General features: G+C 54.7%; 204 protein-coding genes, 12 tRNA genes, 7 rRNA genes, 11 pseudogenes and 1 other annotated feature (2 of these 235 only partly in view). Of the genes and pseudogenes, 150 read left to right on the plus strand and 84 right to left on the minus strand.

Annotated features, from left to right (window positions below; genetic code table 11):
- The 10 genes from cysN to rpoS all read left to right on the plus strand — a co-directional run.
- Positions 1-716: the final stretch of a sulfate adenylyltransferase subunit CysN gene (cysN, locus tag EH206_RS04410; RefSeq protein WP_009111618.1), read on the plus strand. Its footprint begins 745 nt before the window's first position; only the last 716 of its 1,461 coding nucleotides appear in the window; its start codon lies beyond the left edge, outside the window; the stop codon is at positions 714-716.
- Positions 716-1,345 carry an adenylyl-sulfate kinase gene (cysC, locus tag EH206_RS04415; RefSeq protein ID WP_009111619.1) on the plus strand — a complete coding sequence of 210 codons (630 nt, stop codon included), beginning with the start codon at positions 716-718 and terminating at the stop codon, positions 1,343-1,345. Before cysN ends, cysC begins: the two co-directional genes overlap by 1 nt.
- 48 nt (positions 1,346-1,393) lie before the next feature.
- Positions 1,394-1,720: a DUF3561 family protein gene (locus EH206_RS04420; protein WP_009111620.1), complete on the plus strand. Its 327-nt coding sequence runs from the start codon at positions 1,394-1,396 to the stop codon at positions 1,718-1,720.
- A 124-nt stretch (positions 1,721-1,844) separates the two neighbouring features.
- On the plus strand, positions 1,845-2,171 hold the full coding sequence (ftsB, locus tag EH206_RS04425) for a cell division protein FtsB (RefSeq protein ID WP_009111621.1): 327 nt from the start codon (positions 1,845-1,847) through the stop codon (positions 2,169-2,171).
- Positions 2,172-2,174: 3 nt separating this feature from the next.
- On the plus strand, positions 2,175-2,891 hold the full coding sequence (gene ispD / locus EH206_RS04430) for a 2-C-methyl-D-erythritol 4-phosphate cytidylyltransferase (protein WP_009111622.1): 717 nt from the start codon (positions 2,175-2,177) through the stop codon (positions 2,889-2,891).
- Between the two features lie 20 nt (positions 2,892-2,911).
- Positions 2,912-3,409, plus strand: coding sequence for a 2-C-methyl-D-erythritol 2,4-cyclodiphosphate synthase (gene ispF / locus EH206_RS04435; RefSeq protein ID WP_009111623.1), 498 nt, complete (start codon positions 2,912-2,914; stop codon positions 3,407-3,409).
- A 2-nt stretch (positions 3,410-3,411) separates the two neighbouring features.
- The gene (gene truD / locus EH206_RS04440) at positions 3,412-4,458 is read left to right on the plus strand and encodes a tRNA pseudouridine(13) synthase TruD (RefSeq protein WP_009111624.1); all 1,047 of its coding nucleotides are present in this window, start codon (positions 3,412-3,414) and stop codon (positions 4,456-4,458) included.
- Positions 4,459-4,585: 127 nt separating this feature from the next.
- Complete coding sequence (locus tag EH206_RS04445; protein ID WP_009111625.1) at positions 4,586-5,212, plus strand: protein-L-isoaspartate(D-aspartate) O-methyltransferase; 627 nt, start codon at positions 4,586-4,588, stop codon at positions 5,210-5,212.
- A 276-nt stretch (positions 5,213-5,488) separates the two neighbouring features.
- Entirely contained in the window at positions 5,489-6,496 is a 1,008-nt protein-coding gene (gene nlpD / locus EH206_RS04450) for a murein hydrolase activator NlpD (protein WP_040342888.1), read from the plus strand.
- A 53-nt stretch (positions 6,497-6,549) separates the two neighbouring features.
- Complete coding sequence (gene rpoS / locus EH206_RS04455; RefSeq protein WP_009111627.1) at positions 6,550-7,536, plus strand: RNA polymerase sigma factor RpoS; 987 nt, start codon at positions 6,550-6,552, stop codon at positions 7,534-7,536.
- Between the two features lie 65 nt (positions 7,537-7,601).
- On the opposite strand, the gene proS is transcribed toward rpoS, so the two are convergent.
- From proS to metN, 6 genes are all read right to left on the minus strand, one after another.
- Positions 7,602-9,320 carry a proline--tRNA ligase gene (gene proS, locus EH206_RS04460; RefSeq protein ID WP_009111628.1) on the minus strand — a complete coding sequence of 573 codons (1,719 nt, stop codon included), beginning with the start codon at positions 9,318-9,320 and terminating at the stop codon, positions 7,602-7,604.
- A gap of 146 nt (positions 9,321-9,466) precedes the next feature.
- Positions 9,467-10,177 carry a tRNA (N6-threonylcarbamoyladenosine(37)-N6)-methyltransferase TrmO gene (gene tsaA, locus EH206_RS04465; protein WP_009111629.1) on the minus strand — a complete coding sequence of 237 codons (711 nt, stop codon included), beginning with the start codon at positions 10,175-10,177 and terminating at the stop codon, positions 9,467-9,469.
- Positions 10,174-10,581, minus strand: coding sequence for an Rcs stress response system protein RcsF (rcsF, locus tag EH206_RS04470; RefSeq protein WP_009111630.1), 408 nt, complete (start codon positions 10,579-10,581; stop codon positions 10,174-10,176). Before rcsF ends, tsaA begins: the two co-directional genes overlap by 4 nt.
- A 115-nt stretch (positions 10,582-10,696) precedes the next feature.
- The gene (locus EH206_RS04475) at positions 10,697-11,506 is read right to left on the minus strand and encodes a MetQ/NlpA family lipoprotein (RefSeq protein WP_009111631.1); all 810 of its coding nucleotides are present in this window, start codon (positions 11,504-11,506) and stop codon (positions 10,697-10,699) included.
- A gap of 67 nt (positions 11,507-11,573) precedes the next feature.
- Positions 11,574-12,227, minus strand: a complete 654-nt coding sequence (locus EH206_RS04480) for a methionine ABC transporter permease MetI (RefSeq protein ID WP_009111632.1) — start codon at positions 12,225-12,227, stop codon at positions 11,574-11,576.
- Positions 12,220-13,251 carry a methionine ABC transporter ATP-binding protein MetN gene (gene metN / locus EH206_RS04485; protein WP_009111633.1) on the minus strand — a complete coding sequence of 344 codons (1,032 nt, stop codon included), beginning with the start codon at positions 13,249-13,251 and terminating at the stop codon, positions 12,220-12,222. The genes EH206_RS04480 and metN overlap by 8 nt, the downstream gene beginning before the upstream one ends.
- Positions 13,252-13,429: 178 nt before the next feature.
- Between metN and gmhB the strand changes: the two genes are divergently transcribed.
- The 8 genes from gmhB to rrf (EH206_RS04525) all read left to right on the plus strand — a co-directional run bounded on the left by gmhB (position 13,430) and on the right by rrf (EH206_RS04525) (position 20,288).
- Positions 13,430-13,993 (plus strand): D-glycero-beta-D-manno-heptose 1,7-bisphosphate 7-phosphatase, encoded by a 564-nt coding sequence (gene gmhB / locus EH206_RS04490; RefSeq protein WP_009111634.1) that lies wholly within the window; start codon positions 13,430-13,432, stop codon positions 13,991-13,993.
- 380 nt (positions 13,994-14,373) lie between these two features.
- Positions 14,374-15,915, plus strand: a 16S ribosomal RNA gene (locus EH206_RS04495).
- 77 nt (positions 15,916-15,992) lie between these two features.
- Positions 15,993-16,069 (plus strand) — tRNA-Ile (locus tag EH206_RS04500).
- A 115-nt stretch (positions 16,070-16,184) separates the two neighbouring features.
- Positions 16,185-16,260 (plus strand) — tRNA-Ala (locus EH206_RS04505).
- Positions 16,261-16,435: 175 nt separating this feature from the next.
- Positions 16,436-19,545, plus strand: a 23S ribosomal RNA gene (locus EH206_RS04510).
- A 203-nt stretch (positions 19,546-19,748) separates the two neighbouring features.
- Positions 19,749-19,864: ribosomal RNA gene (gene rrf / locus EH206_RS04515) — 5S ribosomal RNA — on the plus strand.
- Between the two features lie 195 nt (positions 19,865-20,059).
- Positions 20,060-20,135 (plus strand) — tRNA-Thr (locus EH206_RS04520).
- 37 nt (positions 20,136-20,172) lie between these two features.
- Positions 20,173-20,288, plus strand: a 5S ribosomal RNA gene (gene rrf, locus EH206_RS04525).
- Together the 16S, 23S and 5S rRNA genes with 3 tRNA genes alongside form the textbook arrangement of a ribosomal RNA operon.
- Positions 20,289-20,485: 197 nt before the next feature.
- Here rrf (EH206_RS04525) and pssA read toward each other — a convergent pair.
- The 4 genes from pssA to trxC all read right to left on the minus strand — a co-directional run bounded on the left by pssA (position 20,486) and on the right by trxC (position 25,975).
- A complete protein-coding gene (gene pssA / locus EH206_RS04530) occupies positions 20,486-21,841 on the minus strand; it encodes a CDP-diacylglycerol--serine O-phosphatidyltransferase (RefSeq protein WP_009111635.1) in 1,356 nt (451 codons plus the stop codon).
- Positions 21,842-22,008: 167 nt separating this feature from the next.
- Positions 22,009-24,657, minus strand: coding sequence for a bifunctional acetate--CoA ligase family protein/GNAT family N-acetyltransferase (locus EH206_RS04535; RefSeq protein ID WP_009111636.1), 2,649 nt, complete (start codon positions 24,655-24,657; stop codon positions 22,009-22,011).
- A gap of 32 nt (positions 24,658-24,689) precedes the next feature.
- Positions 24,690-25,406 (minus strand): tRNA-uridine aminocarboxypropyltransferase, encoded by a 717-nt coding sequence (locus EH206_RS04540; protein WP_009111637.1) that lies wholly within the window; start codon positions 25,404-25,406, stop codon positions 24,690-24,692.
- 149 nt (positions 25,407-25,555) lie between these two features.
- Positions 25,556-25,975 carry a thioredoxin TrxC gene (gene trxC / locus EH206_RS04545; RefSeq protein ID WP_009111638.1) on the minus strand — a complete coding sequence of 140 codons (420 nt, stop codon included), beginning with the start codon at positions 25,973-25,975 and terminating at the stop codon, positions 25,556-25,558.
- Positions 25,976-26,242: 267 nt separating this feature from the next.
- Here trxC and EH206_RS04550 point away from each other — a divergent pair, with 267 nt between their 5' ends.
- Positions 26,243-27,400: a tRNA/rRNA methyltransferase gene (locus EH206_RS04550; RefSeq protein WP_009111639.1), complete on the plus strand. Its 1,158-nt coding sequence runs from the start codon at positions 26,243-26,245 to the stop codon at positions 27,398-27,400.
- Positions 27,401-27,670: 270 nt separating this feature from the next.
- Here EH206_RS04550 and emrB read toward each other — a convergent pair whose 3' ends face one another.
- The 10 genes from emrB to EH206_RS04605 all read right to left on the minus strand — a co-directional run bounded on the left by emrB (position 27,671) and on the right by EH206_RS04605 (position 38,725).
- Positions 27,671-29,203, minus strand: a complete 1,533-nt coding sequence (emrB, locus tag EH206_RS04560) for a multidrug efflux MFS transporter permease subunit EmrB (RefSeq protein WP_009111640.1) — start codon at positions 29,201-29,203, stop codon at positions 27,671-27,673.
- Between the two features lie 17 nt (positions 29,204-29,220).
- On the minus strand, positions 29,221-30,396 hold the full coding sequence (emrA, locus tag EH206_RS04565; protein WP_009111641.1) for a multidrug efflux MFS transporter periplasmic adaptor subunit EmrA: 1,176 nt from the start codon (positions 30,394-30,396) through the stop codon (positions 29,221-29,223).
- A 151-nt stretch (positions 30,397-30,547) separates the two neighbouring features.
- Positions 30,548-31,063, minus strand: coding sequence for a transcriptional repressor MprA (mprA, locus tag EH206_RS04570; protein WP_040343665.1), 516 nt, complete (start codon positions 31,061-31,063; stop codon positions 30,548-30,550).
- A gap of 207 nt (positions 31,064-31,270) precedes the next feature.
- Positions 31,271-31,600: an L-valine transporter subunit YgaH gene (gene ygaH / locus EH206_RS04575; protein WP_009111643.1), complete on the minus strand. Its 330-nt coding sequence runs from the start codon at positions 31,598-31,600 to the stop codon at positions 31,271-31,273.
- The gene (locus EH206_RS04580) at positions 31,597-32,346 is read right to left on the minus strand and encodes an AzlC family ABC transporter permease (RefSeq protein WP_136163957.1); all 750 of its coding nucleotides are present in this window, start codon (positions 32,344-32,346) and stop codon (positions 31,597-31,599) included. The genes ygaH and EH206_RS04580 overlap by 4 nt, the downstream gene beginning before the upstream one ends.
- Before the next feature lie 262 nt (positions 32,347-32,608).
- A complete protein-coding gene (gene proX, locus EH206_RS04585) occupies positions 32,609-33,613 on the minus strand; it encodes a glycine betaine/L-proline ABC transporter substrate-binding protein ProX (RefSeq protein WP_009111645.1) in 1,005 nt (334 codons plus the stop codon).
- 97 nt (positions 33,614-33,710) lie between these two features.
- On the minus strand, positions 33,711-34,928 hold the full coding sequence (gene proW, locus EH206_RS04590) for a glycine betaine/L-proline ABC transporter permease ProW (protein WP_009111646.1): 1,218 nt from the start codon (positions 34,926-34,928) through the stop codon (positions 33,711-33,713).
- Positions 34,921-36,123 (minus strand): glycine betaine/L-proline ABC transporter ATP-binding protein ProV, encoded by a 1,203-nt coding sequence (gene proV, locus EH206_RS04595; protein ID WP_009111647.1) that lies wholly within the window; start codon positions 36,121-36,123, stop codon positions 34,921-34,923. The genes proW and proV overlap by 8 nt, the downstream gene beginning before the upstream one ends.
- A gap of 592 nt (positions 36,124-36,715) precedes the next feature.
- On the minus strand, positions 36,716-37,102 hold the full coding sequence (hpxZ, locus tag EH206_RS04600; protein ID WP_009111648.1) for an oxalurate catabolism protein HpxZ: 387 nt from the start codon (positions 37,100-37,102) through the stop codon (positions 36,716-36,718).
- Between the two features lie 36 nt (positions 37,103-37,138).
- Positions 37,139-38,725: a gamma-glutamyltransferase family protein gene (locus EH206_RS04605; RefSeq protein WP_009111649.1), complete on the minus strand. Its 1,587-nt coding sequence runs from the start codon at positions 38,723-38,725 to the stop codon at positions 37,139-37,141.
- 163 nt (positions 38,726-38,888) lie between these two features.
- On the opposite strand from EH206_RS04605, the gene EH206_RS04610 reads away from it, so the two are divergent.
- The 7 genes from EH206_RS04610 (at position 38,889) to hpxK (ending at position 45,384) form a co-directional block, all read left to right on the plus strand.
- Positions 38,889-39,728 carry a MurR/RpiR family transcriptional regulator gene (locus tag EH206_RS04610; protein WP_009111650.1) on the plus strand — a complete coding sequence of 280 codons (840 nt, stop codon included), beginning with the start codon at positions 38,889-38,891 and terminating at the stop codon, positions 39,726-39,728.
- Between the two features lie 229 nt (positions 39,729-39,957).
- Positions 39,958-40,743, plus strand: coding sequence for a transporter substrate-binding domain-containing protein (locus tag EH206_RS04615; RefSeq protein ID WP_040343670.1), 786 nt, complete (start codon positions 39,958-39,960; stop codon positions 40,741-40,743).
- Between the two features lie 12 nt (positions 40,744-40,755).
- Positions 40,756-41,424 carry an amino acid ABC transporter permease gene (locus tag EH206_RS04620; protein WP_009111652.1) on the plus strand — a complete coding sequence of 223 codons (669 nt, stop codon included), beginning with the start codon at positions 40,756-40,758 and terminating at the stop codon, positions 41,422-41,424.
- Complete coding sequence (locus EH206_RS04625) at positions 41,424-42,077, plus strand: amino acid ABC transporter permease (protein ID WP_136163959.1); 654 nt, start codon at positions 41,424-41,426, stop codon at positions 42,075-42,077. The genes EH206_RS04620 and EH206_RS04625 overlap by 1 nt, the downstream gene beginning before the upstream one ends.
- Complete coding sequence (locus EH206_RS04630) at positions 42,058-42,801, plus strand: amino acid ABC transporter ATP-binding protein (protein ID WP_009111654.1); 744 nt, start codon at positions 42,058-42,060, stop codon at positions 42,799-42,801. Before EH206_RS04625 ends, EH206_RS04630 begins: the two co-directional genes overlap by 20 nt.
- A 58-nt stretch (positions 42,802-42,859) precedes the next feature.
- Positions 42,860-44,104 carry a pyridoxal-phosphate-dependent aminotransferase family protein gene (locus EH206_RS04635; RefSeq protein WP_009111655.1) on the plus strand — a complete coding sequence of 415 codons (1,245 nt, stop codon included), beginning with the start codon at positions 42,860-42,862 and terminating at the stop codon, positions 44,102-44,104.
- Positions 44,101-45,384 (plus strand): allantoate amidohydrolase, encoded by a 1,284-nt coding sequence (gene hpxK / locus EH206_RS04640; protein ID WP_009111656.1) that lies wholly within the window; start codon positions 44,101-44,103, stop codon positions 45,382-45,384. The genes EH206_RS04635 and hpxK overlap by 4 nt, the downstream gene beginning before the upstream one ends.
- Positions 45,385-45,547: 163 nt before the next feature.
- Here the strand turns inward: hpxK and EH206_RS04645 are convergent, their stop codons facing one another.
- Positions 45,548-46,315 (minus strand): amidohydrolase, encoded by a 768-nt coding sequence (locus tag EH206_RS04645; protein WP_009111657.1) that lies wholly within the window; start codon positions 46,313-46,315, stop codon positions 45,548-45,550.
- The gene (locus EH206_RS04650; protein ID WP_009111658.1) at positions 46,303-47,460 is read right to left on the minus strand and encodes a pyridoxal phosphate-dependent aminotransferase; all 1,158 of its coding nucleotides are present in this window, start codon (positions 47,458-47,460) and stop codon (positions 46,303-46,305) included. Before EH206_RS04650 ends, EH206_RS04645 begins: the two co-directional genes overlap by 13 nt.
- A 155-nt stretch (positions 47,461-47,615) precedes the next feature.
- On the opposite strand from EH206_RS04650, the gene EH206_RS04655 reads away from it, so the two are divergent.
- From EH206_RS04655 to EH206_RS04665, 3 genes are read left to right on the plus strand one after another with little or no spacing between them, the layout of a single operon-like run.
- Positions 47,616-48,230 carry a methylthioribulose 1-phosphate dehydratase gene (locus EH206_RS04655; protein ID WP_009111659.1) on the plus strand — a complete coding sequence of 205 codons (615 nt, stop codon included), beginning with the start codon at positions 47,616-47,618 and terminating at the stop codon, positions 48,228-48,230.
- A gap of 11 nt (positions 48,231-48,241) precedes the next feature.
- Entirely contained in the window at positions 48,242-48,931 is a 690-nt protein-coding gene (gene mtnC, locus EH206_RS04660) for an acireductone synthase (RefSeq protein ID WP_040343671.1), read from the plus strand.
- Positions 48,928-49,473: a 1,2-dihydroxy-3-keto-5-methylthiopentene dioxygenase gene (locus EH206_RS04665; protein WP_009111661.1), complete on the plus strand. Its 546-nt coding sequence runs from the start codon at positions 48,928-48,930 to the stop codon at positions 49,471-49,473. Before mtnC ends, EH206_RS04665 begins: the two co-directional genes overlap by 4 nt.
- A 268-nt stretch (positions 49,474-49,741) precedes the next feature.
- Here EH206_RS04665 and EH206_RS04670 read toward each other — a convergent pair whose 3' ends face one another.
- The 6 genes from EH206_RS04670 to mtnA all read right to left on the minus strand — a co-directional run bounded on the left by EH206_RS04670 (position 49,742) and on the right by mtnA (position 55,799).
- A complete protein-coding gene (locus EH206_RS04670; protein ID WP_009111662.1) occupies positions 49,742-50,458 on the minus strand; it encodes a DsbC family protein in 717 nt (238 codons plus the stop codon).
- A 39-nt stretch (positions 50,459-50,497) separates the two neighbouring features.
- The gene (locus EH206_RS04675) at positions 50,498-52,426 is read right to left on the minus strand and encodes a MacB family efflux pump subunit (RefSeq protein WP_009111663.1); all 1,929 of its coding nucleotides are present in this window, start codon (positions 52,424-52,426) and stop codon (positions 50,498-50,500) included.
- A gap of 20 nt (positions 52,427-52,446) precedes the next feature.
- The gene (locus EH206_RS04680; RefSeq protein WP_009111664.1) at positions 52,447-53,592 is read right to left on the minus strand and encodes an efflux RND transporter periplasmic adaptor subunit; all 1,146 of its coding nucleotides are present in this window, start codon (positions 53,590-53,592) and stop codon (positions 52,447-52,449) included.
- Between the two features lie 6 nt (positions 53,593-53,598).
- Positions 53,599-53,961, minus strand: a complete 363-nt coding sequence (locus tag EH206_RS04685; protein ID WP_040342893.1) for a hypothetical protein — start codon at positions 53,959-53,961, stop codon at positions 53,599-53,601.
- 158 nt (positions 53,962-54,119) lie between these two features.
- Positions 54,120-54,278: a hypothetical protein gene (locus EH206_RS23000; RefSeq protein ID WP_168709112.1), complete on the minus strand. Its 159-nt coding sequence runs from the start codon at positions 54,276-54,278 to the stop codon at positions 54,120-54,122.
- 498 nt (positions 54,279-54,776) lie between these two features.
- Positions 54,777-55,799 (minus strand): S-methyl-5-thioribose-1-phosphate isomerase, encoded by a 1,023-nt coding sequence (gene mtnA, locus EH206_RS04695; RefSeq protein WP_009111667.1) that lies wholly within the window; start codon positions 55,797-55,799, stop codon positions 54,777-54,779.
- A 144-nt stretch (positions 55,800-55,943) separates the two neighbouring features.
- On the opposite strand from mtnA, the gene mtnK reads away from it, so the two are divergent.
- Positions 55,944-57,146 carry an S-methyl-5-thioribose kinase gene (mtnK, locus tag EH206_RS04700; RefSeq protein WP_009111668.1) on the plus strand — a complete coding sequence of 401 codons (1,203 nt, stop codon included), beginning with the start codon at positions 55,944-55,946 and terminating at the stop codon, positions 57,144-57,146.
- 59 nt (positions 57,147-57,205) lie between these two features.
- Here mtnK and yajD read toward each other — a convergent pair whose 3' ends face one another.
- Together yajD and fadE are read right to left on the minus strand one after the other, a co-directional pair.
- Positions 57,206-57,556 carry an HNH nuclease YajD gene (gene yajD / locus EH206_RS04705; protein ID WP_009111669.1) on the minus strand — a complete coding sequence of 117 codons (351 nt, stop codon included), beginning with the start codon at positions 57,554-57,556 and terminating at the stop codon, positions 57,206-57,208.
- 110 nt (positions 57,557-57,666) lie between these two features.
- The gene (gene fadE, locus EH206_RS04710; RefSeq protein WP_009111670.1) at positions 57,667-60,117 is read right to left on the minus strand and encodes an acyl-CoA dehydrogenase FadE; all 2,451 of its coding nucleotides are present in this window, start codon (positions 60,115-60,117) and stop codon (positions 57,667-57,669) included.
- Between the two features lie 321 nt (positions 60,118-60,438).
- Between fadE and lpcA the strand changes: the two genes are divergently transcribed.
- Together lpcA and EH206_RS04720 are read left to right on the plus strand one after the other, a co-directional pair.
- A complete protein-coding gene (lpcA, locus tag EH206_RS04715; RefSeq protein ID WP_009111671.1) occupies positions 60,439-61,020 on the plus strand; it encodes a D-sedoheptulose 7-phosphate isomerase in 582 nt (193 codons plus the stop codon).
- Between the two features lie 53 nt (positions 61,021-61,073).
- Entirely contained in the window at positions 61,074-61,841 is a 768-nt protein-coding gene (locus EH206_RS04720; protein WP_009111672.1) for a class II glutamine amidotransferase, read from the plus strand.
- Here the strand turns inward: EH206_RS04720 and dpaA are convergent.
- Both dpaA and EH206_RS04730 read right to left on the minus strand, forming a co-directional pair.
- Positions 61,812-62,543, minus strand: coding sequence for a peptidoglycan meso-diaminopimelic acid protein amidase (dpaA, locus tag EH206_RS04725; protein ID WP_009111673.1), 732 nt, complete (start codon positions 62,541-62,543; stop codon positions 61,812-61,814). The genes EH206_RS04720 and dpaA overlap by 30 nt on opposite strands.
- Positions 62,544-62,794: 251 nt before the next feature.
- A complete protein-coding gene (locus EH206_RS04730) occupies positions 62,795-63,565 on the minus strand; it encodes a class I SAM-dependent methyltransferase (RefSeq protein WP_009111674.1) in 771 nt (256 codons plus the stop codon).
- A 151-nt stretch (positions 63,566-63,716) separates the two neighbouring features.
- Between EH206_RS04730 and dinB the strand changes: the two genes are divergently transcribed.
- Positions 63,717-64,775 carry a DNA polymerase IV gene (gene dinB / locus EH206_RS04735; RefSeq protein WP_009111675.1) on the plus strand — a complete coding sequence of 353 codons (1,059 nt, stop codon included), beginning with the start codon at positions 63,717-63,719 and terminating at the stop codon, positions 64,773-64,775.
- Positions 64,776-64,940: 165 nt separating this feature from the next.
- Here dinB and pepD read toward each other — a convergent pair whose 3' ends face one another.
- The 5 genes from pepD to EH206_RS04760 all read right to left on the minus strand — a co-directional run bounded on the left by pepD (position 64,941) and on the right by EH206_RS04760 (position 71,602).
- Positions 64,941-66,401 (minus strand): beta-Ala-His dipeptidase, encoded by a 1,461-nt coding sequence (gene pepD, locus EH206_RS04740; protein ID WP_009111676.1) that lies wholly within the window; start codon positions 66,399-66,401, stop codon positions 64,941-64,943.
- A gap of 152 nt (positions 66,402-66,553) precedes the next feature.
- Entirely contained in the window at positions 66,554-68,170 is a 1,617-nt protein-coding gene (locus EH206_RS04745; RefSeq protein ID WP_009111677.1) for an ABC transporter ATP-binding protein, read from the minus strand.
- Positions 68,167-69,000 (minus strand): ABC transporter permease, encoded by an 834-nt coding sequence (locus EH206_RS04750; RefSeq protein WP_009111678.1) that lies wholly within the window; start codon positions 68,998-69,000, stop codon positions 68,167-68,169. Before EH206_RS04750 ends, EH206_RS04745 begins: the two co-directional genes overlap by 4 nt.
- Positions 68,997-69,977 carry an ABC transporter permease gene (locus tag EH206_RS04755; RefSeq protein ID WP_009111679.1) on the minus strand — a complete coding sequence of 327 codons (981 nt, stop codon included), beginning with the start codon at positions 69,975-69,977 and terminating at the stop codon, positions 68,997-68,999. The genes EH206_RS04750 and EH206_RS04755 overlap by 4 nt, the downstream gene beginning before the upstream one ends.
- 2 nt (positions 69,978-69,979) lie before the next feature.
- Entirely contained in the window at positions 69,980-71,602 is a 1,623-nt protein-coding gene (locus tag EH206_RS04760; protein WP_009111680.1) for an ABC transporter substrate-binding protein, read from the minus strand.
- Positions 71,603-71,844: 242 nt separating this feature from the next.
- Between EH206_RS04760 and EH206_RS04765 the strand changes: the two genes are divergently transcribed.
- Both EH206_RS04765 and EH206_RS04770 read left to right on the plus strand, forming a co-directional pair.
- Positions 71,845-72,606 carry a VOC family protein gene (locus tag EH206_RS04765; RefSeq protein ID WP_009111681.1) on the plus strand — a complete coding sequence of 254 codons (762 nt, stop codon included), beginning with the start codon at positions 71,845-71,847 and terminating at the stop codon, positions 72,604-72,606.
- 62 nt (positions 72,607-72,668) lie between these two features.
- Positions 72,669-73,475: a pyrroline-5-carboxylate reductase family protein gene (locus tag EH206_RS04770; protein WP_009111682.1), complete on the plus strand. Its 807-nt coding sequence runs from the start codon at positions 72,669-72,671 to the stop codon at positions 73,473-73,475.
- Positions 73,476-73,528: 53 nt separating this feature from the next.
- Here EH206_RS04770 and EH206_RS04775 read toward each other — a convergent pair whose 3' ends face one another.
- Positions 73,529-73,918, minus strand: coding sequence for a hypothetical protein (locus EH206_RS04775; RefSeq protein ID WP_009111683.1), 390 nt, complete (start codon positions 73,916-73,918; stop codon positions 73,529-73,531).
- A gap of 229 nt (positions 73,919-74,147) precedes the next feature.
- Between EH206_RS04775 and gpt the strand changes: the two genes are divergently transcribed.
- The 7 genes and pseudogenes from gpt to EH206_RS04810 all read left to right on the plus strand — a co-directional run.
- Positions 74,148-74,606 (plus strand): xanthine phosphoribosyltransferase, encoded by a 459-nt coding sequence (gene gpt, locus EH206_RS04780; RefSeq protein ID WP_009111684.1) that lies wholly within the window; start codon positions 74,148-74,150, stop codon positions 74,604-74,606.
- A 217-nt stretch (positions 74,607-74,823) separates the two neighbouring features.
- Positions 74,824-76,074: an esterase FrsA gene (frsA, locus tag EH206_RS04785; protein WP_009111685.1), complete on the plus strand. Its 1,251-nt coding sequence runs from the start codon at positions 74,824-74,826 to the stop codon at positions 76,072-76,074.
- A gap of 59 nt (positions 76,075-76,133) precedes the next feature.
- Positions 76,134-76,508 (plus strand): sigma factor-binding protein Crl, encoded by a 375-nt coding sequence (gene crl, locus EH206_RS04790; RefSeq protein WP_009111686.1) that lies wholly within the window; start codon positions 76,134-76,136, stop codon positions 76,506-76,508.
- Between the two features lie 126 nt (positions 76,509-76,634).
- Positions 76,635-77,738 carry a glutamate 5-kinase gene (gene proB, locus EH206_RS04795; protein WP_009111687.1) on the plus strand — a complete coding sequence of 368 codons (1,104 nt, stop codon included), beginning with the start codon at positions 76,635-76,637 and terminating at the stop codon, positions 77,736-77,738.
- A 10-nt stretch (positions 77,739-77,748) separates the two neighbouring features.
- Entirely contained in the window at positions 77,749-79,002 is a 1,254-nt protein-coding gene (gene proA / locus EH206_RS04800) for a glutamate-5-semialdehyde dehydrogenase (protein ID WP_009111688.1), read from the plus strand.
- Positions 79,003-79,190: 188 nt separating this feature from the next.
- A tRNA-Thr gene (locus EH206_RS04805) sits at positions 79,191-79,266 on the plus strand.
- Between the two features lie 175 nt (positions 79,267-79,441).
- A pseudogene (locus EH206_RS04810) lies at positions 79,442-79,642 on the plus strand (Arm DNA-binding domain-containing protein); the annotation flags it as partial.
- Positions 79,643-80,213: 571 nt separating this feature from the next.
- Here the strand turns inward: EH206_RS04810 and EH206_RS04815 are convergent.
- A pseudogene (locus tag EH206_RS04815) lies at positions 80,214-81,244 on the minus strand (IS630 family transposase).
- 534 nt (positions 81,245-81,778) lie between these two features.
- Here EH206_RS04815 and EH206_RS04820 point away from each other — a divergent pair.
- Both EH206_RS04820 and EH206_RS04825 read left to right on the plus strand, forming a co-directional pair.
- Positions 81,779-83,584 (plus strand): S-type pyocin domain-containing protein, encoded by a 1,806-nt coding sequence (locus tag EH206_RS04820; RefSeq protein WP_009111690.1) that lies wholly within the window; start codon positions 81,779-81,781, stop codon positions 83,582-83,584.
- Positions 83,584-84,048: a DUF6392 family protein gene (locus EH206_RS04825; RefSeq protein ID WP_009111691.1), complete on the plus strand. Its 465-nt coding sequence runs from the start codon at positions 83,584-83,586 to the stop codon at positions 84,046-84,048. Before EH206_RS04820 ends, EH206_RS04825 begins: the two co-directional genes overlap by 1 nt.
- Before the next feature lie 49 nt (positions 84,049-84,097).
- Here the strand turns inward: EH206_RS04825 and EH206_RS23005 are convergent, their stop codons facing one another.
- Both EH206_RS23005 and EH206_RS04830 read right to left on the minus strand, forming a co-directional pair.
- On the minus strand, positions 84,098-84,262 hold the full coding sequence (locus EH206_RS23005; protein WP_009111692.1) for a hypothetical protein: 165 nt from the start codon (positions 84,260-84,262) through the stop codon (positions 84,098-84,100).
- 371 nt (positions 84,263-84,633) lie between these two features.
- On the minus strand, positions 84,634-85,464 hold the full coding sequence (locus EH206_RS04830) for a hypothetical protein (RefSeq protein ID WP_009111693.1): 831 nt from the start codon (positions 85,462-85,464) through the stop codon (positions 84,634-84,636).
- A gap of 297 nt (positions 85,465-85,761) precedes the next feature.
- On the opposite strand from EH206_RS04830, the gene yafN reads away from it, so the two are divergent.
- Entirely contained in the window at positions 85,762-86,055 is a 294-nt protein-coding gene (gene yafN, locus EH206_RS04835) for a type I toxin-antitoxin system antitoxin YafN (RefSeq protein ID WP_009111694.1), read from the plus strand.
- Positions 86,052-86,457: pseudogene (locus EH206_RS04840) on the plus strand (type II toxin-antitoxin system YafO family toxin). The gene yafN and the pseudogene EH206_RS04840 overlap by 4 nt, the downstream one beginning before the upstream one ends.
- A gap of 292 nt (positions 86,458-86,749) precedes the next feature.
- On the opposite strand, the gene EH206_RS04845 reads toward EH206_RS04840, so the two are convergent.
- Positions 86,750-87,112 carry a hypothetical protein gene (locus EH206_RS04845; RefSeq protein WP_136163958.1) on the minus strand — a complete coding sequence of 121 codons (363 nt, stop codon included), beginning with the start codon at positions 87,110-87,112 and terminating at the stop codon, positions 86,750-86,752.
- A gap of 208 nt (positions 87,113-87,320) precedes the next feature.
- On the opposite strand from EH206_RS04845, the gene EH206_RS04850 reads away from it, so the two are divergent.
- A complete protein-coding gene (locus EH206_RS04850) occupies positions 87,321-88,319 on the plus strand; it encodes a type IV toxin-antitoxin system AbiEi family antitoxin (RefSeq protein WP_009111696.1) in 999 nt (332 codons plus the stop codon).
- Entirely contained in the window at positions 88,273-89,085 is an 813-nt protein-coding gene (locus tag EH206_RS23305) for a nucleotidyl transferase AbiEii/AbiGii toxin family protein (protein ID WP_009111697.1), read from the plus strand. The genes EH206_RS04850 and EH206_RS23305 overlap by 47 nt, the downstream gene beginning before the upstream one ends.
- Positions 89,086-89,256: 171 nt before the next feature.
- Here EH206_RS23305 and EH206_RS23605 read toward each other — a convergent pair.
- Positions 89,257-89,385: pseudogene (locus EH206_RS23605) on the minus strand (integrase); the annotation flags it as partial.
- A gap of 269 nt (positions 89,386-89,654) precedes the next feature.
- Between EH206_RS23605 and EH206_RS04860 the strand changes: the two are divergent.
- Together EH206_RS04860 and EH206_RS04865 are read left to right on the plus strand one after the other, a co-directional pair.
- Positions 89,655-89,906 carry a type II toxin-antitoxin system Phd/YefM family antitoxin gene (locus tag EH206_RS04860; protein ID WP_005973616.1) on the plus strand — a complete coding sequence of 84 codons (252 nt, stop codon included), beginning with the start codon at positions 89,655-89,657 and terminating at the stop codon, positions 89,904-89,906.
- On the plus strand, positions 89,896-90,180 hold the full coding sequence (locus EH206_RS04865; protein WP_009111698.1) for a type II toxin-antitoxin system RelE family toxin: 285 nt from the start codon (positions 89,896-89,898) through the stop codon (positions 90,178-90,180). The genes EH206_RS04860 and EH206_RS04865 overlap by 11 nt, the downstream gene beginning before the upstream one ends.
- 338 nt (positions 90,181-90,518) lie before the next feature.
- Here EH206_RS04865 and EH206_RS04870 read toward each other — a convergent pair.
- Positions 90,519-90,680, minus strand: a pseudogene (locus EH206_RS04870) (tyrosine-type recombinase/integrase); the annotation flags it as partial.
- Positions 90,681-91,082: 402 nt separating this feature from the next.
- On the opposite strand from EH206_RS04870, the gene EH206_RS04880 reads away from it, so the two are divergent.
- From EH206_RS04880 to EH206_RS05040, 33 genes are all read left to right on the plus strand, one after another.
- A complete protein-coding gene (locus tag EH206_RS04880; protein ID WP_009111700.1) occupies positions 91,083-91,676 on the plus strand; it encodes a GNAT family N-acetyltransferase in 594 nt (197 codons plus the stop codon).
- A gap of 572 nt (positions 91,677-92,248) precedes the next feature.
- Positions 92,249-93,628 (plus strand): LLM class flavin-dependent oxidoreductase, encoded by a 1,380-nt coding sequence (locus tag EH206_RS04885; RefSeq protein WP_009111701.1) that lies wholly within the window; start codon positions 92,249-92,251, stop codon positions 93,626-93,628.
- A gap of 23 nt (positions 93,629-93,651) precedes the next feature.
- Positions 93,652-94,170, plus strand: coding sequence for a carboxymuconolactone decarboxylase family protein (locus EH206_RS04890; RefSeq protein ID WP_009111702.1), 519 nt, complete (start codon positions 93,652-93,654; stop codon positions 94,168-94,170).
- A gap of 44 nt (positions 94,171-94,214) precedes the next feature.
- On the plus strand, positions 94,215-95,459 hold the full coding sequence (locus EH206_RS04895) for an ABC transporter substrate-binding protein (RefSeq protein WP_009111703.1): 1,245 nt from the start codon (positions 94,215-94,217) through the stop codon (positions 95,457-95,459).
- A complete protein-coding gene (locus EH206_RS04900) occupies positions 95,456-96,241 on the plus strand; it encodes an ABC transporter ATP-binding protein (RefSeq protein ID WP_009111704.1) in 786 nt (261 codons plus the stop codon). The genes EH206_RS04895 and EH206_RS04900 overlap by 4 nt, the downstream gene beginning before the upstream one ends.
- A 2-nt stretch (positions 96,242-96,243) precedes the next feature.
- Positions 96,244-96,972, plus strand: coding sequence for an ABC transporter ATP-binding protein (locus tag EH206_RS04905; RefSeq protein WP_009111705.1), 729 nt, complete (start codon positions 96,244-96,246; stop codon positions 96,970-96,972).
- The gene (locus tag EH206_RS04910; RefSeq protein ID WP_009111706.1) at positions 96,969-97,829 is read left to right on the plus strand and encodes a branched-chain amino acid ABC transporter permease; all 861 of its coding nucleotides are present in this window, start codon (positions 96,969-96,971) and stop codon (positions 97,827-97,829) included. The genes EH206_RS04905 and EH206_RS04910 overlap by 4 nt, the downstream gene beginning before the upstream one ends.
- Positions 97,826-98,710 (plus strand): branched-chain amino acid ABC transporter permease, encoded by an 885-nt coding sequence (locus EH206_RS04915; protein WP_009111707.1) that lies wholly within the window; start codon positions 97,826-97,828, stop codon positions 98,708-98,710. Before EH206_RS04910 ends, EH206_RS04915 begins: the two co-directional genes overlap by 4 nt.
- Positions 98,711-99,914: 1,204 nt before the next feature.
- On the plus strand, positions 99,915-100,418 hold the full coding sequence (gene tssB / locus EH206_RS04920) for a type VI secretion system contractile sheath small subunit (protein ID WP_009111708.1): 504 nt from the start codon (positions 99,915-99,917) through the stop codon (positions 100,416-100,418).
- Between the two features lie 32 nt (positions 100,419-100,450).
- The gene (gene tssC, locus EH206_RS04925; protein WP_009111709.1) at positions 100,451-101,929 is read left to right on the plus strand and encodes a type VI secretion system contractile sheath large subunit; all 1,479 of its coding nucleotides are present in this window, start codon (positions 100,451-100,453) and stop codon (positions 101,927-101,929) included.
- Between the two features lie 5 nt (positions 101,930-101,934).
- Positions 101,935-102,369 (plus strand): type VI secretion system baseplate subunit TssE, encoded by a 435-nt coding sequence (tssE, locus tag EH206_RS04930; protein WP_009111710.1) that lies wholly within the window; start codon positions 101,935-101,937, stop codon positions 102,367-102,369.
- A gap of 2 nt (positions 102,370-102,371) precedes the next feature.
- A complete protein-coding gene (gene tssF / locus EH206_RS04935) occupies positions 102,372-104,138 on the plus strand; it encodes a type VI secretion system baseplate subunit TssF (protein ID WP_009111711.1) in 1,767 nt (588 codons plus the stop codon).
- Positions 104,102-105,100, plus strand: a complete 999-nt coding sequence (tssG, locus tag EH206_RS04940) for a type VI secretion system baseplate subunit TssG (protein WP_009111712.1) — start codon at positions 104,102-104,104, stop codon at positions 105,098-105,100. The genes tssF and tssG overlap by 37 nt, the downstream gene beginning before the upstream one ends.
- A gap of 2 nt (positions 105,101-105,102) precedes the next feature.
- Entirely contained in the window at positions 105,103-106,323 is a 1,221-nt protein-coding gene (gene tagH, locus EH206_RS04945; protein WP_009111713.1) for a type VI secretion system-associated FHA domain protein TagH, read from the plus strand.
- Positions 106,323-106,844 carry a type VI secretion system lipoprotein TssJ gene (gene tssJ / locus EH206_RS04950; RefSeq protein ID WP_009111714.1) on the plus strand — a complete coding sequence of 174 codons (522 nt, stop codon included), beginning with the start codon at positions 106,323-106,325 and terminating at the stop codon, positions 106,842-106,844. The genes tagH and tssJ overlap by 1 nt, the downstream gene beginning before the upstream one ends.
- 2 nt (positions 106,845-106,846) lie before the next feature.
- The gene (gene tssK / locus EH206_RS04955; protein ID WP_009111715.1) at positions 106,847-108,187 is read left to right on the plus strand and encodes a type VI secretion system baseplate subunit TssK; all 1,341 of its coding nucleotides are present in this window, start codon (positions 106,847-106,849) and stop codon (positions 108,185-108,187) included.
- 12 nt (positions 108,188-108,199) lie between these two features.
- Positions 108,200-108,976 (plus strand): type IVB secretion system protein IcmH/DotU, encoded by a 777-nt coding sequence (icmH, locus tag EH206_RS04960; RefSeq protein ID WP_009111716.1) that lies wholly within the window; start codon positions 108,200-108,202, stop codon positions 108,974-108,976.
- 14 nt (positions 108,977-108,990) lie between these two features.
- Positions 108,991-111,591 carry a type VI secretion system ATPase TssH gene (gene tssH / locus EH206_RS04965; protein WP_009111717.1) on the plus strand — a complete coding sequence of 867 codons (2,601 nt, stop codon included), beginning with the start codon at positions 108,991-108,993 and terminating at the stop codon, positions 111,589-111,591.
- 2 nt (positions 111,592-111,593) lie between these two features.
- The gene (locus EH206_RS04970) at positions 111,594-113,132 is read left to right on the plus strand and encodes a sigma-54 interaction domain-containing protein (RefSeq protein ID WP_009111718.1); all 1,539 of its coding nucleotides are present in this window, start codon (positions 111,594-111,596) and stop codon (positions 113,130-113,132) included.
- Positions 113,132-113,695 carry a type VI secretion system-associated protein VasI gene (gene vasI / locus EH206_RS04975; protein ID WP_009111719.1) on the plus strand — a complete coding sequence of 188 codons (564 nt, stop codon included), beginning with the start codon at positions 113,132-113,134 and terminating at the stop codon, positions 113,693-113,695. Before EH206_RS04970 ends, vasI begins: the two co-directional genes overlap by 1 nt.
- Positions 113,696-113,706: 11 nt before the next feature.
- Positions 113,707-115,125, plus strand: a complete 1,419-nt coding sequence (tssA, locus tag EH206_RS04980; RefSeq protein ID WP_009111720.1) for a type VI secretion system protein TssA — start codon at positions 113,707-113,709, stop codon at positions 115,123-115,125.
- A 24-nt stretch (positions 115,126-115,149) separates the two neighbouring features.
- On the plus strand, positions 115,150-118,647 hold the full coding sequence (gene tssM, locus EH206_RS04985) for a type VI secretion system membrane subunit TssM (RefSeq protein WP_009111721.1): 3,498 nt from the start codon (positions 115,150-115,152) through the stop codon (positions 118,645-118,647).
- A gap of 41 nt (positions 118,648-118,688) precedes the next feature.
- Positions 118,689-120,122, plus strand: coding sequence for a VasL domain-containing protein (locus EH206_RS04990; protein ID WP_009111722.1), 1,434 nt, complete (start codon positions 118,689-118,691; stop codon positions 120,120-120,122).
- A gap of 64 nt (positions 120,123-120,186) precedes the next feature.
- Positions 120,187-121,542: a tetratricopeptide repeat protein gene (locus tag EH206_RS04995; protein WP_040343678.1), complete on the plus strand. Its 1,356-nt coding sequence runs from the start codon at positions 120,187-120,189 to the stop codon at positions 121,540-121,542.
- A 664-nt stretch (positions 121,543-122,206) separates the two neighbouring features.
- Positions 122,207-122,725 carry an Hcp family type VI secretion system effector gene (locus EH206_RS05000; RefSeq protein WP_009111724.1) on the plus strand — a complete coding sequence of 173 codons (519 nt, stop codon included), beginning with the start codon at positions 122,207-122,209 and terminating at the stop codon, positions 122,723-122,725.
- A gap of 160 nt (positions 122,726-122,885) precedes the next feature.
- Positions 122,886-124,922 (plus strand): type VI secretion system Vgr family protein, encoded by a 2,037-nt coding sequence (locus EH206_RS05005; protein WP_009111725.1) that lies wholly within the window; start codon positions 122,886-122,888, stop codon positions 124,920-124,922.
- Between the two features lie 9 nt (positions 124,923-124,931).
- Positions 124,932-126,302: a Tle-like phospholipase domain-containing protein gene (locus EH206_RS05010; RefSeq protein ID WP_009111726.1), complete on the plus strand. Its 1,371-nt coding sequence runs from the start codon at positions 124,932-124,934 to the stop codon at positions 126,300-126,302.
- Positions 126,302-127,081 (plus strand): ankyrin repeat domain-containing protein, encoded by a 780-nt coding sequence (locus EH206_RS05015; RefSeq protein WP_009111727.1) that lies wholly within the window; start codon positions 126,302-126,304, stop codon positions 127,079-127,081. The genes EH206_RS05010 and EH206_RS05015 overlap by 1 nt, the downstream gene beginning before the upstream one ends.
- A 68-nt stretch (positions 127,082-127,149) precedes the next feature.
- A complete protein-coding gene (locus EH206_RS05020; RefSeq protein WP_009111728.1) occupies positions 127,150-127,848 on the plus strand; it encodes an ankyrin repeat domain-containing protein in 699 nt (232 codons plus the stop codon).
- A gap of 229 nt (positions 127,849-128,077) precedes the next feature.
- Entirely contained in the window at positions 128,078-129,025 is a 948-nt protein-coding gene (locus EH206_RS05025; protein ID WP_009111729.1) for a DUF4123 domain-containing protein, read from the plus strand.
- Positions 129,022-129,936, plus strand: a complete 915-nt coding sequence (locus EH206_RS05030; protein WP_009111730.1) for a DUF4123 domain-containing protein — start codon at positions 129,022-129,024, stop codon at positions 129,934-129,936. The genes EH206_RS05025 and EH206_RS05030 overlap by 4 nt, the downstream gene beginning before the upstream one ends.
- Positions 129,937-129,951: 15 nt before the next feature.
- On the plus strand, positions 129,952-134,931 hold the full coding sequence (locus tag EH206_RS05035) for an RHS repeat-associated core domain-containing protein (protein WP_009111731.1): 4,980 nt from the start codon (positions 129,952-129,954) through the stop codon (positions 134,929-134,931).
- On the plus strand, positions 134,928-135,317 hold the full coding sequence (locus tag EH206_RS05040) for a DUF2750 domain-containing protein (protein ID WP_009111732.1): 390 nt from the start codon (positions 134,928-134,930) through the stop codon (positions 135,315-135,317). The genes EH206_RS05035 and EH206_RS05040 overlap by 4 nt, the downstream gene beginning before the upstream one ends.
- 75 nt (positions 135,318-135,392) lie before the next feature.
- On the opposite strand, the gene EH206_RS05045 is transcribed toward EH206_RS05040, so the two are convergent.
- Entirely contained in the window at positions 135,393-135,755 is a 363-nt protein-coding gene (locus EH206_RS05045; RefSeq protein ID WP_009111733.1) for a SymE family type I addiction module toxin, read from the minus strand.
- Between the two features lie 8 nt (positions 135,756-135,763).
- Here EH206_RS05045 and EH206_RS05050 point away from each other — a divergent pair.
- Both EH206_RS05050 and EH206_RS05055 read left to right on the plus strand, forming a co-directional pair.
- Positions 135,764-136,765, plus strand: a pseudogene (locus EH206_RS05050) (RHS repeat domain-containing protein); the annotation flags it as partial.
- 347 nt (positions 136,766-137,112) lie between these two features.
- The gene (locus tag EH206_RS05055; protein ID WP_071778466.1) at positions 137,113-137,412 is read left to right on the plus strand and encodes a hypothetical protein; all 300 of its coding nucleotides are present in this window, start codon (positions 137,113-137,115) and stop codon (positions 137,410-137,412) included.
- Positions 137,413-137,518: 106 nt separating this feature from the next.
- On the opposite strand, the gene EH206_RS05060 is transcribed toward EH206_RS05055, so the two are convergent.
- Positions 137,519-137,629, minus strand: coding sequence for a SymE family type I addiction module toxin (locus EH206_RS05060; RefSeq protein WP_071778510.1), 111 nt, complete (start codon positions 137,627-137,629; stop codon positions 137,519-137,521).
- A gap of 109 nt (positions 137,630-137,738) precedes the next feature.
- Here EH206_RS05060 and EH206_RS05065 point away from each other — a divergent pair.
- Together EH206_RS05065 and EH206_RS05070 are read left to right on the plus strand one after the other, a co-directional pair.
- Positions 137,739-139,013: pseudogene (locus tag EH206_RS05065) on the plus strand (RHS repeat domain-containing protein); the annotation flags it as partial.
- 302 nt (positions 139,014-139,315) lie between these two features.
- Complete coding sequence (locus tag EH206_RS05070) at positions 139,316-139,765, plus strand: hypothetical protein (RefSeq protein WP_009111735.1); 450 nt, start codon at positions 139,316-139,318, stop codon at positions 139,763-139,765.
- An 84-nt stretch (positions 139,766-139,849) separates the two neighbouring features.
- On the opposite strand, the gene EH206_RS05075 is transcribed toward EH206_RS05070, so the two are convergent.
- Complete coding sequence (locus tag EH206_RS05075; RefSeq protein WP_071778511.1) at positions 139,850-139,960, minus strand: SymE family type I addiction module toxin; 111 nt, start codon at positions 139,958-139,960, stop codon at positions 139,850-139,852.
- A gap of 109 nt (positions 139,961-140,069) precedes the next feature.
- On the opposite strand from EH206_RS05075, the pseudogene EH206_RS05080 reads away from it, so the two are divergent.
- A pseudogene (locus tag EH206_RS05080) lies at positions 140,070-141,689 on the plus strand (RHS repeat domain-containing protein); the annotation flags it as partial.
- A gap of 10 nt (positions 141,690-141,699) precedes the next feature.
- On the plus strand, positions 141,700-142,050 hold the full coding sequence (locus EH206_RS05085; RefSeq protein ID WP_009111736.1) for a hypothetical protein: 351 nt from the start codon (positions 141,700-141,702) through the stop codon (positions 142,048-142,050).
- A 61-nt stretch (positions 142,051-142,111) separates the two neighbouring features.
- On the opposite strand, the gene EH206_RS05090 is transcribed toward EH206_RS05085, so the two are convergent.
- Positions 142,112-142,363, minus strand: coding sequence for a SymE family type I addiction module toxin (locus EH206_RS05090; protein WP_369750653.1), 252 nt, complete (start codon positions 142,361-142,363; stop codon positions 142,112-142,114).
- Between EH206_RS05090 and EH206_RS23315 the strand changes: the two are divergent.
- The 6 genes and pseudogenes from EH206_RS23315 to EH206_RS05120 all read left to right on the plus strand — a co-directional run.
- A pseudogene (locus EH206_RS23315) lies at positions 142,311-142,501 on the plus strand (tyrosine-type recombinase/integrase); the annotation flags it as partial. The gene EH206_RS05090 and the pseudogene EH206_RS23315 overlap by 53 nt on opposite strands.
- 39 nt (positions 142,502-142,540) lie before the next feature.
- Positions 142,541-142,825 (plus strand): DNA-damage-inducible protein J, encoded by a 285-nt coding sequence (locus EH206_RS05095; protein ID WP_009111738.1) that lies wholly within the window; start codon positions 142,541-142,543, stop codon positions 142,823-142,825.
- Complete coding sequence (locus tag EH206_RS05100; RefSeq protein ID WP_009111739.1) at positions 142,822-143,100, plus strand: type II toxin-antitoxin system RelE/ParE family toxin; 279 nt, start codon at positions 142,822-142,824, stop codon at positions 143,098-143,100. The genes EH206_RS05095 and EH206_RS05100 overlap by 4 nt, the downstream gene beginning before the upstream one ends.
- 321 nt (positions 143,101-143,421) lie before the next feature.
- Positions 143,422-143,826: a polymorphic toxin type 50 domain-containing protein gene (locus tag EH206_RS23320; RefSeq protein ID WP_232216571.1), complete on the plus strand. Its 405-nt coding sequence runs from the start codon at positions 143,422-143,424 to the stop codon at positions 143,824-143,826.
- A 12-nt stretch (positions 143,827-143,838) separates the two neighbouring features.
- Positions 143,839-144,129, plus strand: coding sequence for a MafI2 family immunity protein (locus EH206_RS05110; protein WP_009111740.1), 291 nt, complete (start codon positions 143,839-143,841; stop codon positions 144,127-144,129).
- Between the two features lie 378 nt (positions 144,130-144,507).
- The gene (locus EH206_RS05120; protein ID WP_168709119.1) at positions 144,508-145,107 is read left to right on the plus strand and encodes a DKNYY domain-containing protein; all 600 of its coding nucleotides are present in this window, start codon (positions 144,508-144,510) and stop codon (positions 145,105-145,107) included.
- Positions 145,108-145,529: 422 nt separating this feature from the next.
- On the opposite strand, the gene EH206_RS05125 is transcribed toward EH206_RS05120, so the two are convergent.
- From EH206_RS05125 to EH206_RS05135, 3 genes are all read right to left on the minus strand, one after another.
- Positions 145,530-146,327: a hypothetical protein gene (locus EH206_RS05125; RefSeq protein WP_009111742.1), complete on the minus strand. Its 798-nt coding sequence runs from the start codon at positions 146,325-146,327 to the stop codon at positions 145,530-145,532.
- Between the two features lie 137 nt (positions 146,328-146,464).
- Positions 146,465-147,139, minus strand: coding sequence for a MarC family NAAT transporter (locus EH206_RS05130; protein ID WP_009111743.1), 675 nt, complete (start codon positions 147,137-147,139; stop codon positions 146,465-146,467).
- Between the two features lie 53 nt (positions 147,140-147,192).
- Positions 147,193-147,702, minus strand: coding sequence for an SRPBCC family protein (locus EH206_RS05135; protein ID WP_009111744.1), 510 nt, complete (start codon positions 147,700-147,702; stop codon positions 147,193-147,195).
- 222 nt (positions 147,703-147,924) lie between these two features.
- Between EH206_RS05135 and pncC the strand changes: the two genes are divergently transcribed.
- From pncC to luxS, 13 genes are all read left to right on the plus strand, one after another.
- Positions 147,925-148,413, plus strand: coding sequence for a nicotinamide-nucleotide amidase (gene pncC, locus EH206_RS05140; protein ID WP_009111745.1), 489 nt, complete (start codon positions 147,925-147,927; stop codon positions 148,411-148,413).
- Positions 148,414-148,523: 110 nt separating this feature from the next.
- Positions 148,524-149,594: a recombinase RecA gene (gene recA, locus EH206_RS05145; RefSeq protein WP_009111746.1), complete on the plus strand. Its 1,071-nt coding sequence runs from the start codon at positions 148,524-148,526 to the stop codon at positions 149,592-149,594.
- A 33-nt stretch (positions 149,595-149,627) separates the two neighbouring features.
- Complete coding sequence (gene recX / locus EH206_RS05150) at positions 149,628-150,113, plus strand: recombination regulator RecX (RefSeq protein WP_009111747.1); 486 nt, start codon at positions 149,628-149,630, stop codon at positions 150,111-150,113.
- 139 nt (positions 150,114-150,252) lie between these two features.
- Positions 150,253-152,880 (plus strand): alanine--tRNA ligase, encoded by a 2,628-nt coding sequence (alaS, locus tag EH206_RS05155; protein ID WP_009111748.1) that lies wholly within the window; start codon positions 150,253-150,255, stop codon positions 152,878-152,880.
- A gap of 321 nt (positions 152,881-153,201) precedes the next feature.
- The gene (gene csrA / locus EH206_RS05160) at positions 153,202-153,387 is read left to right on the plus strand and encodes a carbon storage regulator CsrA (protein WP_005972168.1); all 186 of its coding nucleotides are present in this window, start codon (positions 153,202-153,204) and stop codon (positions 153,385-153,387) included.
- A gap of 302 nt (positions 153,388-153,689) precedes the next feature.
- Positions 153,690-153,782, plus strand: a tRNA-Ser gene (locus tag EH206_RS05165).
- A gap of 7 nt (positions 153,783-153,789) precedes the next feature.
- A tRNA-Arg gene (locus EH206_RS05170) sits at positions 153,790-153,866 on the plus strand.
- Positions 153,867-154,083: 217 nt separating this feature from the next.
- Positions 154,084-154,160: transfer RNA gene (locus tag EH206_RS05175), tRNA-Arg, on the plus strand.
- A gap of 209 nt (positions 154,161-154,369) precedes the next feature.
- Positions 154,370-154,446 (plus strand) — tRNA-Arg (locus tag EH206_RS05180).
- A 350-nt stretch (positions 154,447-154,796) separates the two neighbouring features.
- Entirely contained in the window at positions 154,797-155,363 is a 567-nt protein-coding gene (gene yqaB, locus EH206_RS05185; protein ID WP_009111749.1) for a fructose-1-phosphate/6-phosphogluconate phosphatase, read from the plus strand.
- Positions 155,360-155,788, plus strand: a complete 429-nt coding sequence (locus tag EH206_RS05190; RefSeq protein WP_009111750.1) for a YqaA family protein — start codon at positions 155,360-155,362, stop codon at positions 155,786-155,788. The genes yqaB and EH206_RS05190 overlap by 4 nt, the downstream gene beginning before the upstream one ends.
- Before the next feature lie 82 nt (positions 155,789-155,870).
- Positions 155,871-157,424: a glutamate--cysteine ligase gene (gene gshA, locus EH206_RS05195; protein ID WP_009111751.1), complete on the plus strand. Its 1,554-nt coding sequence runs from the start codon at positions 155,871-155,873 to the stop codon at positions 157,422-157,424.
- Between the two features lie 154 nt (positions 157,425-157,578).
- A complete protein-coding gene (gene luxS, locus EH206_RS05200; RefSeq protein ID WP_009111752.1) occupies positions 157,579-158,094 on the plus strand; it encodes an S-ribosylhomocysteine lyase in 516 nt (171 codons plus the stop codon).
- Positions 158,095-158,152: 58 nt separating this feature from the next.
- On the opposite strand, the gene EH206_RS05205 is transcribed toward luxS, so the two are convergent.
- Complete coding sequence (locus EH206_RS05205) at positions 158,153-158,947, minus strand: cytochrome C assembly family protein (RefSeq protein ID WP_009111753.1); 795 nt, start codon at positions 158,945-158,947, stop codon at positions 158,153-158,155.
- A 170-nt stretch (positions 158,948-159,117) separates the two neighbouring features.
- On the opposite strand from EH206_RS05205, the gene ffh reads away from it, so the two are divergent.
- The 5 genes from ffh (at position 159,118) to rplS (ending at position 162,653) form a co-directional block, all read left to right on the plus strand.
- A complete protein-coding gene (ffh, locus tag EH206_RS05210; protein WP_009111754.1) occupies positions 159,118-160,479 on the plus strand; it encodes a signal recognition particle protein in 1,362 nt (453 codons plus the stop codon).
- Between the two features lie 154 nt (positions 160,480-160,633).
- Positions 160,634-160,882 carry a 30S ribosomal protein S16 gene (gene rpsP, locus EH206_RS05215; RefSeq protein WP_009111755.1) on the plus strand — a complete coding sequence of 83 codons (249 nt, stop codon included), beginning with the start codon at positions 160,634-160,636 and terminating at the stop codon, positions 160,880-160,882.
- Positions 160,883-160,900: 18 nt separating this feature from the next.
- Positions 160,901-161,449: a ribosome maturation factor RimM gene (rimM, locus tag EH206_RS05220; RefSeq protein ID WP_009111756.1), complete on the plus strand. Its 549-nt coding sequence runs from the start codon at positions 160,901-160,903 to the stop codon at positions 161,447-161,449.
- Positions 161,450-161,487: 38 nt separating this feature from the next.
- Positions 161,488-162,243 (plus strand): tRNA (guanosine(37)-N1)-methyltransferase TrmD, encoded by a 756-nt coding sequence (gene trmD / locus EH206_RS05225; protein WP_009111757.1) that lies wholly within the window; start codon positions 161,488-161,490, stop codon positions 162,241-162,243.
- Between the two features lie 62 nt (positions 162,244-162,305).
- Positions 162,306-162,653 carry a 50S ribosomal protein L19 gene (gene rplS / locus EH206_RS05230; RefSeq protein ID WP_009111758.1) on the plus strand — a complete coding sequence of 116 codons (348 nt, stop codon included), beginning with the start codon at positions 162,306-162,308 and terminating at the stop codon, positions 162,651-162,653.
- Between the two features lie 81 nt (positions 162,654-162,734).
- Here the strand turns inward: rplS and EH206_RS05235 are convergent, their stop codons facing one another.
- Positions 162,735-163,088 (minus strand): DUF2799 domain-containing protein, encoded by a 354-nt coding sequence (locus EH206_RS05235; protein WP_009111759.1) that lies wholly within the window; start codon positions 163,086-163,088, stop codon positions 162,735-162,737.
- Between the two features lie 318 nt (positions 163,089-163,406).
- Positions 163,407-164,123, minus strand: coding sequence for a two-component system response regulator BtsR (gene btsR, locus EH206_RS05240; protein ID WP_009111760.1), 717 nt, complete (start codon positions 164,121-164,123; stop codon positions 163,407-163,409).
- A 222-nt stretch (positions 164,124-164,345) separates the two neighbouring features.
- Here btsR and EH206_RS05245 point away from each other — a divergent pair, with 222 nt between their 5' ends.
- Together EH206_RS05245 and tyrA are read left to right on the plus strand one after the other, a co-directional pair.
- On the plus strand, positions 164,346-165,419 hold the full coding sequence (locus EH206_RS05245) for a 3-deoxy-7-phosphoheptulonate synthase (protein WP_009111761.1): 1,074 nt from the start codon (positions 164,346-164,348) through the stop codon (positions 165,417-165,419).
- Between the two features lie 6 nt (positions 165,420-165,425).
- Entirely contained in the window at positions 165,426-166,547 is a 1,122-nt protein-coding gene (gene tyrA, locus EH206_RS05250; protein WP_009111762.1) for a bifunctional chorismate mutase/prephenate dehydrogenase, read from the plus strand.
- A 56-nt stretch (positions 166,548-166,603) separates the two neighbouring features.
- On the opposite strand, the gene pheA is transcribed toward tyrA, so the two are convergent.
- The 4 genes from pheA to bamD all read right to left on the minus strand — a co-directional run bounded on the left by pheA (position 166,604) and on the right by bamD (position 169,484).
- Positions 166,604-167,764, minus strand: coding sequence for a bifunctional chorismate mutase/prephenate dehydratase (gene pheA, locus EH206_RS05255; RefSeq protein WP_009111763.1), 1,161 nt, complete (start codon positions 167,762-167,764; stop codon positions 166,604-166,606).
- Between the two features lie 83 nt (positions 167,765-167,847).
- Positions 167,848-167,973 (minus strand) — a sequence feature (Phe leader region).
- Complete coding sequence (locus tag EH206_RS23160) at positions 167,925-167,972, minus strand: hypothetical protein (RefSeq protein ID WP_198008340.1); 48 nt, start codon at positions 167,970-167,972, stop codon at positions 167,925-167,927. It overlaps the preceding feature by 48 nt.
- A 184-nt stretch (positions 167,974-168,157) precedes the next feature.
- Positions 168,158-168,496 carry a ribosome-associated translation inhibitor RaiA gene (gene raiA, locus EH206_RS05260; protein ID WP_009111764.1) on the minus strand — a complete coding sequence of 113 codons (339 nt, stop codon included), beginning with the start codon at positions 168,494-168,496 and terminating at the stop codon, positions 168,158-168,160.
- 253 nt (positions 168,497-168,749) lie between these two features.
- Positions 168,750-169,484 carry an outer membrane protein assembly factor BamD gene (bamD, locus tag EH206_RS05265; RefSeq protein WP_009111765.1) on the minus strand — a complete coding sequence of 245 codons (735 nt, stop codon included), beginning with the start codon at positions 169,482-169,484 and terminating at the stop codon, positions 168,750-168,752.
- Positions 169,485-169,617: 133 nt separating this feature from the next.
- On the opposite strand from bamD, the gene rluD reads away from it, so the two are divergent.
- The 10 genes from rluD to EH206_RS05320 all read left to right on the plus strand — a co-directional run bounded on the left by rluD (position 169,618) and on the right by EH206_RS05320 (position 181,352).
- Complete coding sequence (rluD, locus tag EH206_RS05275) at positions 169,618-170,595, plus strand: 23S rRNA pseudouridine(1911/1915/1917) synthase RluD (protein ID WP_009111766.1); 978 nt, start codon at positions 169,618-169,620, stop codon at positions 170,593-170,595.
- A gap of 7 nt (positions 170,596-170,602) precedes the next feature.
- A complete protein-coding gene (gene yfiH / locus EH206_RS05280; protein WP_009111767.1) occupies positions 170,603-171,328 on the plus strand; it encodes a purine nucleoside phosphorylase YfiH in 726 nt (241 codons plus the stop codon).
- Between the two features lie 133 nt (positions 171,329-171,461).
- A complete protein-coding gene (clpB, locus tag EH206_RS05285) occupies positions 171,462-174,035 on the plus strand; it encodes an ATP-dependent chaperone ClpB (protein WP_009111768.1) in 2,574 nt (857 codons plus the stop codon).
- A gap of 475 nt (positions 174,036-174,510) precedes the next feature.
- Positions 174,511-176,052 (plus strand): 16S ribosomal RNA (locus tag EH206_RS05290).
- A gap of 77 nt (positions 176,053-176,129) precedes the next feature.
- Positions 176,130-176,206, plus strand: a tRNA-Ile gene (locus tag EH206_RS05295).
- A gap of 115 nt (positions 176,207-176,321) precedes the next feature.
- Positions 176,322-176,397, plus strand: a tRNA-Ala gene (locus EH206_RS05300).
- 213 nt (positions 176,398-176,610) lie between these two features.
- Positions 176,611-179,720 (plus strand): 23S ribosomal RNA (locus tag EH206_RS05305).
- 203 nt (positions 179,721-179,923) lie between these two features.
- Positions 179,924-180,039: ribosomal RNA gene (gene rrf / locus EH206_RS05310) — 5S ribosomal RNA — on the plus strand.
- A 190-nt stretch (positions 180,040-180,229) separates the two neighbouring features.
- Positions 180,230-180,306: transfer RNA gene (locus EH206_RS05315), tRNA-Asp, on the plus strand.
- Between the two features lie 248 nt (positions 180,307-180,554).
- Positions 180,555-181,352, plus strand: a complete 798-nt coding sequence (locus EH206_RS05320; RefSeq protein WP_009111769.1) for an endonuclease/exonuclease/phosphatase family protein — start codon at positions 180,555-180,557, stop codon at positions 181,350-181,352.
- Positions 181,353-181,416: 64 nt separating this feature from the next.
- Here EH206_RS05320 and mltD read toward each other — a convergent pair whose 3' ends face one another.
- The gene (gene mltD, locus EH206_RS05325; RefSeq protein WP_009111770.1) at positions 181,417-182,802 is read right to left on the minus strand and encodes a murein transglycosylase D; all 1,386 of its coding nucleotides are present in this window, start codon (positions 182,800-182,802) and stop codon (positions 181,417-181,419) included.
- Between the two features lie 72 nt (positions 182,803-182,874).
- The gene (gene gloB, locus EH206_RS05330) at positions 182,875-183,630 is read right to left on the minus strand and encodes a hydroxyacylglutathione hydrolase (RefSeq protein WP_009111771.1); all 756 of its coding nucleotides are present in this window, start codon (positions 183,628-183,630) and stop codon (positions 182,875-182,877) included.
- A gap of 42 nt (positions 183,631-183,672) precedes the next feature.
- Between gloB and EH206_RS05335 the strand changes: the two genes are divergently transcribed.
- Positions 183,673-184,383 (plus strand): class I SAM-dependent methyltransferase, encoded by a 711-nt coding sequence (locus EH206_RS05335; RefSeq protein ID WP_009111772.1) that lies wholly within the window; start codon positions 183,673-183,675, stop codon positions 184,381-184,383.
- Positions 184,384-184,390: 7 nt separating this feature from the next.
- On the opposite strand, the gene rnhA is transcribed toward EH206_RS05335, so the two are convergent.
- Positions 184,391-184,855 (minus strand): ribonuclease HI, encoded by a 465-nt coding sequence (rnhA, locus tag EH206_RS05340; RefSeq protein ID WP_009111773.1) that lies wholly within the window; start codon positions 184,853-184,855, stop codon positions 184,391-184,393.
- Between the two features lie 56 nt (positions 184,856-184,911).
- Here rnhA and dnaQ point away from each other — a divergent pair, with 56 nt between their 5' ends.
- The 4 genes and pseudogenes from dnaQ (at position 184,912) to EH206_RS05360 (ending at position 186,778) form a co-directional block, all read left to right on the plus strand.
- Entirely contained in the window at positions 184,912-185,649 is a 738-nt protein-coding gene (dnaQ, locus tag EH206_RS05345) for a DNA polymerase III subunit epsilon (RefSeq protein WP_009111774.1), read from the plus strand.
- 126 nt (positions 185,650-185,775) lie between these two features.
- A tRNA-Asp gene (locus tag EH206_RS05350) sits at positions 185,776-185,852 on the plus strand.
- Positions 185,853-186,051: 199 nt separating this feature from the next.
- Positions 186,052-186,351: pseudogene (locus EH206_RS05355) on the plus strand (IS4 family transposase); the annotation flags it as partial.
- 40 nt (positions 186,352-186,391) lie between these two features.
- Positions 186,392-186,778 (plus strand): type II toxin-antitoxin system VapC family toxin, encoded by a 387-nt coding sequence (locus EH206_RS05360; protein ID WP_009111776.1) that lies wholly within the window; start codon positions 186,392-186,394, stop codon positions 186,776-186,778.
- A gap of 219 nt (positions 186,779-186,997) precedes the next feature.
- On the opposite strand, the gene EH206_RS23010 is transcribed toward EH206_RS05360, so the two are convergent.
- The gene (locus tag EH206_RS23010) at positions 186,998-187,237 is read right to left on the minus strand and encodes a hypothetical protein (RefSeq protein ID WP_040342940.1); all 240 of its coding nucleotides are present in this window, start codon (positions 187,235-187,237) and stop codon (positions 186,998-187,000) included.
- Positions 187,238-187,335: 98 nt separating this feature from the next.
- On the opposite strand from EH206_RS23010, the gene EH206_RS23495 reads away from it, so the two are divergent.
- Positions 187,336-187,461, plus strand: a complete 126-nt coding sequence (locus tag EH206_RS23495) for a hypothetical protein (RefSeq protein ID WP_281280154.1) — start codon at positions 187,336-187,338, stop codon at positions 187,459-187,461.
- Here EH206_RS23495 and EH206_RS05370 read toward each other — a convergent pair.
- Positions 187,406-187,638 (minus strand): annotated as a pseudogene (locus EH206_RS05370) (helix-turn-helix domain-containing protein). The gene EH206_RS23495 and the pseudogene EH206_RS05370 overlap by 56 nt on opposite strands.
- Before the next feature lie 132 nt (positions 187,639-187,770).
- Here EH206_RS05370 and EH206_RS05375 point away from each other — a divergent pair.
- Complete coding sequence (locus EH206_RS05375; protein ID WP_009111777.1) at positions 187,771-188,673, plus strand: DsbA family oxidoreductase; 903 nt, start codon at positions 187,771-187,773, stop codon at positions 188,671-188,673.
- 119 nt (positions 188,674-188,792) lie between these two features.
- On the opposite strand, the gene EH206_RS05380 is transcribed toward EH206_RS05375, so the two are convergent.
- A complete protein-coding gene (locus EH206_RS05380) occupies positions 188,793-189,110 on the minus strand; it encodes a DUF190 domain-containing protein (protein ID WP_009111778.1) in 318 nt (105 codons plus the stop codon).
- 496 nt (positions 189,111-189,606) lie between these two features.
- Here EH206_RS05380 and EH206_RS05385 point away from each other — a divergent pair, with 496 nt between their 5' ends.
- From EH206_RS05385 to EH206_RS05400, 4 genes are all read left to right on the plus strand, one after another.
- Positions 189,607-190,230 (plus strand): TetR/AcrR family transcriptional regulator, encoded by a 624-nt coding sequence (locus EH206_RS05385; RefSeq protein WP_009111779.1) that lies wholly within the window; start codon positions 189,607-189,609, stop codon positions 190,228-190,230.
- Positions 190,231-190,524: 294 nt separating this feature from the next.
- Positions 190,525-191,901: an efflux transporter outer membrane subunit gene (locus EH206_RS05390; protein WP_232216572.1), complete on the plus strand. Its 1,377-nt coding sequence runs from the start codon at positions 190,525-190,527 to the stop codon at positions 191,899-191,901.
- A complete protein-coding gene (locus EH206_RS05395) occupies positions 191,898-193,505 on the plus strand; it encodes an MFS transporter (protein ID WP_009111781.1) in 1,608 nt (535 codons plus the stop codon). The genes EH206_RS05390 and EH206_RS05395 overlap by 4 nt, the downstream gene beginning before the upstream one ends.
- Positions 193,506-193,536: 31 nt before the next feature.
- Positions 193,537-194,586: an HlyD family secretion protein gene (locus EH206_RS05400; RefSeq protein WP_009111782.1), complete on the plus strand. Its 1,050-nt coding sequence runs from the start codon at positions 193,537-193,539 to the stop codon at positions 194,584-194,586.
- 257 nt (positions 194,587-194,843) lie between these two features.
- Here the strand turns inward: EH206_RS05400 and nrdF are convergent, their stop codons facing one another.
- The 7 genes from nrdF to EH206_RS05435 form a co-directional block, all read right to left on the minus strand.
- Positions 194,844-195,806, minus strand: a complete 963-nt coding sequence (nrdF, locus tag EH206_RS05405; RefSeq protein WP_009111783.1) for a class 1b ribonucleoside-diphosphate reductase subunit beta — start codon at positions 195,804-195,806, stop codon at positions 194,844-194,846.
- A 24-nt stretch (positions 195,807-195,830) separates the two neighbouring features.
- Complete coding sequence (nrdE, locus tag EH206_RS05410; RefSeq protein ID WP_009111784.1) at positions 195,831-197,981, minus strand: class 1b ribonucleoside-diphosphate reductase subunit alpha; 2,151 nt, start codon at positions 197,979-197,981, stop codon at positions 195,831-195,833.
- Positions 197,960-198,367, minus strand: coding sequence for a class Ib ribonucleoside-diphosphate reductase assembly flavoprotein NrdI (gene nrdI, locus EH206_RS05415; protein WP_009111785.1), 408 nt, complete (start codon positions 198,365-198,367; stop codon positions 197,960-197,962). Before nrdI ends, nrdE begins: the two co-directional genes overlap by 22 nt.
- A gap of 9 nt (positions 198,368-198,376) precedes the next feature.
- Entirely contained in the window at positions 198,377-198,616 is a 240-nt protein-coding gene (gene nrdH, locus EH206_RS05420; protein ID WP_009111786.1) for a glutaredoxin-like protein NrdH, read from the minus strand.
- A 332-nt stretch (positions 198,617-198,948) separates the two neighbouring features.
- Positions 198,949-199,743, minus strand: coding sequence for an adenosylmethionine decarboxylase (gene speD, locus EH206_RS05425; protein WP_009111787.1), 795 nt, complete (start codon positions 199,741-199,743; stop codon positions 198,949-198,951).
- A gap of 6 nt (positions 199,744-199,749) precedes the next feature.
- Positions 199,750-200,631 carry a polyamine aminopropyltransferase gene (speE, locus tag EH206_RS05430; RefSeq protein WP_009111788.1) on the minus strand — a complete coding sequence of 294 codons (882 nt, stop codon included), beginning with the start codon at positions 200,629-200,631 and terminating at the stop codon, positions 199,750-199,752.
- Between the two features lie 108 nt (positions 200,632-200,739).
- On the minus strand, positions 200,740-201,087 hold the full coding sequence (locus tag EH206_RS05435; protein ID WP_009111789.1) for a YacC family pilotin-like protein: 348 nt from the start codon (positions 201,085-201,087) through the stop codon (positions 200,740-200,742).
- Between the two features lie 271 nt (positions 201,088-201,358).
- On the opposite strand from EH206_RS05435, the gene EH206_RS05440 reads away from it, so the two are divergent.
- Positions 201,359-202,420, plus strand: coding sequence for an ABC transporter ATP-binding protein (locus EH206_RS05440; protein ID WP_009111790.1), 1,062 nt, complete (start codon positions 201,359-201,361; stop codon positions 202,418-202,420).
- Between the two features lie 365 nt (positions 202,421-202,785).
- Positions 202,786-203,328: a hypoxanthine phosphoribosyltransferase gene (gene hpt / locus EH206_RS05445; protein ID WP_198008319.1), complete on the plus strand. Its 543-nt coding sequence runs from the start codon at positions 202,786-202,788 to the stop codon at positions 203,326-203,328.
- A gap of 57 nt (positions 203,329-203,385) precedes the next feature.
- Here hpt and can read toward each other — a convergent pair whose 3' ends face one another.
- Complete coding sequence (gene can, locus EH206_RS05450; protein WP_009111792.1) at positions 203,386-204,027, minus strand: carbonate dehydratase; 642 nt, start codon at positions 204,025-204,027, stop codon at positions 203,386-203,388.
- A gap of 127 nt (positions 204,028-204,154) precedes the next feature.
- Here can and EH206_RS05455 point away from each other — a divergent pair, with 127 nt between their 5' ends.
- Entirely contained in the window at positions 204,155-205,078 is a 924-nt protein-coding gene (locus EH206_RS05455; RefSeq protein ID WP_009111793.1) for an ABC transporter ATP-binding protein, read from the plus strand.
- The gene (locus tag EH206_RS05460) at positions 205,075-205,845 is read left to right on the plus strand and encodes an ABC transporter permease (protein WP_009111794.1); all 771 of its coding nucleotides are present in this window, start codon (positions 205,075-205,077) and stop codon (positions 205,843-205,845) included. Before EH206_RS05455 ends, EH206_RS05460 begins: the two co-directional genes overlap by 4 nt.
- A 45-nt stretch (positions 205,846-205,890) precedes the next feature.
- Here EH206_RS05460 and panD read toward each other — a convergent pair whose 3' ends face one another.
- The 9 genes from panD to thpR form a co-directional block, all read right to left on the minus strand.
- Complete coding sequence (panD, locus tag EH206_RS05465) at positions 205,891-206,271, minus strand: aspartate 1-decarboxylase (protein ID WP_009111795.1); 381 nt, start codon at positions 206,269-206,271, stop codon at positions 205,891-205,893.
- A gap of 141 nt (positions 206,272-206,412) precedes the next feature.
- Entirely contained in the window at positions 206,413-207,267 is an 855-nt protein-coding gene (panC, locus tag EH206_RS05470) for a pantoate--beta-alanine ligase (RefSeq protein WP_009111796.1), read from the minus strand.
- A gap of 38 nt (positions 207,268-207,305) precedes the next feature.
- Complete coding sequence (gene panB / locus EH206_RS05475; RefSeq protein WP_009111797.1) at positions 207,306-208,100, minus strand: 3-methyl-2-oxobutanoate hydroxymethyltransferase; 795 nt, start codon at positions 208,098-208,100, stop codon at positions 207,306-207,308.
- Between the two features lie 100 nt (positions 208,101-208,200).
- Positions 208,201-208,701 carry a 2-amino-4-hydroxy-6-hydroxymethyldihydropteridine diphosphokinase gene (folK, locus tag EH206_RS05480; RefSeq protein ID WP_009111798.1) on the minus strand — a complete coding sequence of 167 codons (501 nt, stop codon included), beginning with the start codon at positions 208,699-208,701 and terminating at the stop codon, positions 208,201-208,203.
- On the minus strand, positions 208,701-210,110 hold the full coding sequence (gene pcnB, locus EH206_RS05485) for a polynucleotide adenylyltransferase PcnB (RefSeq protein ID WP_210729180.1): 1,410 nt from the start codon (positions 210,108-210,110) through the stop codon (positions 208,701-208,703). The genes folK and pcnB overlap by 1 nt, the downstream gene beginning before the upstream one ends.
- 54 nt (positions 210,111-210,164) lie before the next feature.
- Complete coding sequence (gene gluQRS / locus EH206_RS05490; protein ID WP_009111800.1) at positions 210,165-211,085, minus strand: tRNA glutamyl-Q(34) synthetase GluQRS; 921 nt, start codon at positions 211,083-211,085, stop codon at positions 210,165-210,167.
- Between the two features lie 154 nt (positions 211,086-211,239).
- Entirely contained in the window at positions 211,240-211,695 is a 456-nt protein-coding gene (gene dksA, locus EH206_RS05495; protein ID WP_009111801.1) for an RNA polymerase-binding protein DksA, read from the minus strand.
- 244 nt (positions 211,696-211,939) lie between these two features.
- On the minus strand, positions 211,940-212,659 hold the full coding sequence (gene sfsA / locus EH206_RS05500) for a DNA/RNA nuclease SfsA (protein WP_009111802.1): 720 nt from the start codon (positions 212,657-212,659) through the stop codon (positions 211,940-211,942).
- Positions 212,660-212,666: 7 nt separating this feature from the next.
- Entirely contained in the window at positions 212,667-213,203 is a 537-nt protein-coding gene (gene thpR, locus EH206_RS05505) for an RNA 2',3'-cyclic phosphodiesterase (protein ID WP_009111803.1), read from the minus strand.
- Between the two features lie 75 nt (positions 213,204-213,278).
- Between thpR and hrpB the strand changes: the two genes are divergently transcribed.
- The 5 genes from hrpB to fhuB all read left to right on the plus strand — a co-directional run bounded on the left by hrpB (position 213,279) and on the right by fhuB (position 222,215).
- Entirely contained in the window at positions 213,279-215,723 is a 2,445-nt protein-coding gene (gene hrpB / locus EH206_RS05510; RefSeq protein WP_009111804.1) for an ATP-dependent helicase HrpB, read from the plus strand.
- Positions 215,724-215,825: 102 nt separating this feature from the next.
- On the plus strand, positions 215,826-218,303 hold the full coding sequence (gene mrcB, locus EH206_RS05515) for a bifunctional glycosyl transferase/transpeptidase (protein WP_009111805.1): 2,478 nt from the start codon (positions 215,826-215,828) through the stop codon (positions 218,301-218,303).
- 213 nt (positions 218,304-218,516) lie between these two features.
- Positions 218,517-219,314, plus strand: coding sequence for a Fe3+-hydroxamate ABC transporter ATP-binding protein FhuC (gene fhuC / locus EH206_RS05520; RefSeq protein ID WP_009111806.1), 798 nt, complete (start codon positions 218,517-218,519; stop codon positions 219,312-219,314).
- Between the two features lie 2 nt (positions 219,315-219,316).
- Positions 219,317-220,237: a Fe(3+)-hydroxamate ABC transporter substrate-binding protein FhuD gene (gene fhuD, locus EH206_RS05525; RefSeq protein ID WP_009111807.1), complete on the plus strand. Its 921-nt coding sequence runs from the start codon at positions 219,317-219,319 to the stop codon at positions 220,235-220,237.
- A gap of 7 nt (positions 220,238-220,244) precedes the next feature.
- Positions 220,245-222,215: a Fe(3+)-hydroxamate ABC transporter permease FhuB gene (gene fhuB, locus EH206_RS05530; protein WP_040342945.1), complete on the plus strand. Its 1,971-nt coding sequence runs from the start codon at positions 220,245-220,247 to the stop codon at positions 222,213-222,215.
- A 33-nt stretch (positions 222,216-222,248) separates the two neighbouring features.
- On the opposite strand, the gene hemL is transcribed toward fhuB, so the two are convergent.
- Entirely contained in the window at positions 222,249-223,529 is a 1,281-nt protein-coding gene (gene hemL / locus EH206_RS05535; RefSeq protein WP_009111809.1) for a glutamate-1-semialdehyde 2,1-aminomutase, read from the minus strand.
- Positions 223,530-223,789: 260 nt separating this feature from the next.
- Between hemL and erpA the strand changes: the two genes are divergently transcribed.
- A complete protein-coding gene (gene erpA / locus EH206_RS05540) occupies positions 223,790-224,134 on the plus strand; it encodes an iron-sulfur cluster insertion protein ErpA (RefSeq protein WP_009111810.1) in 345 nt (114 codons plus the stop codon).
- A gap of 120 nt (positions 224,135-224,254) precedes the next feature.
- On the opposite strand, the gene btuF is transcribed toward erpA, so the two are convergent.
- On the minus strand, positions 224,255-225,070 hold the full coding sequence (btuF, locus tag EH206_RS05545) for a vitamin B12 ABC transporter substrate-binding protein BtuF (protein ID WP_009111811.1): 816 nt from the start codon (positions 225,068-225,070) through the stop codon (positions 224,255-224,257).
- A gap of 2 nt (positions 225,071-225,072) precedes the next feature.
- Positions 225,073-225,774 (minus strand): 5'-methylthioadenosine/S-adenosylhomocysteine nucleosidase, encoded by a 702-nt coding sequence (gene mtnN / locus EH206_RS05550; RefSeq protein WP_009111812.1) that lies wholly within the window; start codon positions 225,772-225,774, stop codon positions 225,073-225,075.
- Positions 225,775-225,887: 113 nt separating this feature from the next.
- Here mtnN and dgt point away from each other — a divergent pair, with 113 nt between their 5' ends.
- From dgt to EH206_RS05570, 4 genes are all read left to right on the plus strand, one after another.
- Complete coding sequence (gene dgt / locus EH206_RS05555) at positions 225,888-227,396, plus strand: dGTPase (protein ID WP_040342951.1); 1,509 nt, start codon at positions 225,888-225,890, stop codon at positions 227,394-227,396.
- 145 nt (positions 227,397-227,541) lie between these two features.
- Complete coding sequence (gene degP / locus EH206_RS05560) at positions 227,542-228,981, plus strand: serine endoprotease DegP (protein ID WP_009111814.1); 1,440 nt, start codon at positions 227,542-227,544, stop codon at positions 228,979-228,981.
- A 181-nt stretch (positions 228,982-229,162) separates the two neighbouring features.
- Positions 229,163-230,320, plus strand: a complete 1,158-nt coding sequence (locus tag EH206_RS05565; RefSeq protein WP_009111815.1) for a CdaR family transcriptional regulator — start codon at positions 229,163-229,165, stop codon at positions 230,318-230,320.
- 317 nt (positions 230,321-230,637) lie between these two features.
- Positions 230,638-230,686 carry the beginning of a sulfate ABC transporter substrate-binding protein gene (locus EH206_RS05570; protein ID WP_009111816.1) on the plus strand. The gene runs 962 nt beyond the window's last position, so only the first 49 of its 1,011 coding nucleotides appear in the window; the start codon lies at positions 230,638-230,640; the stop codon falls past the right edge of the window.

Genomic DNA, 230,686 nt, shown 5'->3' on the forward strand with positions numbered 1-230,686 from the left:
CGCAGCGCAGCCTCAAACTGCCGATGCGTTTCCCGGTGCAGTACGTGAACCGCCCGAATCTCGACTTCCGCGGCTACGCCGGCACCCTGGCGTCCGGCACGATACAGGTGGGGCAACGGGTTAAAGTGCTGCCTTCCGGGGTGGAATCGACCGTCAGCCGCATCGTCACCTTTGACGGCGACCTGCAGCAGGCGCAGGCCGGCGAAGCCATCACCCTGGTGCTGGCGGATGAAATCGACGTCAGCCGCGGCGATCTACTGGTTGATGGCGGCGAAACCCTGAAGGCGGTGCAGAATGCGCTGGTGGATATCGTCTGGATGGCGGAACAGCCGCTGGTGCCGGGGCAGAGTTACGACATCAAGGTCGGCGGCAAGAAAGCCCGCGCCCGGGTCGAGAATATCCAGTATCAGGTTGAAATCAATACCCTGACGCAGCGGGTGGCGGAAAATCTGCCGCTGAACGGCATCGGGCTGGTTGAACTGACGTTTGACGAACCTCTGGTGCTGGACAACTATCAGCAGAATCACGTTACCGGCGGCATGATCCTGATCGATCGCCTGAGCAACGTCACCGTTGGCGCCGGGCTGGTGCGCGAGGTCATTGAACAGACCTACCAGGAACCTGGGGCTTACAGCGCCTTTGAGCTGGAGCTGAATGCGCTGGTGCGCCGCCACTTCCCGCATTGGGGCGCCCGTGACCTGCTGGGAGGGAAATAATGTCCCGACGCCCGCCGTCTTCACCGTCGCCCGCCGATGAGAACGTCGTCTGGCATCCGCACGTTGTGTCGCGTCAGGAGCGCGAGCGCCTGCACGGCCACCGGGGCGTGGTGATCTGGTTTACCGGGCTTTCCGGCTCGGGTAAATCGACGCTGGCCGGCGCGCTGGAGCAGGCGCTGCATCAACATGGCGTCAGCACCTATTTGCTGGACGGCGATAACGTCCGTCACGGCCTGTGCCGCGATTTGGGCTTTAGCGATGACGATCGGCGGGAGAATATCCGCCGCGTCGGCGAAGTCGCCAAACTGATGGTGGACGCCGGCCTGGTGGTGCTGACGGCCTTTATCTCGCCCCATCGCGCGGAGCGTAAAATGGTGCAGGACCTGCTGGCCGAGGGGCAGTTTATCGAAGTTTTCGTCGATACGCCCCTGGCGACCTGCGAGGCTCGCGATCCGAAAGGGCTATACAAGAAGGCGCGGGCGGGAGAACTGCGTAATTTCACCGGAATCGACGCGGTTTATGAAGCGCCGGACGCGCCGGATATTCATCTGGACGGCGAACAATTGGTAACAAATTTGACCGGCCAACTATTAGATCTGCTCAGTCGGCGGGCTATTATCAACCTCTGATGTTTTCTTCCTCGTCTTTGGGCGGGAGGATAAATAAGGGGTGAAATTATGCAAAATGCCACTCAACTGACGATCGGCAAGACCAGAGCGGTGCGGGACGACGACATCCCGCATCCCTTTATCGGAACCGTTGCCGGTTTTTCTTTTTATTGGCTGGCGTTCGCTATTCCCTTTATTGTTTACGGCCCCAACGCCACGTTTTTCTTTATGCTCTATACTTGGCCGTTTTTTCTGGCGCTGATGCCGCTGTCGGTCCTGATGGGGATGGGATGCGGTTTTATGCTGGGCGATAATCTCTGGTCTACCCTGGCGACGACAGGGCTGTCGGTCATTTCCCTGTACTGGCTGATTTTCTCTTTTCTTACCGGCTGGTGATCAAACCGGCCTCGAATTCCCCCCTGTTGCCAGCATCGCGGAAGGATTCTCGCCATCCACAGACAGACAGTGTGGAGTCAAAGCGAAAGTTATGGGATGATTAGGCGGCTTTTCAGGGGGCGGGATGGGAAAACTTACGCTGTTATTATTAATATTACTTGGCTGGCTGCAGTATTCGCTGTGGCTGGGGAAGAATGGTGTCCATGACCACGTGCGGGTTAACGCGGACGTTGTTGTCCAGCAGGGGAACAATGCCAAGCTGAAAGCCCGTAACGAACAACTTTTTGCCGAAATCGATGACCTGAACGGCGGTCAGGAAGCGATTGAAGAGCGCGCGCGCAATGAACTGGGCATGATTAAGCCCGGTGAAAGCTTCTATCGCCTGGTGCCGGAATCCGGGCGCCGCACTGCCACGACCCCGTCATCTTTACCTGACAATACGCCACGCTAACCAATGCTAAAACAGATTGCTTCTCAGCCAGAGGTTGTTGCTGTCTTACCCGCTGCCGGTAACGGCAGCAGGATGCAAAGCGATTGCCCCAAACAGTATTTGACCATCGGTAATAAAACCATTCTTGAGCATGCCATCGAGGCATTATTGTCTCATCCGCGCGTTGTCCGGGCGATCGTCGCCATCAGCCCTGAGGATACCCTTTTTTATTCCTTGCCCATAGCCGCCGATCCGCGCGTCAGCGTGGTGAACGGCGGCAAGCAGCGCGCCGATTCGGTACTGGCGGGGCTGCGGACGATCGCCGATGCCGACTGGGTGCTGGTGCATGACGCCGCCCGGCCCTGTCTGCATCTGGACGATCTTGAGCGGTTGCTGAGTATTACGGCGCACAGCGACGTCGGTGGAATTCTGGCGGCGCCGGTTCGTGATACCATGAAGCGCCGTGCGGGAACGGTGATAGAACACACCGTAGACCGCAGCGAACTGTGGCATGCCCTGACGCCGCAGCTGTTTCCATTAGCGTTACTGAAACGCTGTTTGCAACAGGCTCTGCACGAGGGTGCAACGGTAACCGACGAAGCCTCTGCCCTGGAATATTGCGGTTATCATCCGCAAATCGTCAGCGGGCGAGCGGATAACATCAAAGTAACCCGCCCGGAAGATTTGGCATTGGCCGCGTTTTATTTAACCAACTTGCACCATAATAATTCTATTGAATAAATATATAAGGAGAGTGCGCGATGCGTATCGGCCACGGTTTTGATGTTCATAAATTTGGTGGAGAAGGTCCGCTGGTGATCGGTGGCGTACGTATTCCTTATGCTCAGGGGCTGCTGGCGCACTCCGACGGCGATGTCGTGCTGCATGCGGTGACGGACGCCCTGCTGGGAGCTGCCGCGCTGGGCGATATCGGCAAGCTGTTTCCCGATACCGACGCGGCGTTTAAAGACGCCGACAGCCGCGGCCTGCTGCGTGAAGCCTGGGGGCGGATCGGCGAAAAAGGTTACCGGCTGGGTAATCTGGACGTCACCATTATTGCTCAGGCGCCTAAAATGGCCCCGCATATTGCGCAAATGCGGGTCAATCTGGCGGAAGATTTGCAAAGCCATATGGATAATGTGAACGTCAAAGCCACCACCACCGAACGGCTTGGATTTACCGGCCGTGGTGAAGGCATCGCCTGCGAAGCGGTGGCGTTATTGGTGAAAAGCGAAGCGGGTGAAATCGTCGCATGGTAGACATGACAAACGGCGAACAGCTTACCTGGCTGCATGGCAAACCGCAGGCGTCGGGCGCGCTGAAGTCCACGGCGGAAGATTTCACGGTTATTGAGGATTTGGGTTTTCAGCCGGACGGCGAAGGCGAACATATCCTGACGCGTGTGCGCAAGCGCGGCTGCAATACGCAATTCGTCGCCGAAGCGCTGGCGAAATTTGCCCGCATCCCCGCGCGCGCGGTGAGCTACGCCGGTCTGAAAGACCGCCATGCCGTGACGGAGCAATGGTTTTGCCTGCATATTCCCGGTAAAGAAACCCCTGATTTTAGCCGTTTTACGCTGGAAGGCTGTGAGGTGCTTGAATTTGCGCGTCATCGCCGTAAATTACGGATTGGCGCGCTGCAGGGCAATGATTTTACGCTGATATTACGCCAGATAAGCGATCGGGCGGCGGTGGATGCCCGATTACTGCGGATTGCCCAGGACGGGGTGCCTAACTATTTCGGCAGCCAGCGCTTTGGCAAGAACGGGAATAACCTTGAACAGGCCCGTCTCTGGGCAAACAATGATATTCGGGTTAAAGAGCGCGCTAAACGCGGCTTTTATCTTTCCGCCAGCCGCAGCGCCCTGTTTAATCAGGTCGCCAGTATCCGGCTGGCGCAGCAGCGGGCGAAAACCCTGTTGTGCGGCGACGCTTTACAATTGACCGGCCGCGGCAGCTGGTTCGTCGCCAGGCCGGATGAGCTGGCGGCGTTGCAGGCGCGCCTTGATGCGGGAGAGCTGCAGGTGACCGCGCCGCTGCCGGGCGATGGCGCATTAGGCACGCAGGATGACGCGCTGCTGTTCGAGCAGCAAAGCCTTGTCGGGCAGGAGACGCTGCTGTCTTTATTGCAGCGTGAGCGGGTCGATCCGGCCCGTCGGGCGGTATTGCTGTATCCGCGGCAGATGCGTTGGGCCTGGCAGGATGAGGTAACGGTCGAGCTGAAATTCTGGTTACCGGCGGGAAGTTTCGCCACCAGCGTGGTTCGTGAAATAATGAACCTGCAGCAAGAGATGAATAGCATCGACTGACATGGCGCGGTTTATTTTCCTTGAACGAATGGTTGTGACAACGATGACGGCGGCGACAGTTTTGATCCCATGCGGGGAAAAAGGGCGCATTGACGACAAGGTTAACCAAGGCTGAGGTTAGCGGGGAATGGTGAACAAACGCATGCAAACGTTGCTGGCGCAGCTGCGCCAGCAGGGAATACAGGATGAGCGCCTGCTACGGGCGATGGAAGCCGTGCCCAGGGAACGCTTTGTCGACGAAGCTTTTGAGCATAAAGCTTATGAAAATACGGCGCTGCCTATAGGCTCCGGTCAGACGATTTCGCAACCCTATATGGTGGCGAAAATGACGGAGTTATTGGGTTTGACGCCGGTTTCCCGCGTATTGGAAATTGGCACCGGGTCGGGTTATCAAACGGCGATCCTGGCGCATCTGGTCAAGCACGTCTGTTCCGTCGAGCGCATTAAAGGACTCCAGTGGCAGGCCAAACGTCGTCTTAAACAGCTCGATTTGCATAATGTTTCCACCCGTCATGGCGACGGCTGGCAGGGATGGGCGTCGCGCGGGCCTTTTGACGCCATTATCGTCACCGCCGCGCCGCCGGAAATTCCCCGGGCGTTGCTGGATCAGTTGGATGAAGGCGGCGTGATGGTTTTACCTGTTGGCGAGCGGTCGCAAACGTTGCAGGTGGTTCAACGCCATGCGGGTGAGTTTATTATCCAAACGGTTGAAGCAGTTCGGTTTGTTCCGCTAGTCAAAGGCGAATTAGCCTGATACGGTTGCCGTACGCTGGTTTTGTTGTCGGGAAGCCAAGATTTCAATACAACTGTTTTCTGGTACGAACTTGCTGATATTGCTAGCATTAGGTGACGGTTTTTGTCTCTCCGGTTTTACTTATGCGCCAATTGATAAAGAAAAGGCGCCTTTCTCGTTCCGACTGACGAACAACATGCCCGATCTCAGCTATGCTGCAAGGGATGTGAGGCACAAATGTCTGAACTGATTACTGAATTTTATAGTTATGGGGGAGTAAGGCGCATGGGATGCCGAATGATTAATTTGCGTCAGATCGCTGCTTGTACGGCTGTTATCTTAGGGTTGGCCGGATGTTCCAACAATGATTCCAAATCTGCGCCGATCAGCAGCGTCGGCGGAAATGCGGGCGGTAGCAGAGGCGGCGTACTGTCTGCTTCCCCACAGATAACGAGTTCGGGTCAGTCGGCGGTGGCCACTCGCGACGGCCGTATCGTTTATAATCGCAGCTATGACAACATTCCCAAGGGCAGCTATAGCGGCGGTAATACCTATACCGTTAAACGGGGAGATACCCTGTTTTATATCGCCTGGATTACCGGCAACGACTACCGGGATCTTGCCCAGCGCAATAATATTCCGCAACCTTATAGCCTGAATGTCGGCCAGACGTTGAATCTGGGCAACACCGTGCCGGGCAGCATAAACAACAGCGGCGGCGCGCTGGCGGCAAGGGATGCGACGACGAGCGGCGTGCCTATTCCGCCTTCCAGTAGCCAAATACAAACTACGCCGGTTGATTCTCAGTCAACGAACGCGTATTCTGATAACTCGGGTAAACAGAATGTAGGTAAGATGTTACCTACAACAGGGGCGCCAGCGACGGCTCCTGTTACCGCACCAGCGGCTGTTGCCAGCGGCAATACGGCCGCTGTCGGCAGTTGGCGTTGGCCCACCGAAGGGAAAGTCATTGATAGTTTCTCCGCATCCGAAGGGGGAAATAAAGGGATTGATATCGCCGGCTCACGTGGGCAATCCATCATAGCTACCGCCAGCGGGCGCGTAGTATATGCCGGCAACGCTCTGCGAGGTTACGGTAATCTGATAATCATCAAACATAATGATGACTACCTGAGTGCCTACGCCCATAACGAAAATATGCTGGTCCGGGAGCAACAAGAGGTCACGGCGGGGCAGAAAATCGCTACCATGGGTAGCACCGGTACCAGTTCGGTTCGTTTGCATTTTGAAATTCGTTACAAGGGGAAATCCGTAAACCCGCTGCGTTTTCTTCCGCAGCGATAAATCGGGCGGAATATTGCGGTATTCTGCCATGGGATCACGGGTAGGAGCCACTTATGAGCCAAAGCACGCTGAAAGTTAACGAGTTACATGAAGATGCTGATTTCGAAGAGAATGGACTTGATGTTTTTGACGACAAAGCGCTGACGGAGGAAGAAACCAGTGAGATAGCTGAAGAAGAGCTGTTATCACAGGGCGTTCCACAGCGTGTTTTAGATGCAACTCAACTCTATTTGGGAGAGATTGGCTATTCACCTCTTTTAACCGCGGAAGAAGAGGTTTATTTTGCCCGGCGCGCGTTACGCGGCGATATTCCATCACGCCGCCGGATGATTGAGAGCAACCTGCGGCTGGTGGTGAAGATTGCCCGCCGTTACAACAATCGGGGTCTGGCATTGCTGGACCTGATTGAAGAAGGCAATCTTGGTCTGATCCGCGCGGTTGAAAAATTTGATCCGGAAAAGGGATTCCGCTTTTCAACTTACGCCACCTGGTGGATCCGGCAAACGATAGAACGGGCAATCATGAACCAGACCCGAACTATCCGCCTGCCCATCCATATCGTTAAAGAACTGAATGTTTACCTGCGTACGGCACGCGAACTCTCTCATAAACTGGATCATGAGCCGAGTGCGGAAGAAATCGCCGAACAGCTCGATAGGCCGGTAGATGACGTCAATCGCATGCTGCGTCTGAATGAGCGCATTACCTCCGTTGATACCCCGCTGGGCGGCGATTCGGAAAAAGCGCTGTTGGACATTCTGGCGGATGAAAAAGACAACGGCCCGGAAAACACCACCCAGGATAACGATATGAAGCAGAATATCGTTAAGTGGCTGTTTGAACTGAACGCCAAGCAGCGTGAAGTACTGGCCCGGCGTTTTGGCCTGCTGGGATACGAAGCCGCCACATTGGAAGACGTCGGCCGGGAAATCGGCTTAACGCGTGAGCGCGTACGGCAGATTCAGGTGGAAGGCTTGCGTCGTTTGCGGGAAATCCTGCAGGTGCAAGGGTTGAATATTGAAGAGTTGTTCCGTGAGTAATGCCGGCGGTTGGCAGGTCTTGACGGAAGAGAAATGGTGGGGAAACCCACCATTTTTTTATAAGATTAGCGAACGACGTTTGCCAGCAGGAAATCAATGATTTCGCTGGTTTTAATCATCTGCTTTTCACCGCCGCGGCGATTTTTATATTCAATCTCTTCATTGTCCAGATTGCGATCGCCGATGACGATAGTGTGCGGTACGCCAATCAGCTCCATATCGGCGAACATCACGCCCGGGCGCTCTTTGCGGTCGTCCAGCAGCACTTCGATCCCTTTGGCCCGTAATTGCTGATAGATATCTTCAGCGACTTCCTTCACGCGGAAAGATTTGTGCATATTCATCGGCAAAATGGCCACGTGGAAAGGCGCGATGGCATCCGGCCAGATAATCCCGCGATCGTCATGATTTTGCTCGATGGCGGCGGCCACCACCCGGGTGACGCCGATGCCATAGCAGCCCATCAGCAGGATCTGGTTGCGCCCGTCTTCTCCCTGCACCGTCGCTTTCAGCGCTTCGGAGTATTTGCTGCCCAACTGGAAAATGTGGCCGACTTCAATACCGCGTTTAATTTGCAGCGTGCCTTTGCCGTCCGGGCTGATATCGCCTTCCACCACGTTACGAATATCCGCCACCAGCGGCAACGTGACATCGCGCTGCCAGTTGATGCCGAAATAGTGTTGGCCGTCGACGTTGGCGCCGGCGCCGAAATCGCTCATCGCCGCAACGGTGCGATCGACCACGACGGGAACCGGTAAATTGACCGGCCCCAATGAGCCGGGGCCGGCGCCCACAATGGCTTTTATCTCTTCTTCAGTGGCGAACGTCAGCGGACTGGCGACCAGGGCAAGTTTTTCCGCTTTAACTTCATTCAGCTCATGATCGCCGCGTACCAGCAAGGCAACCAGCTTATGGCCGCTTTCCTCCGCCGCCTTCACCAGCAGCGTTTTCACGGTTTTCTCGATGGGGAGCTTGAATTGCTCAACCAGTGCGGCGATGGTTTTGGCGTTCGGCGTATCCACCAGACGCAGTTCTTCCGTTGCTTCGGCGCGTCCCAGCTTGGGCGCGGTGGCTTCCGCCAGTTCAATATTCGCGGCATAGTCGGAGCCGGTGGAGAAAACAATATCGTCTTCGCCGCTGGCCGCCAGCACCTGGAATTCGTGAGAAGCGTTGCCGCCGATAGAGCCGGTATCCGCCTGAACCGCTCTGAAATCGAGATCCATACGGCTGAAGATTTTACTGTAGGCGGCGTACATCGCATCGTAGGTGACCTGCAATGATTCCTGCGAGGTATGAAAAGAATAGGCGTCTTTCATCAGAAATTCGCGGGAACGCATCACGCCAAACCGAGGACGGACTTCATCACGGAATTTGGTTTGAATCTGGAAGAAATTTAACGGCAGCTGTTTATACGAGCTGATTTCATTACGAATCAGATCGGTAATGACTTCTTCATGCGTGGGACCAAGCACGAACGGACGTTCGCCGCGATCGACAAAACGCAGCAGTTCCGGGCCGTATTGTTCCCAGCGACCGCTCTCCACCCACAGATCGGCGGGTTGTACCACCGGCATGGAGACTTCGATGGCGCCGGCGTGGTTCATTTCCTCACGCACGATGGCTTCAACTTTTTTCAGAACCCGTAGGCCCGTCGGCAACCAGGTATAAAGGCCGGAGGCCAGTTTGCGGATCATTCCGGCGCGGAGCATCAACTGATGGCTGATCACTTCCGCATCGGCGGGCGTCTCCTTCAGCGTGGAGAGCAGATATTGACTAGTTCGCATGGTGTTTTAACTTCCGTTGGAAACGAAAATGACATCGGGCTGCGGCGCAGCCGAAAGCATAAAAAAGTGGCTTAGTTTACCAGTGTGGGGCGTTCGTCAAAAGAGAGTCGGCGGAATTAAAAAACGCCTCAGGGTTTTGACCGCCCCTAATCCGTTGTTTCAAGGCATAACACTTCGGTTTGCCGGGCGGATACCCGCCAGCGAACGTTAAATTCCAGCAGCAAAACGGCATATTCCCGCGGGCTATCTTCACCCTGGCGATAAGCCGGACGCGGGTCCTGCGCCAGCACCTGGGTAATAAAGCGCTGCAAATTGGGGTATTTCTTCTGATATCCGGCTATCTGCTTTTGCGCCAGCGGGGAGAAGGTTACCCCCATTTCGGCCTCCGGCGCCAACTGGGCGAAACCCGCCCGGGCCTGGGGCCGGCTTTCGGCAAAGGGCAGATAAGGTTTGATATCGATCACCGGCGTTCCATCGACCAGATCCAGGCTTCCCAGCTCCAGCGTGACGGAATCTCCCTCGGTGCGGATGGTTTTCAGTTCAACCAGCGACATCCCTACCGGGTTCGGCCGAAAAGTTGAACGGGTCGCAAAAACGCCCATACGGGCATTCCCGCCTAATCGGGGAGGCCGCACGGTAGGGCGCCAGCCTCCTTCCATGGTTTGATGGAAAACAAACAGGATCCAGATATGGCTGAAGTCAGCGAGTCCGCGTACGCATTCCGCCTGGTTGCAGGGTGATAATAGCCGGAGTTCGCCTCCGCCATCTTCAATCAGACCCGGCTGCCGCGGAATAGCGAATTTTTCTTTATAGGGCGAGCGGATAATGCCGATCTGATTGAAAACAAATGGGGTCATTGAGAAGACACTCTCAATGCGGTGCCCTGACAGACGGTCTGACGATAGCAGCCGGCCACGCCGCTGATAACCTGGCATTCATGCAGCAGAACGGCATTGGCTTTTATCTCCGCGGCCCGACTTTGCATTCTTCGGCGGGCATTGGCGATATTGGGCGGCGCATCCTGGGCGCTTACCTGGCAAGATGAGCCGGACACTTCCCCCAAATCGCGAAACGGTTTACCAACCAACTCTTCAGCACTTTTATACAACACAGCGAGAGCGGGACGCGGCACTGGCTTGGGTTTGGCAACCGGCTCTACTTTTGGTTCGCTGACGGGTTGAGGCGCGGGTGCCGGTGACTTCTGCAACAGGGAACATCCTGTTAGCGACATGGCTAACAGCATAAGAGGTAGAGCACGCATAAAATTTCCTCTGCTTTTATTTAAAGAGCGGATATTGAAGCAAGCTATTGCACAAATAACAAGACGGGCCGCAGCCCGTCTTAGCGATATACGTTATAAAGAAATAATAACTGGCTTACCAGCCTTTTACCGCGCCGCCGTTAAAGATGTTGTTGGCCGCCTCGTTCACTTCATCCGACTGATAAGCCTGAACGAATTTTTTCACATTTTCAGCGTCTTTATTGTCTTCACGCGCCACCAGCAGATTCACATAGGGAGAATCTTTCTCTTCGACAAATAAACCATCTTTGGTTGGCGTCAGATTAATCTGGCTGGCATATGTGGTGTTGATAATAGCCAATGCAATCTGCGCGTCATCCAGCGAGCGCGGCAGCTGCGGCGCTTCCAACTCGACCAGCTTGAGGTTTTTCGGATTTTCGATCACGTCCAGAACGGTCGGCAGCAGGCCGACATTTTCTTTCAGTTTAATCAGCCCCACTTTCTGCAACAGCAGCAAAGAACGGCCCAGGTTGGTCGGGTCGTTCGGCAGCGCGACCTGATCGCCGTTCTGCAATTCATCCAGTGATTTTATTTTTTTGGAGTAACCGGCGATGGGGTAAACGAAACTGTTGCCCACGGAGACCAGCTTATAACCGCGATCTTTAATTTGCTGATCCAGATAAGGCTTATGCTGGAAAGCATTCAGATCGATATCTCCTTTGCTCAGGGCTTCATTAGGCAGCACATAATCGTTAAAGGTGACCAATTCGACGTCCAGACCGTATTTATCTTTGGCGACCTTTTGCGCAACTTCAGCCACCTGTTGTTCCGCGCCGACGATAACGCCCACTTTAATATGATTCGGGTCTTTCTCTTCCTGACCACATCCAGCCAGAGCTCCAATTAATGCGCCGATGGTCGCGATGGACCGCAATTTAATAGCCATATCCTTACCTCTAATTAAAAGTCGCTATGGCATGGGACTTTTAAAAAGCCCATGCGTGTTGTAACGCTTACTTATGTGTGACGGCCTTTACTACTCGGTCGCCACAGAATTGGATTAGGTAAACCAGAATAACCAGTAAGATTAATACCGTATTCATCACCGTGGCGTTATAGCCGATATAACCATACTGATAACCAATTTGACCCAGTCCCCCGGCGCCAACGGCTCCACCCATTGCAGAATAGCCTACCAGGGTGATGAGTGTGATGGTCGCGGCATTAATCAGGCCCGGCAGCGCTTCCGGCAACAATATTTTTCTGATGATTTGCATCGGGGTCGCGCCCATCGCGCGTGAAGCTTCGATCAGGCCGGTTGGAATTTCCAGCAGGGCGTTTTCCACCATGCGGGCGATAAAGGGCGCCGCGCCAACGGTGAGCGGGACGATTGCCGCCTGCAGGCCGATGGATGTTCCCACGATAACCCGGGTAAAGGGGATCATCCACACCAGTAAAATAATAAAGGGAATGGAGCGGAAAATATTCACCAGGGCTGACAGCCCGCGATAAAGTTTCGGGTTGGCGATAATTTGCCCCGGACGGGTGGTGTATAACAGCACGCCGACCGGCAGCCCCAGAACAAAACCAAAAAAGCCGGAAACCAATGTCATCGCCACGGTTTCCCACACGCCGCGGGCCATTAACCACATCATGGCTTCAGACATAACCTAGCACCTCGATATTTGCATGGTGATCCTTCAGAAATTGTATCGCCGCCGTGGTCTCCGCCTCCCGGCCGTACATTTCCGCCAGCATGATGCCGAATTTAACCCCGCCGGCGTAATCCATCTGCGCGCTGATAATATTGTTATTAACGTTAAAACGCCGGGCGACTTCAGACAGCAGCGGAGCATCGACGGACTGGCCGCTGAACTCCATGCGCAGCAATGGCACGCTGCCTTCCCGCTGGGTTGGCGTCAGGCGGGCAAGATAGTCGTCGGGGATATCCAGATGCAGCGTGGACTGGATAAATGTCTGGGCCAGCGGCGTTTTGGGATGGGAGAACAATTGCCCCACTGTGTCCTCTTCAATCAGGCGTCCGCCGCTGATCACCGCAACCCGATCGCAAATTCGTTTTACCACGTCCATTTCGTGGGTGATCAGCAGGATGGTCAGATTCAGACGGCGGTTGATATCTTTAAGCAGCGCCAGAATGGAGCGGGTGGTCGCCGGATCCAAAGCGCTGGTCGCTTCATCGCATAATAAAACTTTAGGATTACTGGCCAGCGCGCGGGCGATCGCCACCCGCTGTTTTTGCCCGCCGGAAAGGTTGGCGGGGTAGGCGTCATGCTTGTCCGACAAATCGACCAAATCCAGTAATTCATTTACCCGGCGCGTAATTTCCGCTTTGGGCGTGTTATCGAGCTCCAGCGGCAGAGCGATATTGCCAAACACGGTGCGCGAGGCGAGCAGATTAAAATGCTGGAAAATCATGCCAATCTGGCGGCGCGCCTGCGTTAGCTGACTCTCCGCCAGCTGCGTCAGATCCTGTCCGTCAACCAGTACCCTGCCTTGGGTTGGTCGTTCTAATAAATTGACGCAGCGGATCAGGGTACTTTTGCCGGCGCCCGATGCGCCGATTACGCCGTAGATTTGCCCTGCCGGGACATGAAGGCTGACATCCGCAAGTGCGGTAATCGCTTGGCCGTTTTGCTGGAAAATCTTGGTAATATTAGAAAGTTCAATCATATATTTTATTATAAGCGCCTATGGCTGGATAAATCAGATTCTGTTTAATCAGAATGTTAGTCGGATGTTAGGGCGGCTAGACGTCCAAGTCAATCGGGATTGTCGCTACCTGGCATTCTCTCGGCCGATGAAAACATGCGATACTAAGTGGTAATTTACGCCATCAGGAGCAAAGTAAGTGGCACAGCGTGTTGCAGCAGTTTTTCTCGATCGTGACGGTACAATCAATATCGATCACGGTTACGTACATGAGATTGATCAATTCCAATTTATTGAGGGCGTCATCGATGCCATGCGCGAACTGAAAAGTATGGGGTTCGCATTAGTGGTGGTGACCAATCAATCGGGTATTGCCCGCGGCAAGTTTACCGAAGAGCAGTTTATGCAACTGACGGAATGGATGGATTGGTCTTTGGCCGATCGCGGCGTGGATTTGGACGGTATCTACTTTTGTCCGCATCATCCTGAACAAGGGAATGAGGAGTATCGCCAGGTTTGCGACTGCCGCAAACCGCAACCGGGAATGCTGGTTTCCGCCCAGCGCCATCTGAATATCGATATGGCTGCCTCCTATATGGTGGGTGATAAGGCTGAAGATATGCAGGCGGCGATTGCCGCAGGGGTGGGAACAAAGGTTCTGGTTCGTAGCGGAAAACCGATCACCGAGCTGGGCGAATCTCAGGCCGATGGCGTCATCGACAGCCTTACGGATCTGCCTCAGTGGATAAAAACGCGCATTTAATCGGCCAGGTGGCTGAAAGTTGCGCAACCGGAAGAAAGTTCAAGATATTTGCTTGCGCTTCTGAATCTGCCCCCTATAATGCGCCTCCATCGACACGGTGCTGCGAATGCAAACCGGGTCGATAAGCAAGAGGAAAAGGCTTAAAATAAGCGTTGACTCTGCAAGAGGAAAGCGTAATATACGCCACCTCGCGCTAGCGGCTAAGGCCACGGCGCACTGCTCTTTAACAATTTAATCAGACAATCTGTGTGGGCACTCACAAGACGATATCCGCAAACGATATACAAAGTCTTGAAGAGTGACTGACAGTAAATTCATTACGAATAAACAGTTATAAATTCTTTGAGCATGCTATTAACGTAGCGAATCAAACAAATCTTAAATTGAAGAGTTTGATCATGGCTCAGATTGAACGCTGGCGGCAGGCCTAACACATGCAAGTCGAGCGGTAGCACAGAGGAGCTTGCTCCTTGGGTGACGAGCGGCGGACGGGTGAGTAATGTCTGGGAAACTGCCTGATGGAGGGGGATAACTACTGGAAACGGTAGCTAATACCGCATAACCTCGCAAGAGCAAAGTGGGGGACCTTATGGCCTCACGCCATCGGATGTGCCCAGATGGGATTAGCTGGTAGGTGGGGTAAAGGCTCACCTAGGCGACGATCCCTAGCTGGTCTGAGAGGATGACCAGCCACACTGGAACTGAGACACGGTCCAGACTCCTACGGGAGGCAGCAGTGGGGAATATTGCACAATGGGGGAAACCCTGATGCAGCCATGCCGCGTGTGTGAAGAAGGCCTTCGGGTTGTAAAGCACTTTCAGCGGGGAGGAAGGCAACAAGCTTAATAATCTTGTTGATTGACGTTACCCGCAGAAGAAGCACCGGCTAACTCCGTGCCAGCAGCCGCGGTAATACGGAGGGTGCAAGCGTTAATCGGAATGACTGGGCGTAAAGCGCACGCAGGCGGTCTGTTAAGTTGGATGTGAAATCCCCGGGCTTAACCTGGGAACTGCATTCAAAACTGACAGGCTAGAGTCTCGTAGAGGGGGGTAGAATTCCAGGTGTAGCGGTGAAATGCGTAGAGATCTGGAGGAATACCGGTGGCGAAGGCGGCCCCCTGGACGAAGACTGACGCTCAGGTGCGAAAGCGTGGGGAGCAAACAGGATTAGATACCCTGGTAGTCCACGCCGTAAACGATGTCGACTTGGAGGCTGTGGTCTTGAACCGTGGCTTCCGGAGCTAACGCGTTAAGTCGACCGCCTGGGGAGTACGGCCGCAAGGTTAAAACTCAAATGAATTGACGGGGGCCCGCACAAGCGGTGGAGCATGTGGTTTAATTCGATGCAACGCGAAGAACCTTACCTACTCTTGACATCCTCAGAAGAGACTGGAGACAGTCTTGTGCCTTCGGGAACTGAGAGACAGGTGCTGCATGGCTGTCGTCAGCTCGTGTTGTGAAATGTTGGGTTAAGTCCCGCAACGAGCGCAACCCTTATCCTTTGTTGCCAGCGATTCGGTCGGGAACTCAAAGGAGACTGCCGGTGATAAACCGGAGGAAGGTGGGGATGACGTCAAGTCATCATGGCCCTTACGAGTAGGGCTACACACGTGCTACAATGGCGCATACAAAGAGAAGCGAACTTGCGAGAGTAAGCGGACCTCATAAAGTGCGTCGTAGTCCGGATTGGAGTCTGCAACTCGACTCCATGAAGTCGGAATCGCTAGTAATCGTAGATCAGAATGCTACGGTGAATACGTTCCCGGGCCTTGTACACACCGCCCGTCACACCATGGGAGTGGGTTGCAAAAGAAGTAGGTAGCTTAACCTTAGGGGGGGCGCTTACCACTTTGTGATTCATGACTGGGGTGAAGTCGTAACAAGGTAACCGTAGGGGAACCTGCGGTTGGATCACCTCCTTAAACTGAAGTGAGATATTGGAAGGTGCAGTGTCCACAACAGATTGTCTGATGAAAATAACGAGCAGAAATACCTTAATAGGCTTGTAGCTCAGGTGGTTAGAGCGCACCCCTGATAAGGGTGAGGTCGGTGGTTCAAGTCCACTCAGGCCTACCAACTCTACTTATCCTTGAAATCTTCGCTGCTGCGTTGCTCATGTGCGTTTGCACAATGCGCTACTCGCAACGAACCTTTCGTCGGCTAAGCGAGTTGGCAGAGGTATGACTGATTTGGGGCTATAGCTCAGCTGGGAGAGCGCCTGCTTTGCACGCAGGAGGTCTGCGGTTCGATCCCGCATAGCTCCACCATTAAAAAGACTTCAGAGCGTATTGGCGACAGTATGCTGCGAAGTATTTTGCTCTTTAACAATCCGGAACAAGCTGAAAATTGAAACGACGCAGCTGAACATTATCCGCGAGGGTAATGATTTTGTTGTGTCAGAGTCTCTCAAAAATTGCAATCCGAGACACCTTCGGGTTGTGAGGTTAAGCGACTAAGCGTACACGGTGGATGCCTAGGCAGTCAGAGGCGATGAAGGGCGTGCTAATCTGCGAAAAGCGTCGGCAAGGTGATATGAACCGTTACACCCGACGATACCCGAATGGGGAAACCCAGTGCAATACGTTGCACTATTTCATGGTGAATACATAGCCATGAAAGGCGAACCGGGGGAACTGAAACATCTCAGTACCCCGAGGAAAAGAAATCAACCGAGATTCCCCCAGTAGCGGCGAGCGAACGGGGAGGAGCCCAGAACCATCATCAGTTTGTGTGTCAGTGGAAGCGTCTGGAAAGTCGCGCAACAAAGGGTGATAGTCCCGTACACGAAGATGCACATGCTGTGAGTTCGATGAGTAGGGCGGGACACGAGATATCCTGTCTGAAGATGGGGGGACCATCCTCCAAGGCTAAATACTCCTGACTGACCGATAGTGAACCAGTACCGTGAGGGAAAGGCGAAAAGAACCCCGGCGAGGGGAGTGAAACAGAACCTGAAACCGTGTACGTACAAGCAGTGGGAGCCCCACCACCAAAACACTTCCGGGCCGAGAGGCGATGCGGATGTCGAGGTGACGGTTGTCATCGCGTTTTTTGCGATGAGCAACACACAAAACAAGCCGTGAGTGTTTTGGGGTGGGGTGACTGCGTACCTTTTGTATAATGGGTCAGCGACTTATATTCTGTAGCAAGGTTAACCGAATAGGGGAGCCGCAGGGAAACCGAGTCTTAACTGGGCGTCAAGTTGCAGGGTATAGACCCGAAACCCGGTGATCTAGCCATGGGCAGGTTGAAGGTTGGGTAACACTAACTGGAGGACCGAACCGACTAATGTTGAAAAATTAGCGGATGACTTGTGGCTGGGGGTGAAAGGCCAATCAAACCGGGAGATAGCTGGTTCTCCCCGAAAGCTATTTAGGTAGCGCCTCGTGAACTCATCTGCGGGGGTAGAGCACTGTTTCGACTAGGGGGTCATCCCGACTTACCAACTCGATGCAAACTGCGAATACCGTAGAATGTAATCACGGGAGACACACGGCGGGTGCTAACGTCCGTCGTGAAGAGGGAAACAACCCAGACCGCCAGCTAAGGTCCCAAAGTCATGGTTAAGTGGGAAACGATGTGGGAAGGCCCAGACAGCCAGGATGTTGGCTTAGAAGCAGCCATCATTTAAAGAAAGCGTAATAGCTCACTGGTCGAGTCGGCCTGCGCGGAAGATGTAACGGGGCTAAACCATGCACCGAAGCTGCGGCAGCGAACGTATCACTTAAAACGCTTAACGTGACGGCGAAGCTGGCACGTTCAAGCCACAAAAACGTTGAGTTGGCCTGAGCGCTGACAGACGGCAAGGCGTTTTAAGGATACGTTCGTTGGGTAGGGGAGCGTTCTGTAAGCCGTAGAAGGTGGCCTGTGAGGGCTGCTGGAGGTATCAGAAGTGCGAATGCTGACATAAGTAACGATAATGCGGGTGAAAAACCCGCACGCCGGAAGACCAAGGGTTCCTGTCCAACGTTAATCGGGGCAGGGTGAGTCGACCCCTAAGGCGAGGCCGAAAGGCGTAGTCGATGGGAAACGGGTTAATATTCCCGTACTGGTTGTTACTGCGAAGGGGGGACGGAGAAAGCTAGGTTGGCCGGGCGACGGTAGTCCCGGTTTAAGCGTGAAGGTGGGTGTTTTTGGAAAATCCGGAACACCGTTAACACTGAGGCGTGACGACGAGTCACTACGGTGACGAAGTAACCGATGCTACGCTTCCAGGAAAAGCCTCTAAGCACCAGGTAACAGTCAATCGTACCCCAAACCGACACAGGTGGTCAGGTAGAGAATACTCAGGCGCTTGAGAGAACTCGGGTGAAGGAACTAGGCAAAATGGTGCCGTAACTTCGGGAGAAGGCACGCTGGATTTGGTGAAGTCCCTTGCGGATGGAGCTGAGACCAGTCGCAGATACCAGCTGGCTGCAACTGTTTAATAAAAACACAGCACTGTGCAAACACGAAAGTGGACGTATACGGTGTGACGCCTGCCCGGTGCCGGAAGGTTAATTGATGGGGTCAGCCTTAGGGCGAAGCTCTTGATCGAAGCCCCGGTAAACGGCGGCCGTAACTATAACGGTCCTAAGGTAGCGAAATTCCTTGTCGGGTAAGTTCCGACCTGCACGAATGGCGTAATGATGGCCAGGCTGTCTCCACCCGAGACTCAGTGAAATTGAACTCGCTGTGAAGATGCAGTGTACCCGCGGCAAGACGGAAAGACCCCGTGAACCTTTACTATAGCTTGACACTGAACCTTGAGCCTTGATGTGTAGGATAGGTGGGAGGCTGTGAAGCGTGGACGCCAGTCTGCGTGGAGCCGACCTTGAAATACCACCCTTTGATGTTTGATGTTCTAACGTGGGCCCGTAATCCGGGTTGCGGACAGTGTCTGGTGGGTAGTTTGACTGGGGCGGTCTCCTCCCAAAGCGTAACGGAGGAGCACGAAGGTTAGCTAATCCTGGTCGGACATCAGGAGGTTAGTGCAAAGGCATAAGCTAGCTTGACTGCGAGAGTGACGGCTCGAGCAGGTGCGAAAGCAGGTCTTAGTGATCCGGTGGTTCTGAATGGAAGGGCCATCGCTCAACGGATAAAAGGTACTCCGGGGATAACAGGCTGATACCGCCCAAGAGTTCATATCGACGGCGGTGTTTGGCACCTCGATGTCGGCTCATCACATCCTGGGGCTGAAGTAGGTCCCAAGGGTATGGCTGTTCGCCATTTAAAGTGGTACGCGAGCTGGGTTTAGAACGTCGTGAGACAGTTCGGTCCCTATCTGCCGTGGGCGTTGGAAGATTGAGAGGGGTTGCTCCTAGTACGAGAGGACCGGAGTGAACGCACCACTGGTGTACGGGTTGTGATGCCAATTGCATTGCCCGGTAGCTAAGTGCGGAAGAGATAACCGCTGAAAGCATCTAAGCGGGAAACTTGCCTCGAGATGAGTCTTCCCTGGGACTTCGAGTCCCCTGAAGGGCCGTTGAAGACGACGACGTAGATAGGCCGGGTGTGTAAGCGCAGCGATGCGTTGAGCTGACCGGTACTAATGACCCGAGAGGCTTAACCTTACAACACCGAAGGTGTTTTGAGAGTGACTCACAATAATCAGCTTGTTGACGGATTGAAGATTAAAATGTTTGCGTATAACGCGGACATCAAACAGCGCGGAGCGCTGGCCTGAAAAGGGAACAGACAAAATCGTCGGGAACGATTTTGTACGTCGCGTAGCGACGGCCCGAAGGGCGAGTCTCAGGAAGAGACGAGAAATTTGCCTGGCGGCGATAGCGCGGTGGTCCCACCTGACCCCATGCCGAACTCAGCAGTGAAACGCCGTAGCGCCGATGGTAGTGTGGGGTCTCCCCATGTGAGAGTAGGGAACTGCCAGGCATCAAATTAGAAGTAGCAGTGAAATCCTGCGGGCAGTTCGCTACTCGATAGAGAGTAGGAAAAAGGCCGAAGGCTTTTAAACGTTGCGCAGCAACGGCCCGCAGGGTGGATCATGAAATGATTCATAAACTGCCAGGCATCAAATAAAGCAGTAAGCCGGCGAAATGCTGGTGAAAGCATCAAATAACTCGGTGCGCTGATATGGCTCAGTTGGTAGAGCGCACCCTTGGTAAGGGTGAGGTCCCCAGTTCGACTCTGGGTATCAGCACCAGATTTATGGGTTAATGTTTCGGTTTAAAAAGAATTTACCTGGCGGCGATAGCGCGGTGGTCCCACCTGACCCCATGCCGAACTCAGCAGTGAAACGCCGTAGCGCCGATGGTAGTGTGGGGTCTCCCCATGTGAGAGTAGGGAACTGCCAGGTATCAAATAAAGTAGAAAGCCTCATGCGAAAGCATGGGGCTTTTTGCTTTATCTGTTGTTTGTCGGTGCATAGCACCGGCCCGAAGGGCGGCCCACAGGGACGTGGGCCGTAAACTGCCAGACTCAAATAGAACGAAAAACCCAGTCGCAAGACTGGGCCTTGTGCTTTAGATAGGCTGTATGCAGTGGCCGGCAGGATTAGAGAATACGGCTGATAAGGCGATCTATGCGGATACGGCGTAAGCGGCGGATAAGCTTTCTTACTTTTACCGGATATTGAGCGATGCTCTCCAGTTCCATATAGTTGGCTATCACGTGAGTATGAACCCTGATGCACTCCAGTTCCCGCAGGCGCTGCGCCAGCAAGACCTGTTCAGGGTCATGAATGAGGATGGCGTTTTCCAGATCCAGGCGCCAGGCGCGGGGATTAAGATTGTTTCCGGTCAGTAGCTGCCATTTATCATCAATCCACATACCTTTCAGATGGAAACTGTTGTCGCCGTCTTTCCATAAGCGGACGACCAACTGCTGGTTATCAATATAACGCTGCAACCGGCTCAGAAACCGCCGCAGGTTGATTTCATAAAGATAAGGTAAGGCGCCGATGATTTTAAACGGCTGGTCTTCCGGTATATAAAAATCATTCGCGGTTTTATCGCCGATAATGATTTCAATTTTCTTCCCTTCCCGTAATAACCGAATGATGTTCCTGACCAGCAGGGCGGGCAGGTTAAAATAGGGCGTGCACATCACCAGATGATTATCCGTGCAATACATCAAGTGGTGGATGGTTTTATTCAGCGGGCTCTGTTTGCCCAATCCCACCAGCGGCGTAACGCTCAGTTGGTGGTTAACATCGCCGCAGTCGGGTATACGATAGGTCGCCGTACGTAATGCCTGGCGCAATTGCCGGGTTTCATTTTTGATTTCCAGGCTTTTCGGCCGATCGCAATGGTCCAACCGATGTATCGCCGGAGCGGACAATAGATTTTGAATATATTGGACCATGGTATCGGCCAATATCGGGTTATGAATGATCTGATAGCGGTCGTAGCGGTATTTATCGTGTTGATGCAGATAAACATCGTTCAGGCTTGCCCCGCTGTATATCACGGTATCGTCAATGATGAAGCCTTTCAGATGCAGAACACCCAGGGCCTCGCGCGTGTTGACCGGGACGCCGTAGATGGGAAATTGTGTGTCGGCGTGTTGTTGCGCCATATCGCAATACCAATCGGCGTTGGTATTTTCCGCCGTCGCGCCGATTCGTCCACGCTGTGCGCGATGCCAATCTACCAATATGCGGATATCAAGTTCGGGACGCTGTCGTTTAGTTTCATATAACGCAGACAAAATCCCCTTGCCGGCGTCGTCATGCTCCAGATATAACGCCACCAGATAAATACGTTTTGTGGCATTCAGAATGGCATTTACCAGCGTGGTACGGAAGAGTTCAGGGGTATGAAGTGTCTGAACGTCATCACCTGTCTGAGGGATTTTGGGCAGTTGTGCAAGGTGTTGTTGGTATTTATTGCGTTTAAATTTTGACAACATCACAGTGCGTTTCTTCTCTCATCAGTGTATGACCCGTAGGTCACCATCAAAAGTTAAGGAATAGCCGAATCGGGCGATAATACCATTACTTTCCTGCCGTTGTGAGCAAGTTTTGCCATTGATAGCCAGATCGTCTCTTGATGCGGGAGCTATATCACGTATGGCGATTAATCTTTCAACGGGAATTCCAGCGTGACAATACCTTCTTCCAACTGGATGTCGACCTTAAAGCCCAGATTCCTGGCCAGGGTAATCATTCCCTGATTATGCGGCATGGTGAAGCCGTTCAGCCGTCCCAGCCCATGTAATCTTGCATAGCCGATCAGCTTTTCCAACAGTAGTCTGCCCAGGCCTAATCCTTTTAAATCGGAACGCACCAAAACGGCGAATTCGGCGCTGATATTATCCGGATCGGAAATAGCGCGAGTGACGCCAATAATCTCCTCGCCGTCTTCCGACCGGCGTATGGCGACGAAAGCCATCTCCCGATCGTAGTCAATCTGGGTCATATTGGCTAAGTCTTCGTGATTAAATTCATTAATTTCGCTGAAATAACGATAATAGAGATCTTCCTTGGTGACCTTGGCGATGAACTTGCTGAGTAAGGGCTCATCTTCGGGCAGAATCGGACGGAACAGACAGGTCGAGTGATTTTTGAGCACAACGGTTTCTTCCAACTCCTGCGGATAAGGCCGGATGGCCAGCCTTGATTGCGGATCGCCGCTAAACGGCGCCAGTTGCAGCGTGACATCCAGCAAGGTGAACTCATCGGCGGAAGCCAGTAGGGGATGGATATCCAGCCGGGATATTTCCGGGCAATCGAGGATCAGGTTGGAAACCTGTACCAGCAACCGGCTGAGCGCCGGAATATCCAAAGGATGCAGCGCGCTGCGGCCGCGGATTTTCCCTCCTTTAACCGCCTGTAACACCAGATAGCGGGCCAGCGTCATATTCAACGGCGGCAGCGCCACGGCGGCCTGTTTCTCCCGCCATTCAACGCCGCCTTCCCCCAGCATGATCAACGGCCCAAACACCGGATCTTGCTCGACGGCGATGCGCAGCTCCTGGGCGCCGGCGCGGTTTGCCATGCCCTGAACCAGCACGCCGTGAATACGCGCCTGGGGATAGGTCTGTTTTACCCGATCGAGAACCGCATCCGTGGCCTGCTGCACTTCTCTGGCTGTTCGCAGGTAAAGCATGACGCCCTGAACTTCGGATTTATGCGGAATATCCGGCGATCGCAGCTTAATGGCGACCGGATAGCCAATTTGCTCGGCGATGTAGACCGCCTCGGTGCTGTCGTTGGCAATCCAGGTCGGCAGGGTGTTCAAGCCATAAGCCTGCAGAATTGGCTGGACTTCATGGGTATCCAGTTGGGTAACGCCGTCCGCCAGCGCCTGGTGAATAAGCTTGTGCGCCTGGCTGGCGTTGGCGGTCAAATCCTGCGGCAGCGCCGGGGTTTCCATCAGCTGTTTCTGGTTGCGCCGGTATTCGACGATGTGCATAAATGCCGTTACCGCCCCTTCCGGCGTGCGGTAGGTGGGAATGCCCGCTTCATTGAATAAACGCCGCGCTTCCTGTGACGAGAATTCGCCGCACCAGTTGGTCAAAAGCGTAATGCGTTTGCCGCGCGGGTGTTGCTGAAAAAGCGTGATCAGCTGCGCGGCGCTTGCGGTTCCAGGCGCGGCGGCGCTGGGCGCGTAAATGATAAGCAGCGCGTCGACGTCGTGGCTATCCAGCAGAACGGAAACCGCGGCCAGATAGCATGCGGCGGTGGCGTCCTCACGCAGATTGAGCGGGTTGCCGATGGCGACGTGCGGCGGTAATTTATCCCGCAGCGCTTGGCGGGTGGTTTCGCTGAGCTCCGCCAGTTTGCCCTGTCTGCCCAGCAGTTGATCGAGGGCCAGCGCCGCCGGAGACGCGCCGTTGCTGACCAGCAGCAAACGCTCGCCGCGCAGCGGACGCAGATGGCTGAGGGTTTCCACCGCCGAAAACAGTTCGTGGGTGTCATGCACCCGCAAGAGCCCCGCGCGCTGGATGGCGGCGTCGTAGGCGGCGTCCAATCCTTGATGCTGGCCGCTGAGCAAGCGCTGCGCCTGCTGGCTGCGGCCGCTTTTTATCACCAGAATGGGTTTGTTTCTTGAGGCGCTGCGGGCGGCGGAAAGAAAACGGCGGGCGTCGCCGATGTGTTCGAGATGCAACAGAATGGCGCTGGTCTTGCCGTCACGGGCCAGAAAATCCAGCAGATCGTCAACGTCGATGTCCAGGCTGTCGCCCAGGGCGATAAAGTAGGAGAAGCCGATACCCCGCTGCTGAGCCCAGTCCAGGATGGTGTTGGATACCGCGGCGGATTGCGAAATAAACGCCAGCTTGCCTTTCATAATGGGCACGGGAGAAAAACTGGCGTTAAGTCCCTGCCAGGGCGCGAGTAAACCCAGACTGTTCGGACCTAATAAACGCATGTTATAGCGCATGGCGCAGGCTTTTAACTCGCTGAATTGAGCGGGGGGCGCGGACAGGACGATAACGGTTTTACAGCCGCGCTGTCCGAGCGCTTCCAGCAGCGGCAGATTGCGCTCGGCGTTGGTGCAGATAACGGCAAGATCGGGCGTCATCGGCAGGCTGGCGACGTTCGGATAGGCCAGAACGCCGCAGACGGCCCGGTACTGCGGGGTGACGGGAAGCACCGGTCCGCTGAAATTGCCATCCAGCAGGTTACGCATCATCAGAAAGCCCGCCCGACCCGCTTTTTCCGAGGCGCCCAGAACGGCTATCGACTTGGGACGTAATAGTGCTTCCAATCCGCGCTGGCTCATAAGTCACCCTTTTAACAGAAGACTATTTGATACTAAACGCTTTTCGCCGATCGTGCTGTGATGGCGGGTGGAATTTCCCGTACGCTATGGTGTGACTTGCCGGCCAGATAGCGCCTGCGGAAGCAATCGAAGTGGGCCGATAGCGCCTCCGCCGCGAGGTGATCTCCGGCCTGCCCGAGCAGGGCGATGGCGATTTCAGCGGTGCAATGTTGCCCGGCGTTACTGGCTTCCCGCAGCTGATAGCGGGAAAGCGCCTCGACGGTCAGCGACAGAATGGGCAATCCGTCGAGATAAGGGCTCTTGCGGAACATTTTCCGCGCTTCCGGCCAAGTGCCGTCAAGCAGGACAAACAGCGGTGGTTTTCCCTGCGCAAGGAGTTGTGGAAATATTTCGCGCCCTGCCTCCGCGCCATCGGTCAGAAAGACCAGATAGGGCTGATACGCCGGGTTTTTCACCGCGGCCAGCAACTGCGGGTCGGGGGTGGTGCGGGACCAGAGAAAAGCCTGCGTGTCCGGCAGGATGTCGGCGATCAACCGCCCGGTATTGCTCGGCTTCAGCGGCTCGGTATCAAACATGACCAGACAGAAACGGCTGCGGGCATCCTGTGGCTGAATGGTATCGCACAGGCATCTTTTACGCGGCAACAGACAGCGCTGACAGCGCACCACACGGCAGCCGCGGGCGCGGAACGGTTTGGTGGATTGCTCAAGACGCTGCTGACGCAGGCGAAGAACGGCGTTGTTAATCATGGGGTCTTGGGATCATAAAATTCAGCCAGGGACCCGTGCCAACTGCGGTTGTCGGGAATATGGATAAGCACGGGCTCGGAAAGACGCCATTCTAATCGATATCCGGCCTGACCAAAAGACCCGGGGGCAGAACACCCCGGGCTTCGGGGTTACAGCGACTCATCCAGCCAGCTTTCGAAAGGCGCTTTGGGCAGCGCGCCATTGAGCATATCGAGCAGCTTTCCTTGTTTAAACAGCATCAGCGTGGGAATGGTTCGAATACGGAAACGGTCGCTCAGCGCGGGTTCTGATTCGGTATTAACCTTAACAAAGCGTATTTTTTCACCGCGTTCCTGTGCGACACTGGCGAATATCGGCGCAAAGTTGACGCAGGGGCCGCACCACGGCGCCCAGAAGTCGACGACAACGGGTAGATCGTCCTGCAGCAGTTTATCCAGTGTTTCTTCGGTGGCATTGATAACCTCGCCGGTAAACAAAGGGTCGCCGCAGCGGTCGCATTTGGCGTGGTCGTTGGTGCGTTCTTCGGGTAAACGATTGGTGGTGTGGCAAGATGCGCATACCGTATTCATAAGAGGCCTCAGATAAAAAAGTGCTAAAAGTGTGCCGTTGATGAAAACGGTTGCGGGCAGGCAATCTGATGTCAACAACGTGTTAAAAAATGAGTGTTGGTTAAATAATGTGTTACTTGATGGTTGATTTATTATCGCGGCCAGGTGGGTAGTCAACAACGTGGTTTGCTCAATAGCTATGATAGTTTTTGGCTTTTTCCACAAGCCGGTAGCTAAGCGAGTGTACATAAGGTAATCTTCGCGCCCAGCGCGTTGGTGGAGAGAACGATGAGCGATTCATTTAATAGTAAAAGCGGCAAAGTCCGCGTGATGTACGTCCGCAGCGATGATGAGGGCGAAAAAGAGAATAAAAACAAGCGTCCGGCTGATAAAGATCGTCGCAGTGAGAGCGGGCGCGGCCAGCGTGAAGGCGTCGGCGCGCGGAATAATCGCGATAAGCCGCAGAACCCGCGCGACAAGAATCCGCGTCATGCCCGTGAGAATCCCCCCCGTGAAAGCGACGGGCGTGAAAAAAGCCCTTGGGGAAACCGTAACGATCGCGGCGGCGAGCGGCCGCGCCGCCCGCGCGGCGATGAAAGCGGCGCTTATGATTCGCCATGGAAAACGGTTTCCCGCGCACCGGGCGAAGGCGATGAGCCGGATCACGGCGGTATCAGCGGTAAAAGCCAGATAGACCCGGCGCAGATTCGCCGTCAGCGTCAGGAAGAAACGCGGGTTTACGGGGAAAATGCCTGTCACGCGCTGTTTAAAAGCCGTCCGGAGGCGATTGTCCGCGCCTGGTTTTTGCAGGAGGTTACGCCGCGTTTTCGCGAAGCGCTGCGCTGGATGGCGGCTAACCGCAAGGCCTACCACGTGGTGGAAGATGACGAGCTGATCAAAGCCTCGGGCACGGAGCATCACGGCGGCGTCTGTTTCCTGATTAAAAAGCGTCAGGGATTGGATGTGCGCGAATACCTGCAAACGGCCGGGGAGCGCGATTGCGTACTGGCATTGGAAGAGATTGGCAATCCGCACAATCTCGGCGGCATTATGCGCAGCTGCGCGCACTTCGGCGTAAACGGCGTAGTGGTGCAGGATGCGGCGGCGCTGGAGTCCGGGGCGGCGGTGCGTACGGCGGAAGGCGGGGCCGAGCATGTTAAAGCCATCAACGCCGATGATTTCCTTTCCGTGCTGGCCGAGTTCCGTAACGCCGGCTATACCATCGTGACCACCTCCAGTCACAAAGGGACGCCACTATCGAAAACCGCCTTCCCGGCCAAGACCGTGATTGTTCTGGGGCAGGAGGGCGACGGCCTGTCGGACAGCGCCTGGCAACAGGGCGACGTCAAGATCTCCATCGACGGCACCGGCCGGGTTGAAAGCCTGAATATTTCAGTGGCGACGGGGATTCTGCTGTCTGAATGGTGGCGGCAGAATAAGGCCTGATCCGCATAAACAAAAAGGTGGCCGCGCCACCTCAAGCCGTTGATAAAGTCCGTTATTAGGGAGAGCGTGGCGAGGGGCCGTAGCGGCGTAAGCCGCCGACAAATTTGCCGGGAGCAAATTTGAACAGCATTTATGCTGGCCCGCAGGGTGGGACACAAGGATGTGTCCCATCATGGCCCCTCGGTACGGTAGGCCAGGGTATCTCAGGCTCACAAGCGACTTTGTCAGCGACCTCAAAAAGGTGGCCGCGCCACCTTTTCTTTTTTCCGCTTAGTGCGCGCCGCCGCCGCCTCCCGAGGTAAACGGCGGGCGGGCAAACCACACCAGCACCAGCAGCAGCAGGAATACCCCCGCCGCCGCCCAGAAAATCTCATTGGCGGAAATAATCAGCCCCTGCGCGGTAATCTCCTGCGCAATATACGCCGACGCCTGTGACTGGCTCATTCCCATCGCCTGTAGCTGCTGATAGGTTTCCTGCGCCAGCGGATTATAGGGCGTCACCGACTCCGTCAGGTGGGCGTGGTGTAATGATTCCCGCTGCGTCCACAGCGTTGTGGTGATGGACGTGCCGATAGAGCCGGCCAATGTGCGGGTAAAATTGGACAGGCTGGACGCCGCCGCCATACGCTCCGGCGGCAGGCCCGAGAGCGTGATGGTGGTCAGCGGCATAAAGAAACAGGCCACGGCAAAACCCTGCACGAACTGCGGCCACGCGGAGGCGCCGAAGTCCATTCCCGGCTCAAAGGTGTAAGCGCGCCAGTAAAAACAGACGGCATACATAATAAAGCTGAAGGTGACCAGTTGGCGCATATCCAGACGCGGCGCGAAGCGACCGATAATCGGCGACAATATCACCGGCATCAGGCCGACGGGCGCGGAAGCCAGTCCCGCCCAGGTTGCGGTGTAGCCGTATACCTCCTGCAATAATTGCGGCAGCAGAACGATGGCGCCGAAATAGAACATGTAGGCCAGGCTGATACATAAACAGCCAATGGTGAAATTGCGGGATTTAAACAGCGACAAATCCACCACCGGGTGGTCGTCGGTCAATTCCCAGACGATTAAAAACGCCAGCGCGATGACGGCCACCACGGTAAGGACGACGATCTCGCTGGAGTTGAACCAGTCCAGCTCCTTGCCCCGGTCAAGCATCATCTGGAGGCTGCCGATGCCGACGATCAGCAATGCCAGGCCAATGGTGTCGATGGGTTTGATTTCCGTCTTGGTTTCCCGCCCGCGCAGCGTCTGCAGGGTGATGACCACCACCGCCATTCCCAGCGGGACGTTGATAAAAAATATCCAGCCCCAGTGGTAGTTATCGCTAATCCATCCCCCCAGAATCGGCCCGCAAATCGGGGCGACCACCACGGTCATCGACCAAAGCGCCAGCGCGATGCTGCGCTTGGCTGGAGGGTAGTTGTTCAGCAGCAGGCTCTGTGACAGCGGGATCAGCGGTCCGGCGACGATCCCCTGCAGCACGCGGGCAAAAATCAGCATCTCCAGACTGGTGGACATGCCGCACAGCCAGGAGGTGAAAGCAAACAGCGCGGTAGACAGCAGGAATAGGCGAACTTCCCCAAAGCGTTTGGCCAGCCAGCCGGTGATGGGAATGGAGATGGCGTTGGCGACCCCGAACGAGGTGATGACCCAGGTGCCCTGCGAGTTGGAGGCGCCCAGATTACCGGCGATGGTCGGAATGGCGACGTTGGCGATGGTGGAGTCCAGCACCTGCATAAACGTTGCCAATGACAGGGCAACGGTCATCCAGGCCAGGCTGGCGCCTTTAAGCGGTTTTCTCTGCACGCTTCTCTCCTGACAGATTAACCGGCATTAGCCTGAATGATGTCGCTAATCATTTTATCGACCGGCGCGAGATCCAGCGCCAGCGCATCGCTTTGATAAGCCGGGGCGCCGCGCGGGGTTTCCGCCAGCGCTTTACCCTCGGTATCGGCGGTATCGACGTTAACCAGCGCCGACAGGCCGATGCGCAACGGATGCTCGGCGATTTGCCGCGGGTCCAGCTCGATGCGAACCGGCAGCCGCTGTACGACTTTTATCCAGTTGCCGGTGGCGTTCTGCGCCGGAAGCAGGGAAAAGGCGCTGCCGGTTCCCATATCCAGCCCCACCACTTTGCCCTGATAAACCACATCGTCGCCGTAGATATCCGCGATAACGGTGGCGGGTTGACCAATGCGCATATTGGCTAACTGCGTCTCTTTAAAGTTGGCGTCAACCCACAGATGATCGGCGGGCACCACGGCCATCAGCGCGGAGGTGGTGGCGATCCTGGCGCCGACCTGAACGCTGCGGCGCGAAACGTAGCCGTTGACCGGACTGACGATTTTTGTCCGCTGCAAGGCCAGCCAGGCGTCGCGCATTTCCGCCGCCGCTTGTTGCACCGACGGCTGCTGCGACAATGGGGTATCCAGGATCATGGCCTGATTAGCCTGATATTGCTGTTTCGCCACTTCCAGCGAGGCTCTGGCGCCGGCTACGGCATCCTGGGCGTGCTGGACTTCTTCACGGCCGATGGCGTTCACATCGCCCAGGGTTTCACGGCGCTTTAAATCACTCAGCGCTTTATTCAGCTCGGTCTGGCGCAGCTCAATATTCGCCTGATACTGTTTGCTGTTAATGATTAACTGATGCGTTTGACGCACGCTGTTGGCCAGCGCCGTCCTGGCTCGGGCAAAAGCCTGCTGGGCATCCGTCGGATCCAATTCCACCAGAACATCGCCCTGTTTAACAAAGTCGGTATTATCGACATTCACACGGGTAACGCTGCCGGTCACCTGCGCCATAACCTGAATCTGATTGCCTGCGACGTAGGCATCATCGGTGCTCTGGTGATGTCTGAGAATCAGGAACCAGTAAATAAACCAGATGCAGCCCAGAACGATAAAAATAAAGGTCAGCAGCGTCAGGATCCGTTTGCGCTGCCTTTTCTTGTTTTTCCGGGCTGGCTGCGGCGCCTGATTTTCCACATTTTCACTCATGGTGTTCTCTCTTCTTATTTCTCTTTTTTGCCTGGCCTGCAAAATAAACGGGCATTTCTGGTGACAAACATTATCGGCCCGATGCAATAAGCATTGGGATATTTCAGGCATAGTGAAGGTAATGTGATTTTTTTATTTTAAAATCAATTGATTAAACATCTTCTCTGGCGTCCATTTCATCCAGACGGGTCAGCAGTTTGCGCATTAACGTTTCAAGCTGTTTTTGCTCATCGACGCTGAGCGTGGACCAGAGGAAATGCAGGCTTTTATGCTGCGGAGGAAGCAGTTGATCCAGGAAGTTCTTGCCCTCTTCGGTCATATGCAAATGCAGGCAACGCCGGTCGCTATTGCTTTCACGTCTTTCTATCCAGCCTCTTTTTTCCAGATCGTCGGCAATGCGGGTGGCGTTGGTGCGTGACGACCCCAGCGCGGCGCTGAGTTCCGAAGGTTGGATACTGTAAGACTCCTGTGATTCCAGAGTGATTAATGCCATGAACAAGGTTTCATTAATATTTTGTTCTTTAAGCATTCTATTTCTGTGTTCCAGTATTTTGCTCTGCATATGCATGCATAAACGCAACAGCAAAACCTCCTGATACGGGAAGTCGGGTTTACGTGAAGCACGCAGGCTGAGCATTTTTTCTATTGGCGTAAACGAACTGTCCATTTTGGTATTAACCTCATTAATCACGGCCAGTATAGTAACGAAAGTTACTACTTGGGTAAACATATTAGGGTAGACAAGCTCACTTATTCTGTGACAGAAGGTAAGCGCCGAGCCGGCGATGGTCCGACAGGGATGGCGGGTCACAAAAAGACTCGCTGCCATAAAGGCTAATATCATGATGTTAGAGAATAACCATACGTGGGGGAATCAGAATAATTTGATTGCGACTCCGTAACAAAATGCGCCAAGCAGGGTAGAAAATACGATACTTCGGCTTTTATAAAAGCCAACCGTCAGCGTGGCGAATCCGACCAGCGTAGGCAGCAGCTTTTCGCCGTGTCTGAGGATATCCGGTACGCTGGAGACGATCAGCAGGGCGCAAATCGAGGCGATGCCGATGCTGTCGAGCAGCAGGGCGGTCCTACCGCGCTGCAAAGAGCCGCAGGCGCGGGAAGAGTCCAGACACAGCGGCAGATAACGGAATAGGTAATTAATCAGGCCGACAAGCAGCCCGATAAGAATAATTTGCGTACTCATAAATGCTCCCGCGTGGCTGAGGCGGGTTGCAAAAGCGCAGCCACACCCCCCCCGCCGATGCCTATCAGAATAGCCGCCGGAATGGATGAAAGCAGCAGACCGAGCAGCGCGCCCCCTAAGGCGCCGATAACCACCAGGCTTTGTCTGCGTTTGAATGACGCCAGCAGGAAACTGAGAAAAAGGGCCGGCAGCATAAAAGAGAGCGCGGCTTCCACCGCCGGGTAATCGTTCAGCGGACCGTTGCCGAACAGGGCGCCGATAACGGTGCCTATGGCCCATGACAGCCATGCGCAAAGCGCGACGCCCAGCATCCAGTTTTCCGACCAGCGGCGGTTATTGCGCGCCAGCCGGGCGATGGCGGCGGCAAAGACTTCGTCCGTCAGACCGAAAGCCCATAGCGCCGTTTTACCGGTGGGAAGCCGCTGCAAAATACGGTGGCGCAATGCCGGTCCGTAGAGTACGTGACGGACATCCATCGCCATCACCGTCAAGGCGGCGACCCATATAGACATGCCGGCGCTGAGCAGTGCGGTGATCACGAACTGGCTGGCGCCGGCATAAATAATGCAGGAAAGAAAAATCCCCTCCAGCGGTGTGAAACCCAGCTTGACGGCATTCATGCCAAAAGCGAAGGCCACCGGCAGATAGCCCACGACAATGGGCAGGCTGTCGAACACCCCTTCGCCGAATGAGGCGGCGGCGCGTGGGGATAAATCGGAAAGCTTCTGCTGGTCTGGTGTATTCACTGTGCGCTCAGGCGTTGATGGTCGGTATGACAACGGGCTGATAACACTACCAAAGCGGCGTTAAAATATCACGCTTTGTCTACGTTGGCCGATGGGGCGCCGGCGCGGTTCAACTGGCGGAGGGAAAAAGAAAGGCGGTCTAAGCCGCCTTCGGACTGATGATAAGTTCGGTACTTTTGCCATTAATGATCCCCTCCCGGCCTCCCGGGTTTAAACACACAGCGAATGGGAGGGGCAGCGCACGAAGGTCGGCGCGTAACGCTTATTTAGCCGCCTCGGCCGCGGTTTTCACCCAACCGTCAAACAACTGCTGGTGAGCCCTGATCCAGCCGTCGGCGTGGCGTTCGATATCCTGCTGAGAGCCTTCACCGTTATGCATACGCAGGTTTTGCGCATTAATATCGGCCAGCGGCAGCTTCATGATGGAAAACAGCTTGGCCGCGGCGGGATTTTTCTCCGCCCAGGCTTTGTTAGCGGCAATTCGCTGGTTATTGACCGGGAAGCCGTAGTCGGCACCGTTGGGTAACTTGGTGCTGATGCCTTGCTGTGTGCCCGGCTGGGATGAGAAGGGCACCTGCAGCCATACCACGTCACGGCCGGGAACCAGCACATCGCTGACCCAATACGGCGTCCAGGTATAATAAAGAATGGGGTTGCCTTCTTTATAGCGCGTGATGGTATCGGCGATCATGGCGGCGTAATTCCCCTGATTGTGATCGACCGTCTTGCTCAGGTCATAGGCCTGCAGATGGTGGTTAATCATCGCCTCACATCCCCAGCCCGGGTTGCAGCCGGTCAGATCGGCTTTACCGTCGCCGTTGGTATCAAACAGTTTTGCTATTTGGGGATCTTTCAACTGGGCGACGTTGGTGATCTTGTATTGATCGGCGGTCTTTTTATCGATCAGATAACCCTGAGCCGCGCCGGAAATGTAAACGCCCTGGCGATAGAATTTGGCGTCACCGCCCGCGGCCTGATATTGGTCCGCCTGCAGCGGATCCCAGTTGACGGCGATAAAGGTCGCGTCGCCCGCCGCGACGGAGGCGTAAGCCACGTTATAATCCACTTCACGGGTCGGCTGTACGTCGTAACCCAGTTTCTCCAGCGCTTTGTTGACCAGCAGCGTCTGGAAGGTTTCTTCGGAAATGGTGCTCTGCACCGGTATCACCTGAATACCTTTGCCGGGCAGTTCGGTATCGGCGGCGAAAAGCGGCGCACTCAGCAGCGTGGTGGTCAGGGCGGCGGCCCAGATTTTTGTCTTGGTCATAGTTATTTCCTCTGTTAGTCGCGCAGGTTTTATCATATCGATCTAATCGTCGATGGTTCCGTTGCCCGGTCAGGGCCGGGCAACGGACGCATGGCGGTTATTTTTTGATGAAAGGGCGGGCCACCAGGCCGATGGGGCCGGTGGTATACCAGCTCTTATTGCCTTTGCTGCGTCTGTCGCGACCCAACGATTGGGTCAGACGGTCAAGGATAATGGCCAGAATAACGATACCCACGCCGCCGACGGCCGCCAGGCCCATATCCAGGCGCCCGATGCCGCGCAGCACCATTTGGCCTAAACCGCCCACGGCGATCATTGAAGCGATAACCACCATCGACAGCGCCAGCATCAACGTCTGGTTCACGCCGGCCATAATGGTCGGCATCGCCAGCGGCAACTGAACTTTAAACAGCATCTGCCGGGGGCTGGCGCCGAAGGATTCGGCGGCCTCGATCAGATCTTCCGGCACCTGACGGATGCCCAGAATGGTCAGGCGAATAATCGGCGGCAGGGCAAAGATGATGGTGACCACCACCCCCGGCACATTACCGATCCCGAACAGCATGACGATCGGCACCAGATAGACAAAGGCCGGGGTGGTCTGCATCGCATCCAGCAATGGCCGGATGACTTTGGCCGCTCGCTCGCTGCGCGCCAGCCAGATCCCCATCGGCAGCCCGATCAGCACGCAGAAGAACAGGGCGGTCAGCACCAGCGCCAGGGTGACCATCGCCTGCGACCATGCGCCGATGGCGCCGATGGCAATCAGTGAAATCAGCGTGGCGACGCCCATGCCGAGACTGGACATCTGCCAGGCGATAAGCGAGAACACCAGAATGGCGATCGGCGCGGGCATCCCGAGCAGAAACTGTTGAAAGCCGCTGAGAATGAAATCGACTGGGACGCGAATGCCCTGAAACAGCGGTCGGAAATTCACCACCACCCAGTCGATGCCGTTGGTTACCCAGTGGTCCAGCGGAATCAGCGTATCTTTGAACGGATCGAGCAGGCTGAAATGTTCAGGCTCGGTCGGCGGGGCGCTGCTCAGCCAGTCGCTGCCGGACGGGGCCGCATCGGAGGGCGCGTTGTTCCAGGCATCCGCGCCGTTGGCGGGGGCATCCTGAGACGTGGACCAGGGATCGCTTTGCCCGCCGGCGTCGGGGGCCGGGGCGTTCTCCGCCGCTGGCGTATCCTGCTGGGTGGTTGCCGCCCAGGGATCGTTCTGCGCCGCGTTTTCCTGCTGGTTAGCGGCCTGATCGGCGCCTGGCTGCGGCGCGTTACTGTTTTCCCATGAATCGGGCGTTGATTTACTCATTGGTCGCTCCCTCCTTATCCAGCGCCTGTAGCAGCATTCCCTTGGAAATGATACCGATGTACTCATTGTTTTCACCGACCACAGGGACGGCGCATGGTGCTTGCGCCACCTGGGAGATCAGTTCGTTGAGCGACATATCTGCGGGCACGGGAGCCGGATCGGATAACAGCGCGTGTTCCAGAGGCTGTTGCTCCTTCAGGGCCTGTTTCAGTGAATCGATAGAGACGACGCCGATGTATTTCTGGCCGCGTTCCAGCACGTAGCCGTAATCGCGATCTTCGTCCTGTAGGATTTTCAGCGCCGAGCGCGGTCCGACGCCGGGCGTTTTGCGGATAAGCGTCACCGGACGGCGGCGGGCGATATCCTTGGCGCTGAATACGTGGCTGATGTCCACGCCGCGGAAGAAGGTGCGCACATAGTCATTGGCCGGGTTGTTGAGAATTTCGTCCGGGGTGCCGACCTGAATGACTTCGCCGCCGTGCATAATGGCGATGCGATCGCCGATACGCATGGCTTCATCCAAATCGTGCGAGATAAAGACGATGGTACGCTGGTTGCGCGATTGCAGCTTGATCAGCTCGTCCTGCATTTCGGCGCGGATCAGCGGGTCGAGCGCGGAGAAGGCTTCGTCCATCAGCAGGATGTCGGGGTCGTTGGCCAACGCCCGCGCCAGCCCGACGCGCTGCCGCATCCCGCCGGACAGTTCATCCGGGTAGGAGGTGGCGTAAGCTTCCAGGCCGACCTGTTGCAGGGCGTTCAGCGCTTTCTGCTCGCGTTCTTCTTTCGCGATCCCCGCCAACTCCATACCGAATGCGGTGTTGTTGAGGATATTCAGATGCGGCATCAGCGCAAACGACTGAAACACCATACTGATTTTCTTACGCCGCACGTCGCGCAGCGCCGAGTCGGATATTTGGGCGATATCTTCGCCATCAATCAGAACCTGACCGCGGGTCGGTTCTATCAGACGATTGAGAAGGCGTACCATGGTTGATTTGCCGGAACCGGATAATCCCATGATGACAAATATCTCGCCTTCTTCAATGGCCAGATTGGCATCTTTCACACCGAGCGTCAGACCCGTTTTTTCAAAAATCTGGTCCTTGCTTAAACCCTTATCAATCAGTTTAAATGCCCGGTTAGGATGCTCGCCAAATATCTTATAAAGATGCTTTACTTCAAGTTTAATTGCCATGAAATTATTGTTTTCCTATGGTCATTTATAATTCTATAGCGCTGTCCTGGTAATGATTAAACGCCCTATACCCTACCATAATGAAATTCTGAGACAACCCCCCATGCTCTGAATCTGTCGTAACCCTTACATAATAAATAGTGCGATTTTAATACTATCATTTTCATATAATTGGATAAGGGGATGGATTTTAATATTGACGAATTTCCCACCTATATCATTTAAAACAATTGGTTATGTGACCTGTTTTTGCGGTGCTTATCCGTATGAAATAAGCATTTTTCTTCGGCCGTCAATTGCCGATTATTGTTTGTTTTATCAATAAACTACGGGGCGATATAATGTGCCGGTCGGGCAGCGGGGACGGGACGATTTGCGCCCAATATAATTTAGGGGGATCGTCGCTATTGCGATAATTATTGCAAAAATAGATGTGGTGATTTTCTTGCGTAATTTGATATATGACGCAGGGACAATGCTGGAGAATATTGCCCGCCGCGCTAGTGTGATTCAGTTAACATTATTCCCCCGCCGCGCAGGGGGATTTTTTACCCATTACGGCGTGGAGGGGGGAATATCTCCCGTCATTGGCCTACTCGCTCATCAGGCTGACGTGCGCGGCGACGATGCGCCACCCCTCAGGCAGTTTCACCCAGGTTTGCATCTGGCGGCCGATTTTAGCGCTGCCCTCGCGGCGGAATTCCGTACTGGCCACCGCCATGTCGTCGCCGTAAGTGGTGATCACCGTATTTTGCAGTTTTCGCTCCAGTCCGGCGGACGGACGCGCAAGACGGAACGCACGGATTTCATCGATGCCGTAAAGGTTTTCACTTGCCCCATAGCGAATGGTGTGGCCGTGGGACCAGAACAGTTCATCCAGTATCTCGATATCGTTAGTCGTCAAGGCTTTTTCATAGCGGTAAAAGGCGGCGCTCACCTCGGCCAGTACGCTGGGATGGTTAATGTCATCAAGTTTCATCGGAACGGCTCCTGAGAAGAACTGCGTTTAACAAAATTAAAAGCCCGCGGCGCTGCCGTTGCTGCGGGGATCGAACGCCCCTTCCAGCATGCCGTTGGTATGGCGGACGATGGCGCCCGCATGGCCGACGGTTTCGCTAAAACCGCTTAACAACTCGACGTCATGACCCAATGCCCGCAGCGCGTCGACGGTGGCGGGCTTAAAGCGATCTTCAAGCTTCAGGGTATCGGATGATTGACCCCAGGTGCGGCCCAGCAGCCAGCGCGGTGCGGTGATCGCCTGCTGCAGCGGTAATCCCTGAAGCACATGGCGGATAAAAAGCGCGGCCTGCGTCTGGGGTTGGCCGTCGCCGCCCATCGATCCATAGACCATGGTGCGGCCGTCAGACAGCCTTGCCGCCGCCGGATTTAAGGTATGGAACGGCTGTTTGCCGGGTTCCAGCGCCAGCAGATGGTCGGGGTCAAGGCTGAAAGCGGCGCCGCGATTCTGCCATAGCACCCCGGTTCCCGGCAGTACCACGCCGCTGCCGAATTCGTGGTAGATGCTCTGAATAAAAGAGACGCAAAGCCCGCTGCTGTCGCATACCCCCATCCAGACCGTATCGCCGGGGTCTTTGCCTGCGTTCCACGGCGCGGCGCGGCGGGTATCGATCCGGTGCGCCATAATGCCGAGCTTGTCGGGCGCCAGCAGCGCCTGAACGTCCTGGGTCATCATTCTGGGGTCGGTGATAAACCGGTCGCGCAGGCCGAAAGCCAGCTTGGTGGCTTCGACAATGCGGTGCACGGTCTGGCTGTCGCTTAAATCCGCCATGGCGAGGTGGTCGGTCAGGCCGAGGATGGCTAGTGAAACCAGCCCCTGCGTCGGCGGCGCGAGGTTATAAATATCGCCTTTGCTGTGCTGCAGGCGCAGCGGCGTAGTGCGTCTGGCGCGGTAGTTCGCCAAATCATCAATAGTCAGCGGCATGCCGGCCAGCGTCATTTGCTGCGCGAAACGCTCCGCCAGCGAACCGCGGTAAAAGCCGTCCAGTCCCTCCAGCGTCAGCAGCGTCAACGTATCGGCCAGATCGGGCTGGGTGAAGCGGCTGCCGGCGCGGGGAATGGCGCCCTGCGGCATAAAAACCCGGCTGAACTCCCGCAGGGCGGCCAGTTCGTGATAGTGCTGGGTCAGCGCATCCTCCTGCGACTGCGTGACGGGAATGCCGTCGGCCGCATAGCGGATGGCGTCGGAGAGTAAACGGGCGACGGGCAGCGCCGTGTCCCCCAGCTCCTGAGAGAATTTCAGCGCTTCCTGCCAGCCGCCCACCGTGCCGGCGACGGTGAGCGCGGCCTTGGGGCCGCGATGCGGGATGCGGGTTTCTCCCTGATAAAAGTCGCGGCTGGCAAGACTGCCCGCCGCGCCGCTGGCGTCGATGGCGATCGGCTCGCCCTGAGGCGGCAGGATTAACCAGAATCCGTCGCCGCCGAGTCCGTTCATATGGGGATAAACCACCGCGATGGTGGCCGCCGCCGCCACCATCGCTTCAATGGCATTGCCCCCTTCGCGCAAAATGGTCTGTGCGCTGGCGCTGGCCAAATGATGTGGCGTCACCGCCATGCCCAGTGGCGCGCTATTGCTTTGCATCATGCCGTGGTTCCTTTTTTTTGTCCGGCGGTTGGGGAAGTCAACTTACCCTGGTGTTAAGCAAACGCCGTTCCAGTTTTGTCGGCTGTTTAATCATCGTCGGCTTGTGTTATGTTGCGATGAAATAAACTGAAACGAAAGTTACAGCCGATAGGTGAATAGCGTCATGAAGCAGATTGATGAACGGTTAAGGCATCGCTACAGCGAACTTTCCCCACAGGAACAGCGAGTTGCGGATTTTATCTTCGATCATATCGATGATCTGATCGGCTATAACAGCGCCGAGCTGGCGCGGCTTAGCGGCGTATCCAAGGCCACGGTCAGCCGCTTGTTCAAGCGCCTCGGCTACGCCAGCTATCGCGCCATGCGCGAGGAGTTGCGCACGCTGCGCCAGAGCGGGATGCCGCTGACGGATCACCGTGACGCGGTGCAGGGCAATACCCTGCTGGCGCGCCATTACAAGCAGGAAATGGCGAATCTGACCCAGTGGATCAATCAGATCGATCCGGCGTGTTTCGGGGCGGTTATCGCCGCCATGATGCAGGCGCGGCGCCTGTGCATCGTCGGCCTGCGCAACAGCTATCCGGTGGCGCTGCATCTGCGCCAGCAACTGGTACAGATCCGCCAGCAGGTGATGCTGCTGGTTCAGCCGGGGCAAACGCTGTCGGAGGAACTGGTGGATGTGAATGAGCAGGATGTGGTGGTAGTGGTGGCCTTCCGCCGCCGCTCCCGGATTATCCAACCGTTACTGGCGGAGCTGCACGCCAGGCGGATCCCGGTACTGTTGTTGTGCGAACCGCAGGCGCACGCCTTGCCGTCATTGGCGACCTGGTCGCTGTGCGCGCCCCTGGACAGCGTTTCCGCCTTTGACAGCTACGCCTCCGCCATGAGCCTGGTCAATCTGCTCAGCAACGCTTTGCTGCATGAAATGCTGCGCGACGGCCGCCAGCGCATTCATCATATTGCCGCTCTTTATAGCGAACTGGACGAATTGGAACAGCGATAGTGGGGCGCGAAAATGGTGCTGGTGCACCAATTTGGTTCAACCTCGTTGCGTTTTTGCCCGTCGGGCGGGCCTGAATGGCAGCGGTTTACTTCATCTCCCGCCGTTCACCAATGCTGGCATGCTCCTTGCTTGGGCTTGCAACGATAGTTTCAATATTTGCTTTTAAGGAATCTTTCGTTTCAAAATAATTTAATCGGGGGCAGATACGATGTTGATCAAAAAGCTGGGCATTAAAAAATGTTTGCTGGCGATAGCCGGCGCCGCGCTGTTACTGACACAGGCCGGCGGCGTGATGGCCGACCAGCTACAGGATATCGAGAAGCGCGGCGTGCTGCGCGTGGCGGTGCCGCAGGATTTCCCGCCGTTTGGATCGGTGGGGACGGATTTACAGCCGCAGGGTTATGACATCGATATTGCGCGCTATCTGGCGCAGGAGATGAAACTGAAGTTGCAGCTGGTGCCGGTCACCAGCGCCAACCGCGTACCCTATCTGCAAACCAATAAAGTGGATCTGGTGATTTCCAGCCTGGGTAAAAACGCCGAGCGCGAAAAAGTGATCGACTTCAGCCGCGCCTACGCGCCGTTCTTCCTCGGCGTGTTTGGCCCGCAGGCCGGCGAGGTCAGCGCGCCGGAGGGGCTGCAGGACAAGAGCGTCGGGGTAACGCGCGGGGCGGTGGAAGATATGGTGCTGACGGAGATTGCGCCGAAAGAGGCGCGGATTAAACGTTACGAAGATAACAACACCACGCTGTCCGCTTATCTCTCCGGCCAGGTGGAATACATCGCCACCGGCAACCTGGTGGTGGCGGCCATCGCCGCGCAGAATCCGACCAAAGCGCCAGTGGCGAAATTTATGCTGAAAGATTCGCCGTGCTACATCGGTCTGAAAAAAAATGAGCCGGCGTTAAAAGCCAAAGTGGACGCGTTAATCGACAAGGCGTTGCAAGACAACACCCTTAACGCCCTGTCGGAAAAATGGCTGAAAGCGCCGCTGCCTGACAGCATCAAGGCATAACGGGGACCGGCGATGACCTATCAGCTTGATTTTACCGCCCTGTTACCGTTCTGGCCTGAGCTGTTGGCGGGCTTATGGGTCACCATTGAGCTGACGGCGCTGGCAACCATCGGCGGCATCGCCATCGGTATCTGCGGCGCCGCCTTGCGCAGCGGAAAACCCTCGCTGCCGGGACGGCTGTGGGGCCTCTATGTGGAAGCGATCCGTAATACGCCCTTTGTGGTGCAGCTGTTTTTTATCGTCTTCGGCCTGCCCAGTCTGGGGTGGAAACTCACCGCCGGGCAGGCGGCGCTGCTGGCGATGCTGATCAATCTGGGCGCCTATAGCACGGAAATTATCCGCGCGGGCATTCAGGTGACGCCGAAAGGTCAGTGGGAAGCGGCGAGAGTACTGGGCTTGTCGCGCTGGCAGACGTTTTTCCGGGTGATTCTGCCGCCGTCGCTACAGCGGATTTACCCGGCGCTGGTCAGCCAGTGCATTATCGTGATGCTGGGATCGTCGGTGGTATCGCAGGTTTCCTATGAGGAGCTGACCTTTGCCGCCAACCTGATCCAGTCGCGTACTTTTCTGAGTTTCGAGGTGTATCTGGCGACCACGCTGTGCTATCTGGCGCTGTCGGTCCTGATGCGTCAACTGTTGCTGCTGGCGGGCCGGCGCTTTCTGGGGAGTCAGCCGTCATGATGACCTTTACCGACTGGGACATCGTCCGCAACCTGCTGCTGGCGGCGCGCTGGACTTTGCTGCTGTCGCTGACGGCGTTTATCGGCGGCGCGGTGGTGACGCTGCCGTTGATGCTGTTGCGGCTGACCAAACGCAAATGGCCGACGCGCGCTATCCGTCTCTATTCCGAGCTGTTTCAGGGCACGCCGCTGCTGATGCAGCTATTCCTCGCCTTTTTCGGTCTGGCGCTGTTCGGCATCGACGTCAGCCCCTGGACGGCGGCGGCGCTGGCGCTGACGCTATTTACCAGCGCGTTTCTGGTGGATATCTGGTGCGGCAGCGTCGAGGCGTTGCCCAAAGGGCAGTGGGAGGCGTCGCGCTGCCTGGGGCTGAACTTCGGGCAAACGCTCTACCGGGTGATTGCGCCGCAGGCGATGCGTATCGCCATCGCGCCGACGGTAGGCTTTTCCGTGCAGGTGATCAAGGGCACGGCGCTGGCGTCGATTATCGGTTTTGTCGAACTGACCAAGGCGGGAACCATGCTGAACAACGTCACCTATCAGCCGTTCAAGGTCTTCGGCCTGGTGGCGCTGGGCTATTTCCTGATGTGCTATCCGCTTTCCTATTACAGCCGTTATCTGGAGAAGAAATTCAATGCCGCTCATCACCATTAATCAGGTGCAGAAATATTACGGCCGCAACCATGTGCTGAAAGGCGTGGATCTGGATATTGAAATGGGCGAAGTCATTTCGATTATCGGGCGCAGCGGTTCCGGCAAAAGCACCCTGCTACGCTGTATCAACGGCCTGGAAGGGTATCAGGAAGGGAGCATTAAGCTGGGCGGCATGACGGTGACCGACCGCGACTCGCAGGCGCGCGAAATCAGCCGTTCCGTGGGGATGGTGTTCCAGAATTTTAACCTGTTTCCCCATATGACCGCGCTGGAGAACGTGATGCTGGCGCCGCGCCGGGTGCTGGGAAAAAGCGCCGCCGAATGCCGCGCGCTGGGGGAACAGGTGCTGAACAAGGTGGGGCTGGGGGAGCGCATCGACTATTACCCCGCCAGCCTGTCGGGCGGTCAGCAGCAGCGCGTGGCCATTGCGCGGGCGCTGGCGATGAACCCGAAAGTGTTGCTGTGCGATGAAATTACCTCGGCGCTGGATCCGGAACTGGTGGGCGAAGTGCTGAAAGTGCTGGAACAGCTTGCCGCCGAAGGCATGACGCTGATTCTGGTGACGCATGAGATGAACTTTGCCCGGGAAGTGGGCGATCGGGTGGTGTTTATGCATCAGGGCAAGGTGTGGGAGCAGGGCGACAGCAAAACGCTGTTCGCCAACCCGCAGACCGCGGAGCTGAAGCAGTTTATCGCCTCGGTGCGCGGGCTGGCGGAAGCGTAATACCTTATGCCCGATGAAAAAAGTAGTTCGATGAAACAAAAGTTTGGAGCAAACCATAATGAATAACGAGCTGTTTGCGCAGATCAATCCTCCCCATCGCCTGCTGATGGGGCCGGGACCAATCAATGCCGATCCGCGGGTGCTGCGGGCGATGGCCAGTCAACTTGTCGGTCAGTACGACCCGGCGATGACCGACTATATGAATCAGGTGATGGAACTGTACCGCCGGCTGTTTCGTAGCGAAAATCGCTGGACGATGCTGGTGGACGGCACGTCGCGGGCCGGGATAGAGGCGATTCTGCTGTCGGCCATTCGCCCCGGCGACAAAGTGCTGGTGCCGGTGTTCGGCCGCTTTGGCCATCTGCTGTGCGAAATCGCCCGCCGTTGCCGCGCCGAAGTGCATACCATCGAGGCGCCGTGGGGTGAGGTGTTCACCCCGGATCGCATCGAAGACGCCATCAAAACCGTGCGTCCCCGGTTGCTGCTGACGGTGCAGGGCGATACCTCGACCACCATGCTGCAACCGCTGGAAGAACTGGGCGATATTTGCCGCCGTCACGGCGTGCTGTTTTATACCGATGCCACCGCTTCTTTCGGCGGCAACGCGCTGGAAACCGATCGCTGGGGATTGGATGCGGTTTCCGCCGGGCTGCAAAAATGCCTGGGCGGACCGTCCGGCAGTTCTCCCGTCACCCTGAGCCTGCAGATGGAGGAGACGATCCGCCGGCGCAAATGCGTCGAGCAGGGGATCCGTACCGACGCCCATCGGGACGGCGAGGACGAAATGATCTACTCCAACTATTTTGATCTCGGCATGGTGATGGACTACTGGGGGCCGGAGCGTCTCAACCATCACACGGAAGCCACAAGCATGCTGTTCGCGGCCCGCGAATGCGCGCGGATCATTCTGGAAGAGGGGCTGGATCGCTGTATCGCCCGCCATGCGTTACAAGGGGCGGCGCTGGTGGCCGGTATTCAGGCGATGGGGCTCGGCACTTTCGGCGATCTCGACCACCGGATGAACAACGTGCTGGGGGTGGTGATCCCGCAGGGGATCCACGGCGAGCAGGTGCGTAAAATGCTGCTGGAGGATTTCGCCATTGAGATCGGCACTTCATTCGGGCCGCTGCAGGGAAAGATCTGGCGCATCGGCACCATGGGCTATAACGCCCGCAAAGACTGCGTGATGCAGACGCTGAGCGCGCTGGAAGCGGTGCTGAATCGGCTGGGGTTCCGCTCGACGCAGGGGGCGGCGTTGCAGGCCGCGTGGGATTGCTACGCCGCCGATGAGGAATCTTCATGAGTTATGCCCCGATGTCGGCGTCCGCCGCGCTCGCCGCCGCCGGGCAGGTGATGGCCCGCTGCGACGCGCTGGCGGAAATCAGTGAAACCGCCGGGCAGCTCACCCGGGTATACCTGTCGCCGCAACACCTGCGTGCCAATGCGCTGGTGGGCGAATGGATGCGTGAAGCCGGGATGCGGGTCTGGCAGGACAGCGTCGGCAATATCTGCGGGCGCTATGAAGGCCGGCGGCCGGGCGCGCCGGCGTTGTTATTGGGTTCGCATCTGGATACGGTGCGCAATGCCGGACGCTATGACGGTATGCTGGGCGTATTGACGGCGATTGAGACGGTACGCGCTCTGCACCGGCGGGCCATTCGCCTGCCGGTCGCCCTGGAGATCGTCGGGTTCGGCGATGAAGAGGGCACCCGCTTCGGCATTACCCTGCTGGGCAGCCGCGGGCTGACCGGCACCTGGCCGGCGGAGTGGCTGAGCCGTCAGGACGCGCAGGGCATCACGGTGGAGCAGGCGTTGCGAAACGCCGGGCTGGATCCGCAGGCGATTGCCCGGGCGGCGCGTCCGGCCGGCGATATTACGGCCTACCTTGAGCTGCATATCGAGCAGGGCCCCTGCCTGGAACAGCAGGATCTGGCGCTGGGGGTGGTCACGGCCATCAACGGGGCGCGGCGGCTGAACTGCGCCTTTCACGGCGTGGCGGGACACGCCGGCACGGTGCCGATGACGCAGCGTCAGGATGCGCTGGCGGCGGCGGCGCACTGGATGGTGCGGGCGGAGCGCCTGACGCGGGAGAGCGACCCCTATCTGGTCGCCACCTTCGGCACCCTGCAGTGTTTGCCGGGGGCCGCCAACGTTATTCCCGGCGAGGTGCGCTTGACGCTGGATATCCGCGGTCCGGACGATACGGCGCTGGATGCATTGCTGCACAAGCTGCTGGCGCTGGGAGATGAGATTGGCGACGCGCGCGGCTGCCGGTTTGGCGCCGAAGAGTATTACCGAATTGCGGCCACCCGCTGCGATGCGGCTTTGCAGCAGCGGTTGAGCCGGGCGGTAACGCAGGTTCAGGGGCGCGCGCCGCTGTTGCCGAGCGGCGCGGGGCATGACGCGATAGCCATTGCCGAACGCTGGCCGGTCGCCATGCTGTTCGTTCGCTGCCGGGGGGGCATCAGCCATCATCCCGACGAGTCGGTAAGCACGGCGGACGTGGCGCAGGCGCTGAGAGCGCTGGAGGCGGTGATACTCGGCTATCGGGATGAGGTGCCCGCCGCCGGTATTGCCGGATGATAACGTAGCCGCGGCGGAGGGAGTGCCGGTGAAAAGGCGGGGGGCGGCCGCCTTTTCACGTATCGCTCGCCGCCGTCATCGACGAAAAATCCCCCTTCCCCGTCAAGCGGCGCGTATTTTAAGACGGTCATCATGATTTTCTCGCCGCCTTGCCGCCGGCGTTTTACAGCGAAAAGCGGTCGGCGTCGCGCCATGCCGGGAAAGCTTCGCGGTAGCTTTGCAGGGTCTCCAGCGACAGCTCCGCATCCAGCCGGGCGGCTTGATTCGGCGGCGCGGAAGTCAGAATTTCCCCCTGCGCGTTGACGATCAGGCTGTCGCCGCGATAGCTGTGGCCGTTGCCGTCGGTGCCCACGCGGTTACAGCCGGCAACGTACGCCTGATTCTCTATCGCCCGCGCCGCCAGTAATGTCTGCCAGTGCGCCGCGCGCGGCGCCGGCCAGTTGGCCACATACAGCAGCAGATCGTAATCCTGCCGGTTGCGCGACCACACCGGGAAGCGCAGGTCATAACAAATCAGCGGGCAAATCCGCCAGCCGCGCCACTCGATAATGGTCCGCTCCGCGCCCGCCTGGTAGTGATGGTGCTCATCGGCCATACGAAACAGGTGGCGTTTGTCATAATGGTAAACGTCGCCGTGGGGCGAAACCAGCAGGAAGCGGTTTACCGCGCCCTTGGGCGTCCGTACCGCAATGCTGCCGCCGACCAGCGCGTTATTGCGTTGCGCCCACTGATGCAGCCACTTTTCCACCACCGACAGCTCCACGCCGCTCTTCGCCGCCTCCATCGAAAAACCGCTGGTAAACATCTCCGGCAGCACGATCACATCGCGACCGGTAATCTCCGCCAGCAGCGTATCAAAGTGCTTCAGGTTGGCCTCGGCGTCCTGCCAGGTGAGGGGTTGTTGCAATAGGGTGATTTTTAAAGTCGACATAAGCGCTCCGCCGCCGCATCCAGAGTGGGTTCCTGTTTCGCAAAGCATAGCCGAATCAGCGTGTGCCGGAACGGCTCGGCGCAGAATACCGACAGCGGGATCGCCGCCACGCCTATGTCTTCGGTCAGCCAGCGGCAGAAGCTGACGTCATCCCGATCGGAAATGGCGCGGTAATCCGCCAGCAGGAAGTAGGTGCCTTCGCAGGGCAACAGCTCAAACCGGCTCTGCGCCAGCGCATTGACGAAACGATCGCGGCGGGCGCGGTAAAAGTCGGGCAGGGTGCGCCAGTGTTCGGGGTGCTCGCGCAGCATATCCGCAATGGCGAACTGGGCCGGCGTATTGACGGAGAAGGTCAGATACTGATGGATTTTGCGTACTTCGGCGCTCAGCGCGGCGGGGGCCACACAGTAACCGACTTTCCAGCCGGTCATATGAAAGGTTTTGCCGAATGAGGAAACGGCGATGGCCCGCTGACGCAGCGACGGATGGGCCAGCACGCCGGCGTGTCCCTCTGCGGCGAAGCAGATATGCTCATACACTTCGTCGCTCAGCACGTAGATTTCGTGCGCGGCGATGGCCTGCCACAGCTGCTGAAAATCCTCCCGCCGCCATACGGTGCCGGAAGGGTTGTGCGGCGTGTTGAGGATCACCAGGCGGGTGCGTTCGCTGACCAGCGTGGAGAACTCGGCCCAGTCGACGTGAAAGGCCGGGGGCTGCAACGCCAGGCGTTTCAGTACGCCGCCGGCCAGCTCCACCGCCGGGGCGTAGCTGTCGTAGCTGGGATCGAAACAGACGACTTCATCGCCGGGGCGAACCAGGGCGGTGATGGCGGCAAACAGCGCTTCGGTGGCGCCGGCGGTGACGGTGACTTCGCTATCGGCGTCCGGCCGCCAGCCGTAAAGCTCGGCGGTTTTCTCGGCGATGACGGCGCGCAGCGGGGCGACGCCGGTCATCGGCGCATACTGATTGGCGCCCTGACCGACGTGGTACGCCAGGCGCTGCTGCAAATAGTCGGGACCATCGAAGTCCGGGAAGCCCTGCGATAGATTGATGGCCTTATACTGCAAAGCCAGCATGCTCATCTGGGTAAAAATGGTGGTGCCGAGGGAGGGCAGTTTACTTTCGGGAATAAGGGCGGCGCTCATGACTGGTAAGGACTCCTGCAAGCCTGTATTGTCTGCCAATATATCACGATGTTAGTATTTGGCAATCAAGCCGCTTGGACGTATAAACGGCTAAATTCCTTTAAATGCTAACTCATAACTAAAGGTACTAAGTACCTATAAAACGGGAAGTATCAATGACAGAAAACCTGCAACGTGCGGCGCTGCTTGCCGCCTGTCACTGGATAGGGCAGAAGGGCTGGTGTCCGGCGACCGGCGGCAATATGTCGGTACGCCTGGATGAGCGGCAGTGCCTGATTACCGAATCGGGCAAGGATAAAGGCAGCTTACAGGCGGAGGATTTCCTGCTGGTGGACATCGCCACCAACCATGTGCCCAGCGGGCGCACGCCTTCCGCGGAAACCGGGCTGCATACCCTGCTGTACCGCACTTACCCGCAGACGGGGGCGGTGCTGCATACCCACTCGGTCAATGCGACCGTGCTCTCCAGGGCGATCGCCGGCGCGGAGCTGGTGCTGCACGGCTATGAAATGCAGAAGTCGCTGGCGGGACAGAAAAGCCATCTGGATGCCGTGGCGATCCCCATCTTCGATAACGATCAGGATATTGCGGCGCTGGCGCGGAAAGTGGCGGCCCACGCGGAGCAAACGCCGCTACGCTACGGCTTTCTGGTGCGCGGCCACGGCCTTTATTGCTGGGGCGACGGCGTGCAAGAGGCGCGACGCCATCTTGAAGGGCTGGAGTTCTTGTTTCAGTGCGAACTACAGCGTCTGCTGCTGGAGGCCAAATGAGCCACAACCGCGTGATTAAGGCGATAGTGACGGACATTGAAGGCACCACCAGCGATATCCGTTTTGTCCACGACCGGCTGTTTCCCTATGCCCGCGAGCGGCTGGCGGCAACGGTGCGCCGGCAGGGCGACGATGAGGAGATTGCGCATGCGTTGACGCTGCTGCGCCAGGAGCTGGACGCGCCGGAGGCGGACGACGACGCGTTGATTTCGGCGTTGCACCGCTTTATGGACCAGGACCGCAAATCAACGGCGCTCAAACTGTTGCAGGGCATTATCTGGCGCAGCGGTTATCACAACGGCGATTTTCGCGGTCATATTTACCCAGAGGTGGCGCAGCAGCTGGCTGACTGGCAGCGCCGGGGCATCCGGCTGTATGTCTATTCATCGGGATCGGTGGAGGCGCAGCAACTGCTGTTTGGCTACAGCGAGGCGGGCGATCTGCGCCCGCTGTTCAGCGACTATTTTGATACCCGCGTCGGCGCCAAGCGAGAAGCGGCGTCCTACCGCGCCATCGCCCAATCCATCGGTTTGCCCGCCGGAGAACTGTTGTTCCTGTCGGATATCCGCCAGGAGCTGGATGCCGCGCAGCAGGCCGGGTGGCACACCTGTCAGCTGATCCGCGGTGATGCTGATGATTTGAGCCGTCACCGCCAGGTGGCACGTTTTGACCAGATCGATTTAGAGGAGTATTCCCAATGAGCGCACTGACCATCTTTAGCGATAGCGACGCCAGCCAACCGATTTGGCAAAGCCAGGACGCGCAGGCCATCCGTCAGCAGTTGGACGATATCGACGTGCGGTTTGAACGCTGGCAGGCGACGCAGCCGTTAAGCGCCAATCCCTCCTCCGAGGAGGTGCTGGCGGCTTATAAGCACGACATCGACCGGCTGGTGGCGGAAAAAGGCTACCAGTCGGTCGACGTCATCAGCATTCGCGCGGACAATCCGCAGCGCGCGGAGCTGCGCGCCAAGTTTCTCTCCGAGCATACGCATAACGAGGATGAGGTGCGTTTCTTCGTTGAGGGCGCCGGCTTGTTCTGCCTGCATCTGCAAGGAAAGATTTTCCAGATCCTGTGCGAGAAAAACGATCTGCTCTCCGTTCCCGCCGGCACCGCGCACTGGTTTGATATGGGGCCGGAGCCGCATTTCACCGCCATCCGCCTGTTCGACAACCCGGAAGGCTGGATCGCGCATTTCACCGGCGACAAGATTGCCGATGCGTATCCGAAGCTGGCGGAATAAGCGGCATAAAGAGTGATATATAAGAACGGAGGCGAGTCCCATGACCTCGCTCTCCATTCTTGGAATTCTGAAAGCGCCAATCCACAGCGGTTTAATCGCTGTCGATCTAGCACTTTATCTATATTTCATTAATTTATTGCTGATGTTCACGAATATTTTAGCTGTCGTTAGAGCCATAAACTGTCACGATTCTCAAACCAGAATGTTCATTTCTATTTCAGAATTTTACAGGTTACGGCCATTTTTTTCAAAAGCGTTGTTGTATTACTTATTTAATATTTGCCCATTTTTTTTCAAATGCATCAGCCTCCATGACTCCTTGTTGACTCGTTCCGTCGAGAAAGAAAATAGTGGGTGTCCCAGTTATATTCATTCTTTTTCCAAGTTCATAAACGATTTTATTGGGGTCTTTACAGTTTTCCGAGGCTGTTGCTGGTTGTTTTTTATTTATCATCCACTCCTCAAAAGCGATGCCAGGATTCTTTGCGCATAAAATATCTCTTGAGAGTTTCCATGAACTCTCATTGAGTATGTTATATAAGAATGTATATGTTGTTAGATTGTCAATATTTTTTATTTTTTCTCTCAATAACTTGCAGTATCCACAGTTAGGATCTTCAAAAATAAATAGTTTTCTTGAACCATCACCTTTTGTGATTTTTACTGCTAATTCCAATGGGAGATTATTAACTTCAGCTTTATTGGCTTCTATCAGCTTTTCATTCGTGTAATCAAAGAGTGTTTTTGCATTAATAATATGACCAGTGATATAATAATTAACATCATGATCGGTATAAATAATATTTTTCCCAATTTTTACTTCATACAGATCTAGATAGTCAGTTTTTCGAACTGAGTCTATAATGGTACTATTTCCCATTCGTGTAGTGACTAGCTCCTTAACTTTATCCTCGTTACTAGCAAAAGATTGCCCACAAAGCAAAGTAAGTAGAAATATCGTGGTTATCATGAATTTACTTTTCATTGTTTATCCTTCTTAACGTTTATTGATTCTTGCTAGATATTACTGTTCTATTGTTAATGACTCTATGGGATTAAGTGTTGCGGCACGATAGGCAGGAAATAGCCCAGATAAAACACCAATAATAAGAGAGCAGGCAATGGAGATGCCAAATGAAAAATAATCAAAAACAACTGCCGTACTCATCCAGTTTCTCATACCTACTCCTATGGCGATTGCGCTTATTACGCCAATAATACCACCGAGAAAACAAATTAATATGGATTCAATAATAAACTGCTGCAATATATCTGTTTTTTTTGCACCGACAGCCATGCGTATACCAATTTCCTTACGTCTCTCTGATACTGAAACGAGCATAATATTCATGATGCCGATGCTACCTACGATTAATGATATAATAGCTACGCGTAAAATCTGATTGCTAACGGTTATATTTACTTTTTCAGCCAGTTGTTTAAATTTGTCAATATTAAGTAACTGAAAATTATCAGTCATGTGATAATTCATCATTAGTGAGAATATATTTTTCTCAGCAAGCGCCATTGACATATCATCATTTACCTTTACCTTAATACTTGTGAAATAAGGTAATCCCGCCATGCGCGTTGCTACCGATGTATAAGGCATCCATGATGTAAGCGAGGTACTATTTTCTGCTTGCTTGACAACGCCTATAATGTGACAGGGTACGTTTCCAACAATAATTTCCTCTCCGATTGGTGAGGAACCATCAGGGAAAAAATGTTGATGTATTTTATCACTTATAACAATTTCCTGTGATTGACGGTGAATAGATTCCGAATTGATAAATTGGCCATCAATGACTTTTAATCCAATAATGTCTTTATAATATTCATTAACACCATTGATAACCGTATCGACCATCTTATCTTGGTATTTTATTTTCGAGCTTATATCGATTGAGGGGGATAATTGATACACATAGTCTTGAGCGGATAACATCTCTATATGTATAGCTCCCAGCTTGGCCGGTATCATTTTTTTATTGATAAGGGATCCAGGAAAAATATCAATCGTATTCGTACCAAATGAAGAAATATCTTTAATTATTTTCTGCCTTCCCCCTTCGTTGATAGCTATGACTAATACAACGGATGCAATGCCTATGATGATACCCAGCATAGAAATCAACGTTCTCAGCTTGTGCGAATTCATTATCTTGAAGGAGGTTTTTAATACTTCAAAATAATAATTAAATGGTGTTTTGTGTTGTTTTAATTCTTTTTTTGATGTTTTAGTATATTTTCTATTGCTGTATTGCTTTCTAATATTTTTTACTGCGTTATCATTGACGAGTTGACCATCAGTAATTTCGACAATACGATTAGCATAGTGTGAAACTTGCCTGCTATGCGTGACAATAATGATTGTATGGCCTTTGTCATTCATTTTTTTCAGTAGCTTTAATACTTCTTCTCCATTCTTCTGATCCAACGCACCCGTAGGCTCATCGGCCAGTATCACGCTTCCTCCATTCATTAGTGCTCGGGCAATACTCACCCGCTGTTGTTGTCCACCGGAGAGCTGTGCCGGAGTATGATAAAGATGATGCTTCATACCTAATAAAGTAAGTAGTCGTAGTGCTCTGAATGTTTTTGTCTGCGGTTTTATTTTAGCATAAAATGCTGGTAAAGCGGTATTGTTGATAGCATTAAAGTAGGGGATAAGATTATATTTTTGAAAGATAAAACCAAAGTGTTTTAATCTCAATAAGGATAACGATGTTGAAGAGAGGTTATTTGTTTTTATGCCGTCTATCTCATAATCCCCCGTCGAGGGCTTATCTAAACATCCAATAATGTTGAGTAATGTTGACTTACCTGAACCTGAAGGACCTAAAATAGCAACAAACTCACCTCGAGTGATCGTCATGTTAATGTTTTTTAAAACAAATATATCTTCATTATGACCACCATATTTTTTTGATACATTATGTAAGATTAGCAAATTTTATTCCTCATACTATACTAAGGTATGTTGACAATAATTTTCTCGTCAGGTGTCATTCCTTCAAGGACCTGCGCCATGATCCTATTATTAATGCCGATTTTTATTCTTCGTAGCGCAGGGGTACCTTGTGAATCTATAATATTAATAGTATAGCTACCATCACTATTCTTTACTCTTAATAACGTCGATGGGATTATTAGCGTGTTTTTAGCTTCGGAAATAATGATTTTTATCTGTGCAGTCATTAATGCATTAAATTGATTGTTGATATTGTCAATATTCATTGTGGCTCTATAATAAATTCCACCTTGTGTTGGTTCAGTAATATCATCATTCTGGCTTATGTTTATTGGAGCTGGTTCAATAGTATTAATTGATGTTATATACTTTTCATTTGGGGAACCTAAAGTAGAGAAAATGGCTTTTTGTCCTACCTTTACCTTTTTTATATCAGCTTCGGATATTTTTGCCACGATAGACATGGTGGATAAATTAGCGACTTTGACTAGATTAGGGGTAGTTTGATTGGCATTGACTGTTTGGCCTTCTGTCGCCAGCAATGCAACCACAGTACCGGCTATGGGGGATGTGATACGTGTATATCCCAAATTTATTCTTGCCGTATCGACCAGTGTTTTTGCCTCTTGTAGTTGTGCCTCAAGAGATTTGACTTCTGCCTTACTGATTTTTTGTGTTACATCCGCTTTTTCATAATCTAATTGTGAGGAGAATCCTTTTCTGAATATTTCCTTTTCTCGACGGAAGTTTATCTCATCCAGTAGTGATGTTGCAATTTTGGCATTTAATTGTGCTTTTAGACTTTCAAATCTTGTTTGGCTCGCTATATATTCGTTTTGTTGTGATGTGTCGTCTATCTCAGCAATCAGATCATTTCTCTTAACATTATCGCCTACGTTAATATTTAATTTTTTAATCTGACCTGTAACCTGAGTTCCAACATTAACAATATTAGAAGGGACAATATTTGCTAAAGCAGAAATGCTTTCCTCTATATCTCCCTTTTTTATTGAGATTATGTTGTAAGATATGGTTTCTTTTTTTTTGTCCCATAAAAAAACAAGAGTAGCAGTGATGGAAATAATAATGAAAAAAAACAAATAAAGATTTTTTTTTCGTAAAAATAATGGATTACTTTCTGTCATCGCTGTCTATCCTTGTTTTTTAGAACGATTATATAAAATCACAGCGCTAACAAAAGATATTATTGACACACCTAAAATAGCTAGATAAAAATAATTTTTAGTACCTTCATGAAAAAAATCAGAAACTGTAATAAATAAGCTAAAAATAATTATAGCAACAATTATTGTTATTGTTTCATTTTTTCTTATGGTTTTTTTTAAAAACAACTTTAGTAATAGAAACGGAATTAATACTGCCGCAGAATAGGTCAGGAATTTCTCTATAAAACCTAGGTCATATGGTTTTATAAAGTAAAATATAAAAAATGGAATTATCAATAAGACAATAATTGAAATAGATAGTTTATATAAAAATTTTATCTTATCCATGGGGAACCCCTTATGATTTTAAGTATATTAATTACATACTAGATCGTTACAAACTGATGCACCTCCGCCAGATGCAGCGCAACTAGTGATTATTATAGCCGAGCATGGTACGGCTAATGTACCAACGGTGACCACGGAACCCGTAGTACATGACACTGCTACTGCTGCACAAAATCCAGCGCCGACTGTGGTGCATGCAGCACGACAAACAACGGGATCAATATCATCGTCACAGGGGCCTGATTGACATCCCGTTCCGCAATAGTCTTCTCCTGTACCGCAATATCCATATTGGCTACAACATAAGTCAGCAGCACAGCCACATACCTGTGCATAAGTTGGAGATATAAAAATGAAAAAAGCAAGAAGCAGTGAATATTTCAATGAAGTGAACATATTTTCATCCTTGACTTTAATATTTTATTACTTTATAGCAGCTAATCAAAAGGACGTAAATGTCATTATTGTTATTCGTATATATGATAATTGCATTATCACTTTCTTGTTAAAATCACACAATATTTATGTTTATTATCCTGAGTATGTGATGTTCCTTATCAGCCGTCTTTCAGCCTGAATCTGAACGAAACATTTAATTTTTTCACTCAATGCAACCCGAAATAGCAGGTTCACAAACAACCTGAATTAACTACATATTTAAGTTGTTAAACCTACATCTTGAAGTTTTTTATGTATAAACAGAACATTCGCGACAGTACTCTTGGTGATTGTTGTGGGCACCAGCAATAAGTAGTCGTAGACACTTTTCAGATGATGGCAAAACCAGTTTCCTCTCGATAGATCGGTGTATTATCTCATAGTTGCCTGAAATGCCCCTCTGTTACCGCCTGCGGCGTCACCACGCCGGTATCCAGCACCCAGCCGCTGATCAGCGCCGCCGGCGTGACGTCGAAGGCCGGGTTGTAGACCGGGGCGTTGTGCGGCGCCCACTGGCAGCGGCCGAAACTGCCGGCTACGCCGGTGACCTCCTCCGCTGCGCGTTGTTCGATCGGGATGGCGTTGCCGTCCGGGCAGTCGGGGTCGTGCGTGGTATGCGGCGCGGCGACGTAGAATGGGATCTGATGATAGCGCGCCAGTACGGCCAGACTGTAGGTGCCGATCTTGTTGGCGACGTCGCCGTTGGCGGCGATGCGATCCGCGCCCACCCATACGGCATCGACCTGGCCCTGCGCCATCAGGCCGGCGGCCATCGAGTCGCAAATCAGCCGATAAGGAATGCCCAGTTCGCCCAGCTCCCAGGCGGTAAGGCGCCCGCCCTGCAGCAATGGGCGGGTTTCATCCACCCACACCTGCGCCACTTTTCCCGCCTGATGCGCGCGCAGCAGTACGCCGATGGCGGTGCCGATGCCGGCCGTCGCCAGCCCGCCGGTATTACAGTGGGTCAACAGGCGGCTGCCGGGCTTGACCAGCGCGGCGCCGTAATCGGCTATCTGTTCGCACAGGGCGCGGTCTTCCTCCACCAGTCTTAGCGCTTCCCGCGTCATCGCCGGGGCGAACTGCGGCTGCGCCAGCGCCAGTTTCATCCGATCCAGATTATTCATCAGATTGACGGCGGTGGGGCGCGCGGCGCGCAGCGTTTCCAGCGCGTCGGCCAACTGCGACCGGGTCAGCCCTTGTTCCGCCAGCAGGGCGAGCAGCAGGCTGGCGGAAAGGCCGATAAGCGGCGCGCCGCGCACCCGCAGCGCCTGAATATGCTCAACCAGCGCGGTAACGTCAGGGCAGGGGCGCCAGCTTTTTTCCTGCGGCAGCGCCTGCTGGTCGAGGATCCACAGCTGGTCGTCAACGATTTTCAGGCTGGTTGTGTTAAGTGACTGCATGAGTGGTTAAATCCATGTTGCGTTATGGCGTCAATTTTCTTATTCTGCCAATATGTTGAACGGATGTATAGACGTCCAAACGTTTTTATACCCATAGACCGTTCGGGTGCTGAAGATAGCGAATGCAGAAAGAAGGGGTTGGCAATGTCACTTTACCGCACCTTTACGGCACAGGATGCCGTGGAATATGCCCGTCAGTACGGCGGGGTGAGCGATCCGCAGGCGCTGATCGCGGCAGAAGAAATCGGCGACGGTAATCTGAATCTGGTGTTTAAAGTTCGTGATACCCAGGGAGTCAGCCGGGTGATTGTCAAACAGGCATTGCCCTACGTGCGCTGCGTCGGCGAATCCTGGCCGCTGACGCTGGATCGCGCGCGTATTGAAGCGCAAACGCTGCTGACCCATGCGCAGTTTTGCCCCCAGCATACGGTGACGGTGCTGCACCATGACGCGGAGCTGGCGGTGATGGTACAGGAAGATCTTTCTGACTATCGCATCTGGCGCAGCGAGTTGATTCAGGGGATTCACTATCCCCAGGCCGCCGCGCAGCTGGGCGAGTATCTGGCGCAAACGCTGTTTCATACGTCGGATTTTTATCAGTCCCCCCATGATAAAAAAGCGGCGGTAAGCCGCTTCACCAATCCCGAACTGTGCCAAATCACCGAAGATTTGTTCTTTACCGACCCCTATATCGACCATGAAAGAAACCAGTTCGACGCCGCGTTGTTGGACGACGTGCGGTCGCTGCGCGACGATCGGGCGCTGAAGCTGGCCGTCGCCGGATTGAAACACCGTTTTTTGAGCAAGGCGGAAGCGCTGCTGCACGGCGACATTCACAGCGGTTCGATTTTTGTGGCGGCGGGGAGCCTAAAGGCGATTGATGCCGAGTTCGGTTTTTACGGCCCCATCGGTTTCGACGTGGGAACCGCCGTCGGCAACCTGTTGCTTAACTATTGCGGTTTACCCGGCCTGCTGGCGCCGCGTGAGGCGGAGGAAGGGCGCGAGCGGCGTCTTGCCGATATTCGTACGCTGTGGGATACCTTCTCCGCGCGCTTTTTGGCGCTGAATCAGGAGCGCGGCCGCGAGCCTTCTTTGTCTGAATCCGGCTATGCCGAGATCTTTTTGCAGCAGGTATGGCAGGATGCCGTCGGCTATTGCGGCACGGAACTGATTCGCCGCACCATTGGGCTGGCGCACGTCGCCGACCTCGATACCATTCAGGACGACGATGCGCGGGAGGAATCCCAGCGCCAGGCGCTGCGCCTCGGCCGGGAGTTGATTCTCGCCGCGCCGCAAATCGCCAATGAGGATGAGCTGCTGGACCGGGTGCGCCAAAGCGCGGCATAGGGCCGCGGCAGATGGGGGGCGTTCGATCGCCCCATTCCTTTCGTCCTGTCGGGTGACGGCTACTTTTTTCCTTTCTCCAGCAACGCCTTCAGATCGGCGAAAGGATTGTGTGTGGCAAGGCCCACGTCTTTCTGCGCATCTTCGCCGGCGACCACGGTAGAACCGTAGGTGTCGGCGTCGGTGTATTTGGAGTGCTCGTGATCGTGGCAATACAGGCACAGCATCTCCCAGTTGCTGCCGTCTTCCGGGTTATTGCCGTGGTCGTGATCGATATGGTGAACCGTTAATTCGCGCAGGTTGGAATAGACGAATTCGCGCGAACAGCGCCCGCATACCCACGGGAAGAGTTTCAGTGCCTTTTCGCGATAGCCGCTTTCCAGCCGCGCGTAGTTTTTCGGGATGTATGCCATGGGGGATTACCAGTGTTAAAGAAAACAGCGTCAGTTTAACGCAGGGGATGAGGCGCGCAAATGCGTTTCGCGGAAATAAAGGGCCGGAACGTCCGGCCCTGGTTGCGCCATTACGCCGCCTGCGTCTTTTCCCGCCGCGCTGGTGTGGCCGTCTCTTGCGGCTGAGACGCCAGTTTATGCGCGGCGAAATCATCAACGTTGATTGAACGCAGGCGACTTGCTTCCGCCTTGATCAGTATTTCCGCTTCGTCAGCGGTGATATTCCCATCCGCCAGCGCCTGTTCGGCCAGCTCGTCCAATCGCATAAAAGGCTGGTGTCTGCCGCTGGCTTGCGACAGGCGCTGGTAAATCGGTTCCGCCGCGATAATATCCCGCAGCGCTTCTTCCAGCAGCCCGACCGGATTGTGTTCGCTGGCGGTCAGATATTGCCCGCGGCCCAGACGGCTGCGGGTAGCTGACGGCGTTTGCAGCAGTTTTGCCACCTGATGGTCGAGGCGGTCCGACGGGGCGTGGCAACGGCGGCCCAGCGGCAGCAGGATAAACCGCAGCAGACCGGCCGCGGCGCGGTTAGGGAAATTGCGCAGCAGATCGACCAACGCCTGCTCCGCCTGATGCAGGCAATCCTCAACCCCCCAGTGGACCAAAGGCAGGTCGGCCTTCTGGCGGCCTTCGTCGTCATAGCGTTTCAGCGTGGCGGAGGCCAGATAGAGCTGGCTGAGAATATCCCCCAGGCGGGCAGAAATACGTTCGCGCCGCTTCAGGCTACCGCCCAATACCGCCAGGGAAACATCGGCCAGCAAAGCCATATTGGCGCTCAGGCGATTGAGGCGCTGATAATAACGGCGGGTCGCGTCATTGACCGGCGCGCGGCTTAGGCGGCCGTCGGTTAAACCCAGCCAGAAACCGCGCACCGCGCTGCCGCCGATATGCCCGATATGACCAAACAGCGCGCGGTCAAAGCGCGCAACGTCTTTAGTCTGCGTCGCCGCCATCTCGTCCAGCAGGTACGGGTGGCAGCGGATCGCGCCCTGGCCGAAAATGATCATGCTGCGGGTCAGAATATTGGCCCCTTCCACGGTGATGGCGATCGGCGAGCCCTGATAGCTGCGGGCCAGGAAGTTGGAAGGGCCGAGGCAGATGCCTTTGCCGCCGGTAATATCCATGGCGTCCATCACCGCCCGCTGGCCGCGGTGGGTACAGTGATATTTGACGATGGCGGACAGCACCGCCGGTTTTTCCCCCTGCATAATCCCGCAGGTAATCAAGGTGGCGGCGGCATCCATAACATAGGTATTTCCGGCGATGCGCGCCAGCGGTTCTTCAATTCCCTCCATCTTGCCGATGGAGACTTTGAACTGGCGGCGAATATGCGCATAGGCGCCGACGCCCAGGGCGATGGTTTTCAGCCCGCCGGTGGAGTTGGCCGGCAGCGTGATGCCGCGCCCGACCGACAGGCATTCCATCAGCATCCGCCAGCCCTGTCCGGCCATTTTCGGCCCGCCGATAATATAATCCAGCGGAACGAAAATATTTTCCCCCTGGGTGGGGCCGTTCTGAAACGGGATGTTGAGCGGGAAATGGCGGCGGCCGATTTGTACGCCCGCGGTGTCGGTGGGGATCAAGGCGCAGGTAATGCCCAGCTCCTCCGTTTCGCCCAGCAGGCGATCCGGGTCATACAGTTTAAAAGCCAGTCCGAGCACCGTGGCCACCGGGGCCAGGGTGATGTAGCGCTTGTTCCATGTCAGGCGCATGCCCAGCACCTGCTCGCCGCGCCAGTCGCCATAGCACACCACGCCGCTGTCCGGTATGGAGCCGGCGTCGGAGCCGGCTTCCGGGCTGGTCAGCGCAAAACAGGGAATTTCCTGACCGCGGGCCAGCCGGGGCAGGTAGTGATCTTTCTGCTCGTCGGTGCCGTAGTGTTGCAGCAGTTCGCCGGGGCCGAGCGAGTTGGGTACGCCGACGGTAATCGCCACAATGCTGGAGACGCCGGCCAGCTTTTGCAGCACCTGCGCCTGCGCATAGGCGGAAAACTCCAGGCCGCCGTACTGTTTTTTGATGATCATGGCGAAGAAGCGGTGCTGTTTTAAAAACGCCCACAGCTCCGGCGGCAGGTCGGCGCGCTCATGGGTAATTTCAAAGTCGTTCGCCATCCGGCAGGCTTCTTCCACCGGCCCTTCGATAAACGCCTGTTCTTCGGCGGTGAGCCGCGGCGGCGGATAGCTATGCAGTTTTTTCCAATCCGGCGCGCCGCGGAACAGATCGCCCTCCCACCAGGTGGTGCCCGCCTCAATGGCTTCTTTTTCCGTATTCGACATCGGCGGCATGACTTTCTGCATCAGGTTGAGCGCGGAAGACGAAAAGAGCCGGCGCCGTAACGGCGGCAGGTTGAACGGCAGCAGTAATATCACCAGCGGGATCAGCAGCCACGCCGGCCACAGCAATATGGCAGCCATGGCGGCGAAGTAAGCCAGCAGGATGGCGCTGCCCAACAGCAAATTCAGGCGGTGATAGAACAGGGCGCCGATAATAATCAGTAGGAGCAGAATGCTGACAGCAACCATAGCGTGTCTCCCGTGTTGTCGTCGACTTCAGCAACGTATCCCGTTCGGCGGTCTGGCTTTTAACCCGGCGGAATCGTCGCTGACTGATAAGAGGTCTGACCTGTTGGTCTGTATTTGTTGTAGTGCACTCGACTGTTTTTATCAATTCATTTACATCACAATTACAACTTGACTCACAAATCGGCGAACCGCTCGGCGTTTTCCGATTGTCGCCAGCGATCCTGGCGATCGTGACATTACGCGCTTCTCGCTGTTTCGGCGATCCGCTACACTGCAAGACAGAAGAGATAATGATGTCACTGGACAAAATGAGAGGATTCCATGTATCAGGACTTAATTCGTAGTGAACTGAAAGAAGCGGCGGAAACGTTGCAGACGTTTTTGAGCGATGAGGCGAATATTCAGTCTATTCAGAATGCTGCGGTATTGCTGGCTGACTCGTTTAAAGCGGGCGGTAAAGTGATCTCCTGCGGCAACGGCGGCTCGCACTGTGACGCGATGCATTTTGCCGAAGAGCTGACGGGGCGCTACCGTGAAAACCGTCCTGGCTACCCGGCGATTGCCATTTCGGACCCCAGCCACCTTTCCTGCGTTAGCAATGACTTTGGTTATGACTTTGTTTTCTCCCGTTATATTGAATCCCTGGGGCGTGAGGGCGATGTGCTGCTGGGCATCTCAACTTCAGGTAATTCCGGCAATATTATTAAAGCCATCGCGGCGGCGAAGGCAAAAGGAATGAAGGTCATCACCCTGACGGGCAAAGACGGCGGCAAAATGGCCGGATCGGCGGATGTGGAAATCCGCGTGCCGCATTTCGGCTACGCCGACCGCATTCAGGAGATCCATATCAAAGCGATTCATATCCTGATCCAACTGATCGAAAAAGAGATGGTTGCCAAGTGACAGCCTCTTGCGACAGGTTTGACTAACGGACGGGAGAGGTTAAGAGAGTTACGATGTGTGAATTGCTTGGGATGAGCGCAAATGTACCGACAGATATCTGTTTCAGTTTTACCGGCCTGATACGGCGCGGCGGGCTGACCGGTCCGCATCGGGACGGCTGGGGAATCACGTTTTATGAAGGGCATGGCTGTCGGACGTTCAAAGATCCCCTGCCCAGCTTCAATTCGCCGATAGCCCGGTTGGTGCAGGATAATCCCATCAAGTCCCGCGCGGTGATATCCCATATCCGTCAGGCGAACCGGGGAGCCGTGGCGCTGGAAAACACCCATCCCTTTACCCGGGAACTGTGGGGGCGCAACTGGACGTTTGCCCATAACGGGCAGTTGAAAGGCTATCGTTCGCTGAAAACCGGCATGTTTCGGCCGGTCGGGCAGACGGACAGCGAGTTTGCCTTCTGCTGGCTGCTGTATCAACTGTCGCAGCGCTATCCGCGCACGCCGGGCAACTGGCCGGCGGTGTTCCGCTATATCGCCGAACTGGCGAGGACCCTGCAGAAAAAGGGCGTGTTCAACATGCTGCTGTCTGACGGGCAGTTTGTGATGGGATACTGCTCCAGCAAACTCTATTGGATTACCCGGCGCGCCCCCTTTGGCAAGGCGACGCTGTTGGATCAGGATATGGAGGTCGACTTCCAGCAGCAGACCACGCCCAACGATGTGGTGACGGTGATGGCCACGCAGCCGCTGACCGGGGATGAAACCTGGCATCAAATCATGCCAGGCGAATTCGTGTTATTTTGTTTCGGTGAACGCATAATTTGATATCGGCTGGCTGGTCATCAACGGTGGGCTGACGACGTATTGCCCGTTAAATACCGTGATGGCCGGCGGCTGATAGTGCTGATTGAAATAACTATAGGCCGGTTGCAGCTGACGCCAGAAAGAATAATAGCTTGAATTGCGATGGCGCTGCATATTGTGTTCCGTCATGCGGAACGGATAAATGGCGAGATTGATTTTCGTCTGCCCGTTAAGCAACGCGTGTTCCGCAAAACGATAAATCTCCTCCATATAATTATTGGTCATGGCGTAGCAGCCGACCGATACGCACTCGCCGTGGATCATCAGATAGCGTCCCGAATACCCTTGCGATTGGTCATATTCGTTGGGAAAGCCGATATTAATCGCGCGATAATAGCGGCTGTCCGGTTTAAGCTGGCGCAAATCAACCTGGTAGAAACCCTCCGGGCTTTTCAGATCGCCTTCCCTGCGTTTGGGGCCGAGACCGCCGGAATATTTACAAATGGGATAATGTTCCAATAGGCGATATTCATTTCCTACTTTGGCGTAGAGTTCTAATAGCCGCTCTTCCTTAAATATCTGGATATAGATCGGCGAGCCCAATAATTGCTGTTTTAATTCTTTTTTTATCGGCGTTAGCGGCGCGGGTTCACTGGCGGCGCTGGTAACAGCAAAAGACGGCAAGAAAAACAACATCGCAAACGACAGCGCGATTTTTTGCATTGTGGATCCTGATGAATAAATAGAAGCGCTACATACGGTAAAACAATTATCGTCCCGTATACCTCTGCCTTTAGCGTTGTCACATTATCATCGCCTTAATTTTAAGCAAAGATCAAAATTGGTAAAAAGTTATTTTCTTGATAACCGCGGGGCGGAATAACAGGGCGATTTTTTACCGGACGGCGAATTTATGTAAACTCGCCGTCCAGCTGTTTACCGTGCCGCGCTGCGGCAAATGAGCGAATCGTCGTTTAGGCTCTGGTCGCCTCGATCGTCATAATGTCCGTCACAAAGCTCCCGTCGTCCTGTACTTCAAAATGCCGGGCCACTTCGTCGGCCAGCGTTTTTTGCAGTTCCCGGATGGCGACCGTGAAATGTTCGGGAGTTCGCATCCGCGCAATCCAACTGCTGAACTCCAGCGTCAGACGGTCGCTGGTGACATGGCGCACGATAAACCCCGCCTCGCTAAACATGCTCAGCCATTCGCCGGGAGAGTAGTCACGCACGTGCGAGGTGTCACGCAGCTTTTCCACGGTCTGTAAATAGATATCCAGCAGCGGATGGCCCGGAGACACCACATCCATCATGATGACCTGTCCGCCGGGCTTCAGTACCCGTCTGGCTTCACGCAGCGCCTGCCCTACATCATGCCAGTGGTGGGCGGAATAACGGCTGATAATGATATCGGCGCTGGCGTCGTCGAACGGCAGCGACTCGGCGACGCCCTGCCGGGTACGGATATTCGTCAGCCCTTTTTGTCGAGCGGTCTGGCCGACAACCTCCAGCATTGCTGCGGAAAGGTCATATGCCGCCACGTCGGCGACTGCCTGCGCGGCGACGAAACTGGCGTGTCCCGCGCCGCAGCCCAGATCGATAACGCTGGCATTGGGGAAGGGAGCCAATAGCGTGGACAGCCGTTGCAAATCTTTGCCCTGCGCGTGGACCGCACTGGTCAGATAGTTTTGCGCCTGTGAGCCGAACTGGCGTTCGACGCTGCCGCTGTGATCCGATTTCTTTTCCATCATCGCTCTCTATTAAAACGGGTGACTCATACGTTATGAAGGAGGCCGGAGACGCCTTTCCCGGCCGCCAAGCCACTATAAAGCAATCTTGCGCAACTTGTTTGCACGGATTTGTCAGTGTATATTTATACAGTATTATTGGGGGGTGGGCATGCGCAAAATTATTCATGTTGATATGGATTGCTTCTACGCGGCAATTGAGATGCGTGATAACCCGCGCTTGCGCGATATCCCGCTGGCTATTGGCGGCAGCGCCGATCGCCGTGGGGTAATCAGCACCGCCAATTATCCGGCCCGGCGCTATGGGATTCATAGCGCGATGGCGACGGCAACCGCTCTGCGCCTGTGCCCGCAGCTGACATTGCTCTCCGGGCGGATGGAGGTGTATAAAGCGGCTTCCCGCCAGATCCGCGATATCTTCGCCCGCTATACCTCGCTGATTGAACCGCTTTCTCTGGATGAAGCCTACCTGGATGTGACCGACAGTCCTTATTGCAATGGGTCCGCGACGCTGATGGCGGAGGAGATCCGCCAGGCTATTGCCGCTGAGCTGAATCTGACGGCCTCCGCCGGGGTCGCCCCCATCAAATTTCTCGCCAAGGTGGCATCCGAGCTGAACAAACCTAACGGTCAGTTCGTTATCCCGCCGGATCGGATGGATGCATTTATATTGCAACTGCCTCTGGCGAAGATCCCCGGCGTCGGCAAAGTGACGGCAAAACGGCTGGAGGAGAAAGGGCTGCTGACCTGCGCCGATGTGCGCCATTACTCGCTGGCCGAGTTATTAAGGAATTTCGGTAAATTCGGCCGTGTCCTGTGGGAGCGCTGCCACGGTATTGACGAGCGGTCCGTATCGCCGGACCGACTGCGTAAATCCGTCGGCGTTGAAAAAACGCTGGCGCAGGATATTCATCACTGGCATGAGTGCGAAGGTTTAATCGAGCAGCTCTATCAGGAGCTTGAGTTGCGCTTAAAACGGGTCAAGCCGGACCTGCATATCGCGCGGCAGGGGGTAAAGCTGAAGTTTGATGATTTCCGCCAGACCACGCAGGAACATGTGTGGCCGGTGCTGAATAAGCAGGATTTGCTGACGCTGGCGCAGCAAACCTGGCGGGAGAGGCGCGATAAGCGCGGCGTGCGGCTGGTGGGATTGCATGTTACGTTGCTCGATCCGCTGATTGAGCGTCAGTTGGTGTTGAACTGGGAATGAAGGCAAGCGGCTTTCCGAAGCCGATTCAGTTTGCTGACAAATCTGCGTGGTTTGACCCCACCCCAATCCTCCCCTTCGCAGGGGAGGGCGCAGCTTAGCTCCTCCCCCTGACAAGGGGGAGGCTGGGAGGGGGTTTTTAATGAGCAACTACCGTACTTTGCCGGATCAGGCGCGTTCGGGAATGGCTTTCAGCAGGGCGGTCAGCAACTGCCAGTATTGGCCGACGCTGGCGATATGCACCTGTTCGTCCGGCGAGTGCGGCCCGGTAATGGTCGGTCCGATGGAAACCATATCCATATCGGGATAGGGTTCTTTGAACAGTCCGCACTCCAGCCCCGCATGGATAACCATGATGTCCGGGGTTTTGTTAAACAGTTTCTGATAAGTTTCCCGCACCAGCTGCATAACCTGAGAGTTCGCATCCGGCTGCCAGCCGGGATAGCCGCCTTTCGGCGCGGTGTGGGCGCCCGCCAACTGGCCCAACGCCGTCAGCGTGCCGACCACGGCGTCTTTGCCGCTGTCAATCAGGGAGCGGATCAGGCAATAAATTTCCGCCTGTTTGTCGTCCACGGTAACCACGCCGATGTTCAGCGAGGTTTCCACCACCCCTTTTACCTCATCGCTCATGCGGATTACCCCGTTCGGCATGGCGTTCAGCAGCGCCAGCAAACGTGCGCCGATCTCTTTGGTTATCGCCGGCGCCTGACTGTCGCGCTTTTCCACCAGCAGGGTCAGATTTTTCTCCACCGCGGAGAGCTCGTTTTTCAGCACCGCCAGATAATCCTGGCTGCGCGCTTTTAGCTGTTCAACGTTGGCGGCCGGTAGCGCCAGCGTGGCGAAGGCTTCGCGCGGGATGGCGTTGCGCAGCGTGCCGCCGTTCAGCTCCACAATGCGGATATCCAGTTTGTCGGCCTGTTCGAACAGGAAGCGCGCCAGCAACTTATTGGCATTGCCCAACCCCAGATGGATATCGCAGCCGGAGTGGCCGCCTTTCAGCCCCTTGAGCGTCAGGGTCAGCGTCTGGTAACCGGCAGGCAGCGCTTCGCGCTCCAACGGCAGACGGGTAATGAAGTCGATGCCGCCGGCGCAGCCCATGTAAACTTCGCCTTCTTGTTCCGAGTCGGTATTGATCAGAATTTCGCCCTGCAGCCAGTTGGGTTGCAGGCCGAACGCGCCGTCCATGCCGGACTCTTCGGTCATGGTCAGCAACACTTCCAGCGGACCGTGCTTCACGCCGCTGTCGGACAGCACGGCCAGCGCCGACGCCATGCCGATGCCGTTATCCGCGCCCAGCGTGGTGCCGCGCGCTTTCACCCACTCGCCGTCAATGTACGGCTGGATGGGGTCTTTGGTGAAGTCGTGCACGGTGTCGTTGTTTTTCTGCGGCACCATATCCAGATGCGCCTGCAACACCACCGGCTTGAGGTTTTCCATCCCGGCGGTCGCCGCTTTACGCAGCAGAATATTGCCGACTCGATCGCGCTCGGCATAAATGCCTTTCTCTTGCGCCCAGGCAAGGATATGGGCGGCAAGCGCTTCTTCATGGTAGGAGGGATGAGGAATAGAGCAGATTTTGGCAAAAATGTCCCACAGCGGCTGCGGGGTAAGCTGAGACAATTCAGACACTGTTAACGTCTCCTTTTCGGCAGGCCTGTCGGCGCGGCTGGCGCGCAGGCGCTGCAAATTGCAGATGAATGACCGTCGGATAATCCGGCATGGCGTGTGGCGACAGAATATCATTTTCCGCCGGCCCTGGGGCATGTTGCGGAAGCGTTATTTTATGGCGTCTGAAGGTTCCATCCTTTACCGGGAATCGCGTTGAGCAGCAACTGGGTATATTCATGCTGGGGGTACTGGAATACCTGATGCGTCGGCCCTTGTTCGACGATTTCTCCCGCTTTCATCACGATCACCCGATCGCAGATTTGCGCCGCCACCCGCAGGTCATGGGTGATAAAAATAAGCGACAGGCCGAGGCGCTGGCGCAGTTCCGCCAGCAGGCGCAACACCTGCGCCTGGACGGAAACGTCCAGCGCGGAAACCGGCTCATCCGCCACCAGAATGCGCGGTTCCAGCGCCAGCGCCCTGGCCAGACCGATTCTCTGCCGCTGTCCGCCGGAAAACTCATGGGGATAGCGATGGATCGATTCAGGATCCAGCCCGACCAGTGAAAATAGCTCCCTGGCTTTTTGCTGCGCCTGTTTGCGTGATGCGCCGTGGATCTCCGGCCCTTTTCCGACGATTTCCCCCACCGTCTGGCGTGGGTTCAACGAGGCGAAAGGATCCTGGAACACCATCTGCACGGTGCGGCTTTGGCGGCGTTGGCGCGTTCGATTGCTGCCGTCATGGCGCTGGTCCGCCAGAGTAATCTCGCCGCTGTCCGGCTGATAGAGCCGGACAATACAGCGGGCCAGCGTCGATTTGCCGGAACCGCTTTCGCCGACGATGCCGAGCGTGCTGCCTTGCGGCAGCGTCAGGCTGACGTCCCGCAGCGCGTGGGATACCCGCCGGTTGCGCGGCAGCCAGCCTCCCTGGCGGAATGTTTTGCTGACGTGCCCTAATGTCAGGATGTCCTGACCGTTGACCGCCGGGCGCGCCGCGCCGGGGCGAAATGACGGCACGGCGGCGATCAGCGCCTGGGTATAGGGATGCCGCGGGGCGTTGAGCACTTGCTCAGCCGGCCCCTGTTCAACCACTTCGCCGTGCTGCATGACTGCGACGCGATCGGCGATGTCGGCGACCACGCCAAAATCATGGGTGATAAACAGCACCGAGGTGCCCTGACGCTGTTGCAATTCGCGTATCAACCGCAGGATTTGCGCCTGGGTGGTCACGTCCAGCGCGGTGGTGGGTTCGTCGGCAATCAGCACCCGCGGCTCCAGCGCCAAAGCCATGGCAATCATGACGCGCTGGCGCTGTCCGCCGGATAGCTGGTGCGGATAGGCGTGCGCGGCGGAGAGCGGGTCGGGGATCTGAACGTCGATTAACAGCTGTTGCACCTTTTCCGCAATCGCCCTGCGGGAAAGGGTCGGCCGATGGGTACGGAACATTTCGCCAATCTGGTCGGCAACGGTATGCAGCGGGTTGAGCGCCGTCATCGGTTCCTGAAAAATCATGCCGATACGGGCGCCGCGAATTTTGCGCAGCGCGCTTTCCGGCAGCGACAGCAGGTCGCGGTCTTCCAGCAGGATGCTTCCCGCTTCAATGCGCGTCTGTTCCGGCAGCAGCCCCATGATGGCGCTGGCCGTCATCGATTTACCTGAGCCGCTTTCCCCCACCACACACAGGATTTCATTTTCGCGCAGATCGAGCGACACCTGGCGCAAGGCATAAGGCCGATCGGCATTGGCCGGCAGTCTGACGCTGAGATCGGTTATCGACAGCAGTGTATTCATCGGTTTTTAAGCCTTGGATTGAGGGCGTCATTGATTCCCTGGCCGACCAGCGAGACCGCCAGCACGGTAAGCAGAATGGCGATGCCGGGAATGGCGGAAACATACCACTGTTCCCGCAGTACGCTGCGGCCGCCGCCGATCAGGTTTCCCCAGGAGGGAACGTTGGGGTCGGACAGATTAAGGAAGGCCAGCGCGCTTTCGAGCAGAATGGCGATTGCCATGATAACGCTGGCGTAAACCACGATGGGCGGCAGCGCATTGGGCAGAATTTCGCGAAAGATAATCGGCAGATCGCGCATCCCCAGCGAGCGCACCGCCTGGATAAATTCCCGGTTGCGCAGCGACATGAACTCGGCCCGCGTTAAGCGCGCCGCCGGGGGCCAGGAGACGATGCCGATAGCCAGAATAACGGTCTGCATGGTTGAGCCGAAGACCGCCACCAGCAACAGCAGCAGCAGGAAATTGGGCAGGATCTGAAAGGTTTCGGTGATCCTCATCAGCAGATCGTCGATGACGCCGCCGTAATAGCCGGCCAGCGCGCCGACCACGATGCCAATAACGATGGCGATCGCCGTGGCGACGAAACCGATCATCAGCGAAACGCGCGCGCCGTGGAACAACTGGGCGGCGATATCGCGTCCGGCGTGGTCGGTGCCCAGCAAAAAGCGCGGATTTTGCCACGGCCACTGTAGCGGCCGACCGGCCAGCCGCAGCGGATTTTCGGGGAAGAACAGATCGGCGGTCAGGGCCATGCCCACCACCACGACTAATAACGCGATACCAAATAATGAAGCGGGACTGCGCGCGTAGCGCTTGAAAAAATCAATCATGACCGTTCACCGGAAATACGCGGATCCAGTTTGGCGTAAAGTACGTCCACCAGAAAATTAATGCTGATAACCAGCAGCGCGGAGACGAAAACCACGCCTAACAGCGTGTTCAGATCGCGCTGCATCACCGATTCGTAGGCCAGGCGACCCAATCCCGGCAGCGCAAACACGCTTTCCACCACCACCGAGCCGCCCAGCATGGTGCCCGCCTGCAGACCGATTAACGTCACCAGCGGCAGCAGTGCGTTACGCAATATATGTCTGACGACGACGTTGGTTTCGCTTAATCCTTTGGCGCGGGCGGTGCGCACGAAATCCAGCGTGGCGACTTCCAGCATCGAGGCGCGCATGATGCGCAGATAGATCGCCAGAAATATCAGGGCCAGCGTCAGCGTGGGCAATAACAGATGCCGGGCGATATCCCAAATCCTCGCCCAGCCGCTGAGTCCGCCGGCGATGGTTTCAAATCCGCCGGAGGGCAGCCAGTCGAGATAGATGGAAAACAGGAAAATCCCCATCAGGCCGAACCAAAAAGAGGGGGTGGAATAAAAAATCAGCCCCAGCAGGGAGATCAGCGTGTCCGGCCAGCGGTTCACGCGCCGGGCGGCGATAATACCCAGCACCATACCCATAAACACCGCCAGCCCGAGCGACGATCCCATCAGCAGCAGGGTAACCGGCAGACGTTCGATAATCACGTCGGCAACGGGCTTGCCATAAATGGCCGACTGACCGAGATCCAGATGAACCAGACGCCACAGATAATCGCCCAGACGTACCGATACCGACTGATCCAGCGCGTAATAACGGCGCAGCTCCTCGATCATGGTGGCGTCGGCCCCGCCGACCTGCGCGACCAGGGCATCGACGGTATCGCCGGGCGCCAACTGCAAAAGAAGGAAAATACCGACCAGAATAAGCAATAAGGCAGGGATGGCGGCCGCCAATCGGCGGCCGCAGAGTAATAGCAAATTCATTGTTACGCCTCTAGCCAGGCATCATGCCAACTACTTGACGGCCAGCGGGCGTTATTCAGGCCGTTGTGGAGTTTCTTGTTGACCACGGTAAGGAACTGGCGCTCGATGGCGAACCACAGCGGGAACTGTTCGTTGGCTTCGGCGACCAGTTTGGCGTACAGCGCCCGCCGTTTTTCAGGGTCGATCTCGGAAGCCGCGTCGTCAATCAGCTTGTCGATAACGTCGGATTGCCAGCCATACTGATTGGTCCAGGGGGCGCCGTCCGGGCTGCCGGAGCGCAGCCACACGGTGGTGGATACCGCCGGGTCGCCCCGGTACTGATGCCAGCCGGTGGCGAGATCGAAATTGTGCTCTTTATAGACCGCCGATAAGGAGCCTGCATAGTCGTAGTTGGCGATATCCACCTTAATCCCCACTTCCGCCAGAGACTGCTGAATAAAGGTGGCGAACAGTGCGACATCTTCTCCGTTGAGGATCGGCACCAGTTTTAGCTTAAACCGTTCGCCGTTGGCCCCCCGCGGATAGCCGGCTTCATCCAGCAGCGCTTCGGCCCTTTTGCGGTCGAAAGGATAGGGCTGGGCGCTGTTGGGCGGATAGAACCCGGCGGAGGTCGACGGGATAATTCCGGTCGCCGGTTTGCCCTGGCCGTAGAGAAAGTTTTCGATGAAAAAGGGAATATCGATGGCGTGGGCCAGCGCCCTTCTTACGCGGACGTCGGCAATTTCCTTGCGGCGGAAGTTGAACTCCAGCGTGTTGTTAAAGGTATTGGCTTCGGAGCCTTTGTCCGTCACCTCAAAGTCCGGATGGTTTTTCAGCCGATCCAGATCGGCCAGCGACAGTTGGGAATAGGCGCTTAGCTGCAGCTGACCCGTTTCCAGCGCCGCCGTCGCGGCGGATTTATCGGTAATGATGCGCCAGACGATCCGTTCTATATAAGGCTGGTCCTGCCTCCAGTAATCGGGGTTGCGCGCGGCGATAATATATTGCCCGCGCTGGTATTCGACGAACTTGAAAGGCCCGGTGCCGATAGGGGCGGTATTGGCCGGATTTTCCAGCACGTTGCTATTCTCGTAAAGGTGGCGGGGCACTACATAGCCCAGATCGGCCAGGGCGCGCAGCAACAGCTCGATCGGCATGGGGCGGGAATAGCGGAATATCACCGTATGGTCGTCGGGCGTATCTACGGCGTCGAGAAACTGTTGCAGGGCGGTGCTGTAGTTAAGCTGCTTTTTCCACAGTTCGAGCGCGTTGTACTGCACATCCTTGGCGGTAAAGGGTTTGCCGTCGTGCCATTTAACGTTCTCGCGCAGTTTGAAGGTGATGGTTTTACCGTCTTTCTCGCTGTGCCACTCGGTGGCCAATTGCGGAACGATCGCGCCGTTGGCGTCCAGATCCACCAGGGATTCGATAATCTTGCTGGTAACGATATATACCCCGGTGGAAGCGCGCAGCGCCGGGTTCAGAATGCGCTGTTCTCCGGCGATGTGTACCCCCAACGTGCCGCCTTTGACCGGCGTTCCCGTGGCGGCGGCGTGGGTTTGCGCCGCGCTGAGGAAAGAGGTGAAGGGAAATGTTGCGGCCAGTGCGCTTGACGAGATCAGTAAACGCCGACGGGTAATATTCATTATAAAATCCCTGTGTGAAGTAAAAAAAATGAGAAATCATTTCCTTAGCGCAGAATAAAGTTACCGGTTATTTATAGGGAAATTACCATTTATTATATGCTTATGCGTATATGGAATATAATACGTTTTTTTATATATCTATTTTTTGTCTTTATAAAGATAAAAAAATCACTAACGTAAAGGCTTGAATGAATTTTTAATGATCGTAATAGCGATAAGTAAGGAATTATAAAGGAGTTATCATGGCAAAGTTGTTATGGGATCACGTTGTTCATTACGTTAATCATCTTGATGAGGCAACAACGCGCTTTAACGAAAATGGCTTGGTCGCCTTTCCCGGCGGCTCTCATCCGGGCTGGGGAACGCATAACGCGCTGAGCTATTTCGGCCTCACCTATATTGAATTTCTGGGCATCCGCGATGCGGATGAACTGTCGGCGGCGGCGGATAAACAACTCTTGTGCCGCGAGCTGAAACATTATTTGCCGCAGCAGCAGATCCTTAGCCACCTGGCGTTACGTACGGACGATATCGAGGCGGTTGCGGACCGGCTGCGGCGTGAAGGATTGCAACTGTCGCCGATTCTGGCGGGTAAGCGGCATGACGCCGGCGGTAATCTTATTGAATGGAAAATGTTCACCATTGACGGCGATTTCCAGGGGTTGGCGTATCCCTTTGTTTTACAGTGGGGAAACGATGATGAGCAACGTCTGCGGCAGCTGCGCGAGCGCGGCATCGACCGGCCGCATCCCGCCGGGGAGGCGGCGATCAGCTCGGCCCTGTTTCACGTCGCCGCTCCGCAGGAGGTGGCGGCGCACTGGCAACGGCTGTTTTCTTTAGCGCCGGATCCTGATGATGCCGCCGTATTGCATATCGGCGGGCAGCATTTTATTTTCCGCGAAGGGGCGGAAAATCGCCTGACGGCGATTAATCTAGAAACGGATTCGCCGCTATTGAAGGGGAACAAAATCGAGATTGGCTTAGGCGAATACCGTTTCAATTAAAACCCGCATCACGAGCGGTAAAATATCCCTTATCAAAGACAATCAATTAAAGAGAGGCCGTAATGGCAAAGGTACATTTTATTGGCGCGGGGCAGATGGCCGAGGCCATTATCCGCGCCGCTCTGGCAAGTAAGACATTGCTTGCCGAGCATATCAGCATTGACGATATCGATCCCGAGCGCATCAGCCTGCTGCAGGAAAAATATCAGCTGCCGGCATCGGCCGGCTCGCCCGATGCCGCGCTGGCGCAGGCCAGGCTGATTGTTATCGGGGTGCGTCCTCAGGATGATATCGCGTCGGTCGCCGGCCGTATCCGGCAGCATGCGGCGCCGGAAAGCATCGTTATTTCCATTGTCGCCGGAGTGAAGATTAACCGCCTGGAGTCGCTGCTGGGGAATACGCGCCCCATTGCCCGGGTGATCCCCAATACCTTGACGGATACCGGATATGGCTACAGCGGCGTGGCGCTGAATAGCCATGTCCATGCCGATGACGTCGATGATTTTCTCTCCAGCTTTGGCAAGGTGACGTATCTGGAAGAGAAGCTGATCGATATATTCACCGGTTTTGGCGTCGCCGGGCCGAATTATATCTACTATTTTATCGAGTCATTGACCGACGCGGGGGTGCTGGCCGGGTTGCCGCGCACGCTGGCCACTCGTCTGGTATTGGAAAACCTGATAGGCGCGGTGGAAATGCTCAAACTGACGCAGCTGCATCCGCGCCAACTGCTGGATATCAACAATTCTCCCGCCGGCGTGGGAATGCACGGTTTGTATGAGCTCAACAACAGTGATTTTGCCGCGGGCTTGCAGCGTAGCGTATTGGCGGCGGTAAAACGCACCACCCAGTTGGCCGATATCGAATAAGCGGAATGCTGGAGAACAACGGGGCGCGGGTCGCCCCGTTCTGAAAGTGAATGCTACAGGGTTTTCGCGCAGGACGGGGCAATGGTGATATCGTCGCGATTGGCGTAGATCACCACGCTGTCGCCGACAAACAGCGTCCGGTATGTCTCCTCGTCCGCTTCAACCTGATAGCGCTGCCCGCCGGCCTCGACGTCGAGAATAAAACGTTCGCTTTCCAGCGCATGTACCGGAACGTAGCCATAAAAGTTATCAATCAGCGTGAGGGTGCGCTGGGCGGGAAGATAGCATCGATGCACGATTCTCCCCTGTAGCGCTTCCGGTTTTTTCCACAGCTGCTGGAAGTTGGATTTTAATTCCGCGCAAAATAGCGCCGCCAGTCCTATGATTAGCATCGTGCTTATCACGGTGAGCTGTTCTTGCACCAGAACGTAAAATTCGGTCATGGTCGTCTCCGGCTGATTTCTCTTGCCTTGTTTAATATATTTTTCCGCCGTTAGCGTCCAATCTCTTTTTGTGCTTAGTTATCACCAAATTTTTGTTTAGACTGCATGGCAACGGCGGAAAGGTCGTTATAACGCTGGTTTTTATGTCGTTGGATATCTATAATCCCGCGCAACCTTTTTCCCCCTCAGACTCAACGTAAGCCACTTCTATTCGGCTGGGATATATTTTATGAGCGAAAAGTACGTCGTAACCTGGGACATGTTGCAAATTCAGGCCCGCAAACTGGCGCAGCGCTTACTGCCTGCCGAACAATGGAAAGGCATCATTGCCGTCAGCCGCGGCGGATTGGTTCCCGGAGCGTTGCTGGCGCGCGAGCTGGGTATTCGTCATGTGGATACGGTTTGCATCTCCAGCTATGACCACGATAACCAGCGCGAAATGCAAGTGATCAAGCGCGCCGAGGGTGACGGCGAAGGTTTCATCGTCGTGGACGATCTGGTGGATACCGGCGGCACCGCTAAAGCCATCCGCGATATGTATCCCAAAGCCCATTTTGTCACTATTTTCGCCAAACCCGCCGGTAAGCCGCTGGTTGACGACTATATTGTCGACATCCCGCAGGATACCTGGATCGAACAGCCGTGGGATATGAGCGTGGTATTCGTACCGCCGCTGGCCGGTCGCTGACCGCCGCTGGTTTACATGCGCCAATGCCCGGTTTATGCCGGGCATTGTTGCGTGTGACGTCTCATAATCTCCCTGGGATCGCCCGCTATTTGCAGCGGAGATGATCTGATAAGGTGTTTTCCGTGCTGCGCCGTTTGTCTTCACCACGATGAGTTGGTTACACTCGGTTTTCGGTTCGGTTGTCCGCTGACGGCGGCGTAGATTAACGGAGAGTGCTGTGGCGCAAGCTAACCTGTCGGAAACCCTGTTCAAACCCTCCTTCAAACACCCTGAAACCTCGACGCTGGTCAAGCGCCCCCGTCATGCTCAGGGCGGGGCGGGAACGCACTCCGCCCTGGAGGGGGAAGATACCGGCCGCTGGTATCGCATGCTTAACCGGCTGCTGTGGATTTGGCGCGGCGTTCATCCGTGGGATATTGAAGAAGTGCTGGCGCGTATCGCCGTCAGCCAGGCGGAAAGAAGCAGTGATCACTTACTGGACACGGTTATCGGCTATCGCAGCGGCAACTGGATATATGAGTGGTGCAAGCAGGGGGCAGGCTGGCAGCAGCGGGCGATTGACGGTAGCGACAGCGAGCAGTGCGGTCAGTATTGGTTGAATGCCGCGAATCTGTATAGCATTGCCGCCTATCCCCATATCAAGGGCGATGAACTGGCGGAACAGGCGCAAACCCTGGCCAACCGGGCCTACGAAGAAGCGGCGAAATATCTTCCCTATGAGCTAAAGGCGCTGACTTTCCAGATTGAGGGCGGCGGTTCGCTGACCGGATTTCTGCACCTGCCCCAGAAGGGGAAAGCCCCGTTCCCGACAATATTGATGTGCGGCGGTCTGGAGATGCTGCAAAGCGACTATTACCGCCTGTTCCATGATTACCTGGCGCCGGCCGGAATGGCCATGCTGACCATTGATATTCCGTCGGTCGGTTTCTCCTCGCGCTGGAAGCTGAATCAGGATTCCAGTTTCCTGCATCAGCAGGTGTTGCGGGCATTGCCGGATGTGCCGTGGGTGGATCACTGCCGCGTCGGGGCGTTTGGTTTCCGTTTCGGGGCCAACATCGCCGTGCGCTTGGCTTATCTGGAAACGCAGCGCCTGCGCGGCGTCGCCTGCCTCGGCCCGATAGTGCATCACCTGCTGTATGATGCGAAACGGCAGCAACGGGTGCCGGATATGTTTATGGACGTGCTGGCGAGCCGGTTGGGCATGCCGTTTTCCACCGATGCGGCGCTGAAAACAGAATTAGGCCGTTATTCCCTTAAAACCCAGGGATTGCTGGGGCGGCGCTGTCCAACCCCCATGCTGGCCGGATATTGGGAGAACGACCCGGTGAGTCCGAAAGAGGAAGCATCCCTGATCGCCAATTCATCACAGCAGGGGAAATTGCTGACGGTGAATTTTTCACCGGTCTATCAGAATTTTCACCAGGCGTTACAGCAAATCAGCCATTGGTTAGAGCATAAGTTGGCCTAGTTGATTGATAAATTGTCATTCTCTGCTAAAAAGAATGTTCAAACCGAGGAGATTGCCGAATGATGTTACCAAGTGGACACCCGAAAAGCAGACTGATGAAAAACTTTGCTTCGCTGGGGCCCTATCTGCGTGAAGCGCAGTGCGAGCACGACCATTTTTTCTTTGACTGCCTGGCGGTGTGCGTCAATGTCAAACCCGCGCCGGAAAGCCGTGAGTTCTGGGGATGGTGGCTGACGCTGGAAGCGCAGGAACAGACCTTTACCTATGATTACCATTTTGGTTTATTTGACAAAAGCGGCAATTGGCGCGAAGAGAAAATCAAAGATAAGGAAGTGCTGGATAAGCTGAAAAGCACCAAAGAAGCTTTTCATGTTCGACTGGAAAAACTCCTGCAATCGCTGGACCCGGTCTGTACATTAACCGCCCGACCGTGATGTTCCCTGCCTGATTCCCGATTTATTCGCGGATTTTCGCGTTACGCCTGTTGGCATAACGCGCCCGTCCTGTTACAACATTTTCCTTATTTGTTTCTTTTTATGACTTTCAACGGCAGAAAAACTATGAGCGGCAGCCAGACCTTGGTTGTGAAACTTGGCACCAGCGTGCTGACCGGCGGTTCGCGCCGCCTTAACCGGGCCCATATTGTTGAACTGGTGCGCCAGTGCGCGCAGCAGCATGCGGCAGGGCACCGGATTGTTATTGTCACCTCCGGGGCGATTGCCGCCGGTCGTGAACATTTGGGCTACCCGGAACTTCCGCCGACGATTGCCACCAAGCAACTGCTGGCGGCGGTGGGGCAAAGCCGCCTGATTCAACTGTGGGAACAGCTGTTCTCCATCTATGGTATCCATATCGGGCAGATGTTGCTGACTCGCGCCGATCTGGAAGATCGCGAGCGTTTTCTCAATGCGCGCGACACCATGCGGGCGCTGCTGGATAACCACATCGTTCCGGTCATTAATGAAAATGACGCGGTGGCGACGCTGGAGATCAAAGTCGGCGACAATGATAACCTTTCCGCGCTGGCGGCCATGCTGGCGGATGCGGACAAACTGCTGCTGCTGACCGATCAGGCGGGTTTATTCACCGCCGATCCGCGGAAAAATCCGGATGCTGAGCTGATACGTGAAGTCACCGGCATTAACGATGCGTTGCGTAACATTGCCGGCGACAGCGTATCCGGTTTGGGCACGGGCGGCATGTTAACGAAATTGCAGGCGGCCGATGTCGCCTGCCGTGCGGGTATTGATGTGGTGATCGCCGCGGGCGGCAAGCCCGGCGTTATCGGCGATGTGATAGCGGACGTGTCCGTCGGCACGCGCTTCCATGCGTTGGAAACCCCGTTGGAAAATCGTAAGCGCTGGATCTTCGGCGCACCCCCGGCCGGTGAAATCACGGTGGATGACGGCGCGCTAGCGGCGATCCTGGAACGCGGCAGCTCTTTATTGCCCAAAGGGATCCGCGACGTGACGGGGAATTTCTCCCGCGGCGAGGTCGTGCGCATCCGTAGCCTGACCGGCCGAGATCTGGCGCATGCCGTCAGCCGCTATAACAGCGACGCGCTGCGTATGATTGCCGGGCACCACTCCCAGCAGATAGCCGACATCCTCGGTTACGAATACGGCCCGGTGGCGGTACACCGGGACGACATGATAATTAATTAAGGAGTGCGCGATGCTTGAACAAATGGGCAAAGCGGCAAAGGCGGCCTCGTATCAGCTGGCGGTGCTGAGTACGGCCGAGAAAGACCGCGCGTTGGCGGCCATCGCCGACCTGCTGGAATCGGCAAGTTCGACGATCCTGGCCGCCAATGAGCAGGACGTGGCTCAGGCGCGGCAGAACGGCATGAGCGAAGCGCTGCTCGACAGGCTGCTGCTGACGCCGGCGCGGCTGACGGCGATAGCCAACGACGTTCGCCAGGTATGCCGGCTGACCGACCCGGTAGGGGAGGTGATCGACGGCCGTTTGTTGGACAGCGGCCTGCGGCTGGAGCGCCGCCGCGTGCCGCTCGGCGTTATCGGCGTGATTTATGAAGCGCGTCCCAACGTCACCATTGACGTGGCTTCTCTGTGCCTGAAAACCGGTAATGCGGTTATTCTGCGCGGCGGCAAGGAAACCTATCGCACCAATGCCGCAACGGTAAAGGTGATCCAACAGGCGCTGGCGCAATGCGGTTTGCCCGAGTCAGCGGTTCAGGCGATTGAAAGTCCCGATCGTGAGTTGGTGAACCAGTTACTGAAGCTGGATCGCTATATCGACATGCTGATCCCTCGTGGCGGCGCGAGTCTGCACAGACTCTGCCGCGAACAGTCGACCATTCCGGTCATTATCGGCGGGGTCGGGGTGTGTCATATGTATGCGGACGAAAGTATAGATTTTGACAAAGCCCTGACGGTGATTGAAAGCGCTAAAGTCCAGCGTCCCAGTACCTGCAACAGCCTGGAAACGCTGCTGGTTAATCAAAGCATTGCGGCTCGCTTCCTGCCGGCGCTAAGCCGAAAAATGGCCGCCGCGGGCGTAACCTTACACGCCAGCCCGTCCGCCATGCCGTTCCTGACGGATGGCCCGGCGAAAGTGGTGGCGGTGGAAGCGGCCGACTATGATGACGAATGGCTTTCCAACGACCTCAACGTCACGCTGGTCGACGGCCTGGATGAAGCCGTGGCGCACATCCGCCAGCACGGCACGCAGCATTCGGACGCCATTCTCACCCGCTCGTTGAGCAACGCGGAGCGTTTTGTGCGCGAGGTGGATTCATCGGCGGTCTACGTCAACGCCAGCACCCGCTTTACCGACGGCGGCCAGTTCGGCCTGGGCGCGGAAGTGGCGGTGAGTACGCAAAAACTGCATGCGCGCGGCCCGATGGGACTGGAAGCGCTGACCACCTACAAGTGGATCGGCTACGGCGACGATCTGGTCCGCCCCTGATGGCGTTTTTTAATCCGTAAAGTTATAGGATTCTCTGTTATTAGTTTGGAAAATTATCAGAGAATCCTTATCCTTAGCGGGACGATTATAAAACCAGCAGAAGACCGCCAATTGCTTGACTTGACCTGATATTTTCACTAGTTTGTCACCCCGTAGTTCCGCCGCAGCTTCGCTGTGACGATCCTAACGCCGATATAGCTCAGTTGGTAGAGCAGCGCATTCGTAATGCGAAGGTCGTAGGTTCGACTCCTATTATCGGCACCATCCTACCTATTTTAACGTCTCCCTAAGTCTACTCAAACACCCTTTAAACCCTTATAATACGCGGTTTCACGGCCCTTGTTGTCTCTGCTCGTCTACTCACGTTCACAGAAATCTACGGTGAGTTGGGGGCATCGGTGGGGGCATGATGTGTTCGGTCTAGAGGAGATACCCCCAGATGAAGCTCAATGCCAGACAGGTCGAGACTGCCAAGCCCAAAGATAAACCCTACAAGTTAGCGGATGGTGGGGGCATGTATCTGGAGGTGTTCCCTAACGGCACCAAAAGCTGGCGCATGAAATACCGTATCGCCGGTAAAGAAAAACGTGTGGTGTTTGGTGTCTACCCGACCATTACCGGAGCCAAGTATACCGGTAAAGCCAACAGAGTCTGTTGAGGATGATACGATTACAGAGGCTGTAGAAATAATCCCTGATAAATCAGATCCGAGATGGGGCGATCTTGGGAAAATGGTGATATTTTTTTGATTACGGATTATGAAGTTAACAATATTTTAGTTGAAGGTTTATGAACCACTTCCAAGAATGATTGTTATCAACGAGATAAAACTGAAACGACAAAAAAATATATTTATAATAGTTATTGGAATGACACATCTATAATATTTAAGTTATATCGCATTACAAATGGTGTAATGAATGAAAATGATTATGTTTGGATACAAATGGGCGAGTTACTTTATGATGGGGAATGGTTTGAAACGGTTTGTTACTATTCTGTATATTCACTGAGAATTTATATTCAATAAATAGGTTCAATAAATAAAATATTTTAAATTCTCATGCGAAACTCAATAAATAAAAATATTTTTTAAAAAGATAGGAGTATTTTAAAAACAAAAAATAATATATTATTTTTTTGTATATCTTTAAAGATATTTACTTTAATGAGGTGTCTGATTGCTCTATAAATAACTGCGTCTAATAGCGCTACACTTTTGCCTTTCCATGGCCTGCCCCGGGAAAGGGACTTACTGTCTTCATAAAGTGGCGAACTTTGTCCAGTAACTGCCACATGAAACGGCATTGATGATTTCGTGTAACCGTCTCATGTAATGAGAGCCAGAGTAGTTCAACCCTATTTACCCAGGGGGAATACACTGGCTGAAAAATAAGCTTAAATTTGGGGTTGTTTTTCAGCCATTTTTCGGTCTGTTTGCTTTTGTGAATACAGTAGTTATCAACGATGAGTGTCACACTTTCTGCCTGGGAGTAAGTCGCGTTGAGTTTCTCTAACAGACTGATGAATAAAGCCGTTTTTTTGTTGCTTCCTTCAGCGTAGATGACTTCACCGGTTTGACTGTGTAGGGCACCAGCAAGGTAACATTTTTCATTGATGCCGGGCGTCACCACTTTCTTTTGTTGTCCCCGTAACTGCCAGTCAGCACCAATTTTAGGATTCAAATCAATGTCTACCTCATCTTCATAAAAGACAGGATTACGGTCATCACATTTATCCAGCGCTTCCTGAATTGCAGCCATTTTTTCTGCTCTGTTTGGGTCGGGTATACGCAATGTGGGTGTGGCCCTGCGCCAGACAATATCCATCTGAGGCAACCAGCGTCGGAGTGTCCCTGGATGAATAAAAACATTCATCATTTCTTTGATAATTATAGAAAATAGTTCACTACTCCAGCGTGAGCGCTGGTAGCCGAAATCGCTGGGAGAAAAATCCAAAAGATCAAATATCAGTCCGCAAACCTGTTCACGTGACCAGCGGCGTTCACACCCCGGCGTCAGTGAACGCAACGCCTCTATGCCTCCGTCAGTAAACCAGTTAATCCAACGTATTACCGATGAACGAGCGCAATAGAGCATTTTTGCGACGTGACTGACCTTGTACCCTGCTCTAACAGTAGTATGGCGTTCAACCTGCGCTGATGGTGCTTATCATCCGTTGTATGGAGAGCTTTTATCATCAGGTATCGTTTGTCACTGGGTATTGGTGCTATGATCGGCATTGCTCAGTCCGGTTAGTGATTTGTGATTTTTGGCGATTGATCAGATCGCAAAAATCGGACTGAGTTCCCTTCAAAGTGATCTACTATTCAACGCAGTTATTTATATGGAGAGTTTGTTTACAGCCCGATGGGCTGATATCGTTGCCCCAAATGTGGGGCTAAGTATTCTATCCTATGGATAGTGCCTCAATGAGGCAGTAAAAGGGCTTAACGACCCTTTTTGCGTTTCAGCTTATAATAAAAATCTATTCAGAAATTAACTCACATCTTTTGTTTGGTAGGTTCGATATAGAACGTCGAACCTTTCCCACAACACAAAAGACAGACTCTCTTTTGGCGTGACAGAAAATACATAACAAGAAATTGAGCGAGAGGGTAATGGCAAGGAAATGATAATATATGAACATAAGTAAAAATTTTAGGAAGAAGCTCTGTATATAATAAACATTGAACTTTGGCATTGCGGCAGACGTAAAGACCGCACAAACTGAGTTCAGTCGAAACGGATATATCCATAGTCAAAGGAGGATGACCATGCCGGGTGCCGCCCGTCTGAATGATATTGCAAGTGGTCACGACTGCTTCCCTGAAACCCCGATCGTGGAAGGCAGCCCTGATGTGAGCATCAACGGTCAGCCAGCCGCGCGTCAGGGTGATACAGTTCTGCTGCATGGTTGTCCCTGTCCCAATGCCCCGCACGGTGTGCATACCCGAAAAATAGCCGAAGGTTCATCGACGGTTTCCATTAATGGTAAACCCGCTGCCCGTATTGGTGATGGCATCAATTGCGGTGGTGTCATTATCTCCGGCAGCGGCAACGTCATTATTGGTGATACGCCTTATAAATCTCCGGTTCAGGAATGTGCTAAACAGGTGGCGTTGAACCGTTCCCCTTTGCTGGCGTTGACACCGATGCTGGCAATGGAGCCTGTGTTTGCCAAATCCTGTTTACGTAGCGCGGGCTGTACGGACGCGGGGACGGAAGAAGAGCCGCAGACCAATATTGGTGAAATGAGCGTGTATGTCGCAGAAGCTGTTCGTCATGCTGCTCCTCCATCAGAAAAACCGGGTGAAGTGAAGCAGTATGCGCAGGCGGCAAAAAAGAAAAATACATCTTCTACAGCTTCCCCTCAATCGTTTACCGGAAGAAACGCACCATCACCCAACTCATCAGCCAATACGGTTAACAAACCGGCCCTGCCACCGCTGGAGCCGTGGTATCAGACGTTATTCGACCTGTTCGTTGGTAAAGCGGATGCGGCGATGTTGCCGCCACCTCAACCGTTAGTCATGGCAGGTACGGCAGCACAAGCAGGTGCGACAGCCGCCGCAGGTGGTGCGGTAGCGCAAGCCAATCAGGATGCGGCAAAGGTGCTGACGCATCAGTTGAAACATCTGTCGGGTCCCTCAATATGGCAAGGCCAGTTACAAATGGCACAGAGTTTTGTGCTGATGGGGTCGCTGATCCAGCATCATCTGAAAGGTGAAAAAGAAGATTTATTGACGCCGGAAAAATTGCTTGAGGTAGCCAAAAAACAGGGAACGGTGCCAAGTCGTGTTCGTTATCAGTGGGTAGAGGATGAGGATACCGGCAGGCTGAAGGCAGTTGGTTATCACACCAGTATGGAAAGCGGGCGCGATCGGGTGCGTGTCAGGCTGTTGAAGCATGATTTTCCCAATAACCGCTACGAGTTCTGGGAAGAGGGCGCAACAGGGCCAACCATTCTGTGGACGCCGGATAATCCGGGGGTAGAATTGCCAACGGATACGGCACACGGTGAACAGCCTGTTATTCCGTCAGCCATACCGGGATTTGAAATTCCAGAGATGGATGATGTCAGCATTCTTGCAACACCTATCCCGGATGAGAAGGATTTCCGTGATTACATTCTGGTGTTCCCGGAGAATGCATTTCCACCGATTTATGTTTATTTGAGTAAGCCACCCGTTAACTTGCTTGATGTTGATTTATACAGTAATTTTAAGGGACGTTCACGGCAGGGAAAATACCATGCAGACCATATGCCATCGGCTGCAGCCGTAATAGAGTTTTTGAAGCGGTTGTATCCTGATGCTAAAGAATATGAATTAGAACAGATGGCTAAGGATGTCGCGGCTATAATCATTCCTGCTGAAGTTCACCAAAAAATTAGTGAAACTTATGGTTGGCGCAATAGGCCGCAAGATATTGATCGAGACTCTCATGATTTACGCGGTGCGGTAGATCGCAACTTTGACGCGATAAAACCTACTCTGAAAGAGTATGGTGTGACAGAAGAGCAGTTGGAGGCGGCAAGAGAAAAAATGCATAAACTCAATGAAGATCAGGGGTTGTATTAATGACCGTAAATGTGGAAGCATTAATCGATAGCTTGGGGAAAACTCATCAGGAAATATTTGATGCAGGTCTGATTTCCTATAAAACCAAACCGACTGGTTTTTCTGGCAGCTCTAGTATTAGTCTGGATATGGCAAAAGAGGGTATTTATCTCTCTTTTAATAGAAATGATCGAGTATTGAATGAAATTACTTTGGTTATATCAAATAGAAAAGTCGGGTATTATTTCCCAAATAAACTACCGCATCCGCTAAAAAATACGATGTCAAGAAGCTGGGTTCAGGAAAAGTTTGGTGAACCCTGTAAATTTCTGCCACCAAGGAAGAGATTAAAAAGAGATATTGGCTATACAGATCTTTATCATTTAAAAAATTATAGTCTTCCGGTGAGTATGCAGATAGATTATGATCTTAATGAAAAAGTTGAGGCAATAACATATTTGCCTACTTCAATGCTCAGATGGTGATCATTTCATGAAGGTCATCACTGGCCTTCATTATTTACCCTATCACCCTTTATCCCTGAACATGAAAAGATCGAAATAACAGCTCAAGTCGTTCCCACAGCACGAAGATTAAAATCTCTTTAACCTTGGGTTCATCCAGTTCAACAACAGCATAAATTAATGCCCGACACTGATCGATGATTTCTTCCAGTTCCATCGGCGTGTTATCGAACATGATAAGCCTCCGATGCTGGATATTGAGATGTAGCAAAAAAGCCAGTGCCCAGATGCAGATTTTCAGGCGGGGAATAGGTAAACTGACTGGTAGCCATAGCGTTAGCTCCATAACGTTGTGGTTAGCCCCTGTCTGGTATTGCAGTTCCTTTCGGGGGCGACTGGTGTTCAGGTTTTTTTTTGTGAAGTACGTACCTGATTCGCTGCAACTTAAGGCTAGGACTGTTACTAGTCAATTGCTAAACGCGATACAAGAAAATCGACTGCTGGCAAGTCTCTAGCCTTCAGGATTTGCATAGCTCCGGAACTGCATGAACAGTTGGTTCAATTGGCTGATTTTGTGATTTTTTAGTATGTGGTTGTTTTAATATATCAATTATTAGATGCGTCTTTGACTGTACCAGATTTAACTTCAGCCTGTTCTGCATTATTTTTCTGTTTGGACATTTCATATGTAGACCAACCAAATTGTATTAGCTGAAAAATTGAAAATAGTACAGCGACAAAACCAAGAACTTTCACATTAGGTTTCTCAAGAAAATGATTTACCTTATAGCCCCAATTTTTATTGTGTACCTTTACCTTATTTTGCTGTAGTAAAAAATACATATGTTGAAACCAATATACTTTTGACATGGTTGACTTATGTAGTTTCACATATTCTTTTGCTGAAAATGCTGCTACTTCATCCTTACCTGAAAGGTTATCTCTATGTTCCCCATTATTAAGTTTCATAAAACTAGCCATTCGTGGATGATTAACACAATCTTTACCGTATATAGAAAGTATCAAGGCTGATAAGTTGTATTTTTTCGTGTCAGGAATACGCTTTGAATCTTGTTGAGTTAAAACTTTATATCGATGTGCTAAAGCTTGAAAACCATAGTTAATATTAGTCATATTCCAATGAAGCCAGTATGCATCATCATTTTCAGAAACGAAGCCAAAGAACTGCTTTAGCATTTCACCTTCAAGAGTATCATAATGTTCATGTATATCTTCCCTATTTATTTTTTTAACTTCCGCAATTAAATGAATCGAAAAACTATGCATTGTAGAACTACCAACATGTAATACAGCGATAGAAGTTATTCTAGGTGAGTAGTTTTCATTATTGTCATTCAAATTCTCACAAGAGTAGTGAATAATAAATAAATTATTTTCATTACTTTTTAATAACTTAAGTGTATCTTTAGCGCTCAAATTTTACTCCATTTTTGAATGTGATCTTGTCTTATGACATGATAAGTAGCTATCAGAGTCGCAAGTGCCTTGAGAATTTTTTCAGAAAAATTTCAAGGTAGCCCCATCTGTATTTACGCTCTCATGACCATAAGTTTCACATAATCAGAGCGTTATATTGTATTGTGCGTATTTTACTTCAGATAATCAACCATACTTAGTCTTTAACTATCTTTATATATTTTATAAATACAAAAGTTGATGTATGCTTTGATGTGCATTATTGTGTGTGTAATTAAACATGCTTTTAGGTGGGTTATGGAACGTATCCTCGCAGAAAAATCTATCAACATCACTGAGTTAAGAAAGAACCCGGCAAAATATTTCATTGATGAACCGGTTGCCGTTCTCTCCAACAACCGTCCCGCTGGCTACATGGTCAGTGCTAAGGTGTTTGAAGAGCTAATCGATCTGTTGGAAGAGAAGCAAGGCAGGGTTCATACCGCTGCGCGATTCAGGCCAACGGCTGAACGTTTAAGTGATATTGCGGATAGTGGGCAGAAACTGCTGCAAAATGCCTCTGACAAGGATCTGACCGAGTTCACGGAATGAGCATCAAGATTTTTAAGTCAGCACTAATTCGCCAGCAATTAAGCCAGCAAGAGCTTGATGATTTGGCGGCGGATTTTCTGTCCTATAAAAAAGACGGTGTATTGCCAGATACCTTTGGGCGTGATGCGCCTTATGATGATGACCGCACCTATCCCTTGGTAAAAGAGGAGCAGGTGGCCCACATTCATCTTGCCGATGCAGATGCCCCTTGATCCTAAGTTTTTACGTCAGTTCAAACGAACCAGCGATCAGGCGCATTTGGTATACTGTCAAGGTGCGATGGATCCCGATGCCTATCTACTTATTATCATCCTGAAACCCGAAGCGCATAAAATGGCGCGCAACAATAACCATATGCATAAGATCGGAATGATAGCCGAAGCGTTCAGGATGAAACATTAATCTGGTCAAAAAACACCCGGTCATTTAGGGCAGAAAAACATATGGGGGCATCATTGGGGGCATGCAGGTATTTGAAACAGAACATTAATCAATACTATCAATATCATATGAGTCAGGTGTTGTTCCTATTATCGCACCATAAAATCAATGAGTTACAAATCATCTCCCTTCTAAAATCTTCATTTTTTGCTCTCGGGTACACTCTGGGGTACACAGTTAGCATGACATAGCGACTTCCTGCTGAGTTAGATAAGCCGCTTTCATTTCGAGGCTTTTTTCACAATATGGGCGCTTAGAAATCGGAACCAAAACCCAAACCAGAGTGAAAGTCGCCATCGCCGATGTGATTAAAATTGGTTCCGCAAGGATTACCCATTACGTCAATAACGCTATCCATAGTGGGAAGGCCGTTAGCCGGGTTGACATCGCGATCAATATCGTGAGTATGGTTCATGCCCCAGTCACTGTCCCTCCCAGATAAAGAACTTGTGCCATAAAGATTACCCATTAAATCAAAAGCATCATTTACCATAGGTAAGCAATTGGCTGGATTAACACCGTGAGTATGGTGATGAATATCCATATTCCAGCCGCTATCACCAGTTTTTGCGAAGAGTTTTGGTATAGGGCACTCTCGATAATCATCAGAAAACACAGGTTTTAGAACGCCTGCAACTGGCCCGTCAGTTCACGGGGAATTCAGCAGTTGAGCGGCTGCTGAAGTGGAAAACGCCGCAGGAACGGTTGCTCAGAGAGTAACATCTCTGACTTGTATTTTTTTGAGAATTTGCGTTGCTTCCTCTCCGATTTGTTCATAAAATTATTTTGTTCATGATTCATGAACAAGATTAAGGTCTGAACAAATGAAAGAAGAACAGCTTTTGTCTGATGCTGTAGAGAATTTGCCAAAAGGCTTCCTGTTGCAGTATGAAATTGGCAACAGACCTGACATACATGACGGCTGGGGCAGACTGACGGGACCGGGGGGCGAGATGGCGACATTTGCCCTGGAAGTAAAGCATATCCATCGTAAAGAGTCGCTGATGGCTGTCCGTGAAAAGATGACCCGCTTTCCTACGGATTTTCCTGCATTACTAGTGTGCAACCGCCTGACGTCCGCACTGGCGGAATATTGTGCGGATAACCAGATTAATTTCATCGATACGGCCGGAAATGCCCGAATCCAGGTTTCGGGGTTATATCTGTTTATTGAAGGTCGATATGAGAAGAAACCTGTTGCTGTCAGCAGTCATTTTGCTGAAGGAGTAATGAAGCTTCTTTTTGTGCTGTTATCCTGCCCGGAAAGCCTGAACGATACTTACCGCCGCTTGGCGGAGAAAGCGGGCATCTCTTTGGGAATGGTCAGCAAAGCTTTCGATTACCTTGCGGCGCATCGCTATTTCCGCAAATCGCAGAAGGGGCGGCGCTTAATGAATGAAGGCGAATTACAGGTTTTGTGGTTAAAAGATTATGCCACCGCCCTGCGTCCGAAGCTGGATTTTCTTTCCTTGCCTACACCTGCTTCGCGGGATGAAATAACACTTGCAACCGATGAATACTGGAGTGGCGAGATTGCCGCCGCAGAACTGAGCGGCGGATACCTGATACCAGAAAGCGGCGTGATTTTTACGCCTCATTCATTGTTACAAAGACGAAAGGAGCTGAGATTAAAACCAGATCCTGGTGGAAAACTGCAACTGATTTCCTGTTTCTGGGGGAACTTTACCCTGAACCGTAAAGCCGAAGCGATGTTGTGTGTGGCCGAGCTGCTGGCGAGCGGCGATGATAGAAACCGGGAAGCGGCAAGGATAATCAATGACAAATATCTTCATCTTAGTGAATCCGATCTTTTCAGCTACTGAAGCGCTATTAACCCAGATAAAGCGAATTTGCGTAGCTCAGGGGATCCCGTTTTTTATTGCGGGGGCGACAGCGCGTGAAATTCTGCTCCATCATGTTCACGGCAGGAGTATTGGCCGCCGAACCCGTGACATTGAAATCGCCGTTTTTGTCGATAGCTGGCCGATGTTTGATGCGTTAAGAAATGCCTTCCTTGCTGAAGGTGCGCAGACGGTCCGAGATAATGCCCATCGTATGATTGCCGAAGGGATCGAACTGGATATTATCCCTTTTGGCGGTGTTGCTGAAGGCAATCAAATTGCCTGGCCGCCAGAGCGTGAAATCATTATGTCAGTGGACGGATTTAGTGAGGTATTTTCTCATACTGTAACAGTGCAACTTACGAACGGCGAAAGGCTGCCGTTTTGCTCCCTGCCGGGGTTAGCGTTGTTAAAACTTTTCGCTTGGCGCGATCGCGGGCATGGCAGTGCTAAAGATGCGACCGATCTCTACAAGATTATCCGTGAATATAGCGCTATCGAAGATGAGCGCATCTATGCCCCCACCGTTGCAGGTGAAAACCTGTACTGGAATCCTGTACGCATGGGGGCTGTTCTGCTGGGCAGTGATATCGCTGCGATTAGCGAGCGCTCATCTTTGGCAGAGTTGATGCGTCTCGATAGGGAACGTCTGACTGATGCTATAGCGCGGCAATCTGATGTGGACGATATGGCAGAGATTGAGCAGATCATGAATGACTTCTGGAACGGTATGATAAGCGATGGCTGAAGATAGGGTTTTAGGGTCATTGTTCACAGTAAAAATACGTTCATGAATCATGAACGTATTTTTACTGTGAACAATGACTGAATTAGTCGCAACTCAACCTGAAACAGTTCAATAGCAAGGTTTGATTAAATCTAACAGTCGGCTAGCCTCCACAGTAGAAAGCAGGAGGAGCTACGAGCGAACAGAAGACATTTGCGCATTAAAGTTAAACAGGTGATTTGGTGCCAAATGCGCATATCGTCTAACCATCTCAATTGATTCCCATCCGCCCATTTCCTGCAGCACAGATACCCAAGTGTGAATTGGCGAGGTAGACGCCAGCAACGATACAACCAGCTCCGGCCGGTTTTTTTACGTCAAACCGCTTTAAAAGATGATGAGTAAATCGTCACCTATTTACCCACTCATCACTCAGTAATATATTGATTATTAATCATAAAAATCTCAGGTGAAGAGGGGGGACGGTTTTTTATAAAATCTTTTTACTGGGTATGCTACATTCCGTATTGATGCATTTTTAGCTAAGTGCTAAATTCGGTATCAAATATCGCACTAAAAAGGGACTGATTATGTCTGTGCAACCTATCCTTGCTAATGCCGCAGTGAGCATCAGCGACTTTAAAAAATCACCCAATGCCGCGCTTAAAGAAGCCAACGGCGAACCTGTAGCCGTATTAACCAATGGCCGTATCTCTGGCTATTATGTTTCCCCGGAAACATGGGAAGCGCTGGCCGACTATCAGGAAGATATTGAACTCGCGAAAATAGCCCGTTCACGGATGAAAGGTAAACGCGTCAAGGTAGATCTGGATGAGTTATAAGCTGGAGTTTGAAGAACACGCGCTGAAAGAGTTTAATAAGTTGTGCGCACCAGTGCGGGAACAGTTTAAAAAGAAACTCTATGACATATTGCTTAACCCTCACATTCCCGCCAATCGCCTGCATGGTATGACGGATTGCTACAAAATCAAGCTCAGGTCTGCCGGATACCGGTTAGTGTACCGTGTGATCGATAACGAGGTGGTTGTGCTGGTCTTGGCCGTAGGCAAGCGGGAACGCTCAGAGGTTTATAAGGCTGCCAAAGACAGGCTGTAAGCGCGGATACCTTAAATTCGCGATCTTCTTGTTGTACGACATGATTATCAGGTAATGAGTTACTCGTCACCAGTTCACCAATTCATAACCCATTAATATATTGATTATTAAAAAATTCTTTGATGAAGAGGGTGAACAGTTTTTCGAAAAATAATTTTATTGGGGGAGGTGTCATATTGCTTACTTGAGATTTTGTATCCACTTTATGGGGCTCAAGATTCTATATGTATAAATGAATTTTTAATAACTAAAAATACTCAATAAAAACATTGAGTTATCATGTTGAGTTCGACTCCCATTATCGCACCATAAAATCAATTACTTATGTGTTATCTCCTTCAGTTCCTGTTAGTGCGTGGGACATATTTGGGCAAAGCAGCATCAATTTGTCGCGCGTGCTCAGTTAGGTGATTTGGTGCCAAATGGGCATATCGTCTAACCATCCCAATTGATTCCCATCCGCCCATTTCCTGCAGCACAGATATCGGCACGCCAGCTTGCGCATTTGTGCCGCAGGTCATATTGCATTTAACTTGTTAGCTATCTGCAACACCTTACAATAAATGGCCTCATCGGGATGTTTGGTTGAAATCCTTCCATCATTCCAATCAAGCCAAGGCTCATCATATTCACTATGACCACTCCATATAGCGAAAAAATCACCGTTTTTATTATCAATAGACAACTTTTTATCGCTATCAACAAGTTGAAGCCATTCCTTACTGCTTATTGGATTATTACTGTTGCCAGACCAATTTTCTGATCTTATTTTTAATTGTAATATACCGGTATATCACCACCGAAGAGAAAATAAAATGCTGTATTAAATTGTGTTTTGATAATCTATTTGTTTGTGATATGTTCATTCGTATGATAGTAATAAATGGGGCAATAGATTTGTTATGGATATGTCGGCGTTTCTCCCGAATAAAAAAACAAACTCCTCGAATAATGGACTTCGTCTTGTTCCTTTTACCGAACAACATTTTTCAATATTGGCTGATTGGTTTTTCAATGAAAAGGAAATTGTCCAATGGGGAGGGACGACTCTGTCTTATCCGCTTGATGAAGCACAATTTAGCGCGATGCTTATTGAAACAAAGACTACACCACCAAACCGTTTGTGCTGGATGCTTGAAGATAATGCAGGAGAGTTATGCGGCCACTGCCAGCTTGCTTTTGACTGGAGGAATGGGACGGCCATAATTGGTAGGGTTGTAATTTCCCCCAAAAGACAGGGAAGTGGTTTGGCAACGCCAATGGTTCGCAAGGTTTTAGAAAAAGCATTTTCTTATGCTGACATAGAGCGAACGGAACTTAACGTCTATGCTTGGAATAAAAAAGCCATCAAAACATATACTCGTGTAGGATTTATTGTTGAAGGTATTCGACGATCTTCTGCGAGAGTTGGCAATGAAAGATGGGATACGGCAATAATGAGTGTGTTACGAGATGAATGGGTAAAATACTCGGTTGAGCCTATTGACGGATTGTAATGAAATTTATTAATAAAAATGCGTGTTTAAATCTCTGGTAATAGATATATAAAAATCGATCATGTTTTTATCTGTACTCCCTAGGATGCTTCAACTTTTTATTATTCCCACCAAAAACTCATCCCTCAGGCCTGAGTTGCCATTAACAATTATTTATTGAAACGAATTAAATCAGATGACTGAAGAGTAATTCCATGGCCGTTTATTTAAAATTTGGGAGTATGTTGTTATGATGCGAGGTTATTTATTTATACGATAATTCACCACCATCACGATCTTCGCAAACCATGACGAAATTGCATCAGTCACCTTGTCCAGCTCAGATCGCCATAATCCCCCTCCTCTTTATCGGGTAAAACCGCCACTTCAGGCTAAATGAATAATAAGATTCACTTCAATATTTATTGATCCTGCATTGTCTCTTTCGTCATTTTTTAACTTTCATTAGAAAAAATATGTGTTTTGCTCACTGGCGAGCCGATGCCTTAATAAATAATAACAAGCAGGCTAAGCGGTAAGCTCGGATGAGATAGTCGTATTTCCGAGGGGTCTTACCATGGTGGAAATGGCTAATGACCAAAGAGATACGTTTTAATGCGTTCATGATGAATTGCATCGGACATTTGGCGCCGGGACAGTGGGCTTCCCCACAGGATCACTCCCTCAGTTATCTGCAGCCACAGTACTGGATCGGTCTGGCCAGGTTACTTGAAGACGGGTTATTTGACGGTCTGTTTCTGGGGGATGTGCTGGGTATTTACGACGTTGATGGCGATTCGGCAGACAGCGCGCTACGCCATGCGGCGCAGGTGCCGATGAACGACCCTTTCCCTCTGGTCCCGCTGATGTCGCAGGCTACGCAACATCTCGGTTTCGGCGTCACCGCCTCGGTGACCTATGAGCCTCCCTATTTGCTCGCCCGCCGGTTTTCCACCCTCGACCATCTGACCGGAGGGCGGATAGCCTGGAATATCGTTACCTCTTATCTTTCCAGCGGCGCGGCAAGCCTGGGACTTTCTCAGCCATTGTCCCATGATCAGCGCTACGATCGCGCCGATGACTACCTGAGCCTTTGCTATAAGCTGTGGGAAGGCAGCTGGCAAGAGGGGGCGGTGCTACGCGACCTGGAGCGGGGCGTCTACGCGGACCCCGATAAAATACGGCGCGTCGAGCATCAGGGGCCCTATTTTCAATCGAACGGGATTTATCAGTGCGAACCCTCGCCGCAACGCACGCCGGTCCTTTTCCAGGCTGGCGGCTCCGTGCGCGGTACCCGGTTCGCGGCGCAGCACGCGGAGTGTATTTTTGTCGGCGCGCCGACGCGCGATGGGCTGCGCCGTACCGTGGATGCGCTTCGCGCTGACCTGCTCAAGGCGGGCCGCCCCTCCGATTCCGTGCGTATTTTCGCCATGTTTACCGTTATCGTCGACGATAGCATGGCGCTGGCAAATGCGCGTTTTCACCACTATCTGGCGCGGGCAAGCTATGACGGCGCCCGCACGCTGTTGGCCGGCTGGACCGGTATCGATCTTTCGCGTTATCACCCTGACGATACGCTGGCCTATGTCGATACCGATGCCGGGCAATCAGCGCTGGCGTCCTTTAGCATTCTGGACCCCAACCGCATCTGGACGGTGCGCGACGCGGTGGAGTTCGTTTCGGTGGGAGGGCGCGGGCCGGTGGTGGTGGGCGACGCCGCCCACGTCGCCGATGAGTTGCAGTCCTGGGTGGCGGATACCGGTATCGACGGTTTTAACCTCGCCTACGTGGAATCGCCCAGAACTTTTGAAGACATCGTCAGGCTGTTGATCCCCGAACTTCAGCGGCGGGGGGCTTATAAAACGGCCTATGCGCCGGGAACGCTGCGGGAGAAACTGTTCGCCTACGGCCCTTATCTACCGCCAACCCATGACGGCAGCCGCTATCGCGGCGATAACGCCAATCCTCGTTAATCCTCATTTATTCAGGAGAAATCATGCCCCGTATTTCCGAACCGGATCCCCATACGTTTGATGGGCCGCTGGGGGAGTTGTTCCGGCGTTATACCCAAAATGGCGCTGTATTTGTCGATCAGTTTTCGGTGATGTCGCATGTGCGGCCGGCGGCGGAGCATCTGTTCGGCTTACTGCTGGAGCTCAAGGCGCGCGGCGGCATTGCTCAACGCTATATTGAACTGAGCATCGTGGTGGTTTCGCTTATCAATGAATGTACCTATTGCGTGGATAACCATGCTCCCCGTCTGGCGGTGGAGGGCATATCGACGCAGGGTGCGCGCGAACTGCTGGATTATGCCCAACATCCTGAACTGAGCGCGGTGGATAAACTGGTGGTTGAATACGCCATTGCGGTAACCCAGTCGCCTCAGCGTATCCGCGACGCATTGTTCGATCGCCTGCGGGCGCAGTTCAGCGAATCGCAAATCGTCGAGCTCACCTTGCGTATTGCGCTGTGCGGGTTTTTCAATCGTTTTAATCAGGCATTACAGATTGGCTGAGTTCGTATCGCCAGAGTGTTCGGCATTTATTGCAGGAGTGGTTCATGAGGTTTTTATTCACCTTGGCTGGTCATAAGCTGTTCGGCGTTATCCGGCGTTTCGCGCTATCCCTTGCGGCCGTACTGGCGTTCTGCCATATGGCCGGGGCGCAGGCGGCGGAACCGATTCGTATCGGCGTCTTGGTGCCGCTAAGCGGCGGAGGCGGCGCCTATGGCGCCGGCATGGCGGCCGCCGCCGCGCAAGCCGCCGAATTTATCAATCAGGACGCGGGCGGCGTGCTGAACGGACGCAAGATCGAAATTATCGTTGCCGACGATGAAAGCAACCCTACGGCGGGCGTCGCGGCGGCGCGAAAATTAATCGATGTCTCCCGCGTTTCCGCCATCGTCGGGCTATGGAGCAGCGCCGTGGCCATGGCCGTGAAACCCTTGACCATTGAAAAAGGCATCCCGCTACTGGTCACCGGCTCCGGTGATGAGATCACCCAGGGGGATAACCAGGGGCTGGTGTGGCGCTTCCAGGCCACCGGCCGGGACTGGGGCAAGGCGTTCGCCCGCGCCGCCGTTAAAGACGGGGCGCAAACCGCATCCCTGCTGGTGCTGCAAACTCCGTTTACCCTGAGCATGGTCGATCCTTTTATCCAGGAGTTTACCGCTGCCGGCGGGCGCGTTCTGGATACCGTTTATTACAATCCCGGCCAGCCCTCCTATCGGGCGGAAGTGGAGAAAGCCTTTGCCCAAAAACCGGACGCCGTTTTTGTCCCCAGCTACCTGCCGGACTTATCCGCCATTGCGCGGGAAATATACCGCAGCGGCTTTAACAGTACCCTCTACGCCAATTCTTCGGCGGCGGACGCCGAAGGCGCCTTTGTCAAAAACGTCGGCAAAGCGGTAGCGGAGGGGATTCACCATATCCAATCCATTCCACCGCAAGATTCCGCCGCCTATCATATTTTTGCCGAAAAGGCGGGTATCTCCCCCAATACGCTGGCGATCTTTCCGTCTAACGTATGGGATGAAATCTCCGTTCTGGCCCTGGCGATTGAAAAATCCGGCAGCGCGGATCCGCGGGTATTTACCCGCTCAATACCGGATGTCGTCAACGGTCCGGGCGAGAAAGTCGAAAGCCCGGTCGCGGGGCTTAACGCGCTGCGCGCCGGTAAAAACATCGCCTATAGCGGCGCGGGCTCCCAGTTTACCTTTACCCCCACCGGCGACCAGCTCAACCGCTTATACGGTCATTTCATTATTCGCGATGGGGTTAACCAGCAGGTGGATGTTTTGAAATGATGTCGGCGTCGCAAAGTGTGCCCGCCGGTTACCGGCTCACCGCCCGTAATGTTTCCCACGCCTTTGGCGGGGTGGCGGCGCTGCAACAAGCCTCGCTGGTGGTGGAGCCGGGCCGGATCACCGGGATTGTCGGCCCAAACGGCGCGGGTAAAACCACGTTGTTTAATATTTTGGCCGGCGCCCTGACGCCGGACGCCGGTCAGGTGTGTTGGGGCGAGCGAGATATCACCCGGCTGGCCATACACCGGCGCGCCGCGCTGGGTATTAGCCGTACATTCCAGCTTTCCCGCGAGCTTGATAGCCTCACGCTGCTGGAGAATTTATTGCTGGCCGCCCCGCGTCAGCCGGGCGATGCCCTATGGCGCATCTTCCTGACCCCTAAAGACGCAAAGCGTGCGGAACAGGCGGCGATCGACAAGGCCCTGGATTTATTGGAGCGCGTTCATTTGCGCGGGCTGCGCAATGAGCCGGCCGGCAGCCTGTCCGGAGGACAAAAAAAGCTGCTGGAGCTATGCCGGGCGCTGATGAGCGATCCCGCGGTGATCCTGCTGGATGAACCGGCCGCCGGCGTGAATCCGGCAACGATCGATGAGCTGGCCGCTTTCATCCTCGCGCTGCGCGCGCAGGGCAAAACCTTTGCCGTGGTCGAGCACAATATGGCGTTGATGGCGGCGCTGTGCGATACGGTTTACGTATTGGCCGAAGGGCGGGTGCTGACTCAGGGCAGCTTCGAGACCATTGCCGCCGATCGTCGCGTGCAGCAGGCATATCTGGGGGGGTAACTATGGCAACCGCATTAAAAGTCGAACGGCTGTATGCCGGTTATCATGGGAAAAATATTCTCCATGGCATCGATCTCGCCGTCCCGGCGGGAGGGGCGCTAACCATCATCGGACCGAATGGTTCCGGCAAGTCCACCTTGCTGAAAACGCTGGCGGGGCTGCTGGCGGTCTCCGACGGCCGAATTGAACTGGACGGCCGCGACATTACCGCCAGCCGGGCGCCACAGCGCGCCCGGCTGGGTCTGGCCTATGTTCCGCAAGAAAAAAATATCTTTCCCAATATGAACATCAGCGACAATCTGCGCACCAGCGGCGAGTTCGCGCACCGCAAACAATCCGCCAAAACCCTGCGGGCCAGAATGGAACAGGCGTTGGATCTTTTTCCCGAGCTGCGCCCTCATCTGGGTAAAACCACCGGCTTGCTGAGCGGCGGACAGCGGCAAATGGTGGCGATGGCGTCGGCCCTGATGCTGGAGCCGTCGCTTCTGGTGCTTGATGAACCCTCGGCCGGGTTGTCGCCGCGCAATGCCGGGCTATTGTTCGAGAGTATCGCGCGAATACGCGGCAGCGGTATTACGCTGCTGATGATTGAGCAGAATGTCAAACTCGGCCTTTCCGTGGCGGATACCGGCCTGGTGCTGGTCGCCGGTCAGGTAAAACTGCTGGCGCCGGCGGCCGAGCTGGCGCGGAACGCACACTTACACGCTCTTTTTTTGGGCCACGCGCAATGATGCAACTGTTATTTAACGGGGCGGTGACCGGCGTATTGGTTGCCTTGCCCGCATTGGCTCTCTCCTTGACCTTCAGCGTACTGCGCTTCGCCAACTTTGCCATCGGAGCCATGGTCACCGCCGGCGCCTATCTGATTTATTGGTGCAATACGCTATTCGGTCTCAGCCTGCCGCTTGCCTGCCTGCTCGGCACCGTGCTGGCGGCGCTGTTGGCGGTGGCGATCGACCTGCTGGTCTATCGCCGTCTGCTCGGACGATCCAGCATTACGCTGCTGGTGGCGTCAATGGGCGTGGCATTGACTCTGGAAAATCTGGTGCGTTTTTTCGCCGGCGGCACCCCGGTCGGCTACGCGGTGGAGGTCGCCCGTCCCTTGCTGTGGGGCGGCCTGCGCATTAATCATGAGCAACTGTTGACCGCCGGCATCAGTTTCGGCTGTCTGGCGCTGATAGGCCTGATCTTCCATTATACGCGGCTGGGCCGCGCCATGCGGGCGGTGGCTGATAACCCGGATCTGGCGGCGACGCGCGGTATATCCCATCAGCGGGTGGTATCGATGACCTGGATTTTATCCGGCGCGCTGTCGGCCATCGCCGGCATGCTTATCGGGTTGGATTCGACGCTGGACCCCCTGATGGGGTGGAACTATGTGCTGCCGGTGTTTGCCGCCGCCATTCTGGGCGGCCTGAGTAATCCGCTGGGGGCCATTGCGGGCGCGCTGATTATGGGGATGCTGAGCGAACTGTCGACGATAATATTGCCGCCTCACTACCGCACCTTGGTGGCTTTTCTGGTGCTCAGCCTGTTGCTGATGCTAAAACCGTCCGGCCTGTTAGGCGTCCAGTGGGTGAAAAAATGACTGCTTATCTGTTTTCTATTCTGGTGCTGGTGGCGATCTCCGCCATTGTCGGCCTGGCGCTCAATATGCAATGGGGATTATCCGGCCTGGTCAACTTCGGGCTGTTTGGTTTTTATATGCTGGCCGCTTATCTCTGCGGGCAATTAACCGTGCAGTGGCATTGGGATCCCTGGCTTGCCATGCTGGCGGCGGTGCTGATCACCGCCCTGGCCAGCGCGCTGGTGAGCCTTATCTCGCTTCGCCTGTCGGATGACTACCTGGCGATAGTCACGCTCGGCTTTGCCGAAAGTCTCAAACTGGCGATCGTCCATGAAGAGTGGCTTACCCGGGGAAGTCTGGGGATATCCGGCATACCGCGCCTGATTGGCGGAGACGGCGCTTTTTTGCTGGTGGTCCTGGGGGCGCTGGCGGCGATATTTTTGCTGTATGAAGGCGTGGCGCGGGCTCCGCTCGGCCGGACCGCCCGGGCGCTGCGCGACGATCCGCTGGTGGTCGCAACGCTGGGCAAGAGCGTTCTCTCCTTCCGGTTACGTCTGTTCGCCCTGGGAGGCGGCGCTATCGGCGTCGCCGGCTGTTTTCATGCTTTTTATTATCAATATATCGACCCTACCCAGTTTGGTCCGGCGATCACCGCCTATGCCTTTATGGCGGTGATCATCGGCGGGCGCGGCAGCAATGTCGGCGTCCTGCTGAGTTCGGCCACCGTCATTTTGCTGCTGGAAGGCACGCGCTTTCTCAATGATTACGTCTCCTGGCTTACGCCAAGCCAACTGGCCTCGCTGCGCCTGATGCTTATCGGGCTGGGCCTTATCGTCATGCTGATCTACCGGCCGCAGGGTTTTATCAGGGAGTACCGGCTAAAACACAGGGCGCAAAAGTGACGTTTGAGAAATCCGCGAGATAAACGGCCTGGCTGGCGCTGCTGTGTGTTATGCATACTATACCCGTCATACTTCAAGCTGCAGATGCGTTGGCTGCATTACTCGGCCCCTCCCTGGGCCTCGCCCCGTTGGGGCCGCTGCAAGCAGCGTTCAAATCTGCTCCAGGCAGATTTGTCAGTCACCCGAATCACTTACTTTAGTAAGCTCATCGGGATTAAATGAGAGACTTCCTGTCTCTCACCGGAGGCCAGCCCTTGGCTGGTCAAATTCGCTCCCGACGAATTTGTCCTTCCCTTGCCGCCTTCCTGCAACTCGAATTATTTAGGGTATAGATCACTATTCTGGAAAATTATTTCACGATATTTGTATGAGATTTCGACCTGGGTCTGATTGCTGGCTATTTGTCCGCTATCTGGTCGATTTTCTACCCGAAGCTGGATAACGCTTCGTTAACTTACGTGCTTCATTTTAACATTTCCCCCACAATATGCTGTGGGCGGTCAGCTATTTCGATTTAAGTCATACGCACAATATAAAAATCTAAAAGTTTTTGTTAGGGATGAGGTAATTGTCGCAATGATCCCTTTCGGCGTTTCTTTAGCAAGCGGAATGCCAGATAACACGTTGGTTATTTATTCTGACAAAACTAAAAAAATAGGATTAAAAAAACAAACAAAGGTAAATTTAATAATTGATATTTGATGATGAGTTAATTAGCAAGTTAACTATTTTTTCTTTAATGAAATTAAAAGGCACAAAACATATCGTTTTTTGTTTGATTAAAACTGAAGGGAAAGTATGCTGACTATAGCTATTTTTTATACTTCCTCGTTGAGGGTTTTATTTTAATTGTTTGTTTTTATTTGTCTTTATTGTTTATTGCCTTAATTGTTCGCCTGACGTGCCGGGCGTTGACCGTTTGTCGGCGTTGTGTGTATGATTCAACTTAAATATACAGGTTTTACCTCTCTTTTTGATTTGGTGTTTCTTTTTCTTATTGGCGCTTATTTTATATACGGTTTAATAACGTTTTAGTGCGTTCGCATATTGATAATGCGTATTTTATTTCTTTTATCTCGCTGGTCGAATAAGCAAATAGCCTATTTGTTGATCGAATATTCCGCCTTTATTTATTTTGGCGGGGGTTCGATCGGTATCGACTTTATTTCTCCGGGCCAGAGCGCCCTTACGTTGGTATAGATATATGGCAAAAGGAACTGACGGTGCGTCTGTCGCACCAAAGGAACGTATTAATATCAAATATGTCCCGGCCACGGGCGGTCAGCAAGCGGAAATAGAGCTGCCGCTGACGCTGATGGTTGTGGGGAATATGAAAGGACGCACAGAGGAAACGCCTATTGAAGAGCGCCAGACGGTATCAATCGACAAGAATAATTTTACCTCAGTGATGAAAGAGGCCAATTTGGCGTTGAATTTCAGCGTTCCCAATCGCCTTGAAGAGGACAGCCAGGACGATCTTCCGGTAACGCTGAATATCGCTTCGCTGAATGATTTCTCCCCCGACCGCATCGCCCAGCAGGTGCCCGAATTACGCAAGTTGTTGGAACTGCGCGAGGCGCTGGTGGCGCTGAAAGGACCGCTCGGCAATATTCCTTCCTTCCGTAATCGTTTGCAGGATCTGTTGTCCAGCGAAGAGGCCAGGGAGCAACTGCTCAAAGAGCTGGATCTGGTAAAACCCGCCGAATAATTGATGGTTACTGACGAGATAGGGAAACAAATATGTCGATAGTTGAAGAACAGGCGCCGGCCGGGGCGGCCGCCGCCTCCGGGTCGCTGCTTGACGAGATTATGGCGCAGGCGCGCATTACCCCGGTGGATGAAGGGTACAGCGTAGCCAAACAGGGGATCGCCGCGCTGGTTGCCAATATCCTTGATAGCGGCAACGCGGCGGAGCCGGTGAATAAAGCACTGGTAGACAGCATGATCGTCGAACTGGACAAGAAACTGAGCAAGCAGATTGACGTTATCCTGCACGCTCAGGAGCTTCAGGAACTGGAGTCCTCCTGGCGCTCTCTGAAACTGATGATCGATCGCACCGATTTTCGTGAAAACATCAAGATATTAGTGTTGCACGCCACCAAGGAGGAACTGCTGGAGGATTTCGAGTTTGCCCCTGAAATCACCCAGTCCGGTTTCTACAAACACGTTTACTCCAGCGGTTACGGACAGTTTGGCGGCCAGCCCATCGGCGGAGTTATCGGCGACTATGCCATGACGCAGAGCTCTCCGGATATCAAGCTGATGCAGTATGTCAGCGCGGTGGGGGCAATGGCCCATGCACCGTTTATCTCCTCCGTTGCGCCGACATTCTTCGGGGTGGACAGCTTTACCGATCTGCCCTCCATTAAAGACTTGAAGTCGGTGTTTGAAGGACCGAGCTACACCAAATGGCGTTCGCTGCGCGAATCGGAAGACGCTCGCTACCTGGGGCTGACGGCGCCGCGCTTTCTGGCGCGTCTGCCTTACGACCCGGTTGAAAACCCGATCAAGGGCTTCAATTACAAGGAAGATATCAGTTCCAACCATGAGCACTACCTGTGGGGCAATACCGCCTATCTGATGGGTTCCGCGCTGACGGACAGCTTTGCCAAATATCGCTGGTGTCCGAACATCATCGGCCCGCAGAGCGGCGGCGCCATCAACGACCTGCCGGTGCATGTTTATGAGGCGATGGGGCAGCTTCAGGCCAAGATCCCGACCGAAGTGCTGATCACCGATCGTCGCGAGTACGAAATGGCCGAAGAGGGCTTTATCACGCTGACGATGCGTAAAGACAGCGACAATGCCGCATTCTTCTCCGCCAACTCGGTACAGAAACCCAAGGTGTTCCCGAACACCAAAGAGGGTAAAGAGGCGGAGACCAACTACAAGCTGGGTACGCAACTGCCGTACATGTTCATCATCAACCGTCTGGCTCACTACATCAAAGTATTGCAGCGTGAACAGATTGGGTCGTGGAAAGAGCGTCAGGACCTTGAACGTGAGCTCAATTCCTGGATTAAACAGTACGTTGCCGATCAGGAAAACCCGCCGGCGGACGTTCGCAGCCGCCGTCCGCTGCGCGCCGCGCAGATCAAGGTGCTGGATGTGGAAGGCGAACCGGGTTGGTATCAGGTCACCATGGCGGTTCGTCCGCACTTCAAATACATGGGGGCGAACTTTGAACTGTCGCTGGTAGGGCGTTTGGATAAGGAATAAGACGGATGCCGTCGCTTTCAGCCTGGGAAAGAGGAACCGCGGCCAGCCTGTTCGATCGTATCCGAGGGGAAGAGCAACCGCGCACTTCCCCCGAAGCGGATGTGGAAGCGCTGATTGCCTCCGTTAAGCGTCAACTGGACAACGTGCTCAATACCCGGCCTGGAAATTGTCGCAGCGCACCGGAGCTTGGCGTGATTGATTTCAATGACGCCACCCAGGGCGGCGCGGATATCAGGGGGAAAATCCGCGAGGCGATCCGGCAGTGCATCTGCCGCTTTGAACCGCGGATTGTCCATGTGGACGTCAGTGCGTCGGACTATCTGTCCAATCCGCTGGAGATGTCGTTTCAGGTCACCGCCCACGTCAGGCTGGAAGAACTGGAGCAGGTCGCCTCCTTCAATATCCATATGGATAGCCACCGCCATTACAGAATGATCTGATTATGCCACTGGAACATTTTTTCCGCGATGAACTGACCTATTTGCGCCTGCAAGGGCGCGAATTCGCCAGAGCGCACCCTGAGCTGACTCGATTTTTGTCGGAACAGACCACCGATCCGGACGTTGAGCGGCTGCTGGAAGGGTTCGCCTTTTTGACCGGGAGCCTGCGGGCGAAGATCGAGGATGAATTTCCGGAACTGACGCACGGCCTGCTGGGCATGCTGTGGCCCAACTACCTGCGTCCGGTGCCGAGTATGACGATTATGCAGTTTTCGGTGCTGCCCGGCGCCATTGTTCAGCCCGCGTTTGTCGCTCGCGGCTGCGAGCTGGATAGTCTGCCGGTTGACGAGGTGGTGTGCCATTTTCAGACCTGTCACGATGCCTGGATCTATCCGGCGGATATCCGGCGGATCAATGTACAAAGCGGTAACGATCTCTCGACCATTACGCTGGATATCGGGCTGCACGGCCCGCTGTCGCTGGGTTCCCTGCAACTCGACAAGCTGCGTTTCTATCTCGGCGGCGATACCTACACCGCCTACGAACTGTATTTCTGGATCGCCAGCCAGCTGTCGCACATTGAGCTGGAAGTGGCGGGTAAACGCTTCCGCCAGGAGGCCGGCGTGCTGAAAACGGTCGGGTTCGAGCGTGAGGATGCGCTGCTGCCGTATCCCGGCAACGTTTACTCGGGCTACCGCATTTTGCAGGAGTATTTTTGTTTTCCCGAAAGCTTCCTGTTCTTTCAACTTTCCGGCGCGGCATGGCCTGATTTGCCGTTGACGGTAACCGACTTTCGCCTTCATTTCTGTTTTGACCGGCCGCTGCCGGCAGAGCTGAAAATTCGGCCGGATTCGTTCATGCTCAACTGCGTTCCGGCCATCAATCTATTTCGTCATGACGGCGAGCCGATCAATCTTAATGGCCGTCAGACCGACTATCCGTTGAAAGCCAGTTACCGTCATGCCGAGGGGTTTGAGATTTTTTCCGTTGATAAGGTGGAAGGCTGGGTGGAGGGGAGTGCGGGGCGGTCACGCGGTATTCCGCGCGTCTACCAGCCCTTCGAAAGCTTCCAGCATCAGATTGAGCGGGCGAAAGGACGGCTGGCGCTTTATTACCGCATCCGGGTACGAGAGGCCGTCAGCGGGGACGGTTTTGAACACCTGCTCTCCTTTGTGCGCGGAGATGAACGCGAGGTGATTGAGCTGGACGAGTCCATTTCCGTCACCATGACCTGCACCAACCGTTCCCGCGCCGCGCAGTTGCCCGTCGGGGCGATCTGCGTGCCGACGGGGAGCTCTCCGTCATTCGCCACCTTCCGCAACCTGACCCGGCCGACGCGCCCGCTGCGGCCGGCGATGGACGGCAGCCTGCACTGGACGCTGATTTCCAACCTGTCGTTGAACTATGTTTCCCTGCTGCGCCGCGATGCGCTGGTGCAGATTTTACGTACCTACGATTTCCCGGCCTTGCATGACAAGCAAGCGGAGCAGGCGTCGCGCAAACGGCTGGCGGGCATCGAGTCCATCGAGACGACGCCCATTGACCGGCTGGTGCGGGGGATGCCGGTTCGCGGTTTGAAATCGGTGCTGTCGGTGCGGCAGTCCGCCTTCTCAAGTGAAGGCGAACTGTATCTGTTCAGTACGGTGCTGGCGCATTTCTTCTCGCTGTACGCCAGCGTCAACGCTTTCCACCTGCTGGAGGTGGTCAACATCGATAACAAGGAGCGCTACCGATGGCCGGTGCAGATAGGTCAACACTCGATGATGTGACGTTCCGGCGGGATGCCTCCCGCTTCAACTTTTTCCAACTGGTGGAGCTGCTTAATCAGCTGGAAGGGGTCGATCTGGAGCAGGCGCTGGATTTTCATCCCGATCGGGAGCGTTTGCGTTTCCGCTCGACGGCCTCGATAGGTTTTCATCCCGGCGATGTGCTGCGGGTGGGGAATGACGGCGAGGGGCGGCAGGAGCTGGAAGTCGCCTTTCTGGGGCTGCACGGCAGCCAGTCGCCGATGCCTGGTTATTACCTGGAGGAACTGGCCTGGGAGTACGCGCAGGGCGAGCAAAAACTGGGCGTCTTTCTCGATTTTTTTCATCATCGCCTGCTGACGCTGCTGCACCGCGCCTGGCGTAAATATCGTTATCACGTTCGTTTTCAGAATGAGGGGGAAGATGGTTTCTCCCGGCTGATGTTTGCCCTGGTGGGATTGGGGAACGACGCGGTACGCGACAGCCTGCCGGTCAATCGCGCCAAGATGCTTTCCTATGCCGGCCTGCTGGCCAGCCCCAGCCGCTCCCCGGAAGTGGTGGCGGGACTGGTGAGCCACTGCTTCGACCTGGACGACGTGGCGGTCATTGCCTGGCAGCACCGTCGGGTGCCGATCCATACGGGGCAACAGAACCGTCTGGGCGGCGCCAATATGGCGCTGGGCGGGGATTTTGTCATCGGCGACAAGGTGAATGACTGCGCAGGTAAATTCCTGCTTAAGGTGGGCGATCTCAGTTTTAGCCGTTTCCTCGGCTTTTTGCCTAATGGCGAGCACTTTCAGCCGCTGGTCCGTTTCGTCTCGTTCATCCTGCGCGACCAGCTGGCCTGGGATCTACGCCTCGGTTTTGCCGCCGGCGAGGCGCAAGGTTTGAGTCTGGGAAGCGAGCAGAGCGGCTGTCTGGGATGGAGCAGTTTTCTCGGCCAGCCACCGGCCGACCCCTATGTAACGATTTGTGTGCAGGAGTAATTGTGAACGTGACCAATCCCCTTACGCTGGTTGTTCTCAACAGTGAACAACTGGATATCAACTCTCAGGTGCAGCATCAGTTTGATCAGCGCGGCGGCACGCTGGGCGCGTCGGAAAACGATCGCTGGCAACTGCGGGACCGGCTTGGCGCCGTGCTGCCGCAACATGCGCGCATTGAAATGCTGGATGGCCGTTTCTGCCTGTGTGATCTGAGCGGGCAGTCGTTTATCAACGGGGCGCTGTCGCCGATTGGGCGGGAGCGGAAGGTCATGCTTTCGCACGGCGATGAACTGACGATCGGTCCTTTTCGGCTGGGGGTTTATTTCGGCGATCCGGCTACGGAGCCGGATATCGATCAGGTTTTGGGGCAACGCCCCGACGATATGCTGGGCGGGTGGCTGAGCGAAGAGGAAAACGGCCGGCCCGCCGCAAACGCCGCCACGCAGGCGGTACTCAACGACCCGCTGTGGGCGCTGCAACAGGAGCAGCGCCACGCTCTGCTGACGTCAGACAATGAACCGGCGGATGAGCCGCTGTCGACATCGCTTTCTTCTCTTTCTGCCGCTGAGGACAACATGGATCAAAAATTTGTGGAATTACCGACCATTGCCGGCTCGCACGCGGCGCCGGGTCAGGACGGCTACCTCGACAGCGCCGCGCTGGCTCCGCTGATGCGCGGTCTGGGGATCTCGCTTCAGGCCGGGGATGAAGCGCGGCTGCGCGAAGTGCTGGAAGACATGGGGAAAAGCCTGCGGGCGGTGGTGGAAGGTTTACTGGCGCTGCAAACCGGGCAGGCGGCGCTGGCGGATACCCATCTGCGCCCGATTGAGGATAACCCGCTGCGCCTGGGGCTGGATTATGCGGATACGCTGTCGCTGCTGTTCGCCGAAGATAAAAGCCCGGTACATCTCTCCGCGCCGGCGGCGGTGGAAGAAGCGCTGAATAACGTGCGCGTGCATCATCTGGCGAATCAACAGGCTATCGCCGTGGCGCTGGAAAGCATTCTTCAGGCGTTTTCTCCGGCGGCGTTGCTCAATCGCTTTGAGCACTATCGCCGCAGCGGCGAGCTGCAGGCCGCCGATGATGGCTGGGCGTGGCGAATGTATCAGCACTATTACCGGGAACTGACTTCGCCGCGCCAGCAAGGTTTTCAGAAGCTGTTCCACCAGGTGTACGCCCAGGCGTACGACCACGCGGTGCGCCGGCAACAGGAGCCGCAATAATGCTTAGGGGCCTGTGGCTATGCGTCCTGATATTGCTGCTGCCGGGGTGTACCACGCTGGGCAAGATGGCCAAGGTGGCGGCGAACCCGGATATCCAGGTCGGCAGCAACGATCGCCAGCCTTCCACGGTGGGGTTCAGTCTGCTGGCGGAGCCGGACGCCAATCCCAATGAAAGCGGGGAAGCCGCGCCCGTCGAATTTCAACTGGTGATGCTGGCGGAGGATTCCCGCCTGCTGGCCACCGACTACGACCAGGTGACGACGGATATCGAAAAGGCGTTAGCCAAAAACTACCTCAGCCATCAGGACTACACGTTGTTGCCGGGGCAGTTCAAATATCTGCCGCCGGAGGCGCTGGATGAAAACGTCCGTTACCTCGGGGTGATCGCCCGTTATGCCGACCCGGAGAGCGCCGAGTGGCGCAAGGTGATCAAGCTGAAAAACACCGGACGAACCTACCAGATCCTGGTGCATTTGCGCCGGGATGAAGTTGAAATCAAAAAAGACCAAGAAGAAGAATAATTATGTCGAGCCGAAATCGGGTTATCTGGCGGGAAGGGCTGTTTATCAAGCCGCAACACTTTCAGCAGCAGCAAAGACATACGGACTATGCGCTTCATGCCCGTCTCAGCGCGCTTAGCGACTATTTCTACGGCTTGCAGTCGCTGGCGATCAATGAGGAGTACCTCAATTTTGGCCGTATTGCGTTGGACCACGCCACCGGGGTGATGCCGGACGGCACGGTGTTCAATATTCCCGGCGACGATGCGTTGCCGCAGCCGCTGGAAATCACCGATGTGGCGCTGGCAAACCAGAAAGTCTATCTGGCCCTGCCGCTGGCGGTGAACGGCGTGAGCGAAGTCGGGCAAGCGGGGCAAGGTATCGCCAGTCGTTTGCAGTCGCAGCGGCATGATGTGCGCGACCTGCACAGCGAAGGCGGCGATGTGGTGTCGATGGAGGTAGGCAAAGTCAGTTTGCGGCTGATGCTCGATCGTGAGGATCGCAGCGCCTACGCCTCGCTGGCGATCGCCAACATTCTGGATAAGCGGCCGGACGGCGGGCTGGTGCTGGATGCCAACTTTATGCCGTGCAGCATCAGCGTGACGGCGATTGCCACCCTGAAGCGTTTTCTGGGGGAGTCCGCCGGGCTGGTCGCCGAGCGGGCCCGCAGTCTGGCCCAGCGTATTGCGGCGCCGGGACAGCAGGGCGTGGCGGATGTGGCCGAGTTTATGATGCTGCAACTGCTCAATCGCGCGCAGCCCAAACTTTCCCATCTGGCGCGCCTGGGCACGCTGCATCCCGAGAGGCTGCACGAAGCGCTGGTGGAGCTGTGTGGCGAACTGATGACGTTTACCGATGAATCACGGCTGCCGCCGGAGTTTCCGGCTTATCGGCATGAACACCAGCAGGCCAGTTTTGAGCCGCTGATGATGGCGCTGCGCCAGGCGCTGAGCACGGTACTGTCGCCGCGCGCCGTCTCCATCCAACTGAAGAAACAGGCTTATGGCGTGATGGTCGCCATGGTCGGCGATGCCGAACTGATGACCGGCGCCGAGTTCGTGCTGGCGGTTCGGGCGCGCATGCCGCAGGAGCACCTGCGTAAACAGCTGTTGCAGCAAACCAAGATTGCCTCCAGCGACAAGATTCGCGAACTGATCAGCCTGCAGTTGCCCGGCGTACCGCTGTTGCCGCTGCCGGTCGCGCCGCGCCAACTGCCTTATCACGCCGGCTACAGCTATTTCCAGCTCGATCGTCAAAGCCCGGCCTGGAGAACGCTGGTGTCCGGCAACACGCTGGCATTCCATATCGCCGGCGAGTTCCCGGAGCTGGATATGCAGCTCTGGGCTATCCGCAGCCAGTCGTAACGGGAGGAAGAGATGAGCATCGAGGTGATTAAAAACGATCGGCTGGGCGACCTGCTTTACGACCACGCCCGGCAGCTGGATATGGATTCCGACTACTGGTTCCGTCTGCGCGGGCACAGCATCAACCCGATGATAGATGCGGTGACGCCGCTGTTGGGCATGGTGAACCGGGTACGTCAGCTGTCCGCCTATGAGGACGTGGCGGATCTCTATCAGCGAGTGGTATCGGAAATTCAGGCGATTGAGCAGGAATTGCATTCCCATGGTTATGACAATGGCGTGATCCTGTCGTTCCGCTACATCCTTTGCACCTTTATTGATGAAGCCGTGATGGAGCGGGAATGGGGCGGCCAGAGCATGTGGTCGGCGCATTCGCTGTTAACCCGTTTCCACAACGAAACCTGGGGCGGGGAGAAGGTTTTTGTGTTGCTGGAGAAGCTGTTGGAGGACCCGGCGCGCTACCGCGACATTCTGGAGTTTATCTATCTGTGCCTGTGTCTGGGCTTTGAAGGACGCTACCGGGTGATGACGCAGGGGCATGAAGAGCTGGAGCGCGTGGTGCGCCGCCTGCACGGCACGCTGCGTCCTGAACCCGCTAATCCGCCGGTGGCGTTCCATCTCAATCTGGGCCGGCAGGCCGCGCGCTACCAACTGCGCCGACAGCTTTCGCTGCGCAGCCTGTTTATCGGCATGTGCGCGGTATTGGCCGCCGCATTCGGCCTGTATCGCTACCAGCTTACCCATCAGACCCAGGACGTACTGCGTCAACTGGGCGAATTATTACAATAACAGGAGCCTATCCCATGATTCGAATTGAACTGCCGACGCTGGTTGAGCGACTCAACCCGGTGTGCCGCCATATGCTGGAAGAGGCGGCGGCGCTCTGTATTCAATGTCAGGGGGCGGAAATCCGTATTGAACACCTGTTGCTGAAAATGCTGGAGACGCCGCTCAGCGACGTGCGGCAGATCCTGAAACGCGCCGGGGTGGAGATCGACGAGCTCTCTTCGCTGCTGCCGCCCTCCGCGGTGGACAAAGGTTTTGAGGCGGGTTATCCGGCGTTTTCCCCCCTGCTGGTGGAATGGCTGCAAGACAGCTGGCTGCTGGCTTCCGCCGAATTTCAACACCCGCGCCTGCGCAGCGGCGTGCTGCTGCTGGTATTGCTGATGACGCCGAACCGCTATTTATCGGCCCCGGCATCACGCCCGCTGGCGCAAATCAATCGCGAACTGCTGCGCCAGCAGTTTGACGAGTGGGTGAAAGATTCGGTGGAAACCGAGACGGCGCTCGCCCAGCCGGCCGCGCAAGATCAAGCCGCCGCGATCGGCACCCAGCTTTCCCGCTATACCCAGAACGTGACCGAAGCCGCGCGCCAGGGGCAGCTCGATCCGGTGCTGTGCCGCGACCATGAAATCGATCTGATGATCGATATTCTCTCCCGCCGCCGTAAAAATAATCCGATTGTGGTCGGCGAGGCCGGCGTCGGCAAAAGTGCGCTGATTGAGGGGCTGGCGCTGCGCATCGTCGCCGGCCTGGTGCCGGAAAGGCTGCGCGAGGTGGAACTGCTGACGCTTGATTTGGGGGCGATGCAGGCCGGCGCGTCGGTCAAGGGGGAGTTTGAAAAGCGCTTCAAAGGCGTGATGCAGGAAGTGAAGAGCGCGCCCCGTCCGGTGATCCTGTTTATTGATGAGGCGCATACCCTGATCGGCGCCGGTAATCAGGCCGGCGGGCTGGATGTTTCCAATTTGCTCAAGCCGGCGCTGGCGCGCGGGGAGTTGCGAACTATTGCCGCGACAACCTGGAGCGAATACAAAAAATATGTGGAAAAAGACGCGGCGCTGTCCCGTCGTTTCCAACTGGTCAAGGTCGGGGAGCCGAACGCGGAAGAGGCGACGGTCATTCTGCGCGGGCTGCGCGGCATTTATGAAAAGGCGCACGGCGTACTGATCGATGAAGAGGCGCTTCAGGCGGCGGCGCAACTCTCCGCCCGCTATATTTCCGGTCGCCAGTTACCCGATAAGGCGATTGACGTGCTGGACACCGCCAGCGCCCGGGTGGCGATCAATCTGACGACGCCGCCGCGCGCGGTCAGCCAGTTGCAGACCCGTTTACGCCAGCAGGAGATGGAAATCGTTCAGCTTGAACGTCAGGGTCGTATCGGGCTGGGGGAGACGGCGGAAAGGCTGGCGGCGCTGCGCGGCGAGCGTGAGGCGGGCGCGGCGGAATTAGCGCGCCTGGAAGCGGACTGGCAACAGCAGCAAACGCAGGTACGGCGGGTAATTGAACTGCGTACCGCATTGCTGGACGACCAACGGCCTGATGATTTTGATGTCGCCGCGGCGGCCGCGGAACTGGCCGCCTGCGAGCGGCAGCTGGAATCGCTCCAGCAGTCGGCGGTGCTGGTGTCTCCCCACGTGGATAAAAGCCAGATTGCGGCGGTGATTGCCGAGTGGACGGGCGTGCCGCTGAAGCGGATTTCTCAGGGGGAGATGGACGTGGTCACCCACCTGCCGTCCTACCTGGGCGAAACCATCAAAGGCCAGACGCTGGCGATTGCGCACCTGCACAAACACCTGCTGACCGCGCGGGCGGATCTGCGTCGTCCCGGTCGTCCGCTGGGGGCTTTCCTGCTGGTGGGACCGAGCGGCGTCGGCAAAACCGAAACCGTGGTGCAGATTGCCGACCTGATGTTCGGCGGCCGTAACTATCTGACCACCATCAATATGTCCGAATATCAGGAAAAACATACGCTATCGCGCCTGATCGGTTCGCCGCCGGGCTACGTCGGCTTCGGCGAGGGCGGCGTACTGACTGAAGCCATCCGTCAGAAACCTTATTCGGTGGTACTGCTGGACGAGGTGGAAAAGGCGCATCCCGACGTGCTCAACCTGTTTTATCAGGCGTTTGACAAAGGCGAGCTGGCGGATGGCGAAGGCCGGGTCATCGACTGCCGCAACGTGGTGTTTTTCCTCACCTCCAACCTAGGCTTCCAGACTATCGTCAGCTATGCCGGGCATCAGCAGGCGCTGCTCGATGCGCTCTATCCGGAGCTGGCGGCGTTTTTCAAACCCGCGCTGCTGGCCCGAATGGAGGTGATCCCTTACCTGCCGCTGGATCACGACACCATGGTGGCCATCGTGCAGGGCAAACTCTCCCGCCTGGTTTCTCTGCTGCAGCAGCGCTTCGGCGCCGAGGTGGTTATTGACGACGCGGTGCCGGAGGAGATTCTGCGCCTGGCCAACCGGAGTGAAAACGGCGCGCGGATGCTGGAGTCGGTTATCGACGGCGCGCTATTGCCGCCGGTATCGCTCCAGCTGCTGCAACGCATGGCGTCTGGGCAGCCGGTCGGTCGTATTCATTTCCGCGTAGCAGAAGGCCAGTTCCAGACCGAGGTGGAGGGCTGAGTATGCAATATGCCCTCGAACTGGCGCTGACGCTCACCCGCCAGCGTGATGAGCCCGGTCTGTGCGACTGGCTGCTCGATACGCTGCAACATGCCTGGCGGCCGCAGGGGATATTGCTGGGCATGGTGGATGTCAGCGGTCGTCAATTGACCTGCCTTGGACGGGTGCATAACGCGCCGGTCGCGCTGGAGTTGGGGGTGGATGATTTCAGCCATCCCTTGGCTTATGCGCTGCATAAAAATCAGGTGCGCACCTGGGATTCGCTGTATGGCGGCGCCCGAATCGAACATCGCGAATTTCGCCGCATTCTGGCGGCGGCGGGAACCGCCTGCGGGCTGCACGCATTGCCGCTGCTGGCGGACGACGGCAAACCGCTGGCGGTTCTGGCGCTGCTGGACACGCCGGATCGGCTGCGGGACGTGCATCAAAGCGGCGACTGCGCGCGTCTGGCGCAGGTGTTTTGCCGCCAGCTCACGTTGCTGCGCGATTTGGGGCGTATCCGGCGGGAGCAGACCGCGCTGCGGCATTCGCTGCGCCAGATTAAAGATGAAGGCGCATACCGGCGCGAACGGGAAAAGCGGGTCGAGGAAACGCTGATTGGCCAGTCTGTGGTCATCAGGGAACTGCATCAGCAGATTTACCAGGCGGCCGGTCACCGGCTTGCGGTGCTGATTCAGGGGGAAACCGGTTCGGGCAAGGAGGTGGTGGCGCGTTTGCTGCACCAGTGCTCCGACCGTGCGGAGAAGCCGTTTGTCGCCATTAATTGCGCGGCCATCCCGGATAATCTGATCGAAAGCGAACTGTTCGGTTATCAGAAAGGGGCGTTTTCCGGCGCGCAAAGCAACAAGGTCGGGCTGGTGGCGCAGGCTAACGGCGGCACGCTGTTTCTGGATGAAGTGGGCGACATGCCGCAGCCTATGCAGGCCAAGCTCTTGCGGGTGCTGGAAAACCACAGCTTCCGGCCGTTGGGGGCCGACAAGGAAAATCATTCCGATTTCAGAATTATCGCCGCCACGCATCAGCCGCTGGAACAGCGGGTTGCCGAGGGCGTTTTTCGTCAGGACCTCTATCACCGGCTTTGTCAGTGTCTGTTGCTGGTGGCGCCGCTGCGCGAACGTCCGGATGATATCCGCCTGTTATGTGAGCACTTTATCGATCAGTTTGCCCGCCAGCAGCAGAAAAGCGTGGGATCTTTGCAGCGGACTTTCCTCAAACAGCTGGTGGGCTATGACTTTCCCGGCAACGTGCGGGAACTCAGAAATCTGCTGGAGGTGGCCTGCGCCCATACGCCGGACGGCGAATCCCTGGGCCTGGCTTCCTTACCGCCGGAGCTGCGCGAGCGCATCGGCGGCGGACCGGCGGCGGCCAACGATGATTTTCAGCATATTCACGATTTGCGTATCGCCACGCAGCAATATGAAGCCGCGGTTATTGAGGCGCGCCTGCGCCAGTTTCAGGGCAACCGTCTGCTGGTGGCGGAGAGTCTCAATATTGCTAAACGTACGCTCGATCACAAATGCCAGAAGCTGGAGGTGAACTGATGTTCCTGACGATGGTTCCTCTGCTGCTGGCGGCGACAGGCTCGCCCGATCCCGCCTGGCAGCGACTGTGGGAGCAGTGCCGCGCTGAAACCTCGCCGGCGCTCCGGCTGGCCTGCTATGACGCCCTGAGCCGGGAGGCCGGGCGTTCCGGCGTCATTTCTCCGCCCGACGGCAAGGCGGCGACGGCGGGCGGCGCCTTCCAGCTCGGACGTGAGGCCGGCAGCGGCGACCTGACGCTGACGCGCCTCCTGGCGGACGGCAATGTGCTGGTGATCGGCTGCGCCAGCAATATCACCCATGTAAGGCTGACCCTCGGGCGGCCATGGGCGGGGGAAACCGTCTCGGCCCTGTTGGACGGCGTGACGGCGTCGGACAACTGGTTTGTGCGCAATCGCGGTTTGCTGCTGGAGTTTAGCCGCGGCCTGCCGGCCATTGAAGCCCTAAAACGTTGGGTCGGCCACCGTGAACTGGCGTTGAGCGACGCGCAGGGTAATGCGTTGCGCATTGACCTCGCGGGGCTGGGCGAGGCGCTGACGCCGCTGCGTCAGCAGTGCCGGTGGTAGGGGGAATAACCATGCATGCGCATCCCTGGTGTAAACGCCTGCTGACGCCGCTGCCCGACGAGGCGCTGCGCGCCGCCGTGGCGGCGGACGATCCGCTGTGGGAGAAGGTGGAAACCGAACTGGTGAAGCTCGGTTCGCTGGCTCACAGCCAGGTGGATCTCAATGCGGTGGCCGGCCACTGCCTGACGCTGTTGGAAAGCAGCACCAAAGATATGCGGGTGTTGGTTCAGCTGCTGCGCTGTTTGCAGCATCCGGCCAAAGCCACGCCCTTCGCCACCGCGCTGATGCTGCTGGATAGCTGGCTGGCGGCCTACTGGGAACAGGCCTGGCCGGCCAGCCCGCTGCAGAAGCAGAGGTTGATGCAACAAATCGTCCGGCGTTTCGAGAGCGTTATGCCGCGCACGGCGGAGAGCGCTTCAGGTGCGGAACTGAACCAGCTGCAGCAACTGGCGGAGCAGTTGGCGCATCGCTGGCGCCATCTGGCGGCGGACAAGGCCGCGCTGACCGACGAACTGCTACAGGGAATCAACCGCGCCCGGCAGCGCCACCAGGCGCAGGAGCAGGCGGAACGGGCCGCCAAATCCTCTTCCGCCGGCCGTGGCGGGGCGGCGGAAATAGCCAGCGCCGGCAGCGAGGCGGCATCGTCGCCGGCCGGCGCGCTGGAGGTGAATACTTCCGATGAGCGTAGCTGGCGGCAGACCCAGCTGAATGTGGCGGCGGTGCTGGTGGAGCGTCAGCCGGATGCCCCGGTGGGTTATCGCTTGCGCCGTCACGCCGTCTGGTCGGGCATCACTACGCCGCCCATCGCTTCGCGCGGTAATAAAACGCAGTTGGCCCCGGTCTCGCCCGATCGGGCGGATGAATATTACAGCGCGCTGGGGCAAGCGGATTTGGCGCTGTGGGAACGCATTGAGCAAAGCCTGATGCTGGCTCCCTACTGGTTTGACGGTCACATGCTGTCGGCCGCCGTCGCGACCCGGCTGGGGCATGCGCCGGTCGCCGGCGCCATCGCGGAAGAACTGTCGGCCTTTCTCAACCGCCTGCCGGAGCTGCGCGAACTGACCTTCAGCGATGGCTCGCCATTTCTGACGGCCAAATGCAATCAGTGGCTGAGCTCGCTTCCGGCGGCGCGCGGGGGAAGCGAACGGCAGGGCGATCTGGCGACGGAGGCCGCCGCCTGCCGGAGCGAACAGGGAATGGCGGCGGCGCTGGCGTTGCTGGATGAGCGCATGCGCAGCCTGAAGGAGCCTCGCGAGCGTTTTTATGCCGAACTGGTGCTGGCGGATTTGCTGGCCGAGGACGGCATGAAAGCGCTGGCGGCGCAGCACTATCAACGCCTGTGGCAGGAAAGCCAGCAACTGGGCCTGATGCAGTGGGAACCGGGAATGGTCGACCGTTTGCAACGGCTGGCCGCTTCCCGCAAAAAATAAGACATTCGGAGTGAATGGTCACTTATGTTTAAAACAATCGTTACCTTTCTGCGGCAGCAGCTGCCGAAATTGAAACCTTCCTGGCCGCTGCTGGGCGCGATACTGTGGGTGGCGGCGCTGGTGCTGGCCTGGTGGCTGGGGCCGCGGTTGACGCTTGGCGATCTGCGTCCGTTGCATAGCGTCTGGGCGCGGGTGATATTCACCCTGATTTGGCTGTGGCTGGCCTTCGCCTATAGCGCCTGGCGCATATGGCGCCGCGTGCGGCAATTACGCGCCGAGCGTGATGAACGGCAGCTTATCGAACAGGATCCGCAGCAGGTTTATCTCGATAGCCAGCAAGCCTTTCTCGATCGCTGGCTGGCGGCATTTCAAGCCCAGTTCGGCAAGAGGGCCCTCTACGCCATGCCGTGGTATTTGACTATCGGGTTGGCGGGCAGCGGCAAAAGCAGCCTGATTCACCGGGCCAATCCGGCGAATAAACTCAATCCGAAGCTGGATGCGGAACTGCGTGAATTCGCCGGCGGCCAGCAGGTTGGCTGCTGGGTCGGGGAGTCGGCGGTGATCTGGGATCCGAACGGTCAACTGCTTGCTCAGCCCGAACTGGATGCCGATGCTTTAGGGCATCGCTACGCCCGGCAGTGGCAACATCTGTTGCGCTGGCTGAGCCAGAATCGCCGCCGCCAGCCGCTTAACGGCCTGGTGCTGACGCTGGATATTGCGTGGCTGGCGCAGGCGGGCGTCGCGGAACGCAAAGCCTATGCCCAGGTGATGCGGACTCGCTTACAGGAGGTGGCGCTGAACCTCAACACCCGCCTGCCGCTGTATGTCATGCTGACCCGGCTGGATATGCTGAGCGGATTCGACCGGGTGTATGGCCTGTTGAACCGGGAGGCGCGTCAGGCGGTGCTGGGGGTGACCTTTACCCCCCAGGCCGGCGATGGCAAAGGTTGGCTGGAGGAACTGGAAAACTTCTGGGACCAGTGGGTCACCCATCTGAACGACAATCTGCCGGAAATGTTGCTGGCTCAGTCTGACGGCGGCGTGCGCAACACCCTGTTCGCCTTTGTTCGCCAACTGGCCGGGCTGAAGGATTACGTGGTGGATGTGCTGACCGAAACGCTGGCGAGCGGAGAAGATCGTTCCTTTATGGTGCGCGGCGTTTACGCCAGCTCCGTCTATCAGCAGGGCGTTCCCTTCGATGCGTTCGCCCAGTCGGCATCCCGACGTTATCAATTGCCGGAACCGGTCAACGCCGCCATGCGCGGTGAATCCACCACCTTTTTCGTGCAGCGCCTGTTTCCGGAGGTTATTTTCCCGGAAGCCAGTCTGGCGGGTGAAAACCGTTTGCACAGTCTTTACCGCCGGCGCCGGCTCAGCATCGGGATCGGCTGCATGGCGGCGGCCGGTCTGGCGCTGATTGGCGGCTGGCATCATTTTTACCGCGTCAATGAAGAGGCGGGCCGGAATGTGCTGACCAAGGCGCAGGCCTTTATCGGCACCAACGAACTGGAAGGGCAACCGGGCTTTGGCTATCAGCAGTTGCCCCGTCTCAACCTGATCCGCGATGCCACCTTATCGTTCGGTAATTATCATGAGCGTACTCCGCTGCTGGCCGATCTCGGTCTCTATCAGGGCAACAAGATCGGGCCTTACGTGGAAGGCACCTACCTGCAAATGCTCAACCAGCGCTTCTTGCCGGCGGTGATGCAGGGGCTGCTGGAGGATCTGCATCAGGCCCCGGGCAACAGTGAGCAAAAGCTGACGATTCTGCGCGTCATGCGCATGCTGGATGACGCGTCCGGGCGTAACAAGGCGTTGGTGGAACAGTTTATGGCGCAGCGCTGGCAGCGGGCGTTTCCCGCACAAGGCCAGGTGCAGGAACAGCTGATGCAGCACCTTGACTACGCCCTCGACCATACCGACTGGCATCAGGCCCGCGAGCGGAAGGACGCGGCGGCGATCGAGACGTTTGCCCCGTTCAGCGAACCCATCGCCGGCGCGCAGCGGGAACTGAGTAAACTGCCGATGTACCAGCGTGTCTACCAGAGCCTGGTGATGAAGGCGACGCAGGTGCTGCCGCCGGATTTAGCCATCCGCGACGAGGTCGGACCGACTTTCGACCCGGTATTTTCCCTGCGCAGCGACAAGGCCGGCAGCGTGCCGCGGCTGCTGACCTATCCCGGCTTCAGCGATTATTACCTCAAACAGGATAAGGCGCTGCTGGAGCTGACGGCGCTGGATGCCTGGGTGTTGGGCCAGCGCGAGCGCGCGCAATTCAGCGAGGCCGATCGCCGGGAAATTTTGCGCCAGGTGAACGACCGTTACATCACGGACTACATCAATCAGTGGCAGAAGGTGGTGGCCAATATCGATGTGCAGACCCTCGACACGCCTGAGCAGGCGCTGGATGTATTGACCGACATTACCGGCAACGACCAGCCTTTCCAGCGGGTGCTGACCACGGTGAGCGACAACACCCGCATTCGTAAATTGACGGAAGAGGATAACGATACGGCACAGGGCATCAACACGCGTATCGGCCGCCCGTTTATGACGATTAATGCCGCGCTGAGCGGCCGGGAAGAGCAGGGACCGCTGGTGCAGGAGGTCAATCAAAAGCTGGCCGATCTCTACCACTATCTTGACCAGATTGTGAATGCGACCGATCCGGGGCAGGCGGCGCTGAAAGCGGTGCAGATTCGGCAGGGCAATAAATTTGCCGATCCGGTATTCGCCTTGCAGCAATACGCCCGCGGCCTTCCCGCGCCGTTGGATCGCTGGGTCGGTCAACTGGCGGGGGAAAGCGCCGGTCTGGTGACCGGTCTGGCGATGTCGTCGCTGAATCAGGAATGGTTGAACAAAGTGGTGACGCCGTTCAACGAGAAGCTGGCGGATCGCTATCCGTTCAATCCCTCGTCCGACAAGGACGTTCCGCTGTCTGAAATGGAACGGTTCTTTATGACCGGCGGTACGCTGGACAGCTTCTATCAGACCAACCTCAGGTCGATGATGGAAAGCGGCGTGCTGGAGGGTGAAACCGCCTCGCCGTTGCCGACGGAGCTGGCGAAACAGCTGGAGCGCGCCGAACGTATCCGTCAAACCCTGTTCAACGCGCAGGGCGGTCTGGAAGTGCATTTCGTGGTGGAGCCGCTGGAGCTGACGGCCAATAAACGCCGCAGCGTACTGAATCTGGACGGACAGCTGCTGGAATACAGCCACGGCCGTCGCCAGAAAACCCCGCTGGTGTGGCCGAACAGCATGCGCGACGGCGCCGAAAGCAAATTGACGCTGGTGCCGGACGATCGGGAGCGTTCGCCGCGCAGCCTGAGCTTTAGCGGCCCATGGGCGATGTTCCGTCTGATCAACAACGACCAACTGACGCAGGTAAACGACAACACCTTTGACGTGCGCTTCTCGCTGGAGCGAGGGGCGATGACCTATCGCGTTTATACCGACGCGAGCCATAACCCGTTCGCCGGTGGTCTGTTCAGCCAGTTCAGGCTGCCTGACTCTCTTTATTAACCCAGAGGGGGCGTGGCAGCCCCCATTGCCGGATAAGTGATATGCAAGACGCACAACAAGCGCTGAAGGTAGGCCGGGATCCGCGGATGCTGCCCGAGTATGAAGCATTACGGGCGGAGATTAACAAATTGAGTCACGCCTCCCGTCCTGAAGTGGACTGGAGGCGGGTACACGATATGGCGACCAGCATCTTTGAAAAGCAAGGGGTGGATTTACAGACGGCGATCTATTTTACCCTGGCCCGCTCGCGTCTGGCGGGGCTGAATGGCTTTACCGAAAGCTGTGAGTTTCTGGCGAACCTGATTGTGACCCAGTGGGACAACTTCTGGCCGCCGGTCCATCAGGAGCGGGCGCGCATCGAAATGCTGGACTGGTTTATCGCCCGTATCAGCGAGGTTATTCGCCAGTATCCCATCAGCCATGAACATAAACGGCTGGTCTATCGTTGCGAACGGGCTCTGCAACTGATGAGTGAAAAACTGCACAACTCGGGGCTGAGCCGCATCCCGCGGGTGGAAAATCTGCTGCATTTTATCGAGGGCTATACCCATCTGTTCGATGAAACCGAGATTGTGGTGGTCTCCGACGATCAGTCCCTGCAAAAGCAGGATATGCAAATCCCGCCCATGGTGTTCTTTCATTCGGATATGGAATCCGGCGCGGCGTTGGGGGACGGCGCCGCGGGGAGCGGTCAGCCCGCGCTGCCCGCGGGCAGTATTCTGGTCGGACGGGAGAAAGGACAGATGAAACCAACGGTACTGAAGATTGAAACGCATCGTAAGCAGAAACCCGCCTGGTTCTGGTTTGTCTGCGGGTTATTGAGCTGCGCGTTGCCCGTGGCGGCGATCGCCGGCTGGCAGTACTGGCAGCAGCAGAAAACGGCGGCGCTGGCGCTGCTGCAACAGCCGGCCTATGCGCTGCCGACCGCCGCGGATCACAACGATATCCGCCGGGTGCGCATCGTATTGGGCGAGCAGCAATTACAGGGCATGGAAGGTGAACTGATCAATCGCTACCAGGCACAGTTGGAGCAGGTAAAAAACGCTTCGCCGTTCTTTCTGTATCAATACGGCGAGGGATTGCAGGGCGTAATGCGCCAGCTATACCCGGACTCGCTGGCGGTGAAAGAGATGGAGCGTCAGTGGCGGCTCGCTCTCGACCGCCAGCAGGGCGACAAGCCGCGGGCGGAGGGCTATGAGCAGGCGCAAGCCAGAGTCGACGACACGCTGCGACAACTGCTGGAAATTGAGCGTCAGCGCCGTACCGTCACCATTTCCTACCTGAAGTCAAAACTCTACGACATGCAGAAAGATCTGCTGGCGGATGTGCCGTTCAGTTTGCGTCTGCGTGCGCTGGAAGAGCGTAAGCGCGCCAGTCAACCGCCGACGCCGGCGGAACTGCGCAATATGGAGGATGAACTGCGTGCGTTCAATATCCGTCTTTACCGGTTGCAGCAGGGCGATAGCGGCAGTTGAGGCCGAATTCCGGCAGGCGATATTCCCGCAATGACGGCGATAAATAATGGTTAACGGCAACAACATGATGAAATACGAAAAATTATTGGCGGCGCTGTCGGTATGCTGGCTGGCGTCGTGCCAGACGCCGCTTTCCTCCATGTCGGAAGCGGAACTGCTAAATGCGGCCAACCGGGGTAATGGCGAGGCGCAATATCAATTGGCTAACCAATTGGCCGCCCGCTCACAGTATGCCGACGCCATGCGCTGGATGCGGCAGGCGGCGGAACGGTCGCAGCCCGCCGCTAAGCGGGAAACCCGCGCGGCAGCGGCGTTACAGGTGGGGGATTGGTATCAGGCCGGATTGGGTGAGCCGAAAAACGGCCCGCAGGCCCGCCGGTGGTGGACGCTATCTTCACGGCTGGGTAACGGCGAGGCGGGCTATCGGCTGGGGATGGATTGCCAGGCTCGGAACCAGGGCAAACTGGCGGCGGAATGCATTGATGCATTTGAAACGGCGGCGTCGAATGACTATGCGCCGGCGCAACTGGTGGTCGCCCAGTGGCACGCTACGCGTTCCGGCGGCGAAGCGGATGCGGTCGCGTGGTTGCAGAAGGCGGCGGATCAGGGCAACCGGGATGCGCAATACCAACTGGCGTTGCGCTATGAACAAGGAAAAGGCGTCGTCATACGTCGCGATCTGGCTGAACGCTGGTATTTTCGCGCCGCGGAGTTGGGACAGGCAAAGGCGCAGTTGTGGATGGCCGGTCATGAAGAGGGCAAAAACGCGCTGGACTGGTATCAGAAAGCGGCGTTATCGGGCGACGCGCAGGCGCAGCTGTGGCTGGGTAAGGCATACCAGGCCGGCGAATGGCTAGCGCAGGATGAGCAAAAGGCGCGTTACTGGCTGGAGCGCGCCGCCGCTGGCGGATCGGGTGAGGCGAACTATTTGCTCAGTCTGGCGCAAACGGACAATGAACGGCGCGAACGCTATCTGCTACAGGCATCGTCCGCCGGGTATATCCGTGCCCAGCGTGAATTGGGCGAATGGCTGTTCAACCGTGATGAATTAAGCCGTGCCCGTGAAGAGTACGCGAAAGCGGCAGCGGCGGGGGATACTGAATCCCGACTGGCGTATGGCGAAATGCTGAGGTGGGGGCAGGGCGGCAAAACCGACAATGCGGAAGCATTGAAACAGTATCGGCTGGCCGCTCACGCCGGCAATCTGATGGCGCAATATCGCATGGGCATCATGCGTCAGGATGGTCTGGGCGCATCCCGTAACCGTATTCATGCCTACGCCTGGTATTCGATGGCGGCGACGGAAGGTATGCCGGAGGCGATCCACGCCCGTAACGATCTTGAAGCGACCATGCAGCCTGATGAAATCAAAGCCGGGCAGCGGCTTGCCATGCATTGGTCATCCGGGAAAACGGAATAATTTTCCCGACGAGTTTTTAAGGCGCGTGCAGATATAAATCATCCATTTCCGATACGCGGTTATCGGGAGATCTACCAGCGGGTGTTGCGTGATGCAACACCCGCTTTTTTACGTTTATACCCGTCATACTTCAAGCTGCAGGTGCGTTGGCTTTCCTCACTCACCCCGGTCACTTACTGGTGTAAGCTCCCGGGGATTCGTTGCGTCGCCGCCTTCCTGCAACTCGAATTATTTAGGGTATAGAGCCGCAAATTTTCATTGCGGTATGTGCGATATCGCATGCTGACGTGGCGTGGTTGCCACTTTATCCGTCAGCCTGTCGAGCGTTATAAAAAGATTTTGACTATTGATTCTTAATAAATTAATCGTCATTGCCGTTGTTTTCTTTGGCTTTAATCAACCCTAAATCAAACTATCAGAACAACTGCAAAATCTGCGCAATTTCTTGCTCACTTTCCAGCATAAATCCCTGTTTGCGCAATGTTTGCAAACGAAATGCGCAGTCTGCGCAACTTCTTGCTCAAATTTCACTTAGGGATGGTTTTACTTAAGGAAATTACCTTTAAAAACAGATAGATAAAAGTTGGCATGGTCATTGCTATACAGAGCAGGTGCAACCAAACACATGTTCAATAACCCGTTTTAATCAACAAGGAGCAAGACCATGCCAACCCCATGTTATATCAGCATCGAAGGCAAAACCCAGGGCAATATCACCGCCGGCGCCTTCACTTCCGATTCGGTCGGCAATATCTACGTGCAGGGCCACGAAGACGAAATGCTGGTGCAGGAATTCCAGCACGTGGTGACCGTTCCCACCGACCCGCAGTCCGGCCAGCCCTCCGGCCAGCGCGTTCACAAGCCGTTCAAGTTCACCGTGGCGCTGAACAAGGCGGTCCCGCTGCTGTACAACGCCCTGGCCTCCGGCGAAATGCTGCCGACCGTGACCCTGAAATGGTATCGCACCTCGGTGGAAGGCAAGCAGGAGCACTTCTTCTCCACGGTGCTGACCGACGCCACCATCGTGGATATCGACTGCCAGATGCCGCACTGCCAGGACCCGTCCAAGGCGGATTTCACCCAGCTGATTCAGGTGTCCGTGGCGTACCGCAAAATCGACTGGGAGCACACGGTGGCCGGGACGTCAGGCTCTGACGACTGGCGCGCGCCGGTGGAAGCCTAATCCCTCTTTAACCCGGGCTTGCCCGGGTTTTTTGCGTGTGCTGCGGTGTGGGCGGACCCAGACCGCAACACGGGCGTTTTATTTTTCATCAGGGTAGTTGCATGTCGCACCGGGCGGTAACGGGGCGTGCGGTAGCCATGGCGGAGGGAGGAGGTACAAGGTGGCAAACAGTACGGGACTACAGTTCACCGTGACGCTCGGCGCGCTGCCGGCGAGCACGTTCGCGGTGGTGGATTTCAGGCTGGACGAAGGGTTGAACCGGCCGTTCAGCCTGGCGCTGAATCTGGCGAGCGCGCTGCCGGATGTGGATTTCGGCGCGGTGCTGGACCAGCCGTGCGAACTGCTGGTGTGGTACGAGGGGGAACTGCAACGGCGGGTGAGCGGCATCGTCAGCGCCTTCAGCCAGGGCGACACCGGCTTTCGGCGCACGCGTTATCAGGCGGAGGTGCGGCCGGCGCTGTGGCGGCTGGGGCTGCGCACCAACGCGCGGATATTTCAGGCGCAGAAGCCGCAAGCGATTATCGGCACGCTGCTGGAGGAAGCCGGGATAACCGATTACGCGTTTGCGCTGCGCCACGACCATGGGCAGCGGGAATATTGCGTGCAGTACCGGGAGAGCGACCTGGCGTTCGTCAGCCGGCTGGCGGCGGAAGAGGGGATGTTTTTCTTCCATGAATATGAGGAAGGGAAGCACCGGGTGGTGTTTGCCGACGACGCCGGGGCGCTGGGTAAGGGACCGGGGCTGTTCTTCAACCTGGCGAATCAGGGGCTGTCGGAAGGGGCGTATGTGCGGCGTTTCCACTATGCGGAGCGGGTGAGCACGGCGGAGGTGGCGCTAAAGGACTACAGCTTCAAGACCCCGGCGTACGGGCTGCTGCACAGCAAACAGGGCAGCGAGCTGGCGCACCAGCGGGAGAGCTACCAGCACTACGACTATCCGGGGCGCTTCAAGCAGGACCCGAGCGGGAAATCCTTTACCGGCTACCGTCTGGACGCGCTGCGCGCCGGCGCGGTAACGGGCGGGGGCGAATCGAACTGCGCGGGGCTGATGCCGGGCAGCGCGTTCCCGCTTACGGAGCACCCGAACGCGGCGCTGAATATCGCCTGGCAGATAGTGAACATCACGCATAGCGGGCAACAGCCGCAGGCGCTGGAAGAGGAAAGCGGCGGCGAGCCGACGACGCTGAGCAACAGTTTCAGCGTGGTGAAGGGCAGCACGACGTGGCGGACGGAGATGGCGCACAAGCCGATGGTGGACGGTCCGCAGATAGCGACGGTGGTGGGCCCGGCGGGAGAAGAAATCTACTGCGACCTGTACGGGCGGGTGAAACTGCAGTTTCCGTGGGACCGCTACGGGGCGAGCGACGACCAGAGTTCGTGCTGGGTGCGGGTAAGCCAGGGGTGGGCGGGAGGCCAGTACGGTCTGATAGCCATCCCGCGCATCGGGCATGAGGTGATAGTGAGCTTTCTGGAGGGCGACCCGGACCAGCCGATAGTGACGGGGCGGACGTTCCATGCCACCAATCCGACGCCTTATGTGTTGCCGGAGCATAAAACGCGCACCACGCTGCGCACCGACACGCATAAAGGCAGTGGTTTTAACGAACTGCGCTTTGAAGATGAAGCCACGCGTGAACAGATTTATCTGCATGCTCAAAAAGACATGGACGCGGTGATCAATAATATCCACCGCCAAAGCGTCGGTTTGGACCAGCATCTCAGCGTGGCGCAGGATCAGTTCCAGCGGGTGGATCGCCACCGTCACCGTACTGTTGGGCAGGATGATTTTGAGCAGATAGGTCAGGATCACCATCAGTCTATCGGACGTAATTTTGTCCAGAAGATTGCCGCCTCATTAAAACGCTTTATCGGCGGCGGCGAAATCACCCAGATCGAAGGGAGTCGTCAGACCACGCTGTCCGGCTCGGAAGAAACCCTGATCGGAGCGCATCAGCACATTCTGGTGAATACCGACAGCTACCTGAAAGCGGCGGACATTGTGCTGGAAGCGGGTCAGGCATTGACCATCAAAGCGCCTGGCGGTTTTATCAAGATTGATGGCGCAGGCGTCACCATTTCCGGAACGGTGGTGAAAATCAATGATGGCGGCGCGCCGGGAGCCGGGAGCGCCCCGGTTTCCATTACGCCGGATGAACCCGCCAAACCTACGCTGCCGGACGCGCCGGACAGGCGTTAAGGAGAGACTATGCCAAGTGCTGCACGTTTGGGAGACAGCTGTGCGGGTCACGGTTGTTTCCCGGCAACCCCGATAACCGAAGGCAGCGGCGACGTGATAATCAATGGCAAACCCGCCGCCCGCAAAGGCGATGCGGTGTTGCTGCATGCCTGTCCGTGCCCCAATATGCCGCACGGCGTACATAATCGGGCGATTTCCGCCGGCTCCGGCAATGTTATCATCAATGGAAAGCTGGCCGCGCGGGTGGGGGACGCCATCGGCTGCGGCGGTTCGGTGGCCGCGGGCAGCGGCGATGTTATTATTGGCGATACTCCCTATCAGTCCCCGGTTAAACCCTGCGCCGAGCAGTCCGCCAAAAGTCGGGCGCCGCTGCTGGCGTTAACGCCGATGCTATTGCCGACCCTGATGGAGTGGGCGCAAACCGCCGAGTTGCCGGTGCTTGACGAACTGCTTACCCTTGCCCAACGTAAGGAGCGCTATCTGGCGCGCGCCAAACTCGCGACGGAAGCGGCCACGCTGCCGGGACTGGCGGATGCGGCAAAACGGCTGGCGTTTAATAACGACAGTATCTTGCGGGCCGAAGCGGCGCAGTATGTTTATCCGGTGGATGAGTTTCGGCGCGGCGTGCTGGCGGCGCTGCCTAAGGCGCCGGTGGGGTTGGCGCTTTTGGATGGTGAGAAAATTCCTGAGCTTAGCGGAGCAAAGTTTATGGATCCGGATTCAGGATTTGGGGCAGCATTATTTAAATCGGCCATTAATGGCGAGACCATGCTGACCTATCGTGGTACCAATAATGCGGTAACCGGCGCGAAGGACTGGTTGACCAATGCCGGACAAGGTGCGGGTTTGGAAACTGCTCAATATAAGCAAGCAATGGATTTAGCTAAACAGGTGAAGAGGGCGATTTCTCCAGCCCCTGTCATTGTCGGACACTCGTTAGGGGGAGGGTTGGCATCGGCGGGCGTGGGTAAGAGTGGGTTAACCGGCTATACCTTTAATGCGGCAGGTCTGCATACGAATACTACGCTTCGGGCCGGGGGAGCCGATCTTGCTAAAATTAACCCATTGATTACCACTCAGGCGGTAGATGGTGAGATTTTAACCATGCTGCAAGGTTATGGCAAGGCAATGGTGCCAGGGCTATTATCCGGCGCCGGGGCGTTAATCGGCGGTTCGGCTGGGGCGGCAATTGGTGGCATAGTGGGAGCGGCGACGCTGTTGGGCGGCGCTCTGCCAAAAGCGGCGGGCGCCATGCAGTCACTGCCGGCTTCCGGCGGTTCACCGCTGGCCCGTCATGGCATGGATCAGGTAATCGCCGGTATTGAAAGTCAGAAAAAGGACGATATCGGCAAAATTACCAGCGTACTTAAGGGGGCATAATGCAATGGTTGGCACGTTTAAAATGGGTAGTGATAGTTATTCTGGGTTTTTTAACCGCCTGTCAGGCAGGAGGACGCAGTATGCAAGCCAGTGAGCTATTTGAACCGCCGATGGCAGCGCTATTGCAAAGTATCCGCAACGGAGATGAAGCCGCCGCCCAGCGGCAACTGTCGCAGGGGCTGGACCTGAATATTCAGGGAAAAGAAGGAATTACCCCGTTGCTGTGGCTGGTTTATGAAACACAGAACAAGAAAGCGGTGCGTCTGGCATTAAAGCTGGGAGCCAATCCTAACTATAAAGATGGCTCTGGTGACAGCATAGTAAACCGGGTATCTGGAGTAAGGGATCCCGACTGGCTACGCATAGTATTGGATGCAGGAGGGGATCCTAATTCTATAGGCCGCCTTGATCAACCAGCAATATTCAGTGCGATTAATGAAGAGCGTTGGTCGGATATTAAGTTGTTGGTAGAACGAGGAGCGGATGTAAATTTGGAAGATGGGCAAAAAAGGAATAGTGCTCACTATGCAGCCTATCTTGATCTATATGATATTGTGTATTGGTTGATTGAACAGGGCGCAGATACCACTATTCGTGATCGTACAGGCAGTGATTTAGCCTTTTCAGTAGAAGACAGCCTAGCAACTATGTCTCCCCAATCTCCTCAATATACTTGGGCGTTAAAAGTAAAACAGCTATTACAGCAACGCGGCGTTAAATTTCCGCCGTTGTCTCCTGCCGAGGTAAGAGAACGCCGGGCAAAAGGGGAACCGCTTTGAGGCGTTGGTTCAAACTACTAGTGGCCTGTCTGTCGCTGTTAACCGCCTGTCAGGCAGGAGGACGCAGTATGCAGGCCAGCGAGTTTTTTGAGCCACCGATGGTGAAATTGTTGGCGACTATCCGTAAAGGGAATGAAACGGCGGCCCAACAGCAGATAACGCAGACAGGGCTGGATTTGAATGTGCAGGGAAAGGAAGGGATTACGCCCTTATTGTGGCTGGTCATGGAGAAAGATCAGGCTGGCGCAAAGCTGGCGTTAAAATTGGGGGCCGATCCCAATTTTAGAACCGGTCATGGTAATACCGCAGTGAATATGGTTTCAGGTGCTAAGTCACCAGAGTGGCTTAGAATGATGCTTGATGCTGGTGGTGACCCTAATTCATTAGATCACAATAAGGTTCCTGCTTTGTTTAATGCCATCGGTGAAGAACGCTGGGCGGATATTAAATTATTGGTAGAACGTGGAGCTGATATAAATTTAAAAGACGGTCCAGGACGAAATAGCGCGCTTTATGCCGCTTATCTGGATGAATATGAAATCGTTTATTGGCTGATTGAACAAGGCGCCGATATCACTATTTATGATGATACAGGTAGTGATTTAGCTTTTTCGGTAGAAGACAGTCTATCAATTATATCCTCGGAATCCCCCCAATATCCCTGGGCGTTAAAAGTCAAACAGCTATTACAGCAACGCGGCGTTAAATTTCCGCCGTTGTCTCCGGCCGAGGTAAGAGAACGCCGGGCAAAAGGGGAACCGCTTTGAGGCGTTGGCTCAAACTGCTAGTGGCCTGTCTGCCGCTGTTAACCGCCTGTCGTCAGGAATATATTTCTTCTGCATTATAGTGATGGTTTTTCATAAATAATTAATTGAGATTAATCGGTTATTAATTAAATATCCGATTAATTTTTATTGTTTATATGTTTTTTTATTCTCGCGTCTATTTTATTTGTTTTTAACAAAAATCAGTTAAATAACACACAGGCACATATCGATGATGACAAACGGTTATTCTCTGTTTGAAATCAGTCAGCGCCATACTTTACCCCTGTACGCCATTATTGACCTGATGAATTATCCGGACTTGCCGCAATTCTGGCGGGCGTTTCAACCTGCGGCAATCGATTTATGGCAAGCGCTACGTTTTGACAAGCAGGCTGCGGACTGGCAAGCCTGGGCGCCTATTGTGGTAAAAGTCGAGCAGGGCGGACCGGGGGAGACACTGCTGCACTGGCTGGTTGATACGCAACCTGCAACGCATCATGGCGTCATACTGATGAACGGCGATCTGTCTCTTCGGCAGGTGGTTGCCCATTGGCAGCAACGCATTACTTGTCTTTGGCCGGACGGCGACCTCGTGCTGATGCGCAGCTACGCGCCGGAGGTGTTGTTGCCCTGGTGGCGGACTCTCGACGGCGATGCCCAAACGGATTTTCTGGGATCGCTTAACAACCTGTATCTGCCGCTACCTGACGATGAGCAGGGGCGGTATCAGTTACTGATTGAACGGGAAAAAGGGGGGGAGACGCCCCCTGATTATCAGATTCAACTGACCCGTTACCAGTTTTATCTGCTCGCCGATAACAACCGACTGCATCGGCTGGCGAATGAATTATTTTTGTTTGCCGGCACGTTATATTTTTTTCCGCTGGATATTGAGGTGGTCAAAAGCCGCTTTATCAGCGGTATTGAACTGGCAAAAGCGCGATATCCCCAGGCAACCGAAGCTGAGTGTGAAGCCTGGTCGGCTCATCGCTGGGTCTTGGGCAGCGAGTTTTTCCAACATCCGGTATTTATTCATCTTATCGAACATCACTCGCTCGGCGACAGCATTCGGATCTTTAAATCCGCATCTGAGCGCATCGAGAGCGTGCGTCTTCATTATCATCGCCCCGGCTGGATGCGGGGAGAATTACCTGACATTTCGGAGGTCATCCGGTGAGTGTGTCTCAGTCTTTTCTGGATCAGAAATCGGAAGATGATGCCGCCTGGCAAACGCGTATTGCTCAGGGGGGTTGTTTTATTGTCGCGGAAGCCGCGTTGAATGACGCCGTGCCATGGCTGGCGGAGCGCTGGGGCGGCAGCCTGGAACAGACCCGATTATATTGGGGGGAAACCGGGCGAATACACGCAGCGGTATCCCCCTACTGTATCCCGGTTCACGCCGCCAACTGGGCGCAGGTGCGGGAGCATATCCTGACTCAGGATGGCTGGGGACTGGGGATGCAACTGGCTTGGTTTATGCAGGCCTATTCCCCGCTTGACCAGTTGCTTGAGGTCATGAAGCACCTGAGAAATTGGAGTCTGGTCATATCGCCCGCGGGAGAAGACGCCATCTTTCGTATCAGTGACTGGCTGGTCGTCAGTCAATTGCTGTCGGCCAGCAGTGCTCAGGAAGCCTGTGCGCTATATGGTCCCATCGCCCGCTTCTGCGATATCTCACCTACTGGCACGGTGCAGACCTTAAGCCTTGTTACCCGCGAACCACATGCCATATCGGACAGGCTGCCGCGCCAACTGAGCGATCGGCAATGGCAGGCCATTATGGCGCCGTCGGAACATCAGGTGCTGGAGCGCTATATGGCGCACCTGCGCTCACATCACCCGCACTGGCAGGACGACGATGAGCGCTTGCTGGTCTTTACGCGTCAGCAAACGGAACAGGCCCGGCTTAACGGTTTTAACAACGATCGGGACATTGTGCGCTGGCTGGCGCTGGCGACCGAACTGGCCCCTGATTTTATCCTGCAACCCTGGGCGCAGCGCATTATGGTGCAGCCGGAAAATATCGGCACGCAAAACCGTATGGATCGTTTGTATCAGGCGGCGGTTGGCCAACTGGATAAAGCATAAAAAGGATGCAATTTCATGAGTGAAAATAAACAGGCGACGTTGCTCTCCAGTGAGGCGGCCGCAAGCCGCAACTTTAGCACGGATAGAAAAATCTCCGGCGGCTGCGTCGAATGCGGCTGCGAAGTGCTGATTCACTACCATTACGATTCCGGCAAGCCGGTTCCCAATGCGCCATTTGTCCTTATCGACAGCAATAAAACCGAGATTCATGGGCAAACCGATGCCAATGGCCTCTGTTTTATCTATGACATGGGCTGCAACGCTTTTGAGCTGATGCTGGAAGAGGGATCGGATGAGTTCAAACCGCAGGAAACCATTCAAAACAACCCGGTTTTACAGTCTAATCCCGTCTACGCCGCGCTGGCCGGCGAGTATTTCACCCTGTTCCTTCTCCTGCGCAAGCAGGGATTGGTCACCTATGACGCCGATGATAGCAGCGACCGGCACGTGGATGTGGACGGCGCAGGGTTATTAACGTCAATACCGGACGAATACTATAAGTCCTACAAGCGGTTCTGGGAGTTGGATGAACAGATTAACCACGGCAGCCGTCAACTGAAGCAGGCTATCAACAAAATCCATCATAGCCTGGCGGCAGAGGTAGCGGATACGGGAGAGGATGATAATGCCGCGCTCATGATGTTTTGTGAAGTCATCCTGGGATGTACCCCGGTGGTAGGACAGGCGCTGGACGTTTATTCCATCGGCGACTGGTGCTGGCGAACCTATAAAAAGCCCGCCCTTATGGATGAACAGTTGCATCTGGCGGATGGCGTGCTGTGCGTAATCGGCGTGGTTCCAGGATTAGGGGATGCGCTCAAGGTATGCGGCCGGGCCATCCTGAAGGCGTTGAAAAATTCATCATCGCCCGAGGCGGTGCGGTTTGCCATCAAAACCATCCGTAACCTGTCGGACGGCAATCTGGTGAAAGGCGTCGCCAAACTGCGTGGCTTACTGCAAGAGTATGGTCAGAAAGGCAAAGCGATGCTGGTGACGATGCGGGAGGCATTGACGACGGCGATGAAAGCGTCTGATAAGGATGGCTGGATTGTCGCCTTGATGAAAGATCGGTTCAGCAAGATGGTTCATTACCTGGACCAACTGGTTAAAGGTTACGATAAAGCGATAGCGATGCTTGAGAAGGAGTTTGATAATTTCATTCCTCTTATCGTGACACGCGTTCCCGGCACTCCCCGTTCCAAAGGCGCGTTTGCCAAAACAGTCGAGGCGCCCAAACCCCACGCGACGGCAGAAACGCCAACCGCCACTCATACCTCATCCACCAAACCTGAACAGGGCGGAGCGGCATCCGGCAGCAAGCCGACAGAGGCAAAAGCCGATAGCGGCGCAGAAAAAAACCAGTCAAAAGATACCGCTAAGAAAGAAAATAAATCTGCGCCGGAAGCGGCGAATAATGTTAACGCCGGTCGTAATAAGGATGAGCGGCCCGATGCCGCGGAGCAACAAAACAAAGCCGACAAAATGGATGAAACCACCTGCGCCACATCAGGTAAATGCCAGAGCCAGGGGGAACCCGTAGATATGGCCACCGGCTACGTGGTGGACTGGCGTACCGATTTCCGACTGGCCGGCGTTTTACCATTAGCCATAAAACGCTATTACCGCTCTGGCGGAGAGCGTAAGCCGGGTTTGCTGGGTACGCTGTGGCGTAGCAACTGGGATATGTGTCTGGAGTTGGACCGCGGGATCGTGACGCTGACGGACGGCGAGTTCAACCGGGCTATATTCGTCCTGCCGGCGGAGGGCGAGTCCAGTCGTTCAGCGTCTAATCCCGAATGGCGGCTAAGCCGTCAGCAGGGACAACTGCTGTTGCAGAATGTGGATGGGTTACGCTACCGGTTCGACCATGCACTTGGTCTGCAACTCTGTCTGACGGCGATCGAGGATAAGTCGGGAAATCGCTTATCGCTGTTGTGGGATCGTAGCAAACTGTGTTGGATTACGTTGCCCGATGGCCGTCTGGTGCATGTGGAAAGCGCGCATCGACGGATTATCAAACTGACGTTGTGCGATATTCATCGCCAGCCGCTGAAAACCCTGGCCAGCTATACCTATGACTCGCAGGGCCACCTGCTGAGCGTTCGCGCCGGCGAAGGTCATAATTTTGATTACGCCTACTCGCCCGAAGGCTGGCTGCTGCGCTGGTCCGATCTGGCTCACACCTGGGTCGAGCATGACTACGACGAAAAGGGGCGGGCGGTATGTGACAGAACGTCCGAAGGTTATTGGCCGGGACGTTTTCAGTATGACGACGACAACCTGACCAGCCATTATCACAGTGGTTTTGGCGGGGTGATCGGCTATGTACGCGATGAGCGTAATAATATTCTGCTGCGGCGAACGCCGGACGGAGGGGAAACCCGCTTCGAATGGGTAAACAACCAACTGGCGGCGGAGATTGATCCGCTGGGCAACCGCACGGAATACCGGCGTAACGACTGGGGGCAGGTAACGGAGGTGACGTTGCCGGACGGGGCGACGCACTGCTACGACTACGATGATGAAGGTCAACTGCTGGCCTACACCGACCCGCTGGGAAGCGTGTGGCGCTACCAGCGTAATGCCGTCGGCCAACTGCTGGAAGTGAACGATCCTGAAGGCCGGGAGTGGCTGCATAGTTATAACGCGGCAGGAGAACTGGCGACGCTGATTGGCCCGGACGGGGTGCTGCAACGCTATCACTACAATGCGCGCGGGCTGCTGAGCGGTCTTGAGCGTGACAACGCGCCGCCGGTGACGTTTGTCTATGACGAGCACGATCGCCTGACGGAACGGCATATCGCCCATGAGCAAGGCGCGCAGGTTCGCCGCTGGGAATACGAAGGGGGACGAGAGGCGCCGTCAAAAGTGATTTACGAGGACGGCAGCGAAACGCGTTTCGGTTACGATGTGGAAGGCAATCTGACCGCCGTCACCGACGCGTTGGGACAGCGTTACCAGTTCCGCTACGGCGCGTTCGACAACCTGCTGGAAGCCACCGACCCGCTGGGGGCGACGGTACGCTACCACTACAACGCCGAGGCGGAGTTCGCCGGGGTGACCAACAGCCAGGGACAGGAGTGGCTGTATGTGTTTGATACCAGCGGTCGACTGAGCGAGGAGCGGCATTACGACGGTCGGGTGTACCGTTACGGTTATGATATCGCGGGGCGGTTGGCGAGTCGCACGGCGCCGGACGGCAGCGCGATACGCTATGGGCATGATGCGGCGGGACGCGTGACGGCGGTCACGACCCTGAAAGCGGGCGGCGAGACCGAAGGCGTCACCACGCTGGAATACGACATTGCCGGCCGGCTGGTTAAGGCGGCCGGTCCGGATGCGGTGGTGGAGTATGTCTACAACCGCGCCGGTCAGGTGGTGAGCGAAACGGTTAACGGCGAGGCGGTCGCCAGCGGTTACGACGCGGGCGGGCAGCGCGCGGCGGTGGAGGGTATTCTGGCGCCGTTGCAGCTGGCCTGGTCGTCGGGGCAGCTGTCGTCGCTGGGTATCGGTTCGCATCAGCCGCTGACGTTCAGCCATACGGACGCGGGCGAGGAGCAGCGCCGCAGCAACGGCGCCGGTTTTGCGCTGCGTCAGGAGTGGAGCCCGACGGGGCTGTTGCAGCGTCAGGCGCTGGAGGGGGCGGACGGCCGGGTAAACGATGTGCTGGAGCGGCGCTATCAGTACGACGTGCTGGACCGGCTGACGGGTATCAGCGACAGCCACTGGGGCGAGCAGGCGTTCCGTTTGAACGGCGCGGGTCAGGTAACGGCGGAGCGTCGCGAGCAGGGCCGTCGGCGTCAGGCCAGGCTGTTTGGTTACGACTCGGAACAAAACCTGTGTGAAATCTCCCGGATAGCGCCGGGGATGGGCGAGGCGCTGTCGGTGAAGGAGGCGGTGGCGCAGTGGTCGTCGCGGTATGATGCGGCGGGGCGGATGGTAGAACGGGGTTATGCGCAGTACCGTTATGACGACTGTGGGCGTCTGGCGGTGAAGCGGGAGGCGCGCCCCGGCTTTCGACCGAAGGAAACGCGTTTCGAGTGGGACGTGCAGGACCGCCTGGTGCGGGTACTGTTGCCGGACGGGGCGCGCTGGCGCTATCGTTATGATGCGTTTGGTCGCCGGATAAGCAAGGTGCGCGAGGGTCAGGTTGAATCGGCGCAGGCGGTAGCGCGGGTGGCGTACCGGTGGGACGGCGACCAGTTGGTGGGACAGCGGCAGTACCTGGCGGACGGCACGGCGGGGCGGGAAGTGCAGTGGGTATATGAGCCGGGGAGTTTCCGTCCGCTGGCGCAGGTGGAGTCGAAAGCGGGGCAGACGCAACTTCACTATATCGTGACGGACCTGACGGGAACGGCGCGGGAGTTGTGCAGCGAGGAGGGGGAAGTCCACTGGCGCGGCGAGCAGGGATTGTGGGGCGCACACCGGGAAGAGCGGTTACCGATAAGGCTGCGGCGCTATCTGGGCGATGCGGCGAACGAGGAGGTGTACTGCGAACTGCGCTATCAGGGGCAGTTATACGATGCGGAAACGGGGCTTTACTATAACCGGCATCGTTATTATGATGCGGAGAGCGGACAGTATATCTCGCCGGATCCGATAGGGCTGGATGGTGGGTTTGGCCCATATTCCTATGTACATAATCCATTAGAGTGGGTTGATCCTTTAGGCCTATCTACTGGCCGAGCAGGAAAGCAAGCTCGATTAAAAGAGCTTGCTAATGATCCGAAACAGCCTAGCCATGTTCGTGGTTGGATAAAGCAAGAACAGAATTCTATTGCCAGAGGGCAGAGAACCAATATCCGAAATCCCCCTGGCTATCAATTAGCTCACTGGCGTGGATATGAATCAGCGAAAGGTTATGGTTATGAATATTCTGATCCACAACATACAGACCTTCATAAACGGCAGCATAAATATGATGGCCGCGGTAAGAAAAATAAACCTGGAGCAAGTGGTAAGGGTAAGAAAGCCTGTAAGGGGAAAAAACAATGAAAATCTCTGCTAAAGAAATAGAGGCGATGTCTAAAAAAAGTAATGAAGATAGATATGTCTATTTTATTAAAAGAGTTGCTGATAACGAATCTGCGTGGGTACTTGATGATGAAGGTTTTGCTTTAAGTAGTGATGATAACGGTAATGATTTTATTATGTTATGGTCGGCTAAAGAGTATGCCGAGTTGTGTGCCGTAGATACATGGTCTAACTATAAAGCGAAAGAAATTGAACTGGATTATATATTTGATGAGTTATTGCCTGATTTGTTAGAGAGTAATATTAATATAGGTGTTTTTATGGTTCCATCAACAACTGACACACCCATTGTTAGCGCAGACAAATTATTGACTGATCTGCAAAATGAATGTGAAAAATATAGTTAGCATTTATTAGTTAAATAAAAACCGGAGGCGATCGCAACGATCCTTCCGGCTTTTTATTTTTAGCTGTCAGTATTGTTACGCCAGCATAACCCCAAACTCCGCCCGAATAATCATCTTACCGGGCATTAGCTCAATATTTAACGACTGGCCGGGCAATCCGCTTTGGGTCAGCCAGTCGCCTGCCAGAGTCAGTTCGCCGTTCTCGCGTATCCAGTCGGCGCCCTCGCGGTCATGGCCGTCGAGTTCTGCCAGCAGCGCGGCGATATCGGTATCCTCATCGAGTCGTGTGAGTATCAATCCGTTGCGGTACTGGCTGATACGGAACAGGGTATTGGCGGTAAAGCCTGTCTGAGCCAGTTCGTCGCCGGTGAGCGTCAGCGCTGGCAGTTGCCCGCAATGGAATGCGGCGGGGCGTGCACCGGGAAGAGTGGTTACCAATAAGGCTGCGCCGCTATCAGTACGACGTGCTGGACCGGCTGACGGGTATCAGCGACAGCCACTGGGGCGAGCAGGCGTTCCGTTTGAACGGCGCGGGTCAGGTAACGGCGGAGCGTCGCGAGCAGGGCCGTCGGCGTCAGGCAAGGCTGTTTGGTTACGACTCGGAACAAAACCTGTGTGAAATCTCCCGGATAGCGCCGGGGATGGGCGAGGCGCTGTCGGTGAAGGAGGCGGCGGCGCAGTCGTCGTCGCGGTATGATGCGGCGGGACGGGTGGTAGAACGGGGTTATGCGCAGTACCGTTATGACGACTGTGGGCGTCTGGCGGTGAAGCGGGAGGCGCGCCCCGGCTTTCGGCCGAAGGAAACGCGTTTCGAGTGGGACGTGCAGGACCGCCTGGTGCGGGTACTGTTGCCGGACGGGCCGCGCTGGCGCTATCGCTATGATGCGTTTGGTCGCCGGATAAGCAAGGTGCGCGAGGGTCAGGTTGAATCGGCGCAGGCGGTAGCGCGGGTGGCGTACCGGTGGGACGGCGACCAGTTGGTGGGACAGCGGCAGTACCTGGCGGACGGCACGGCGGCGCGGGAAGTGCAGTGGGTATATGAGCCGGGGAGTTTCCGTCCGCTGGCGCAGGTGGAGTCGAAAGCGGGGCAGACGCAACTTCACTATATCGTGACGGACCTGACGGGAACGGCGCGGGAGTTGTGCAGCGAGGAGGGGGAAGTCCACTGGCGGGGCGAGCAGGGATTGTGGGGCGCACACCGGGAAGAGCGGTTACCGATAAGGCTGCGGCGCTACCTGGGCGATGCGGCGAACGAGGAGGTGTACTGCGAACTGCGCTATCAGGGGCAGTTATACGATGTGGAAACGGGGCTTTACTATAACCGGCATCGTTATTATGATGCGGAGAGCGGACAGTATATCTCGCCGGATCCGATAGGTTTACTTGGGGGTATCCGACCGCAAGCCTATGTTTCCAATCCTTTAACCTCTGTAGACCCATATGGATTAATGGTTTTATACAGAGGGATGAGTATCGCTGAATATAATGATCTGATGAAAGATGGTGTTTGGAAATACGGCAATGGCTCAATGGAAGGAAAATGGTTTGCTGAGTCATATAAAGATGCTGTGACTTGGGGAAATAAAATGGGACATGGTGGTGATACATTTAAAGTCGTCCAAATTAATATGCCGGATGATATAGCAAATAGACTTCATGCAGATCCTCATTTAGACGGAATTGGACCAGCAAGATATGCAGAACTTGATGATCTAAATGACCCAAGAACAAAAATAACATGGACTAAAGAGGTTAAATCAACCAAAAAATCTTGTTAGAGTTCATGGGGGTATATATGAAAACTGTTAAGGTAAAGTGGTTCAGTGCAAATGAAGGGGGACGAAAAAGTCCCCCACCAGTAGGTCGTTATTTTTCAGTAGCTAGATTTCCTGATGATAAAGTTTGGCAAAATAACGCATGGAGCGTTGTTCTTGAACTGTCTCCACCTGAAGATATTGATGGAAATAAAACAAGTTCTGGCAGGTTGGAATTTCTGATGGATAACGCACCTCGAGAAAAACTTGAGAAATATGATTCGTTTGAAATATATGAAGGTCCGCGTAAAGTTGGGTTGGTTTATGTTTTAAGAAAGTGATTTTGGTGCGTATAATTTAATTATTAATACATGCTGATAAATAAAAAGCCGGAAGCGATAATCCGATCCTTCCGGCTTTTTATTTTATTAGTGGTCAGGTTATTTTCTACAGATTAATCTGCGTCTCAATAATAATCCTGCCTCTTTCCACCGTGACGGTAACGGGCATCCCGGTGATAAAGCCGGACTCTTCGAGCCAGCGGCCTTTAAGGTTGATGGCAGAGGGCGGGTTGGGCTTGCCGTTATGCGGGTGGGATCCAAAATTGTATTAACTATATGTTTTAAAATCGTTTATTTTTTATTTTGACCCTTTGGCTAGTTCTGCCAGCAATTCCGATGCGGGCGGGCAGCGTGCGGTAGTGGATGGCATACTGGCGCCTCTGCAACAGCAGTGGCGGTCAGGTCAGCTGTCGTCGCTGGGGATTGTCGGGCATCGTCCGCTGACGTTCAGCCATACGGACGCGGGCGAGGAGCAGTGCCGCAGCAACGGCGCCGGTTTTGCGCTGCGTCAGGAGTGGAGCCCGACGGGGCTGTTGCAGCGTCAGGCGCTGGAGGGGGCGGACGGCCGGGTAAACGATGTGCTGGAGCGGCGCTATCAGTACGACGTGCTGGACCGGCTGACGGGTATCAGCGACAGTCACTGGGGCGAGCAGGCGTTCCGTTTGAACGGCGCGGGTCAGGTAACGGCGGAGCGTCGCGAGCAGGGCCGTCGGCGTCAGGCAAGGCTGTTTGGTTACGACTCCGAACAAAACCTGTGTGAAATCTCCCGGATAGCGCCGGGGATGGGCGAGGCGCTGTCGGTGAAGGAGGCGGTGGCGCAGTGGTCGTCGCGGTATGATGCGGCGGGGCGGGTGGTAGAACGGGGTTATGCGCAGTACCGTTATGACGACTGTGGGCGTCTGGCGGTGAAGCGGGAGGCGCGCCCCGGCTTTCGACCGAAGGAAACGCGTTTCGAGTGGGACGTGCAGGACCGCCTGGTGCGGGTACTGTTGCCGGACGGGGCGCGCTGGCGCTATCGTTATGATGCGTTTGGTCGCCGGATAAGCAAGGTGCGCGAGGGTCAGGTTGAATCGGCGCAGGCGGTAGCGCGGGTGGCGTACCGGTGGGACGGCGACCAGTTGGTGGGACAGCGGCAGTACCTGGCGGACGGCACGGCGGCGCGGGAAGTGCAGTGGGTATATGAGCCGGGGAGTTTCCGTCCGCTGGCGCAGGTGGAGTCGAAAGCGGGGCAGACGCAACTTCACTATATCGTGACGGACCTGACGGGAACGGCGCGGGAGTTGTGCAGCGAGGAGGGGGAAGTCCACTGGCGCGGCGAGCAGGGTCTGTGGGGCGCGCACCGGGAAGAGCGGTTACCGATAAGGCAGCGGCGCTATCTGGGCGATGCGGCGAACGAGGAGGTGTACTGCGAACTGCGCTATCAGGGGCAGTTATACGATGTGGAAACGGGGCTTTACTATAACCGGCATCGTTATTATGATGCGGAGAGCGGACAGTATATTTCGCCGGACCCGATAGGGTTACTTGGTGGGATAAGGCCACAATCATACGTACACAATCCGCTGGAGTGGGTTGACCCGTTGGGGTTGAATTCGAATAAATGCCCTGAGTCTAGAGATGGTAGCAACAGTAAAAAATCTCGTAGTGGTCGCCCAGACCCTCTTGAAGAGGCAGAAGGAAGGCCTCATACGATAATTGAACGCCCAGGACCGGATGGGCAGTATACAACTCATAACGGTGATGGGACGTGGAAGCAGTATCGTGGATCAGGGCAAGATCATGGCGGTATACCTCGTCCTAATGTTAAAGAGACCACGTTAAATCAGGCACCTAATGGAAAGGTCTTTGTAGGTAAAAGTAAGGTTAGATTGCCACGACCAGATGAGTTTCCCGGAGGAAAAGAATGAAAGCTGATGATGCCTTTTTCTCAATAAATGACTTTTTTAATGCAAATAAACCTAAAGAGCTAAATAAAGCTGATTATATTCATGCTTTTTTTTCTCAGCAGGGTTTGCCAAAAGATATTATTATATCTTTACTCAATCTTATATCGCCTGTTTTCGAGGTTGTAGATGAAGTCTTGTTATTAAAAGACTTCTATGGAAGGGATGAGTATAATAGACATGTTCAAGAAAATTCGGATAAGAAAACTATCCAGTTTTGGTCTAATATGCTGGATTTGACGAGTATTTTTGAGTGTGACGATTATTTGATGGTTAAAAGTTTTGCCGATGATTTGGCTTATGTTTGGAATAAAAAAATTGAGACGCTTGGTTATCAAAAAATTGCTGTGGCAAAGACGTATTTAGAAGAAGATGATGAGAGCGTATATATAACGATAGCGATACCTTGATTATAAACAACTATTGATCTTATTTTAAAGCCGGAAGCGATCGTCGATCCTTCCGGCTTTTTTATTTTATAATCTGGTTAGCCGCTACAAATTAATCTGCGTCTCAATAATAATCCTGCCGCGCTCCACCGTAACGGTGACGGGCATCCCGGTCATAAAGCCACATTCTTCGAGCCAGCGGCCTTTAAGGTTGATGGCCGAGGGCGGGTTGGGCCTGCCGTTATGCGGGTGGGATCCAAAATTGTATTAACTATATGTTTTAAAATCGTTTATTTTTTATTTTGACCCTTTGGCTAGTTCTGCCAGCAATTCCGATGCGGGCGGGCAGCGCGCGGCGGTGGAGGGTATTCTGGCGCCGCTGCAACTGGCCTGGTCGTCGGGGCAGCTGTCGTCGCTGGGTATCGGTTCGCATCAGCCGCTGACGTTCAGCCATACGGACGCGGGCGAGGAGCAGCGCCGCAGCAACGGCGCCGGTTTTGCGCTGCGTCAGGAGTGGAGCCCGACGGGGCTGTTGCAGCGTCAGGCGCTGGAGGGGGCGGACGGCCGGGTAAACGATGTGCTGGAGCGGCGCTATCAGTACGACGTGCTGGACCGGCTGACGGGTATCAGCGACAGCCACTGGGGCGAGCAGGCGTTCCGTTTGAACGGCGCGGGTCAGGTAACGGCGGAGCGTCGCGAGCAGGGCCGTCGGCGTCAGGCCAGGCTGTTTGGTTACGACTCGGAACAAAACCTGTGTGAAATCTCCCGGATAGCGCCGGGGATGGGCGAGGCGCTGTCGGTGAAGGAGGCGGTGGCGCAGTGGTCGTCGCGGTATGATGCGGCGGGGCGGATGGTAGAACGGGGTTATGCGCAGTACCGTTATGACGACTGTGGGCGTCTGGCGGTGAAGCGGGAGGCGCGCCCCGGCTTTCGACCGAAGGAAACGCGTTTCGAGTGGGACGTGCAGGACCGCCTGGTGCGGGTACTGTTGCCGGACGGGGCGCGCTGGCGCTATCGTTATGATGCGTTTGGTCGCCGGATAAGCAAGGTGCGCGAGGGTCAGGTTGAATCGGCGCAGGCGGTGGCGCGGGTGGCGTACCGGTGGGACGGCGACCAGTTGGTGGGACAGCGGCAGTATTTGGCGGACGGCACGGCGGCGCGGGAAGTGCAGTGGGTGTATGAGCCGGGGAGTTTCCGTCCGCTGGCGCAGGTGGAGTCGAAAGCGGGGGAGACGCAACTTCACTATATCGTGACGGACCTGACGGGAACGGCGCGGGAATTGTGCAGCGAGGCGGGGGAAGTCCACTGGCGGGGCGAGCACCGGGAAGAGCGGTTACCGATAAGGCAGCGGCGCTATCTGGGCGATGCGGCGAACGAGGAGGTGTACTGCGAGCTGCGCTATCAGGGGCAGTTATACGATGCGGAAACGGGGCTTTACTATAACCGGCATCGTTATTATGATGCGGAGAGCGGACAGTATATCTCGCCGGACCCGATAGGGCTGGCGGGTGGTTTAAACAACTACGCTTATGCGCCGAATCCGCTTACGTGGATTGATCCGTTGGGGTTGGCGAGATGTAAACCTGAAAAATGGGACGTAGATTCACACCAGAATAATAAAAATGCCGTTAAAGGATTAAACCTCGGTTTGGATTCTCATCATGTCGGCCAGAAAAATATCATGAAAGATTTAGTCGAAGGATATGATCCTGTAACTGCTCCAGCCATATTAGTTCCTCGTGTTGGACATACTGTATCAAAAGAAGGTGTGGGGATCGTTTCAAGAAGCAGAATAAATTCAAAGACAGGATTGCCATTTGACAATGCAAGGGATGTTGTAGCAAGAGATATTCGAGAGCTAAGAAGAGTATATCCTGACATTCCAAATAGTAAGCTTAAAGAGCTTATAGATATGAACAAGAAAATGTATCCTGAATTAAGGTGAGTGAGGTTTTATGAAACTTAATGAACAAGTGGTTGACGCTATTTTCAAAGAGTTATTTGAAGATAACTCACTACGTTACAGGCAATCCCTTGTTAAACCAGTAAATAATGATACTGGTATTTATGCTAACGCTAGAAATGCATTGGCAAAATTAGATCCTGCCGAGCAGGATAATGTATTTAAGTTTATTGATCTCGTTATTGCTGATAGTGCATCGGTGATATTAGGGACTCTGGATGGTTCTCACTTCCCCGATAATATTAATGGAGATTTTGTTGTTACATATAAAGATAATGAAATACAAGGTAGTTTACAGGATCTATTTATAGAAAAGGCAGAAGATAAAGATATCTACTCTTGAATAAAAAGCCGGAAGCGATCCCCAAGATCCTTCCGGCTATTTTATTTAGCGGTTTATATTATTAAGCCAGTATCACCCCAAACTCCACCCGAATAATCATCTTACCGGGCAGCAGTTCAATATTTAACGACTGGCCTAGCAACCCGCAGCGGGTCAGCCAGTCGCCCGCCAGATAAAGCTCGCCGTTATCACGTATCCAGTCCGCGCCCTCGCGGTCATGGCCGTCGAGTTCAGCCAGCAGCGCGGCGATATCGGTATCCCGGTACTCGATGGCGACGCAGATGCTGGAAAACGGCGCGGACACGCGACACATACAAGCCATCTTAGGGCATGAGAAGCTGAGACGACGCAAATCTACACGCGGGTCGCCATCGGGCATCTTAAGAAGGTACATGAGAAGACGCACCCGGCGGAGCGCAAGGTAAAGAAGAGGAAAAGACAGGAAAAGTAGCGTAAGATGACAACACAAATGACACCACGGGAGGCGGCAATGGGAACCATTCACTTCAGAATCGATGAGGAAATCAAACGGCTGGCGATGCAGGCCGCCGAGCGTCATCAGGTCAGTCTGACGGAGTTGATGCGTCAGCGGGCGGAAGAACTGGCCGAAGAAGAGCGGCAACATCAGCGTAACGCCGGTGATGAATGGCTTGAAGCACAAGTGCGGGAAGCGTTCGCCCGTTATGATGCGGGAGAAAGTGAGTTCATCGGCAATGAGGATGCCAGTCAGCGGATGAATGAACTGAAAGCGCGGGCGGCGCGAGGTGAGTTGTGACGGTCAACGTGCGCTGGGAAAAACGGGCGCTGGCAGACCGTGAAGGTATCTATCGTTACCTGTATAAAGAGGCTGGACTGGATGTGGCGAATGGGGCGGATGAGAAGTTCGAGTCGGCGGTATCGCTGCTGGAAGCCACGCCGGAAGCGGGGATCGATATAGGCAAGTCAGGAGAGAGAAGAAAACTGGTGCTGACAAAGTTCCCGTTCATCATTATCTATGCGCTGAAACGAAAGATAAACGAAGCGCATATCCTGCGGATATTACATACCTAGCGCAAGGTGTCGGCGAAATACCAGACGCGACAGAAAAGCTAGCTCATTCCTTGTGAGGGCGCAGGGTGAAGAGAAGGGCTGCAATCCCGCGTCCCTGCGGGTTTACTGCCTTGTCAGGTGCGGCGTGTCCGGTACTGTTATACTGTGCCGGGTCAAAAGTGCGCGTCGGGGCTGTGGGGTTAATGTGCTGTTAATGCTGTAAAAACGCGCTTTAAAAAGTGATTGCCCTCAGCGGGTTAAGTGCGTTAAAAAGTACGACGGCGTCAGGATCGTCCCGATGGCCCGATAGGGCTAAACGGCGGCATCCGACCTCAAGGTTATGTGCATAACCCATTGGAGTGGATTGATCCGCTGGGGTTGAATTCGGATAAGTGTCCTCAGTCACCGAATTCACCAGAAAATAGCAAAAAGCCAGCAGCTAAAAAGCCAAATATATCGACAAAAATTCATGAAGGTGCGCAAGGTAAACATATACCCGGTCATAATAACTATGTTGAAGGCAAGAGTGTCATAGATGCTAAACCTCAAGAGTTATTAGATAATTATCATGCGGGAAATGTTAATGCCACAAGGGTGATTAATGACAATAAAGTTAAAGTGGACTTTGGTGATGTGATCGATACTCATAAAGATATGAATGGGACTAGTACTCCTACATCATGGGGAATAATCCATAGTGGGAAAAATGGCGCTCACATTGTTCCTGCTTTACCTGATACTCTTTAGGTTGATTGTAAAATGAATATGAAAGATCTTAAATTAACAATATTTAACTCCTTGTTGGAGAATGTTAATAATAATGTTAGGACGTTAGCATATGATTATTATGATAATAAAATAATTATATATGGATATTTGGATACAGATCCTGATGATGATGATTATGAAGTTATCGATATAGCAATAAGTGAAATAATGGCGTCATATCCTGATCTGGAAAGTCAAGAAATCAACTTGGTTAAATCATATGAGCCGATTGGTAAGTTGAAGCCTTATAAAGGCTGGGTCTTTGTGAGAAATGAAAATTAGTTATAAAGTAATTAGTAAATAATATTAATAAATATCCGGAAGCGATCTAACGATCCTTCCGGCTATTTTATTTATCTGCCCGATAATTAAGCCAGCATCGAACCCTGCTCTGCCCGAATAATCATCTTGTCGGGCAGCAGTTCAATCTCCAGTGACCGGCCGAGCAATCCGCAGCGGGTCAGCCAGTCGCCCGCAAGCGTCAGTTCGCCGTTATCGCGTATCCAGTCCGCGCCCTATCTGTCGCTACCATCCAGTTTCGACAGCAGCGCGGCAATATCGGTGTCGTAATTATTAGGTTGTTTATAGATAAAAGATATTATTGAATTAATTCAGGATAATTTTAAAATAAAAATGAACAGGCTTTTATTTACCAGAACTATGGCATTGGGGGCTTTCTCTTTGTTGGCTACCCAGCACAGCGGGGCGGCTGAAATAGATAATGTAAAACCACCTTTTAAAACTTCAGGTAGTATGGTTGTTTTTCAGCCTTTTGAAAACAGCACTCCTGAACCGTTGCCTGACGCGGATTCTGCAAATTTTAAGCTTATCTATAAAGGGAATTATCCTGATAAGACGAATATCGCCAGTTCCGGAAGAAATTATTACTGTAACGCGCTGAAACTGCCGCAAGAGTTTAATCCCGACTCTGCAAGTATTATCGAGGAAAGTTTTTTGCTTGCTAATGGTAAAGCATACGTCAACTGTAAGCCGATGAATTTCAACGTCGATGACGATAATTTTGCCGCGCTGGATTTTCCATTTTTTACCGACCGAAAAGTCGTTTTCACCATCAAGGGGGAATCGGTTGATGGGGCCGATGCTGCAACGTTTGAAACGCTGGAAAATAATCAGGCTAAAGATAAAAACCGCTATTATGTTATCGCTGGCAAGAGTGTGGCTTTACCCTACAAGCGTAGCGCCAGCGCTTACCCTCCTTGCTATGGCTTGAGGGTAAAAAGCAGTTTGTCTAAGACATAAAATCCGCGCTTATCTGCAGAAATGCTGAAAGAGAAACATGTAAAAGTAGATCTGTCGGCGCCAGGCTGCTGCCAGTTATCCCTGCGGGCGTGAATGTGCAGGATATCAAATCCCTTAGTGAAAATGTTTTTAGCGATGGAAGGTATGTTTGGTTCGTCGGTATCGAAGCCACTTTACTTACGGATATTGATGCTAAAAAGGTACAGAGGGAATTTATCCTCGGAGGCGAGCAAATTACTGACGGCGTAAATAGTTGGAAATGTATGATGTCGAAAAGTGGCGACAGGCCTTTATGTCATAAGGTATAAATCTGCAGCGCACCGTTTTACGGGGTATTAACAAACAAAAACCACTTGTTAATTAGCAAGTGGTTTTGCGCACGGGCGGTCCAACACGCTCAAAAAAAGCGTTTAATTTATATTTCAATCTTGGGGATAGAGCGCTTTGATTCTTTTATCTCTGAGGTTGCGCATTTGTACGAACATATCATGTAGTAAGTACGTTTCGCGGTCACGTGTCCAAGGCTGGCCTGATAATTCATCATACTGGGTGGGTAACGCCACTTCTTTTACCGCAAAAGAACGCAAACCGATGCTATTCGACGTTTGAATACATCGTTTGGCGTGATCCTGATGAGCCACCACCGCAACATTGCCTAATTTTTCGGCGCTCCCCTCTTTGTCAACGATAGCTTTGGCGACGCCATCGGTACTGAGATAAGTTATCGTTCCATCACTGTTCTTTACCGGCTCAACGGAGAAGAGTTCTTTATCCAATTTATATTTGGATGTCAGAAACCGGGCGATTTCCCACTGGGCATAAATAGGTACCGGTTTCAGCTTATAAATTTGATAAACGGTATCGGCCAGGGCTTCATTAGTCGGCCCTGGATCGGGTAATCCAACCAGATTTTCACTACTTCCCGCCGAACCCCCCGCGCTTTCTTTATTAGGACGATTGCCAAATGCGTAAGCGACGATGCAATCGATCTTGCTCACTTCAATTTCAGGTAACTGCCAGTCCAGGCCGACATCGATAATGTGAGCGGTGAGGGATGCGGAGAGTTTGCCGTCTTTAAAATGCGTTAATAATGCTTGTTGAATATCGCGGCTGACTTGATCATTTTTGAAAACTGCCTGAGAAGCGAGAGCCTGGTTTGGTAAGGCGGGGAAAATAAATGCTCCTGATGTTGCCAATATAAATTTGCGGCGTGTGAACATATTAATGCCTTTATTCATGGTGGGAAACGAATCGAACCGTTTTTACCTTAAATCAAGCACTGCATGCGGATACTGTCAAGGGATAGGCCGGCGAGTAAATTCGACTATCCGCCGGCCTGGTATTGGCATCGCCCCACCTAATGAAGAGTGGAGATAATCTCTAATGTACCGTTGATGACGAACTGAACGCCCATACATACCAACAGAAAGCCCATAAGACGGGAAATGGCCTCAATGCCGCTTTTCCCAACCAGACGCATAATAAATCCTGAACTTTTCAGGCTGAGCCACAGAATAAGGCTGACCATTATAAATGTCAGGACCGGAGCGACCGTAAGCACCCACGGCGTAATATCCAAACCGCTTTTTATTTGCGATGCGGAACTGATGATAAGCGCAATGGTGCCCGGCCCTGCGGTACTGGGCATTGCCAATGGTACGAAAGCGATATTGACCACACTGGAGGATTCACTGTTATGGATTTCATCGGCTTTACTTGTCACTTCCGGTTCGTGCTCCGGTTTCTGCACCGGAAACAGCATACGGAAACCAATAAAAGCCACAATCAGCCCGCCGGCAATACGCAACCCGGGAATGGAAATACCAAAGGTATTCATGACGAGTTGCCCACTATAAAATGCGCCGGTCAGGATGAGGAAAACGTATAGCGATGCCTGAAATATCTGCCGGTTCCGCTCGCGGTAACTCATATTTCCAGCCAGCCCCAAAAACAGCGCAACCGTTGTCAGGGGATTGGCGAGAGGTAAAATCAGTACTAAGCCCACTCCGATGGTTTGAATCAACTCCAGCATTTAATCTCCCGTTAGTTGTTTTTCTATAGGGTAAGTAATGGCCTGACAATATATTACTGGAGGTCGTTTTCTTCGGGGTCACCGTCGCTTTCCGCCAGTTTTTGGAAACGAGAGAGCGTTTTCGTCAACATATCCTTGGATAAAATGTTGAACATCTGGCTTATTTTTCTCCCCAGTAGTCCGCCCGGCGGATCGAAGCGAATCATCAAGGTGACTTCTGTTCCGGTGCCTGACTGTGCCGGTTTAAACGATAATCGCCCTTCATTAGGAATGCGCGCGCCCGGCAGAGAACGCCAGTAGATATATTCCCCGGGTTTTTCATCAACAATTCTTGCCTGCCATTCAATCAGTGCGCCGAACGGGGTGTTAACGCGCCATCGTGAATCGGTATGGTTAAGAATGTCGATGGTAGCGAAATGATTCATTAAAACCGGCAGCGTTTCTGGTTTACGCCACAGCGCAAACAAGGTCTCAGCCGGACGATCAATGATGATGCTGCTGCGGATTTCATCTGAATCACTATTGCTTATAATACCGATGTTTTTTAGAAAAGAAGGTCGCATCAAGAGTCTCCCTAATGGATTTTTAGCCCGAAAGGGCCTCTTTGGGGTTATTTTGACTGATATTGACCGTGAAGCAAAGCGGGAAGAAGAACCGGCCTCGCCTATGGGTAATGTAACATTATCTTCTTCCTTGCAAGGCGCTTCGCATATAGGGTGGTCCAGCGTCTTTTCCGGGGAAAAGTGCTACCCTGACTTATTAACTCCTGATTAAGATGATACGCAATGGCGGAAACAGACATTTTACGGTTAAGCGGCCTGGTCGGCGATCGGCTTAAGGCGCGCGGCGCAAAAATGACCTGCGCAGAGTCCTGTACCGGAGGGTGGCTGGCTAAAATAATCACCGATATCGCCGGCAGTTCCGGCTGGTTTGATTATGGCTTTGTCACTTACAGCAATCAGGCCAAGCAGGACTTGGTTAAAGTTAATGAAAATACGTTATCGAGTTATGGCGCGGTGAGTTCCGAGGTGGTGCAGGAAATGGCGGCCGGGGCGCTGATGGCGGCCGGCGCGGATTTTGCCGTCTCGGTTAGCGGTATTGCCGGGCCGGACGGCGGGTCTGATGAAAAACCGGTGGGCACGGTGTGGTTTGGCTTTACCGATAATCAGGGGCACGCCTTTACCCGCAAGGCGTTATTCAGCGGTGACAGAAACGCGGTACGTTTACAGTCGGTCCATTTTGCGCTGCAAACCCTGCTCGATGAGTTTCTGTAAAAATAATCTTGATGCTGTATGTGTATACAGTATAATATCGGTAATTATTCGGTAACCCGTGATTAAGTGGCCGCGTAGAGAACGCTTTACGCCGCATGACAGGAGCAGAAATGGCGATTGATGAGAACAAACAAAAGGCACTGGCAGCAGCATTGGGTCAGATCGAAAAGCAATTTGGTAAAGGTTCTATCATGCGTTTGGGCGAAGATCGCTCAATGGATGTTGAAACGATTTCTACCGGCTCCCTGTCTCTTGATATTGCATTGGGCGCCGGCGGCTTGCCGATGGGCCGTATCGTTGAGATTTACGGTCCTGAATCATCAGGTAAAACAACCCTGACTTTGCAGGTGATTGCCTCCGCTCAGCGTGAGGGCAAGACCTGTGCCTTTATTGACGCGGAACATGCGCTGGACCCGATTTATGCCAAGAAACTTGGCGTAGACATCGATAACTTGCTGTGTTCCCAGCCGGATACCGGTGAGCAGGCGCTGGAAATCTGTGATGCCCTGACGCGCTCCGGCGCGGTGGACGTCATCATTGTCGACTCCGTTGCAGCGTTGACTCCTAAAGCCGAAATCGAAGGTGAAATCGGTGATTCGCATATGGGGCTGGCCGCTCGAATGATGAGCCAGGCGATGCGTAAATTGGCGGGCAACCTGAAACAGGCGAATACGCTGCTGATTTTCATTAACCAGATTCGTATGAAGATCGGGGTGATGTTCGGTAACCCTGAAACCACCACCGGCGGTAATGCGCTGAAATTTTATGCCTCCGTTCGTCTGGATATCCGCCGTATCGGCTCTATCAAGGAAGGCGATGAAGTGGTCGGCAGCGAAACCCGCGTCAAGGTGGTGAAAAATAAAGTGGCGGCGCCTTTCAAACAGGCCGAATTCCAGATCTTGTACGGTGAGGGGATCAACATTCACGGTGAGCTTGTCGACCTGGGCGTTAAGCATAAGCTGATTGAAAAAGCCGGCGCCTGGTACAGCTACAACGGTGAAAAAATAGGGCAGGGTAAAGCCAATGCCGGTAATTTCCTGAAAGAAAATCCTGCTATTGCCGCTGAACTGGACAAGAAACTGCGTGATATGCTGTTGCATAAAGGCAATGAATTGTCTCCAGCCGCCGCTGGCGATGTTTACGATGAAGCCGTCGCTGGCGAAGGTAATGCGGAGTTTTAATGCTTGCCGTAACGCCGTTCATTGGATTGCTGAATGAGTAAACCGTTACGCTATGCGATGAATGTGCTTTCCGTCCGCGACCATAGTGAAGTTGAGATACGCCGCAAGCTTGCGGCGTATCAGCACAGGGCGGTTACGGCGGAAGCCGATGCCGATGAAATGGCCGCGTGTTCCGTTGAGGAGATCGAGTCAGCCATTGCCTATTGCACCGATCATGGCTGGCTGGACGATGAGCGCTTTGCCCGTCGCTATATCCGCGGTCGTAGCCTTAAAGGGCTCGGGATGCAGCGTATCAGGGCCGAACTAAGACAGAAAGGTATCGACAAGGCGATCATTGCTGCTGCGTTAGCAGAATGTGATATCGATTGGTGCGAATTGGCTAAATCCGCGGCGGAACGAAAATTCGGGCCTCTTTTGCCTGTTGAATGGAAAGAAAAAGCAAAACTTCAGCGATATCTGCTGTATCGCGGTTTTTCCCATGAAGAAATCCAATCCATTTACGCGAATTTTTCAGATTGAATGCATACGGGATTTTACTTCCCATCGAAGAAAATTTATCTTATTCCCACTTTTTTTGTTCGTGAGTTGCACGGTAACGTCAGCATGCTGCACTAACCTTGCCCGCGATCTGTTCTTTTAGCTTGATTCCAGGACAATTATGAGCAAGAGCACCGCTGAGATCCGTCGAGCGTTTCTCGATTTTTTCCATAGTAAAGGACACCAGATTGTCCCCAGCAGTTCTCTGGTGCCGGATAACGATCCGACTTTGCTGTTCACCAATGCGGGTATGAACCAGTTTAAAGACGTTTTTCTTGGGCTGGATAAGCGTGGCTATTCGCGAGCGACGACGTCACAACGCTGCGTGCGCGCGGGCGGCAAACATAACGATTTGGAAAACGTTGGTTATACCGCACGCCATCATACCTTTTTTGAAATGCTGGGGAATTTCAGCTTCGGCGACTATTTCAAGCAGCAGGCTATCCATTACGCATGGGAACTGCTGACCGGGCCGCAGTGGTTTAACCTGCCGAAAGAGAAACTGTGGGTAACGGTATACGCCACGGATGATGAGGCGTACGACATCTGGGCCAACGAAATTGGCGTTCCCCACGAGCGCATTATCCGTATCGGAGATAATAAAGGGGCGCCTTATGCTTCAGATAACTTTTGGCAAATGGGCGACACAGGTCCTTGCGGCCCTTGTTCTGAAATATTCTATGATCATGGCGATCACATAGCGGGCGGCCCGCCGGGAAGTCCTGAAGAAGATGGCGATCGTTATATTGAGATCTGGAATCTGGTGTTTATGCAGTTCAACCGTCAGGCCGACGGAACGATGCTGCCGCTGCCCAAGCCTTCCGTTGATACCGGAATGGGTTTGGAGCGCATTTCCGCGGTGCTACAGCATGTGAACTCGAACTACGAGATCGATTTGTTCAGGACATTGATTGCCGCCGTAGCTAAAGTGGTGGGCACGAGCGACCTGAATAATAAGTCGCTGCGCGTGATTGCCGACCATATCCGCTCTTGCGCTTTCCTGGTTTCCGATGGCGTGATGCCTTCAAATGAAAACCGTGGCTACGTTTTACGCCGTATCATCCGCCGGGCGATTCGCCATGGAAATATGTTGGGGGCGACGGACACCTTCTTCTACAAGCTGGTGGCGCCGCTGATTGAGGTAATGGGCCCCGCGGCTGACGAACTGAAGAGCCAGCAGGCGATTGTCGAGCAGGCGCTGAAAACGGAAGAAGAGCAATTCGCCCGTACGCTGGAACGCGGTCTTTCTCTTTTGGATGAAGAGATCAAGAACCTGCAAGGCGATACGCTCGATGGCGAAACCGCTTTTCGGTTGTATGACACCTATGGTTTCCCGATCGACCTGACGGCCGATGTATGCCGTGAGCGTGGCCTGAAAGTGGATGAGGAAGGATTTGACCGGGCAATGGACGCGCAACGTCAGCGCGCGCGCGAAGCCAGCGGGTTTGGCGTGGATTACAATAATCTTGTCCGCGTGGATGCCAAAACGCCTTTCTGCGGCTACGAGCAAACGCGCCAGCAGGAAAAAGTCATTGCGCTCTATCACAATGGCAACGCGGTAGATCAGGTTGCCGCGGGCGAAGACGCGGTCGTTATTCTGAATGAAACGCCATTCTATGGTGAATCCGGCGGCCAGGTCGGCGACCAGGGCGAATTAAAAGGCGTGAACGTGAGTTTTGCCGTTCAGGATACGCAGAAATATGGTCAGGCAATCGGTCATATCGGTAGGCTGACGCAAGGCGTGCTGCGTGTGAATGATAGCGTAGAAGCGATTGTTGATAGCGAGCGTCGTAACCGTATTCGCCTTAACCATTCGGCTACGCACCTGTTGCACGCCGCGTTGCGGCAGGTTCTGGGCGATCACGTCGCGCAGAAGGGGTCGCTGGTGAACGATAGCTACCTCCGTTTCGATTTTTCTCATTCTGAAGCGATGAAACCCGGGCAGGTTCGTCAGGTTGAAGATATCGTTAATGCCCAGATTCGTCGTAACCTGGCGATACAAACAGAGATTATGGCTCTGTCCGATGCCAAAGAAAAAGGAGCGATGGCCCTTTTTGGCGAGAAATATGAAGATCATGTCCGGGTATTAACCATGGGTGATTTTTCTATCGAACTGTGCGGTGGTACTCACGCCAGCCGTACCGGGGATATCGGTCTGTTCCAGATCGTATCCGAGTCCGGTACGGCTTCCGGCATCCGTCGTATTGAAGCGGTAACGGGGGAGCGCGCGCTATCTGAGCTGCACCGTCAGAGCGACGTTTTGCAAGATGTTACGCAACTGCTGAAAGGGGATAGCAATAATCTGGCCGATAAGGTACGTTCTGTACTTGAACGTACCCGTACGCTGGAAAAAGAGCTCCAACAGTTGAAAGCACAGCAGGCGGCGCAGGAAAGTTCCTCACTTTCAGGCAAGGCGCTGGATATTAACGGTGCGAAACTGCTGGTCACCCGGTTGGACAACGTTGAGTCTAAAATGCTGCGTACTATGGTGGACGATCTGAAAAACCAATTAGGGTCGGCCATCATTGTGTTAGCGACCACGGAAGGGGGTAAGGTTAGCCTTATCTCCGGGGTGACGAAAGACCTGACCGACCGCGTAAAAGCCGGAGAACTGGTCGGATATGTCGCTCAGCAGGTCGGAGGGAAAGGCGGTGGGCGTCCTGATATGGCGCAGGCCGGTGGCAGCGATATTGCCGCTTTACCCGCGGCGTTAGCCAGCATTGAATCTTGGGTGACTGATAAGTTATAAATATTTAAATCAGAGTGTTATCCTAACAAAAGCGCCATTACTTCGTTGGTTCTGGCGCTTTTGTCTTGCCGGAAAGGCTTCCGGCAAGCAAGATGCACAAGACGCCATCTTCAGAGGTTGGAAGTTGGATCGGCTTGGCGTCTTGTTGCGATAACAAAGGCACAAGCTACTTATATCGACTAAACTGAAAGTAGCGACAAACAATGAGTGAGATGGTGAAGGTTTACATTACCATCTAGGTTTACGTTTTCACGGCACATGATGGATAATGACGGGGAGACAGAGAGACCCGACTCTTTATAATCTTTCAAGGAGCAAAGAATGCTTATTTTGACTCGTCGAGTTGGCGAAACCCTCATGATCGGCGATGAGGTAACGGTTACCGTACTAGGGGTAAAAGGCAATCAGGTGCGTATTGGCGTTAACGCTCCTAAAGAGGTTTCTGTCCACCGTGAAGAGATCTACCAGCGAATTCAGGCAGAGAAATCTCAACCGACATCCTATTGATTGACAATGCGTCTCGCAGAAACGGGGCGCTATTGTTATTTCCCGCGTTTTACCCTTCCGCATGTTGCTCTACAGGCTTTATCCTCTTTGATTATCTTTTTCACCAATAAGATAAGCATCTGTTTTTTTGTTGATAAAATGCGCTTTTTGTTGTGAATCTGCTCGTCTTGGGCGGGAATTGCGCAAACAAACCTAAGTTGGGAAAAATTGTTTGACTTATAAGTCCTGGAAAGTAATATGTGCGCCACGCAGTACCGGTGAGCACCAATAAGAAGTTTTCGTGGTAATCGCAGGTAGTGTTTGGTGAGGTGGCCGAGAGGCTGAAGGCGCTCCCCTGCTAAGGGAGTATGCGGTCAAAAGCTGCATCGAGGGTTCGAATCCCTCCCTCACCGCCATTTATTTGCATCCGTAGCTCAGCTGGATAGAGTACTCGGCTACGAACCGAGCGGTCGGAGGTTCGAATCCTCCCGGATGCACCATATTACTCTGAAATGACAGCGACCCAAGTCTGGTATATTTTGGTTTCACCAAGCCAGGACTAGGGAGGATAACGTTGCGTTAGCAACGGCCCGCAGGGCGAGGCGTTGCCGAGTCATCCTCCCGGATGCACCATATTTAGTTTGGAAATGGCTGTAACCCGCTATTCGGGTATCAGTAGTGTCGAGCAAACGCTACGTTGTACAAAGAATTATCAATGCATCCGTAGCTCAGCTGGATAGAGTACTCGGCTACGAACCGAGCGGTCGGAGGTTCGAATCCTCCCGGATGCACCATATTGCTCTGGAATGACAGCGACCCAAGTCTGGTATATTTTGGTTTCACCAAGCCAGGACTAGGGAGGATAACGTTGCGTTAGCAACGGCCCGCAGGGCGAGGCGCAGCCGAGTCATCCTCCCGGATGCACCATTCTTAGGTATCTCAATTGGTTTACAGCAAGTTATTCGCTTACCCCTGTTAAGTAAAATAACCTTAGCGTCATTATGCATCCGTAGCTCAGCTGGATAGAGTACTCGGCTACGAACCGAGCGGTCGGAGGTTCGAATCCTCCCGGATGCACCATATTACTCCGGAATGACAGCGACCCGAGTCTGGTATATTTTGGTTTCACCAAGCCAGTACTAGGGAGGATAATGTTGCGTTAGCAACGGCCCGCAGGGCGAGGCGCAGCCGAGTCATCCTCCCGGATGCACCATATTAGTTTGGTAATGACCGCAACCCCCGTCTGAATTTCCAACCTTACCCCATCCTCTCCCGCGCCTTTCAATGCATAGGTCGCACATCGTCAATCTGCCTTATCGCTTGGCCATGACGCCGCCAACGGCCTTGTTTTCATGACATTATTGAATAAGCGACAACGTTTTCACTTTGCGATAAAGTAGTCCCTCGTTTTCAGTGAGCATGGAGTCATGATGTACGATCGCTATCAAGGCCTGATCTTTGATATGGACGGCACCATCCTCGATACGGAACCAACACATCACAAAGCGTGGAATAAGGTCTTGGCAAGATACGGGATGACCTATGACGCCAAAGCCATGACCGCGCTGAATGGGTCTCCCACCTGGCGTATTGCTCAGGCGATTATCGGCAGTCACCAGGTTGATATCGATCCCTATCGGCTGGCTGCTGAAAAAACCACCGTGGTGGAGGAAATGCTGTTGGACACGGTAAAACCCCTGCCGCTTATCGATGTCGTCAAATCCTATCGCGGACGCCGCCCGATGGCAGTTGGAACCGGGAGTACCCATGGTATGGCCGACAAACTGTTAACACATCTGGGCCTGCGTGACTACTTTGATGCAATTGTGGGCGCGGATGATGTCGACAATCATAAGCCTTTCCCCGATACCTTTTTGCGTTGCGCCGAGCTTATTGCGGTTGCGCCGGAACATTGCGTGGTGTTTGAGGATGCGGATTACGGCATCGAGGCGGCTGTAAGGGCGAAAATGGCGGTGGTTGATGTTCGTAAGCTGTGAGTGAATTCTGGGCGGCTTTTTCTCTCTTCTGGAGTAGCTTGCTGAGTGCGACATTGTTGCCCGGCAGCTCGGAGGTGTTGCTGGTAACCTTATTGGTTTCTGACGGCGTCAGGCCCGTCTTGCTGATTATTGTGGCGACGGCGGGAAATACCCTGGGCGGATTAACCAATGTTTTTATCGGACGCTTGCTGCCTCGGCCAAAAACGCAGATCGGATATATGATGGCGCTAGGCTGGCTACAGCGTTATGGCCCGCCTGCGCTATTATTTAGCTGGGTTCCGGTCGTCGGAGATTTATTGTGCGTGTTGGCGGGTTGGTTGCGCATGCCCTGGATGTGTTCGGCGATTTTTATATGTATCGGAAAAGCGCTGCGCTATATCGTTCTGGCAGGGATAACTTTACAAGGCATGGCATGGTGGTCTTGACCGGATAAAAATGAGATCTGGTGAGCGCTGTCGAGTTTCAATTATGCTTATAAACATTACTTTTTAACATCGGGAGGTCGATTTGATCCCGGATATATCACCGGCTCTTTCCTGGCTGGAAAATAATCCTCAGGCAGTAAGCGGTATCCAGCGCGGAATTGAACGCGAAACGTTGCGCGTGCAGGCAAACGGACATCTGGCTACCACCGGGCATCCAGAGAAATTAGGTGCGGCATTGACGCATCCGTGGATCACCACGGATTTCGCCGAGACATTATTGGAATTCATTACTCCGGTCGATAAAGATATCGACCATCTGTTGGCGTTCCTGGGCGATATTCATCGCCATGTCGCGCGCAATTTGGGCGATGAGCGCATGTGGCCGTTGAGCATGCCGTGCTTCATTGCCGAAGAGCAGGAGATTGAACTGGCGCAGTACGGCTCATCCAACATTGGGCGTTTTAAAACGCTATATCGCGAAGGATTGAAAAACCGTTACGGCGCGTTGATGCAGACGATTGCGGGCGTGCATTATAATTTCTCGTTGCCGCTGGCGTTCTGGCAAGCCCGGGCCGGCGTCCGCGATGAGGAAAGCGGTAAAGTAGAAATCTCGGCGGGCTATTTTCGGCTGATTCGAAACTATTACCGATTCGGCTGGATCATTCCGTATCTCTTCGGCGCCTCTCCGGCCATCTGTTCTTCCTTCCTGCAAGGCAGGGAAACCTCGCTGCCGTTTACGCGTACCGATAAGGGAATGTGTTACCTGCCTTATGCCACATCTTTGCGGCTGAGCGATCTGGGCTACACTAATAAAACACAAAGCAATCTCGGCATTACGTTTAACGATTTGAACACCTATGTGGCCGCATTGAAACGGGCGATAAAAATTCCCTCCGCAGAGTATGCGCGTATTGGACTGAAGAAAGACGGCCGTTATTTACAGTTGAACACCAATGCGTTGCAGATTGAAAATGAACTCTATGCGCCAATAAGACCGAAACGGGTTACCCGACCGGGAGAATCTCCTGCTGACGCCTTGCTGCGCGGCGGGATCGAATATATTGAAGTGCGATCGTTGGATATCAATCCTTTTTCACCCATCGGCGTCAGCGCCAGTCAGGTGCGTTTTCTGGATTTATTCCTGATTTGGTGCGCATTGGCGGATGCGCCGGAAATGAGCGCGGATGAACTGCTCTGTACCCGTAAAAACTGGAATAGAGTGATACTGGAAGGCCGTAAACCGGGACAAACCGTGGGAATGGGATGTGAAACGGACCAACATCCGATTGCCGAGGTCGGTAAATCGTTATTCGCCGATCTACGCCGAGTGGCGGAGGTGCTGGATGACGGTAACGATCAGCCTCATTATCAACAGGTTTGTGATGAGCTGATTAGCGGTTTTGATGATCCTGAAAGCACCTTCTCCGCTCGCTTGCTGAGCCTGATGAAAGAAAGCGACAGCGGAGGGGTAGGACTTAATCTGGCGGAAGAGTATCGTAAGATACTTTGCCATGAGCCGCTGCAGGTATTGACAGAAGAACAGCTGGCGGCGGAAAGTGAACGTTCATGGCGTCGTCAGCGGCAGATTGAAGCAGAAGATAAAATCAGTTTTGATGAATATCTGGCGGCGCAGTAAAAAGAAAAGGCCACAGTCAATGTGGCCAAAGAAACATCTCTAAATAGGGATGATGATGATAATTGCGCGTCTTTCAGGAATTCAGACCCGCATAAAAATGAAAAGTTTCCCGGAAACGAGAAAAAATGAATTTTTTCTATGAGGAGGTGACATTATGCCGTTACTAGATAGTTTTACTGTAGATCATACCCGCATGGCTGCGCCTGCCGTCAGGGTTGCAAAAACCATGAAAACCCCTCATGGCGACACCATTACCGTATTCGATCTGCGTTTTTGCCGTCCTAATATCGAAGTGATGCCGGAACGCGGTATTCATACGCTGGAGCACCTGTTTGCCGGTTTTATGCGCGATCACCTGAACGGCGACGGGGTGGAGATTATCGATATTTCACCTATGGGCTGTCGCACGGGCTTCTATATGAGTCTGATTGGCACGCCTGCCGAACAGCGCGTCGCGGATGCCTGGAAAGCCGCCATGGCCGACGTGCTGAAAGTGACCGATCAGCGTAAAATCCCCGAGCTGAACGAATACCAGTGCGGGACCTATGAGATGCACTCTCTGGCCGAAGCGCAGGAGATCGCCCGGCACATTATCGATCACGATATTGGCATCAATCAGAATGATGAACTGGCGTTGCCGAAAGACAAGCTGGTTGAGTTACATATCTAATTGCTGTCGCCATAAAAAAAGAGCCGCAACTGCGCGGCTTTTTTTACGGACTGCCGTCTCAGACGGCAACGAAGTGTTGTATCACCCGACTGCCGAAGTAGGATAACGTCAGTAGCAGCGCGCCGACCAGGCTAAACCATACAACCCGCCGTCCGCGCCATCCTTCGTGGTAGTGCCCCCAGAGCAGCAGGATGTAAATAAACCAGGCAAACAAAGAAAACAGCGCCTTATGCAGATTCTCTTTGTTATTGATCAAGTCATCCATATAAAACAGACCGCTACATAGCGTCAGGGTCAGAAGAATGACGCCGATCTGGGTGATGTGGAACATTTTACGCTCGATGCTCATCAGCGGCGGCATATCGGCAGCGAAGCTCAGTTTTTTATTTTTTAATAGGTAGTCCAGCCATACCAACTGTAGCGCATAAAGGGCGGCGATAATCAGGGTGGCATAGGAAAACAGAGCCAGACCGATATGGAACAGCAGCCCCGGCGTTTCCTCCAGGTGGGTGATGAATTCGCCGGGCATAAAGCTGGCGAAAGCCAGATTGATCAAGGCAAACGTATAGACGATCGGCAGCAGAAACCAGCCGCGGTTACGTGAGGCGACAATGGTCATCACGGTGCAGATGATCAGACTGACAAGGGAGCCGATATTCAACAGGCTAAGATTTTGGCCGCTATGGACGTCGAAAATCCGTTGATAAAGCGCTACTGCATGGCAGATAAGCGCAACGCTGGCCGAAAATATTGCCAGCCGACGATATGCACTGTTCTTGCGCAGCAGACTGGGGATAATCAGTCCGAGGCTGAGAGTGTAGGCGACTAAAGCCACTATAGCGAAAACAGACATTCGAGTAGGTTAATTAATATCAACTAAGTAAAATGAACGGTCAGTATAACGTTAGTCTCCATGGGCACCAACTGTTCTCCATTCCGGGCGCAGAGATCGCCGCCGCTTTCGTGTTATAATCCCGGCCATTCGCGTCGCGGTGGCGGCTTGTCTTACATTGAGCATGAGATATGTTTGAAAATTTAACCGATCGACTATCGCGCACATTGCGCAATATCAGCGGCCGCGGGCGGTTGACTGAAGACAATATAAAAGAAACGCTGCGCGAAGTTCGCATGGCGCTGCTTGAAGCCGACGTTGCTTTACCCGTGGTGCGAGACTTTATTAACCGCGTAAAAGAGCGGGCGGTGGGTCACGAAGTAAACAAAAGTCTGACCCCCGGTCAGGAGTTCGTCAAAATAGTCAAGAACGAGCTGGTCAGCTCAATGGGCGAAATTAACGCCGAGCTGAATCTGGCCGCTCAGCCGCCGGCGGTGGTGTTGATGGCCGGTTTGCAAGGGGCGGGTAAAACCACCAGCGTGGGTAAACTGGGCAAGTTTCTTAAAGAAAAACAGAAGAAAAAGGTGCTGGTGGTTTCCGCCGACGTCTATCGTCCGGCGGCCATCAAACAGCTGGAGACGCTGGCGCAAGGCGTGGGGGTCGATTTCTTCCCTTCCGATGCGCAGGAAAAACCGCTTGATATCGTCAGTCGGGCGCTGCAGCACGCCAGGCTGAAATTCTACGATGTGCTGTTGGTGGATACCGCCGGTCGTCTTCATGTCGACGACGCCATGATGGACGAAATCAAGCAGGTTCACGCGGCGATTAATCCGGTGGAAACCCTGTTTGTGGTTGACGCCATGACCGGGCAGGACGCGGCGAACACGGCGAAAGCCTTCAACGAAGCCCTGCCGTTGACCGGGGTTATCCTCACCAAGATCGATGGCGATGCCCGGGGCGGCGCAGCGCTCTCTATCCGACATATCACCGGCAAGCCCATCAAGTTTCTCGGCGTGGGGGAAAAAACCGACGCGCTGGAGCCTTTCTACCCGGAGCGTGTGGCATCGCGTATTCTTGGCATGGGCGACGTGCTTTCCCTTATCGAGGATATTGAAAGCAAAGTCGATCGCACTCAGGCTGAGAAACTGGCCAATAAGCTCAAAAAGGGCGACGGGTTTGATTTGACCGATTTTCTGGATCAGCTCAAGCAGATGCGCAATATGGGCGGCATGGCCAGCATGATGAGTAAAATGCCGGGAATGGGCCAACTGCCGGATAACGTGAAATCGCAGATGGATGACAAAGTTCTGGTGCGTATGGAAGCGATAATCAATTCGATGACGCATAAGGAACGCGCAAAGCCGGAAATCATCAAGGGATCGCGCAAGCGTCGTATTGCGAGCGGGTCGGGGATGCAGGTTCAGGACGTAAACCGTCTGCTGAAGCAGTTTGACGATATGCAGCGGATGATGAAGAAAATGAAGAATGGCGGTTTGGCGAAAATGATGCGCGGCATGAAAGGTATGATGCCGCCGGGATTCCCGGGGCGCTAATAGCGAAAACCTTGTCGAACGGACAAATATCGCGGGTTGATACGCTTTAGATTGCTTTCTGCGCCAAAATGAGTAAAATTTTGGGGCTTTTTATATGACACTGGGCCCCGTTCCTCGATGGGGCCCGGTTGTTTTATTAACTAAAGAGGATGTTATGGTAACAATTCGTTTGGCACGTGGCGGCGCGAAAAAACGCCCGTTTTATCAAGTTGTCGTGACCGATAGCCGCAATGCGCGCGACGGTCGCTTCATTGAGCGCGTAGGCTTCTTCAACCCGATCGCAACCGGTCAGGCAGAAGCGCTGCGTTTAGATCTGGACCGTATCGAACATTGGGTCGGCCTGGGCGCAACCGTTTCTGATCGCGTATCTTCGCTGATCAAAGACGCCAAGAAAGCGGCATAATCTGTTGCGGTGGTGACAATGAGCAAGCAACTCAGCCCACAAGTTCCCGCTAACCCGATTGTATTGGGCAAGATGGGGTCGACTTATGGCATCCGAGGTTGGCTCAGAGTGTTTTCATCCACCGAAGATGCCGAGAGCATTTTTGATTATCAACCTTGGTTTATCCAGACAAAAAGTGGTTGGCGGCCCGTCGAGATTGACAGCTGGAAACACCACAATCAGGATCTGATCATCAAGATTAAAGATGTTGACGATCGTGATGCGGCGAATTTACTGACCAATTGCGAGATTATCGTTGATTCGGCTCAGTTGCCGGAACTGGATGAAGGTGATTATTACTGGAAGGATCTTATCGGCTGTCAGGTCGTAACCGTAGCAGGTTATCAACTGGGAAAAGTCATCGATATGATGGAAACCGGTTCCAACGACGTGATGGTGGTAAGGGCTAACCTGAAAGATGCCTTCGGGGTCAAGGAGCGGCTGATTCCGTTCCTCTCTGAACAGGTTGTCAAGAGCGTTGACCTTTCTGCTCAAGCCATTGAAGTAGATTGGGATCCTGGTTTTTGAACTCTGAATTAACCAGTAGTACCCGGTGGAACGAAACTATGTGGATTGGGGTTATTAGCCTGTTTCCAGAGATGTTCCGCGCAATTACTGATTACGGAGTCACTGGCCGGGCAGTTAAAAATGGCCTGCTGAGCGTACAGTACTGGAGTCCGCGAGACTTCGCTTACGACCGGCATCGCACCGTGGACGATCGCCCATACGGCGGCGGCCCCGGAATGCTGATGATGGTGCAACCCTTGCGGGATGCGATCCACGCAGCGAAAGCAGCGGCAGGCGAAGGCGCCAGGGTGATTTACTTATCACCTCAGGGCCGTAAATTAGATCAGCAGGGCGTGCGTCAACTCGCCGCCAACCAGAAAATGATCCTGGTTTGCGGGCGGTATGAGGGAATTGATGAGCGCGTAATTAAAACCGAAATTGACGAAGAATGGTCAATCGGTGATTACGTTCTCAGCGGCGGGGAACTGCCGGCAATGGCGCTGATTGACTCTGTTTCCCGGTTTATCCCGGGCGTGCTGGGTCATCAGTCTTCCGCGGAAGAGGATTCTTTCGCTGACGGGTTGCTGGATTGTCCTCATTTTACTCGTCCTGAAGTGTTGGCCGGTATGGATGTCCCGCCAGTTTTACTGTCAGGAAACCATGCTGAAATACGTCGCTGGCGGTTGAAGCAGTCGCTGGGCCGAACCTGGCTTAGAAGACCTGAACTTCTGAAAAGCCTAGCTCTGACTGACGAGCAAGCAACGTTGCTGGCTGAATTCCAACGAGAATATCAGTCCGGGCAACATGAGTATTAGGTGGTCGTCGCGTTTTATCTGACGAACCCAAATATCAGTTTACCTAGGGTAAGAGACATACTATGAGCAACATTATCAAGCAAATTGAACAAGAACAGATGAAGCAGGACGTACCTGCATTTCGTCCGGGTGATACCGTAGAAGTGAAGGTATGGGTTGTTGAAGGTAGCAAAAAACGTCTGCAGGCATTCGAGGGCGTGGTTATCGCTATTCGTAACCGCGGTCTGCATTCTGCATTTACTGTTCGCAAGATTTCCAACGGCGAAGGCGTAGAGCGCGTTTTCCAAACGCATTCCCCGGTAGTGGACAGCATCGCTGTTAAACGCCGCGGCGCCGTACGTAAAGCCAAATTGTACTACCTGCGTGAACGCACCGGTAAGTCTGCTCGTATCAAAGAGCGTCTCAACTGATAGCGCGCTTTCGCGACATCCGAAAGTAATTAGTTATCAAGGGTTTAGCCAATGGCTAAACCCTTTTTTTATCCGCGCGCTTTAGGGTTGATTCATACTCCGTTGCCACTGGACTCGTAGTTGTTCCGCATCGGCAACGCCATCGCAGCTGGCGGGGAAATTTTTGCCGGATTTCCCCCACGCAGGCATGTTGTCAATGCGACAAAAGTCCGCTTGCCCCGCGCCGTAGCCGCGCAAATAGGCTTCGCGATCGATCTGGGGATTGCCAAACCACTCCTCCAACACGCTATTATCTTTGACAACCAGGCCGGATATGGCGTCCTGGTAACCAGCTTCATACCAGAAAGTGTTCTGGTTGTCGGCAGTTGGCGCAGAGGCGTTGTGTTGGCAGCCTGCGATAAAGAGAATTACAGCCAGACAGTAACTGTATTTCATATCAAACCTTTTGTGAGTTGGTTATCGCCATATATACCCGTCATACTTCAAGCTGCAGATGCGTTGGCTGCATTACTCGGCCCCTCCCTGGGCCTCGCCCCGTTGGGGCCGCTGCAAGCAGCGTTCAAATCTGCTCCAGGCAGATTTGTCAGTCACCCGAATCAATTACTTGAGTAAGCTCATCGGGATTAAATGAGAGACATCCTGTCTCTCACCAGAGGCCAGCCGTTGGCTGGTCAAATTCGTTCCCGACGAATTTGTCCTTCCCTTGCCGCCTTCCTGCAACTCGAATTATTTAGGGTATAAAGCATATCGCTTTTAAACGATGCCCAGTTTTTCTTTTAGCAGTTTGAGATAGCGGCGACTCACCGGAATCTGTTTTCCGGTGTTGGTGAGCACTTCTGCCGCGCCGTTCTCCAGCAGTTTAATTTCTTTCAGCAGATCCGTATTGACCATATATTTTCGATGGCAGCGCACCAGGGGCGTTTTTTCTTCCAACGTTTTTAGCGACAGTTGCGTATAGCCAGTCTGGTTTACTCCCACAACGTGCACTCCGCCGAGTTCGGAACTGAGATATTCGACTTCATCGACCTTGAGCAAAAAAATGCGGTTGTGCCCGTGGCAGGGGATATGGCGCAGATAGGGTTCGGTAATTAAGTGTACATTTTTATTTACACTTGCGCCGCGGCGTAAACGATTCAACGTTTTATTCAGCCGTTGCGAATCCAGCGGCTTAAGCAGGTAGTCGAAAGCATGTTCTTCAAAGGCGCGCACTGCGTATTCGTCATAGGCGGTGACGAACACCACGTAAGGCATGTTTTCCGGATCCAGCATGGCGGCTAATTCCAGACCGCTGACCTTGGGCATCTGTATGTCCAGAAAAATCACGTCAGGCTGCAAGCGGTGAATAGCCGGTATCGCTTCAAGCGCGTTGCCGCACTGAGCGATAATCGTTATGTCAGGTTCATTTTCCAGCAGCAATGAAAGTTCTTCACGAGCGGGCAGTTCGTCGTCAATTATGATGGCTTTCAGCATCGTTCCCCCCTTTGTCCCGATGATTCTACCACCATTCGCTGATGGGATTGGAGTGATAGCGGTGAAGCGCGCGGCAGATTTGCCGCTGCGTGGTTTTATATCTGCGGTAATTTTAAGTTTACAAATATGGATTGAAATCTTTACGGTTCGTGTTATGGTGTAAACATAATGCAGCTGGCATTAATCGATTACGTCATACAGGATTCTTCAGGAAATATAAACATGCAAAAAGACGCTCTTAACAACATCAATATTGTGGAAGAACAGATACTGATTACCCCGGATGAACTGAAAGCCAAGTTCCCGCTAAGCGACGGCGAGCGCCAAGCCATCGCCAGCGCCCGCGAAACCATCGCCAATATTATTCATGGGCGAGATCGGCGTCTGCTGATCGTATGCGGCCCCTGTTCTATCCATGATACCGATGCCGCCCTGGAGTACGGGCGCCGTCTGCAATCCCTCTCGGCTGAATTGAGCGATCGGCTGTATATCGTTATGCGGGTGTACTTTGAAAAGCCGCGCACCACCGTCGGTTGGAAAGGATTAATTAACGATCCTCACATGGATGGCTCTTGCGATGTGGAAGCCGGGTTGCATATCGCCCGTGAGCTATTGCTCAAGCTGGTTAACATGGGGTTACCGCTGGCGACTGAAGCGCTGGATCCCAACAATCCGCAGTATCTGGGCGACCTGTTCAGTTGGTCGGCGATTGGCGCCCGCACCACCGAATCGCAAACGCACCGCGAAATGGCATCCGGCCTCTCCATGCCCGTCGGGTTCAAAAACGGCACCGACGGCAGCCTTGGCACGGCAATTAATGCGATGAGAGCGGCGGCCATGCCGCACCGGTTTATGGGGATTAATCAATCCGGCCAGGTTTGCCTGCTGCACACGCAGGGAAATGCGGACGGCCATGTTATTTTGCGCGGCGGCAAAACGCCAAACTACAGTGCGCCAGACGTTGCAGAATGTGAAAAACAGATGCTTGATGCGGGACTGAATCCGGCGCTGATGGTAGATTGTAGCCATGGCAACTCAAATAAAGATTACCGTCGGCAACCCTTGGTGGTCGAGTCGGTCATTGAGCAGATTAAGGCAGGCAACCGTTCGATCATCGGCCTGATGCTGGAAAGTCATCTTCACGAAGGCAGCCAGTCTTCAGAGCAGCCGCGTGCGGAAATGCGCTATGGCGTATCGGTAACGGATGCCTGTATCAGTTGGGAAAATACAGAAACGTTACTGCGTTCCGTACATCAGGAGCTTGGCGCGGAACGGGTAAAACATTCAGGAGAGTAACAGAAGATGGTAGCTGAACTGACCGCGTTGCGTGATCAGATAGACGAGGTGGATAAAGAGCTGTTAGCGCTGCTATCACGCCGATTGCGTTTGGTGGCGGAAGTGGGGGAGGTCAAAAGCCGTTATGGCTTGCCTATCTATGCGCCCGATCGCGAAGCCGCCATGTTCAGTTCGCGCCGTAAAGAGGCCGCTCTGCTGGGTGTGCCTCCCGATCTGATTGAAGATATTTTGCGTCGCGTTATGCGCGAATCCTACTCCAGCGAAAATGATAAGGGATTTAAGACATTGAATCCTCAACTGCGTCCGGTGGTTATCGTCGGCGGCCGTGGGCAGATGGGGGCGCTGTTTGAAAAAATGCTGACGCTGTCGGGGTATCAGGTCAGGATCCTGGAGCAGGAGGACTGGCCGCAAGCGGAAACCCTGCTATCTGACGCCGGCATGGTGATTGTCAGCGTGCCGATCCATGTCACTGAACAGGTTATCGCCCGTCTGCCTAAATTGCCGGATGACTGTATTCTGGTGGATTTGGCTTCGGTCAAAAACGGCCCGCTGCAAGCGATGCTGGCCGCCCATCGCGGACCGGTGCTTGGGCTGCATCCCATGTTCGGACCGGATAGCGGCAGCCTGGCGAAACAGGTGGTGGTCTATTGCGACGGACGTCAGCCGGAATCCTATCAATGGCTGCTGGAGCAGATACAGGTGTGGGGCGCGCGTTTACATCGCATCAGCGCGGTGGAGCACGATCAGAATATGATGTTTATTCAGGCGCTGCGCCATTTTGCCACTTTCGCTTACGGCCTGCATTTGGCGGAAGAGAACGTACAGCTGGAGCAGTTGCTGGCGTTGTCATCGCCCATTTACCGTTTGGAATTGATCATGGTAGGCCGCTTGTTTGCTCAGGATCCGCAACTATACGCCGACATCATTATGTCTTCTGAAAATAATCTGGCATTGATTAAACGTTATTATAAACGTTTCGGCGAGGTCATCGAGCTGTTGGAACATGCGGATAAAGCCGAGTTTATCAACAGCTTCAAAAGAATCGAACGCTGGTTTGGTGATTACGCCGGACGATTCCTGTCTGAAAGCAGGACTTTATTACGTCAGGCCAACGATATCCGGCAATAATAGGTTTTAACAACCAGCCTATTCGCCATCCCGCGATATAGCCGGGATGGCCTCTTTCACTCGTTGACGTCTACGGGCACGACGTTTTCACTGGGGTAGCAGCCTAACACCTTCAGTGAGCGCGTAATCGATGTCAATTCCCGCAGTGCCTTCTGCATCGCCTCGCTGCGCAGATTGGCCTGCACATCAATGTAGAACATCTCTTCCCAGGGGTTGCCGTTGATCGGCCGGGATTCCAGTTTGGTCATAATGATGCCCTGGTCGCGCAGCACCAGCAGCGCTTCAACCAGCGCGCCTGACTGCTGCCCTGTCGCCATAATCAGCGTGGTCTTGGCCGGAACCTGTTCCGTCACTTCGATGGGCTTACGCGCCAGAACGATAAACCGGGTGATATTTTGCGACTGGTTGGCCAGATTGTGTTCGAGAACCTGCAAGTTATATAGCATGCCGCCGGCTTCGCTTCCCAACGCCGCGGCTTTGGGCGAGTTAAGCGCCGCCACTTTTTCCATTGCCGCGGCGGTGCTTTCGCAGTATTCAATTTTCCAGTCCGGGAAACGACTCAGGAAATGGCTGCATTGCTGGAACGGCTGCGGGTGGCTGTAAACGGTTTCAATCTGATCGAGACTGGTCGCGGTAGCAACCAATACGCAGTGGTTGATGGGATTCGTCAGTTCGCCGACGATCGACAACCCGGTGTGCTGCAACAGGTCGTAGACATCGTTAATGGAGCCTGAACTTGTATTTTCAATCGGCAACACGGCGTAGTCCGCCTGACCCGTTTCCACCATATTGAAGATATCCTGGAATTTATGGCAGCCGCACTCGATGAACTGCTCGAAATGCCGGGCCGCATATTGGCGGGCCGCCAGATGCGAATAAGATCCCTTCGGCCCAAGAAAGGCTATGCGCGCGGAGTGAGCGGTGGTCTGGTTGAGATGGTGTTGCAGCAGCGCCTGCTGCGTCAGCACTGAATCTTCAATAATAAGCTGGAATAAACGGGTGATGTAGTGACCGTCGAGGTGATATTTCTTCCCCGCGACCGTGAGCTTATCAAGCAAATCACGTTCGCGCTCTTTGTCGCGGATAGGGCGATGAGAATGCAATTTAGTGCGTGCGATGTCGAGCGCCAGCTCCCGTCTCTCCGCTAACAATTCCAGTAATTTTACATCCAGCTCGCTGATGCGCTCGCGTAATGCCAGTAGTGGGTTATCGGTCATTATCCTGTTACCTGTTTGCTGTTCTTATAAATCGCCGGGAGCGATTTTCAACGTCGCCTGCGACGGCCCGGGATAGCCCGCCATAAAAAAAAGCCTCCTGTTTCAGGAGGCTTTTTGTTCGTCTTCGTATTCTTGCTCTTACGACGAATCGCCTCCCAAATCAGGGGAAGGTGAAAAAGAATATGAAGAAGAACGGTGTGTTAGTCATGCTGAACCGGTATGTAAGAAACATAGGTATGAAATAATAGCATGTAAAGTTACGGTTGGCTTTTCATCCTGTCAATACAAAATCGCCGGAAGCGATGTTGAACAACGCACAGAGACGGCACTTTAGGGCCCCCGAGATACAAAAACGCGCCCTCAGGCGCGTTAGATAACAATAATGAAGTCGGATTATTCTTCCTGCGGCACCTGCAGGTTGGCATCTTTGACGCAAGCCGCCGCCCGGCGCGCCTCGCCTTTATGCTGCACTTTGTTTAATTGGCGCTCAAGCTTGGCGATAAGCTCATTAATGGCGGCATACATATCTTCATGTTTGGCACTGGCGACCAGCGGTCCGTTTGGCGTACTGATTGTTGCATCGGCAACGAAACCCTGAGGTTCTTTTGACAGAATGATGTGCGGGTTAATCAGATGGGCTTGCCACTTATCCAGTTTAGAAAGACGGTCTTCGACATGCTGACGTATTGCGGGGGTGATATCCATTTGCTTACTGGTAATATTGATAGTCATATAACTTACCTCTCTGCCTTTGTCCGTCTTGGATAATTTCAGCATAACGCGAGTGAAGACAAAAATCGTGATTATGATCACTTTTTTTTGTCACTTTTTGTCAGGAAAACGTGATTTGTGGACCATGCTCAGGAATCGACGGGAAGTGCTTGAGAGGGGGTATAAGCTATGTCATTATCGAAAGGATATATTGAACCCGCCATAAAAAAACGGCAACCGAAGCTGCCGTCTTATTCTTTTATTCGCAGTTATTTTAAGCCGGATTCGCAGCGATGATTTTAGCGACTTTATCCGCCTGCGTCGCCAACTGAAGCTCGCGGTAGGCATTTTCCATCAATGGCAAGGCATCTTTGGTGGCCTTGGTGTCCGGATAATCACGCAGCATTTGCTCGACGCGATTAACTACTGCCACATAAGCGCCGCGTTTCGTGTAATATTGCGCGACGGAAAGTTCATATTTAGCCAATCGCTCTTTCAGATAGACCAGCCGCTTATTGGCGTCGGTTGCATACTGGCTGTTTGGGTAGCTTTGAATCAGCCGGCTGAAATCCCGGAAGGCCATGCGGGCATACTGGGGGTCGCGATCGGAGCGATCGACGCCAAAGAACCCCTGTAGCGCGCTGTCGTCGAGAGCCATATCGGTCAGTCCACGCATGTACAAGACATAATCAGCGCTTGTATGAGTGGGGTTTAAGCGCAGGAAACGATCGATGGAGGCCTGGGCCAACGGCAGTTCGGCGGATTTATAGTAGGCGTAAATCAAGTCCAACTGCACCTGCTGAGAATAGGGGCCGAATGGATAGCGGTTGTCCAGTGCTTCCAACTGCGTGATGGCGGCTCTAAAGTTGCCGTCCTGCAGTTTTTGTTGAGCATTTGCATACAGTTCGGACGGCGGACTGTCAGGAACCGCATCCTTGGAATTGCTGGAGCAGCCAGCCAGCGCCAGGCTAAACGTGGCGGCAGCCACCAGATATTTCATACGCGTCATGACGTTTTGATTATCCTCAGAGTGTTATTCCGGGAGACTGTCCGTTAAGCTCCCGATTTAGACCAGTGACAATAGTACATTATTTTAAACGGCGTCGCCGTGAAAACCCAACGTTAACGAAGAAGCTGCAACTATGGCACAACAAGTACAACTCACCGCAACGGTGGCCGAATCTCAACTCGGACAACGTTTAGATCAGGCTTTGGCCGAATTGTTCCCTGATTATTCACGATCTCGTATAAAAGAGTGGATCCTCGAGAACCGGGTACAGATTAATGGCATTGTCAGCAATAAGCCAAAAGTGAAGGTACTGGGCGGCGAATCGATTGCGATTGACGCGCTTATTGAGGAAGAGGCGCGCTGGGAAGCGCAGGATATCGCGCTGGATATCGTGTATGAAGATCAGGATATCCTGGTAATTAATAAACCCAGAGATTTGGTGGTTCATCCCGGCGCGGGTAATCCTGACGGCACGGTGCTCAATGCGCTGTTGCATCACTATCCTGAGATAGCGGATGTTCCGCGGGCAGGTATTGTTCATCGTCTGGATAAAGATACCACGGGGCTAATGGTGGTGGCGAAAACCGTCCCTGCACAGACCCGGCTGGTTGAATCATTACAGGCGCGTGAAATTACGCGTGAATATGAGGCCGTCGCCATTGGCACCATGACGGCGGGGGGAATGGTTGACGAGCCGATTGCGCGTCATGCGACAAAACGCACGCATATGGCGGTCCATCCGATGGGGAAACCGGCGGTCACACACTACCGGATTATGGAGCATTTCCGCGCACACACGCGCTTGCGCTTGCGCCTGGAAACGGGACGCACCCACCAGATTCGCGTACATATGTCGCATATAAACCATCCATTGGTGGGGGACCCGCTATACGGCGGCCGTCCTCGCCCGCCGAAAGGCGCATCTGACGAGTTCATTACGGTGCTGCGCGGTTTTGATCGCCAGGCGCTGCACGCCACAATGTTGCGGCTATATCATCCCGTCAGCGGGATACAAATGGAGTGGCATGCGCCCTTGCCGCAAGATATGGTCGATCTTATCAATGCATTAAAAGCCGATACCGAAGCGTTCCAGGATCAACTCAACTGGTGATGAAACGATGCTAATTTATCCTGACTGGCCGATGCCGGAGAATATCCGGGCCTGTAGCACCACTCGTTATGACGGCGCCAGTTTGCCGCCGTATGATGCGCTCAATCTGGGAAGCCATGTCGGTGATGATATCGAAAAGGTGAGGGTGAACCGTCAGATGCTGGTTGATGAAGCGGGTTTGCCATCAATGCCGCATTGGTTGGAGCAGGTTCACGGTACGGATGTGATTCGCATCGGCAGTGCAGCTCCGCTTTCCGTTCGCGGCGACGCGGCTTATACGGATCGGAAAGAGCGGGTTTGTGCCGTGATGACCGCCGACTGTTTACCGGTGCTGTTTTGTTCCGCCGCCGGCGATGAGGTCGCCGCGGCGCATGCAGGCTGGCGCGGGCTGTGCGCCGGCGTACTGGAAGAGACGCTTTCCTGCTTCCGCGCGAAACCGTCGCGGATTATGGCATGGCTCGGCCCGGCAATCGGTCCGGATGCATTTGAGGTCGGTGCGGAAGTTCGCGAAGCATTTATCCGGCATGACGCCGTGGCCGAGTCGGCATTCAGGGCTAACGGCGACAAGTTTCTGGCCGATATATACCAGTTGGCGCGTTTACGTTTGCGCGCAGCCGGCGTGACGCAAATTTTTGGCGGAGACGACTGCACCGTAAGCGATCGGCAAAAATTTTTCTCTTATCGGCGTGATGGCGTGACGGGCCGTATGGCAAGTTTAATCTGGCTGATATAACCTATTGAATTAAGACGATCCACGGCAAGTAACATTTTAATCCCATTACTACTGGCGAAATAACCTTGAAATTTTGAGGGTTGACCTCATCTGATCTCCAGTAGCAGTTTTGACCAGTTATATGGGAGGTGTTATGCGTCTGGATCGTCTTACCAGCAAGTTTCAACTTGCTCTCGCCGATGCCCAATCTCTTGCTCTCGGGCGCGACCATCAATTTATCGAACCTCTTCATCTGATGAGCGCTTTACTTAATCAGGAAGGCGGTACTGTCGGTCCTCTATTGACAGCGGCTGGCGTCAATGTTGCTCACCTGAAAAATGAAGTCGATCAGGCAATAATACGTTTACCTCAGGTCGAAGGTACCGGCGGCGATGTTCAGCCGTCCAGCGAGTTGGTTCGCACATTAAACGTCTGCGACAAGCTGGCGCAGAAACGTGGCGATACTTTCATCTCCTCGGAGCTTTTTGTGTTGGCGGTGCTGGAGTCGCGCAGTACGCTAAGTGACGTGCTGAAACGTGCGGGGGCGACGCCAGAAAGCGTTACCAAAGCAATCGATCAGATAAGAGGGGGGGAACAAGTGAACGATCAAGGCGCGGAGGATCAACGGCAGGCGCTTAAAAAATATACCATCGATCTGACCGAGCGTGCGGAACAAGGCAAGCTTGACCCGGTTATTGGCCGTGATGAGGAAATTCGCCGTACCATTCAGGTATTACAACGTCGAACTAAAAACAACCCGGTATTAATCGGTGAGCCGGGGGTGGGTAAAACCGCCATTGTCGAAGGGCTGGCCCTGCGTATTGTTAACGGCGAAGTGCCGGAAGGTTTAAAGAACAAACGCGTTTTATCCCTGGATATGGGGTCGCTGGTCGCCGGCGCCAAATACCGCGGGGAGTTTGAAGAGCGTTTAAAAGGGGTGCTGACCGATTTATCCAAGCAGGAAGGCAACGTTATCCTGTTTATCGATGAACTCCATACGATGGTGGGCGCCGGGAAAGCCGACGGCGCCATGGATGCCGGGAATATGCTCAAGCCCGCTCTGGCGCGCGGCGAACTGCACTGCGTCGGCGCCACCACGCTGGATGAATATCGGCAATATATAGAGAAAGACGCTGCTTTGGAGCGCCGTTTCCAGAAGGTGTTCGTTGCCGAGCCGACGGTAGAAGATACCATTGCTATTTTACGCGGTCTTAAAGAGCGCTATGAGCTGCATCACCATGTGCAGATTACCGACCCGGCGATTGTTGCCGCGGCCACGCTATCCCATCGTTATATTGCGGACCGCAAGTTGCCGGACAAGGCGATCGACCTGATTGATGAGGCGGCTTCCAGTATTCGTATCCAGATTGACTCAAAGCCCGAGCCGTTGGATCGTCTGGACCGTCGCATCATTCAGTTGAAACTGGAACAGCAGGCGCTGAAAAAAGAGTCGGATGAAGCCAGCCAAAAACGTTTAGAGCTGTTAAGTTCCGAGCTTGAAGAGAAGGAACGCGAGTACTCCAAGCTGGAAGAAGAGTGGAAAGCGGAAAAGGCATCGCTTACCGGCACTCAGAATATTAAGGCGGCGTTAGAGCAGGCGAAAATTTCGCTGGAGCAAGCACGCCGTCAAGGCGATCTGGGGCAGATGTCCGAGCTGCAATACGGCAAAATTCCCGAGTTGGAAAAACAGCTGGCAGCGGCCACGCAGCTTGAAGGTAAAACTATGCATTTGTTGCGTAACCGCGTTACGGATACTGAAATTGCCGAGGTGCTTGCCCGCTGGACCGGTATTCCGGTATCCAGAATGTTGGAAAGCGAACGTGAAAAGCTGTTAAGAATGGAAGAGGCGTTGCACCAGCGCGTAATCGGACAGGATGAAGCGGTCGAAGCGGTGGCGAACTCTATTCGACGCAGCCGCGCCGGTTTGTCCGATCCCAATCGCCCAATAGGTTCTTTCCTGTTCCTTGGGCCGACCGGGGTGGGTAAAACGGAACTGTGTAAGACGCTGGCCTCTTTCCTGTTCGACAGCGATGATGCGATGGTTCGTATCGACATGTCTGAGTTTATGGAAAAGCATTCGGTGTCGCGTTTAGTGGGGGCGCCTCCGGGATATGTCGGCTATGAAGAGGGCGGCTACCTGACGGAGGCCGTGCGTCGCCGTCCTTATTCGGTGATTCTGCTGGATGAGATCGAGAAGGCGCATCCGGACGTGTTCAACATTCTGCTGCAGGTATTGGATGATGGGCGCCTGACGGACGGCCAGGGGCGTACGGTCGATTTCCGCAACACCGTGGTGATTATGACCTCGAACCTGGGTTCCGACCTGATTCAGGAACGCTTTGGCGAGCGGAGCTATGCGGAGATGAGGGGGATGGTGCTTGAGGTTGTTAGCCATAGCTTCCGTCCTGAGTTTATCAACCGTATCGATGAAGTGGTGGTATTCCATCCGCTGGGTAGGCAACATATCGCCTCTATCGCCAAGATCCAGCTACAGCGTTTGTATAAACGCCTTGAAGAGCGCGGTTATACGGTGACGATAACCGACGCGGCGTTGGAACGGCTGGGAGAAATTGGCTTCGATCCGGTTTATGGTGCCCGTCCGCTTAAAAGGGCAATACAGCAGTTGATTGAAAACCCGCTGGCTCAGCAGATTCTTTCTGGGAAATTAATCCCAGGTAAACCGGTAACGCTGGATGCTGATGGTGAAAACATCGTTGCCCGCCAATAAAGCCGCTGGGTGACAAACTCAAAAACGGGAGAAAGCGGCTGTTTCTCCCGTCTTTATTTATTTTGTATCGATAACCCTTATTTTCCGCATAAAACCGGCTAAAAATGGTTTTTTGACTTATTTTTAAGCGCTTGATTATTTTTTTGCATTTAGCCCTTGTAAGCCGCCGAGAACGCCCTATAATGCGCCTCCACTGACACGGCAACGGCGGCAACGCGGTTGTGATGACGGTAGGAAGCCAGGCAATAATCACTTGACTTCACAGCGGAATTGCATAACATATGCGGCCCGCGCCACGGCGTAACGTGGCACTGCTCTTTAACAATTTAATCAGACAATCTGTGTGGGCACTCACAAGACGATATCCGCAAACGATATAAAAAGTCTTGAAGAGTGACTGACAGTAAATTCATTACGAATAAACAGTTATAAATTCTTTGAGCATGCTATTAACTTAGCGAATCAAACAAATCTTAAATTGAAGAGTTTGATCATGGCTCAGATTGAACGCTGGCGGCAGGCCTAACACATGCAAGTCGAGCGGTAGCACAAAGGAGCTTGCTCCTTGGGTGACGAGCGGCGGACGGGTGAGTAATGTCTGGGAAACTGCCTGATGGAGGGGGATAACTACTGGAAACGGTAGCTAATACCGCATAACCTCGCAAGAGCAAAGTGGGGGACCTTATGGCCTCACGCCATCGGATGTGCCCAGATGGGATTAGCTGGTAGGTGGGGTAAAGGCTCACCTAGGCGACGATCCCTAGCTGGTCTGAGAGGATGACCAGCCACACTGGAACTGAGACACGGTCCAGACTCCTACGGGAGGCAGCAGTGGGGAATATTGCACAATGGGGGAAACCCTGATGCAGCCATGCCGCGTGTGTGAAGAAGGCCTTCGGGTTGTAAAGCACTTTCAGCGGGGAGGAAGGCAACAAGCTTAATAATCTTGTTGATTGACGTTACCCGCAGAAGAAGCACCGGCTAACTCCGTGCCAGCAGCCGCGGTAATACGGAGGGTGCAAGCGTTAATCGGAATGACTGGGCGTAAAGCGCACGCAGGCGGTCTGTTAAGTTGGATGTGAAATCCCCGGGCTTAACCTGGGAACTGCATTCAAAACTGACAGGCTAGAGTCTCGTAGAGGGGGGTAGAATTCCAGGTGTAGCGGTGAAATGCGTAGAGATCTGGAGGAATACCGGTGGCGAAGGCGGCCCCCTGGACGAAGACTGACGCTCAGGTGCGAAAGCGTGGGGAGCAAACAGGATTAGATACCCTGGTAGTCCACGCCGTAAACGATGTCGACTTGGAGGCTGTGGTCTTGAACCGTGGCTTCCGGAGCTAACGCGTTAAGTCGACCGCCTGGGGAGTACGGCCGCAAGGTTAAAACTCAAATGAATTGACGGGGGCCCGCACAAGCGGTGGAGCATGTGGTTTAATTCGATGCAACGCGAAGAACCTTACCTACTCTTGACATCCTCAGAAGAGACTGGAGACAGTCTTGTGCCTTCGGGAACTGAGAGACAGGTGCTGCATGGCTGTCGTCAGCTCGTGTTGTGAAATGTTGGGTTAAGTCCCGCAACGAGCGCAACCCTTATCCTTTGTTGCCAGCGATTCGGTCGGGAACTCAAAGGAGACTGCCGGTGATAAACCGGAGGAAGGTGGGGATGACGTCAAGTCATCATGGCCCTTACGAGTAGGGCTACACACGTGCTACAATGGCGCATACAAAGAGAAGCGAACTTGCGAGAGTAAGCGGACCTCATAAAGTGCGTCGTAGTCCGGATTGGAGTCTGCAACTCGACTCCATGAAGTCGGAATCGCTAGTAATCGTAGATCAGAATGCTACGGTGAATACGTTCCCGGGCCTTGTACACACCGCCCGTCACACCATGGGAGTGGGTTGCAAAAGAAGTAGGTAGCTTAACCTTAGGGGGGGCGCTTACCACTTTGTGATTCATGACTGGGGTGAAGTCGTAACAAGGTAACCGTAGGGGAACCTGCGGTTGGATCACCTCCTTAAACTGAAGTGAGATATTGGAAGGTGCAGTGTCCACAACAGATTGTCTGATGAAAATAACGAGCAGAAATACCTTAATAGGCTTGTAGCTCAGGTGGTTAGAGCGCACCCCTGATAAGGGTGAGGTCGGTGGTTCAAGTCCACTCAGGCCTACCAACTCTACTTATCCTTGAAATCTTCGCTGCTGCGTTGCTCATGTGCGTTTGCACACTGCGCTACTCGCAACGAACCTTTCGTCGGCTAAGCGAGTTGGCAGAGGTATGACTGATTTGGGGCTATAGCTCAGCTGGGAGAGCGCCTGCTTTGCACGCAGGAGGTCTGCGGTTCGATCCCGCATAGCTCCACCATTAAAAAGACTTCAGAGCGTATTGGCGACAGTATGCTGCGAAGTATTTGCTCTTTAACAATCCGGAACAAGCTGAAAATTGAAACGACGCAGCTGAACATTACCCGCGAGGGTAATGATTTTGTTGTGTCAGAGTCTCTCAAATAATCGCAGCACGACGTGTTCTCTGTAAGAGGCCCTAGGCCGTACAGAAAGAAACACCTTCGGGTTGTGAGGTTAAGCGACTAAGCGTACACGGTGGATGCCTAGGCAGTCAGAGGCGATGAAGGGCGTGCTAATCTGCGAAAAGCGTCGGCAAGGTGATATGAACCGTTACACCCGACGATACCCGAATGGGGAAACCCAGTGCAATACGTTGCACTATTTCATGGTGAATACATAGCCATGAAAGGCGAACCGGGGGAACTGAAACATCTCAGTACCCCGAGGAAAAGAAATCAACCGAGATTCCCCCAGTAGCGGCGAGCGAACGGGGAGGAGCCCAGAACCATCATCAGTTTGTGTGTCAGTGGAAGCGTCTGGAAAGTCGCGCAACAAAGGGTGATAGTCCCGTACACGAAGATGCACATGCTGTGAGTTCGATGAGTAGGGCGGGACACGAGATATCCTGTCTGAAGATGGGGGGACCATCCTCCAAGGCTAAATACTCCTGACTGACCGATAGTGAACCAGTACCGTGAGGGAAAGGCGAAAAGAACCCCGGCGAGGGGAGTGAAACAGAACCTGAAACCGTGTACGTACAAGCAGTGGGAGCCCCACCACCAAAACACTTCCGGGCCGAGAGGCGATGCGGATGTCGAGGTGACGGTTGTCATCGCGTTTTTTGCGATGAGCAACACACAAAACAAGCCGTGAGTGTTTTGGGGTGGGGTGACTGCGTACCTTTTGTATAATGGGTCAGCGACTTATATTCTGTAGCAAGGTTAACCGAATAGGGGAGCCGCAGGGAAACCGAGTCTTAACTGGGCGTCAAGTTGCAGGGTATAGACCCGAAACCCGGTGATCTAGCCATGGGCAGGTTGAAGGTTGGGTAACACTAACTGGAGGACCGAACCGACTAATGTTGAAAAATTAGCGGATGACTTGTGGCTGGGGGTGAAAGGCCAATCAAACCGGGAGATAGCTGGTTCTCCCCGAAAGCTATTTAGGTAGCGCCTCGTGAACTCATCTGCGGGGGTAGAGCACTGTTTCGACTAGGGGGTCATCCCGACTTACCAACTCGATGCAAACTGCGAATACCGTAGAATGTAATCACGGGAGACACACGGCGGGTGCTAACGTCCGTCGTGAAGAGGGAAACAACCCAGACCGCCAGCTAAGGTCCCAAAGTCATGGTTAAGTGGGAAACGATGTGGGAAGGCCCAGACAGCCAGGATGTTGGCTTAGAAGCAGCCATCATTTAAAGAAAGCGTAATAGCTCACTGGTCGAGTCGGCCTGCGCGGAAGATGTAACGGGGCTAAACCATGCACCGAAGCTGCGGCAGCGAACGTATCACTTAAAACGCTTAACGTGACGGCGAAGCTGGCACGTTCAAGCCACAAAAACGTTGAGTTGGCCTGAGCGCTGACAGACGGCAAGGCGTTTTAAGGATACGTTCGTTGGGTAGGGGAGCGTTCTGTAAGCCGTAGAAGGTGGCCTGTGAGGGCTGCTGGAGGTATCAGAAGTGCGAATGCTGACATAAGTAACGATAATGCGGGTGAAAAACCCGCACGCCGGAAGACCAAGGGTTCCTGTCCAACGTTAATCGGGGCAGGGTGAGTCGACCCCTAAGGCGAGGCCGAAAGGCGTAGTCGATGGGAAACGGGTTAATATTCCCGTACTGGTTGTTACTGCGAAGGGGGGACGGAGAAAGCTAGGTTGGCCGGGCGACGGTAGTCCCGGTTTAAGCGTGAAGGTGGGTGTTTTTGGAAAATCCGGAACACCGTTAACACTGAGGCGTGACGACGAGTCACTACGGTGACGAAGTAACCGATGCTACGCTTCCAGGAAAAGCCTCTAAGCACCAGGTAACAGTCAATCGTACCCCAAACCGACACAGGTGGTCAGGTAGAGAATACTCAGGCGCTTGAGAGAACTCGGGTGAAGGAACTAGGCAAAATGGTGCCGTAACTTCGGGAGAAGGCACGCTGGATTTGGTGAAGTCCCTTGCGGATGGAGCTGAGACCAGTCGCAGATACCAGCTGGCTGCAACTGTTTAATAAAAACACAGCACTGTGCAAACACGAAAGTGGACGTATACGGTGTGACGCCTGCCCGGTGCCGGAAGGTTAATTGATGGGGTCAGCCTTAGGGCGAAGCTCTTGATCGAAGCCCCGGTAAACGGCGGCCGTAACTATAACGGTCCTAAGGTAGCGAAATTCCTTGTCGGGTAAGTTCCGACCTGCACGAATGGCGTAATGATGGCCAGGCTGTCTCCACCCGAGACTCAGTGAAATTGAACTCGCTGTGAAGATGCAGTGTACCCGCGGCAAGACGGAAAGACCCCGTGAACCTTTACTATAGCTTGACACTGAACCTTGAGCCTTGATGTGTAGGATAGGTGGGAGGCTGTGAAGCGTGGACGCCAGTCTGCGTGGAGCCGACCTTGAAATACCACCCTTTGATGTTTGATGTTCTAACGTGGGCCCGTAATCCGGGTTGCGGACAGTGTCTGGTGGGTAGTTTGACTGGGGCGGTCTCCTCCCAAAGCGTAACGGAGGAGCACGAAGGTTAGCTAATCCTGGTCGGACATCAGGAGGTTAGTGCAAAGGCATAAGCTAGCTTGACTGCGAGAGTGACGGCTCGAGCAGGTGCGAAAGCAGGTCTTAGTGATCCGGTGGTTCTGAATGGAAGGGCCATCGCTCAACGGATAAAAGGTACTCCGGGGATAACAGGCTGATACCGCCCAAGAGTTCATATCGACGGCGGTGTTTGGCACCTCGATGTCGGCTCATCACATCCTGGGGCTGAAGTAGGTCCCAAGGGTATGGCTGTTCGCCATTTAAAGTGGTACGCGAGCTGGGTTTAGAACGTCGTGAGACAGTTCGGTCCCTATCTGCCGTGGGCGTTGGAAGATTGAGAGGGGTTGCTCCTAGTACGAGAGGACCGGAGTGAACGCACCACTGGTGTACGGGTTGTGATGCCAATTGCATTGCCCGGTAGCTAAGTGCGGAAGAGATAACCGCTGAAAGCATCTAAGCGGGAAACTTGCCTCGAGATGAGTCTTCCCTGGGACTTCGAGTCCCCTGAAGGGCCGTTGAAGACGACGACGTAGATAGGCCGGGTGTGTAAGCGCAGCGATGCGTTGAGCTGACCGGTACTAATGACCCGAGAGGCTTAACCTTACAACACCGAAGGTGTTTTGAGAGTGACTCACAATAATCAGCTTGTTGACGGATTGAAGATTAAAATGTTTGCGTATAACGCGGACATCAAACAGCGCGGAGCGCTGGCCTGAAAAGGGAACAGACAAAATCGTCGGGAACGATTTTGTACGTCGCGTAGCGACGGCCCGAAGGGCGAGTCTCAGGAAGAGACGAGAAATTTGCCTGGCGGCGATAGCGCGGTGGTCCCACCTGACCCCATGCCGAACTCAGCAGTGAAACGCCGTAGCGCCGATGGTAGTGTGGGGTCTCCCCATGTGAGAGTAGGGAACTGCCAGGCATCAAATTAGAAGTAGCAGTGAAATCCTGCGGGCAGTTCGCTACTCGATAGAGAGTAGGAAAAAGGCCGAAGGCTTTTAAACGTTGCGCAGCAACGGCCCGCAGGGTGGATCATGAAATGATTCATAAACTGCCAGGCATCAAATAAAGCAGTAAACCGGCGAAATGCTGGTGAATAAAAGAAATTCGGTGGAGCGGTAGTTCAGTTGGTTAGAATACCTGCCTGTCACGCAGGGGGTCGCGGGTTCGAGTCCCGTCCGTTCCGCCACTTATTGCATAAGCCCTGAGTTAACGCTCAGGGCTTTTTTGCACGTCGATGATTTCTTATCTCCAGCTTGCATCGTCACAGTTACGCAGCCTATCCGCTATGCTATCCGTATCGGTAGCTATGTTATTGCGTTGATCGCATTAGTGCTGCCATGTATTGAAAGTCTACTATACAATCTCTATAACAGAAGCGTACCTTTGATCCATTAAAGGTATTTTGAGGTACTGGAATCTATAGCAAGGCGTGGCGTGCGAAAAAAAACATATGCGATGAGGTATGTAGCTGGTCAGCCGGCAGAGCGTATCTTTCCCCCCGGAACAATGCATCATCTGGAGCAAGTGCTGCCGTCAGGTCCACTGCTGCTGGAGAAAGATGTTTTACGCGTCATGGTGTGGAATATCTTTAAGCAGCAAAGAATGAACTGGCTTTCTGTTTTACAGGACTTCGGCAGAGATGCGCAACTGGTGCTATTGCAGGAGGCGCAAAGCTCGCCGGAACTTATTCGTTTTGCAACCTCTAACTATCTTTCTACCGATCAGGTACCGGCAATTATTTTGCCACAACACCCTTCGGGCGTAATGACACTGTCCGCTGCTCAACCTATGTACTGCTGCCCGTTGCGGGAAAAAGAGCCTTTACTGCGGTTATCCAAATCGGCGTTGGTAACGGTCTATTCATTGCCCGATGGCCGCCAGTTAATGGTGATTAACATCCATGCGGTAAATTTCAGTTTCGGCGTTGAAGTGTACAGTAAGCAGCTTGAAACCATCGGAGATCAGCTGATACACCATCACGGCCCGGTGGTAATGGCGGGGGACTTCAATGCCTGGAGTCAGCCTCGCATCAGGGCGCTCTATCGGTTTGCTACCAGGATGGCGTTACAGGAGGTGGGTTTTATTGACGACTACCGTCGCCGGGTGTTCGGTCGCCCTTTGGATTTTGTATTCTATCGGGATCTGACGGTGGTTCAATCCTCCATCCTGGTCACCCAGGCATCGGATCACAACCCCTTGCTGGTTGAGTTTCAGCTTAATAGTTGGAAATAAAGGCCTCAAGGAACGCCCAAGCGTAAAAAAACTGCCATATAGGCAGTTTTTTAATCAGAAAGGCTTACGACTCTGGTTGGGTGTTTTTACTGACGTAGAGCGTCAGTCGATCGCCGGGCTGGATATTGGCATTTTTGTTGATTACCGTATTCCAACGCATAACATCAGCGATATTTACACCATGACGTTTGGCAATGCTGGCAAGTGAGTCACCTTTACGAACCTGATAGGTGATTGACCCGCCTTTACCGCTGTTGCCATTATCAACGTCAGACACTTGAGCAACTTGCAAGGTTTGACCAACTTTCAGCGCATTTGCGCTACGCAGGTTGTTCCAGCTTTGCAAGTCCCTGGTGCTGACCTTCAACCGTGCGGCAATGGTGGATAGCGTATCGCCAGCGCGCACCTTATACTGCGACTCCTGCGTTGACTGCGCCAAGCGGGTTGGCTGGATCGCGGCGATATCGCTATCTGCCAGAGAATCCTTCAACTGCTCAACGTGAGCTTTCGGCACCATAATGTAGTGCGGCCCGTTAGGCGCGGTCACATTGCGTTTGTAGCCCGAGTTATAGCTCTTCAGTTTGTTCAACGGCAGGCCAGCCATTTCCGCTGCTTGCGTCAACTGCATCTGCTGCCCGACTTCAACTCTGGCCAATGCACGGCTTTCGTTTGGTTTGGGCAGGCTAATGCCGTATTTTTTGCTATTCTTAAGTATATCGCTCAAGGCCAACATTTTCGGAACATAGATAGACGTTTCGCGAGGTAACGCCAATGCCCAGAAGTTCGTTGGTTTGCCTTGTGCTTTATTGGCTTTAATAGCTTTCATGACGCGGCCTTCACCACTGTTATAGGCAGCGACGGTTAATAACCAGTCGCCGTCAAACATGTTGTTGAGGCGTTGCATCATATCCAGCGCGGCGGTCGTCGACGCAACCACGTCGCGGCGTCCGTCATACCACTGGTTTTGTTTCAAACCATAATTACGCCCCGTGCCAGGGACTATCTGCCATAGCCCTGCGGCATTGGCGGATGATGTGGCCTGAGGGTTAAAAGCGCTCTCCACTATGGGTAGCAGTACTAGTTCCATCGGCATCTTACGTTGTTTAATCTGCTCGACAATCCAGTACATGTACGGCTCTGCCCGTAATGTTACATCGTGGAGATAGCTCTTGTTTTTTAAATAACGCCTTTTTTGTTCGCGGATCCGGGCGTTTTCCGGAACCTCCATCTTCAGCTCGTCGCCAATAAAGCTCCACAGATCTCGTTGCGCGCCGCTGTCATCATCCAGCCATCGCGCCGAGGTCTCTCGACCCTCTGCGTACTTTGCTGCTTCACTTTGACTTGCCGAAGACAGACTCTGTGCATGCTGCTTGGGTTGAGAGGTATCGTTAGGCGGTACCTGGCAACCGGCCAGCAAGACTGAGGCGATAAGTATCGCTTTAGCCTTCATATGTGTGTCAAATTAGTTGCTTAAAAGACGAGCAATAATACTTTGATTAGGGGATTAGCACAACATAAACCTTTAGAAGCCGTCTTTCTTGCTACGTAGCTGAGCAAAAACTTGCCAATTCTCTATGCTTTCAGGTTCTGGTGATATTTTTCTTTTCAAATCAACATCATGGCATCTAAGAAAAAGGTTGATTTTTCGCTCCAGCTGCAGGGTGGTCGGCAAAGTAGATTGTGATTTTTCGCGTATCTGTCTGATTTTATGAAGGTAGGTCTTAATTGTGGCCTCTTCAGGCCAGACGGCATGAGCGAATTCCAGATTTGCAAGGGTATATTCATGGGCGCAGCAGATTAGCGTGTCATCGGGTAGGTCGGATATTTTTTTAATTGAATCATACATTTGATTTGGAGTGCCTTCGAAAATTCGCCCGCATCCGCCGGAAAAAAGCGTGTCTCCGCAGAATAAAAAAGGGTGGCTATAATAAGCAATATGTCCTGCTGTATGACCGGGAACGGCCAGCACGGAAAAGTCCGAATTTAGCAGCGGCAGGGTATCTCCCTCTTCAACGACGGTCGTTGTGCCGCTTTTTTGGGTTTCCCGGGGGCCAAAAACCGGCAGATGCGCATAATGTTCGACAATAGCGGCGACGCCCCCGACATGGTCGTGATGATGGTGGGTCAGCAAAATCGCCTCAGGCGTCAACCGATGTTTGCCGAGCGCGTCCAGCACCGGTTGTGCTTCGCCGGGATCGACGACGACACAGTGATTTTCTTTGTTACTCAATAACCAAATGTAGTTGTCCTGAAGCGCCGCAATACTGATAAGATTCATGGAGTACCTCGTTTTGCATCAGCCTAGGGAAGATAATAGAACATGAAGCCAGCACAAACATCTCAGACGGTTGCGGTTCCCGGCTCATGGGATGATATCCCCGGAGGAAGATATTACCGCGAATCGCTTGAGAAGGCGCTATCGCCCTGGTGGTCGAAGCTGTTCGGCTTTCATCTGTTGAAAATCGGGGCGTTGAGTGCGGCAACGGAGATAACGGAGTGCGCTATTGCGCATCAGGTCAATGTCGCACCCGCCGGAGATAATATGCAGGTCATTGCCGATCCGCACCAACTGCCTTTTGCCGAGAAATCGGTCGATGCCTGTCTGCTGATACAAACGCTCTCCTATTCCGCCGATCCGCACCGCATATTGCGGGAGGTGGATCGCGTGCTGATTGACGACGGCTGGTTGATATTGAGCAGCTTCAACCCGGTGAGCCTGCTGGGGGTGGCAAAACTTATCCCGGGGTTAAACAGACGGCAGCCCTATTGCAGCCGGATGTTTACGCAAATGCGCATGATGGACTGGCTCGGTTTGCTGAATTATGAGGTGGTCCATCACGCCAGCCTTCAGGTCACCCCATGGCGAAAAAACAGGGGGAAATTGAATAAACACCTGCCGGTATTCGGCTGTCTGTCGCTGATTATCGCGCGTAAGCGCACCATCCCCCTGAGTCTTACGCCGATGCGTGCCCGGCTTTGCAAGGTCCCTTTGCGCCGCACGGTCGGCGTGACGAAAACTTACCGTAGCTGAAAACCCGTTATTCGGGTTTATATCCAATATCATCCAGCGTTGGCGCGCTGGCGGCGCTGCGGGCAAGCTCGTCGCAGCGCTCATTCTCAGGATGGCCGGCATGGCCTTTCACCCATTCCCAGCGCAGCGTATGGTGCTGAATCGCCTGATCCAGACGCTGCCAGAGATCGACATTTTTCACCGGTTTTTTATCCGCGGTTTTCCAGCCGCGTTTTTTCCAGTTGTGGATCCACTTGGTGATCCCCTGGCGGACATACTGGCTGTCGGTGCTTAACACCACCTCGCAGGGTGAGGTCAGGGTTTCAAGCGCGGCGATGGCGGCCATCAGCTCCATGCGATTATTGGTGGTTAACCGATAACCCGCACTCAGGGTTTTTTCATGCTGCTTATAGCGCAGCAAGGCACCGTAACCGCCGGGGCCCGGATTACCGAGGCAAGATCCATCGGTGAAAATCTCTACCTGTTTAAGCATCTCTGGTAGACTCTTCCTTTATGGTGAAAATGGCAAGTCTGACATAAACGAAAACGATGAGCACTGAAATTACGCGACAAATCGTCCTGGATACTGAAACCACCGGTATGAACAAACTGGGGGTTCACTACGAAGGACATAAAATCATCGAAATTGGCGCTGTTGAGGTGATTAACCGTCGTCTGACCGGGCGCCACTTCCATGTGTACATCAAGCCCGATCGTCTGGTCGATCCGGAAGCCTATAACGTGCACGGCATCAGCGATGAGTTTCTGGCGGACCGGCCGACCTATGCGGAGATTGCCGACGACTTTCTCGACTTTATCCGCGGCGCCGAGCTGGTCATCCATAACGCGATGTTTGATATCGGCTTTATGGACTATGAATTCCGGATGCTCAATCGGGAAATACCCAAGACGGAAACCTTCTGCAAGATAACCGATAGCCTGCTAATGGCGCGTAAGATTTTTCCGGGCAAACGGAACAATCTGGATGCGTTATGCGACCGCTATCAGATAGATAACAGTAAACGAACGCTGCACGGCGCTTTGCTCGATGCCGAAATTCTGGCGGAAGTCTATCTGGCGATGACGGGCGGCCAGACATCGCTGGCGTTCTCGATGGAAGGGGAGACGCAACGGCAGGAGAATGAAAGCGAAAGCATTCAGCGCATCGTCCGTCCTGCCTCGGCGATGAAGGTGTTATACGCCAACGATGAAGAGCTGCTGGCGCATGAGAAACGGCTGGATTTGATCGCCAAAAAAGGCGGAAGCTGTCTGTGGCGCGGTGAATAGTATCGCGGCGGCGAGGGAATAGACGTTCAGCTGAAATTATAAGCAAACAGAAGCGGTTAGTTATAAAAACCATTGACGTAATAGTAGCGCCATCTTAGTATTCACCCCGCTCAATGAGCACAGAGTGGAGCGGTAGTTCAGTCGGTTAGAATACCTGCCTGTCACGCAGGGGGTCGCGGGTTCGAGTCCCGTCCGTTCCGCCACTTATCTATTCCGGGATGTTCCTATACATCTCTGGATGAATGAAAACCGTATCGCTGTCAAAGGCATACGGTTTTTTTTCGTCTCTATGATACCCCCGGCATAGCGCTGAGGGATCCCCAGTAATGGGCAGGTGATAAAAGACAGGCATAGAGTTTTGTGATCTACTGATTGTGCAACAAATTTAATGAGATCACCTCTATGCCTGCTCGTAAAGTATGTCAGAATTTCTTCCGGGATGCCTTAGCGCCGTTTCACAAATACCGACAAAATGCTCTGCTGGACGCCACTGTTGCACTAATTAACGGCGCATCATTGACGCTGACCAGCATCGGGCGTTTTTTACCTGGGTACGCTCAGGTTAAAAATAAAATTAAACGTGTGGATCGTCTACTGGGTAATGAATCACTTCAGCATGACATTCCTCTGATTTTTAAAAACATTATTTCGATGCGGACATGTCAGTTATCTCTGTGTGTCATTGCTGTTGACTGGAGTGGCTAGGCGAAGGGGAGATTGAACAGCTTTTCGGCGGTGACAAATGAAATTTTTACTCGACACCCATGTGTTGCTGTGGGCGGCAGGTATGCCGGAAAAACTGTCTTCATCAACAGCGAAGTTGTTGGGTTCGCCGGAAAATGAGCTTTTTTTCAGCGTGGTCAGTCTTTTGGAAGTCATCATTAAGCGCGGGCTGGGACGTGACGATTTTCAGGTCGATGCGCGACTGTTGCGACGGGGGTTGCTGGATAATGGTTACAGCGAATTGCCTATCGCCAGCGAACATGTTGTTTCGGTCGAGAGTCAGCCTGCCGTTCACAAGGATCCGTTTGATCGTCTGCTGGTGGCGCAGGCGACAGTGGAGGGCATTACGTTGTTGACCGCCGATGCGAGGGTTGCGCAGTATCCCGGTCCGATACAGCGAATTTAGGCGGCGTTTTTCACCTGTAATTGCTATGGAAACCTTTCCTGAATCACTATTTTTTCATGTCATGACGCATCATAAGAATGAGGTCCGTGAAGACGTCATGGGGTGAAATTACGGGATATCCGAATTCAGGATTGATTTTGCACAGCGAAGTATTCAGCGATAATTGATGCGCCGGTTGCTGTTTTAAGAGAACGGCTGATGAGCTTTCCAATAACATCGTCAGGCATCCAGCTTTCGACGAGCACTATGCCAGCGCAGTTGAGCATGGCGCGCGGCGACAACGGTGATCGCAACAACGCCACCGCCGATCATTAGCACCCATGCCAGGGGATCGCTGTTGTGGATGCTATAGAGCGTCCAGATGACTATGGCCCAAATATAGGCACCGCCGCCCGGCGCCTCAATACTGATTTGCTGAGCGTTGGCCGCACGATGGAACAGTTGCAACGTCAGCAGCAACGCCTGTCGGCTATTTCGGCAAAAAGCGACGCACTGCGGGCTAATCTCGGATAAGTCTCTACGGCAAAGGCGTTGAAACTTATGCGATGGCCAGAACGGTGGCGGCCCCGCTCGTCAGCTCCATCATCCAGTATTCCCGATTTAAGTCCGGGCTGCGGGACATCGCCGTCACCGGGAACCTGAATCCCGAAGACGAGAAGAAAATCGGCGCGGCCATCCGTTAGTATCATAATATCGACTGGGCCAGATTTCCGATGGGGGAATGCCAAGCGCATTGGCGATCAACTATTCTCCTTAGGCCAGGGCCGCAAAAGCGCGTTTGCCAAAGTGGAAGAACTCAATCCTGCCGCCCGCGAACGGCTGCTGTCGTAACCCTGCCGTCTGATGGCCGGGGATCTCAAACTTGATTACTCCATCTATGGATTAATGATTTCCATTTTAGCTTGTTTATTCCGTATAAGCGTTAATGCAACATTATTCCATTAAGGATTGCCTGAAGATGAACCTGCATAAATTCCTGGGGACATATTGATATGACTACTGAACAGCAAGTTGAAATTGTCGCGTTTACGGATCCGGTATGTACCTGGTGCTGGGGCAGCGAGCCGGTTTTACGCAAACTCCTGGCGTGGTATGGCGATCGCATCCGCATTATACCGGTGATGGGCGGGCTGGTTGAAGATATCCGCAAGTTCTATGATCATCACAATGATATCGGCGGAAGCCCGGAGCAATCCAATTTACAGATTGCCAAACACTGGCTGGACGCGTCAAACAGGCATGGTATGCCGGTTGAGATCGAGGGTTTTCGTTTGTTTTCCGCACAGACCGTCTCAACATACCCGCAAAATATCGCCTACAAAGCGGTTGAACTGTGTAACCCTGAACTGGCGGCGAAATTCCTGCGCCGTATCCGTGAAGCCTCCGCCGCGGAAGCGAGGGAAACCGGTAAGCGTGAAGTTCTGATTGAACTGGCGAATGAAACAGGCGTGGATATTGCGGTATTTATTGCCGCTTTGGATGACGGCAGTGCGGAAAAAGCATTTAATGACGATCTGCTGACGACCAGACAATATGGCGTTCGCGGCTTCCCTACGTTCCTGTTCCGGTGGGGAGGGAAAGAGTTGCTGCTGCGCGGATATCAAAGTTTCGAAAGCATGAGCTCGGTCATCTCATCCCTCTCCGCGGGGCAGGTGGCCGCACATCAACCAGCTGTCTCGGCTGAGGCGATTGTAAAATTCTTGCAGAGCGGGCGGGCGGCCAACGTCGAACTGACAACGGTTTTCGATCTTTCCGCCGCTGAGCTGGATAAATTGCTCGCCTCTCTCACTGAACAAAAAAGAATCCGTTTTATCCCCGCTGGAAACGGGGGATTCTGGGAAGCTGAGCCGCAAGAACTGACCTGCGATCCGGTAACGCGCACCTGCACATTTTGAGTTTTGCCAATAATCAAGCCTGTACCGACAGGCTTTCAGAGCGCTGACGAACTTCTGGTCGACCCCATCCCAGCTCTCTCCTTCGCAGAGGAGGCCGGGAAGGTGCCTTTGACATCCGACTACGCCTTTCCCAGCACGCCGAATTCAACGGGGATTTTGACAAAAAATACTTTGATGTGCTCCTTATTGAGATAATCGAACAGTTGTTCCGTTTGTTCAGGGCTGATCACCAGCGTGACTTGAACGGGTTGGTCGGATAGGTCAAACATGTTGATCGAGTGGTCTAAACCATCGTGTCCCGTTCCCTGGATGGCGCCGCTCAGCGTTCCGCCTCGAATACCGAGCTTTTTCGCCGCATCAAGCAGCCACTGAGCGAGCGGCAGACTTCCGTACGTACGATCCTGTTGCGTGAAGAAAGTAACTTGATAACCTTGCATAGTGGGTGGTATCCAAAAGTAGAGAGTTTAAAACCCGCCTCAATGATTAAATCGCTGTCGACGGGCATAGTGTCTTTCAGAGAACAAGAATGTCTTTTAGGAAACAATAGGGTTTTTCAGAGAACATAAGTTTTGCCAATAGACGCGTCGCTCAAAATTTACTTCTGCCCCGGCGGTATGGTAGCAAATATAGGTAGGGAGACTTAAGAATAAGAAGGTCGGTGTCCCTGTCCTTAATATAATTATAAGAACCGGCCGGCGTTCGATGCCGTTTGTCGATAGCGCTATACTCGCCGTATCCGGCGAGAAGTCGTCTGCGCGAATGATGTGAGTACCGACCGGTACGATAATCAATCAAAACATCTTAGTCAACCGCTTCGATTAACCCCTGGGGGCCGTTGAGACATACACGTATAATCTGATTACGGCGGGGATATAATTGTGATCGAGAGTACCGTTGGATATAATTTTGTTGAGATTTTATGAGTGGCGTAACATGGAAGATCCTGAAACTATCGAACTCGATGATAAAAAGCTCCCCATACTGGAGGTGGCGACGTCTATCTTTCTGGAGCACGGCTTCAATGCCGCTACCACCGATATGATCCAGCGCGAGGCCGGCATATCGAAAGCGACGATGTATGCCTGTTTTCCCAACAAAAAGGCGATGTTCGCCGCGGCGATTGAACAGCAGTGTTCAATTATGGCCGCTACGATCCAATCCATTCAGACCACGCCCGGCAATATTGCCAAGACGCTGGCGGATATCGGCATGTCTTATCTGCAAATCGTGCTGTCGCCGACCGGGCTGGCGCTGTATCGAGTCGTGGTGGCGGAAGCGTCCCGCTTTCCCAATCTGGCGCGCAGGTTCTACCTTACCGGCCCCAAGTCCGTAATCTCAATGGTGGCGGCGCGGCTGAGAGAGGCGGCCCAGAGCGGGGAGATCAACGTGCAGACAACCGGTATTACCGCCGCCGCTGCGCTCTTTATCAGCATGGTGCGCGCCGAAGGCCAAATGGAGGCGCTCACGCATCCCGATTCCCGCCCCTCCATCGCGCAGATGGAGAATTGGGTACAGCTCGCCGTCTCCACCTTCTTAAGCGCTTTCGGGCATAAATAGTCATAGCGCCCCGCTTGTCCCGACGGCTGCTATTGCCGCCCCTCGTTAAAATATCCCTATTAAATATCAAATTATATCTTAAATATTGACAAATATTGACAAAAATTCAACGAAATAATAAAGTACCGACCGGTACGGGCGGGGTTAGTCTGCGTTGTCCCCCCATTTTGTTTAAGGAAATATATGACTCGCATTTTTCGAAACCGGAGTCTGTGCTCAGCGCCGTATGGCGTGCCCTTGCTGGCTTTGACACTCTCCGGTTGCATAACCCTCCCCGATATGCAGACTTCCTCCTTGACACAGTATGAAACGGCATTGCATTCACGGGCGACGATTGTGGCGAATGAGCCGGCTTTGGCGGAAAGTTATCCTCCCTCACAGTGGTGGGAACTGTTTGGCGATAGCACGCTGACCGCGCTTGAAGCGGAAGCCGTTGGATCCAATCTGGATCTTCAGGCGGCGGTTGCGCGTATCGAGGAGAGCAGGGCGCAACTTGGACTGGCGGATTCCGCGCGGCGACCGCAGATCGGCGCAAATAGCGCATATTCACGTTCCGGACTCAGCGAACATTCGCCGATGGCCTCGCTTGGCGCGCCTACCGATGCCTCCAGCACCTGGTCGCTAGGGCTACAGGCAAGCTGGGAGCTGGACCTGTGGGGACATCTAGGCTACCTGAGCGACTCCGCCAGGGCTAACCTGGAAGCCAGCGGTTACAGTAAAGAGGCGGTAATGGTGTCGATCGGCGGCGATGTCGCGCGAACCTATCTCCTGTTACGCGGCATCCAGGCCCAGGAAAAAATCGTCGGGCAGAATCGTCAGATCGCCAAAGGGCTGGTAGAGATGGCCGAAAGCCGCGAGAAAAACGGCGTGGCTACCCGTTTTGACGCTACGGCGGCCCGCGCGGAGTTGGCCAGGATTGACGCCCGTCAGTTACAGCTGGAGCAACAGCGCTATACGTTGATGAATTCTCTGGCGATGCTGCTGGGAAAACCGCCCCGGGAACTGGACGCGCGTCTGGCCTCGGCCGCTATGCCGGCAATGCCTGAACGACTGCCCGTGGGCGTGCCTTCGGAACTGGCCCGCAATCGGCCGGATATTCTGCAATCGGAGGCGCGTTTACGTGCCGCGGTCGCCGATATCGGCGCGGCCAAGGCGGACTTCTATCCACGGATCAGCCTGACCGGGGGCCTAGGGGTCGGCGCCTTTGAGTTCTCTGACCTCGGCAGTTGGGATTCCCGTCAGTTTTCAGTCGGGCCGACGCTATATTTGCCCATCTTTCAGGGCGGCAGGCTGAGAAGTAATTTGGCATTAACCGAGGCACGCCATCGTCTGGCGGCGATTGCTTACCAGAAAACGGTGCTCAACGCCTGGCATGAAGTGGATAATGCGCTGACGACGTATAGCACCGAATTAAAACGACATGAACAATTGCAGCTGGCTCTGGAGCAAAATCAAACGGCACTGGTGGTGGCGCAGCGCTCTTATCAGCAGGGGACGGCCGACTTTACTTCGGTGCTGGTGGCGCAGCGTTCATTGTTATCCAGTCAATCCGAGTTGACGGAAAGCGCAACCGCCTCGGCGCTGTCGGTGGTGTCGCTTTATCGGGCTCTCGGGGGAGGGTGGTCTTCCAGGTTGCAGCCTGACGCGGCGCCGGCAGGCGGGCCGCTATGAGTACGCCAGAAATGACGGCCGGCAAAACAACGCCAACCGCCGCGGCGCAACCAGCGGCATCGCAGCAGCAGCCGGTCTTCAATTTCCGTCTGGCGTGCGGCCTGCTGGGCGTGTTGCTGGCGGCGATGATAGCAGGTTTGAATAATCGCGTACCTGGTCTGACTCTGGTCGATATGCAGGGCACGCTGGGTTTTTCGAAAGATGGCGCGTCGTGGCTTACCACCGCCTACTCCGCAGGTGAACTAGCCGCAATGCCGTTCGCCACCTGGTTCGCCATAACTTTTTCGCTGCGTCGTTTTCATCTGACGATGCTATCCGCCGCTTTGTTTCTGTCGCTTATCATCCCTTACGTTCGAGATTTAAATCTCTTGTTGGTATTGCGGGCGTGTCAGGGGCTTTTCTCCGGCGCCTTGATCCCGCTGTTAATGATGTCGGCATTACGCTTCCTGCCGCTGTCAATCCGGCTCCACGGCCTGGCTCTTTATGCGATGACGGCCACCTTTTCGCCGAATATCTCGCTCTGGCTGGCCGCGTTGTGCGTGGACCGGCTGGAGGACTGGCGGTGGGTCTATTGGCACGTTATCCCATTGGGCCTGATAGCGATATGCCTTGTCGCCTGGGGTATTCCGAAACTCCCGACGGCTCTGCCGCGTCTGAAGCAGGGCAATTGGCTGGGCATGGCGCTGGGCGTTCCCGGTCTGGCGCTTATTGTGATTGGTATAGACCAGGGCGTGCGCCTTGATTGGTTCCATTCTCCGGTTATCGTCGCGTCGCTTACCGTCGGCGCGATATTTATCGCACTGTACCTGATAAGCGAGTGGAGTCATCCTCAACCCTTTATGCGTCTGCAAATGCTGGCGCGCCGTAATCTCGGACTAGGCTTCGCTATTTTCGTTTTCCTGTTGATAACGATGTCTACCGCCGTCACTTTACCTGCCAACGTATTGGGTCAGTTGCAGGGGTTCCGCATGGAGCAAAGCGCGTCGATAGGACTTATCGTCGGTCTGCCGCAATTGGTGCTAGGTTCCGCGGTCGCGCTGTTGCTCTACCGGCGCTGGGTTGACGCGCGGTATGTCTTCGCCATCGGCCTAAGCTGCATCGGCGCGGCCTGTTGGCTGGGAAGCGGCATCACCAGCGAGTGGATGGTAGAACAGTTCGCCGGCGCTGAGATTCTGCAAGCGATTGGGCAACCCATGGCCGTCGTCTCGCTATTGTTCCTCTCGACGAGCGTGGTTCAACCAATGGAAGGGCAGTATGTGGCCGGGATCGTTAACACTTTTCGCGCATTCAGCTCTGTGCTCGGCGGCGCGGCCATCAATCAGATGATGAGCGTGCGGGGACATTTTCACAGCGAAATGCTGCTCGACCAGGCCGGACTCCGACTTCCCGGCCTGCCGTCATCCGACTCGATGTTGAGTACGTTATCCGCAACCGTTACGCAGCAAGCCAGCGTTCTGGCCGCGGCGGACATCTATCGGGTATTTGGTTTAATCGCGTTGTTGTTGATTCCGGCCGTTCTGAAACTTCAGCATATTCCTGCACCGGTAACCGCACTCCCACCTCAAGTCAGACCGTCAGGGGCAAAGAGTGGCGCCAGTCATTAACCTTCTTCATTTTTTAGAAAAGCGGTATCTCATGGTTAAGAACAGAAGTTTTAATATTATCGTCGGTTTAGTTGCCATTGCTGCAGTGATTATTGGATTCACTATCCTCAACAAACCTGAATCCAGCTCATCAACGCAGAGTACCGATGATGCGTATGTCCAAGCCGACTTTACGGTGATCGTTCCCCAGATTACCGGGATAATCACCCAGGTTAACGTCAACGACAACCAGGAGGTTTCTGTGGGTACGCCCCTGGTCAACATTGACGATCGCGATTTGCGGATCGCCGTTGACAGTGCAAAAGCGAATATCGCCAGCGCCAGAGCCTCGATTAACAGTTTGGAAGCGCAGCTCATCCAGCAGAAAAGCGTTATCGAGCAGGCGCGGGCCATGGTTGACGCCTCTTCGGCCAATCTAAAGCTTGCTGAAGCGAACCGGAAGCGTTTCGCTAATCTGGCCCGGGATGGTTCAGGGACAGTGCAGGCCCAACAGCAGGCCGACGCGGAGTGGAATATTCAGCGCGCCGCCCGTGAGCGCGATCTTGCCGGATTAAGTTCGGCCGAGCAGAAAATAGCTATCCTGCGCGCGGATCTGGAAAAAATGAAAGCCGCCGAGCTGGCGGCGCAGGCGGAAAAAGCGAGTGCCGATTTGAACCTGTCTTATGTAAATGTACTTGCGCCGGTGAACGGCGTCGTCGCGCAGCGCAGAGCGCGCGTCGGCGGTTATGCCCGCGTCGGCGAGCCGCTGTTGACGCTAGTACCCCTGGATGCCGTTTATGTGGAGGCCAATTTCCGCGAAACGCAGTTGGCCAATGTGCGGGTAGGGCAAAGCGTAGATATTAGCGTGGATGCGCTGCCGGGAATCAAGCTCAAAGGCCGGGTGGATAGTCTGGGGCCGGCGAGCGGCGTCAGCTTCTCACCGATTCCCCCGCATAATGCCACCGGCAACTTCACCAAGATCGTGCAGCGTCTGCCGGTGCGTATACACCTGGACGCGGGACAGGAAGATATCCGCAGGCTGCGCGTCGGCATGTCCGTACGCCCGGTTATTGATACCGCAACGCAAGGGGACCGGGGATGAAACGCTGAGCCGTGTTGACCCTGAACAGGCAGGCAGAACCATCTTCCACGGCAGCAGTTCCGCCACTTTACCGTGAGTTGCCTATCGCCAGTGAACATGTTGTTTGGGTTGAAAGCCTGCCTGCCGGTCACAAGTATCCATATGATCGCCTGCCGGTGGCGCAGGCGGCAGTGGAAAGCCTTACGCTATTGACTGCCGGGATGCCGATTGCACAGCACCCCGGCCCGAAACGGCGAGTCTGATGATTTTCGTGGCGGTTAAAAATCCCAATCCTCATCTTCGGTGTTTACCGCTTTGCCAATAACGTACGACGAACCGGAACCGGAGAAAAAGTCATGGTTCTCGTCGGCGTTCGGCGAAAGCGCCGACAGGATCGCCGGGTTGACGTCGGTCATGCCGGCGGGAAACAGGGCTTCATAACCCAGATTCATCAGCGCCTTGTTGGCGTTATAGTGCAGAAATTTCTTCACATCTTCCGTCCAGCCCACCCCGTCATATAATTCCTGGGTATACAGGACTTCATTGTCATACAGATCCTGCAACAGATCGTAGGCGAAGCTTTTCACCTGCTGCCGGCGGGCTGGGTCCGCCTTCGCCAAGCCCTGTTGGAATTTATAACCGATGTAGTATCCGTGTACCGCCTCATCGCGGATAATCAGCCGTATCAGATCCGCGGTGTTGGTCAGCTTGGCGCGGCTCGACCAGTACATGGGCAGATAAAAGCCGGAATAGAACAGGAACGACTCCAGAAATACGCTGGCGACCTTTTTCATCAGCGGGTCGTCGCTGCGGTAGTGATTGAGAATGATAGCCGCTTTTTTCTGCAGCGACGGATTCTCCTCGCTCCAGCGGTAGGCGTCGTCCACTTCGCTGGTCAGGCACAGCGTGGAAAAGATCGAACTGTAGGAACGGGCGTGCACCGCTTCCATAAAGCTGATATTGGATAAAACCGCCTCCTCGTGAGGCGTCACCGCATCGGGCATCAGCGTCGGCGCGCCCACGGTGTTCTGAATGGTATCCAGCAGCGTCAGCCCGGTAAATACCCTAATGGTCAACTGCCGCTCATAGGCGTTCAGCGTGCCCCAGGACGAAATATCGTTGGATAGCGGAACCTTTTCCGGCAGCCAGAAATTCGAGGTAAGCCGGTTCCAGACTTCCAGATCCTTGTCGTCTTCAATTTTGTTCCAGTTGACGGCCTGTACGCGCGTTAACGATGTCATGATCAAATTTCCTTCAGCGATAGCTTACAAGGCGCAGGAGACGCAGCCCTGAACTTCGGTGCCTTCCAATGCCATCTGCCGTATGCGAATGTAGTAAATGGTCTTGATGCCTTTGGTCCACGCGTAGATTTGCGCTTTGTTGATATCCCGCGTGGTGGCGGTATCACGAAAGAACAGCGTCAGCGACAGTCCCTGATCGACATGCTGGGTCGCCGCCGCGTAGGTATCGATAATCTTCTGCGGACCGATCTCGTAGGCATCCTGATAATATTCCAGGTTGTCGTTGGTCATGTAGGGGGCAGGATAGTAGACCCGGCCGATTTTGCCCTCTTTGCGGATCTCAATGCGCGACACAATCGGGTGGATGCTCGACGTGGAGTGATTGATATAAGAGATGGAGCCGGTAGGGGGCACCGCCTGCAAATTCTGGTTATACAGCCCGTGCGCCATAACGGCGTCGCGCAGCGCGGCCCAGTCCTGCTGGTCGGGAATGGTGATTCCCGCCTGCTCGAACAGTTGGCGTACCCGTTCCGTGGCGGGTTCCCAGCGTTGTTCGACGTACTTGCTGAAGTACTCGCCGGAGGCGTACGTCGAATTCTCGAAGCCTTTGAAGCTCTGGCCGCGCTCTGTCGCCAGCTGATTTGAGGCGCGCAGCGCATGGTAGGCGACGGTGTAAAAATAGATATTGGTGAAGTCGATCGCTTCCTCGGAGCCGTAAAATATCCTCTCGCGGGCCAGGTAGCCGTGCAGATTCATCTGCCCGAGGCCGATAGCGTGCGATGCGTCGTTGCCTTTTTCAATCGATGGCACGGAACGGATATGGCTCATATCGGACACTGCGGTCAGCGCGCGGATCGCCATTTCCACCGTGAGGCCGAAGTCCGGCGACGACATCGCCTTGGCGATATTCAGCGATCCGAGATTGCAGGAAATATCTTTACCGACGTGGCGATAGCCGAGGTCTTCATCGTATAGGCTGGCGTCATTGACCTGCAAAATTTCCGAGCACAGGTTGCTCATATTGATGCGGCCCTGAATCGGATTGGCGCGATTGACCGTATCCTCGAACATCATATAGGGGTAGCCGGACTCGAACTGGATCTCCGCCAGAATCTGAAAGAACTCCCGCGCCTTGATCTGCGATTTGCGTATCCGTTTGTCGTTCACCATCTCATGGTATTTTTCCGTAACGCTGATTTCCGACAGCGGAACGCCATACACCTGTTCGACATCGTACGGCGAGAACAGGTACATCACCTGGTTGTTTTTCGCCAGTTGGAAGGTAATGTCCGGTATCACCACGCCAAGCGACAGCGTTTTGATGCGGATTTTTTCATCGGCGTTTTCCCGCTTGGTGTCGAGGAAACGCAGAATATCGGGATGGTGGGCGTTGAGGTACACCGCCCCGGCGCCCTGGCGCGCGCCCAACTGGTTGGCGTAGGAGAAGGCGTCCTCCAGCATTTTCATCACCGGGATGATGCCGGATGACTGGTTTTCGATTTTTTTAATCGGCGCGCCGGTTTCGCGGATATTGGTGAGCATAAACGCCACGCCGCCGCCGCGTTTGGAAAGCTGCAGCGCGGAGTTGATGGCGCGGCCAATCGACTCCATATTGTCTTCAATACGCAGCAGAAAACAGGAAACCAGCTCGCCGCGCTGTTTTTTCCCGCAGTTGAGAAAGGTGGGGGTGGCGGGCTGAAAGCGTCCGCTGATGATCTCCTCCACCAGCGCGCTGGCGAGTTCGGTATTGCCGGCGGCCAGCGTGAGCGCCACCATGCAGACGCGGTCTTCGTAGCGTTCCAGATAGCGCTTGCCGTCAAAGGTCTTCAGCGTATAGCCGGTGTAGTATTTGAACGCGCCGAGGAAGGTTTGAAAGCGGAATTTATGGCTGTAGGCCTGCTGAAAAAGGCTTTTGATAAAGCTGAAGGCGTATTGGTCCAGCACCGCGGCTTCGTAATAGTTTTCTTCCACCAGATAGCGCAGCTTCTCTTCCAGATTGTGGAAGAACACCGTGTTCTGATTGACGTGCTGTAAGAAATAGCGCCGCGCCGCCAGCTTGTCCTGTTCGAACTGGATGCGCCCCTCGGCGTCGTAGAGGTTCAGCATGGCGTTCAGCGCATGGTAATCCAGCTCGGTATTGGCTGGTTTAGCGATCACGGATTCTGTTGTTGCCAAAATTCAGTTACTCCCTTTCGCACGTTTGCCACGTCTTCTGGCGTACCCAGCAGTTCGAAGCGATATAGATAAGGCACCCGGCACTTTTGCGCGATGATGTCGCCGGCCAGGCCGTACGCCGCGCCGAAATTGGTATTGCCCGCCGCGATGACGCCGCGCAGATAGTCGCGGTTTTGCCGATCGTTGAGAAACAGGATCACCTGACGGGGCACCGCGCCTTTAGCGCTCCCCCCGCCATAGCTGGGAACCACCAGGATATAGGGTTGATCCAGTTTCAGCGCGGGCCGCTCAGTCGCTATCGGAATACGCAGGGCCGGCAATCCAACCCTGGCGATAAAGCGATGGGTGTTCTCCGACTGGCTGGAAAAGTAGACCAGCGGGTTCATTTCACCCCCTCACTGCAACTGCAGGGACTGCTGCAGCGTACTGATTTTATCCGGGCGGAATCCGCTCCAGTGGTCGTTAGCCGTCATCACCACCGGAACCTGTTGATAGCCCAACGCTCTTACCTGCTGTAATGCCTGTTCGTCTTCCGTTAAGTCCACCAGTCGATAGCTGATTCCCTGTTTATCCAGCGCACGGCGTGTGGCATTGCACTGCACACAATCTGGTTTGGTGAAAATAGTAATACGCATGATTCGTATTTACCTTCTGGCGTGAAGAGAAGTGTTTCGGAACGGCTATCTTCAGGGCTTGCGCGCCCGGAGCGATTCCACGATGTAGCCACCATTATTGATGAGCTTACGCTTTGAATACTAGATGTAGGTGTTTTAAATTTCAACCATACAATATATAGGATTTATGCGCGAGCTTATGCAAACGGCTGCTAACCCAGACGGCGCAAGGGGAAAAATAAAAACAAGTAAAAAATATTTTTTAAATGGCGGGTAAGGCGACCGTTATGCTGAGGTTTTTTTCAGCAGAGTCGATGGCGGGAAGAAGGGAGCCGCGCTCCCTTCCTGAGACATTACAGCACCGGCAGATTTCTGCCGTAATAAATTTCCTGCATCTCGTGATACAGCAAATCAGTGATTCGTTTACGCTCTTCAACGCTCAATGCGTTGGGATCGACGTTGAACAGGTAATGCTTCAGGTCGAAATCTTTCAGCAACATTTTGGTGTGAAACATATTTTCCTGATAAACGTTCACATCCATCAGGTGATATAGCGATTTCATGTCTGCCGACATGAAGTTCTGGATCGAGTTGATCTGATGGTCGATAAAGTGCTTTACGCCATTAACATCGCGGGTAAAGCCCCTGACGCGGTAATCAATGGTGACGATATCCGATTCCAACTGGTGGATGAGATAGTTAAGCGCTTTCAGCGGGGAGATAACGCCGCAGGTCGACACTTCAATATCGGCGCGGAAGGTACAGAGTCCGCCCTCTGGATGGCTTTCCGGATAGGTATGCACGCAAATATGACTTTTATCCAGATGGGCGACCACCGAGTTGGGCAACGGCCCCGGATGTTCGGAATTGTCGACGTCACGGGGATCTATCGGCTCTTCACTGACCAGAATGGTTACGCTGGCGCCCTGCGGCTCATAGTCCTGACGGGCGATATTCAGAATATTGGCGCCGATGATCGAGCAGGTTTCACTCAGGATCTCGGTCAGCCGGTTGGCGTTATACTGTTCATCAATATAGGCGATGTAACCGTCACGCTCATCGGCCGTTCTGGTGTAACAGATATCGTAGATACAAAAACTCAGGCTTTTGGTCAGATTATTAAAGCCGTGCAGTTTCAGCTTGTGCAATTTAAGTCACCCCCTTATGTATGCGGAATCAAAATGCGATAGCGCATTCAGTAAATATTGCGGCAGCGCGAAGCTACCCATGTGAACGGCCGGATTGTAATAACGGCACTCAATACCCGAGGCATTAAAACGTTGTTGCAACGTCTCGGTGGTTATCCGGCGCAGCGACGGCGCGTTGCTGGCCCAGGCAAAGGTCATTATACCGCCGTAATAAGTGGGGATCGCCGCCTGGTAGAATGTGACGTCGCTAAAGTAGCGGCCGAGCTTTTTGTGGCTGTTGACGGCCTCATCCTGTTGCAGAAAGCACACCCCGTTCTGCGCAACGAAGACGCCGTCTTCGTTCAGACAGCGGGCGCACCCCTGGTAAAAATCAGAGGTGAACAGGCTTTCGCCCGGCCCGATGGGATCGGTGCTGTCGGAAATGATGACGTCGAATTTTTCCGTACAGCGATTAACGAACTTCACCCCGTCGTCAATCACCAGATTGAAACGCGGGTCGTCATAGGCGCCGGCGCTATGGTGGGGCAAATACCGTCGGCAGAACTCCACCACGCCGGCGTCAATTTCCACCATAGTGATATGCTCAACGCCGGCGTGTCGGCTGACTTCGCGCAGTATGCCGCCGTCGCCGCCGCCGATGATCAGCACGCGTTTGGCGTTGCCGTGCGACAGCAGTGGAATATGGGCCAGCATTTCGTGGTAGATGAATTCGTCGCGCTCGGTGGTCTGGACCACGCCGTCCAGCGCCATGACGCGGCCTAAGGCGGCGTTTTCAAAGATGATCAGATCCTGATGGTCGGTCTTTTCGTGGTATAGCACCCGCTCGATGGCAAAGTACTGACCGAAGTTGGCATGCAGGGTTTCATACCAAATTTCTTTCTGGGACATGTTAGGGCTTCCTCCGCGATAACAGCCATGAAAATTGGCGCGCCATGATAGCGAACTCTCGCGGCGCTTGCACGGTCAAATTTCATTCAGTGCGCGGGAGGAGGGGAATTACGGCGCGTAGGCAAGTAAACCGAGTGAGTTCCGGGCCAGCGCCTGACATTTTTTGGCCGTGGGGATGGCGATTTTACTCAGGTCCCGATAGCTGTCCTCCCCCAGTACGGTCATATTGAACGCGCCGTAATTGCTGAGATCCCAACGATTTTGCCGGGCGAAAGCCAGCAGCGTCTGACGAATCTGCTCATTGGGAAGGTCCTGATAACCGCAGTTGTTTTTCAGATAAACGAAAACCGCGGTTAAATCGGCGAGATCTTCCGCTTCAAATTCATTCAAAGCCTTGCTGGCGGAGGAGAAGCTCATCAGGCTCAGCAGTAACAGCGCCAGCGCAGAGTTTTTCATGGTTAAATTCATTCCGGTTATCGTCAGGAGACGTTATCACAATTGTAGATCACCTGACCAAATTTTCTTGTTGCGTTGGTTTTGCCGGGCAGGGCGGTCAAGCGCGGAGGTTAGGTTAATAAATATCTGATATTCGGATGATAGATTTATTCCAGCCCGGAATATAATGCATAGCGGAGAGCGTGATTAGGGTGGCGGGCGTTTTTATTTACCGACGATACCGAATAAACGCGGCGAATTTCCGGCTTAATACGGTGCTGAAAAATAAACCATGACAGATGTAACCGATGTACTGACGATTAATAACCTAACCTGCCGTTATCCGCCGCGTAAAGAAAGGGAGGGGTCGGCGTTGCAAAACCTTTCCCTAACGGTTCGGCAGCGGGAAATTGTTTGCCTGCTCGGCGCCAGCGGCTGCGGCAAGACCACGCTGCTCAAAGCGGTGGCGGGGTTGCTCCCGGTGGATTGCGGGTCGATTGTGGTTGCCGGCCAGACGATGAGCGACGGCGAGCGGACCGTCGCGCCGGCGTTGCGTCAGGTTGGGCTGGTTTTTCAGGGTTGCGCGTTATTTCCGCATCTGACGGTGGCGCAAAATATTGCCTTTGGTCTGAACGGTCAGTCTCGGGAAGCGATAGCCCGCGGCGTTGAAGAGATGGCGGCGCTGTTGCATCTGGCCGGGCTGGAGGACTGCTATCCGCACCAGATCTCCCGTGAGCGGCAGCAGCGGGCGGCCATCGCCCGGGCGATGGCCCGCAAGCCGAGCGTACTGCTGCTTGATGAACCTTTCTCCAATATGGATAGCCAGGTGCGCGATACGCTGATTAACGAGCTGCGCCTCCTCCTTAAACGGCAGCAGGTCGCCACCGTCCTGGTGACTCACAGTAAGGAAGAGGCCTTTGCCTTTGCCGATCGGCTGGCGGTAATGGACCACGGGACCATTGTGCAGGAGGGCTATGCGGCAACGCTTTATCAGCAGCCCGGCAGCCGTTTGGTCGCGGACTATCTGGGCAGCGGCAACTATCTGCCGGTTAACATCCTCAGCGATCATCAGTGGCGGAGTCTCTTTGGCGATCATCACGCCGCGCACCCGCATGGGCAGCCTATCGGCTCTCTCTGCGACTGGCTGGTTCGTCCGCATGATATTGCGCTGGCGCTCGATCCCAAAGGCGAGGCGGAGGTTGTGGATCGGCTGTTTATGGGCACCTTGAACCATTATCGCATCAGGCTGGACGACCATATCATCCAGGTACAGAGCAGTACCTGGTTTGAGGCGGGGCAAGCGGTCAGGTTAAGTATAAAAACCGAACAACCGCTTCTGTTTCCCCGTTTATAGCCGCACCCAGGCGTTATAACCCGGCTGGTTTGGGGATTTCGAGGTATTCGCCGTTGATGGCGCGTTTGTAATAGGCGCCGTTTTTCACATAGAAGCGTTCGCCGTTCATATCCAGTACGGTCATGCCTCCCTGGGTCGTGGCGGAGGCCGCAATGGGCTTTACGCAAATTTATGCCGTGATAACGCAATCCTGCATATTCATTAGCAATTGGCGGCATCATGGCCGTGGCCGACAGGGATGGGGCTGGCCCGCGCTTTCTGCTATACTGCGCGCCCTTAGGCGCTATCCGTCTGCACTGGCGTACCGTCGATAAGCATCATCCGCATGCTATTGATGGTGCTGAAATACCTTTATTCAAAGAGTTATGAGTATGATGAAGCATATCGTGGAAGTCATGATTTCCGAACGGGAGGTCAAGGCGCGGGTTACCGAACTGGGCCGTCAAATCAGTGAACACTACCGTGACAGCGGCAGCGATATGGTGTTGGTCGGCTTATTGCGCGGCTCGTTTATTTTTATGGCCGATTTGTGCCGGGCGATTGATGTTTCACACGAAGTCGATTTCATGACGGCCTCCAGCTATGGCAGCGGTATGAGCACCACCCGCGACGTGAAGATCCTCAAAGATCTGGATGAGGATATCCGCGGCAAAGATGTGCTGATTGTCGAAGATATCATCGACTCGGGCAATACGCTGAGCAGAGTGAGTGAGATCCTGCAACTGCGCTCCCCGAAGTCGCTGGCAATCTGTACCTTGCTGGACAAGCCGCAGCGTCGCGAAGTGGACGTTAACGTCGAGTGGGTGGGATTCTCCATACCCGATGAGTTCGTGGTCGGCTATGGCATTGACTACGCGCAGCATTATCGGCATTTACCCTACGTCGGCAGGGTTATCCCTCAGGATTAAGGCCGCGCGCGCAACGCCATGGTAAATCGACGCCCGATGTCAGGGCGTCGGCATCGGTCAGGACAGGGAGGACATCGCCCGACGATAGCGCTGTTCCAGCGTCTCCCGGTTGGTGGCGGTCACTTCCAGATTGCGCAGCCGTCCATCCTGAATACCGTAAACCCATCCGTGGATGGTCACTTTCTGGCCGCGTTTCCACGCCGACTGCATGACGGTGGAGTGGCCGAGATTATACACCTGCTCAACCACGTTGATTTCGCACAGGGCATTCAAGCGCTGTTCGGGAGGCAATTCTCCCAGCAGCGAACTATGCTTGTACCACAGATCGCGGATGTGCAGCAGCCAGTTGTTGATCAAGCCCAGTTCGGGGTTTTCCACCGCCGCCTGGACGCCGCCGCAGCCGTAATGGCCGCAAATGATGATATGTTCGACCTCCAGCACCTCGACGGCGTATTGCACCACGGAAAGGCAATTCAGGTCGGTATGAATCACCAGATTGGCAACGTTGCGGTGCACGAACAGTTCGCCCGGTTCGAGGCTGGTGAGGCTCTCCGCCGGCACGCGGCTGTCCGAGCAGCCAATCCATAAAAAACGGGGGCGTTGCGCCTGCGCCAGTCGTTCAAAATAACCCGGATCTTCTTCCACCATGGTTTCTGACCAGCGTTGGTTATTGGCGATAAGCGTTTCGATTTCTTTCATGAAAGTAAATGACCTGTAACAAACAAGGGGCGGTGAGAGGTAATATAGGACAACAATCGTCGTTTGAAAACGATAGTTTAGGAATTGAAACTGTAGAACTTACTGATAATAGGGCAACGCATTTTTTATGACATATGCACTGGAACTGGCGCAACTGACCAAGACCTACCCGGGGGGCGTCAAGGCGCTGCGTGGCATCGATCTGCGCGTTGAAGCGGGTGATTTTTACGCGCTGCTGGGGCCGAACGGCGCCGGCAAGTCCACCACCATCGGCATCATCAGCTCACTGGTCAATAAAACCGCCGGAAAGGTTCAGGTATTCGGTTACGATCTCGATCGCGATGTGGTCAACGCCAAGCGTCAACTGGGGCTGGTGCCGCAGGAATTCAACTTTAATCCGTTTGAAACCGTGCTGCAGATTGTGGTCAATCAGGCGGGTTATTACGGCGTAAAACGTCAGGACGCCCAGCAGAGGGCGGAAAAATATCTGCGGCTGCTGGATTTATGGGGAAAACGCAACGAGCGGGCGCGCATGTTATCCGGTGGAATGAAGCGTCGTCTGATGATTGCCCGCGCGTTGATGCATGAGCCTAAATTACTGATCCTTGATGAACCCACCGCCGGGGTGGATATCGAACTGCGCCGCTCCATGTGGGGATTTCTGAAAGAACTCAACGCGCAGGGCACGACCATCATTCTGACCACCCACTATCTGGAAGAGGCGGAAATGCTGTGCCGCAACATCGGCATTATCCAGCATGGCCAACTGGTGGAAAATACCTCCATGAAGCACCTGCTTTCCAAACTCAAGTCGGAAAACTTTATTTTCGATCTGGCGGCGAAGAGTCCGTTGCCGAAGCTTGAGGGATATCAGTATCGCCTGGTGGATACCTCAACCCTGGAAGTGCAGGTTATGCGCGAACAGGGGCTGAACGGGGTGTTCAGCCAGTTGAGCGCGCAGGGCGTTCAGGTATTGAGCATGCGCAATAAAGCCAACCGGCTGGAAGAGCTGTTTGTCACCCTGGTGAACGGCAACGGAGGGAAAGCATGATGCGGTTATATTGGGTGGCGTTGAAGAGTATCTGGTACAAAGAGGTGCATCGCTTCGGCCGCATCTGGATCCAGACGCTGGTCCCCCCCGTCATCACCATGACGCTCTATTTTATTATCTTCGGTAATCTGATCGGTTCCCGCATCGGAGAGATGCACGGGTTTGATTACATGCAGTTTATCGTTCCCGGACTGATTATGATGTCGGTGATCACCAATGCCTACGCCAACGTGGCCTCTTCCTTCTTCAGCGCCAAGTTTCAGCGCAATATCGAAGAGCTGCTGGTGGCGCCGGTGCCTACGCACGTGGTGATAGCGGGTTATGTCGGCGGCGGCGTGACGCGCGGCATTTGCGTCGGCGTACTGGTGACGGCGGTATCGCTGTTTTTCGTGCCATTGCATATCCACGCCTGGTGGGTGATTGTCTTGACGCTGGTGCTGACGGCGGTACTGTTCTCGCTGGCGGGGCTGCTGAACGCGGTGTTCGCCAAAAGCTTTGACGATATCAGCCTGATCCCGACGTTTGTGCTGACGCCGTTGACTTATCTCGGCGGGGTATTCTATTCGCTGACGCTGCTGCCGCCGTTCTGGCAGGCGGTATCGAAGCTGAATCCGGTGGTTTATATGATCAGCGGTTTTCGCTACGGTTTTCTGGGGATCCAGGACGTGCCGCTGGCCTTTACCATGGCGGTGCTGCTCGCCTTTATCGCGGTGTTTTACCTGTTGGCATGGTGGCTGATTGAACGCGGGCGCGGACTGCGCAGCTGAGCCGCGGATGTAAAGCAAAGGCGGTGTCGCCACCGCCTTGTCATATCACGCCACCTGTACCGGTATCGCCTTGGCCTGGCGCTGTAGCTGGTTGTCGCCGGAGAAGTAGGCCACCCTGGGGTGATGTTCCCGCGCCTGCTCGTCGGACATCTGCACATAAGAACAAATGATCAGCTTGTCGCCGACGCAGGCGCAGCGCGCGGCGGCGCCGTTTACCGAAATAATCCGCGAACCGCGTTCTCCGGCAATGGCATAGGTTGAGAACCGCTGGCCGTTATCCACGTTGTAGATATCGATGGCTTCGTATTCCAGTATGCCCGCCGCATCCATAAAATCCTGATCGATGGCGCAAGAGCCTTCGTAGTGCAAATCAGCCTGGGTTACCTTTACCCGATGCAGTTTGCCTTGCAGCATGTTACGTATCATTGTTCATCACCTCGACTTATACCCTTCATCTTTCAAGCTGCATCTGTGTTGGCTTCCTTCTCTCACCCCAGTCACTTACTGGCGTAAGCTCCTGGGGATTCGTTCAGTCGCCGCCTTGATGCAACTCGAAATCTATTGGGTTTATACGGTCAGATCGACCTGCTGATTATCAATTAATCGCGCTTTACCCAGCCAGGCGGCCATTAAAACCACCGCGCGGGTGCTGGCCGGCGTCAGTGGCTGCAGTGTATCAGCATCGCGGATAAACAGCTCGTCAGGGGTAAAACCTGCCTGTTGCAGCGCCGTTTCCGCCTGGGCGAGCAAGGCATCTATCCGGCGATCGCCGGCCGCCATTTTTTGCGCCACGGTCGCCATGATCTGGTTCAAGCGCGGGGCGATCTGGCGCTGCTCGGCGCTGAGGCGGCCGTTGCGCGAGCTGAGGGCCAGCCCGTCTTTGGCGCGCACCGTCGGCATGCCTATAATGCTGATGTCATAGCCCATATCGCTCACCAGCCGGCGGATCAGCGCCAACTGCTGATAATCTTTTTCGCCAAAGCAGGCCACATCGGGTTGCACCAGGTTAAACAGTTTGCTGACGATGGTGGCGACGCCCCGAAAATGACCGGGACGGCTGGCGCCTTCCAAAATAGCGGAAAGACCGGGAACCTCGACGAAAGTCTGCTCTTCCAGCCCGTTCGGGTAGATCACCTCCGCACCGGGCGCGAAAACCAGATCGACGCCGCGGCGGGTCAGCTTCTCGCAGTCCTCCTGCAAGGTGCGCGGGTAGCTGGCCAAATCATCCGGCCGTTCAAACTGCATCGGGTTGACAAAAATACTCACCACCACCATGTCAGCGCGTTCTCTGGCCTCATCAACCAGTTTCAGGTGCCCGTCGTGCAGGTTGCCCATGGTAGGCACCAGGGCGATGCGTTTCCCCTCCTGGCGCCAGCGGCGGATTTCACGGCGCAGCAGCAGAGGGGTTTCAATAATCAGCACTCCTATTACTCCTTAATGCGTAACAAACGCAGCCGATCTTAATGGAAAGAGTGTTCTTCGGCCGGATAAATGCCCTGTTCGACTTCCTGGACGTAAAGACGCGCCGCGGCGCGAATGTCGCCGCTCTGCGCCAGAAAGTTCCTGGCAAACTTCGGCGTTTTTTCGCCGGTGATGCCAAACGCATCATGCATTACCAGAATTTGTCCGTCGGTGACGTTGCCCGCGCCGATGCCGATGACGGGAATGGCGAGCGCGTCGGTGATGCGCTTCGCCAGCGCCACCGGCACGCACTCCAGCACCAGCAGCTGCGCGCCGGCCTGCTCTATGGCGCGCGCATCGTCAAGCAGTTGGTTGGCGGCGGCCTCGTCCCGGCCCTGGATCTTATAACCGCCGAAGATATTGACGGACTGCGGCGTCAGGCCTAAATGCCCGCAAACGGGCACGGCGCGTTCGGTCAGCATCCGTACGGTGGGGACCAGCCAGCTTCCGCCCTCCAGCTTCACCATATTGGCGCCGGCGCGCATCAGCTCCGCCGCCTGGTCGAACGCCTGTTCCGGCGTGGCGTAGCTCATAAACGGCATATCGGAGAGCAGCAAGGCCAGAGGCGCGCCGCGGCGCACGCAGCGGGTGTGGTAAACCATATCATCGATGGTGACGGGCAGGGTGGAGTCATGTCCTTGCAATGTCATTCCCAGCGAGTCGCCGACCAACATTATCCGGATACCCTGTTCAAAGAATAAACGGGCAAAGCTGGCGTCGTAAGCGGTAATTGAAGCAAACTTCCGCTGCTCTTGTTTCCATTGGCGTAGGTGGGAAAGGGTCGTTGGTTTCATGGCAGCATTCCTAAATCAATAGGGTAAAGATTAAAAAAAGTATTCTAATGGATGCCGTCAGAGAGCGATAGCGATCGCGCCTCCACTTTGACACATGGCGCTATCGGGAATCGGGCGTTTCATCCCAGAGAATCAATCCATTGCGATTCACGCTAAGCAGGCGATAAGAGAGGGACTCGCCGTCAGGAAAAATCAGTTCCGGGGCGATCTCGGCCAGTGGATACAACATAAATTCGCGGTTTTTCATATCGTAGTGGGGAACGGTCAGCCGCGGCGTGGCGATGACCTCGTCGCCGAACAGCAGAATATCCACATCCAGCGTGCGCGGCCCCCAGCGCTGCGCCTTGCGTACCCGTCCCTGTTCCCGTTCGATAGCCTGGGTATGATCCAGCAGTTGTTCGGCGCTCAGGTCGGTCGCCAGCTCCGCCACGGCGTTCAGATAGTCGGGTTGGTCCTGCGGGCCCAACGGACGGCTGCGGTAGAAAGAGGAACAGCGCGCCAGCCGGGTTTGCGGCAGGTTATCCAGCGCGCTCAGGGCGGCGTGAATCTGTTGTAGCGGCTGCGTCAGATTACTGCCCAGGGCCAGATAGACGCGCGTCATCAAGCTTTTTCCCGCGCGGCGGCCGGTTTGCGTGGGCGCCGCGGGCGGGAACGGCGGTGCGGCGTCGGGCCGTCGTCCAGCGAGCCCAGCATTGCCTGCTGACGCGGCGGCGGCGCAACCTGAAACTCTCCCCACCACTGGGCCAGGCGTAATAACTCCTGATGATTTTCGATTTCAGCGCGCAGGCAAAGCAGATCGTAGGCGGCGCGGAATTTGGGATGCTCCATCAGTTTATAGGCGCGTTTGCCCTGACGGCGCGACAGGCGTAACTGCAGCAGCCAGATGTCGCGCACTAACGAAGTAATACGTTTGGGGATCGCCAGCGAGCGGCATTGCTCGTCCAGAATATCATTCATCGCCAGAGCGAAGGCATCGAAATAGGCCAGGCCGCTTTCCTGAGTCAGCTTTTGCGCGTGCTCAATCAGCGGATACCACAACATGGCGGAGAACAGAAACGCCGGATTAACCCGCATATCATTTTGCAGACGCCGATCGGTGTTTTTCAGCACCTGCGCCACCATCCGCTCCAGCGTACTGTCGCCGGTTTCGGTAAATTGATTGCTGATTAACGGGAAAAGCGGTTGGAATAACTGATATTCGCACAGCATTTTATAGGTCGGGTAGCCGTAACCGGTCTGCAGCAGCTTCAACGATTCCTCAAACATCCGCGCCGCCGGGATATCGTGCAGCAGGGCGGCCAGGCGGGGAATCGGTTCGGCGGTTTCAGGGCTGATGGTCATATCCAGCTTGGCGGCGAAGCGCACGGCGCGCAGCATCCGCACCGGATCTTCACGGTAACGGGTTTCCGGATCGCCGATCATGCGAATAACGCCCTGGCGCAGATCGTTCAGGCCGTCGGTATAGTCCCGTACGGTGAAATCGGCAATGCTGTAATACAGGCTATTGATGGAGAAATCGCGCCGCTGGGCGTCTTCTTCAATGGAGCCGAAAATATTGTCGCGCAGCAGCATGCCGCTCTGGGCCTGCTGGGCGGAGTTCTTGACTTCCTGCTGTTCCTGATGCTGCTCATGGTGACCGCGGAACGTGGCGACCTCGATCACTTCCGGCCCGAACATGACGTGGGCCAGCCGGAAACGGCGCCCCACCAGACGGCAGTTGCGGAATAGCTTGCGTACCTGATCCGGCGTGGCGCTGGTGGTGATATCAAAATCCTTAGGCCTTTTGCCCAGCAGCAGGTCGCGCACTCCGCCGCCGACCAGATAAGCCTCATAGCCCGCTTTGTTCAGGCGATAAAGTACTTTCAGCGCGTTCTCGCTGATCTCTCGGCGTGAAATATTGTGCTGGTCGCGCGGGATAACCGTCAGATGCTGACGCGGCTCCTCGGCTTTGAGCACTTCGTTCTCACGATTCAGTACCTTACGGCAAAAATTAGCGACTCGGGTAAAGATAATACACCTCGATAGTGATGAATAATAAAATCGTCATAAAAAAATAGCGGCTAATCATAGCTCACCGGGCCGGGTTTGAGAATGCCGATGTGAGCTCAGGCCGGTTTTTGCCGTTTGCACCGGGATGCGGGAGAGCGTCCAATGGGCGACGGACCATGCAAGCAGCGCCGGGAGCGTCAGATCTTGCCAGCTTTCCGGCAATGGTTGATGCAGAAACCGCAAGGCGGCTATCAATACCGGGCGCGGGTCGCCGTTTGGCAGCGCTGGGGCATGGTTTTGTTTGGAGAGTTTATCCCCGTTGTCATTCAGCACCAGCGGCAGATGGATATAGGAAGGCTGCTGATAACCCAACTGGCGGTATAGCGAGATCTGCCGCACGGTAGGCGCTATCAGATCGGCGCCGCGGACGATCTCCGTGACGCGCTGCGCGTGGTCGTCGACCACCACGGCCAGATTATAGGCGAAAAGCCCGTCGCGACGATGAATAATAAAGTCTTCGCCCGCGAATGCCGGATCGGCGAAAACGTCTCCGCGCAGCCCGTCGTAAAAGTGGCATACCGGCGCGGTTTGTCGCAGGCGTATCGCGGCATTTTTTGCGGGTAAGCCGCGCTCCCGGCAGCGGCCGTCATAATGCCCGCCTGATTGCTGGATCCGGCGGCGGGTACAGGTGCAGTGGTAGCTTAATCCCCGTTGCGCCAGCCAGCGGAGCGCCTCTTGATAAAGCGCGTAGCGCTGTGACTGATAGACGACTTCGCCGTCCCAATACAGACCGTAATGTTCTAACTGGGAGAGAATGCGGGCGGCCGCGCCGGGGATTTCACGGGGAGGATCGAGATCTTCAATACGAACCAGCCAGCGCCCGTGCTGAGCGCGAGCCTGGAGATAACTGCCGAGAGCGGCAATCAATGAACCAAAGTGCAGGTCGCCGGATGGAGAAGGGGCAAAACGACCGGTGTAGTAATCTGTTTGGCACATAAAAGTAATATAACGCCGTCATAGCTTTTATCTTGCGGGCTGCAAGGATAAAACAGCGGCGAACGTTCTGTTTCGAGCGCTCAGACGGACTCCCGCGAAACCTGGCCCTGGGTGCGAAAAGCATACCCGCGGGGCCAGGCTTTAGGGCTAACGATTATCCTGCCATCTGCTTTTCGCGTATTTCCGCCAGCGTTTTGCAGTCAATACACAGATCGGCCGTCGGACGGGCTTCCAAACGGCGGATGCCAATCTCCACGCCGCAGGATTCGCAGTAACCGAAGTCTTCATCTTCGATTTTTTGCAGCGTTTTGGCGATCTTCTTGATCAGCTTCCGTTCGCGATCGCGGTTGCGCAGTTCGAGGCTGAACTCTTCCTCTTGAGCCGCACGATCCACCGGATCGGGAAAATTGGCAGCTTCATCTCGCATATGCGATACAGTACGATCCACTTCATCCCTGAGTTGGTTGCGCCATGCTTCAAGAATACGCTTGAAATGAGCCAGCTGAGCGTTGTTCATATACTCTTCGCCCGGCTTCTCCTGGTACGGCTCTACTCCGGCAATTGCGAGAATGCTCAGAGAAGATGTCTTACGGTTTTGCCCTTCTTGCATGTTGCTTCTCCTACATAACACGACACGCACTATACCCTTTTTACTTGAAGTCACAGCCTGGCTGCAACGCCAATTACCTTGGGTATATCGATCCCCTAAGGGGGAAAAACAGGCCGCTATAAATAGCAGATGAAGATGGGGTTGGCAATGGTTCCTGACACCGGCCTGATAAAGTGTGAGGAACAGCGTATTATCATCGGATGATAAACAAGGTGTTAGCGTGTTGTGGCCGTAGGCACTTTGTTTAATCATTTACTGCATTAATCAATAACGGCAACTGATACGTAAGCTTGATACTGTCAGGGGTTAATGTGGAGCCATAACATAGAATTTCAACCCCCTGTCGTTGTGCGGTCGTCAATAATTCGACGTAACGCGGATCGATATGCCGGGCAGGAGAGACCCGTTTGATCCCCGAGTGAAGTACGGCGAAAAACAGCACTGCCCGTTCGCCGTTAGCGACCACCTGTTGCAGTTCGCGCAGGTGCTTTTGCCCCCTGAGGGTTACCGCATCGGGGAAATACCCGCATCCATGTTGCAACAATGTGACAGATTTCACCTCAATATAGCAGTTAATCCTGTCCGGCGCCTGTAACAGCAGATCGATACGGCTGTTTTCCGCGCCGTACTTCACTTCGCTTTTGCAAGAGGTATAACCCGCCAACGCGTCTACCCGATCTTCCAGCAGGGCCTCGTGCAATAACGTATTGGCGCGCAGCGTGTTGACGCAAATCCAGTCATTCTGTTGCGTCTCGGTCAATTCCCAAGTGTGCGGGTATTTGCGTTTGGGGTTATCGGAGGTGGAGTACCAGACGGTATCGCCGGGGGTGGCGCAGCCCGTCATGGCGCCGGTATTGGCGCAATGAAGAGTGAGTAATTCTCCCTCCGGGGTCGCCACATCGGCCAGAAAACGTTTGTAGCGTTTAATTAATCGAGCCGGCCGTAAGCGGGGCGTGTATTGCATCCGTATCCTATTTTGGTTGGGTCAGCGGCCAGCTTGCCAGCGTCTGATAGCGGGTTTTGCCATTTTCAAACAGCGATTGATAGAGTGAAAAATGGCGCACGGGTAGCGCCCAGCTGAAATCGGCGGGCGGCAGAGCAACGGCTTTGGTGGCGCCGCGCAGCAGGGTGATATGGGGGTGGAAAGGTTGCGCGCTCTGATAGCAGCCGTTACGGGCCGCCTGTGAGCGCAATAAATCAGCCAACTGCAATAACCCGCGCGGCGCCTGCCGGCACCCCATCCACACCGCGCCGGAACTTATCCACTGGCCCGCGTCGTTCAGCGTCACGGTAAATTCCGGCTGGCGGATGCGTCCCGCCAGCGCGCGCAGAACCTGCTCTTTGGGTTCGCTGACCTCACCAAGAAAGGCCAGCGTCAGATGGTGACTGGCGGCGGCGACCGGGCGACCGGCCTCCGGCGCGAAGCGTGCGGCGCGCCAGCGGATAATCTCCTGCCGGGTATCTTCCGGTAGCGATAAGGCAAAAAACAGGCGGCGGGTAGGGTGCATGTCGATCTCTTAAGTTCTGATTCCATCCGATGCTACAATGCCTGCCGCTGAAAGTTAACCGTTATGGAGATTTCTGTGATTTTACCGCCCGTCAGTGCCGTGCTTAATGAAGTGATAAACGCGCTGCACGCCTCGCCTCAGGTTTTATTGCATGCGCCGACCGGGGCGGGGAAATCGACCTGGCTGCCGTTGCAACTGCTCCGTCAGGGCAATCTGGACGGCAAGATAATCATGCTGGAGCCGCGGCGGCTGGCGGCGAAGAGCGTCGCCTGGCGTCTGGCGCAGCAGTTGGGCGAGGAGCCGGGGCAAACGGTGGGCTATCGGATGCGCGCGGAAAGCCGCGTCAGCGCCGCTACCCGCCTGGAAGTGGTCACCGAAGGGATGCTGACGCGACGGCTGCAACAGGATGCCGAGCTGAACGGCGTGGCGCTGGTGATTCTGGATGAGTTTCACGAGCGCAGCCTGCAGGCCGATCTGGCGCTGGCGCTGCTGCTGGATGTGCAGCAGGGTCTGCGTGACGATTTAAAGCTGCTGATCATGTCCGCCACGCTGGATAACGCCCGGCTGGCGGCGCTGCTTCCTGATGCGGCGGTAGTGGTCTCTGAAGGGCGCAGTTATCCGGTGGAACGCCACTATTATCCGTTAAATGGTCACGAACGGTTGGAAGAGGGCGTGGCCCGTCAGGTCAGACGGCTACTGACCGAACAGCGAGGATCGCTGCTGCTGTTTTTGCCCGGCGTGGCGGAAATCAAACGGGTGCAGGCCTTGCTGGCGGGCAGTGTGACGGACGACGTGGATCTGTGCCCTTTATATGGCGCGCTGACCCTGGAGGAGCAGCAGAAAGCGATTCTGCCGGCGCCGAACGGGCGCCGCAAGGTGGTGCTGTCGACCAATATCGCCGAAACCAGTCTGACCATTGAAGGGATCCGGCTGGTGGTGGATTGCGGGCTGGAACGGGTCGCGCGCTTTGACGTCAAAAGCGGTTTAACCAGACTGATCACCCAGCGCATCAGCCAGGCATCGATGGTGCAGCGCGCCGGACGCGCCGGCAGGCTGAGCGCCGGCATCTGCTGGCACCTGTGTTCCCGTGAACAGGCGCAGCGCGCCGCCGCGCAAAGCGATGCCGAGATACTTAACGGCGATCTCGGCAGCCTGTGGCTGGATCTGCTGCAATGGGGATGCCGCGCCGCCGACCAGTTGGTCTGGCTGGATGCGCCGCCGCCGCCCGCGCTGCAGACGGCGCGTCAGCTGCTGCGTCAACTGGGGATCGCCGACCGGGATGACCGGCTGACGCCCGCCGGGCGAAAAATGGCCTCGCTGGGGTGCGATCCGCGGCTGGCGGCGATGCTGACGGCCGCGGAGCAGCAGGGCAACGATGCGCTGGCGACGGCGGGCTGCCTGGCGGCGATGCTGGAAGAGCCGCCGCGCGGCGGTTCGCTCAATCTGCTCGACTGGCTGCACCGTCCTCAGCCGCACTGGCTGCGGCGCTCGCGACAGCTTACGCGCCGTTTGTCGGCGGAGCCGGGCCGTATTGATGCGGGTTGGGCCGCCTGGCTGCTGGCGCAGGGCTTCGCCGATCGCATCGCCCGGCGGCGCGCTCAGGACGGCCGCTATCAGCTGGCGAACGGCAGCGGGGCGATGATGTCGCCGGACGAGGCGTTGTCCGGCACGGAGTGGCTGCTGGTTCCCACTTTATTGCACAACAGCCATAATGCGGATGCGCGCATCCTGCTGGCACTGCCGCTGGATATCGCGCGTCTGGAACAGCAGTTGCCCGGTCTGGTCGGCGAACATAACCGGGTGCAGTGGGACGAAGAAAAAGGTACGCTGCGCGCCAGCAAACGCCATCAGATAGGTTGTCTGACGCTGCGGCAGCGGCCGTTAAGCAAGCCCTCTGACGAGGAGCTACAGCAGGCCTTGCTGGCCTGGCTGCGCGAGCAGGGATTGTCCGGCCTGAACTGGGATGCGGCGGCGTTGCAGCTGCGCGCCCGGCTGCAGTGCGCCCGCCAGTGGCTGCCGGAAGTGAACTGGCCGCCGGTGGATGACGACACCCTGCTGGCGACGCTGGAGCGGTGGCTGCTGCCGTCCCTGTCGGGTGTGCGCGACCTGCGGGCACTGCGCCAGATTAACCTCGGCGAGGCGTTAACGCGTTTGCTGGACTGGCCTCTGCGCCAGCGGCTGGACAGCGCGCTGCCCACCCATTACACCGCGCCGGGCGGCAGCCGGCTGCCCATCGCCTATTATGAGGATAAGCCGCCGGTGCTGGCGGTGCGGATGCAGGAAATGTTTGGCGAGCGGCAAAGCCCGCTGCTGGCGGAAGGACGCGTCGCGCTGGTGCTGGAGCTGTTATCGCCGGCGCAGCGGCCGTTGCAGATTACGCGCGATCTGGCCGCATTCTGGCAGGGGGCGTACCCGGAGGTGCAAAAAGAGATGAAAGGGCGCTATCCCAAGCACCTCTGGCCGGACGATCCGGCGAATGCGCTCCCGACCCGGCGCACCCGAAAATATCAGAATCACTAATTTCAGACGTTTCCGCTTCCTTGCAAAGGGCGGTGGAAACAGAGTAGGCGGCTTGAGCGAACAGCGGGTGGCCGTTAATAACCAGACGGAGAAGCAACAGTAATGTCTCGGGATGACCGCGAACCTATCGGACGCAAAGGAAAAGCGTCGGGACGGAAACCTGCGCGCAAGCAGGCAGTTCGGCGCCGCAGGGATGACGACTATGATGATGATTATGAAGACGATTATGACGATTATCAGGACGATTATGACGACGATGGCTATGATGACGAGGGCGGGATGACGCGCAAATCGCGGAATAAACGACGGAGTTGGCTGGGGCTCTTCATCAAGCTGTTTCTGGTGTTTGCCGTATTGCTGGCGATCTATGGCGTCTATCTGGACAGCCAGATCCGCAGCCGCATTGAAGGAAAAGTGTGGCAACTCCCGGCCGCGGTGTACGGCCGCATGGTCAATCTTGAACCGGGGATGGCCTATAACCACAAAGAGATGGTCGGCCTGCTGGAAGGGATGCAGTATCGTCAGGTTACCCGCATTACCCGCCCCGGTGAATTCAGCGTGCGTGGCAACAGCATTGAAATACTGCGCCGCCCGTTTGATTTTCCCGATGGTAAAGAGGGGCAGATCCGCGCCCGCCTGACGTTCAATAACGATCGTCTGGCGCAGATCCAGAATCTGGATAACCAGCGCAATTTCGGCTTCTTTCGTCTCGATCCGAAACTGATCACCATGATGCAGTCGCCCAACGGCGAGCAGCGCCTGTTTGTGCCGCGTACCGGCTTTCCCGATCTGCTGGTGGATACGCTGATCGCCACGGAAGATCGTCATTTCTATGAGCATGACGGCATCAGCCTGTACTCGATCGGCCGCGCCTTCCTGGCCAACATCACCGCCGGTCGGGCGGTGCAGGGCGGCAGTACGCTGACGCAACAGCTGGTGAAAAACCTGTTCCTGACCAATGAGCGTTCCCTGTGGCGTAAAGCCAACGAAGCTTATATGGCGCTGATCATGGATTATCGCTATAGCAAGGATCGCATTCTGGAACTGTATCTCAACGAAGTGTACCTCGGTCAGAGCGGCAGCGATCAGATCCGCGGCTTCCCGCTGGCCAGCCTTTACTATTTCGGCCGTCCGGTGAATGAGCTGAGCCTCGATCAGCAGGCGCTGCTGGTGGGAATGGTGAAAGGCGCATCGCTGTATAACCCGTGGCGTAATCCTAAAATCACCCTGGAACGCCGTAATCTGGTGTTGCGCCTGCTGCAGAACCAGCAGGTGATTGACGTCGAACTGTATAACATGCTGAGCGCTCGTCCGCTGGGCGTACAGCCGAAAGGGGGCGTTATCAGTCCTCAGCCGGCGTTTATGCAACTGGTGCGGCAGGAATTGCAACAGCGGCTGGGGGATAAAGTCAGCGATCTCTCCGGGGTGAAGGTGTTCACCACCCTCGATCCGGTCTCGCAGGACGCCGCGGAAAAAGCGGTGGAGGAGGGGATCCCGGCGCTAAGGGCCGCGCGCGGCGTTAACGATCTGGAGGCGGCGATGGTGATCGTCGATCGCTTCAGCGGTGAAATTCGCGCCATGGTCGGGGGAGCGCAAACGCAATACGCCGGGTTCAACCGCGCCTTGCAGGCGCGTCGTCCGGTAGGTTCGCTGGCCAAACCGCCCACCTACCTGACGGCGCTGAGCCAGCCGGATACCTATCGGCTGAATACCTGGCTGGCGGATGAGCCGCTGTCGCTCAAGCAGCCCAACGGCCAACTGTGGCAGCCGAAAAACTACGATCGCCAGTTCCGAGGACGCGTGATGCTGGTTGACGCGCTGGCCAACTCGCTCAACGTGCCGACGGTGAACCTGGGGATGGCCGTGGGGCTGGATCAGGTCACCGCCACGCTGAAACGGCTGGGGGTTCCTGAAAACGTGATCTCGCCGTTGCCTTCGATGCTGCTGGGGGCGATCAGCCTGACGCCGATGGAAGTGGCGCAGGAATACCAGACTATCGCCGGCGGCGGCAACCGCGCGCCGTTGTCCTCGTTACGTTCGGTAATTGCCGAAGACGGCACGGTGTTGTTCCAGAGTTTCCCGCAGGCCGAGCGCGCGGTTCCCGCCCAGGCGGCCTACCTGACGCTTTACGGCATGCAGCAGGTGGTGGCGCGCGGCACTTCACGTTCGCTGGCGGTCAAGTTCCCGAACTATCATTTGGCCGCGAAGACCGGCACCACCAACGACCTGCGCGACAGCTGGTTCGCCGGGGTGGACGGCAAGGAAGTGGCGATAAGCTGGGTCGGGCGTGACAACAACGGGCCGGCGAAGCTGACCGGCGCGAACGGCGCTTTGACCATTTATCGCCGCTATTTGGAAAATCAGACGCCGCTGCCGCTGACGCTGACGCCGCCGGAAGGCATAACCACCATGACGGTGGATGCCGGCGGCAATTTCGTCTGCAACGGCAGCAGCGCCGGACGGGTTTTACCGGTATGGACGGATAATCCGCAGGCGCTGTGTCAGGCCAGCCAGCCGCAGCCGGCGCAGCAAAACGGCGAGGGCGTGGCGGACTGGATCAGGGAAATGTTCGGTCAATGATTTTTCTTCCCCTCCCCCGGTTCGCCGGGGGAGGGGCCGCTTGCCGGTAATGTTCCAGCGCTTTCGTTATTTATTCCCGGCGGTGTATATTCCTTGCGGAGCGCATTCCGTTACGCCTATCATGCAATCTTTGTGATAATTATTATCATTGGCTTTTAGCTTGATAACCATTAGCCGCCTTGATTCCAGGCTGGCGGTGAAATCCAAAACGTTATGCAAAACCAACATGCACTGCCCGATACCACCTTCAGGCTGGACGATGTCAGCTTTACTATTGCCGACCGCGCGCTGCTGCGCCCGCTGACCCTGACTTTTCCCGTGGGGAAAGTCTGCGGTCTGATCGGACACAACGGCTCCGGCAAATCCACCCTACTGAAAATTCTTGGCCGCCACCAGCCGGCCAGCGCCGGTTCGGTCTGGCTGGGCGAACGCTCCCTCGACCGCTGGGACAGTAAAGCCTTTGCCCGTCAGGTGGCCTACCTGCCGCAACAGCTGCCTGCGGCGGAAGGCATGACCGTGCGCGAACTGGTCGCCATCGGGCGCTATCCGTGGCACGGCGCCCTGGGGCGTTTCGGCGGCGCCGACCGGGAAAAGGTCGACGAGGCGATTAGGCTGGTAGGATTGAAATCCTTCGCCAACCGTCTGGTGGATAGCCTGTCCGGCGGGGAACGGCAGCGGGCCTGGCTGGCGATGACCGTGGCGCAGGACAGCCGTTGCCTGTTATTGGACGAGCCGACCTCGGCGCTGGACATCGCGCATCAGGTCGAGGTGCTGGCGTTGATCCAGCGGATGAGCCGGCAGCGGGGGTTGACGGTGATCGCCGTGTTGCACGACATCAATATGGCGGCGCGTTATTGCGATTATTTGGTGGCGCTGCGCGGCGGTGAAATGATTGCGCAAGGCGAGCCTCTGGCGCTGATGCAAGGTCCGGTGCTGGAAAATATTTATGGTATTCCCATGGGAATATTGCCTCATCCCGGCGGTGGCGCGCCGGTAAGTTTCGTTTGCTGACTATGTCTTATCCATTATCGTCCGGCCGCTGCGCCGATATCGGGCGCCGTCGCCTGCTGACCGCGCTGGCGCTTTCCCCGCTTCTCTATTCCGCCGCCGGCCGCGCCGCGGCCTATCCCGATCCGCGGCGTATCGTGGCGTTGGAGTGGCGGCAGGTTGAAATGCTGATGGCGTTGGGGATCGCGCCGATGGGCGTCGCGGATATCCATAATTACCGCCTGTGGGTGGCGGAACCTGAACTGCCGCCGGGGGTGATTGATGTCGGTTTTCGTACCGAACCGAATCTGGAACTGCTGGCCGAACTTCGCCCCTCGCTGATTCTGCATTCCGAAGGTTACGGCCCGTCGGCGGAGAAAATCGCCCGTATCGCGCCGGCCATGGGGTTCGGCTTTAACGATGGAACCGGCAAGCCGCTGGCGTTGGTAAAGCCCTCGCTGGAGAAGCTGGCGGATGCGCTGGGAATACCCGATGCGGCGAACCGGCATTTACGGCAGTTCTCCGAATTTATGCAGCAGGCAAAAACGCGTTTACAGCCTTATACCCGTCGCCCGCTGCTGCTGTTTACCCTGCTGGACCTGCGCCACGCGGTGGTGATCGGCAAAAACAGCCTGTTTCAGGAAGTGATGGATGAAGCCGGGATAGAAAACGCCTGGCGGGGCGAAACCAGTTTCTGGGGCAGTACGATTGTCGGCATTGAACGTCTGGCCGAGATTGAACACGCCCACGCCCTCTGCTTCGATCACGGCGACGACGCAGTTATGGCGCAACTGGCGGATAGCCCGCTGTGGCAGGCGATGTCGTTTGTGCGTCAGCGGCGCTTGCAGCGGATACCTCCGGCCTGGCTGTATGGCGCTACGCTGTCGGCCATGCGTTTCTGCCGCCTATTGGAACAGGCTCTGGAGGCGCGGCGTGACGTTAACTAAAAAACGCATGTCGCCCGTTCTGCCGATCGGTTTTTTGCTGGCGGCGGCGCTGGCGCTGGGCGCTTACAATTTGCAGCGTCAACTGCCCGCGGCGCTGTGGTGGCAGGGGGTATGGCAGCCCTCCGCCGAGGATATCCGCCAACTGCTGTTTCACTATAGCCTGCTGCCGCGCATGGCGCTGGCGCTGCTGGTGGGCGCCGGGCTGGGGCTGAGCGGGGTGCTGTTTCAACAGGTTTTGCGTAATCCGCTGGCGGAATCCTCGACGCTGGGGATCGCCACCGGGGCGCAGTTGGGCATTACGGCCGCCACGCTGGCGGCGCTGCCCGGCGGCGTGTTTATTCAGCAAATAGCGGCGATGATCGGCGCGTTGGCGGTTGGCGCGCTGGTGTTCGGCGTCGCCTGGGGAAGACGCCTATCGCCGGTTACGCTGATTCTGGCCGGGCTGGTGGTGAGCTTTTATTGCGGCGCGCTCAACCAATTGCTGGCGCTGTTTTACCACGACCAGCTACAGAATATGTTTCTGTGGAGCAGCGGGGTACTGAATCAGCAGGACTGGAGTAACGTGCGCTTTGTCTTTCCTCGTCTGCTGATCTGTTTCTGTCTGGCGTTACTGCTGCTGCGTCCGTTAACCCTGCTGGGGCTGGACGACGCCGTCGCCAGCAATCTGGGGCTGGGCATATCGCTGGCGCGGCTGGGCGCCCTCGGACTGGCTATTTTCCTCAGCGCGCAGTTGGTCAACGCGGCCGGGATTATCGGTTTTATCGGCCTTTTTGCTCCGCTGCTGGCCAAAATGCTGGGCGCCAGGCGTTTACTGCATCGACTGTGGCTGGCCCCGTTGCTCGGCGCCTTATTGCTGGGCGTGACCGATCAAATCGTCATCTGGCTGAGCGACGTATGGCGCGAGGTGCCGACCGGCGCGGCGACGGCGGTGATTGGCGCGCCGCTGCTGCTGTGGCTGCTGCCGCGTTTGCGCACCGGCGGGCAGCCTTCGATGATGGAACCGGGCGGATTACGGCAGACGGAACGGCGCCGGTGGGGATGGTGGATGCTGGCGGGCGGCGCGCTGTTGATCGTCGTGGCGTTAATCGCGCTGACGCTGGGGAAAAACGCGCAGGGCTGGCAGTGGAGCGGCGGCGATCAACTGACGCAGCTATTGCCGTGGCGCTGGCCGCGCGTCCTGGCGTCATTGGCCGCCGGGGTGATGCTGGCGGTGGCCGGCACGCTGATACAGAAACTGACCGGCAACCCGATGGGCAGCCCTGAAGTGCTGGGGATCAGCTCCGGCGCCTCCTTCGGCGTCATCATACTGCTGTTTTTCGTACCCGGCGACGCCTTTGCATGGCTGATCCCGGCCGGCAGCGCCGGCGCCGCGGCGGCGCTGCTGGCGATGGTGATGATTGCCGGGCGCGGCGGATTTTCCACCCAGCGCATGCTGCTGGCCGGTATCGCCCTGAGCATGGTGTTCGGCACGGTGATTACGCTGCTGTTGGCCAGCGGCGATCCGCGCGTGGCGAGCGTGCTCACCTGGCTGTCCGGGTCCACCTATAACGTGGAAGGGCCGGATGCGGTGCGATCCGTCGTTATCGCCGTATTGCTGCTGCTGATAGTCCCGCTGTGCCAGCGCTGGCTGCGTATTTTGCCGCTAGGCGCCGCCACCGCCCGTTCGCTTGGGGTGGCGGTTACTCCGGTGCGTCTGCTGGTGCTGTTATTGGCCTCGGTACTGACCGCCACGGCGACGTTAATCGTCGGGCCGATGAGCTTTGTGGGACTGATGGCGCCGCATCTGGCGCGCATGATGGGGTTCAGCCGCATCATGCCGCAGATCTGCGCTTCCGCGCTGCTTGGCGGGGGGCTGATGGTGTCGGCCGACTGGTGCGGGAGAATGTTGCTGTTCCCGAACCAGATTCCGGCAGGGCTGCTGGCGACCTTTATCGGCGCGCCCTATTTCGTTTATCTGCTGCGCCGGCAGGCCCGGTAAAGCCCCACGGGGTGGGGCTTTACGGGCTATTTATTACAGCCGTGCGAAAGAGCGGCGCGCGGCTTCTATCGTGCGTTCAATATCCTGCGGGCTGTGGGCCAGCGACATAAATCCGGCTTCAAACGCGGAGGGCGCCAGGTAGATCCCTTCCTCCAGCATCAGATGGAAGAAGCGTTTGAAACGCTCTACGTCGCTGGTCATCACCTCCTGATAGCAGGTGACGCGCTCGGCATCGGTGAAGAATAGCCCGAACATCCCGCCGGCCTGATTGACCACCAGCGGAATATTCTCCGCCTGCGCCGCCGCGGACAAACCCGCCGCCAGCTGTTCCGTCAGTGCGGTCAGTTTTTGATGCACGCCGGGTTTGGCGACTTCGCTCAGGCAGGCGAAACCCGCCGCCATGGCTATCGGGTTGCCGGACAGTGTTCCCGCCTGATAAACCGGCCCGGTGGGGGCCAGCGCCTGCATCACTTCGCGCCGGCCGCCAAAGGCGCCCACCGGCATGCCGCCGCCGATGATTTTCCCCAGACAGGTCAAATCCGGCGTCACCCCGTAGTGCGCCTGCGCGCCGGCCAGCGCGACGCGAAAACCGGTCATCACCTCGTCGATAATCAGCAGCGCGTCGAATTCGTCGCACAGCGCGCGCAGCCCCGGCAGAAAATCCGGCAGCGGCGGCACGCAGTTCATATTTCCGGCCACGGGTTCGACGATAACCGTGGCGATATCCTGCGGATATTGTTCAAAGGCGGCGCGTACGGAAGCCAGATCGTTATAGGTGCAGGTCAGGGTATGGCGGGCGAAATCCGCCGGTACGCCCGGCGAATTGGGCTGCCCCAGCGTCAGCGCGCCGGAACCGGCTTTCACCAGCAGGCAGTCGGCATGTCCGTGGTAACAGCCTTCGAATTTGATGATTTTGTCGCGTCCGGTAAATCCCCGCGCCAGACGGATGGCGCTCATGGTCGCTTCGGTGCCGGAGTTGACCATGCGCACCATGTCGATGGTCGGCACCAGCGAGGTCACCAGACGCGCCATGCGCACTTCCATTTCCGTCGGGGCGCCAAAGCTCAGCCCGCGCTCGGCGGCGTCAATCACCGCCTGACGAATGGCAGGATGGTTATGTCCCAGCACCATCGGCCCCCAGGAGCCGACGTAATCGATATAGGATTTGCCGTCGACATCGTAAAGATAGGCGCCGTCGGCCCGTTCGATAAACAGGGGAACGCCGCCCACGCCGTTAAACGCCCGAACCGGCGAGTTCACCCCGCCCGGAATAAGTTGCTGCGCCGCGGCGTACAGACTTTCTGATTTGTTCATTAAGCGGATCCTGACCTTGCGTGTAGCGTGGAAAATAGCGCCATTCTAATAAACTGGGCGCGGTTGTGAAATCGTTGTGCGGATTTCATATTTGAAAAGGTCAGCGCAGGGTACTGACGCAACGGGCGCGCTGGTTGCATAATGGCGCGATTAATTCGTCGATCGACGTCAAATCTTGAACGTTTTAACCTACTGCTGGATAATAGGCGTATGATTAGGGCGTATCATCTGATGGCCCTGAGTTGGGAGTAGAAAATATTATGAGCGACGATATAGCACTGCCGCTGCAATTTACCGATGCGGCGGCGAACAAGGTGAAGAACCTGATTGCCGATGAAGAAAATCCCGAGCTGAAGCTGCGGGTTTATATTACCGGGGGCGGCTGTAGCGGTTTCCAGTACGGCTTTACGTTTGACGATCAAATCAACGAAGGCGATATGACCATCGAGAAGGAGGGCGTGGCCCTGGTGGTCGACCCGATGAGCCTGCAATATCTGGTGGGCGGCTCGGTCGATTATACCGAAGGTCTGGAAGGTTCGCGTTTTATCGTCACCAACCCCAACGCCAAAACCACCTGCGGCTGCGGTTCCTCTTTCAGTATCTGATCGCCTGAAAAAAATCATAAGGCCCGCGCCGTCGCTCAGACCGCGCGGGTTTTTGCCTTCTGGCGTTACCTCGCCGCTTTGCGGGATTAACCGCTTAACCGCAATCGGACGGACCGGCGGCTAATCGCCGTTTTTCAATTCGGCCAACTGCCGGCAAATTTGCTGCGCCGCCAGTAATAAACGCGGCCCGCTGCGGTTAAACCAATCTTCATTGACCGCAATAACCGGCACGGATAACTGCGGCTGCCAGAATTGCCGCGTATTGGCGATGGCGGCGGGGGACGCGCTGATAATAATCACCTGCGGTTTGCGCGTCAGCACCTGTTCACGGCTGACCTGCGGCCACGGCGCCGGGCTGTCGCCGAAAATATTCCGCGCGCCGCACAGTGAGACAACCTGACTCTGCAAGGTGCCTTGCGCCGAGGTGAACAGCGGCTGGGAACCAAACTGGATAAAAACCCGCCGGGGCTTATTGCTGGCATAGCGCTGCCGCAACTGCGCGATTTGCCGGCGCAGGGCGGCGGCGCTCTGCCGCGCCTGTTCGGGATGCGCACTGTACGGCGCCAGGGTTATCAATGCGCCGGGAATATCGTCAAGGGTTTTGGGGTCCAGATAAACCACGGGAATGCCGAAATGGGTCAACTGTTCCAGCGGCCTCTGCGGGTTGCCTTCGCGCCAGGCCAGAATAAGATCGGGCTTTAACGCCAGGATCCGCTCAAGGTTAATGCCCTGCCAGGAAGCCACCTGCTCCAGCTTCCGCGCCTGCGGAGGATAGTCGGACCAACTGCTGACCGCCGCCAACTGTGCCCCCATCCCGGCGGCGTACGCCAGTTCGGTGGCGTGCGGCGCCAAGCTTATCACCCGCTGCGGCGTCGCGTGGGCCGCGACGGCCAGCGAAAGCAGCAGAAGCCCGATCAGGCGACGGAGGACGCGCATGGTTAGCGGCGCTCGGCCAACGCCTGCAACATGGTTTCCACCATGCGAGTGGATTGCTCGGCGGCAACCGTCAGAAACTCATCAAAGCTGAGGTGGGATTCCTGGTCGGCGACGTCGGAAATGGCGCGCACGATAACGAAAGGCACGGCGAACTGGTGGCAGACGTGGGCAATGGCCGTCGCCTCCATCTCTACCGCTATCGCCTGAGGAAAGGTGCGGCGGATGCGCGCCAGGGGTTCCGCGCCGTTGATAAACGCATCGCCGCTGACCACCAGGCCGCGCACCGCATGCAGCCGAAGAGTGGCAATGGCGTCCTGCGCCAGCGTAATCAACCCCTCGTCGGCGATAAACGCCGCTGGGCAGCCCGCCATCTGACCCGGTTCATAGCCAAAGGCGGTGACGTCGGCGTCGTGATAGCGCACCTCGTCGGAAATCACAATATCGCCGACTTTCAGCGTCGCGGCCAGCCCGCCGGCCGAGCCGGTGTTAATCACCACGTCCGGCCGGCAGTGCTCCAGCAATAACGTGGTTCCCAGCGCCGCGGAGACTTTACCGATACCGGACTTCAATAACGCGACGTCGACGCCGTTTAACCGGCCGCTGTAGATTTCGCAGCCGGCGCGTTGTATGGTCTGACGGTTTTCTATCCGATCGCGAAGCAGGGTAACTTCTTGTTCCATAGCTCCGATAATGCCGACTTTCATAGGGTTCCCCACAAATTTTGTGATAAATAGCATGAGTATAGCGTCGGCTAGTCTATCATGGCTTACGGGGTTAAATGGAGACGGTTATGCAGCGGCACTCAATGGAGGATCCTATGTCCGGTATCGATTTCGCCAAAAAGATGAGCTTTCAGCGTCCTCTTAGCCAGCCGATTAGCGCGGAGGATGACTATTCGATTGTGCGCCAGTTTGAAAGCGATCGCGGACGCATCATCAATTCGGCCGCCATTCGCCGCCTGCAGCAAAAAACCCAGGTTTTCCCGCTGGAACGTAACGCCGCGGTGCGTTCGCGCCTGACCCACTCCCTGGAAGTGCAGCAGGTGGGGCGGTATATCGCCAAAGATATCCTGGAGCGCCTGCGACGGGATAATCGTCTGGAGGAACTGGGACTGGCCCAGTGGCAAACCCCGTTCGAAAGCATGGTGGAAATGGCCTGCCTGATGCATGACATCGGCAATCCCCCCTTTGGTCATTTCGGCGAGTCGGCGATTAACAACTGGTTCGGGTCGTTACTGGACGTCGCCTATCAGGGCGAGGGCGATGGACGCCAGGATCGGTGCCGCGTTGAGGCGCTGCGCCTGCGCGACGATGGGCTGGACGAACTGCGCAGCCGCATCCGTCAGGATCTGAGCTACTTTGAAGGAAATGCGCAGGGCATTCGTCTGGTGCACACCCTGCTTAAGCTGAACCTGACCTACGGACAGGTCGGCTGCATCCTGAAATACACCCGGCCCGCCTACTGGCGCGGAGCCGTACCCGCGCAGTACGACTACCTGATGAAAAAACCCGGCTACTACCTGGCCGAGGAGGAGTTCGTCACCACGCTGCGCGACGCGTTATCGATGGGGGAGTTTCATCGCCATCCGCTTACCTACATTATGGAAGCGGCGGACGATATTTCTTACTGCATTGCCGATCTGGAAGATGCGGTAGAGAAAGATATCCTCACCGTCGAACAGTTATACGACCGTTTACATCAGAGCTGGGGCGAGGCGCTGCCGGGAGATCTATTCAGCAAGACCGTCGGCCGCGCTTTCGAAAACCAAAATCGTCATCCCTGGCGCAGCACCAGCGATCAATTCTTTATGAATATTCGCGTAAATACCGTGGCCAGACTGGTGCCGCATGCTTCGCAGCGCTTTATTGATAACCTGCCCGAAATCTATAGCGGAGCGTTTAATCAGGCGCTGCTGGAAGATGAAAGCGCGCAGAACCGGTTATTGAAAATATTTAAAAATGTCGCTTTGAAGCACGTATTCAATCATCACGAGGTTGAGCAACTGGAGCTTCAGGGCTACCGGGTTATCCGCGGGCTACTGGATATTTATAGTCCGCTGCTGGATATGACGTATCAGGACTTCAGCCGACTGGTAACAGAAGGGACGCATAAACGCTATCCTATCGAAACGCGCCTGTATCATAAATTATCCAGCAAACATTGCTTGGCGTATCGGGAAGCGGTGGAGAACCTGCAACGCTTATCTTCCGCCGAGCAGGAGATTCGCGAGTACTATTATCGCGCCCGGTTAATTCAGGATTACATTAGCGGTATGACCGATCTGTATGCCTATGATGAATACCGCCGGCTGATGGCCGCGGAATAATCACTTTTGTAAATAGCGACAATATTTTCTTACGCTTCATCATCTTCCATTGATGAACTTTGTTGGTTCATATTTATCTCACCCAGCACGACCTGTGCATAAAGGCCGTGAAACTTGCCCATTGTTACTATGAGATATATTCCCCATGAAAAGAAAATCATTAGTTCTAAGCGCGCTGACGTTAAGCCTGGCGATGGCGATGGGGCCGATCGGAGCGTATGCGGCAGAGACGGTTTCCTCCTCATCCTCACCGAGCGCACTTCCCAGCCTGGCGCCGATGCTGGAAAAGGTCATGCCTTCGGTCGTCAGTATCTATGTGGAAGGGCACACTAACGTTAGCAAAGAGAGCATCCCTCAGCAGCTACAGCCTTTCTTTGGCGAAGACTCGCCGTTCTGTCAGGACGGCTCGCCGTTTCAGCAATCTCCCATTTGTCAGGACGGGGAGAGCGACGGCGAGGGGCAGCCTTCCCGCCAGCAGGATTTTCAGGCGCTGGGCGCCGGGGTGGTCATCAATGCCGAAAAAGGCTACGTGGTCACCAATAACCATGTGGTGGATAACGCCGATAAAATTCAGGTGCGTCTCAACGACGGCCGTAAATATGACGCCAAAGTGATCGGTAAAGATCCCCGTTCCGACGTGGCGCTGGTGCAACTGCAAAATTTCAACAACCTGACGGCCATCCGCCTGGCCGATTCCGACCAGTTGCGCGTCGGCGATTACACCGTCGCCATCGGCAACCCGTACGGGCTGGGGGAGACGGCAACCTCCGGGATTATCTCGGCGCTGGGGCGCAGCGGATTGAATATTGAAAACTATGAAAACTTTATTCAGACCGACGCGGCCATCAACCGTGGAAACTCCGGCGGCGCGCTGGTTAACCTGAATGGCGAGCTGATCGGTTTAAATACCGCGATCCTGGCTCCTGACGGCGGCAATATCGGCATCGGTTTCGCCATTCCCAGTAATATGGTGAAAAGCCTGGTGGCGCAGATCGTCGAGTTCGGCGAGGTAAAACGCGGCGAGCTGGGCATTACCGGCACCGAACTGAATTCGGAACTGGCGCAGGCGATGAAGGTGGACGCGCAGCGCGGCGCTTTTGTCAGCCAGGTGCAGCCGAAATCGGCCGCGGCCGAGGCGGGCATTAAAGCCGGCGACGTGATTGTGACGCTGAACGGTAAAGCGATCGGCAGTTTTGCGGCATTGCGGGCGCAGGTGGGGTCGTTGCCGGTGGGCAGCAAGGTGTCGCTGGGGCTGCTGCGCGACGGCAAACCGCTAACGGTGAATGTGACATTGCGGCAAGGCAGTCAGGCGCAGGTGGCGTCCGGCAACCTCTATTCCGGTATCGAAGGCGCCGAATTAAGCAATATCCAGGTGGATGGCCAAAAGGGCGTCAAAGTCGATAACGTCAAAGCGGATTCCGCGGCGGCGCGCATTGGCTTGAAAAAGGATGACCTCATCCTTGGGGTGAACCAGCAGCCGATACGGAATCTTGGCGAACTGCGCAAGATCCTGGAAAGGAAGCCCGCGGTGCTGGCGCTGCATGTCCGTCGCGGTGACAGCAATATTTATCTGCTCTCCCAATAATCCCGTTCCGTCAAAGCCGGGTGGCGCGCACCCGGCTATCCCTCCACAGTTCCGCCCGAATTTTGTGAGATCTTCCACAGTTTCAACTCAATCCCCCGTTCTTTGTTCATTTGCACAATGTACGGCGCAGGACTCGCCGCTATGCTGGTGCAATTGTCAATGTTCCCGCTCAGAGGTAGAAATGGCGTCGTACCATCTTAATGCCAAAATGGCACAGGATATCGTCGCGCGGACCATGCAGATTATTGATAGCAATATCAACGTGATGGATGCCCGCGGTAAGATTATCGGCAGTGGCGATCAGGAGCGGTTGGGGGAATTGCATGAGGGCGCGCTGCTGGTGCTTTCGCAGGGAAGGGTGGTCGATATTGACGAGGCGGTGGCGCGCCATCTGCACGGCGTGCGTCCCGGCATCAACCTGCCGCTGCATATTGACGGTGAAATCGTCGGGGTGATCGGTCTGACCGGCAACCCCGGACAGTTGCGTCAGTACGGCGAACTGGTGTGCATGACGGCGGAAATGATGCTTGAGCAGGCGAGGCTGCTGCATATGCTGGCGCAGGATAGCCGTCTGCGCGAAGAGCTGGTGCTTAATCTGATTCGTACTGACGATCTCTCTCCCGCGCTGATGGAGTGGGCGCAGCGTTTGGGCATTGATGTTAATCAGCCGCGCGTCGTGGCCGTGGTTGAGGTTGATAGCGGACAGCTTGGCGTAGACAGCGCGATGGCGGAGCTACAGCAACTGCAGACGCTGCTGACCACGCCGGAGCGCAACAATCTGATCGCCATTGTTTCCCTGACGGAAATGGTGGTATTGAAGCCGGCGTTAAACAGCCACGGCCGCTGGGATGCGGAGGAGCATCGCCGCCGCGTGGATGGCCTGCTGTCGCGCATGACGGAGAGCAGCCGCCTGCGGGTGCGGCTGGCGCTGGGAAATTATTTTACCGGCCCCGGCAGCATTGCCCGCTCTTATCGCACCGCCCGCACCACCATGAGCGTCGGCAAGCAGCGGATGCCCGCGCAGCGCTGTTACTATTATCAGGATCTGATGCTGCCGGTATTGCTGGACAGCCTGCGCGGAGGCTGGCAGGCGAATGAACTGGTGCGTCCGTTGGCGAAGCTTAAGGCCATGGATGGTAACGGCCTGTTGCGTCGGACGCTGCATGCCTGGTTCCGCAATAATGTGCAGCCCGGAGCAACGGCAAAGTCGCTGTTTATCCATCGCAACACGCTGGAGTACCGTCTTAACCGCATCTCTGAGCTCACCGGACTGGATCTGGGGAATTTCGACGATCGTCTGCTGTTGTATGTCGCCCTGCAACTGGATGAGGAAAAATAGCTATTGCAACACGGCCGCAAAAATGTCGTTCCGGCGAATATCATTTACTTAGATTGAAAACTATTTCATATCGGTTAACAATATAACGCGATAGTATAAATTATCGCGAAACAGTATTTTTGCCACTTTCCCATATCCTCTATTGTCACTTTCGTGCCGTCGGTCTGATACCTGAGCGTACGCCGCGCCAATCAGTCGCATTCATCGTTATTTTTTGAATCTAACTGTCGGAAATGATAACGCATTAACCCGTTATCCTGGGCGCTATAGCGTTCCGGGCGGGAATAAATACTGTCAAATTTTAGGGAGTGATAATAATGTCAATACGTCGTCTGGGGCTATCTGTTGCTACGGCAGCGCTGTTGT

Source organism: Brenneria nigrifluens DSM 30175 = ATCC 13028 (genome assembly GCF_005484965.1).
In the GTDB taxonomy this organism is placed as follows: Bacteria; Pseudomonadota; Gammaproteobacteria; order Enterobacterales; family Enterobacteriaceae; genus Brenneria; species Brenneria nigrifluens.

Excerpts from the sequence above, each read along its gene's own strand:
- EH206_RS05025 (WP_009111729.1), top strand. The coding sequence starts at position 128,078 with ATGATGACAAACGGTTATTCTCTGTTTGAAATCAGTCAGCGCCATACT.
- EH206_RS04480 (WP_009111632.1), bottom strand. The coding sequence starts at position 12,227 with ATGTCTGAAGCCATGATGTGGTTAATGGCCCGCGGCGTGTGGGAAACC.
- EH206_RS05360 (WP_009111776.1), top strand. The coding sequence starts at position 186,392 with ATGAAATTTTTACTCGACACCCATGTGTTGCTGTGGGCGGCAGGTATG.
- EH206_RS05460 (WP_009111794.1), top strand. The coding sequence starts at position 205,075 with ATGATGCGGTTATATTGGGTGGCGTTGAAGAGTATCTGGTACAAAGAG.
- tssJ (WP_009111714.1), top strand. The coding sequence starts at position 106,323 with ATGCTTAGGGGCCTGTGGCTATGCGTCCTGATATTGCTGCTGCCGGGG.
- hpxZ (WP_009111648.1), bottom strand. The coding sequence starts at position 37,102 with ATGAAACTTGATGACATTAACCATCCCAGCGTACTGGCCGAGGTGAGC.
- EH206_RS05035 (WP_009111731.1), top strand. The coding sequence starts at position 129,952 with ATGAGTGAAAATAAACAGGCGACGTTGCTCTCCAGTGAGGCGGCCGCA.
- tssA (WP_009111720.1), top strand. The coding sequence starts at position 113,707 with ATGCATGCGCATCCCTGGTGTAAACGCCTGCTGACGCCGCTGCCCGAC.
- thpR (WP_009111803.1), bottom strand. The coding sequence starts at position 213,203 with ATGCACCCTACCCGCCGCCTGTTTTTTGCCTTATCGCTACCGGAAGAT.
- EH206_RS05335 (WP_009111772.1), top strand. The coding sequence starts at position 183,673 with ATGAAGCCAGCACAAACATCTCAGACGGTTGCGGTTCCCGGCTCATGG.
- EH206_RS05095 (WP_009111738.1), top strand. The coding sequence starts at position 142,541 with ATGGGAACCATTCACTTCAGAATCGATGAGGAAATCAAACGGCTGGCG.
- tssH (WP_009111717.1), top strand. The coding sequence starts at position 108,991 with ATGATTCGAATTGAACTGCCGACGCTGGTTGAGCGACTCAACCCGGTG.
- EH206_RS05440 (WP_009111790.1), top strand. The coding sequence starts at position 201,359 with ATGACAGATGTAACCGATGTACTGACGATTAATAACCTAACCTGCCGT.
- yqaB (WP_009111749.1), top strand. The coding sequence starts at position 154,797 with ATGTACGATCGCTATCAAGGCCTGATCTTTGATATGGACGGCACCATC.
- EH206_RS04895 (WP_009111703.1), top strand. The coding sequence starts at position 94,215 with ATGAGGTTTTTATTCACCTTGGCTGGTCATAAGCTGTTCGGCGTTATC.
- EH206_RS04635 (WP_009111655.1), top strand. The coding sequence starts at position 42,860 with ATGAATAACGAGCTGTTTGCGCAGATCAATCCTCCCCATCGCCTGCTG.
- EH206_RS04655 (WP_009111659.1), top strand. The coding sequence starts at position 47,616 with ATGACAGAAAACCTGCAACGTGCGGCGCTGCTTGCCGCCTGTCACTGG.
- EH206_RS05010 (WP_009111726.1), top strand. The coding sequence starts at position 124,932 with ATGCCAAGTGCTGCACGTTTGGGAGACAGCTGTGCGGGTCACGGTTGT.
- mtnN (WP_009111812.1), bottom strand. The coding sequence starts at position 225,774 with ATGAAAGTCGGCATTATCGGAGCTATGGAACAAGAAGTTACCCTGCTT.
- EH206_RS04890 (WP_009111702.1), top strand. The coding sequence starts at position 93,652 with ATGCCCCGTATTTCCGAACCGGATCCCCATACGTTTGATGGGCCGCTG.
- EH206_RS04765 (WP_009111681.1), top strand. The coding sequence starts at position 71,845 with ATGGCAAAGTTGTTATGGGATCACGTTGTTCATTACGTTAATCATCTT.
- icmH (WP_009111716.1), top strand. The coding sequence starts at position 108,200 with ATGAGCATCGAGGTGATTAAAAACGATCGGCTGGGCGACCTGCTTTAC.
- panB (WP_009111797.1), bottom strand. The coding sequence starts at position 208,100 with ATGAAACCAACGACCCTTTCCCACCTACGCCAATGGAAACAAGAGCAG.
- speE (WP_009111788.1), bottom strand. The coding sequence starts at position 200,631 with ATGTCCCAGAAAGAAATTTGGTATGAAACCCTGCATGCCAACTTCGGT.
- dgt (WP_040342951.1), top strand. The coding sequence starts at position 225,888 with ATGTCCGGTATCGATTTCGCCAAAAAGATGAGCTTTCAGCGTCCTCTT.
- EH206_RS05000 (WP_009111724.1), top strand. The coding sequence starts at position 122,207 with ATGCCAACCCCATGTTATATCAGCATCGAAGGCAAAACCCAGGGCAAT.
- EH206_RS04680 (WP_009111664.1), bottom strand. The coding sequence starts at position 53,592 with ATGACAGAAAGTAATCCATTATTTTTACGAAAAAAAAATCTTTATTTG.
- rpoS (WP_009111627.1), top strand. The coding sequence starts at position 6,550 with ATGAGCCAAAGCACGCTGAAAGTTAACGAGTTACATGAAGATGCTGAT.
- ygaH (WP_009111643.1), bottom strand. The coding sequence starts at position 31,600 with ATGAGTACGCAAATTATTCTTATCGGGCTGCTTGTCGGCCTGATTAAT.
- dpaA (WP_009111673.1), bottom strand. The coding sequence starts at position 62,543 with ATGCAAAAAATCGCGCTGTCGTTTGCGATGTTGTTTTTCTTGCCGTCT.
- EH206_RS04550 (WP_009111639.1), top strand. The coding sequence starts at position 26,243 with ATGAGCGATTCATTTAATAGTAAAAGCGGCAAAGTCCGCGTGATGTAC.
- EH206_RS04850 (WP_009111696.1), top strand. The coding sequence starts at position 87,321 with ATGAAAGAAGAACAGCTTTTGTCTGATGCTGTAGAGAATTTGCCAAAA.
- EH206_RS05380 (WP_009111778.1), bottom strand. The coding sequence starts at position 189,110 with ATGCAAGGTTATCAAGTTACTTTCTTCACGCAACAGGATCGTACGTAC.
- EH206_RS05235 (WP_009111759.1), bottom strand. The coding sequence starts at position 163,088 with ATGAAATACAGTTACTGTCTGGCTGTAATTCTCTTTATCGCAGGCTGC.
- mltD (WP_009111770.1), bottom strand. The coding sequence starts at position 182,802 with ATGAAGGCTAAAGCGATACTTATCGCCTCAGTCTTGCTGGCCGGTTGC.
- EH206_RS05085 (WP_009111736.1), top strand. The coding sequence starts at position 141,700 with ATGAAACTTAATGAACAAGTGGTTGACGCTATTTTCAAAGAGTTATTT.
- sfsA (WP_009111802.1), bottom strand. The coding sequence starts at position 212,659 with ATGCAATACACGCCCCGCTTACGGCCGGCTCGATTAATTAAACGCTAC.
- EH206_RS05455 (WP_009111793.1), top strand. The coding sequence starts at position 204,155 with ATGACATATGCACTGGAACTGGCGCAACTGACCAAGACCTACCCGGGG.
- crl (WP_009111686.1), top strand. The coding sequence starts at position 76,134 with ATGATGTTACCAAGTGGACACCCGAAAAGCAGACTGATGAAAAACTTT.
- EH206_RS04970 (WP_009111718.1), top strand. The coding sequence starts at position 111,594 with ATGCAATATGCCCTCGAACTGGCGCTGACGCTCACCCGCCAGCGTGAT.
- rcsF (WP_009111630.1), bottom strand. The coding sequence starts at position 10,581 with ATGCGTGCTCTACCTCTTATGCTGTTAGCCATGTCGCTAACAGGATGT.
- degP (WP_009111814.1), top strand. The coding sequence starts at position 227,542 with ATGAAAAGAAAATCATTAGTTCTAAGCGCGCTGACGTTAAGCCTGGCG.
- EH206_RS05385 (WP_009111779.1), top strand. The coding sequence starts at position 189,607 with ATGGAAGATCCTGAAACTATCGAACTCGATGATAAAAAGCTCCCCATA.
- trmD (WP_009111757.1), top strand. The coding sequence starts at position 161,488 with ATGTGGATTGGGGTTATTAGCCTGTTTCCAGAGATGTTCCGCGCAATT.
- recA (WP_009111746.1), top strand. The coding sequence starts at position 148,524 with ATGGCGATTGATGAGAACAAACAAAAGGCACTGGCAGCAGCATTGGGT.
- rluD (WP_009111766.1), top strand. The coding sequence starts at position 169,618 with ATGGCACAACAAGTACAACTCACCGCAACGGTGGCCGAATCTCAACTC.
- EH206_RS04685 (WP_040342893.1), bottom strand. The coding sequence starts at position 53,961 with ATGGATAAGATAAAATTTTTATATAAACTATCTATTTCAATTATTGTC.
- rpsP (WP_009111755.1), top strand. The coding sequence starts at position 160,634 with ATGGTAACAATTCGTTTGGCACGTGGCGGCGCGAAAAAACGCCCGTTT.
- EH206_RS05375 (WP_009111777.1), top strand. The coding sequence starts at position 187,771 with ATGACTACTGAACAGCAAGTTGAAATTGTCGCGTTTACGGATCCGGTA.
- ispF (WP_009111623.1), top strand. The coding sequence starts at position 2,912 with ATGCGTATCGGCCACGGTTTTGATGTTCATAAATTTGGTGGAGAAGGT.
- panD (WP_009111795.1), bottom strand. The coding sequence starts at position 206,271 with ATGATACGTAACATGCTGCAAGGCAAACTGCATCGGGTAAAGGTAACC.
- erpA (WP_009111810.1), top strand. The coding sequence starts at position 223,790 with ATGAGCGACGATATAGCACTGCCGCTGCAATTTACCGATGCGGCGGCG.
- truD (WP_009111624.1), top strand. The coding sequence starts at position 3,412 with ATGACAAACGGCGAACAGCTTACCTGGCTGCATGGCAAACCGCAGGCG.
- proV (WP_009111647.1), bottom strand. The coding sequence starts at position 36,123 with ATGGCAATTAAACTTGAAGTAAAGCATCTTTATAAGATATTTGGCGAG.
- dnaQ (WP_009111774.1), top strand. The coding sequence starts at position 184,912 with ATGAGCACTGAAATTACGCGACAAATCGTCCTGGATACTGAAACCACC.
- EH206_RS04905 (WP_009111705.1), top strand. The coding sequence starts at position 96,244 with ATGGCAACCGCATTAAAAGTCGAACGGCTGTATGCCGGTTATCATGGG.
- EH206_RS05020 (WP_009111728.1), top strand. The coding sequence starts at position 127,150 with ATGCAGGCCAGCGAGTTTTTTGAGCCACCGATGGTGAAATTGTTGGCG.
- EH206_RS04730 (WP_009111674.1), bottom strand. The coding sequence starts at position 63,565 with ATGGAAAAGAAATCGGATCACAGCGGCAGCGTCGAACGCCAGTTCGGC.
- lpcA (WP_009111671.1), top strand. The coding sequence starts at position 60,439 with ATGTATCAGGACTTAATTCGTAGTGAACTGAAAGAAGCGGCGGAAACG.
- btuF (WP_009111811.1), bottom strand. The coding sequence starts at position 225,070 with ATGCGCGTCCTCCGTCGCCTGATCGGGCTTCTGCTGCTTTCGCTGGCC.
- EH206_RS04745 (WP_009111677.1), bottom strand. The coding sequence starts at position 68,170 with ATGAATACACTGCTGTCGATAACCGATCTCAGCGTCAGACTGCCGGCC.
- EH206_RS04750 (WP_009111678.1), bottom strand. The coding sequence starts at position 69,000 with ATGATTGATTTTTTCAAGCGCTACGCGCGCAGTCCCGCTTCATTATTT.
- gpt (WP_009111684.1), top strand. The coding sequence starts at position 74,148 with ATGAGCGAAAAGTACGTCGTAACCTGGGACATGTTGCAAATTCAGGCC.
- cysC (WP_009111619.1), top strand. The coding sequence starts at position 716 with ATGTCCCGACGCCCGCCGTCTTCACCGTCGCCCGCCGATGAGAACGTC.
- tssM (WP_009111721.1), top strand. The coding sequence starts at position 115,150 with ATGTTTAAAACAATCGTTACCTTTCTGCGGCAGCAGCTGCCGAAATTG.
- EH206_RS04540 (WP_009111637.1), bottom strand. The coding sequence starts at position 25,406 with ATGATTAACAACGCCGTTCTTCGCCTGCGTCAGCAGCGTCTTGAGCAA.
- yajD (WP_009111669.1), bottom strand. The coding sequence starts at position 57,556 with ATGGCATACATCCCGAAAAACTACGCGCGGCTGGAAAGCGGCTATCGC.
- EH206_RS04825 (WP_009111691.1), top strand. The coding sequence starts at position 83,584 with ATGACCGTAAATGTGGAAGCATTAATCGATAGCTTGGGGAAAACTCAT.
- metN (WP_009111633.1), bottom strand. The coding sequence starts at position 13,251 with ATGATTGAACTTTCTAATATTACCAAGATTTTCCAGCAAAACGGCCAA.
- pncC (WP_009111745.1), top strand. The coding sequence starts at position 147,925 with ATGGCGGAAACAGACATTTTACGGTTAAGCGGCCTGGTCGGCGATCGG.
- recX (WP_009111747.1), top strand. The coding sequence starts at position 149,628 with ATGAGTAAACCGTTACGCTATGCGATGAATGTGCTTTCCGTCCGCGAC.
- csrA (WP_005972168.1), top strand. The coding sequence starts at position 153,202 with ATGCTTATTTTGACTCGTCGAGTTGGCGAAACCCTCATGATCGGCGAT.
- mrcB (WP_009111805.1), top strand. The coding sequence starts at position 215,826 with ATGTCTCGGGATGACCGCGAACCTATCGGACGCAAAGGAAAAGCGTCG.
- EH206_RS04900 (WP_009111704.1), top strand. The coding sequence starts at position 95,456 with ATGATGTCGGCGTCGCAAAGTGTGCCCGCCGGTTACCGGCTCACCGCC.
- gloB (WP_009111771.1), bottom strand. The coding sequence starts at position 183,630 with ATGAATCTTATCAGTATTGCGGCGCTTCAGGACAACTACATTTGGTTA.
- EH206_RS04990 (WP_009111722.1), top strand. The coding sequence starts at position 118,689 with ATGCAAGACGCACAACAAGCGCTGAAGGTAGGCCGGGATCCGCGGATG.
- EH206_RS04620 (WP_009111652.1), top strand. The coding sequence starts at position 40,756 with ATGACCTATCAGCTTGATTTTACCGCCCTGTTACCGTTCTGGCCTGAG.
- EH206_RS04820 (WP_009111690.1), top strand. The coding sequence starts at position 81,779 with ATGCCGGGTGCCGCCCGTCTGAATGATATTGCAAGTGGTCACGACTGC.
- rimM (WP_009111756.1), top strand. The coding sequence starts at position 160,901 with ATGAGCAAGCAACTCAGCCCACAAGTTCCCGCTAACCCGATTGTATTG.
- tssK (WP_009111715.1), top strand. The coding sequence starts at position 106,847 with ATGTCGAGCCGAAATCGGGTTATCTGGCGGGAAGGGCTGTTTATCAAG.
- fhuD (WP_009111807.1), top strand. The coding sequence starts at position 219,317 with ATGTCTTATCCATTATCGTCCGGCCGCTGCGCCGATATCGGGCGCCGT.
- mtnK (WP_009111668.1), top strand. The coding sequence starts at position 55,944 with ATGTCACTTTACCGCACCTTTACGGCACAGGATGCCGTGGAATATGCC.
- tssB (WP_009111708.1), top strand. The coding sequence starts at position 99,915 with ATGGCAAAAGGAACTGACGGTGCGTCTGTCGCACCAAAGGAACGTATT.
- EH206_RS04610 (WP_009111650.1), top strand. The coding sequence starts at position 38,889 with ATGAAGCAGATTGATGAACGGTTAAGGCATCGCTACAGCGAACTTTCC.
- mtnA (WP_009111667.1), bottom strand. The coding sequence starts at position 55,799 with ATGCAGTCACTTAACACAACCAGCCTGAAAATCGTTGACGACCAGCTG.
- gluQRS (WP_009111800.1), bottom strand. The coding sequence starts at position 211,085 with ATGTGCCAAACAGATTACTACACCGGTCGTTTTGCCCCTTCTCCATCC.
- ispD (WP_009111622.1), top strand. The coding sequence starts at position 2,175 with ATGCTAAAACAGATTGCTTCTCAGCCAGAGGTTGTTGCTGTCTTACCC.
- EH206_RS23305 (WP_009111697.1), top strand. The coding sequence starts at position 88,273 with ATGACAAATATCTTCATCTTAGTGAATCCGATCTTTTCAGCTACTGAA.
- EH206_RS04670 (WP_009111662.1), bottom strand. The coding sequence starts at position 50,458 with ATGAAAAGTAAATTCATGATAACCACGATATTTCTACTTACTTTGCTT.
- EH206_RS04880 (WP_009111700.1), top strand. The coding sequence starts at position 91,083 with ATGGATATGTCGGCGTTTCTCCCGAATAAAAAAACAAACTCCTCGAAT.
- EH206_RS04915 (WP_009111707.1), top strand. The coding sequence starts at position 97,826 with ATGACTGCTTATCTGTTTTCTATTCTGGTGCTGGTGGCGATCTCCGCC.
- EH206_RS04445 (WP_009111625.1), top strand. The coding sequence starts at position 4,586 with ATGGTGAACAAACGCATGCAAACGTTGCTGGCGCAGCTGCGCCAGCAG.
- proS (WP_009111628.1), bottom strand. The coding sequence starts at position 9,320 with ATGCGAACTAGTCAATATCTGCTCTCCACGCTGAAGGAGACGCCCGCC.
- fhuC (WP_009111806.1), top strand. The coding sequence starts at position 218,517 with ATGCAAAACCAACATGCACTGCCCGATACCACCTTCAGGCTGGACGAT.
- tssG (WP_009111712.1), top strand. The coding sequence starts at position 104,102 with ATGGCCGGTGCAGATAGGTCAACACTCGATGATGTGACGTTCCGGCGG.
- EH206_RS04865 (WP_009111698.1), top strand. The coding sequence starts at position 89,896 with ATGAGTTATAAGCTGGAGTTTGAAGAACACGCGCTGAAAGAGTTTAAT.
- proA (WP_009111688.1), top strand. The coding sequence starts at position 77,749 with ATGCTTGAACAAATGGGCAAAGCGGCAAAGGCGGCCTCGTATCAGCTG.
- proB (WP_009111687.1), top strand. The coding sequence starts at position 76,635 with ATGAGCGGCAGCCAGACCTTGGTTGTGAAACTTGGCACCAGCGTGCTG.
- vasI (WP_009111719.1), top strand. The coding sequence starts at position 113,132 with ATGTTCCTGACGATGGTTCCTCTGCTGCTGGCGGCGACAGGCTCGCCC.
- EH206_RS04535 (WP_009111636.1), bottom strand. The coding sequence starts at position 24,657 with ATGAGCCAGCGCGGATTGGAAGCACTATTACGTCCCAAGTCGATAGCC.
- EH206_RS04420 (WP_009111620.1), top strand. The coding sequence starts at position 1,394 with ATGCAAAATGCCACTCAACTGACGATCGGCAAGACCAGAGCGGTGCGG.
- tssE (WP_009111710.1), top strand. The coding sequence starts at position 101,935 with ATGCCGTCGCTTTCAGCCTGGGAAAGAGGAACCGCGGCCAGCCTGTTC.
- EH206_RS04770 (WP_009111682.1), top strand. The coding sequence starts at position 72,669 with ATGGCAAAGGTACATTTTATTGGCGCGGGGCAGATGGCCGAGGCCATT.
- EH206_RS05125 (WP_009111742.1), bottom strand. The coding sequence starts at position 146,327 with ATGTTCACACGCCGCAAATTTATATTGGCAACATCAGGAGCATTTATT.
- emrA (WP_009111641.1), bottom strand. The coding sequence starts at position 30,396 with ATGAGTGAAAATGTGGAAAATCAGGCGCCGCAGCCAGCCCGGAAAAAC.
- tyrA (WP_009111762.1), top strand. The coding sequence starts at position 165,426 with ATGGTAGCTGAACTGACCGCGTTGCGTGATCAGATAGACGAGGTGGAT.
- EH206_RS04630 (WP_009111654.1), top strand. The coding sequence starts at position 42,058 with ATGCCGCTCATCACCATTAATCAGGTGCAGAAATATTACGGCCGCAAC.
- EH206_RS05070 (WP_009111735.1), top strand. The coding sequence starts at position 139,316 with ATGAAAGCTGATGATGCCTTTTTCTCAATAAATGACTTTTTTAATGCA.
- rplS (WP_009111758.1), top strand. The coding sequence starts at position 162,306 with ATGAGCAACATTATCAAGCAAATTGAACAAGAACAGATGAAGCAGGAC.
- EH206_RS04910 (WP_009111706.1), top strand. The coding sequence starts at position 96,969 with ATGATGCAACTGTTATTTAACGGGGCGGTGACCGGCGTATTGGTTGCC.
- EH206_RS04755 (WP_009111679.1), bottom strand. The coding sequence starts at position 69,977 with ATGAATTTGCTATTACTCTGCGGCCGCCGATTGGCGGCCGCCATCCCT.
- EH206_RS05395 (WP_009111781.1), top strand. The coding sequence starts at position 191,898 with ATGAGTACGCCAGAAATGACGGCCGGCAAAACAACGCCAACCGCCGCG.
- EH206_RS04860 (WP_005973616.1), top strand. The coding sequence starts at position 89,655 with ATGTCTGTGCAACCTATCCTTGCTAATGCCGCAGTGAGCATCAGCGAC.
- folK (WP_009111798.1), bottom strand. The coding sequence starts at position 208,701 with ATGACGCGCGTCTATCTGGCCCTGGGCAGTAATCTGACGCAGCCGCTA.
- proW (WP_009111646.1), bottom strand. The coding sequence starts at position 34,928 with ATGAGTAAATCAACGCCCGATTCATGGGAAAACAGTAACGCGCCGCAG.
- pssA (WP_009111635.1), bottom strand. The coding sequence starts at position 21,841 with ATGTTGTCAAAATTTAAACGCAATAAATACCAACAACACCTTGCACAA.
- EH206_RS04760 (WP_009111680.1), bottom strand. The coding sequence starts at position 71,602 with ATGAATATTACCCGTCGGCGTTTACTGATCTCGTCAAGCGCACTGGCC.
- EH206_RS05205 (WP_009111753.1), bottom strand. The coding sequence starts at position 158,947 with ATGTCTGTTTTCGCTATAGTGGCTTTAGTCGCCTACACTCTCAGCCTC.
- bamD (WP_009111765.1), bottom strand. The coding sequence starts at position 169,484 with ATGACGCGTATGAAATATCTGGTGGCTGCCGCCACGTTTAGCCTGGCG.
- EH206_RS05110 (WP_009111740.1), top strand. The coding sequence starts at position 143,839 with ATGAATATGAAAGATCTTAAATTAACAATATTTAACTCCTTGTTGGAG.
- dinB (WP_009111675.1), top strand. The coding sequence starts at position 63,717 with ATGCGCAAAATTATTCATGTTGATATGGATTGCTTCTACGCGGCAATT.
- ftsB (WP_009111621.1), top strand. The coding sequence starts at position 1,845 with ATGGGAAAACTTACGCTGTTATTATTAATATTACTTGGCTGGCTGCAG.
- EH206_RS04625 (WP_136163959.1), top strand. The coding sequence starts at position 41,424 with ATGACCTTTACCGACTGGGACATCGTCCGCAACCTGCTGCTGGCGGCG.
- hpxK (WP_009111656.1), top strand. The coding sequence starts at position 44,101 with ATGAGTTATGCCCCGATGTCGGCGTCCGCCGCGCTCGCCGCCGCCGGG.
- trxC (WP_009111638.1), bottom strand. The coding sequence starts at position 25,975 with ATGAATACGGTATGCGCATCTTGCCACACCACCAATCGTTTACCCGAA.
- nrdI (WP_009111785.1), bottom strand. The coding sequence starts at position 198,367 with ATGAACCCGCTGGTCTACTTTTCCAGCCAGTCGGAGAACACCCATCGC.
- EH206_RS05120 (WP_168709119.1), top strand. The coding sequence starts at position 144,508 with ATGGCATTGGGGGCTTTCTCTTTGTTGGCTACCCAGCACAGCGGGGCG.
- luxS (WP_009111752.1), top strand. The coding sequence starts at position 157,579 with ATGCCGTTACTAGATAGTTTTACTGTAGATCATACCCGCATGGCTGCG.
- EH206_RS04665 (WP_009111661.1), top strand. The coding sequence starts at position 48,928 with ATGAGCGCACTGACCATCTTTAGCGATAGCGACGCCAGCCAACCGATT.
- EH206_RS04995 (WP_040343678.1), top strand. The coding sequence starts at position 120,187 with ATGATGAAATACGAAAAATTATTGGCGGCGCTGTCGGTATGCTGGCTG.
- EH206_RS04605 (WP_009111649.1), bottom strand. The coding sequence starts at position 38,725 with ATGATGCAAAGCAATAGCGCGCCACTGGGCATGGCGGTGACGCCACAT.
- EH206_RS05040 (WP_009111732.1), top strand. The coding sequence starts at position 134,928 with ATGAAAATCTCTGCTAAAGAAATAGAGGCGATGTCTAAAAAAAGTAAT.
- can (WP_009111792.1), bottom strand. The coding sequence starts at position 204,027 with ATGAAAGAAATCGAAACGCTTATCGCCAATAACCAACGCTGGTCAGAA.
- alaS (WP_009111748.1), top strand. The coding sequence starts at position 150,253 with ATGAGCAAGAGCACCGCTGAGATCCGTCGAGCGTTTCTCGATTTTTTC.
- EH206_RS04645 (WP_009111657.1), bottom strand. The coding sequence starts at position 46,315 with ATGTCGACTTTAAAAATCACCCTATTGCAACAACCCCTCACCTGGCAG.
- ffh (WP_009111754.1), top strand. The coding sequence starts at position 159,118 with ATGTTTGAAAATTTAACCGATCGACTATCGCGCACATTGCGCAATATC.
- EH206_RS05245 (WP_009111761.1), top strand. The coding sequence starts at position 164,346 with ATGCAAAAAGACGCTCTTAACAACATCAATATTGTGGAAGAACAGATA.
- EH206_RS05135 (WP_009111744.1), bottom strand. The coding sequence starts at position 147,702 with ATGCGACCTTCTTTTCTAAAAAACATCGGTATTATAAGCAATAGTGAT.
- EH206_RS05565 (WP_009111815.1), top strand. The coding sequence starts at position 229,163 with ATGGCGTCGTACCATCTTAATGCCAAAATGGCACAGGATATCGTCGCG.
- hemL (WP_009111809.1), bottom strand. The coding sequence starts at position 223,529 with ATGAACAAATCAGAAAGTCTGTACGCCGCGGCGCAGCAACTTATTCCG.
- EH206_RS23005 (WP_009111692.1), bottom strand. The coding sequence starts at position 84,262 with ATGTTCGATAACACGCCGATGGAACTGGAAGAAATCATCGATCAGTGT.
- EH206_RS04885 (WP_009111701.1), top strand. The coding sequence starts at position 92,249 with ATGACCAAAGAGATACGTTTTAATGCGTTCATGATGAATTGCATCGGA.
- EH206_RS05015 (WP_009111727.1), top strand. The coding sequence starts at position 126,302 with ATGCAATGGTTGGCACGTTTAAAATGGGTAGTGATAGTTATTCTGGGT.
- btsR (WP_009111760.1), bottom strand. The coding sequence starts at position 164,123 with ATGCTGAAAGCCATCATAATTGACGACGAACTGCCCGCTCGTGAAGAA.
- tsaA (WP_009111629.1), bottom strand. The coding sequence starts at position 10,177 with ATGACCCCATTTGTTTTCAATCAGATCGGCATTATCCGCTCGCCCTAT.
- nlpD (WP_040342888.1), top strand. The coding sequence starts at position 5,489 with ATGATTAATTTGCGTCAGATCGCTGCTTGTACGGCTGTTATCTTAGGG.
- fhuB (WP_040342945.1), top strand. The coding sequence starts at position 220,245 with ATGTCGCCCGTTCTGCCGATCGGTTTTTTGCTGGCGGCGGCGCTGGCG.
- yafN (WP_009111694.1), top strand. The coding sequence starts at position 85,762 with ATGGAACGTATCCTCGCAGAAAAATCTATCAACATCACTGAGTTAAGA.
- EH206_RS04650 (WP_009111658.1), bottom strand. The coding sequence starts at position 47,460 with ATGAGCGCCGCCCTTATTCCCGAAAGTAAACTGCCCTCCCTCGGCACC.
- tssF (WP_009111711.1), top strand. The coding sequence starts at position 102,372 with ATGCCACTGGAACATTTTTTCCGCGATGAACTGACCTATTTGCGCCTG.
- rnhA (WP_009111773.1), bottom strand. The coding sequence starts at position 184,855 with ATGCTTAAACAGGTAGAGATTTTCACCGATGGATCTTGCCTCGGTAAT.
- EH206_RS05435 (WP_009111789.1), bottom strand. The coding sequence starts at position 201,087 with ATGAAAAACTCTGCGCTGGCGCTGTTACTGCTGAGCCTGATGAGCTTC.
- EH206_RS05400 (WP_009111782.1), top strand. The coding sequence starts at position 193,537 with ATGGTTAAGAACAGAAGTTTTAATATTATCGTCGGTTTAGTTGCCATT.
- proX (WP_009111645.1), bottom strand. The coding sequence starts at position 33,613 with ATGACCAAGACAAAAATCTGGGCCGCCGCCCTGACCACCACGCTGCTG.
- clpB (WP_009111768.1), top strand. The coding sequence starts at position 171,462 with ATGCGTCTGGATCGTCTTACCAGCAAGTTTCAACTTGCTCTCGCCGAT.
- mprA (WP_040343665.1), bottom strand. The coding sequence starts at position 31,063 with ATGGACAGTTCGTTTACGCCAATAGAAAAAATGCTCAGCCTGCGTGCT.
- EH206_RS05130 (WP_009111743.1), bottom strand. The coding sequence starts at position 147,139 with ATGCTGGAGTTGATTCAAACCATCGGAGTGGGCTTAGTACTGATTTTA.
- EH206_RS04475 (WP_009111631.1), bottom strand. The coding sequence starts at position 11,506 with ATGGCTATTAAATTGCGGTCCATCGCGACCATCGGCGCATTAATTGGA.
- nrdH (WP_009111786.1), bottom strand. The coding sequence starts at position 198,616 with ATGCGTATTACTATTTTCACCAAACCAGATTGTGTGCAGTGCAATGCC.
- hpt (WP_198008319.1), top strand. The coding sequence starts at position 202,786 with ATGAGTATGATGAAGCATATCGTGGAAGTCATGATTTCCGAACGGGAG.
- raiA (WP_009111764.1), bottom strand. The coding sequence starts at position 168,496 with ATGACTATCAATATTACCAGTAAGCAAATGGATATCACCCCCGCAATA.
- dksA (WP_009111801.1), bottom strand. The coding sequence starts at position 211,695 with ATGCAAGAAGGGCAAAACCGTAAGACATCTTCTCTGAGCATTCTCGCA.
- fadE (WP_009111670.1), bottom strand. The coding sequence starts at position 60,117 with ATGGTTGCTGTCAGCATTCTGCTCCTACTGATTATTATCGGCGCCCTG.
- EH206_RS05055 (WP_071778466.1), top strand. The coding sequence starts at position 137,113 with ATGAAAACTGTTAAGGTAAAGTGGTTCAGTGCAAATGAAGGGGGACGA.
- EH206_RS04720 (WP_009111672.1), top strand. The coding sequence starts at position 61,074 with ATGTGTGAATTGCTTGGGATGAGCGCAAATGTACCGACAGATATCTGT.
- EH206_RS04775 (WP_009111683.1), bottom strand. The coding sequence starts at position 73,918 with ATGACCGAATTTTACGTTCTGGTGCAAGAACAGCTCACCGTGATAAGC.
- tssC (WP_009111709.1), top strand. The coding sequence starts at position 100,451 with ATGTCGATAGTTGAAGAACAGGCGCCGGCCGGGGCGGCCGCCGCCTCC.
- yfiH (WP_009111767.1), top strand. The coding sequence starts at position 170,603 with ATGCTAATTTATCCTGACTGGCCGATGCCGGAGAATATCCGGGCCTGT.
- pheA (WP_009111763.1), bottom strand. The coding sequence starts at position 167,764 with ATGACCGATAACCCACTACTGGCATTACGCGAGCGCATCAGCGAGCTG.
- nrdF (WP_009111783.1), bottom strand. The coding sequence starts at position 195,806 with ATGACATCGTTAACGCGCGTACAGGCCGTCAACTGGAACAAAATTGAA.
- EH206_RS05090 (WP_369750653.1), bottom strand. The coding sequence starts at position 142,363 with ATGTGTCGCGTGTCCGCGCCGTTTTCCAGCATCTGCGTCGCCATCGAG.